Annotated in this window: 224 protein-coding genes, 1 tRNA gene, 1 other RNA gene and 5 pseudogenes (2 of these 231 running past the window's edge); 107 read left to right on the top strand and 124 right to left on the bottom strand. The window is 67.5% G+C overall.

Going from position 1 to position 223,358, the window contains the following annotated elements; genetic code table 11:
- Positions 1-206: the end of an FAD-binding oxidoreductase gene (locus tag G6N58_RS18230; RefSeq protein WP_163908238.1), read on the top strand. Its footprint begins 1,228 nt before the window's first position; 206 of the gene's 1,434 nt are visible here — the last part of the coding sequence; the start codon falls outside the window, past its left edge; its stop codon occupies positions 204-206.
- Here the strand turns inward: G6N58_RS18230 and G6N58_RS18235 are convergent.
- Both G6N58_RS18235 and G6N58_RS18240 read right to left on the bottom strand, forming a co-directional pair.
- The gene (locus tag G6N58_RS18235) at positions 203-607 is read right to left on the bottom strand and encodes a DoxX family protein (protein ID WP_115277774.1); all 405 of its coding nucleotides are present in this window, start codon (positions 605-607) and stop codon (positions 203-205) included. The two genes, G6N58_RS18230 and G6N58_RS18235, sit on opposite strands and share 4 nt — an antisense overlap.
- Before the next feature lie 3 nt (positions 608-610).
- The gene (locus G6N58_RS18240; RefSeq protein ID WP_115277773.1) at positions 611-1,126 is read right to left on the bottom strand and encodes a VOC family protein; all 516 of its coding nucleotides are present in this window, start codon (positions 1,124-1,126) and stop codon (positions 611-613) included.
- A gap of 86 nt (positions 1,127-1,212) precedes the next feature.
- On the opposite strand from G6N58_RS18240, the gene G6N58_RS18245 reads away from it, so the two are divergent.
- Together G6N58_RS18245 and G6N58_RS18250 are read left to right on the top strand one after the other, a co-directional pair.
- Positions 1,213-1,701 carry a MarR family winged helix-turn-helix transcriptional regulator gene (locus G6N58_RS18245; RefSeq protein ID WP_197746434.1) on the top strand — a complete coding sequence of 163 codons (489 nt, stop codon included), beginning with the start codon at positions 1,213-1,215 and terminating at the stop codon, positions 1,699-1,701.
- A 123-nt stretch (positions 1,702-1,824) separates the two neighbouring features.
- Entirely contained in the window at positions 1,825-2,157 is a 333-nt protein-coding gene (locus G6N58_RS18250) for a heme-binding protein (protein ID WP_232067919.1), read from the top strand.
- A gap of 3 nt (positions 2,158-2,160) precedes the next feature.
- On the opposite strand, the gene G6N58_RS18255 is transcribed toward G6N58_RS18250, so the two are convergent.
- Positions 2,161-2,523 (bottom strand): hypothetical protein, encoded by a 363-nt coding sequence (locus G6N58_RS18255; RefSeq protein ID WP_115277772.1) that lies wholly within the window; start codon positions 2,521-2,523, stop codon positions 2,161-2,163.
- Positions 2,513-2,896 (bottom strand): TetR/AcrR family transcriptional regulator, encoded by a 384-nt coding sequence (locus tag G6N58_RS18260; RefSeq protein WP_115277771.1) that lies wholly within the window; start codon positions 2,894-2,896, stop codon positions 2,513-2,515. Before G6N58_RS18260 ends, G6N58_RS18255 begins: the two co-directional genes overlap by 11 nt.
- Before the next feature lie 100 nt (positions 2,897-2,996).
- On the opposite strand from G6N58_RS18260, the gene G6N58_RS18265 reads away from it, so the two are divergent.
- Positions 2,997-3,398 carry an ester cyclase gene (locus tag G6N58_RS18265; RefSeq protein WP_163908240.1) on the top strand — a complete coding sequence of 134 codons (402 nt, stop codon included), beginning with the start codon at positions 2,997-2,999 and terminating at the stop codon, positions 3,396-3,398.
- Here the strand turns inward: G6N58_RS18265 and G6N58_RS18270 are convergent, their stop codons facing one another.
- From G6N58_RS18270 to G6N58_RS18280, 3 genes are read right to left on the bottom strand one after another with little or no spacing between them, the layout of a single operon-like run.
- A complete protein-coding gene (locus G6N58_RS18270; RefSeq protein ID WP_115277769.1) occupies positions 3,399-4,403 on the bottom strand; it encodes an SMI1/KNR4 family protein in 1,005 nt (334 codons plus the stop codon).
- A 25-nt stretch (positions 4,404-4,428) separates the two neighbouring features.
- Positions 4,429-5,175, bottom strand: coding sequence for a 3-oxoacyl-ACP reductase family protein (locus tag G6N58_RS18275; RefSeq protein ID WP_115277768.1), 747 nt, complete (start codon positions 5,173-5,175; stop codon positions 4,429-4,431).
- A 31-nt stretch (positions 5,176-5,206) separates the two neighbouring features.
- The gene (locus tag G6N58_RS18280; RefSeq protein ID WP_115277767.1) at positions 5,207-5,953 is read right to left on the bottom strand and encodes an SDR family oxidoreductase; all 747 of its coding nucleotides are present in this window, start codon (positions 5,951-5,953) and stop codon (positions 5,207-5,209) included.
- Positions 5,954-6,141: 188 nt separating this feature from the next.
- Between G6N58_RS18280 and G6N58_RS18285 the strand changes: the two genes are divergently transcribed.
- The gene (locus G6N58_RS18285) at positions 6,142-6,702 is read left to right on the top strand and encodes a TetR/AcrR family transcriptional regulator (protein ID WP_232067920.1); all 561 of its coding nucleotides are present in this window, start codon (positions 6,142-6,144) and stop codon (positions 6,700-6,702) included.
- Between the two features lie 3 nt (positions 6,703-6,705).
- On the opposite strand, the gene G6N58_RS18290 is transcribed toward G6N58_RS18285, so the two are convergent.
- Both G6N58_RS18290 and G6N58_RS18295 read right to left on the bottom strand, forming a co-directional pair.
- Positions 6,706-7,536: an NAD(P)H-binding protein gene (locus G6N58_RS18290; RefSeq protein WP_115277766.1), complete on the bottom strand. Its 831-nt coding sequence runs from the start codon at positions 7,534-7,536 to the stop codon at positions 6,706-6,708.
- Complete coding sequence (locus G6N58_RS18295) at positions 7,533-7,988, bottom strand: nuclear transport factor 2 family protein (protein ID WP_115277765.1); 456 nt, start codon at positions 7,986-7,988, stop codon at positions 7,533-7,535. The genes G6N58_RS18290 and G6N58_RS18295 overlap by 4 nt, the downstream gene beginning before the upstream one ends.
- Positions 7,989-8,101: 113 nt before the next feature.
- On the opposite strand from G6N58_RS18295, the gene G6N58_RS18300 reads away from it, so the two are divergent.
- The gene (locus G6N58_RS18300; RefSeq protein ID WP_232067921.1) at positions 8,102-8,701 is read left to right on the top strand and encodes a TetR/AcrR family transcriptional regulator; all 600 of its coding nucleotides are present in this window, start codon (positions 8,102-8,104) and stop codon (positions 8,699-8,701) included.
- Positions 8,702-8,726: 25 nt separating this feature from the next.
- On the opposite strand, the gene G6N58_RS18305 is transcribed toward G6N58_RS18300, so the two are convergent.
- From G6N58_RS18305 to G6N58_RS18315, 3 genes are all read right to left on the bottom strand, one after another.
- The gene (locus G6N58_RS18305; RefSeq protein WP_115277763.1) at positions 8,727-10,157 is read right to left on the bottom strand and encodes a CotH kinase family protein; all 1,431 of its coding nucleotides are present in this window, start codon (positions 10,155-10,157) and stop codon (positions 8,727-8,729) included.
- On the bottom strand, positions 10,157-10,834 hold the full coding sequence (locus G6N58_RS18310) for a DUF4956 domain-containing protein (protein ID WP_115277762.1): 678 nt from the start codon (positions 10,832-10,834) through the stop codon (positions 10,157-10,159). Before G6N58_RS18310 ends, G6N58_RS18305 begins: the two co-directional genes overlap by 1 nt.
- A 61-nt stretch (positions 10,835-10,895) precedes the next feature.
- The gene (locus tag G6N58_RS18315) at positions 10,896-11,795 is read right to left on the bottom strand and encodes a polyphosphate polymerase domain-containing protein (protein WP_115277761.1); all 900 of its coding nucleotides are present in this window, start codon (positions 11,793-11,795) and stop codon (positions 10,896-10,898) included.
- Between the two features lie 638 nt (positions 11,796-12,433).
- On the opposite strand from G6N58_RS18315, the gene G6N58_RS18320 reads away from it, so the two are divergent.
- Positions 12,434-13,039 carry an MspA family porin gene (locus tag G6N58_RS18320; protein ID WP_163908242.1) on the top strand — a complete coding sequence of 202 codons (606 nt, stop codon included), beginning with the start codon at positions 12,434-12,436 and terminating at the stop codon, positions 13,037-13,039.
- A 400-nt stretch (positions 13,040-13,439) separates the two neighbouring features.
- Positions 13,440-14,474 (top strand): extracellular catalytic domain type 1 short-chain-length polyhydroxyalkanoate depolymerase, encoded by a 1,035-nt coding sequence (locus tag G6N58_RS18325; protein WP_115277757.1) that lies wholly within the window; start codon positions 13,440-13,442, stop codon positions 14,472-14,474.
- Here G6N58_RS18325 and G6N58_RS18330 read toward each other — a convergent pair whose 3' ends face one another.
- Genes G6N58_RS18330 through G6N58_RS18345 form a run of 4 tightly spaced genes read right to left on the bottom strand, consistent with a single transcriptional unit; the run spans position 14,475 to position 18,627 of the window.
- A complete protein-coding gene (locus G6N58_RS18330; RefSeq protein WP_163908245.1) occupies positions 14,475-14,960 on the bottom strand; it encodes a MarR family winged helix-turn-helix transcriptional regulator in 486 nt (161 codons plus the stop codon).
- A 43-nt stretch (positions 14,961-15,003) separates the two neighbouring features.
- Positions 15,004-16,023: an ABC transporter ATP-binding protein gene (locus G6N58_RS18335; protein WP_115277755.1), complete on the bottom strand. Its 1,020-nt coding sequence runs from the start codon at positions 16,021-16,023 to the stop codon at positions 15,004-15,006.
- A complete protein-coding gene (locus G6N58_RS18340; protein WP_232068112.1) occupies positions 16,016-17,566 on the bottom strand; it encodes an ABC transporter permease in 1,551 nt (516 codons plus the stop codon). Before G6N58_RS18340 ends, G6N58_RS18335 begins: the two co-directional genes overlap by 8 nt.
- Complete coding sequence (locus tag G6N58_RS18345) at positions 17,566-18,627, bottom strand: iron ABC transporter substrate-binding protein (protein ID WP_068919687.1); 1,062 nt, start codon at positions 18,625-18,627, stop codon at positions 17,566-17,568. Before G6N58_RS18345 ends, G6N58_RS18340 begins: the two co-directional genes overlap by 1 nt.
- 192 nt (positions 18,628-18,819) lie before the next feature.
- On the opposite strand from G6N58_RS18345, the gene G6N58_RS18350 reads away from it, so the two are divergent.
- From G6N58_RS18350 to G6N58_RS18360, 3 genes are all read left to right on the top strand, one after another.
- Positions 18,820-19,713, top strand: a complete 894-nt coding sequence (locus G6N58_RS18350; RefSeq protein WP_115277754.1) for a mycobacterial-type methylenetetrahydrofolate reductase — start codon at positions 18,820-18,822, stop codon at positions 19,711-19,713.
- The gene (locus G6N58_RS18355; protein ID WP_115277753.1) at positions 19,710-20,717 is read left to right on the top strand and encodes a hypothetical protein; all 1,008 of its coding nucleotides are present in this window, start codon (positions 19,710-19,712) and stop codon (positions 20,715-20,717) included. Before G6N58_RS18350 ends, G6N58_RS18355 begins: the two co-directional genes overlap by 4 nt.
- 90 nt (positions 20,718-20,807) lie before the next feature.
- Complete coding sequence (locus tag G6N58_RS18360; protein WP_115277752.1) at positions 20,808-21,389, top strand: Rv1733c family protein; 582 nt, start codon at positions 20,808-20,810, stop codon at positions 21,387-21,389.
- Here G6N58_RS18360 and G6N58_RS31065 read toward each other — a convergent pair whose 3' ends face one another.
- Together G6N58_RS31065 and G6N58_RS18370 are read right to left on the bottom strand one after the other, a co-directional pair.
- Complete coding sequence (locus G6N58_RS31065) at positions 21,390-23,252, bottom strand: alkaline phosphatase family protein (RefSeq protein ID WP_115277751.1); 1,863 nt, start codon at positions 23,250-23,252, stop codon at positions 21,390-21,392. It abuts the gene before it with no gap.
- A gap of 61 nt (positions 23,253-23,313) precedes the next feature.
- A complete protein-coding gene (locus tag G6N58_RS18370) occupies positions 23,314-24,027 on the bottom strand; it encodes a VldE C-terminal domain-containing protein (protein ID WP_232067922.1) in 714 nt (237 codons plus the stop codon).
- On the opposite strand from G6N58_RS18370, the gene G6N58_RS18375 reads away from it, so the two are divergent.
- From G6N58_RS18375 to G6N58_RS18385, 3 genes are all read left to right on the top strand, one after another.
- The gene (locus tag G6N58_RS18375) at positions 24,026-24,862 is read left to right on the top strand and encodes an LLM class F420-dependent oxidoreductase (RefSeq protein ID WP_068915999.1); all 837 of its coding nucleotides are present in this window, start codon (positions 24,026-24,028) and stop codon (positions 24,860-24,862) included. The two genes, G6N58_RS18370 and G6N58_RS18375, sit on opposite strands and share 2 nt — an antisense overlap.
- Positions 24,859-25,593 (top strand): SDR family oxidoreductase, encoded by a 735-nt coding sequence (locus G6N58_RS18380; RefSeq protein ID WP_115277750.1) that lies wholly within the window; start codon positions 24,859-24,861, stop codon positions 25,591-25,593. Before G6N58_RS18375 ends, G6N58_RS18380 begins: the two co-directional genes overlap by 4 nt.
- 78 nt (positions 25,594-25,671) lie before the next feature.
- Complete coding sequence (locus tag G6N58_RS18385) at positions 25,672-26,331, top strand: DsbA family protein (protein ID WP_115277749.1); 660 nt, start codon at positions 25,672-25,674, stop codon at positions 26,329-26,331.
- Here the strand turns inward: G6N58_RS18385 and G6N58_RS18390 are convergent.
- The 6 genes from G6N58_RS18390 to G6N58_RS18415 form a co-directional block, all read right to left on the bottom strand.
- Complete coding sequence (locus tag G6N58_RS18390; protein WP_232067923.1) at positions 26,280-26,672, bottom strand: hypothetical protein; 393 nt, start codon at positions 26,670-26,672, stop codon at positions 26,280-26,282. The genes G6N58_RS18385 and G6N58_RS18390 overlap by 52 nt on opposite strands.
- Before the next feature lie 17 nt (positions 26,673-26,689).
- On the bottom strand, positions 26,690-27,463 hold the full coding sequence (locus tag G6N58_RS18395) for a TMEM165/GDT1 family protein (protein WP_115277747.1): 774 nt from the start codon (positions 27,461-27,463) through the stop codon (positions 26,690-26,692).
- Between the two features lie 302 nt (positions 27,464-27,765).
- Positions 27,766-28,842 (bottom strand): sulfate/molybdate ABC transporter ATP-binding protein, encoded by a 1,077-nt coding sequence (locus G6N58_RS18400; RefSeq protein WP_115277746.1) that lies wholly within the window; start codon positions 28,840-28,842, stop codon positions 27,766-27,768.
- Positions 28,839-29,615 carry an ABC transporter permease gene (locus tag G6N58_RS18405; protein WP_232067924.1) on the bottom strand — a complete coding sequence of 259 codons (777 nt, stop codon included), beginning with the start codon at positions 29,613-29,615 and terminating at the stop codon, positions 28,839-28,841. Before G6N58_RS18405 ends, G6N58_RS18400 begins: the two co-directional genes overlap by 4 nt.
- A 17-nt stretch (positions 29,616-29,632) precedes the next feature.
- Positions 29,633-30,415 (bottom strand): molybdate ABC transporter substrate-binding protein, encoded by a 783-nt coding sequence (modA, locus tag G6N58_RS18410; RefSeq protein ID WP_115277744.1) that lies wholly within the window; start codon positions 30,413-30,415, stop codon positions 29,633-29,635.
- Positions 30,412-30,816: a TOBE domain-containing protein gene (locus tag G6N58_RS18415; RefSeq protein WP_068916007.1), complete on the bottom strand. Its 405-nt coding sequence runs from the start codon at positions 30,814-30,816 to the stop codon at positions 30,412-30,414. The genes modA and G6N58_RS18415 overlap by 4 nt, the downstream gene beginning before the upstream one ends.
- A 118-nt stretch (positions 30,817-30,934) precedes the next feature.
- Between G6N58_RS18415 and G6N58_RS18420 the strand changes: the two genes are divergently transcribed.
- The 3 genes from G6N58_RS18420 to G6N58_RS18430 are packed head-to-tail and all read left to right on the top strand — an operon-like array spanning position 30,935 to position 32,964.
- The gene (locus G6N58_RS18420; RefSeq protein ID WP_115277743.1) at positions 30,935-31,546 is read left to right on the top strand and encodes a TetR/AcrR family transcriptional regulator; all 612 of its coding nucleotides are present in this window, start codon (positions 30,935-30,937) and stop codon (positions 31,544-31,546) included.
- Positions 31,543-32,313 carry an SDR family NAD(P)-dependent oxidoreductase gene (locus G6N58_RS18425; RefSeq protein ID WP_115277742.1) on the top strand — a complete coding sequence of 257 codons (771 nt, stop codon included), beginning with the start codon at positions 31,543-31,545 and terminating at the stop codon, positions 32,311-32,313. The genes G6N58_RS18420 and G6N58_RS18425 overlap by 4 nt, the downstream gene beginning before the upstream one ends.
- 60 nt (positions 32,314-32,373) lie before the next feature.
- Positions 32,374-32,964 carry an acyl-CoA thioesterase gene (locus G6N58_RS18430; RefSeq protein ID WP_115277741.1) on the top strand — a complete coding sequence of 197 codons (591 nt, stop codon included), beginning with the start codon at positions 32,374-32,376 and terminating at the stop codon, positions 32,962-32,964.
- 18 nt (positions 32,965-32,982) lie between these two features.
- Here the strand turns inward: G6N58_RS18430 and G6N58_RS18435 are convergent, their stop codons facing one another.
- Positions 32,983-33,672: a TetR/AcrR family transcriptional regulator gene (locus G6N58_RS18435; protein ID WP_115277740.1), complete on the bottom strand. Its 690-nt coding sequence runs from the start codon at positions 33,670-33,672 to the stop codon at positions 32,983-32,985.
- A gap of 106 nt (positions 33,673-33,778) precedes the next feature.
- On the opposite strand from G6N58_RS18435, the gene G6N58_RS18440 reads away from it, so the two are divergent.
- The 5 genes from G6N58_RS18440 to G6N58_RS18460 are packed head-to-tail and all read left to right on the top strand — an operon-like array spanning position 33,779 to position 40,482.
- A complete protein-coding gene (locus G6N58_RS18440) occupies positions 33,779-34,921 on the top strand; it encodes a VOC family protein (protein ID WP_115277739.1) in 1,143 nt (380 codons plus the stop codon).
- On the top strand, positions 34,918-35,856 hold the full coding sequence (locus G6N58_RS18445) for a fumarylacetoacetate hydrolase family protein (protein ID WP_115277738.1): 939 nt from the start codon (positions 34,918-34,920) through the stop codon (positions 35,854-35,856). The genes G6N58_RS18440 and G6N58_RS18445 overlap by 4 nt, the downstream gene beginning before the upstream one ends.
- Entirely contained in the window at positions 35,853-37,739 is a 1,887-nt protein-coding gene (locus tag G6N58_RS18450; RefSeq protein WP_115277737.1) for an acyl-CoA synthetase, read from the top strand. Before G6N58_RS18445 ends, G6N58_RS18450 begins: the two co-directional genes overlap by 4 nt.
- A complete protein-coding gene (gene mhpA / locus G6N58_RS18455) occupies positions 37,736-39,310 on the top strand; it encodes a bifunctional 3-(3-hydroxy-phenyl)propionate/3-hydroxycinnamic acid hydroxylase MhpA (protein WP_115277736.1) in 1,575 nt (524 codons plus the stop codon). Before G6N58_RS18450 ends, mhpA begins: the two co-directional genes overlap by 4 nt.
- A complete protein-coding gene (locus G6N58_RS18460; RefSeq protein WP_232067925.1) occupies positions 39,307-40,482 on the top strand; it encodes a cytochrome P450 in 1,176 nt (391 codons plus the stop codon). Before mhpA ends, G6N58_RS18460 begins: the two co-directional genes overlap by 4 nt.
- Before the next feature lie 54 nt (positions 40,483-40,536).
- On the opposite strand, the gene G6N58_RS18465 is transcribed toward G6N58_RS18460, so the two are convergent.
- From G6N58_RS18465 to G6N58_RS18500, 8 genes are read right to left on the bottom strand one after another with little or no spacing between them, the layout of a single operon-like run.
- The gene (locus tag G6N58_RS18465) at positions 40,537-41,355 is read right to left on the bottom strand and encodes a BtpA/SgcQ family protein (RefSeq protein ID WP_083230629.1); all 819 of its coding nucleotides are present in this window, start codon (positions 41,353-41,355) and stop codon (positions 40,537-40,539) included.
- A 48-nt stretch (positions 41,356-41,403) separates the two neighbouring features.
- On the bottom strand, positions 41,404-42,174 hold the full coding sequence (locus G6N58_RS18470) for an SDR family NAD(P)-dependent oxidoreductase (protein WP_115277735.1): 771 nt from the start codon (positions 42,172-42,174) through the stop codon (positions 41,404-41,406).
- Positions 42,175-42,201: 27 nt separating this feature from the next.
- Complete coding sequence (locus tag G6N58_RS18475) at positions 42,202-43,230, bottom strand: ABC transporter ATP-binding protein (protein ID WP_115277734.1); 1,029 nt, start codon at positions 43,228-43,230, stop codon at positions 42,202-42,204.
- 24 nt (positions 43,231-43,254) lie between these two features.
- Positions 43,255-44,070 carry a carbohydrate ABC transporter permease gene (locus G6N58_RS18480; RefSeq protein WP_115277733.1) on the bottom strand — a complete coding sequence of 272 codons (816 nt, stop codon included), beginning with the start codon at positions 44,068-44,070 and terminating at the stop codon, positions 43,255-43,257.
- Complete coding sequence (locus tag G6N58_RS18485; RefSeq protein ID WP_115281425.1) at positions 44,067-44,918, bottom strand: carbohydrate ABC transporter permease; 852 nt, start codon at positions 44,916-44,918, stop codon at positions 44,067-44,069. Before G6N58_RS18485 ends, G6N58_RS18480 begins: the two co-directional genes overlap by 4 nt.
- 54 nt (positions 44,919-44,972) lie before the next feature.
- Complete coding sequence (locus G6N58_RS18490; protein WP_115277732.1) at positions 44,973-46,289, bottom strand: ABC transporter substrate-binding protein; 1,317 nt, start codon at positions 46,287-46,289, stop codon at positions 44,973-44,975.
- 26 nt (positions 46,290-46,315) lie between these two features.
- A complete protein-coding gene (locus G6N58_RS18495; RefSeq protein WP_115277731.1) occupies positions 46,316-47,797 on the bottom strand; it encodes an FGGY-family carbohydrate kinase in 1,482 nt (493 codons plus the stop codon).
- Entirely contained in the window at positions 47,794-48,567 is a 774-nt protein-coding gene (locus tag G6N58_RS18500) for a DeoR/GlpR family DNA-binding transcription regulator (protein WP_115281424.1), read from the bottom strand. The genes G6N58_RS18495 and G6N58_RS18500 overlap by 4 nt, the downstream gene beginning before the upstream one ends.
- A 333-nt stretch (positions 48,568-48,900) precedes the next feature.
- Between G6N58_RS18500 and G6N58_RS18505 the strand changes: the two genes are divergently transcribed.
- Entirely contained in the window at positions 48,901-50,220 is a 1,320-nt protein-coding gene (locus G6N58_RS18505) for a S1C family serine protease (RefSeq protein WP_115277730.1), read from the top strand.
- A gap of 12 nt (positions 50,221-50,232) precedes the next feature.
- Here G6N58_RS18505 and G6N58_RS18510 read toward each other — a convergent pair whose 3' ends face one another.
- Positions 50,233-50,697, bottom strand: coding sequence for an SRPBCC family protein (locus tag G6N58_RS18510; RefSeq protein ID WP_232067926.1), 465 nt, complete (start codon positions 50,695-50,697; stop codon positions 50,233-50,235).
- Between the two features lie 100 nt (positions 50,698-50,797).
- Here G6N58_RS18510 and G6N58_RS18515 point away from each other — a divergent pair, with 100 nt between their 5' ends.
- Positions 50,798-51,736 (top strand): alpha/beta fold hydrolase, encoded by a 939-nt coding sequence (locus G6N58_RS18515; RefSeq protein ID WP_115277728.1) that lies wholly within the window; start codon positions 50,798-50,800, stop codon positions 51,734-51,736.
- A 13-nt stretch (positions 51,737-51,749) separates the two neighbouring features.
- On the opposite strand, the gene G6N58_RS18520 is transcribed toward G6N58_RS18515, so the two are convergent.
- Complete coding sequence (locus G6N58_RS18520) at positions 51,750-53,096, bottom strand: flavin monoamine oxidase family protein (RefSeq protein ID WP_232068113.1); 1,347 nt, start codon at positions 53,094-53,096, stop codon at positions 51,750-51,752.
- Between the two features lie 22 nt (positions 53,097-53,118).
- Here G6N58_RS18520 and G6N58_RS18525 point away from each other — a divergent pair, with 22 nt between their 5' ends.
- Positions 53,119-54,093: a TIGR03617 family F420-dependent LLM class oxidoreductase gene (locus G6N58_RS18525; protein ID WP_115277726.1), complete on the top strand. Its 975-nt coding sequence runs from the start codon at positions 53,119-53,121 to the stop codon at positions 54,091-54,093.
- A gap of 6 nt (positions 54,094-54,099) precedes the next feature.
- Here the strand turns inward: G6N58_RS18525 and G6N58_RS18530 are convergent, their stop codons facing one another.
- Both G6N58_RS18530 and G6N58_RS18535 read right to left on the bottom strand, forming a co-directional pair.
- Positions 54,100-55,212, bottom strand: coding sequence for an Rv3169 family protein (locus G6N58_RS18530; RefSeq protein ID WP_115277725.1), 1,113 nt, complete (start codon positions 55,210-55,212; stop codon positions 54,100-54,102).
- A complete protein-coding gene (locus G6N58_RS18535) occupies positions 55,212-56,351 on the bottom strand; it encodes a phosphotransferase family protein (protein ID WP_115277724.1) in 1,140 nt (379 codons plus the stop codon). Before G6N58_RS18535 ends, G6N58_RS18530 begins: the two co-directional genes overlap by 1 nt.
- Positions 56,352-56,391: 40 nt before the next feature.
- On the opposite strand from G6N58_RS18535, the gene G6N58_RS18540 reads away from it, so the two are divergent.
- On the top strand, positions 56,392-56,997 hold the full coding sequence (locus G6N58_RS18540; RefSeq protein ID WP_068916027.1) for a TetR/AcrR family transcriptional regulator: 606 nt from the start codon (positions 56,392-56,394) through the stop codon (positions 56,995-56,997).
- A gap of 9 nt (positions 56,998-57,006) precedes the next feature.
- Complete coding sequence (locus G6N58_RS18545) at positions 57,007-57,858, top strand: SDR family NAD(P)-dependent oxidoreductase (RefSeq protein ID WP_115281423.1); 852 nt, start codon at positions 57,007-57,009, stop codon at positions 57,856-57,858.
- Here the strand turns inward: G6N58_RS18545 and G6N58_RS18550 are convergent.
- Positions 57,837-58,850, bottom strand: a complete 1,014-nt coding sequence (locus tag G6N58_RS18550) for an SDR family NAD(P)-dependent oxidoreductase (protein WP_172544962.1) — start codon at positions 58,848-58,850, stop codon at positions 57,837-57,839. The two genes, G6N58_RS18545 and G6N58_RS18550, sit on opposite strands and share 22 nt — an antisense overlap.
- A 259-nt stretch (positions 58,851-59,109) precedes the next feature.
- On the opposite strand from G6N58_RS18550, the gene G6N58_RS18555 reads away from it, so the two are divergent.
- Complete coding sequence (locus tag G6N58_RS18555; protein ID WP_115281422.1) at positions 59,110-60,813, top strand: amidase; 1,704 nt, start codon at positions 59,110-59,112, stop codon at positions 60,811-60,813.
- Here G6N58_RS18555 and nuoN read toward each other — a convergent pair.
- The 24 genes from nuoN to G6N58_RS18675 all read right to left on the bottom strand — a co-directional run bounded on the left by nuoN (position 60,796) and on the right by G6N58_RS18675 (position 84,744).
- Positions 60,796-62,364 carry an NADH-quinone oxidoreductase subunit NuoN gene (nuoN, locus tag G6N58_RS18560; RefSeq protein WP_163908247.1) on the bottom strand — a complete coding sequence of 523 codons (1,569 nt, stop codon included), beginning with the start codon at positions 62,362-62,364 and terminating at the stop codon, positions 60,796-60,798. The genes G6N58_RS18555 and nuoN overlap by 18 nt on opposite strands.
- Positions 62,361-63,917, bottom strand: coding sequence for an NADH-quinone oxidoreductase subunit M (locus tag G6N58_RS18565; RefSeq protein WP_276016333.1), 1,557 nt, complete (start codon positions 63,915-63,917; stop codon positions 62,361-62,363). The genes nuoN and G6N58_RS18565 overlap by 4 nt, the downstream gene beginning before the upstream one ends.
- Positions 63,917-65,794, bottom strand: coding sequence for an NADH-quinone oxidoreductase subunit L (gene nuoL / locus G6N58_RS18570; RefSeq protein ID WP_115277721.1), 1,878 nt, complete (start codon positions 65,792-65,794; stop codon positions 63,917-63,919). The genes G6N58_RS18565 and nuoL overlap by 1 nt, the downstream gene beginning before the upstream one ends.
- Before the next feature lie 7 nt (positions 65,795-65,801).
- A complete protein-coding gene (nuoK, locus tag G6N58_RS18575) occupies positions 65,802-66,101 on the bottom strand; it encodes an NADH-quinone oxidoreductase subunit NuoK (protein ID WP_068916031.1) in 300 nt (99 codons plus the stop codon).
- Complete coding sequence (locus tag G6N58_RS18580; protein WP_115277720.1) at positions 66,098-66,826, bottom strand: NADH-quinone oxidoreductase subunit J; 729 nt, start codon at positions 66,824-66,826, stop codon at positions 66,098-66,100. Before G6N58_RS18580 ends, nuoK begins: the two co-directional genes overlap by 4 nt.
- Positions 66,823-67,326 carry an NADH-quinone oxidoreductase subunit NuoI gene (gene nuoI / locus G6N58_RS18585; protein ID WP_115277719.1) on the bottom strand — a complete coding sequence of 168 codons (504 nt, stop codon included), beginning with the start codon at positions 67,324-67,326 and terminating at the stop codon, positions 66,823-66,825. The genes G6N58_RS18580 and nuoI overlap by 4 nt, the downstream gene beginning before the upstream one ends.
- A complete protein-coding gene (nuoH, locus tag G6N58_RS18590) occupies positions 67,319-68,545 on the bottom strand; it encodes an NADH-quinone oxidoreductase subunit NuoH (protein ID WP_115277718.1) in 1,227 nt (408 codons plus the stop codon). The genes nuoI and nuoH overlap by 8 nt, the downstream gene beginning before the upstream one ends.
- The gene (locus G6N58_RS18595) at positions 68,542-70,917 is read right to left on the bottom strand and encodes an NADH-quinone oxidoreductase subunit G (RefSeq protein ID WP_115277717.1); all 2,376 of its coding nucleotides are present in this window, start codon (positions 70,915-70,917) and stop codon (positions 68,542-68,544) included. The genes nuoH and G6N58_RS18595 overlap by 4 nt, the downstream gene beginning before the upstream one ends.
- Positions 70,914-72,233 (bottom strand): NADH-quinone oxidoreductase subunit NuoF, encoded by a 1,320-nt coding sequence (nuoF, locus tag G6N58_RS18600; protein ID WP_115277716.1) that lies wholly within the window; start codon positions 72,231-72,233, stop codon positions 70,914-70,916. The genes G6N58_RS18595 and nuoF overlap by 4 nt, the downstream gene beginning before the upstream one ends.
- Positions 72,234-73,100: an NADH-quinone oxidoreductase subunit NuoE gene (nuoE, locus tag G6N58_RS18605; protein WP_115277715.1), complete on the bottom strand. Its 867-nt coding sequence runs from the start codon at positions 73,098-73,100 to the stop codon at positions 72,234-72,236. It lies immediately after the preceding gene.
- On the bottom strand, positions 73,097-74,410 hold the full coding sequence (nuoD, locus tag G6N58_RS18610) for an NADH dehydrogenase (quinone) subunit D (protein ID WP_115277714.1): 1,314 nt from the start codon (positions 74,408-74,410) through the stop codon (positions 73,097-73,099). Before nuoD ends, nuoE begins: the two co-directional genes overlap by 4 nt.
- Positions 74,407-75,084 (bottom strand): NADH-quinone oxidoreductase subunit C, encoded by a 678-nt coding sequence (locus G6N58_RS18615; protein ID WP_115277713.1) that lies wholly within the window; start codon positions 75,082-75,084, stop codon positions 74,407-74,409. The genes nuoD and G6N58_RS18615 overlap by 4 nt, the downstream gene beginning before the upstream one ends.
- Positions 75,081-75,635 (bottom strand): NuoB/complex I 20 kDa subunit family protein, encoded by a 555-nt coding sequence (locus tag G6N58_RS18620; protein WP_068916040.1) that lies wholly within the window; start codon positions 75,633-75,635, stop codon positions 75,081-75,083. The genes G6N58_RS18615 and G6N58_RS18620 overlap by 4 nt, the downstream gene beginning before the upstream one ends.
- Positions 75,626-75,985 (bottom strand): NADH-quinone oxidoreductase subunit A, encoded by a 360-nt coding sequence (locus G6N58_RS18625; RefSeq protein ID WP_115277712.1) that lies wholly within the window; start codon positions 75,983-75,985, stop codon positions 75,626-75,628. Before G6N58_RS18625 ends, G6N58_RS18620 begins: the two co-directional genes overlap by 10 nt.
- A gap of 214 nt (positions 75,986-76,199) precedes the next feature.
- Entirely contained in the window at positions 76,200-76,601 is a 402-nt protein-coding gene (locus G6N58_RS18630) for an Rv3143 family two-component system response regulator (protein WP_115277711.1), read from the bottom strand.
- A gap of 29 nt (positions 76,602-76,630) precedes the next feature.
- Positions 76,631-77,158 (bottom strand): YceI family protein, encoded by a 528-nt coding sequence (locus G6N58_RS18635; protein WP_115277710.1) that lies wholly within the window; start codon positions 77,156-77,158, stop codon positions 76,631-76,633.
- A gap of 16 nt (positions 77,159-77,174) precedes the next feature.
- On the bottom strand, positions 77,175-77,510 hold the full coding sequence (locus G6N58_RS18640; protein WP_115277709.1) for a DUF6285 domain-containing protein: 336 nt from the start codon (positions 77,508-77,510) through the stop codon (positions 77,175-77,177).
- On the bottom strand, positions 77,507-78,478 hold the full coding sequence (locus G6N58_RS18645; RefSeq protein ID WP_115277708.1) for a phosphotransferase family protein: 972 nt from the start codon (positions 78,476-78,478) through the stop codon (positions 77,507-77,509). The genes G6N58_RS18640 and G6N58_RS18645 overlap by 4 nt, the downstream gene beginning before the upstream one ends.
- Positions 78,475-79,728, bottom strand: coding sequence for an acyl-CoA dehydrogenase family protein (locus G6N58_RS18650; protein ID WP_115277707.1), 1,254 nt, complete (start codon positions 79,726-79,728; stop codon positions 78,475-78,477). The genes G6N58_RS18645 and G6N58_RS18650 overlap by 4 nt, the downstream gene beginning before the upstream one ends.
- Before the next feature lie 20 nt (positions 79,729-79,748).
- On the bottom strand, positions 79,749-80,357 hold the full coding sequence (locus G6N58_RS18655; protein WP_115277706.1) for a TetR/AcrR family transcriptional regulator: 609 nt from the start codon (positions 80,355-80,357) through the stop codon (positions 79,749-79,751).
- Positions 80,342-81,262 carry a hydroxymethylglutaryl-CoA lyase gene (locus G6N58_RS18660; RefSeq protein ID WP_115277705.1) on the bottom strand — a complete coding sequence of 307 codons (921 nt, stop codon included), beginning with the start codon at positions 81,260-81,262 and terminating at the stop codon, positions 80,342-80,344. Before G6N58_RS18660 ends, G6N58_RS18655 begins: the two co-directional genes overlap by 16 nt.
- A complete protein-coding gene (locus G6N58_RS18665) occupies positions 81,259-82,467 on the bottom strand; it encodes a CaiB/BaiF CoA transferase family protein (RefSeq protein ID WP_115277704.1) in 1,209 nt (402 codons plus the stop codon). Before G6N58_RS18665 ends, G6N58_RS18660 begins: the two co-directional genes overlap by 4 nt.
- On the bottom strand, positions 82,467-83,639 hold the full coding sequence (locus tag G6N58_RS18670; protein ID WP_068916049.1) for an alpha/beta hydrolase: 1,173 nt from the start codon (positions 83,637-83,639) through the stop codon (positions 82,467-82,469). Before G6N58_RS18670 ends, G6N58_RS18665 begins: the two co-directional genes overlap by 1 nt.
- Position 83,640: 1 nt before the next feature.
- Positions 83,641-84,744 (bottom strand): homogentisate 1,2-dioxygenase, encoded by a 1,104-nt coding sequence (locus G6N58_RS18675; RefSeq protein WP_115277703.1) that lies wholly within the window; start codon positions 84,742-84,744, stop codon positions 83,641-83,643.
- 92 nt (positions 84,745-84,836) lie between these two features.
- Here G6N58_RS18675 and G6N58_RS18680 point away from each other — a divergent pair, with 92 nt between their 5' ends.
- Complete coding sequence (locus G6N58_RS18680; RefSeq protein WP_115281421.1) at positions 84,837-85,844, top strand: MDR family oxidoreductase; 1,008 nt, start codon at positions 84,837-84,839, stop codon at positions 85,842-85,844.
- A 21-nt stretch (positions 85,845-85,865) separates the two neighbouring features.
- Here the strand turns inward: G6N58_RS18680 and G6N58_RS18685 are convergent, their stop codons facing one another.
- The 3 genes from G6N58_RS18685 to G6N58_RS18695 all read right to left on the bottom strand — a co-directional run bounded on the left by G6N58_RS18685 (position 85,866) and on the right by G6N58_RS18695 (position 89,324).
- Complete coding sequence (locus G6N58_RS18685) at positions 85,866-87,077, bottom strand: acyl-CoA dehydrogenase family protein (protein ID WP_115277702.1); 1,212 nt, start codon at positions 87,075-87,077, stop codon at positions 85,866-85,868.
- A 15-nt stretch (positions 87,078-87,092) separates the two neighbouring features.
- Positions 87,093-88,469, bottom strand: a complete 1,377-nt coding sequence (locus G6N58_RS18690) for an acyl-CoA dehydrogenase family protein (protein WP_115277701.1) — start codon at positions 88,467-88,469, stop codon at positions 87,093-87,095.
- A 78-nt stretch (positions 88,470-88,547) separates the two neighbouring features.
- A complete protein-coding gene (locus G6N58_RS18695; RefSeq protein ID WP_115277700.1) occupies positions 88,548-89,324 on the bottom strand; it encodes an inositol monophosphatase family protein in 777 nt (258 codons plus the stop codon).
- Positions 89,325-89,347: 23 nt separating this feature from the next.
- Here G6N58_RS18695 and G6N58_RS18700 point away from each other — a divergent pair, with 23 nt between their 5' ends.
- The gene (locus G6N58_RS18700; protein ID WP_068916054.1) at positions 89,348-89,725 is read left to right on the top strand and encodes a hypothetical protein; all 378 of its coding nucleotides are present in this window, start codon (positions 89,348-89,350) and stop codon (positions 89,723-89,725) included.
- On the opposite strand, the gene G6N58_RS18705 is transcribed toward G6N58_RS18700, so the two are convergent.
- Positions 89,722-90,984: an HNH endonuclease gene (locus G6N58_RS18705; RefSeq protein ID WP_115277699.1), complete on the bottom strand. Its 1,263-nt coding sequence runs from the start codon at positions 90,982-90,984 to the stop codon at positions 89,722-89,724. The genes G6N58_RS18700 and G6N58_RS18705 overlap by 4 nt on opposite strands.
- A gap of 112 nt (positions 90,985-91,096) precedes the next feature.
- Between G6N58_RS18705 and G6N58_RS18710 the strand changes: the two genes are divergently transcribed.
- Entirely contained in the window at positions 91,097-91,687 is a 591-nt protein-coding gene (locus G6N58_RS18710) for a helix-turn-helix domain-containing protein (RefSeq protein WP_163908249.1), read from the top strand.
- Positions 91,688-91,725: 38 nt separating this feature from the next.
- Positions 91,726-92,133: a PPOX class F420-dependent oxidoreductase gene (locus G6N58_RS18715; protein ID WP_232067927.1), complete on the top strand. Its 408-nt coding sequence runs from the start codon at positions 91,726-91,728 to the stop codon at positions 92,131-92,133.
- A 6-nt stretch (positions 92,134-92,139) separates the two neighbouring features.
- Here the strand turns inward: G6N58_RS18715 and G6N58_RS18720 are convergent, their stop codons facing one another.
- Positions 92,140-93,519 (bottom strand): FAD-dependent oxidoreductase, encoded by a 1,380-nt coding sequence (locus G6N58_RS18720; protein ID WP_115277698.1) that lies wholly within the window; start codon positions 93,517-93,519, stop codon positions 92,140-92,142.
- A 218-nt stretch (positions 93,520-93,737) separates the two neighbouring features.
- On the opposite strand from G6N58_RS18720, the gene prfB reads away from it, so the two are divergent.
- From prfB to G6N58_RS18770, 10 genes are read left to right on the top strand one after another with little or no spacing between them, the layout of a single operon-like run.
- On the top strand, positions 93,738-94,847 hold the full coding sequence (gene prfB / locus G6N58_RS18725) for a peptide chain release factor 2 (protein ID WP_068916058.1): 1,110 nt from the start codon (positions 93,738-93,740) through the stop codon (positions 94,845-94,847).
- Complete coding sequence (locus tag G6N58_RS18730) at positions 94,834-95,793, top strand: mechanosensitive ion channel family protein (RefSeq protein WP_115277697.1); 960 nt, start codon at positions 94,834-94,836, stop codon at positions 95,791-95,793. Before prfB ends, G6N58_RS18730 begins: the two co-directional genes overlap by 14 nt.
- Positions 95,790-96,290, top strand: coding sequence for an Rv3103c family proline-rich protein (locus tag G6N58_RS31390; RefSeq protein ID WP_170314352.1), 501 nt, complete (start codon positions 95,790-95,792; stop codon positions 96,288-96,290). Before G6N58_RS18730 ends, G6N58_RS31390 begins: the two co-directional genes overlap by 4 nt.
- Positions 96,291-96,337: 47 nt before the next feature.
- Positions 96,338-97,027: a cell division ATP-binding protein FtsE gene (ftsE, locus tag G6N58_RS18740; RefSeq protein ID WP_083735567.1), complete on the top strand. Its 690-nt coding sequence runs from the start codon at positions 96,338-96,340 to the stop codon at positions 97,025-97,027.
- The gene (gene ftsX, locus G6N58_RS18745; protein ID WP_068916061.1) at positions 97,028-97,921 is read left to right on the top strand and encodes a permease-like cell division protein FtsX; all 894 of its coding nucleotides are present in this window, start codon (positions 97,028-97,030) and stop codon (positions 97,919-97,921) included.
- A gap of 3 nt (positions 97,922-97,924) precedes the next feature.
- Positions 97,925-98,428: an SsrA-binding protein SmpB gene (gene smpB / locus G6N58_RS18750; RefSeq protein ID WP_068916062.1), complete on the top strand. Its 504-nt coding sequence runs from the start codon at positions 97,925-97,927 to the stop codon at positions 98,426-98,428.
- Positions 98,425-99,267 (top strand): DMT family transporter, encoded by an 843-nt coding sequence (locus tag G6N58_RS18755; RefSeq protein WP_172545055.1) that lies wholly within the window; start codon positions 98,425-98,427, stop codon positions 99,265-99,267. The genes smpB and G6N58_RS18755 overlap by 4 nt, the downstream gene beginning before the upstream one ends.
- Before the next feature lie 10 nt (positions 99,268-99,277).
- Positions 99,278-100,483 carry an AAA family ATPase gene (locus G6N58_RS18760; RefSeq protein ID WP_115277694.1) on the top strand — a complete coding sequence of 402 codons (1,206 nt, stop codon included), beginning with the start codon at positions 99,278-99,280 and terminating at the stop codon, positions 100,481-100,483.
- Positions 100,480-101,487 (top strand): tetratricopeptide repeat protein, encoded by a 1,008-nt coding sequence (locus tag G6N58_RS18765; RefSeq protein WP_163908252.1) that lies wholly within the window; start codon positions 100,480-100,482, stop codon positions 101,485-101,487. Before G6N58_RS18760 ends, G6N58_RS18765 begins: the two co-directional genes overlap by 4 nt.
- Positions 101,488-101,533: 46 nt before the next feature.
- Positions 101,534-102,373, top strand: coding sequence for a maleylpyruvate isomerase family mycothiol-dependent enzyme (locus G6N58_RS18770; RefSeq protein WP_115277692.1), 840 nt, complete (start codon positions 101,534-101,536; stop codon positions 102,371-102,373).
- Here G6N58_RS18770 and G6N58_RS18775 read toward each other — a convergent pair.
- Complete coding sequence (locus G6N58_RS18775) at positions 102,370-103,044, bottom strand: DUF2848 domain-containing protein (protein WP_115277691.1); 675 nt, start codon at positions 103,042-103,044, stop codon at positions 102,370-102,372. The two genes, G6N58_RS18770 and G6N58_RS18775, sit on opposite strands and share 4 nt — an antisense overlap.
- A 131-nt stretch (positions 103,045-103,175) precedes the next feature.
- On the opposite strand from G6N58_RS18775, the gene G6N58_RS18780 reads away from it, so the two are divergent.
- Positions 103,176-104,513 carry an MFS transporter gene (locus G6N58_RS18780; RefSeq protein ID WP_115277690.1) on the top strand — a complete coding sequence of 446 codons (1,338 nt, stop codon included), beginning with the start codon at positions 103,176-103,178 and terminating at the stop codon, positions 104,511-104,513.
- Here the strand turns inward: G6N58_RS18780 and G6N58_RS18785 are convergent.
- Complete coding sequence (locus G6N58_RS18785) at positions 104,485-105,126, bottom strand: GntR family transcriptional regulator (RefSeq protein WP_115277689.1); 642 nt, start codon at positions 105,124-105,126, stop codon at positions 104,485-104,487. The two genes, G6N58_RS18780 and G6N58_RS18785, sit on opposite strands and share 29 nt — an antisense overlap.
- Before the next feature lie 118 nt (positions 105,127-105,244).
- On the opposite strand from G6N58_RS18785, the gene ssrA reads away from it, so the two are divergent.
- Both ssrA and G6N58_RS18795 read left to right on the top strand, forming a co-directional pair.
- Positions 105,245-105,612, top strand: a transfer-messenger RNA (tmRNA) gene (gene ssrA / locus G6N58_RS18790).
- A gap of 78 nt (positions 105,613-105,690) precedes the next feature.
- On the top strand, positions 105,691-106,287 hold the full coding sequence (locus G6N58_RS18795; protein WP_115277688.1) for a hypothetical protein: 597 nt from the start codon (positions 105,691-105,693) through the stop codon (positions 106,285-106,287).
- Positions 106,288-106,530: 243 nt separating this feature from the next.
- Here G6N58_RS18795 and G6N58_RS18800 read toward each other — a convergent pair whose 3' ends face one another.
- On the bottom strand, positions 106,531-107,574 hold the full coding sequence (locus G6N58_RS18800; protein ID WP_115277687.1) for a zinc-dependent alcohol dehydrogenase family protein: 1,044 nt from the start codon (positions 107,572-107,574) through the stop codon (positions 106,531-106,533).
- A 21-nt stretch (positions 107,575-107,595) separates the two neighbouring features.
- Positions 107,596-108,186 carry a TetR/AcrR family transcriptional regulator gene (locus G6N58_RS18805; protein ID WP_115277686.1) on the bottom strand — a complete coding sequence of 197 codons (591 nt, stop codon included), beginning with the start codon at positions 108,184-108,186 and terminating at the stop codon, positions 107,596-107,598.
- Between the two features lie 56 nt (positions 108,187-108,242).
- Between G6N58_RS18805 and G6N58_RS18810 the strand changes: the two genes are divergently transcribed.
- Together G6N58_RS18810 and G6N58_RS18815 are read left to right on the top strand one after the other, a co-directional pair.
- On the top strand, positions 108,243-108,632 hold the full coding sequence (locus G6N58_RS18810; RefSeq protein WP_115277685.1) for a hypothetical protein: 390 nt from the start codon (positions 108,243-108,245) through the stop codon (positions 108,630-108,632).
- Positions 108,633-108,647: 15 nt separating this feature from the next.
- Positions 108,648-110,981, top strand: coding sequence for an arylsulfatase (locus tag G6N58_RS18815; RefSeq protein ID WP_115277684.1), 2,334 nt, complete (start codon positions 108,648-108,650; stop codon positions 110,979-110,981).
- 4 nt (positions 110,982-110,985) lie between these two features.
- On the opposite strand, the gene G6N58_RS18820 is transcribed toward G6N58_RS18815, so the two are convergent.
- A complete protein-coding gene (locus G6N58_RS18820; RefSeq protein ID WP_068916139.1) occupies positions 110,986-111,630 on the bottom strand; it encodes an SGNH/GDSL hydrolase family protein in 645 nt (214 codons plus the stop codon).
- A 144-nt stretch (positions 111,631-111,774) separates the two neighbouring features.
- Between G6N58_RS18820 and ggt the strand changes: the two genes are divergently transcribed.
- The gene (gene ggt, locus G6N58_RS18825; protein ID WP_115281419.1) at positions 111,775-113,691 is read left to right on the top strand and encodes a gamma-glutamyltransferase; all 1,917 of its coding nucleotides are present in this window, start codon (positions 111,775-111,777) and stop codon (positions 113,689-113,691) included.
- A complete protein-coding gene (locus G6N58_RS18830) occupies positions 113,688-114,119 on the top strand; it encodes a VOC family protein (protein ID WP_115277683.1) in 432 nt (143 codons plus the stop codon). Before ggt ends, G6N58_RS18830 begins: the two co-directional genes overlap by 4 nt.
- A gap of 6 nt (positions 114,120-114,125) precedes the next feature.
- Here the strand turns inward: G6N58_RS18830 and G6N58_RS18835 are convergent, their stop codons facing one another.
- Positions 114,126-114,920 carry an SDR family NAD(P)-dependent oxidoreductase gene (locus G6N58_RS18835; RefSeq protein ID WP_115277682.1) on the bottom strand — a complete coding sequence of 265 codons (795 nt, stop codon included), beginning with the start codon at positions 114,918-114,920 and terminating at the stop codon, positions 114,126-114,128.
- Positions 114,921-115,009: 89 nt separating this feature from the next.
- On the opposite strand from G6N58_RS18835, the gene G6N58_RS18840 reads away from it, so the two are divergent.
- Complete coding sequence (locus tag G6N58_RS18840; RefSeq protein WP_115277681.1) at positions 115,010-116,191, top strand: acyl-CoA dehydrogenase family protein; 1,182 nt, start codon at positions 115,010-115,012, stop codon at positions 116,189-116,191.
- Here the strand turns inward: G6N58_RS18840 and G6N58_RS18845 are convergent.
- Positions 116,183-116,725 carry a TetR/AcrR family transcriptional regulator gene (locus tag G6N58_RS18845; RefSeq protein ID WP_068919711.1) on the bottom strand — a complete coding sequence of 181 codons (543 nt, stop codon included), beginning with the start codon at positions 116,723-116,725 and terminating at the stop codon, positions 116,183-116,185. The two genes, G6N58_RS18840 and G6N58_RS18845, sit on opposite strands and share 9 nt — an antisense overlap.
- A gap of 177 nt (positions 116,726-116,902) precedes the next feature.
- Here G6N58_RS18845 and G6N58_RS18850 point away from each other — a divergent pair, with 177 nt between their 5' ends.
- On the top strand, positions 116,903-118,114 hold the full coding sequence (locus G6N58_RS18850; RefSeq protein WP_232068116.1) for a cytochrome P450: 1,212 nt from the start codon (positions 116,903-116,905) through the stop codon (positions 118,112-118,114).
- On the opposite strand, the gene G6N58_RS18855 is transcribed toward G6N58_RS18850, so the two are convergent.
- Both G6N58_RS18855 and G6N58_RS18860 read right to left on the bottom strand, forming a co-directional pair.
- Positions 118,101-118,631, bottom strand: coding sequence for an LOG family protein (locus G6N58_RS18855; RefSeq protein ID WP_115277679.1), 531 nt, complete (start codon positions 118,629-118,631; stop codon positions 118,101-118,103). The two genes, G6N58_RS18850 and G6N58_RS18855, sit on opposite strands and share 14 nt — an antisense overlap.
- Positions 118,628-119,587 (bottom strand): DNA polymerase domain-containing protein, encoded by a 960-nt coding sequence (locus G6N58_RS18860; RefSeq protein WP_068916145.1) that lies wholly within the window; start codon positions 119,585-119,587, stop codon positions 118,628-118,630. Before G6N58_RS18860 ends, G6N58_RS18855 begins: the two co-directional genes overlap by 4 nt.
- Before the next feature lie 22 nt (positions 119,588-119,609).
- Between G6N58_RS18860 and G6N58_RS18865 the strand changes: the two genes are divergently transcribed.
- Positions 119,610-120,305 (top strand): Ntn hydrolase family protein, encoded by a 696-nt coding sequence (locus tag G6N58_RS18865; protein ID WP_115281418.1) that lies wholly within the window; start codon positions 119,610-119,612, stop codon positions 120,303-120,305.
- Positions 120,306-120,320: 15 nt separating this feature from the next.
- Here G6N58_RS18865 and G6N58_RS18870 read toward each other — a convergent pair whose 3' ends face one another.
- The 3 genes and pseudogenes from G6N58_RS18870 to G6N58_RS18880 form a co-directional block, all read right to left on the bottom strand.
- On the bottom strand, positions 120,321-121,316 hold the full coding sequence (locus G6N58_RS18870) for a DUF5914 domain-containing protein (RefSeq protein WP_068916146.1): 996 nt from the start codon (positions 121,314-121,316) through the stop codon (positions 120,321-120,323).
- Positions 121,317-122,261, bottom strand: a complete 945-nt coding sequence (locus tag G6N58_RS18875; protein ID WP_115277678.1) for a phytoene/squalene synthase family protein — start codon at positions 122,259-122,261, stop codon at positions 121,317-121,319.
- Positions 122,261-122,701 (bottom strand): annotated as a pseudogene (locus tag G6N58_RS18880) (FAD-dependent oxidoreductase); the annotation flags it as partial. The gene G6N58_RS18875 and the pseudogene G6N58_RS18880, both read right to left, overlap by 1 nt.
- A gap of 151 nt (positions 122,702-122,852) precedes the next feature.
- Between G6N58_RS18880 and G6N58_RS18885 the strand changes: the two are divergent.
- The 5 genes from G6N58_RS18885 to G6N58_RS18905 all read left to right on the top strand — a co-directional run bounded on the left by G6N58_RS18885 (position 122,853) and on the right by G6N58_RS18905 (position 125,907).
- Complete coding sequence (locus G6N58_RS18885; protein WP_163908254.1) at positions 122,853-123,413, top strand: DUF998 domain-containing protein; 561 nt, start codon at positions 122,853-122,855, stop codon at positions 123,411-123,413.
- Between the two features lie 231 nt (positions 123,414-123,644).
- Positions 123,645-124,265 carry a superoxide dismutase gene (locus tag G6N58_RS18890; RefSeq protein WP_115277677.1) on the top strand — a complete coding sequence of 207 codons (621 nt, stop codon included), beginning with the start codon at positions 123,645-123,647 and terminating at the stop codon, positions 124,263-124,265.
- Between the two features lie 203 nt (positions 124,266-124,468).
- Positions 124,469-124,891 carry a hypothetical protein gene (locus G6N58_RS18895; RefSeq protein ID WP_115277676.1) on the top strand — a complete coding sequence of 141 codons (423 nt, stop codon included), beginning with the start codon at positions 124,469-124,471 and terminating at the stop codon, positions 124,889-124,891.
- Positions 124,892-124,905: 14 nt separating this feature from the next.
- Complete coding sequence (locus G6N58_RS18900) at positions 124,906-125,265, top strand: cupin domain-containing protein (RefSeq protein ID WP_068916151.1); 360 nt, start codon at positions 124,906-124,908, stop codon at positions 125,263-125,265.
- Between the two features lie 42 nt (positions 125,266-125,307).
- On the top strand, positions 125,308-125,907 hold the full coding sequence (locus G6N58_RS18905; RefSeq protein WP_115277675.1) for a GNAT family N-acetyltransferase: 600 nt from the start codon (positions 125,308-125,310) through the stop codon (positions 125,905-125,907).
- Here G6N58_RS18905 and mbtM read toward each other — a convergent pair whose 3' ends face one another.
- The 5 genes from mbtM to crcB (G6N58_RS18930) all read right to left on the bottom strand — a co-directional run bounded on the left by mbtM (position 125,908) and on the right by crcB (G6N58_RS18930) (position 129,507).
- Positions 125,908-127,476 carry a long-chain-fatty acid--ACP ligase MbtM gene (mbtM, locus tag G6N58_RS18910; RefSeq protein ID WP_115277674.1) on the bottom strand — a complete coding sequence of 523 codons (1,569 nt, stop codon included), beginning with the start codon at positions 127,474-127,476 and terminating at the stop codon, positions 125,908-125,910.
- Positions 127,473-127,733 carry an acyl carrier protein gene (locus tag G6N58_RS18915; RefSeq protein ID WP_068916154.1) on the bottom strand — a complete coding sequence of 87 codons (261 nt, stop codon included), beginning with the start codon at positions 127,731-127,733 and terminating at the stop codon, positions 127,473-127,475. Before G6N58_RS18915 ends, mbtM begins: the two co-directional genes overlap by 4 nt.
- 63 nt (positions 127,734-127,796) lie before the next feature.
- The gene (locus G6N58_RS18920; protein WP_232067929.1) at positions 127,797-128,762 is read right to left on the bottom strand and encodes a putative PII-like signaling protein; all 966 of its coding nucleotides are present in this window, start codon (positions 128,760-128,762) and stop codon (positions 127,797-127,799) included.
- Positions 128,759-129,097 (bottom strand): fluoride efflux transporter CrcB, encoded by a 339-nt coding sequence (gene crcB, locus G6N58_RS18925; protein ID WP_068919714.1) that lies wholly within the window; start codon positions 129,095-129,097, stop codon positions 128,759-128,761. Before crcB (G6N58_RS18925) ends, G6N58_RS18920 begins: the two co-directional genes overlap by 4 nt.
- 23 nt (positions 129,098-129,120) lie before the next feature.
- On the bottom strand, positions 129,121-129,507 hold the full coding sequence (gene crcB / locus G6N58_RS18930; RefSeq protein ID WP_115277673.1) for a fluoride efflux transporter CrcB: 387 nt from the start codon (positions 129,505-129,507) through the stop codon (positions 129,121-129,123).
- Between the two features lie 169 nt (positions 129,508-129,676).
- Here crcB (G6N58_RS18930) and pgm point away from each other — a divergent pair, with 169 nt between their 5' ends.
- From pgm to G6N58_RS18945, 3 genes are all read left to right on the top strand, one after another.
- On the top strand, positions 129,677-131,311 hold the full coding sequence (gene pgm, locus G6N58_RS18935; RefSeq protein WP_115277672.1) for a phosphoglucomutase (alpha-D-glucose-1,6-bisphosphate-dependent): 1,635 nt from the start codon (positions 129,677-129,679) through the stop codon (positions 131,309-131,311).
- Positions 131,308-132,567, top strand: a complete 1,260-nt coding sequence (locus G6N58_RS18940) for an MFS transporter (RefSeq protein ID WP_115277671.1) — start codon at positions 131,308-131,310, stop codon at positions 132,565-132,567. Before pgm ends, G6N58_RS18940 begins: the two co-directional genes overlap by 4 nt.
- Before the next feature lie 56 nt (positions 132,568-132,623).
- Positions 132,624-132,696: transfer RNA gene (locus G6N58_RS18945), tRNA-Ala, on the top strand.
- Between the two features lie 298 nt (positions 132,697-132,994).
- On the opposite strand, the gene G6N58_RS18950 is transcribed toward G6N58_RS18945, so the two are convergent.
- From G6N58_RS18950 to G6N58_RS18960, 4 genes and pseudogenes are all read right to left on the bottom strand, one after another.
- Complete coding sequence (locus G6N58_RS18950) at positions 132,995-133,717, bottom strand: hypothetical protein (RefSeq protein WP_232067930.1); 723 nt, start codon at positions 133,715-133,717, stop codon at positions 132,995-132,997.
- A 48-nt stretch (positions 133,718-133,765) separates the two neighbouring features.
- A pseudogene (locus G6N58_RS31240) lies at positions 133,766-133,867 on the bottom strand (DUF2510 domain-containing protein); the annotation flags it as partial.
- Positions 133,868-133,895: 28 nt separating this feature from the next.
- A pseudogene (locus G6N58_RS31245) lies at positions 133,896-133,955 on the bottom strand (hypothetical protein); the annotation flags it as partial.
- Positions 133,956-133,964: 9 nt separating this feature from the next.
- Entirely contained in the window at positions 133,965-134,126 is a 162-nt protein-coding gene (locus tag G6N58_RS18960; protein WP_163908258.1) for a hypothetical protein, read from the bottom strand.
- Positions 134,127-134,240: 114 nt separating this feature from the next.
- Here G6N58_RS18960 and G6N58_RS18965 point away from each other — a divergent pair, with 114 nt between their 5' ends.
- A complete protein-coding gene (locus tag G6N58_RS18965) occupies positions 134,241-134,510 on the top strand; it encodes a DUF3297 family protein (protein WP_068916164.1) in 270 nt (89 codons plus the stop codon).
- A 6-nt stretch (positions 134,511-134,516) separates the two neighbouring features.
- On the opposite strand, the gene G6N58_RS18970 is transcribed toward G6N58_RS18965, so the two are convergent.
- Together G6N58_RS18970 and G6N58_RS18975 are read right to left on the bottom strand one after the other, a co-directional pair.
- Positions 134,517-135,563 carry a type III polyketide synthase gene (locus G6N58_RS18970; protein WP_115277669.1) on the bottom strand — a complete coding sequence of 349 codons (1,047 nt, stop codon included), beginning with the start codon at positions 135,561-135,563 and terminating at the stop codon, positions 134,517-134,519.
- A complete protein-coding gene (locus tag G6N58_RS18975; protein WP_232067931.1) occupies positions 135,556-136,452 on the bottom strand; it encodes a UbiA family prenyltransferase in 897 nt (298 codons plus the stop codon). The genes G6N58_RS18970 and G6N58_RS18975 overlap by 8 nt, the downstream gene beginning before the upstream one ends.
- 34 nt (positions 136,453-136,486) lie before the next feature.
- Between G6N58_RS18975 and G6N58_RS18980 the strand changes: the two genes are divergently transcribed.
- The gene (locus G6N58_RS18980; protein ID WP_115277667.1) at positions 136,487-137,533 is read left to right on the top strand and encodes a class I SAM-dependent methyltransferase; all 1,047 of its coding nucleotides are present in this window, start codon (positions 136,487-136,489) and stop codon (positions 137,531-137,533) included.
- 3 nt (positions 137,534-137,536) lie between these two features.
- Here the strand turns inward: G6N58_RS18980 and G6N58_RS18985 are convergent, their stop codons facing one another.
- From G6N58_RS18985 to G6N58_RS18995, 3 genes are read right to left on the bottom strand one after another with little or no spacing between them, the layout of a single operon-like run.
- Positions 137,537-137,758: a hypothetical protein gene (locus G6N58_RS18985; protein WP_115277666.1), complete on the bottom strand. Its 222-nt coding sequence runs from the start codon at positions 137,756-137,758 to the stop codon at positions 137,537-137,539.
- 43 nt (positions 137,759-137,801) lie between these two features.
- The gene (locus G6N58_RS18990) at positions 137,802-138,905 is read right to left on the bottom strand and encodes an NAD(P)-dependent alcohol dehydrogenase (RefSeq protein WP_172544961.1); all 1,104 of its coding nucleotides are present in this window, start codon (positions 138,903-138,905) and stop codon (positions 137,802-137,804) included.
- Between the two features lie 11 nt (positions 138,906-138,916).
- A complete protein-coding gene (locus G6N58_RS18995; protein ID WP_115277664.1) occupies positions 138,917-139,435 on the bottom strand; it encodes a nitroreductase family deazaflavin-dependent oxidoreductase in 519 nt (172 codons plus the stop codon).
- Between the two features lie 114 nt (positions 139,436-139,549).
- Between G6N58_RS18995 and G6N58_RS19000 the strand changes: the two genes are divergently transcribed.
- Positions 139,550-140,809, top strand: coding sequence for an alpha-hydroxy acid oxidase (locus G6N58_RS19000; RefSeq protein WP_068916170.1), 1,260 nt, complete (start codon positions 139,550-139,552; stop codon positions 140,807-140,809).
- Positions 140,810-140,887: 78 nt separating this feature from the next.
- Complete coding sequence (locus G6N58_RS19005) at positions 140,888-141,550, top strand: hemerythrin domain-containing protein (protein WP_115277663.1); 663 nt, start codon at positions 140,888-140,890, stop codon at positions 141,548-141,550.
- Here G6N58_RS19005 and G6N58_RS19010 read toward each other — a convergent pair.
- Both G6N58_RS19010 and G6N58_RS19015 read right to left on the bottom strand, forming a co-directional pair.
- Entirely contained in the window at positions 141,492-144,758 is a 3,267-nt protein-coding gene (locus G6N58_RS19010) for an ATP-binding protein (protein ID WP_115277662.1), read from the bottom strand. The two genes, G6N58_RS19005 and G6N58_RS19010, sit on opposite strands and share 59 nt — an antisense overlap.
- Before the next feature lie 16 nt (positions 144,759-144,774).
- Positions 144,775-145,140, bottom strand: a complete 366-nt coding sequence (locus tag G6N58_RS19015; RefSeq protein WP_115277661.1) for a nuclear transport factor 2 family protein — start codon at positions 145,138-145,140, stop codon at positions 144,775-144,777.
- 55 nt (positions 145,141-145,195) lie between these two features.
- Here G6N58_RS19015 and G6N58_RS19020 point away from each other — a divergent pair, with 55 nt between their 5' ends.
- Genes G6N58_RS19020 through purU form a run of 3 tightly spaced genes read left to right on the top strand, consistent with a single transcriptional unit; the run spans position 145,196 to position 147,640 of the window.
- Positions 145,196-145,957 (top strand): hypothetical protein, encoded by a 762-nt coding sequence (locus G6N58_RS19020; protein WP_068916174.1) that lies wholly within the window; start codon positions 145,196-145,198, stop codon positions 145,955-145,957.
- A gap of 31 nt (positions 145,958-145,988) precedes the next feature.
- Complete coding sequence (locus G6N58_RS19025) at positions 145,989-146,705, top strand: DUF899 domain-containing protein (protein WP_115277660.1); 717 nt, start codon at positions 145,989-145,991, stop codon at positions 146,703-146,705.
- On the top strand, positions 146,702-147,640 hold the full coding sequence (gene purU / locus G6N58_RS19030; protein ID WP_232067932.1) for a formyltetrahydrofolate deformylase: 939 nt from the start codon (positions 146,702-146,704) through the stop codon (positions 147,638-147,640). Before G6N58_RS19025 ends, purU begins: the two co-directional genes overlap by 4 nt.
- On the opposite strand, the gene G6N58_RS19035 is transcribed toward purU, so the two are convergent.
- Positions 147,637-148,200: a TetR/AcrR family transcriptional regulator gene (locus G6N58_RS19035; RefSeq protein WP_083230652.1), complete on the bottom strand. Its 564-nt coding sequence runs from the start codon at positions 148,198-148,200 to the stop codon at positions 147,637-147,639. The genes purU and G6N58_RS19035 overlap by 4 nt on opposite strands.
- Positions 148,201-148,274: 74 nt before the next feature.
- On the opposite strand from G6N58_RS19035, the gene G6N58_RS19040 reads away from it, so the two are divergent.
- From G6N58_RS19040 to G6N58_RS19050, 3 genes are all read left to right on the top strand, one after another.
- Positions 148,275-149,516: a cytochrome P450 gene (locus G6N58_RS19040; RefSeq protein ID WP_115277659.1), complete on the top strand. Its 1,242-nt coding sequence runs from the start codon at positions 148,275-148,277 to the stop codon at positions 149,514-149,516.
- A 135-nt stretch (positions 149,517-149,651) separates the two neighbouring features.
- The gene (locus tag G6N58_RS19045; protein ID WP_147289295.1) at positions 149,652-149,909 is read left to right on the top strand and encodes a hypothetical protein; all 258 of its coding nucleotides are present in this window, start codon (positions 149,652-149,654) and stop codon (positions 149,907-149,909) included.
- 75 nt (positions 149,910-149,984) lie between these two features.
- The gene (locus G6N58_RS19050; RefSeq protein WP_115277657.1) at positions 149,985-151,364 is read left to right on the top strand and encodes an HNH endonuclease signature motif containing protein; all 1,380 of its coding nucleotides are present in this window, start codon (positions 149,985-149,987) and stop codon (positions 151,362-151,364) included.
- Between the two features lie 5 nt (positions 151,365-151,369).
- Here the strand turns inward: G6N58_RS19050 and mgtE are convergent, their stop codons facing one another.
- Complete coding sequence (gene mgtE / locus G6N58_RS19055; protein WP_435406133.1) at positions 151,370-152,752, bottom strand: magnesium transporter; 1,383 nt, start codon at positions 152,750-152,752, stop codon at positions 151,370-151,372.
- 195 nt (positions 152,753-152,947) lie between these two features.
- On the opposite strand from mgtE, the gene G6N58_RS19060 reads away from it, so the two are divergent.
- Positions 152,948-153,412, top strand: a complete 465-nt coding sequence (locus tag G6N58_RS19060; RefSeq protein ID WP_172544960.1) for a YbaK/EbsC family protein — start codon at positions 152,948-152,950, stop codon at positions 153,410-153,412.
- Between the two features lies 1 nt (position 153,413).
- Here the strand turns inward: G6N58_RS19060 and G6N58_RS19065 are convergent, their stop codons facing one another.
- Together G6N58_RS19065 and G6N58_RS19070 are read right to left on the bottom strand one after the other, a co-directional pair.
- Positions 153,414-154,535 (bottom strand): acyl-CoA dehydrogenase family protein, encoded by a 1,122-nt coding sequence (locus G6N58_RS19065; RefSeq protein WP_115277655.1) that lies wholly within the window; start codon positions 154,533-154,535, stop codon positions 153,414-153,416.
- Complete coding sequence (locus G6N58_RS19070; protein WP_115277654.1) at positions 154,536-155,768, bottom strand: acyl-CoA dehydrogenase family protein; 1,233 nt, start codon at positions 155,766-155,768, stop codon at positions 154,536-154,538. It lies immediately after the preceding gene.
- A gap of 214 nt (positions 155,769-155,982) precedes the next feature.
- On the opposite strand from G6N58_RS19070, the gene G6N58_RS19075 reads away from it, so the two are divergent.
- The 4 genes from G6N58_RS19075 to G6N58_RS19090 all read left to right on the top strand — a co-directional run bounded on the left by G6N58_RS19075 (position 155,983) and on the right by G6N58_RS19090 (position 160,754).
- A complete protein-coding gene (locus G6N58_RS19075) occupies positions 155,983-157,539 on the top strand; it encodes an aldehyde dehydrogenase (NADP(+)) (protein WP_115281414.1) in 1,557 nt (518 codons plus the stop codon).
- 30 nt (positions 157,540-157,569) lie between these two features.
- A complete protein-coding gene (locus G6N58_RS19080) occupies positions 157,570-158,499 on the top strand; it encodes a 5-dehydro-4-deoxyglucarate dehydratase (protein ID WP_115277653.1) in 930 nt (309 codons plus the stop codon).
- Positions 158,496-159,761, top strand: a complete 1,266-nt coding sequence (locus G6N58_RS19085; protein WP_172545054.1) for a glucarate dehydratase family protein — start codon at positions 158,496-158,498, stop codon at positions 159,759-159,761. Before G6N58_RS19080 ends, G6N58_RS19085 begins: the two co-directional genes overlap by 4 nt.
- Before the next feature lie 66 nt (positions 159,762-159,827).
- Positions 159,828-160,754, top strand: a complete 927-nt coding sequence (locus G6N58_RS19090; RefSeq protein ID WP_115277651.1) for a LysR family transcriptional regulator — start codon at positions 159,828-159,830, stop codon at positions 160,752-160,754.
- Between the two features lie 7 nt (positions 160,755-160,761).
- Here G6N58_RS19090 and G6N58_RS19095 read toward each other — a convergent pair whose 3' ends face one another.
- Complete coding sequence (locus G6N58_RS19095; protein ID WP_115277650.1) at positions 160,762-161,736, bottom strand: 2-hydroxyacid dehydrogenase; 975 nt, start codon at positions 161,734-161,736, stop codon at positions 160,762-160,764.
- A gap of 374 nt (positions 161,737-162,110) precedes the next feature.
- On the opposite strand from G6N58_RS19095, the gene G6N58_RS19100 reads away from it, so the two are divergent.
- From G6N58_RS19100 to G6N58_RS19140, 9 genes are read left to right on the top strand one after another with little or no spacing between them, the layout of a single operon-like run.
- Positions 162,111-163,676: an ABC transporter substrate-binding protein gene (locus G6N58_RS19100; protein ID WP_115277649.1), complete on the top strand. Its 1,566-nt coding sequence runs from the start codon at positions 162,111-162,113 to the stop codon at positions 163,674-163,676.
- A 27-nt stretch (positions 163,677-163,703) separates the two neighbouring features.
- Positions 163,704-164,633: an ABC transporter permease gene (locus tag G6N58_RS19105; protein ID WP_068916192.1), complete on the top strand. Its 930-nt coding sequence runs from the start codon at positions 163,704-163,706 to the stop codon at positions 164,631-164,633.
- A 30-nt stretch (positions 164,634-164,663) separates the two neighbouring features.
- Complete coding sequence (locus tag G6N58_RS19110; RefSeq protein WP_068919721.1) at positions 164,664-165,626, top strand: ABC transporter permease; 963 nt, start codon at positions 164,664-164,666, stop codon at positions 165,624-165,626.
- A 20-nt stretch (positions 165,627-165,646) separates the two neighbouring features.
- A complete protein-coding gene (locus G6N58_RS19115; protein ID WP_237023273.1) occupies positions 165,647-166,669 on the top strand; it encodes an ABC transporter ATP-binding protein in 1,023 nt (340 codons plus the stop codon).
- Positions 166,662-167,675, top strand: a complete 1,014-nt coding sequence (locus G6N58_RS19120; RefSeq protein ID WP_068916194.1) for an ABC transporter ATP-binding protein — start codon at positions 166,662-166,664, stop codon at positions 167,673-167,675. Before G6N58_RS19115 ends, G6N58_RS19120 begins: the two co-directional genes overlap by 8 nt.
- Before the next feature lie 3 nt (positions 167,676-167,678).
- Positions 167,679-168,395, top strand: a complete 717-nt coding sequence (locus tag G6N58_RS19125) for a sulfite exporter TauE/SafE family protein (RefSeq protein ID WP_115277648.1) — start codon at positions 167,679-167,681, stop codon at positions 168,393-168,395.
- Positions 168,396-168,405: 10 nt separating this feature from the next.
- On the top strand, positions 168,406-169,212 hold the full coding sequence (locus tag G6N58_RS19130; protein WP_068916196.1) for an IclR family transcriptional regulator: 807 nt from the start codon (positions 168,406-168,408) through the stop codon (positions 169,210-169,212).
- Between the two features lie 17 nt (positions 169,213-169,229).
- A complete protein-coding gene (locus G6N58_RS19135; protein ID WP_115281412.1) occupies positions 169,230-170,564 on the top strand; it encodes an enolase C-terminal domain-like protein in 1,335 nt (444 codons plus the stop codon).
- A complete protein-coding gene (locus G6N58_RS19140; protein ID WP_115277647.1) occupies positions 170,561-171,541 on the top strand; it encodes a 2-hydroxyacid dehydrogenase in 981 nt (326 codons plus the stop codon). The genes G6N58_RS19135 and G6N58_RS19140 overlap by 4 nt, the downstream gene beginning before the upstream one ends.
- Here the strand turns inward: G6N58_RS19140 and G6N58_RS19145 are convergent.
- Positions 171,538-173,262: a DUF222 domain-containing protein gene (locus G6N58_RS19145; RefSeq protein WP_115277646.1), complete on the bottom strand. Its 1,725-nt coding sequence runs from the start codon at positions 173,260-173,262 to the stop codon at positions 171,538-171,540. The two genes, G6N58_RS19140 and G6N58_RS19145, sit on opposite strands and share 4 nt — an antisense overlap.
- 57 nt (positions 173,263-173,319) lie before the next feature.
- A pseudogene (locus tag G6N58_RS19150) lies at positions 173,320-174,703 on the bottom strand (IS256 family transposase).
- Positions 174,704-175,156: 453 nt separating this feature from the next.
- Between G6N58_RS19150 and G6N58_RS19155 the strand changes: the two are divergent.
- Positions 175,157-175,703, top strand: a pseudogene (locus G6N58_RS19155) (maleylpyruvate isomerase family mycothiol-dependent enzyme).
- Positions 175,704-175,728: 25 nt separating this feature from the next.
- Here the strand turns inward: G6N58_RS19155 and G6N58_RS19160 are convergent.
- A complete protein-coding gene (locus G6N58_RS19160) occupies positions 175,729-176,928 on the bottom strand; it encodes an ROK family transcriptional regulator (protein ID WP_407664197.1) in 1,200 nt (399 codons plus the stop codon).
- Between the two features lie 243 nt (positions 176,929-177,171).
- Between G6N58_RS19160 and G6N58_RS19165 the strand changes: the two genes are divergently transcribed.
- Together G6N58_RS19165 and G6N58_RS19170 are read left to right on the top strand one after the other, a co-directional pair.
- Positions 177,172-178,392 (top strand): MFS transporter, encoded by a 1,221-nt coding sequence (locus tag G6N58_RS19165; RefSeq protein ID WP_172544959.1) that lies wholly within the window; start codon positions 177,172-177,174, stop codon positions 178,390-178,392.
- A gap of 126 nt (positions 178,393-178,518) precedes the next feature.
- The gene (locus tag G6N58_RS19170) at positions 178,519-179,127 is read left to right on the top strand and encodes a hypothetical protein (RefSeq protein ID WP_115277642.1); all 609 of its coding nucleotides are present in this window, start codon (positions 178,519-178,521) and stop codon (positions 179,125-179,127) included.
- Here G6N58_RS19170 and G6N58_RS19175 read toward each other — a convergent pair.
- The 6 genes from G6N58_RS19175 to G6N58_RS19200 all read right to left on the bottom strand — a co-directional run bounded on the left by G6N58_RS19175 (position 179,124) and on the right by G6N58_RS19200 (position 187,230).
- Positions 179,124-180,488 carry a DEAD/DEAH box helicase gene (locus G6N58_RS19175; RefSeq protein ID WP_232068117.1) on the bottom strand — a complete coding sequence of 455 codons (1,365 nt, stop codon included), beginning with the start codon at positions 180,486-180,488 and terminating at the stop codon, positions 179,124-179,126. The genes G6N58_RS19170 and G6N58_RS19175 overlap by 4 nt on opposite strands.
- A 191-nt stretch (positions 180,489-180,679) precedes the next feature.
- A complete protein-coding gene (locus G6N58_RS19180; protein WP_147289294.1) occupies positions 180,680-181,630 on the bottom strand; it encodes a diphosphate--fructose-6-phosphate 1-phosphotransferase in 951 nt (316 codons plus the stop codon).
- On the bottom strand, positions 181,614-181,751 hold the full coding sequence (locus tag G6N58_RS31350) for a YbdD/YjiX family protein (RefSeq protein WP_407664143.1): 138 nt from the start codon (positions 181,749-181,751) through the stop codon (positions 181,614-181,616). The genes G6N58_RS19180 and G6N58_RS31350 overlap by 17 nt, the downstream gene beginning before the upstream one ends.
- A gap of 20 nt (positions 181,752-181,771) precedes the next feature.
- Positions 181,772-184,072, bottom strand: coding sequence for a carbon starvation CstA family protein (locus G6N58_RS19190; protein ID WP_163908262.1), 2,301 nt, complete (start codon positions 184,070-184,072; stop codon positions 181,772-181,774).
- Between the two features lie 55 nt (positions 184,073-184,127).
- Positions 184,128-185,645 (bottom strand): ATP-dependent DNA ligase, encoded by a 1,518-nt coding sequence (locus tag G6N58_RS19195; RefSeq protein ID WP_115281411.1) that lies wholly within the window; start codon positions 185,643-185,645, stop codon positions 184,128-184,130.
- Positions 185,646-185,679: 34 nt separating this feature from the next.
- Complete coding sequence (locus G6N58_RS19200) at positions 185,680-187,230, bottom strand: molybdopterin-dependent oxidoreductase (protein ID WP_115281410.1); 1,551 nt, start codon at positions 187,228-187,230, stop codon at positions 185,680-185,682.
- A 147-nt stretch (positions 187,231-187,377) separates the two neighbouring features.
- On the opposite strand from G6N58_RS19200, the gene G6N58_RS19205 reads away from it, so the two are divergent.
- The 5 genes from G6N58_RS19205 to G6N58_RS19225 all read left to right on the top strand — a co-directional run bounded on the left by G6N58_RS19205 (position 187,378) and on the right by G6N58_RS19225 (position 192,522).
- Positions 187,378-188,136, top strand: coding sequence for an SDR family NAD(P)-dependent oxidoreductase (locus G6N58_RS19205; RefSeq protein WP_115281409.1), 759 nt, complete (start codon positions 187,378-187,380; stop codon positions 188,134-188,136).
- Between the two features lie 61 nt (positions 188,137-188,197).
- Positions 188,198-189,931, top strand: coding sequence for a ubiquinone-dependent pyruvate dehydrogenase (poxB, locus tag G6N58_RS19210; RefSeq protein ID WP_115277639.1), 1,734 nt, complete (start codon positions 188,198-188,200; stop codon positions 189,929-189,931).
- Positions 189,928-190,788, top strand: a complete 861-nt coding sequence (locus G6N58_RS19215) for an SDR family NAD(P)-dependent oxidoreductase (RefSeq protein ID WP_115277638.1) — start codon at positions 189,928-189,930, stop codon at positions 190,786-190,788. The genes poxB and G6N58_RS19215 overlap by 4 nt, the downstream gene beginning before the upstream one ends.
- Before the next feature lie 50 nt (positions 190,789-190,838).
- The gene (locus tag G6N58_RS19220; protein ID WP_115277637.1) at positions 190,839-191,900 is read left to right on the top strand and encodes a phosphotransferase family protein; all 1,062 of its coding nucleotides are present in this window, start codon (positions 190,839-190,841) and stop codon (positions 191,898-191,900) included.
- A gap of 163 nt (positions 191,901-192,063) precedes the next feature.
- Complete coding sequence (locus G6N58_RS19225) at positions 192,064-192,522, top strand: homocitrate synthase (protein ID WP_115277636.1); 459 nt, start codon at positions 192,064-192,066, stop codon at positions 192,520-192,522.
- On the opposite strand, the gene G6N58_RS19230 is transcribed toward G6N58_RS19225, so the two are convergent.
- Positions 192,516-194,000 (bottom strand): cytochrome P450, encoded by a 1,485-nt coding sequence (locus G6N58_RS19230; protein WP_068916211.1) that lies wholly within the window; start codon positions 193,998-194,000, stop codon positions 192,516-192,518. The genes G6N58_RS19225 and G6N58_RS19230 overlap by 7 nt on opposite strands.
- A gap of 117 nt (positions 194,001-194,117) precedes the next feature.
- Here G6N58_RS19230 and G6N58_RS19235 point away from each other — a divergent pair, with 117 nt between their 5' ends.
- On the top strand, positions 194,118-194,762 hold the full coding sequence (locus G6N58_RS19235; protein WP_179968222.1) for a TetR/AcrR family transcriptional regulator: 645 nt from the start codon (positions 194,118-194,120) through the stop codon (positions 194,760-194,762).
- A 10-nt stretch (positions 194,763-194,772) separates the two neighbouring features.
- Entirely contained in the window at positions 194,773-195,669 is an 897-nt protein-coding gene (locus tag G6N58_RS19240) for an SDR family oxidoreductase (protein WP_115277635.1), read from the top strand.
- Here G6N58_RS19240 and G6N58_RS19245 read toward each other — a convergent pair.
- Genes G6N58_RS19245 through G6N58_RS19255 form a run of 3 tightly spaced genes read right to left on the bottom strand, consistent with a single transcriptional unit; the run spans position 195,635 to position 198,469 of the window.
- The gene (locus G6N58_RS19245) at positions 195,635-196,786 is read right to left on the bottom strand and encodes an AAA family ATPase (RefSeq protein ID WP_115277634.1); all 1,152 of its coding nucleotides are present in this window, start codon (positions 196,784-196,786) and stop codon (positions 195,635-195,637) included. The two genes, G6N58_RS19240 and G6N58_RS19245, sit on opposite strands and share 35 nt — an antisense overlap.
- Positions 196,787-196,824: 38 nt before the next feature.
- Positions 196,825-197,859, bottom strand: a complete 1,035-nt coding sequence (locus G6N58_RS19250; protein ID WP_115277633.1) for a DNA polymerase IV — start codon at positions 197,857-197,859, stop codon at positions 196,825-196,827.
- A gap of 4 nt (positions 197,860-197,863) precedes the next feature.
- On the bottom strand, positions 197,864-198,469 hold the full coding sequence (locus tag G6N58_RS19255; RefSeq protein WP_068916216.1) for a TetR/AcrR family transcriptional regulator: 606 nt from the start codon (positions 198,467-198,469) through the stop codon (positions 197,864-197,866).
- An 86-nt stretch (positions 198,470-198,555) separates the two neighbouring features.
- Between G6N58_RS19255 and G6N58_RS19260 the strand changes: the two genes are divergently transcribed.
- The 5 genes from G6N58_RS19260 to G6N58_RS30490 all read left to right on the top strand — a co-directional run bounded on the left by G6N58_RS19260 (position 198,556) and on the right by G6N58_RS30490 (position 202,650).
- Positions 198,556-199,113, top strand: coding sequence for an NAD(P)H-dependent oxidoreductase (locus G6N58_RS19260; RefSeq protein ID WP_115277632.1), 558 nt, complete (start codon positions 198,556-198,558; stop codon positions 199,111-199,113).
- 449 nt (positions 199,114-199,562) lie between these two features.
- Positions 199,563-199,805: a glutaredoxin-like protein NrdH gene (nrdH, locus tag G6N58_RS19265; RefSeq protein WP_068916218.1), complete on the top strand. Its 243-nt coding sequence runs from the start codon at positions 199,563-199,565 to the stop codon at positions 199,803-199,805.
- 35 nt (positions 199,806-199,840) lie between these two features.
- A complete protein-coding gene (gene nrdI / locus G6N58_RS19270; protein WP_068916219.1) occupies positions 199,841-200,287 on the top strand; it encodes a class Ib ribonucleoside-diphosphate reductase assembly flavoprotein NrdI in 447 nt (148 codons plus the stop codon).
- 32 nt (positions 200,288-200,319) lie between these two features.
- Complete coding sequence (nrdE, locus tag G6N58_RS19275; protein ID WP_172545053.1) at positions 200,320-202,437, top strand: class 1b ribonucleoside-diphosphate reductase subunit alpha; 2,118 nt, start codon at positions 200,320-200,322, stop codon at positions 202,435-202,437.
- 48 nt (positions 202,438-202,485) lie between these two features.
- Positions 202,486-202,650 (top strand): hypothetical protein, encoded by a 165-nt coding sequence (locus tag G6N58_RS30490; protein WP_170314353.1) that lies wholly within the window; start codon positions 202,486-202,488, stop codon positions 202,648-202,650.
- A 391-nt stretch (positions 202,651-203,041) separates the two neighbouring features.
- Here G6N58_RS30490 and G6N58_RS19280 read toward each other — a convergent pair whose 3' ends face one another.
- From G6N58_RS19280 to G6N58_RS19295, 4 genes are all read right to left on the bottom strand, one after another.
- A complete protein-coding gene (locus G6N58_RS19280; RefSeq protein ID WP_115277629.1) occupies positions 203,042-203,368 on the bottom strand; it encodes a contact-dependent growth inhibition system immunity protein in 327 nt (108 codons plus the stop codon).
- Positions 203,365-205,194 (bottom strand): RNase A-like domain-containing protein, encoded by a 1,830-nt coding sequence (locus tag G6N58_RS30565; RefSeq protein WP_494337753.1) that lies wholly within the window; start codon positions 205,192-205,194, stop codon positions 203,365-203,367. Before G6N58_RS30565 ends, G6N58_RS19280 begins: the two co-directional genes overlap by 4 nt.
- A 23-nt stretch (positions 205,195-205,217) precedes the next feature.
- Positions 205,218-205,541: a WXG100 family type VII secretion target gene (locus G6N58_RS19290; RefSeq protein ID WP_115277628.1), complete on the bottom strand. Its 324-nt coding sequence runs from the start codon at positions 205,539-205,541 to the stop codon at positions 205,218-205,220.
- 63 nt (positions 205,542-205,604) lie between these two features.
- Positions 205,605-205,997 (bottom strand): DUF5997 family protein, encoded by a 393-nt coding sequence (locus G6N58_RS19295; protein ID WP_115277627.1) that lies wholly within the window; start codon positions 205,995-205,997, stop codon positions 205,605-205,607.
- Positions 205,998-206,025: 28 nt separating this feature from the next.
- Between G6N58_RS19295 and G6N58_RS19300 the strand changes: the two genes are divergently transcribed.
- Positions 206,026-206,739, top strand: coding sequence for a LysR family substrate-binding domain-containing protein (locus G6N58_RS19300; protein WP_115277626.1), 714 nt, complete (start codon positions 206,026-206,028; stop codon positions 206,737-206,739).
- On the opposite strand, the gene G6N58_RS19305 is transcribed toward G6N58_RS19300, so the two are convergent.
- The 3 genes from G6N58_RS19305 to G6N58_RS19315 form a co-directional block, all read right to left on the bottom strand.
- The gene (locus G6N58_RS19305) at positions 206,720-207,208 is read right to left on the bottom strand and encodes an SMI1/KNR4 family protein (protein ID WP_115277625.1); all 489 of its coding nucleotides are present in this window, start codon (positions 207,206-207,208) and stop codon (positions 206,720-206,722) included. The two genes, G6N58_RS19300 and G6N58_RS19305, sit on opposite strands and share 20 nt — an antisense overlap.
- Positions 207,205-207,621, bottom strand: a complete 417-nt coding sequence (locus G6N58_RS19310) for a VOC family protein (RefSeq protein ID WP_115277624.1) — start codon at positions 207,619-207,621, stop codon at positions 207,205-207,207. The genes G6N58_RS19305 and G6N58_RS19310 overlap by 4 nt, the downstream gene beginning before the upstream one ends.
- Positions 207,622-207,787: 166 nt before the next feature.
- Entirely contained in the window at positions 207,788-208,972 is a 1,185-nt protein-coding gene (locus G6N58_RS19315; protein ID WP_068916226.1) for a geranylgeranyl reductase family protein, read from the bottom strand.
- Between the two features lie 188 nt (positions 208,973-209,160).
- On the opposite strand from G6N58_RS19315, the gene G6N58_RS19320 reads away from it, so the two are divergent.
- The 3 genes from G6N58_RS19320 (at position 209,161) to nrdF (ending at position 211,693) form a co-directional block, all read left to right on the top strand.
- A complete protein-coding gene (locus G6N58_RS19320) occupies positions 209,161-209,901 on the top strand; it encodes a TetR/AcrR family transcriptional regulator (protein WP_068919727.1) in 741 nt (246 codons plus the stop codon).
- Positions 209,902-209,944: 43 nt separating this feature from the next.
- A complete protein-coding gene (locus G6N58_RS19325; protein ID WP_232067934.1) occupies positions 209,945-210,586 on the top strand; it encodes a TetR/AcrR family transcriptional regulator in 642 nt (213 codons plus the stop codon).
- Positions 210,587-210,718: 132 nt separating this feature from the next.
- Positions 210,719-211,693 (top strand): class 1b ribonucleoside-diphosphate reductase subunit beta, encoded by a 975-nt coding sequence (nrdF, locus tag G6N58_RS19330; protein ID WP_115277623.1) that lies wholly within the window; start codon positions 210,719-210,721, stop codon positions 211,691-211,693.
- On the opposite strand, the gene G6N58_RS19335 is transcribed toward nrdF, so the two are convergent.
- Positions 211,690-213,270 (bottom strand): APC family permease, encoded by a 1,581-nt coding sequence (locus tag G6N58_RS19335; RefSeq protein ID WP_068916227.1) that lies wholly within the window; start codon positions 213,268-213,270, stop codon positions 211,690-211,692. The genes nrdF and G6N58_RS19335 overlap by 4 nt on opposite strands.
- Before the next feature lie 194 nt (positions 213,271-213,464).
- On the opposite strand from G6N58_RS19335, the gene G6N58_RS19340 reads away from it, so the two are divergent.
- A complete protein-coding gene (locus tag G6N58_RS19340; protein WP_115281406.1) occupies positions 213,465-215,234 on the top strand; it encodes a penicillin-binding transpeptidase domain-containing protein in 1,770 nt (589 codons plus the stop codon).
- On the opposite strand, the gene G6N58_RS19345 is transcribed toward G6N58_RS19340, so the two are convergent.
- On the bottom strand, positions 215,231-216,277 hold the full coding sequence (locus G6N58_RS19345) for an NAD(P)-dependent alcohol dehydrogenase (protein WP_115277622.1): 1,047 nt from the start codon (positions 216,275-216,277) through the stop codon (positions 215,231-215,233). The two genes, G6N58_RS19340 and G6N58_RS19345, sit on opposite strands and share 4 nt — an antisense overlap.
- Before the next feature lie 158 nt (positions 216,278-216,435).
- Positions 216,436-217,449, bottom strand: a complete 1,014-nt coding sequence (locus tag G6N58_RS19350; protein ID WP_435406132.1) for an ABC transporter substrate-binding protein — start codon at positions 217,447-217,449, stop codon at positions 216,436-216,438.
- 196 nt (positions 217,450-217,645) lie between these two features.
- Here G6N58_RS19350 and ctaD point away from each other — a divergent pair, with 196 nt between their 5' ends.
- From ctaD to G6N58_RS19365, 3 genes are all read left to right on the top strand, one after another.
- Entirely contained in the window at positions 217,646-219,391 is a 1,746-nt protein-coding gene (gene ctaD, locus G6N58_RS19355; protein WP_068916231.1) for an aa3-type cytochrome oxidase subunit I, read from the top strand.
- Positions 219,392-219,433: 42 nt separating this feature from the next.
- On the top strand, positions 219,434-220,657 hold the full coding sequence (gene serB, locus G6N58_RS19360; protein ID WP_068916232.1) for a phosphoserine phosphatase SerB: 1,224 nt from the start codon (positions 219,434-219,436) through the stop codon (positions 220,655-220,657).
- A 130-nt stretch (positions 220,658-220,787) separates the two neighbouring features.
- On the top strand, positions 220,788-222,866 hold the full coding sequence (locus G6N58_RS19365; RefSeq protein WP_308213277.1) for an EAL domain-containing protein: 2,079 nt from the start codon (positions 220,788-220,790) through the stop codon (positions 222,864-222,866).
- Between the two features lie 6 nt (positions 222,867-222,872).
- Here the strand turns inward: G6N58_RS19365 and yczR are convergent, their stop codons facing one another.
- Positions 222,873-223,358: the 3' end of a MocR-like transcription factor YczR gene (yczR, locus tag G6N58_RS19370; RefSeq protein WP_115277619.1), read on the bottom strand. It continues 960 nt past the right edge of the window; 486 of the gene's 1,446 nt are visible here — the last part of the coding sequence; its start codon lies beyond the right edge, outside the window; its stop codon occupies positions 222,873-222,875.

The following is a 223,358-nucleotide window of genomic DNA, read 5'->3' on the forward strand; positions in this document are numbered from 1 at the left end:
AGGTGGCGTTCGCCGAGATCATCGACGCGGCATTGGAATTGGGTGGCACCGTCACCGGTGAGCACGGCGTGGGATTGCTGAAGATGGACGGCCTGGTCAAGGAGCTGGATCCCGTGGTGCTCGACATGCATCGAGCCGTCAAGCACGCACTGGACCCACACGGAATCCTCAACCCCGGCAAGGTCTTCGGTTCAGCCGGACGCTAACGCCGCCGGTTGTCGAGTGCCAGGGCGCCCGCGCCGGCGAATGCCAGGAACAGGAACGCGAAGCAGTACAGCACCGCGGCTTCGCCCCCGTTGTTCATCGGGATGATGCCACCCGACGGTACGTGCTGCAGGAAGAAGGCGACGGCCATGGTGCCGGAGGCGATGAAAGCCGCGATCCGGGTGAACAACCCGATGGTGATGAGGAGGCCGGTGACCAGTTCGATCACGCCGGCGTAGAAGTACGGCCACTGACCGATGGCGGCGGCCTGGCCACCCGGCCAGCCGATCAGATGGGCGCCGGCGTGGCAGAGGAACAGTACGCCGAAGACGATGCGGAACACGCCCAGCGCGGTGGGGGTGTAGGTGCTCAGGCGGTTGTCGAGACTGGTGGAGGTCGCCATGGGTCAGTTCTCCTTGGGTGAGGGGGTGATGAGGTCGCCGGCGGTGCGGATGCCTGACCAGCGTGCGGATTCCGCTGCCAGGTCCAGCCTTTCGACCACCGAGGAACTCTCGTATTCTCCCCAGGCGTGTCGTGGCAGCATCCACATGATTTCGAACTGGTTGCCATCGGGATCGGCTCCGTAGACGCTCTTGGTGGCGCCGTGGCTCGATTCGCCGGTGTAGGCGCCGGAATCCCGAAGGATCCGGCGGATCTCGATCAACTCGTCGACGGTGTCGAGTTGCCAAGCCAGGTGGTACAGGCCGACCGACCCGCGGGGCGGGGTGGTCGCTCCCGGAATCTCGAACACTCCGAGGTCGTGATGGTTGCCCGACCGGGGTAGGCGCAGAAAGGCCGCGCCCATCTGCGTTTCCCGGCTGACGGTCTGCATGCCCAACACTTCCGTGTAGAACTCGACCGAGCGGTCGACGTCGGCGACGAACAGCACGGCATGGTTCAGGCGGACAGGTGAGACGGACATGACAGCTCCCGATATTGTTGTAGCTACAACAATCGGAAATCTAGCAGAATATTGTTGTAGCTACAACCTCATGCCACACTGGAGGCGTGAATGCAGGACTGACCCGGGACGAGCTGGCGGCATGGGTCCGGCTGGCGTCGGTCCTCGAATTGCTCCCCGGTGTGCTGGACTCCCAGCTGCGTTCCGATGCCGAGCTGCTGCACTTCGAGTACCAGGTGCTGTCGGTGTTGTCGGAGGCTCCCAAGCGCACCATGCGGATGAGTGCCCTGGCTGCCTACACCAACGCGACACCCCCGCGGTTGTCCCATGTGGTGACACGTCTGCAGGGCCGCGGCTTCATCGAGCGATTCGCCTGTACCGAGGATGCCCGGGCCACGAATGCACGGCTGACTGCCGCCGGTTGGCGCAAGGTGCGCGACGCCGCGCCGGGGCATTCGGCCCTCGTGCGTGAGCTGGTGATCGACGCGCTGACGCCGCAGCAGGTGACTCAGCTCGCCGCGATCGGCGAAGCGATCCTGGGCCGCCTCGATCCGGACGGGGCAAAAACAAGCACCTACCACCGTTACGACGGCTGACCTCACCGTTCTGGCAGGTGGCCCACAGCTGATCTCCAGGTGGCCGCCGGTGCAGAGTGTGTAACTTCAGCATCTCGCAGGTATCGACATGTGAGGGGGCCGATTGTGTTGCTCAGTACCCGTGTGGCCGTAGCGGGCGTGATCGCGGCGCCGCTGCTGCTGGCCGCACCCGCCCTGGCCGCACCGCCACAGAATTGCTCGACCGCCGATCTGGCGGGTGTGGCGTCGGGGGTGTCGGCGGCGACGTCGGCCTACCTGTTCACCCACCCGGCCGTCAACGACTTCTTCACCAGCCTGCAAGGTGAGGCGCCAGAGGCGATGCAGCCCAAGGTCGACGAGTACTTCGCCGCCAATCCCCAGGTGGGAGCTGAGCTCAAGAACATTCGTAAACCGTTGCAGGACATCCGTCTCCGATGTGGTGACACCGACGGCGACGGTGACGTCGATATCCTGTAGACGTCACTGTCCGTACGCGGAACCGTTGATGGTGCGCACCGTTTCGTGCGGATCGTCGACAGTGATCACCACGCGATCGAAGCGCTCCTCGGGTGAGAGGGTGATGACCACCGCGCGTTCGTAACCCGAGATGTTCCAGAACTGCTTGGTGCCGCCATGGTGAAAGGTCCCGGACAGCTTTCCGGGGAGGCCGAGTCCCGGCCCGCGCCAGCCCTTGGGCTCATCCCGCATTCCTGGATCGTGCGTCGCGCCCCGGACGGATTCGAGGGGAAAGCGCAGGCGGCGCGTGAAGGACCAGAACTTGTCCAGGCCCACCGGCTCGATCACCAGGTGGCGGTCGGTCACGGTGACACGATTATTGGTCATGGGTGGTCCTCTCACGTCGGAGTCCGCCGCGGGCCAGCAGGCGCAGGCCCAGCTGTCGTTCATCGATCCCGTTCCCCTCGAGGAGGGCCGAGATCCGTTGGCGGACATGGATATCGGAAGGGGCGAGCTCCAGCAGGGCCACCAGGATGAGGTCCAGGCGCCGCTCAGGGTCGGTCGCCGGTGCGGTGACGGTCTCGAGCACCCGCATGAACAGTCCGTGCTTGCTGCCGAACGTGCCATACAAGCTGCCACGATGGATTCCCGTCGCGCGCACCAGGTGATCGATGGAGGTCGCGGCGTAACCCTGTTGTCGGAACACCTCCGCCGCAGCGGCGAGGGCGCTGTCTTCGTCGAACTCTCTCGGTCGCCCCACGGTTTGAGAATAGTCGTTCAAGAACGATCGGTCAAAAAATTCGAGTCGGGTCGCGGCTGAGCCCGCGCGGCAGACTGCCGACCGGTGTTGAATGAATGCGATGACCGAACACGATGACTTCGAAGTCCTCTACACGCGTTATCTAGACGCCTGCAACGCTCATGACGTCGATGCCATGATGGAGTTTTATGCCCCCGGCATCACGGTCAATGACGTGGTGATGCCGCCCGAGGCGGTGGCCGAGCAGTTTCCGCCGCTGTTCACCGCGTTTCCCGACTGGCGTTGGGGCATCCGCCATGTGTGGACCGGAGCGGACACCATCGCCCTGCATTTCACAGTCACGGGTACCCATCGCGGAACCTTCCTCGGTGTTCCCGCCACCGGGCGCACAGTAAGCGCGGCCGAGTTCACCGTCTACCGGATCCACGACGGCGCCTTCACCGCAGTGTGGGATCTCATGGACACCGCCGCCCTGCTCGATCAGATCCGCGGCACGGCCTGACTACGGCGAGAGCAGGTCGTCCTCGGCGACGAACTTCGCGGAATCGGTGTCCAGCCAGCGCCGCCACGGGGTCCCGCCGGCATCGATCGCTTCCTCGATCGCGAAAACCACGGCCGGTGGCAACGGCGTCGGCGAAACCACCGGCAACATCAGGCTGACCAGCACGGCCTTGTCCCCGGCGAAGCGTTCGGCGCGGGTGTGCTGGGTGCTGCCATTGGTGTACACCCGCAGGGTCGCGTCACCGAGTCCGCCGCCGGAGAATTGGCGCACCGCACCGAAGTCGGGCTGGAACTCGGCGGCGAGACAGGGATCGGGCAGGCCCAGGTGGCCCTGGCCGTACTGCGGTTCCCAGCTACCGTCGATGGCCATCCGGGCCGGCGGCTGCGGTACCGCGGACAGCTGTGCGGTGAGTCGGTCGGCGAGATCGGCGACGGCGCTGCCGTCCACCGACCACACCCGCAGTGGGTGGGCGATCTCGCGCCGGCAGGCCGCCAGGAACGCCTGGAAGCTCTGCGCCACCACTCGGAATCCGTCGCCGGCGAACAGTGCGTCGTCATCGACGAGCATGACCGCGGGTTCGCTGCTGCTGCCACGATAGTCCAGCACCAGGTACTTGCTGCTGCCGTAACTCGCGACCACCCACAGCCGATCGGCGTCGGACCCCAGGGCGTGCCGGTAGCTCGCGGCGGCCTCGCCGAAGTCGATACCATCGGACACCTCGCCGAGCGTGGTGCCGGCCCCGACCAGCGGCGACCAGTGATTTCCGAAGTAGGCGTGCAGCGACACCGGTCCCCGCGGCTCGACCAGCGCGTTCAGCCAGTCGGAGACGCCGCCGTTGCGCTGCCGGTACAGCGCCGCCAACGGCTCGGGCAGGTGCACTCCGTGCTGAGCCTCCCACTGCGCGATGTCCGCAGCACCGACGGCCGACGTCACCCGGGTGCGCAGCTGGTAGAGGTCGTCGCGCCAGAACGCGTCAACCGATGGCAGCGGCAGCAGATACGGCATGCCGAGATTGTTGCACCGCCGTCACTCAGGCGTTGAACCCGCCGTCCACGGTCCAGGTGGCGCCGGTGACGTATCCCGTTTCCGGTAGCGCCAGATACGCGACGACGCTGGCAATTTCGTCGGGCTGCCCGTACCGCCCGAGGGCGGTGGCTGCCCGGTTGCCTTGGGCGAGCTCGCCCTCGTTGTCGGGGTTCATGTCGGTGTCGGTGGGTCCGACGGCGATGTTGTTGGCCGTGATGCCGCGCGGTCCGAGATCGCGAGCCATACCGCGGGTCAGGCCGGCCACCGCCGACTTGGTCATGGCGTAGACCGCCAGACCCGCCACCGGGATCCGGTCGCCGTTCACACTGCCGATGGTGATGATCCGGCCGTTGGTGGTGAAGTGGGGGACCGCGGCCTGGCTGGCCACGAACACCCCGCGCACATTGACCGCGACCAGCCGGTCGAACTCCTCGAGCGGGAAGGAGTCGACGGTTCCGAACGCGCCGACGCCGGCGTTGTTCACCAGGATGTCGAGTCCGCCCAGTGCAGTTGCGGCAGCCTCGACAGCGCCCCTGATTGCTTCGGGGTCAGCGCTGTCTGCCTGCAGCGCAACGACGGTCGGGCCGTGCTGGGACAGCTCGGCAGCCAGATCGTCTGCCCGCTGCGCCGAGGACTGGTAGGTGAATGCGACGTCGGCGCCGTCGGCGACCAGCCGCCGGACGATCGCGGCGCCGATACCGCGGGAACCGCCGGTGACGAGGGCGCGGCGGCCGGACAAGGGAAGGCTCATGGTGTGACTCCTGTCGTTGAAGAGGTGGCAGTCAGAACTGGAGTTCGCCGCCGTCGATGTAGAGGTTGGTGCCGTAGATGAAGCTGGCCTCATCGGAGGCCAGGAAAGCCACTGCGGATGCTACTTCCTCGGGCGTGCCGAGTCTGCCGATCGGAACCTGCTTGGCGGAATCGGTTTTGAAAGCAACCGCCGCTTCCGCGCCGATGATCCGCTCCAGCGCCGGGGTGTCGATGGCGCCCGGTGACACGGTGTTGACCCGGATGCCGCTGTCTTTGAGTTCGTTGGCCCAGGTCTGCGCCAGAGACCGGACCGCCGCCTTGGACGCCGAGTACAGCCCGAAGTTCTCCAGTCCGTCGGTGGCCCGCACCGAAGCGTTCACCACCACGGCTGCGCGAGTATTGAACAGCGGCAACGCTTTCTGGATGGTGAGCCATGTACCGCGGACGTTGACGTTGAGGTTTCTTTCGTAGTCGTCCTCGGTGGCCTGCGCCAAGGGGGCGAAGGTGGCGTTACCCGCGTTGGCGAACAGCACGTCGAGCCCGCGCCCACGCTCCCGGACTGCGGCGTACAGCCGATCCAGATCAGCAGACTCGGCGATGTCGCCCACGATCGGTGTGGCCGACGGGCCCAGTGCGGCCGCGGCGTTCTCCAACTCGGGCCGTCGCCGGCCAGTGATGAAGACGTGAGCACCTTCGTCGACGAATCGTCGTGCGGTGGCGAGCCCGATGCCGGTGCTGGCGCCGGTGACCACCGCGGTCTTGCCTTCGAATGCTCCCATTGAAGATCTCCACCCTTTGAGTATCGGTCGGTACAAAAAGGACCGTAACAGTTGTGAATCGATCGGTACAGAAACCCGGGGGTGGTTCACTCAGGGCGAATTCTGTACCGCGCGGTGCGCGAGAGTAGGATGACGTTCCCATGACTGTGCAGGACGGCGTGCCACGCGGGCGTCCCAGGAGCTTCGACATGAACGAAGCCTTGGAGCGCGCCATGGTGGTGTTCTGGGAACGTGGCTATGACGGGGCCACGCTCTGTGATCTCACTGACGCCATGGGCATCACCCGCACCAGCATGTATGCCGCTTTCGGGAACAAAGAGGAGCTCTTCCTCAAGGCGCTGCACCGCTATCTGGAGGGTCCGGCAGGATACTTCGCAGCTGCGCTGGAGCAGCCGACAGCGCGCGGGGTGGCGCAGGCCTTCCTCGCGGGTTCGGTGCAGACCACCACCCGCAGCAACACCCCGGCCGGATGCCTCACGGTGCAGGGGGCGCTGGCGGCGGGCGACGCGGGCGCGCACGCTCGTGACACCCTGACTGCGTGTCGCGAGCAGACCTGGGCGGCCCTGCGGAACCGCTTTCGGCGGGCCATCAGGGAAGGCGACCTGCCGCGGGATTCGGACCCGGGGCTGCTGGCGCGCTACCTGCTCACCGTGGGCAACGGCATCGCCGTCCAGGCCGCGGGTGGTGTCGGCCGCAAGGCCCTCCAGGCAGTGGCCGACGGTGCCCTGCGGCAGTGGCCGCCCTGCTGAAGCTCAGGCGGCCAACGCATCCCGGTGCTCGATGAGGAAGCGTCGCAGTGAGCGTGGCGACCTGCCGGTGATGTGGAGGACCGTGTCGGTGACGAAATTCTGTGCGCCGTTGCGTATCTGGTTGTCGAGCGCGGCCAGCGTCGTGGCCAGGTCCTGGGGATAACCCGCAGCGGTGAGGTGGCGCAGGTACTGCTCGGTACTGAGGTCGACGTGGTGCACCGCTGTGCCGCTGACGTCGGTGATGAGGTCCGCGGCCTGCGGGTACGACAGCGCCTCGGGCCCGGTGAGTATCAGTTCGGGAGCAATGGGTTCGCCCGCGAGGAGCGCCTGCACTGCCACGGCGGCAATGTCGTCGGCGTCGATGAAGCCCAACCGGCCCTCGCCGGTGGCAGTGATCAGTTCACGCCGGTGACGGATGCCCTGGGCCAGCGGATGCTCGCCCACGAAGTTCTGCATGAACCAGGACGGGCGCAGGATGGTGTGCTCGGGGAACGACGTGGCGATCTGATCGTGGATGGCGCCGAGGCCCGGATCGCCCCGCTGCACTGCCGATGAGCTGAGTTGGACCACGCGCCGAATCCGCTCGGTGGAGGCGACCTCCAGAAACGGGGTCACCAGTTCGAGCTCCACAGGAGCGACGAGATACACCGCGCGGACTCCGGACAGCACACGCGCGTGCGACGCGGTGTCCTGCCAGTCGAAAACCACCCGGTCCGGTGCCGGGGTCCTGCTGGCCGCCCGGACGGCAACCCCGGCTCGGCGCAGGCCGCTGACCACACGACTGCCGGTGGTGCCGGTGGCTCCGGTCACCAGGATCGGCCGATCGGTACTCATCTCGCCGGCCCGGCGAACTCGCTCATCAGGGATTCCACCCCGCCGATTGCGGTGGCTGCGGCCAGCGCATTCCAGTAGTCGGAGTAGCGGCGGATTCCGTCCGGTCCCACCTCGACCACGGAGATGTAGTTGACCACGTAGCTGTTGCCGGTGCGCAGCGCCTGCCCCCGCGCCGAGAACTCCACGATGGCGGTCATGGGATCCATGGTGTGGTGGCGACGGTGTTCGATGACCTCGTCGATGCGCAGGACGGAGCTGTAGTCCTTGACGTACTCCCATACGTCGTCACGGCTGTGCAGGGTCGGATATCCGGGTGGGGCGAAGGGGAAGTCCATGACGCAGTCGGATGCGAACAGGTCAGTGAAGCTGCGCATGTCGTTGTTGCGCATGCAGGCCAGCATCGAGTCCATCACCCGGTCGGTGTGCATGCGGATGTCGTGCTCAGTGGTCATGGTGATCTCCGTTGAATCAATCGCGATACGGAACGGTTCCGTATCGACTATAGTCGCGTTCATGGCACAGCGTCCAGGACCGGTCCGAGGTGGCCGTATGCTTGCCGATGCCCATGCCTGAGATGAATGTGTCGCGCCGCTCGCCTGGCGGCGTCCTGGACGCCGAGGTCACCGCAGCCATCTTGGACGCGGCACTGGCCGAGCTGGCCGACCTCGGTTACGGCAGACTGTCGATGGATGGCGTGGCCCGACGGGCGAAGGCCGGCAAAGCCGCTCTGTACCGGCGGTGGCCCGCCAAGCAGGACATGGTGCTGGCCGCGGTCACGCGTGTCAGCCTGCCGGTGGCGCTGTCGTCGAGTACGGGGGATATCCGCACCGACGTCGTGAATCTCGTTAGTGGCGTTGATGCCTGGATCAGTGACCCCCTGATGTCGCGGGTTCTTCCCGACCTGCTCGCCGAGGCGCGACGCAACCCGGAGCTGGCCCAGGCGCTCACCTCGGCACTGGGCGCGCCCAGGCGCAACTACGGTCGCACGATCATCGAGGCCGCCATCGAACGGGGTGAGGTGCAGCCCGACGTGGACATCGAGTATGTCCTCGATCTGGTTGCGGCGCCTGTCTTCTGGCGGGTCTGCGGCCTGCGTCAGGAGACGACGCCGGGCTTCCTGGACCGCGTGGTCGGTACTGCTCTGCACGCTCTCGGGTTGCCATGACCTGAGCACACGGATCAGGCGCGTATCACTCGTTGCGAAGGGCGTCCAACGCCGTTGTGCGTTCGTCCAGCCACTCCCTCATGGATTCTGTTGCCGCAACCAGATCATCCTGGCTCAGCCCATCGGTCACAGGAACGGATGTGGCGATCTCATCGAGCAGTTCGTGGGCCCGCCCGTCGCCGTACATCTGGTCGTACAGATTCCAGTACGTCGCAAGATACACGTCGCTGAATGCAGCAGATTCGAGAAACCGTGTCTCTAGTGGATTTCCGAACATGCGTCCGCCGCCCTCGCCGCCCGGTGGGGGGCGGTTCGCCGCCGTGGCGCCGCCCTGCCCTGGGGGAGGCCCCATCTGCACCTCGTCGTCGGGCCCCACGGTGGCGTCGCTCTGCATGGCGAGGTTCAGGTCCCACGACACCACCGTGATCTTCTCGGTATCCAGGTCGTACCAGAGGTAGTAGTTCTGGCCGGGGCCGCCCATGTCGTCGGCGTTGGCCAGGAGATTCTGGGTGGCCAGGTACCGTGCCAGCGAATCGACCTCCACCCACTCGCCGAGGTGCTTGTCGAACTCGGTCTCATCAGCTCCATCCAGCCATCGCAGGAAGTTGATGATCGGGGCGAGGTTGCCGTTGTCCACGGAGTTGATCGCCTTGAATTGGTCGGCGTACTCCGACTGGTCGCTACCGCGGTATTCCAACCGGGAGTTGGCATCTGCCTTGTAGAGGTAGCCATCGGAGTCGAACAACGTGTTGGCGTAGGTGTCATCGGGGTGTTCCAGAAGCAGTCGCGTGGTGGTCTCGCCGTTGACGGTGTACGCGGCGTAGGTGTACCGCTGCGTGGGCTGTCCCGTCTTCGCCGTCAACGACAATGCGAGCGCTTCATTGAGCACCGGAGTCCCCGGCCGGAGCGAGAGCTCAGTCATGCCTTGGTATCCGCGCCCGTCGGCATTCCTGTTGAACTTGATCAGCAGCGGTAGTGATGTGGGGTCATCAGCAGAAGCCAGGGCCTGGGAAGCCATCTCGCCGTCGGGCGGCCCGCCGCCCGGGCGTGCATCATCCGGCCGCAACCCCATCAGGGTGGAGTTGCCTTTCAGCCGCACTGCCACGTCGCTGATCGGAGTGTCGTCGATTGTGATATCAGCGGTGACCCACTTCTTGGCACCGTCCTTCTCGTAAGCGGTGATCATGTCGTTGTACTCGGCAGGGGTGAGTTCGATGGTCAACGAGTGGGTGACGCTCGTGTCGAACAGGTCGACAGTGCCTGTGATGTTGTCGGTGATCTCCGCGGCCATGATGGTGGCATCGCCAGTGATGTACGGATGGACCCGGCCGGGCCCGAACAGGACCACCATGACGACCATCGCAGTGATGAACAGTGCCAGCAGTTTCCAGTACTGCCGCACATGCACGGGAATCCGATGAGCGAACCGGCGACGTGGGCTGTGCTGGTCCCGCATCAGATGTCGGTCTGGTCGTACCCGGTCAGTACCGTGACGCGCTGGCCGGTGTTGACCTCTGCCAGAGCGGCGATGAGGTCTGCGGACTTGCGGCCCTTCTTCAACTGGGCCGTGTAGTACAGCTCGTTGAGGGCACCGGCGCGGGCCGACTCAGTGGACACCAATTCGAACTCCGAGCAGTAGTCGATCAGGACGTCCTCGACGCGCTTGGTGTATTCGGGCTCGGGCGGAACCTGGACCTTGACGACCTGCCGTTGGACGTCGAGCTTGAACCAGTTGAAGCGGTACATGATGAGCAGGACCAGGCAGATCACCACGGTGGCGGCAATGGCCAAGGTGTAGAAGCGGGTTCCGGTGGTCATTCCGACTGCCATGGCCAGGAAGATGAATCCGACGTCGCGAGTCTCCTTGATGGCGTTGCGGAATCGGATCACCGACAACGCACCCACGAGGGCGAAGGCCCGCGCGATGTTCGAGCCGACCACCAGCATGATCACCGAGATCACCATGCAGACCATGACCAACGTCTGCACATAGGATTGGCTGTAGGAGACGTTCTTGTGGGTGTAGCGGTAGACCCAACCGATGAGCGACGCCAGCACGAACGACAGTGCCAGCGACACGCAGACATCGAACACGGTGAAGGTGCCGCTCAGGTCCTGGAAATCTATTGTCACGGTGTTCCTTTGTCTTGTGAACCGATGAGAATGTCCTGTGAACCGATGAAAACTACTGCAATCAGGCGCTTTTGATGCTGCGTTCATCGACGGGCAATGAATCGCCAGCCCGGAATCCGTTGATTTCCTGGGCTCCCACGGTGGAGCGCGGCGCCAGCTCGAACGCCTGTACCGACTGGCAGTACTTGGAGACGCGCACCACCGACATCTCGCTGCGGGCCGCGAGGTCGGTGACCCAGTACGGCACGCGCTCGTTGGCCTTGATCTCCACGATGGCAAGCTTCGGCGGGATGATGAAGCGGTTCTCCGCGCCCGAGGCGAAGTGGAAATCGCGGTCACGGCCGTGCACCTTGTGATCGATGGTCACCCGCAGACCCAGGTCTGCGTCGCGGCCGACGAACGCTTCGCGCAGGTATCCGGTGGTGACGATCGGTCGCAGATCGAGGTTGCCGATCAGGGCCGTCACCTCGTGGACGAAGGCGCGCTGGTGGGGCTCGTAGGAGATCTCCTCGCGGGCATCAAGCCACCGCCTGGCGGTGCCGTACGGCAGGGGGACACGTCGCTTCTGTGTCACCCTGTTGACGCGCTGCTTGATCTCGACCTGAACCGGTGTCTCGTCAATACACTCGGCGGGATTGCCGTACAGCCGCATTCGCAGTTTGCGCCGGAAGCGCAGGCCTTCGATCTTCTCCCAGTAGAACCGAAGATCCGCGGTGTCGTAGTACAGCGAGGTCACCGGGTAACCGCCGTGCGGTGAGAACGGGTCGGTGCCCATTCGCGCCGAGAGTGCCTCGCGCAAGGCTGGGATCTTCAGCTCGTCGAGCAGGTACTTGATCTCGTAGCGATTGAACGCGTGCAGCCGGCTCGCGGTCTGCTGGTAACCCGTTGGGCGGGTAGGTACGTCCTCGTGCAGGTCTTTTGGCCCCGGAGCCGCTTTGGCCAGCCGCGTGAACAAACCCATCAAACTCGCTGTTCCTTTCCCTTCGGTTCACTTCCCGTTCATGATGCAAACAGGCGGGACTATGGAACCGCTGTGTCTGCGGTATCAGCGTGATATCGACCCGACAAAACGGCGCCCTGTGCATGGAAACCGTGCACAGGGCGCCTCGAGAGATTGACTCAGCGCGGCGGAAGGCCCGCGAGTCCCACAGGCCCTGCGCCGGGGCCGCCGGGCCCCATCCCCGGCCCTACGGGACCGCGAGCGGGCGGCGGACCGGGACACGGAAGGAGCGGCAGGCAGAGGCCAGGACCGCCGGGCCCCGGAGGGGGTGGTTGTGCAGCCGCGGTACCGGCACCCAGTCCGACGGCCACGGCGCCGCAGACAGCTGCCGAACCGATCAGGGTTCCTGCTCTCAGCATTGCTGATTTCATTGCTTCTCCTTCGGGCGCTTCCACCTCTGACGTTTGCGAACCTAGGGCCGCTCCATGAGCGTCCGATGTCACGACCATGGGAGCGACATGTGTACGCGGGCACACGGTGAGCAAAACTTCTTCACAGTGTCCACCAAGGTGTGACGACGAGCATGAATGATCCTGTGCCGCAACGAGGACCCGGGTGGGTCAGGGAGAAGAACCATCATCAGCTCATACGTGCGGACCGTGTTCGCCGCCACCATGACTGCCGTTCTCATGGCCACTGCCGGCACCGGAGTCGCACAGGCCGAACGTGTCCTGTTGCCGGATGTCGCGCAGTTCAGCGACACTGTCGACGGCTGGCGGTTCACGCTGACCATGACCGAGTTACGCGTAGACGCCGTGCCCAACCTCGCGACCTCTCAATTCACCCGGGAGGGGTTCGTCACGGCAAAGGCCACCGCCACCATCGAAGGCGAGGGTGACCTGTCGGTGAACTCCGGCTACCTGGTGTTGGGTGTGCAGTTGGGCTGCCAGACGGATGTGAGCGAAGGTCTGGAGCTCGGCTTCGACCCTGATCTCGACACATTCGACTTGAACGAGAACGACATCGTCGACTTCAACATTTTTCCCGAGGTCGGCACCAAGCTGAAAGCGGGCACCATCACGGTGGTCGGGCTCGGCGCAAAGTCGATGAAGTCGAAGACTGCCACCATCGCCGTTCGTGATGCTCATGTGGAAGTCTCCGAATGTGCCGGCCCAGTGACGATCAGGATGTTCGCTTCCGCCCGGATCAGTACGGACTCATCCGATGACAGCCTGAATGCCTACGGAGCGGCGTCAGCGCTGTGAGCAATGACGGTTCGTTCATCGGCGCGGGGTATCTGCGTGGCCTGCTCCCAGTGCTCGGTGCCGTCATCTTGACGGCGTTGTTTGCCTGCGGCACAGCCCATGCCGCCGACGATGATGATGACGATGACGACGGTTGGGCCGAGAGTTCGACCTCGACGTCAGGCAGTGATGTCGAGATGTGGCCGCCGACGTCGATCGGATGGCCGCCACTGGTGCCAGACGGTCGACCCGCAACCAGACCGATCGCCCCGGGGGGCCCTGCTCCCGGTGAGCTGCCTGCTCCGGCGTCCGGTGGGAGCCTGACACCACTTCCGATCGTCCCCGCGGGAAATTGACTCTGCGCCAGGGGTGAGCTCACCCGTTTTATACCGATCGGTGCAGAAGGGTACGATCGGTCCACATGGATGCGCGAGGCGAAGGCGATGCCGGGCAGAAGAAGCGTCGCTGGCCATGGATCCTCTCGGGTATCACGGCGGTGCTCGTCATCGTCCTCGGGTTACTCCTCACCGTCGCGCAGTACGGACTACCGTGGTGGGCCGGCGACCGCGATCACAATCACACCCTCGACGGCCAGCGCTACCAGGTGCACCTGCCGCCGCAGTATGACGGCCGGGCCGAACTACCGGTGATCATGGCCCTCCACGGCTGCGGTATGACCGGATTCGGTTGGAACAGCATGAAATCCACCACGCAGTTCAATGCCCTGGCCGACCGTGAGGGATTCATCGTGGTGTACCCGACCCAACGGATGTGGCGGGACACGCTGAACTGCTGGCGCTCTGCGGACCGTCGCGACCAGCAGCGTGGTTCCGGCGAACCGGCGCTGTTGGCCGGCGTGGCACGACGGGTGGTCGCCGACTACCGCGGTGATCCCGACCGCGTGCATGTGGTGGGCGCGTCCTCGGGAGCGGGCACGGCGGTGATCCTGGCGGCCACCTATCCCGATGTGTTCGCCACGGCGACGTCGGTGGCCGGCGGTGAATATGGCCTCGATCAGGTGGACCCGGCGCACCCGGACGCCGTGAGTCCGTCGGACACGGCCCGGCAGGCGCGGGCGCAGATGGGTGAGCACGCCCGGCAGGTACCCCTGCTGGTGTTCCAGGGCACCCAGGACACTGTGGTGCCGCCGGTGGTCGCCACCCGGCTGGTCGAGCAGTGGTCGGCAGTGGGTGATCTGGTGGATGACGGCGCACTCAACGGAAGTCGGGCCCTGGTGCGCCGGGACACCGCGGTACCGGCCGCCGACGGGCGGTATCCGTACACCCACAGCGTGTTCCGCGACCCCGCGGGCGCGGTTGCGATCGAGATGTATCTGGTCGACGGCCTGGGGCATGCCTACTCGGGGCCCGCCTCCGACGGCCTGTTCACCGACCGGGCCGGCCCGGACATCAGCGCTGCGGTGTGGGGTTTCGCCAGTGAGCGCCGGTTGCCCTAGCTATCCGGGTTCGGTGAGCGCCCGCCGGGCCAGCTTCTCCAGGAGCACCAGCGCGGCCTGCAACGCGGCGACGTCGTCGGCCGTCAGCTCCGTCGCGGCCAGCGACGTCTGCGCGACGGCGCGCTGGCTGCGCACCCCCTCAGCGGTGATCTGCACCCACATCTTGCGACGGTCCGATAGATCGCGGATCCGTTGCACCAGGCCCAGCTCCGCCAGTGCGCGGATGTGGCCGGCAAAACTCTTCTGGGACAGGCCCTCGTGGGCGGCCAGTTCGGTGACCGGAATCCGTACCCCGTCGCGGAGGACGTAGAGCAGGGAGCGCTGAGCAGGGGTCAGAACATGGCCACCGATCGGCTGAAGGTCCCGTTTGCGCAGCCCCGCGAGGATGCCGAAGAGGCGCGAGTGCAGGTTCTCGGCCAGGTCGCCGACATCGATGCTCGGGTCCTCCGAAGGCCGGGTTTCCGCGGGCTGGTGCGGGACCGTCATGCAGGCACTGTGCCAGACCACCGCTGAAGACACACCGAGAACGTCATCCGAAGACCAGCGCACCACCGTCGACCCGTATGCCGACAAGGCCGCCGTCGGGGGGCGCATCAGTGTTCCCGGGCTGCCGGATGTCGAGCACGGTCCCGTCCGGGAGCTGCACCCGCACCGCCAGCTCCGGGCCGTAGAAGCGCCGCCCGGACACCGTGGCCGTGCTGCCGTCGGCGATGCTCACCTGTTCTGGCCGCAGCACCACGGTGACGGCGCCCCGGCCGTCGCCGCCGGCCACCGGATGGGTGCCGAGTGCGGTGGTAACGGTGTCCCCGTGCCGCTGCCCATCGAGTTCTATTGTGCTGCCGACAAATCGGGACACCGCCAGCGAGCGTGGGTGCCAGTACAGGGTGTGCGGGTCACCGTGTTGAGCGATGGACCCGTCCAGCAGCACCGCCACCTGATCTGCCAGCGACAGCGCCTCGGACTGGTCGTGAGTGACCAGCACGGCCGTTGTTGCGGTGTCGCGCAGGATCGCGGTGATGTCTTCGCGCACCTGGACCCGCAGGCCGGCATCCAGAGCGGCGAACGGTTCGTCGAGGAGGAGGACCCGGGGTTGGGCCGCCAGCGCCCGGGCGAGTGCCACCCGCTGTTGCTGGCCACCCGAGAGCTGATGCGGCAGGCGGTCGCCCATCCCGTCGAGGCCGACGACCCCGAGCCAGCGCGTCACCGCGGCCGCCCGCTCGCCGCGCGGCATCCGACCCACGCCGAAGGCGGCGTTGTCGGCCACCGTCAGATGCGGGAACAGGGCGCCCTCCTGCGGCATCAAGCCGATCCTCCGACGGTGCGCCGGGACCCAGGTGGAGCCGTCGACCAGGGTCTGTCCACCGACAGCAACGACTCCCGCGGTGGGACTCTCGAAACCCGCGAGGATCCGCAACAGTGTCGACTTGCCGCACCCCGACGGTCCGAGTACCGCGGTGACCGTCCCGGTGGGGACATGGAGATCGACGCCGCGCAGGACCTGGCGGGACCCGAAAGCCATGGTGACCCCGGTGATCTCGACGTCAGACATCCACGTTCCTGGTGGCTGCACCGAGCATCGCCGTCGGCACCGTCGCGAATGCCAGCAGCGCCGCGGCGTAGGGGGCCGCGGCGGCGTAGTCGCTGACGGAGCTGTACCCCCACAGCCGGGTGGCCAGGGTGTCCACCCCGGTGGGCCGCAACAACAGGGTCACCGGGAGTTCCTTCATACATGTCAGCAGGACAAGTGCTGCCGCGGAGGCAATTCCGGGCGCGGCCGCACGGGCGGTGACGGTGAGGAACACCCGCGCGGGGGAGCGTCCCAGAGACTGGGCCACTTCGTCCAGACGCGGCGGAGAGGCCTCGATGGCCGCACGGACCGACCCCACTGCCAGCGGGACGAACAGCACCACGTATCCCAGGATCAGCAGCGGCTCCCGCTGGTAGAAGGGCAACAACAGCAGAACCCCCACCGACACCATCGCGATGGCGACCACGATGGACGGCAGTCCGTGGGCCACGTAACCGGCGCTCTCGAGTACCCGCGACGATCGTGACGGGTAGCGAGCGGAGAGCAATCCCAGTGGCAGGGCGGCCACCGTGCAGACCACAGCGGCCACCACTGCCAGCCAGATCGTGGCGCTCAGCGCGCTGAACCATCGGTCCGCATCCCACCGGAAACCCCCGGCGACGAGCCACTGCGTCAACGCATACGACGGGATCAGCACCGCCAGGACCAGTACCGCCGCCCCGGGCAGGGTGGCCGCGAACCGCCACCGGCCCAACGCGGCGCGGTGCCGCGGCCGGGGTGCACCCGGGCCCAGCCGGGAGGCGGCCAACCCGCGGGCGCGGCGTTCGGCGACCACCAACCCGACGGCGAACACCAGCAGGATCAAGGACAGGACGGCGGCGCGAGACGGATTGAACCCGCTTCGGTACGCGCCGTAGATGACCCAGGTGAACACTTCGTAGCGCATGGCGGCCACCGCCCCGAAATCACTGAGCACATACAGTGCCACCAGCAGGGCGCCCGCCGCGACGGCCGCACGTACCTGCCGCAGGGTGACCCGGAACAGCACCGCCACACTGCCCAACCCCAGGGAGCGGGCCACCTCTTCGTGCGCCGGGTCCACCCGCGCCAGGGCTGCGGTGGTGGTCAGGAACACGAACGGGTAGCTCACCAGCGTGAGAACCAGTGCGGCGCCCCAGAACCCGTGCAACGCGGGCAGCAGCGACACCCACAGGAAGGCCAGCAGATAACTCGGCATCGCCAGCGGCAGCGTCAGCGCCACGGCCCACCAGTGGCGTCCGGGCACATCGGTGCGGGCCAGCAGCACCGCGAACCCCACCCCGAGCACCACACACGCCGCCGTCACCACCACGACCAGCAGCAGTGAGCGGCCCACCAGGTGCGCGGTCGACGGCCGGAGCAACTCTTCGGCCACAAAGCCGATGCCCCGCTCGACAGCCCGTTGGAACAGGTAGATCAGCGGAAGCAGGGTGCTCGCCGCCACCACCGCTGCCGCCAGCAGGAGAAGCGCAGCAGGACGGCCGGGCCGGCGCCGCACGCCGGCCCGCACCGTCTCGAGCGCGATCAATTGGTGAGTAGCCCGGTGTCCACCAGCATCTGCTGCGTGGCCTCGATGTCGTCGAGCTGCGACAGGTCGACCGCGGGTGGGTCGAGGTCGGTCAGGGCGGGCACATCGCCCACCACGGCCACTCCGTCGAGCAGCGGGAACTCCGCGGTCTCCGAAGCGAAGTACTGCTGCGCTGACTCGCCCACCAGATAGGCCGCAAATGCCTGGGCCGCATCGGGATCCGGTGCGGTGGCGAGCACACCCACACCCGCGACGTTCACCAGGCCGCCCGGGTCGCCGGGAGCCATGAACTGCAGGCGGGCCGCGACGTTCTCAGCGCCCTTGGAGTTGATCAGCTCGTACATGTAGTAGTGGTTGATCAGTCCCATGCCGATCTCCCCGGCGTCGACCGCATCGCGGATCTGGCCGTTGCTCTCATAGGGCTGTGGGTCCTGAGCCTTGAAGGCCTGCAGCCACTCCTGGGCTCCCTCGTCGCCCCGCAGCACGCGCAGCCCGGTCACGAACGACTGCCAGGACGCGTTGCTGGGTGCGTAGGCGATCTGGCCACGCCACTGTGGGTCCAGCAGCCCGTCGACGGTGTCCGGCGGGGTGGGCACCAGCTCGGGGTTGTAGACGATGGTGCGGGCCCGTCCCGAGACGCCCACCCAGGTGCCATCGGCGGCCGAGTACTCGGCGGGCACGGCGGCGAGCGTCTCGGCGTCGATGGGTGCGAACAGCCCCGCCTGGGACACCGCGCCCAGTGCTCCGGCGTCCTGAGAGAGGAACACGTCGGCGGGGGAGTTCTGACCTTCGGTGATCAGCTGCGCGGCCAGCTCGCCGGAACCTGCGTAGCGGACCTCGACGTCGATGCCGGTGTCGGTGGTGAACTGCTCGAGCAGGGGAGCGATGAGCTCCTCGTTGCGGCCGGAATAGACCACGACCTTCTGTTCACCCTCCGCCGCGGCCGAGGGTGAAGACGTCTGTTCGGCGGGTTCGGAGCTGGAACTGCAGGATGAGAGTGCGAACATCGCCGCACAGGCGCTCAGTGCAGCGCTGAATCTGAGTGTCGACCTGGGCATCATTTTCCTCGATTGCATAGATCCTGGGAACTTACTGTGCGCTTACCGTATATCGGCTGTAGTGCAGCCTTGCCAACTCTGGAGAACAACCAGCCCGCATGGCCGACGTCACCGTGGTCACGGCGTCCTGGGTACCGTGTTGGCTTCGGGATCGCCAGCACTGGGGATCGCCAGGACTGGGAGAGAAACATCGTGCCGCTGCACACCATCGCGCTGGAATTGGTGCCGCCGAACACCGACCGCGGCGCCCAGTACGCCCGCGACGAGGCGCAGAAGGTGCTGCGCCTGGCCGGGGAGTCCGGCATCGACGGCCGGATCGGGCACGTGATGATCCCCGGGATGATCGAGGAGGACGACGGCCGGCCCATCGAGATGAAGCCCAAGCTCGACGTCCTGGACTACTGGTCCATCATCCGTCCGGAGCTGCCCGGCATGCGGGGGCTGTGCACCCAGGTCACCGCGTTCATGGATCAGGACAGCCTGCGTGAGCGGCTCACCACGCTGGGTGCTGCCGGCTTCGAGGGCATGATCTTCGTGGGCGTGCCCCGGACCCTCAAGGACGGCGAAGGCGGCGGTGTGGCACCGGCCGACGCGTTGTCGATGTACGACGACATCGTGAGCAACCGCGGCGCGATCCTGATTCCGACCCGCGAAGGTGAGCAGGGCCGGTTCTCCTTCAAGTGCGACAAGGGTGCCAACTTCGGGATGACCCAGCTGCTGTACTCCGACGCCATCGTGGGCTTCCTGCGCGACCACGCGGCGTCGACCGATCTGCGCCCCGAGATCCTGTTGTCTTTCGGCTTCGTCCCCAAGGTCGAGGCCTCTGTGGGGCTGATCAACTGGCTGATCCAGGACCCCGGTAACGCGGCCGTCGCCCGCGAACAGGAATTCGTCGCGACGCTGGCGGCCTCGGATCAGGACACCCGCCGCGGACTGCTGCTGGATCTCTACAAGCGGGTGATCGACGGCGTGGTCGACTTGGGCTACCCGCTGAGCCTGCACTTCGAGGCCACCTACGGGGTGTCGCGGGCGGCGTTCGACACGCTGGCCGAGATGCTGGACTACTGGTCACCGGTTCGCCCGTGACCCACCCGCAACCGCCGGAGCCCGACGGCGAGGTGCACCTGATCGACGAGGTGCGCGCCGCCCTGGACAGCGGTGAGCCTCTCGAACTCCTCGGTCTGGTGTCCTTGATGATCCTGGCCACCGGGACCGGCGGCGGAGCGCCGTCGAGCGATCTCAACGAGCTCGTCGAGGCATTCATGGGCACTCCGATTCCCGAGACCACCGCCCTGCTGACTGCACTCGGTCAGCTGTGCGAGGACGACGCGCTCGCGGCGCGCTGTCGCAGTGCCGCCGCCGCTCGCTCCGACGCGCTGCCTCGTTGGTTGACGCAGCTGGCGCAGGCCGGCGTGTCGCGGACCGTGCTCATGACACATGTTCTCGGTGATGCCGACGAGCTGGTCATCGGTGTCCGGTTCGCCGACGGCAGTCAGATGAGCGGTGCGGTGAACATCGACCATCTGCGGTTCTCGACGATCAAGGACGCCTTCTTCGTACCTGAAACGATCGACACCGTCCTGGCGGTGGCGCGGGCGGGCAATGACGACCCCGACACGAGCTTCGCCGACATTGCCCTGGGAGACGCCGCAACACGATTGCGTGCCGCGCTGGAGCGTCCGCTGGGACCCGAGGTCTCAGACACCTGGCCGAGCAGTCGCGCACTGCTGCGCTGGGTCGTGCGGCTGCTCCCGCCAAGCGCGGAAAGTAGTGTGCCGCAGCGTGATCACACCGATATCCTGGATCGGTTCTTCGCCTCCCCGGCGGGAGTTGTGTTCGACCGTCCCGGCCACCGGGCAATGCTGGAGACGAGCCTCGTTGCCGGCACGGGCGACCCGCTGAGGTGGAGTGCGGCGCGCGTGGCGCAACTGCTGTCCGAGCCGGCCGAACGCTTCCCGGTCGACGCCCGCGCGGAGCTACCCCAGGTGCTGGGGGCCTACATCCGGTTCGCGCACGCCGAGAGCGGAATTCGTGACGATCTCACCGCTGAGGCGCTGGCCGTCTTCGACGAGGTGACCGGGACAGCCTGACTCGGCCACAATGGCGGGTCTGTTGTGATATCGGTCGCCCGTACGCCAATTCAATTGGCGATCTAAGCATCGCGCTGTCAGCATCGAATCATGGTCAAGCAGTGTCGGTGGTATCTGCGTGCGCTGGGGCGTAGTCCGCTGGTACGCGGGACAGACCGGACCGAGGCGCTCAGCGTACTGGCCGTGCTGATCTTGGCGGTGATCGCCATCCCGATGGCCACGGTGCTCTACGACCAGACCTACACCGACCGGATGCACACCGTCGCCGAGCAGGCGCAGACGCGGCATTCCGTGCAGGCCACCGTGATCCACGGCAGCACTGGACTCCCCACGGACTTCGACACTCCCGCCTATGTCACGGCGCAGTGGAAAGAGGGCACCCGGGTCCGCTCGGAACAGATCGTCAGCCCCGCCACCGTCGCGACCGGTGAGCCGCTGACCGTGTGGCTCGACGAGGACGGTGCAGTGACCGGTGCGCCGCTGCAACCCGTCGACGCCGAGCTCAGTGCACTCGGCATCTCCGGTGTCGCCTGGGGCCTGGGTGTGCTGTTCCTGGTCTTCGGCGCGGCGGCGATGCGCAAGATCCTCGACCGGTTGCGTGACCGCGCCTGGGAACGCGAATTGCGGTTGTTGACCTACAACGACGACGGCTGGGCCAACCGCCACCCCTGACTAGACGACCAGCCACGGGTAGGGCTGACCGTCGCGCGGTGCGCTCGACGGCAGCAGCAGGCCCCCGTTGATCCCGGTGAGCCGCGCGACCACCTGGGCGATCGCGTTGGTCACCGCGTAGAGCGCATCACCGATCAGGTTCACCGGGAACACCGCGATGGCGGCGATGTCACTGACCAGGAAGATGCCCTGTCCTGCGATGGCCTGCAGCTGTGCGGTGATGTCGGTGGTGAAGGTGTCGATGTAGTAGGGGATGGTGGCGAAGATGGTGCGCAGGCTCAGGGCCACGTTGGTCTGGATGTCCGGCCACCCGTACATGTCGATGGCGTCCTGGACGGCCTGTCGCAAGTCCACCGGGTCGACCTGGCTGCCTTCCAGGTCGGTCAGTGCAACGCCGTCGGCGTCGGCGCGCGGGCCGAGCCCGAACAAGCTGACCACCGTGGGGGTGACGTCGACGATCGAGTACTTCAGGTTCATCGTGGCGTCGGCGAAGTCGGGGCCGTCGACGATGACGAAGGTGGATGTCTCGTCCGGTGATTGGAAGCCGTGGCCGAAGCCCTGCTGTGGCTGATGACCATGGTCGGTGACCATGATGATGGTCCAGTCTTCACACGTGCTGGGTCCGGCGGCACAGGTGGCGGCCTCGCGTGCGGCGACGGCATCGAGGATCAGCCCGACATTGACGTTTGCCCGCTCGATGGCCTCGGCGTACTGCGGTGAGGCACCCCCGTACAGGTGCCCGGCCTCGTCCACGCCGGTCATGTAGGTGAACATGAAATTCGGGACGTCCTGGTAGCCGAGTTCGGTGCCGAGGATCGACTTGACCGTCTCGGCGGTGACGGCGGCGTCGGCCTCGGCGTACACCGGGTCGTCGGCACCCTGGGGGATGTAGATCACCACATCGGCTGGGGTGGAACCCCCATTGGCGATGTCGGCGATCACCTTCCAGTCCGCGATGGCCTTGGTCCGGATGTCCGGGTTGTACTCCTCGAGCTGGTTGAACACCGTGGGCCAGCGGTAGTAGGTCGACGGGGTGAACACGTTGTTGATCACGCCGCTCTTGTTGTCCCAGACACCGGTCAGGATGGCCGTCCACGACGGGTTCGAGATCGTGGTGTGCCCGACGATGGTGGACGGGCCGGTGGTGCCGGTCTGCATCAGTTCCCAGAAGTTGGTGTTGGCCGGATTGTCGAGGACCCGGCTCAGATTCGTGCCGTCGACCCCGATCACCAGCACCCGCTGTGTGGTGGGATCCACCGCGGCGGCGGTGACGTCCGCGGTGGTGGCGGCGCGGTTGCGCTCGGCGGCGGTGGTGGTGACGGCGGCGGTGGTGGGCGTGGTGGGTAGCAGCGGCAACGGCAGGTCGTTTTTCTTGCGCACCGGTGCATCCGAGGCCTTGATCTCTTCGCGGGTGGCCACCAGGGTCTGGACCGGCGCTGCCTCGTCCTCGCCGGAGGCGGACGCATCGGAGTCCTCGTCGTCGGTGGCGGGAGCGGCGGCGCTGTCGGCGTCGTCCTCGTCTGTCGCTCGGTCGTCTGTCGCTCGGTCGTCTGTCGCGGTGTCGGTGTCGGCGACCTCGGCGTCGGTGTCGGCGGCATCATCCGAATCGTCTTCGGCCTCAGCACTCGAGGATTCCGCCCTGCTGTCGCGGGCCGTCGCTTCCTTGTCCGCACGCTTCTTCTCGGTGCGGTCGGGGGCGGAGGTGTCACTGCTCTCCGATGAATCCGCACTCGACGAAGCGGACGATCCGCTGTCGGTCGTGGTCTCGGCGTACGCGACTCCGGTTGCCAGCACCGTGCCCGCCCCTGCGATCACACCGGCAGCGGCAACACCGAGACAGACCTGCTTGACCGTCGACACCATGAGCTCCCATCGCCGCGGGCTTGTATTGACGCAGACGTTACAAGCCGCCGGCCCGGGGCACTCAGGTTTTGCTCATGGAACCGATGTAGTACGTCTCCCGGCCGGTGGGGTAGCCCCCGCCGGTGGTCGCGATGTGTACATGATCAAAGTGGTTGGCGGTCTCGTTGCCGTAGTCCGCTGTCCAGCTCGGCGCGCCCACACCGGGGTAGTAGCCCTGCCTCCAGATGACGTGCAGGACACCCCACCGCTCTGCGTTGGCCAGCGCGAGGCCGGCGATCTGGTTGCCGAGTTCGATGCCGGCGTCGGAATTGTGGTCCGGGATCATCACGTCGATGGCCAGCCCGTCGGGATGCCATCGCAGCGGATCTTGACGGTAGCCGCCGATGGTGGTGACCTCGGGAAAGAGCACACTGATGGCGCGGGCCACCCAGATCGTCCTGACCTGGAGCCCACCCTCGGGCGTCACCCCCTCGGGCAGCGCGAACGGGATGTCGGCGGCACCGGCGGGAACGCTTGCCAGCAGCGGAGCTGCCTCGGCGGGTACAGCGGCTGCGGGCACGTCGGCGAGGACGTGGTCGTGTCCGGCCGGGCTGACAGCGGGCGTCACCGGCTGCCGGTCACCGGTCTGGGCGTAGAACATGCCGGCTGACACGACCACCGACGCGGCGACGGCCACCCAGCGACCCCGGGCGCCGGACAACACCCGTTTGCTCACGCAGAGCAGACTAGCGCCGCAGGGATACGGCGGAGCCCGATCGGAGGAGAATGAGGCCATGAAATTCGGTATCTCGACGTTTGTCACGGACGACGGAATCGATCCGGTGTCCTTGGGCCGCGCCATCGAGGAGCGGGGTTTTCACTCGCTGATGGTGGCGGAGCACTCGAACATCCCCGCCAGTCGTGAATCCGCGTACCCGGGTGGCGGCGACCTGCCTTCGGTGTACTACAAGACCCTCGACCCGTTCGTCACCCTGGCGGCCGCCGCGGCCGTCACCGAGACCATCGAACTGATCACCGGTGTCGCGTTGCTGATCCAGCGTGACCCCATCCACACCGCCAAGGAAGCCGCGAGCGTGGACCTGATCTCCGGCGGCCGTTTTGTCTTCGGGGTCGGTGCGGGCTGGAACCTCGAAGAGATGCGCGCCCACGGGACCGACCCGAAAACCCGCGGCGCTCTGCTCGACGAGCGCATCGAGGCCATCACGGCGTTGTGGACCCAGGAACGCGCCGAATACCACGGCAGGCTGGTCGATTTCGAGCCGACATTCTGCCGCCCCAAGCCGGTCCAGAAGCCGCACCCGCCGATTTTCATCGGAGGTAACTCCGACGCCACCGTCAGACGGGCCCTGCGCCATGGCGCGGGCTGGATCTCGAATCCGCTGCCGCTCGACGACCTGGCGCGACGCACCGGCCAACTGCGTGACGGTGCGGGCCGTGATGTGCCGCTGGCGATGTTCGGTACCCCGGTGGACCAGGATTACTGGCACGCTGTGGATCAGTTGGGTTTTGGGCAGGTGGGTCTGCTGCTGCCGTCGGTGCCCAGGGACAAGGCGCTGGGTCTGCTCGACGACTACGCCGCAGCGGTGCAGCAGTACGGGGACCGACCGTGAGCAAGGTCGTGGTGGTCACCGGTGCGGGCAGCGGGCTGGGCCGCGCCACCGCCAGGGTGTTGTTGGCGGCGGGGCACCGCGTGGTGCTGGCCGGCCGACGGCCGGTGGCGTTGGCCGAAACGGCTGCGGGACATCCGAACTCGAGGATCTGCGGCACCGATGTCACGGATTCCGCGTCGGTGGACGCGCTGTTTGCCGATGCGGTGTCGGCCTTCGGCCGGGTCGATGTGTTGTTCAACAACGCCGGGGTGTTCGGTCCGGCGGCATCGGTCAGCGAGATCGACGACGCCTCCTGGGAGCAGGCCTGGCGCACCAACGTCGACGGGTCGGTGTTCTGTGCCCGTGCCGCGGCCCGGGTGATGACGGCGCAAGTGCCCCGCGGGGGGCGCATCATCAACAACGGCTCGCTGGCGGCGCACCGGCCACGCCCCCGCACGCTCGCCTACGCGGTGACCAAGCACGCCATCACCGGCCTGACCGCATCGATGCTGCTGGACCTACGGGATCTGGACATCTGCGTCACCCAGATCGACATCGGCAACGCCGCGACCGTGATGACCGCGGGATTCTCCGAGGCCGTGCAGGCCAACGGGTCTGTGCTGGCCGAACCCACGATCGATGCCGAACACGTGGCGCGGTCGATCGCGCACGTGATCGACCTGCCGCTCGAGGTGGCCATTCCATCGGTGACGGTGATGGCGCGGGCCATGCCCTACTTCGGGCGCGGCTGAGGGGTCGCGCCTACTCGGCACCGTGGCAGGCTGATGAGGCATCTACGATCGTGCCCAGTAGATGGGGAAGGTGGCGCCATGACACACAGGACACGAATCGCGCTCACCGCGGCGGCGGTGGTCGCGGTGGTGGTGGCGACGCTGGCCGTGCTGTTCCTGCGCGACGACAGTGCGCCGCAGCAGCTTGCGGGCCCGGAGTCGGAGTTGGTGGTCCGCGACAACAGCCACCGGCTGTCGTCGGTCCCGGACAGTCCCGTCCACTTCGTCGAGTTCCTCGACTTCGAATGCGAGGGCTGCAAGGCGATGTACCCGGTGGTCGAACAACTGCGCTCCGAGTACGGCGACCGGGTGAACTTCGTCATCCGCTACTTCCCGCTCAGCGGCCACGTCAACTCCGAGCGCGCCGCCCGTGCAGCCGAGGCCGCAGCCCAGCAGGGCCAACTCGAACCGATGTACAAGAAGCTCTTCGACACCCAGGATCAGTGGGGCCACCGCGACACGCCCTCAGATGCCGAGTTGCGGGCACTGGCGCAGGAGGTCGGACTGGACATGGCGGCGTTCGACGCTGCGTACAACGATCCGGCCACCGCGGAGCGCGTCGCGCAGGACAAGGCCGACGGGCAGGCGCTCGGCGTCGAGGGCACCCCGACGTTTTTCGTCGACGGCTCCCGGCTGCAACCGCGCAGCTACGAGGACCTGACCGGCGCGCTGGATGACGCGCTGGCTGCCGATCGTTGACGGGTGAATAGCCAGAACACCAGCCACACCGAGGCGCCGGCGACCAGCAGGGCGCCGGGCACGTGGATCGCGAGGGTGGCGCCTTCGCCCAGGTAGGCCTGCAGGAACGAATAGGCGAACAGCGCCGAGGCCACTGCGGCGGCACCCCAGCCGTGGCCGCGCTGCCTGGCCAACGCCGCCAGCGTCAGCGTCAGCAGGCCGGTGGTGACGTGCAACGCGATGGCGGCACCACCGTGAACCTCCAGGAGATTGCCCGCCTGCACCAGTTCCCCGGCGGTGACGAACAGTACGGCCACGACGGCCAGCGTGAGCGCGGCAAGGCAGCGTGCGGCGAGCAGCACGGGAGGTCCTCCCTGGATCAGCGTTCGGTCTGGGGCGGCTCCGGTGCCGTGGTGCTGTGCACCTCGACGCCGGATTCCTGCTCAGTGTCCTCGGTGGTGGGGGAGTTGGTCGGCGTTTTGAGCACGGCGGGGCGCAGCCGCTGGGGCAGCGCGGCCAGACCGGCGGCGCACAGGGCGACCACGGCGGCGGTGGCCAGCGCGACCACCCAGACCGGGGCGGTGGAGAAGATGTTCTCGAAGAGCATGTAGAACCCGAACAGCAGGAACAACGCCGCTGCGCCGATCTGGATCAATCGCTCGGGAAGGTGCTTGCCGGCGACGGCGCCCACCACGATGGCCAGACCGTCGGCCACCACCATCCCGAGGGTGGACCCGATCCACACGCCCAGCCAGTCGTTGTCCGCGGCCAAGGTGATGGTGGCCAGCATCGTCTTGTCGCCCAGCTCGGCGAGGAAGAAGGCAGAGGTCACCACGAAGAATGCCGCCCCGGTGGCCCGTTGCGCGCGGCTCTTCTCCTCGTCGCTGAGGGAATCACCGCGCAGGGTCCACAGGCCGAAGAAGATGAACATGGCGCCGGCGAGTATGCCCAGCAGATGCGTCGGCAGCGCGGCACCGAGGTAGTGCCCGATGGCCACCGACAGTACGTGCACGAGTGTGGTCGCAGCGGTGATGGCGCCCAGCACCACATACCACTTGTAGCGCAGCGCGAAAGTCATCGCGACCAGCTGGGTCTTGTCGCCGAGTTCGGCCACGAAGATCACGGCGAAACTCAGCAGCAGAGCGGAGAGCACGGGAGTTCTCTTTCGGTCGGTGGCCGCGGGCCCGGGCGTCGAGACGCCTCCGGCCCACAACCGCAACGGTCTGTGCGCCGAAGGTCTCGTCCACCGGCTCTCACCGGCTCGGGCACCGGGCCGTGCGGCGTGCGCTGCTCGGCCAGTATGTCGATGCCCGAATTGGAGGACTACTCCCCTTCGCTGCGACCAGGTTTGCACAAAGCGTCGGGCATTGCAAATCCTTGCAGGGGTGAGAACGCTCTCACCAGTGGTTTTGGGCGGTCTTTTGTATTATTTCGGGTGCCCTCACAAATTGATTCCTATTTGCTGATGGGCAGCAGCTGCACTTCGTGGGCCTTCACGGCGAAGTACACCTGGCGGCCGGGCGCCAGATCCAGATCGGTGGCCGCGGCGACGGTGACATCGGCAGCCAGGCCCGTGCCGCCGTCGGGCTGATCCGCGCCGCGGACCCGGACGCTGCCGCCGATCAGGTCCAGTTCCGTGATGGTCACCGGCACGACATTGCGCGGGCTGCCGTGGGGATGGTCCGGATGCACCGACACCGCACTGGGGTGGAACAGCGCGACGGCTGCGCTGCCGGGTTCGACCTCGCCGACACCGACCACCTCGGCGCCCCACGCCGTCGTGAGGGTGCCCGGCGTGCGTACCACTCCGGAGATCAGGTTGACCCCGGCGATCCGGGCGGCGAACTCGCTGCGCGGTGTGGTCAGCACGTCGCGCACCGAACCGCGTTCGACGATGCGGCCACCATCGATGACGATCACCTTGTTGGCCACGCCGAGAGCATCGAGCAGATCGTGGGTGACCATCACCGCGGTCCGGCCACCGTCGCGCAGGACCGACCGCAGGACGCGGCGCACCGCCGGTGCGGCGGTCACGTCCAGGGCGGCCATCGGCTCGTCGAGCAACAGCACCTGTGGCTCGGCGGCGAGCGCGCGGGCGATTGCGACCCGTTGGGCCTGGCCCCCCGACAGCTGAGCCGGACGCCGGTCCGCCAGATCCGCGGCGTCGACGGTCTGCAGCCACTGGTGCGCCACCGAGCGCGCGTGCGCCCGGCCCAGGCCACGACAGCGCGGACCGTAGGCCACATTGGCGGCCACGCTCATGTGCGGGAACAGCAGAGCCTGTTGCGCCAGCATGGCCACCCCCCTGGCGTGCGGGCGCACGAACACGCCGGCCTCGGTGTCTGTGACCACGTCTTCACCCAGCGTGATGCGCCCGGAATCGGGCCGCAGCAGTCCGGCGATCAGGGACAGCACCGTGGATTTGCCCGCCCCGTTCGCGCCCAGGACGGCCAGCACGTCGCCGTCGTCCAGCGACAGCTCGACGTCGACGGCGCGGCTGTCCAACCGCGCCCGCATGTCCAGGCCGCTCATAGTGGACCTGCCAGTCGCCGGGAGGCGGAGGCCACCACGATCACCCCGGCCACCACGATCAGCAGCAGCGACAGTGCCAGCGCCGCATCGGGATCGGATTCGCGCTGCAGGTAGATCTCCAGCGGCAGCGTGCGCGTCACTCCCTGTAGCGAGCCCGCGAAGGTCAAGGTGGCACCGAACTCGCCGAGCGAGCGCGCGAACGCGAGCACCGCACCCGAGATCAGCCCGGGCAGCACCAGCGGCAGGGTCACCGTGCGCAAGACGGTGGTCGGCCGCGCACCCAGCATGGCGGCGATGTCCTCGTATCGACTACCGGCCGACCGCAGAGCACCTTCCAGGCTGACCACCAGGAACGGCAGTGACACGAAGGACTGGGCCAGCACCACCGCGGTGGTGGAGAACGCAATCCGCAGCCCGAAGACCTCCAGGTACTGGCCCAGCAGGCCCTGGCGGCCGAAGGTGTACAGCAGGGCAATGCCCCCGACCACCGGGGGTAGTACCAGGGGCAGGAGGACCAGTGCGCGCAGCACCGACTGCCCGGGAAAGCCGGTGCGCGCCAGCACCACCGCCATCGGAACGCCGATCACCACGCACACCACGGTGCTGGCCGACGCCGTCTGCAGACTCAACACCAGTGCGGCGCGCGAGGACTCGGATGTGATCAGCGGAATGAACTGGGGCCAGTCGATGGTGACCAGGATGGAGATCAGGGGGACGACGACGAACAGTGCACCCAGCGCTGCCGGGGCGTAGATCCACCTCGGTAACCCCACCTGTACGGGTCCGCTTCTCACGGCGCGGCAAAACCTGCCCCGGTGAGGACCGCCCGTCCCACCGGACCGGTCACCAGCGCGACGAACTGCTGTGCTGTGGCGGCATCGGCGGACTCCTCGAGAACGGCGATGGGGTAGGTGTTCACCGCGCCCCCGGATTCGGGGAACGGCACCTCCGTCACCGCGTCGCCGGCGCCCCTGGCATCGGTGACGTAGACGAGGCCCGCGTCCGCCTGACCCGAGGTGATCTTGCCGAGGACGTCAGTGACCGCCGACTCTTCGCTCACCGGGGCGAGGGTCACCCCGGTCTCCTGCTCCACCGTCTCGGTGGCCGATCCGCACGGCACCTGGGGTGCGCACACCACCACCGAGGTGCCGTCGGCGGCCAGGTCGGCGAACGACGTTATGCCCTTGGGGTTTCCGGGCGCAGTGACAATGGTCAGGGTGTTGGTGGCGAAGTTCACCGGGGCGCCGGCGATGATGCCGGCGTCCACGGCCTTGGTCATGTTGGTGGCGTCGGCGGAGGCGAACACGTCCGCGGGTGCGCCCTGCGTCAGCTGCGTCGCCAGATCGGAGGAACCGGCGAAGTTGAAGTTGACCTCGGTGCCGGGGTTGGCTTCGGTGAACTTCTCGCCCAGCTCGGTGAAGGTCTTTTTCAGCGACGCGGCGGCGAACACCGTGATGGTTCCGGAGTTCTCGGATGTCTGCGGCCTGGCCGCGGGATCCGAAGAGCCGGAACAGCCGGCCACCAGTGCGGTGGTGCCCACCACTGCGACGACGAGACGGAGGCGCTGCTTCATGACTGCCCTCCTGGGGTTTCGACCACCACGGTGGTGGCTTTCACGACGGCGACCGCGAGCTTGCCCGGGGCCAGGCCCAGACTTTCGGCCGATTCCCGGCTCATCAGCGAGACGACGGTGAAGGGTCCGCACTGCATCTGGACCTCGGCCATCACCCCGTCGGCGTTGACGCGGGTGACCAGTCCGACGAACCGGTTGCGGGCCGAACTGGCGATGCCCAGCGGGTCGGGCGGTGGCGCGGCGTGCTCGCGGGCGAACGCGGCCAGGTCTTCACCCGCGATGACCTTGCGGCCGGACTCGTCCTTGCCGGCGGCCAGGGCCCCGCTGTCGATCCAGCGACGGACGGTGTCATCGCTGACACCCAGCAGCGCGGCGGCGTCTTTGACGCGAATGGCCGTCACGGTAAACAGCCGCAGATACGGAAAATAGAGTGCATTAAGTCAGCATATGCGGAAGTTGTGTTGTCGTAGTCGCCGGCCCACTCTTGACGGCAGCCGACGCAAGGGACATATTGCAGATATGTCCCACCTGCGCGTACCGGCGGCGGAGCGGCGGGTCTCCCGCGGCGATGCCTTCGAGACCGCGCTGCAGTGGTTCCTCGACGGCAGGCGTCTCGACATGCGTGCGCTGGCAGGCCATCTCGATGTCGCGCGATCGACCCTGTATCGGTGGTTCATCAGTCGCGAAGCCCTGCTCGGTGATATCGCCTGGCGCATCATGGGCGATACCATCGCCAGGATCGAGGCATCCGAGCCGGCCGGTGCTGACCCCCGTACCCACTTCCTGCGCGTGTACGGACGCCTCACCGAGACCGTGCGGGATTACCCGCCGCTGGTGACTTTCGTGGCCGACGATCCCGACTACGCGCTTCGGGTCCTCACCTCCGGTTACGGCACCGTGCAGGGGCACCTGATCGAGTGGGTGGGCGGACAGGTGGACGCCATGCCGGGGATCCGGTCCGACGTCGCCACCGATGACCTGGCGTATGCGATCGTCCGACTGGGGGAGTCGTTCATCTGGAGCGACATGATCACCGGCAGCGCACCGCGCGCCGATGTCGCCGTCGCCATGATCGGACTGCTGCTGGCGGGCGCCAGCGAAAAAGTCACCACAACCGAGGAGAAATCATGAACAGCAATCCTTTTGACCTGCAAGGCCACGTGTCGGTGGTGACCGGGGGTGGATCCGGCATCGGTCTGGGCATGGCGGGTGGTCTGGCGGCCGCCGGCGCCTCCGTGGCCATCATCGGTCGCTCCGCCGATCGGCTGGCGCGGGCCCGGAAAGCTCTGGAGCAACATGGATCCCGCATTCTGGCGATCTCTGCGGACGTGGCCGACGAGGACGCCATGGTCGCGGCGATGCAACAGGTCAACGACGAACTGGGGGCTCTCGACTCCTGTTTCGCCAACGCCGGGGTGGGCGGCAGCATCGCCCCGCTGGTGGACACCTCGCTGGCGGATTTCCGGTCGGTCACCGCGGTGAACCTCGACGGGGTGTTCGTGACCTTGCGTGAGGCGGCCCGGCACATGATCGATCGTGGCCGCGGTGGCTCCCTGGTGGGCATCTCCAGCATGGGCGCCCGCCAGGGCATGCCGCGCCAGCCCGGGTATGCCGCCTCCAAGGCCGGCATCACCGCGATCGTCAACAGCGCTGCAGTGGAACTGGCGCGGTACGGGATTCGGGCCAACACCGTCGAACCGGGCTGGGTGTCCACCGACATGGCCGACCTGGCGCTGCAGTCGCCCGGGTTCCAGAACCGGGTGCTGCCGCGGGTTCCGTTGCGCCGGTGGGGAACCGGAGACGATTTCGCCGGTCTCGCGGTGTACCTGGCCGGACCTGCCAGTGCCTATCAGACCGGCGACGTGATCTCCATCGACGGCGGTTACGCGAGGTTCTGAGAACGCGACGAGTGGGATGATTCGGATCACTTCGGCAGTCGGGCCGGCGACAACGTCGAGGTGGTGTCGGGTGTCAGCCGGATCGGGCGTTCCTCGTTCACCTACCTGCACGAAGCCCGGGAGCCAGGCCAGGTGGTGGGCAAGGGACAGGCGACGATTGTGCTCGGAACCTCGAGCGGCCCCATGGTTCTTCCTGACCAATTGATCGACGACCTGCAGGACCTGGCGATTCCCGGTGGTGAAGGTGGTTCGGGCAGAGCGTCCGATGCACAGCGACATCGCGACCACTACCCGTGGTGGACAACCGTCCGAACACGTGTGGCGGACTTGGACTCGAATCGCCACGTCAACTTCCAGGTGCTTCTGACGTGGTACGAAGAGGCCGTGGCCGGGGTGGTGTGGGCCGCCGGAGGTGCACAGGGATCAACGCCTTCACCGGAACTGTCGACCCGTCGTCTGGGCATCGAATACGCCGGTGAGGTGACGTTTCCCGGCGACTACCAGATCGGGGTCAGAGTCAGTGCTGTACTCGACGACGCAATACAGTACGAGCTGGCCATCTTTGGCGATGATCGGTGCCTCGGAACGGCGCAGGCAGAAACCCCCCGCGGGAGCTTGAACCCAGCAGCTCTACCGGGCATCGACGTCTGAGAAGCGCTCCTTCACCGGCTACTCGGCCGGCCATGCAGTGGAGGTGTCCCGTAGTTCCGAGATGTCGGGAAGCGGCCTGCGGCAAATACTTCGGGCTTGCTGTGCACTCATCCCGAGGGTCCGCAGGACTCGCTCCGTCACCTCATCGACGGTGGCGTCCGTGTCGCGGTCCGGGCGCTCCCGAAGCAGCGTGGCCAGGCCGACGAACATCCCGCCGGCAATGGCCAGGCCGAGTTCCGGGTCGGTGATGGAGAAGCGGCCACCGTCGATCGCTGCGGTGATGTCGCGCAATGCTCTGGGCGACAGTCCGCGGTCGGACAGGATGAGTGAACCGCCATTGGCCAGCAGCAGGGCTGCTTCCCGTGGGCGGTATCGAAAGAGGCGACCACTGAGGCGGTAGTTGGCGGCGAACGCCTCGGCGGGATCGGTGATGGACCCGGTGACACCGTCCAGGACGGCGCCCATGTCGTCCAGCGCGTCGGCGACCGCAGCCGCGAACAACTCCTCCTTGGTGGAGAAGTGGTTGTAGAAGGAGCCCATGCCGACATCCGCGGCCTGGGTGATGTCCAGGATCGGGACGTTCAACTTGCCCTCGGCGATGAAGCGCTGAGCAGAGCGGATCAGCGCGTTACGCGTGCGCATCTTGCGCCGCTGCAGGCGATTGGCCGGGGCGTCGGCCGCTCCAGGGTCGCGCTCGGGCACGTCCATGCGTGCACCATACCAGCCGGCTCAGGATTGAGTTTTTCGTCAGAAAGGTTGACTGAGGATATACGCGTATGTGACGATTTCCTCACTTTAGCCCGGAAGGAGGGACATGGCCGAGAGTGGGACGCCTGTTTCCGACGGACACAAAAATCTGCACAGTGAACGCGGGGCGCTGCACGGTGAGCATCCCGGCCGCGCACGGAACCCGACGATCCGAGTGGCGGACATCGCGTGGCTGGAATTCGACAAACCCGATCTGATGCGGGCGGAGGCGTTCGCCCGCGCCTTCGGCTTCGGGGTCGCGCTGCGGGATCCGCACCAGCTCCATCTCCGCGGCACACGAGCGGGTTCGCCGTGTGTGATCCTGCGGCGCGGCCCGCACACCCGTTTCGCGGGACTCGCGCTGAGAGCCACCGACGAGATCGACGTGCTGCGCTTGGCCGACGAGACCGGGGCTCCGTTGCAGCGCCTTCCCGAAGCACTCGGAGGTGTGGGGGTGCACTTGGTCGATCCCAGCGGCACACCGGTCCGGGTGGTCGCCGGGCTGCACGAACTACCCGCTCAACTTGAGCAGCCGCCCCAGGTGCGCAACGCCGGGGCTGCTCCCGACCGGGTCAACACCACGGTCCGCCCGCCGCGGGTCCCCGCCCGCGTTCAGCGCCTGGGTCACGTCGTGCTGCAGTCCACCACCTACCTGCAGACGCTGAACTGGTACCTGGACACCTTCGGGATGATCGTCAGCGACTTCCTGTTCTTTCCCGGGCAGCGTGATCGCGGGCCCGCGATGAGCTTCATCCGCTGCGATCGCGGCACCGCCCCTGCCGACCACCACACCCTCGCGCTGGCGCTCGGGCCGGCCAATCGCTACGTCCATTCGGCGTATGAGGTCAGTGACCTCGACGCGCTGGCCGCCGGCGGCGAATTCCTGGAAGAGCGCGGCTATTTCCGGTCCTGGGGGATCGGTCGTCACATCCAGGGTAGCCAGGTGTTCGACTACTGGCGGGACCCGGACGGCTTCCTGGTGGAACACTTCGCTGACGGTGACGTGTTCGACAACACCCTCGAACCCGGCTGGGCCCCGTTCACCGCATCGGGCCTCGCGCAGTGGGGCCCCCCGGTCACCAAGGATTTCCTCGATGCCAGTCCACGTGCAGCCCGGCACCAGGCGGCGTGCATGCTCGCCGCCTTGCGGGGCGACAACGAATTCGATCTCCATCGCCTCATCGGCCTGATGAAAGTAGCCACCACATGAGCATTTCCGTTCTACGTACAACCGAGGGCTGGTGGGTGCAGACCCCGACCGGCGCCGCACAGATCACGACATCCGCCGCCAGCACCGCGGAGCTGCTGGCCGACCGGGCAGCCATCGACGCCGCCGCGGCCGGCGGCGGCACCGTGCCCGTCGCCGAGTTGAGCCTGCTGTCACCGGTCACGGCACCGTGCCGGGTGATCGCGCAGATGACCAACTTCGAATCGCACGTCAGGGATTCCGGAATGGATCCGAAGACGGTGCCGCTGACCTTCTTCCGGAAGTCCTCAGCCTCGATCAGCGGCCCCGGTGACGACATCGTGCGTCCAGCCCATGTGACACTGCTGGACTACGAAATCGAGATCGGGCTCGTCATCGGACGAGATGCCCCGGCGGGCAGCACGTTCACCGACACCAACCTTGCTGACTACATCGCCGGCTTGACCGTCACCAACGACATCTCCGCGCGCGACATCCAACTGCCGCAAACGCAGTTCTACGAGGCCAAGTCGTATCCGACGTTCACTCCGGTGGGGCCGGCACTGGTGCTCCTCGACGCCGCCGAACTGGCCCGCTTCGGCGACCTGCGTCTGCGCCTGGACGTCAACGGCGAGCAGCGCCAGAACGCGATGGTCGACGGCGACATGCTCTACCGCCCCTTGCAGGCGCTGCAGTCTCTGACGCGATTCCAGGATCTGGCGGCAGGTGACCTCATCCTCACCGGGACCCCCGCGGGTACCGCACTGACCGCGCCGGCCAAGCCCATCGAGATGATCGGCAATCTGCTGCCGCCGGCGGTCAAGTGGAAGGCCTTCTTCGGCCGGCAGGCCAAGAACCCGAAGTATTTGCAGCACGGCGACATCATCGAGGCCTCCATCGCCACCGATGACGGGAAAGTCGACCTGGGCACCCAACGACTGGCGGTGCGTCACACATGACTCCCGACCTGCTCTGGCCCACTTCCCGGTCGCCGCGGGACCTGACCACCATCGAGCAGATCCCGCTGGAACAGCGAGGCCTGCCGGCGTGTACCTATGATGTCGTGCTGCGGGCCGGACGGTTGTGGCCGGACCGCACTGCAATCACCGTCCTGGCCGACGGCACCGACTTCGAGCGATCTGCCCGCCGCACGTTCGCCGAACTCGCCGCCGACGTGACCCGGGCGGCACGAGTACTGCGGCATTTCGGCATCGGCCGACACGACGGGGTGCTGTTGATCAGCCCCAACTGCGACGAACTGATCACAGCCACGCTCGCGGCGCAGGCCGCCGGCATTGCCGTACCGATCAACGGATCGTTGTCCGGCGAGCACGTGGCCGAGTTGGCGCGGCTCTCGGGCGCCCGGGTCCTGATCACCGCGGCCCCCGAACTGGACCCAGCCGGTGTCAGACGCGCCGCGGAACTGGCCACAGCGGGTCTGATCGACACCGTGCTGCTGGTGCGCCCCACGCTGGCAGCGGGCACACCGGGGCCACTGCCAGAGCTGCCCGGCGTCACGGTGGCCTACCTGTCCGCACTGGCCGCTGAGCAGCGCACCGATCCACTCGAGGAGGGACCGGCCGAGACGGCGGACCTGGCCGCGCTCTTTCACACCGGCGGTACCACCGGCACGCCGAAGCTGGCCGCCCACACCCACGGCAACGAAGTGACCGATGCCTGGATGGTCGCCATCAGCGCTGACCTTGCCGACGACGCCGTGATCTTCGCCGCCCTACCGCTTTTCCACGTCAACGCGCTCATCGTGACCCTGCTGGCGCCACTGCTGCGCGGGCGCCCGGTGGTGTGGGCCGGCCCCCTCGGGTACCGGGACGTGGGTCTCTATAAGAACTTCTGGCGCATCGTCGAGTTCTACCGGCTGGCGGCGATGAGCGCAGTGCCCACGGTGTACGCGGTGCTCGCCCAGATCCCCGTCGATGCCGACATCTCCACAATGACCTCGGCCGTGTCGGGCGCCTCCGCGCTGCCGGACACCGTGCGACAGGATTTTCTGAAGGCCACGGGCGTGAGCCTGGTCGAGGGGTACGGACTCACCGAAGCCACCTGCGCGAGCGCCCGCAGCTTCGCTGCCGACCCCCGGCCCGGTTCGGTCGGACAACGGATGCCCTATCAACGGTTCAGGGTGGTCCAGCCGGCCGCCGACGGCACCTGGCAGGATGTCCCGGGCGGTCAGGTCGGCACGCTTCTCATCAGTGGACCGACGGTGTTCCCTGGATATGTCACCAACCGCACCGAGGCCGGCTACGTGCTCGACGGGCGCGGCGCGTTGCATGACGGTTGGCTCGACACCGGCGATCTGGCCGGCGTCGACGACGACGGGTTTGTCTACCTGGCAGGTCGGGCGAAGGACCTCATCATCCGAGGTGGCCACAACATCGACCCCGCAGTGATCGAGGAGGCGCTGCTTGCTCATCCGGATGTCACCGCAGCCGCGGCAGTGGCGCGACCCGACGTCCACTCCGGCGAGGTACCCGTCGGATTCGTGACCGTGCGACCCGGTGCCGCCGTCACCGGTCAGGATGTCACCGCTTTCGTCGGCGCGCGGATCAGCGAACGCGCTGCGGTCCCCAAGACGGTCACCATCATCGATGCGATACCCGTGACCGACGTGGGCAAGCCCTACAAGGTACCGCTGCGCGCCGCGGCCGCCGAGGAGGCGCTGACCGAGGCCCTTGCTGAGCAGCCCGGGGTGCTCACCATCCGTGGCCAGGTCGAGGCCGGCGCTCCCACCGTTGTCTTGACCCTCGACGAGGCGGCCGATCGCCAGGCCGTGGAGCGCGTGGTGAAGTCGTTCGCGGTGAACTACCAGATTCTCCAGCAATGAGCCTCACGAAAAATCACCAGCCTGAGCATGTCTCGGTTGCCATCGTCGGTGGCGGGCCCACCGGCATCACCGCTGCGACACTGCTGGCGCAGTACGGGGTCGACAGCTTGGTGCTGGACCGATGGCCGCAGGTGTACCCGCAGCCGCGGGCGGTGCACCTCGACGACGAGGTGTACCGGATTCTGGACCGCCTCGGAGTCGCACAGGGGTTTGCCGCCATCTCCCGTCCGGCGCGCGGATTGCGGCTCATCGACCGCAACATGGCGGTACTGGCCCAGTTCGATCGTGACACGGCACTGACTCGCAACGGCTTTCCGGCTGCCAGCATGTTCGACCAACCGGAACTCGAAGAGCTGCTGCGTGCCAACCTGACACGCTTTCCCCGCGCCCGCCTCCGCGGCGACACCGAGGTGCTCGATCTCGTCCTGCCGTCGGGTGCCGGGCCGTTGCGCCTGACGGTCCGTGACCGTTCGAGTGGCCGGCAGAACCAGATCACTGCAGACTTCGTACTCGGGTGCGACGGTGCCAACAGCATGGTCCGCTCAGCCATCGGTGTGACGATGCGCAGCCTGAAATTCGATCAGCGCTGGTTGGTGATCGACATTGCCACCGACGCCGATCTGGAGCAGTGGGAGGGTGTGCACCAGCTCTGCGATGGCCACCGCGCCGGCACGTACATGCGGATCGGTCCTACTCGATACCGTTGGGAATTCCGGCTTCTCGATCACGAATCGGTGGCCGACTTTGCCACCCTGGCCGACCTGCGGCCGCTGATCGCGCCATGGACACGAGATGTCGCCGACGCTGAGCTCACGGTGGTCAGGGTGACGGAATACACCTTCCGCGCCCAACTGGCCGACCGCTGGAATCGCGGCAACGTGTTTCTGCTCGGCGACGCGGCGCACCTGACCCCGCCGTTCATCGGGCAAGGGATGGGCGCCGGGCTCCGTGACGCCATGAATCTGGCCTGGAAGATCGCCGGTGTCCAGTACGGAGATCTGCCTCGCGGTGCACTCCAGAGCTACCAACGCGAACGGCGGCCGCACGCACGGCAGATGATCTCACTGGCACTCAACGTCGGTCGCGCCATGACCTCGGGCGGCCGGCTCGGTGCTGCCGCCCGCGCCCGTGTGTTGCCGCACCTGCATGCGGTGCCGGGACTGCGGGCCAAGGTCACCGACTCAGAAACTCCGCCGCTTCGATCCTCGGCCCTGCTCCGTCGCCGCCCCCACACCCGGGGCATCGTCGGCCACCTGTGTCCGAACCCGCGACTCGACGCCGGCTGTCGTCTCGACAACGTGCTCGGCGTCGGCTTCGGCGTGATCGCCACACAGGCGCTGACGCACGCGCAACAGCAGTTGGTCAGCGCGCGCGGCGCCCGCACCATCTACGCTGCCGCCGGCTCTGAGTTGGCCCGCTGGCTGGACGGCCACCACGTGCGGGCGGTGGTGGTGCGACCGGACCGCGCCGTACTGGCGGCAGGACGCGACGTCACAGCGGTGTGCCGAAACCTGCCCACGTTCCTGCCCCCCGACTCACAGAGGATCGATTCGTGTTGCGTGCGCCCGTGAATGTCCCCGTGTACCACCCCGACATCTACCGCCGTTCAGCGCTTCTCGATCCCTACCCGCACTACCGTGCATTGCGCGAGCTGGGTCCGGTGGTGTGGCTTCCTCGCCAACGCCTCTACGCCCTGCCCCGTTACGCCGACTGCAAAGCCGCCTTGCGCGATGACGGTCGGTACCTGTCCGGTCATGGGGTTGCGGCCAATCCGGTGATCAACCGGCTGTCACAGGGCACCACCCTCAGCAGTGACGGTGCTGACCACGAGCGGCGTCGTAAGCTCGTCGCGCACCGCCTGATGCCGCGCGCCCTTCGTGTTCTGAGCGACGAGGTGGACGCCCAGGCCCGGACCATCGTCGACGACGCGGTGCGCCGGGGCTCGGTCGATGGAGTGGCTGACCTGGCCACCGCGTTGGCGCTGGCGGTGGTGCCTGATCTGGTGGGGTGGCCGACGGATCAGCGCGAGCACTTGCTCGACTGGGCCGCAGCCACTTTCGACGTTCTCGGGCCGGCCAACTGGCAGGCGGTCAAGGCGGTACCGCGAAGCCTGCAGATGCTGCGCTTCGCCCGGACTGTCCTGCGTGACCGCAACGTGCTGCCCGGCAGCATGGCAGCCGAACTGCTCACCGCCGTCGATGACGGCAGCGTGGCCGCCACTGAGGTTGCGCCGTTGCTCATCGATTACATCGCCCCGTCGCTGGACACCACGATCAGCGCCATCTCCAGCGCCATCTACCTTTTTGCCACCCATCCTGACCAATGGCAGCTTCTGAAAGCGCAGCCGGAGCTTGTACCCAATGCGATCAACGAGGTGGTGCGCTTCGAGTCGCCTCTGCGTGCCTTCACCCGAAAAGCCCTGCAGGAACACACGATCAACGGGCAGGCCATCCCGGCGGGTGCTCGTGTGCTGGTGCTGTACGCCTCGGCGAACCGCGACGAGCGCGAATGGAGCCACCCCGACATCTTCGACATCCGCAACGACGCCGGACGTCACGTCGGATTCGGCAACGGCGCCCACGCCTGCGCCGGCCAGGGGTTGGCACGGCTGGAAGCCGGCGCCATGCTCACGGCCCTGCTCCACCGTGTGGAGCGGATCGAGATCACGGCCGAGCCGACCTGGGTCGTGAACAACATCATCCACCGCCACGAACGTCTTCCCGTTCGGCTCGTTGCGGCGTGACAGCCCGGGTGGGGCGCCCCGAACCCCACCCGGCTGACCCGCACCTGTACGGGTCTACAACCCTGCGCGGAATGCCTTGGCAGCGCTCATCAGTTCTTCGACCCGCGACTTCTCGGCCGGGTTCTCGAACACCCCACCCTCCTTGAAGTAGGTGCCCACCACTGCGCCGTCGGCGATACCGAGCTGCAGGGCCACATTCTCCGCCCGCACACCGGTGTTCACGAACACCGGCACCGCGCCCGCTGCGTCCTTGACCACCTGCAATGCCTCCAGATCGGTGGGGGATCCGGCCGTGGCACCCGAGACGCAGATCGCGTCGGGCAAGGTGGCGAACACCGTGGTCCTGGTGATGGATGCGAGGTCGCGTTCGGCCAGGTACTTCGCCGACTCCGGCACGATGTTGAACAGCAGCTTGACGTCACTTCCCCCGACGCGGGTGCGGTGGCGGGCCACCTCTCCGACGTTCGTGTTCCACAGGCCGAAATCGCTGGCGTAGACGCCGGTGAAGATCTCCCGCACGAACCGGGCCCCGGTGGCCACTGCCAGGTCGATCGAGGCGCGCCCGTCCCACAACACGTTGACGCCGTAGGGTACCGAGATCTCCGGCAGTAGTTCACCGATGATGCGGGCCATGGTGATCGCGGTGATCGGCTCGGTCTTGGTCAGGTACGGCAGGCTGAACTCGTTGCTGACCATGATGCCGTCGACGCCGCCGCTCTGCAGTGCGTCCAGTTCGGTGCGGGCGCGGTCGACGACGGCCGCGATGCCGCGTGTGCTGTCGTAGCCGGGGTCTCCCGGCAAGGCGCTCAGGTGGAGCATGGCGATGACGGGTTTCTTGACTCCGAACACCTCGTCGAGCCAGGTGGTGGTCACAGGGTGCCTTTCTCTAACTGTTGAACTGCAAATGAGGTCGGGTTGCGATCAGTCCATGTAAGCGCCGCCGTTGACGGCCAGGGCTTCTCCGGTGATGAAACGGGCGTCCTCGGACAGCAGGAATGCCACCGCGCGGGCCACGTCCTCGGGTTGTTCGAGCCGGCCCAGCGGGGTGTCGTCGAGCATCATGGTGCGCACGCCATCGGTGGTGGTCCCGCGCAGCTTCGCTTCCCACTCCAGTTCCCTTGACTGCATCGGGGTTTCGACGTATCCGGGGCACACGCAGTTGACGGTGATGCGGTGCTCGCCGAGCTCGTAGGCCATCGCCTGGGTGAGGCCGACAACGCCGAACTTGGAGGCGACGTAATCGGAGAGGAACGGCACCCGGCCCTGCTTGCCGGCCATGGACGCGGTGTTGACGATCGCGCCGGCAACTCGGTTGCGCACCATTTCCCGGGCGGCAGCCTGCCCGCAGACGAAAACACCCTTGAGGTTGACGTCCATGGTCTGCTGGTACCGCTCGATGGGGGCGTCGAGGAACCGGTGCATGAACGAGATGCCGGCATTGCTCACCCAGGCGTCGAGGCCCAAGCGGCCGGCAACGTCGGCGGCCACGGCGGCGGCGCCCTCGGGTGAGGTGACATCGAGCTGTGCGGACTCGTGACCGGCGTCGGAGTTGGCCAGCGACGCCGCGACCTCGCGGGCCGCGTCACCGTCGAGGTCGGTGACGACAACGCGCCAATTCCGTTGTGCCAGTGTGACTGCAATGGCACGGCCGATACCCGAGCCTGCGCCGGTGACTACAACTGTGGGGGTCATCAGATGCTGGATTCCTATCTTGTGGTGTCAGCCAGCGAGCCGCTGGCCGGAGTGGGCGTCGAAGAGGTGGGCGGCGCCGGGGCGGGCCGCCAGGTCAACCGGGCTGCCCTCGGAGATGCCCGACAGCCGGGACGCCTCCACGACGCTGGTCACGGTGGTGCCGGCACCGTCGATGGTGACGATGGCGCGGGGTCCGAGGTCCTCGATCAACGTCACCCGGGCGGCGGCGCCGTCATTGCTGGTCGGGATCAGGTCGTCGGGCCGGATGCCGAGGGTGACCGCACCGGACTGCTCAGGCAGCAGACCCAACCGGTGTGCGACGTCCCCGTCGATCAGGTTCATCTTGGGGCTGCCGACGAAGGCGGCGACGAAGGTGTCGGCCGGGCGGGCATACACCTCCTGCGGAGTTCCTTGCTGGGCGATTCGGCCGTCGCGCATCACGACCATGCGGTCCGAGAGCGTCATCGCCTCCTCCTGATCGTGGGTGACGTACACGGAGGTGATGCCCAGCCGCCGCTGGATCTGCAACAGCTCGGTTCTGGTCTCCACCCGCAGCTTGGCATCCAGGTTCGACAACGGTTCGTCGAACAGGAACACCGAGGGCTCGCGGATGATGGCCCGGCCGATCGCAACCCGCTGCTGCTGACCACCGCTGAGGTCTTTGGGCTTGCGGGCCATCAGTTTGCCCAGGCCGAGCGACTCGCCGATCTCGGTGGCGCGGGACAACGCCTGGGCGCGTGGGGTCTTGGTGGCCCGCAGCGGAAAGGCGATGTTCTCCTGCACGCTCAGGTGTGGATACAACGCGTAGTTCTGGAACACCATGGCAATGTCGCGGTCCCGGGGTTGCAGATGCGTGACATCGCGCTCGCCGATGCTGATGGTGCCGGAGGTGACGGACTCCAGTCCCGCCAGCATCCGCAAGGACGTGGATTTGCCGCAGCCGGACGGGCCGACCAGCACGGTGAACGACCCGTCGGGCAGCTCCAGGTCGAGATCACTGACCACAGAGGTGGTTCCGTACGACTTGCTGACGCCGGAGAAACGAACGGTAGCCATTGAACCTGAAAGTCCTATCTGAGCCTAGAATTTCACCGCGCCGCCGCTGATGCCCTGCACCAGCTTGCGTTGGATGAAGAAGCTCGCGATGACGACGGGAACCACCGCGATGAGGATCGCCGCGCTCATCGAGCCGATCTGCACCCCGCGGAATGTGTTGAACCCGGCAATGGCCACCGGCAGGATGGCCGACTGGCCGGGAGCCAGGATGAGTCCGTAGAACAGGTCGTTCCAGGACAGGGTGAAGCCGAAGATCGCCGAGGCGCCTATCCCGGGTAGCACCTGCGGCAGGACCACCAGCCGGAACGCGGCGAATCGCGTGAAGCCGTCGACCTGTGCCTGTTCCTCCAGAGACCGGGGGACCGCCTCGAAGAAACCGATGAGGAACCAGGTGACCACGGGCAGAACAAAACTCAGGTGCGCAAAGATGACCGGCACCAACGTGTCGGTCAGTCGCAACGCGTAGGCCATGGTGAGGAACGGGAACACCAGGACCGCGGGTGGGAGTACCTGGGCGGCCAGCATGCCGAACCGGGTCAAGGTGCCGCCTGCGCGGTACCGGGCGATGGCGTAGGCACCCATGCTGCCGACCACCACGCTGATCCCGACGGTCACCAGCGCCACCACGGCGCTGCGACCGGCGGCGCCCAGAATGCCCGAGGCCAGGACGTTCTGCCAGCTGGCGAAGTCCGGGCTGAAGGCGAACAGGAAAGGGTCGTTGAGCTGCTGCGGTGTTTTCAGGCTGGCCAGCGCGATCCACACGATGGGGAACAGCACCGAGATGCCGGCGGCCCACAGCAGTGTCACCCGCAGTACGGTGAATACGGTCGAGCGGGTCATCGTGTTTTGGCCCTTTCCATCCGGCGGAACGCGACCACGATGACCGCCAGCACCACGATCAGCACGACAAAGGCCATCGACGATGCGGATCCGAGTCGGAAGAACTGGATGCCGGTCTGGTAGATGAAGTACTGCAGGGTCTCGGTCTCGGTTCCGGGACCGCCGCGGGTGGTGGCGAAGACGTACTCGAACGTCTTCATCGCGTCCAGGCTGCGCAGCAGGATCGCCACCACGAGCACCGGGGCCAGCAGCGGCAGGGTCACCCGCCGCAACACATAGAAGCCGCCTGCACCGTCCACCCGGGCAGCGTCGAGCGGTTCTTTGGGAATCGACTCCAGGCCGGCGAGCAGCAGCAGCACCATGAAAGGCGTCCACTGCCACACGTCGATGAGGGCCAGGGTGAACAGCGCCCGGTCGGGACCGAAGAAGTCGTAATCCACTCCGATGGCCTGCAACATCGTCGGGATGGCGCCGAGCTGATCGTTGAGCAGGAACCGGAAGGTCAGCCCCACCGCAATCGGGGTGATGAACATGGGCGCCAGCAGCATGGAACGGGTGAGATCCCTGGCCCACTTCTGCTTCTGGAGTGACAACGCCAGCGCCAGACCGATGACGAGTTCGAGGCCGACGGCCACCACCACGTAGAGCGCGGTGGTGCCGAAGGCATTCCAGAATCCGCTGTCGCCGAAGGTCGCCACGAAGTTGTCGGCGCCGACGATGGCCGGGGCACCCCGGTCGGTGAGCTTGTAGTCGGTGACGCTGAGGTAGGCGGCGTAACCGAGGGGGAAACCGACCACCCCGACGAAAAGGGCAATGAGGGGTGCGACCATGCCGTGCTGGAACTTCAGAGGGGTTGTCACGGTAGGCCTTGCTCCTTTCGCGGGGTGGTCGGCTTCATGTGGTTAGCCTTGAATCCTCTCGGCCTCGGCCTGTGCGGCGGCGAGAGCGTCATCGACACTCTTGGTGCCCGCGACGGCCTCGTTCAGTTCGGTGCCGACGGCCTGGATCATCTCCTCGCCACTGGGACCCTGGCTCAGTGGCGCCGAATTGGCCAGCAGCTGTTCCACGGTCCGGTAGTACTCGGCGCCGAACTTGCCTTCCAACACGGCCGGATCCTGCAGCGTGCTCTGCCGGATGGCCGCGCCGCCCTTCTCGACCCGCGCCACGTCGTGGGGCTTGCTGGTGATCCACGAGGTGAACGCCCACGCGGCATCCGATGCTGCGGAGTTGGTGGGGATGGCCCAGCTCCACGAGCCCAGTACCTGCTTGCCGCCGGGGATGGTGGCGAGCTTGATCTTGCCCGCGGCGGGGCCTGATCCCGGTTCGTTGAGCGCGGGCAGCTGCCAGTTGTAGTTGATCATCGACGCCGACTGGTTGGCCGAGACCGAGCGCTGGGCTTCGTCCATGCTCCAGTTCAGGCTGTTGGCCGGGGCGGCGGTGTTGTAGGTGTCGATGTAGGCCTGCAGGGCACGTTTGGCCTCAGGGGTGTTCAGCGTGACCTTGCCGTCGGCGTCATAGATCGACCCGCCGGCCGCAAACAGCCAGTTGCCCCACTCCTCGAAGATCTTGTACCCGCGTTGGGGCTGCATGGCGATGCCGGCACGGTCGGCGGTCTTGAGGGCCTTGCTGGTGGCGACGAGCTCGTCGAGGTTGGTCGGCACCTGCTGGTTGGCCGCTGCGAGATCGTCGGTGTTGTAGAGGTATCCGAGCGCGTAGTTGTAGAACGGGACGGCATACCGGGTCCCGTCGACTTCGGTGATGTCGGTCAGCGGCGTGAAGAAGTCGGCGGCATCGTAATCCGGGGTGCTGTCGATGCGGGCGTCCAGCGGCTGCAGGAAGTTCGCTTGTGCGAAGTCGACCATCCACGGGTTGTCCACCACGATCAGGTCGTAGGTGGGGGAGGAGGATTGGAACGACGAGACCAGCTTGTCGCGCATCTGGTCGTAGGTGAGGGTTTCGATGTTGATCTCGACATCGGGGTAGTCGGCGTTGAAGTCGGCCACCATCGATTGCACGATGTCGGTGTCCGGCACGTTCTCCATCAGGATGCGGACGGTTCCCGAGACGTCCGCCGACACCTCACCGGTGCCGGTGGCCTCGGCTTGTTCGGGTCCGCCGGAACCGGCGCAGGCACTCAGGGTCAGGGCGGCGACGGCTCCCAGCGCCAGGAGCGCGGAGCGGGCGCGCCGCCCACGAGTGGGATTTTGAGCGAATCTCATGTGATTACAGTCCCTTTCGGTTCATCTCAACGGGTGGTGCGGGCGATTGCGTGTGATATCGGGGTCATGGCGGCGCTGAGTTCCTGCCAGGTTGCGTACGCGGCATCGTAGGCGTCGCGCCGGGCGGGATCCGGGACGAAGGGCTTCTCCAAGGCGATGAACCGGTCCGCATCGGACCAGTCGTCGAGTTCGCCGACGCCGATGGCGGCGATCACCGCCGCGCCCAACGACGCACCGGGGTGTCCCCACACCGGCAGCATCTCGTGACCGAGCACATCGGCGTGGATCTGCTTCCACAGCGTGGATTTCGAGCCCCCGTTGGTGATCATCACCCGGGTGAACGGAATGCCGATGTCGCCGAACACATCGACGTGGTGCCGGAACCCGAAGGCGATGGCCTCCAGTACCGAGCGGTACAGGTCGGCCCGGGTGTGCCCCAGGTGCATCCCGGCGAACACACCGCGCAGGTCGGGATCGTGGATGGGGCTCTTCTCCCCGAGAAAATAGGGCAGGCAGAGGATCTCGGCGGGGGCGCGGTCAGCCGCCTCGTCATCGAGGTCGGTCAATGCAGTCCCGCCGATCAGGCTCTGGAACCACCGGATCAGACTGCCACTGGTCGCCATGCATCCGTTGGGCAGCCAGCGGCCCGGCACCGGATGTGCGTCGAGGTAGAGCCGCCGGTCCACCACCTTGGTGTCGCTGGCCACCAGGATGTCGCCTGCACCACCGAGTTTGACCAGTGCATCGCCTGGCTTGTTCACTCCGGCCGCGTAGGCGGACAGTACGTGATCGGCACCGCCGACCACGAGTGCGGTGCCCGGTCGCAGGCCCGTCTCTTCGGCGGCATCGGGGCTGAGTGCGCCGACTCGTGCGCCGGGCCGGTGCACCGGCGCCATGGTGGCGGGGTCCAGGGAGGCGGCCCGGAACACCGCGTCCGCGATATCCCCGTCGACGGTGAACAAGCCGGATTCCAGCGCCCAGTTCTGCTCGACATGCGCGGGAGCGCCGAGGGCGGACAGCGCCCAGTCGTAGGAACCGACCCAGTGCGCCGCGGCCGCGAACACGTCGGGCTCGTGCTCCCGTAGCCAGACCAGCGTCGGCGCCACCGACTGCTGCGTCAGCGCCGACCCGGTCAAGGTCACCAGGTCGACACCGGACAGAGCGTCGGCCAGGGCGGCGACCTCAGCGTGGGCGCGGGCATCGTTCTGGAGAATGGCGTGACGCAACGGCTTTCCCGCACCGTCCACTGGGATCACGGCGGGCACCATGCCGGAGGTGGCCACCGCGGCCACCGCGTCGGGCGAGACCCCGGCGGTGCTCATCACTTCTCTGATGGACTCGATCGTGTTGCGGTACCACTGGGCGGTGTCGGCCTCGGCGAAGCCCGGTGCCGGTGAGTGCAACGCGGTCTCGCGCGTGGCCGTGGCGACGATGCCCGCAGTGGTGTCCAGCAGCACGGTCTTGGTGCCGGTGGTGCCGATGTCGACACCGATCGTGTAGCGCGTCACCGCACCTCTCCCTCTACGCAGATGACGTCCACACCGGCGGCGCGCGCGGCCACCAAGGTGGGATGGTCGGGGGCGCCGTCGGTGACGATGGCCTGCACCTGGGACAACCCGGCGATGCTCACGAAGGTCACGCGACCGAGCTTGCTGCGGTCGGCGGCCACGATCACGCGGTCGGCGCGGCTACTGGCGGCCCGCTTCACCTGGCTCTCGGCCTGGTGATAGTCGGAGATTCCGCGATCGCCGTCGATGCCCGCGACGCCCATGACGTAGGTGTCGCAGTTGTAGTTCGCCAGCGTCTGCTCGGTGCTGGGTCCGATCAGGCTCAGCTCCCCGGTACGCAGCTGACCACCGGTGAGAACCACCGTGGTCTCCGGCTCATCGACCAGTGCCAGCGCCACCAGCACACTCGGGGTGACGACGGTCAGTCCGAGGCCGCGGCCCCGCAGTGAGTGGGCGACTGCCAGTGCGGTGCTCCCGGAGTCGAGGATCACCGTCTCCTTGGGGCTGATCAGGTCGGCGACCACCTCGGCGATGTGGTTTTTCTCTTGCGCGGCATCCGCCATCCGGGTGGCAAAGGACGGTTCGGTGTCTTTACCTTGCATGGCGATTGCGCCACCGACCACCCGCCGCACGACGCCGAGGGACTCGAGCGCCTCGACGTCGCGTCGAATTGTCATCTCGGAGACGTCGAAGGCAAGCGCCAGCTCGGCGTATCCGACCTCGCGGTGCTCACGGACGCGTTGTTCGATCTCGTCCCGACGACGCTTCAGGTCCACCGGCACACCTGCGACTGCTGTGGAAAATTCACAAGCTCTTCTCCAGTCAGTCGGCTTTTAGACCCCGTTTTGAGGTGGTCGTGTGAATATATGACAGACCGTGTGCACTGTCCACACATAGCGAAGTTTTCCGCGAGGAGCGGTGGGGCGGCGACGTCGCGGTGGCGAGCTGCCGGGTCCAGGCTGAGCCGCTGCGAGCAAAGTTTTCACCGTGGGCAGAAAAGTCTCGGGCTTCCCAGAGCCCACTCTCAGTGACGTCTCAGCGACACCAGGCACCTTGTGCTTAACGAGCTGTGCCCTAGGGCGTTTGAGAAAGAGAACAACACGATGAGCAACCCGTCGCAGTATCCCGCGAACCGGCCTGACCCGCGCCAGGATCCGAGTCATTCTGCGGCGCAGTATTATCCGCAGCCGGGCTACGACTGGCGTTACGCGCAGCAGCCGACCGGACCCTACCCCGGTCCCGGCCAGGGCTCGTATCACGCTGGGCATCAACCTGTTTCGTCGGCCGGAAACCGGCGCTCGCGCCGTGCGAAGAAGGGTCGCGGAGCACTGGTGGTGGGTGCGGTGGCCGTCGCCGTGGTGAGCGCAGGCATCGGTGCGGCTGCCGCCGTCACCACCGAGGCGGACCATTCGGCCGCCATGCAGGCCACCATCGCCTCGGCGCCCAGCCAGCCGGTGGCCGCGGACCTGCCGGCCGGCTCTGTCGAGCAGGTTGCGGCGAAGGTCATGCCCAGCGTCGTCAAGATCGAGATGCGCATGGGCCGCGAGGGTGGGGAAGGGTCGGGCATCGTGCTCTCGCAGGACGGCCTGATCCTGACCAACAATCACGTGGTGGCCGGGCTGCCCGCCGAGGCCGGCGCACAGCTGGCCTCCAGCGGCGAGGTGCAGAAGACGGTGACGTTCTCGGACGGTCGCACCGCCCCGTTCACCGTGGTGGGCACGGATCCCGCCGGGGATCTGGCAGTCATTCGGGCGCAAGGGGTCTCGGGTCTGACCCCCATCACCATCGGATCGTCGTCCGACGTCAAGGTGGGGCAGAACGTGGTGGCCATCGGGTCACCCCTGGGCTTGCAGGGCACCGTCACCACCGGCATCGTCAGCGCACTGGACCGGCCGGTGGCCGCCGGCGGCGGAGCCGATCAGCAACTCTCGGTGCTCGACGCCATCCAGACCGACGCCGCCATCAACCCCGGCAACTCCGGAGGTGCGCTGGTCGACATGAACGGTCGGCTGATCGGGGTCAACTCCGCGATCGCCACCATGGGCGGTGGCCAGGGATCTCCGGACGCGCAGAGCGGTTCCATCGGCCTGGGCTTTGCCATCCCCGTCGATCAGGCCAAGCGCATCGCCGATGAGCTGATCTCGACCGGCAAGGCCACGCACGGTTCACTCGGTGTGCAGTTGGGCAACAGCGCCAGCGACAACGGCGCCGCGGTGGCCCAGGTCGAGGCGGGCAGCCCGGCTGCCGCCGCGGGCCTGCCCAGCGGCGCGGTGATCACCAAGCTGGACAATCGGGTGATCGACGGCCCAGAGGCGCTGATCGCGGCGGTGCGGTCCAAGGCACCCGGCGACCAGGTCTCACTGACCTACCTGGACGACTCGGGCAACCCGCAGACCGCGGAGGTCACCCTGGGCCAGGCCTGAGTCCGATCGAGCTCACCGCTGCTCAGCGGTGAGCTTGATCGCGGCCAGCGTCTCGGGGATGCCGCGGTGGGCGGCCTCGGTGCGCACGGCGATCTGGGCGTCGGCCTGATCGCCGTAGCGCTCGGCGAACCCCGCCCGGCCCTTGGGGAGAAACGTCCACTGCTCGGTCAGGCGGGTTCCACCGTCGATGGGCGTCAGGACGAATCCCCAGCGCACCCAACCCTCGTTGACCTCCCAGGCGAATTCCCGCCCGCTGTCGGCCACCACCACCTGGCTACGCGTCTCCCAGGTGCGATCGGGGGTTTCGTTGCGGCCGGTGAACCATGCGCCGACCTGGGGGCCTGCGCCCTCGTCCCACCAGCACGCACGACAGATGGGGCTCCACTGGCCCATCCGGGTGACGTCGGAGACCAGCGCGTAGAGCGCCTCGGGGTCGGAGTCGATGTCGATGGAGGCGGAGTACTCGAATTCGGACACGGCTCCGAGTATTGCAGCGCCGATAGTTGACAGCTGTCGAGTAAACTCGTCACACGGTCGGGGCAAGGGTGCCCGCGGCCACGGCGCGGGAGGTCGATCCATGGCAGTGCACCCGGTACGGCACGTCCCTTTGCCACCTGGTCGGCCCGCGATCGTTCGCGGGGCCGACGGGACCCGGCTCCACACCGAGGTCTTCGGGCCGCCGGACGGATACCCGATCGTCCTGGCGCACGGCATCACCTGCGCCATCAGTGTCTGGCACGAGCAGATCAACGACCTGGCCCGCGACCATCGGGTCATCGCATTCGACCACCGGGGCCATGGCCGCAGTGGGGTGCCGCCGCGCGGGCACTACAGCCTCAATCATTTGGCCTCCGACCTGGATTCGGTCCTCGAGGCCACGCTCGCCCCGGGCGAGCGTGCAGTGATCGCGGGGCATTCGATGGGCGGTGTCGCCATCACGTCGTGGGCCGAGCGCTACCCCCACAAGGTCGCCCAGCGTGCCGACGCGGTGGCGCTCATCAACACCACCACCGGCGAGATCGTCCGTCAGGTCCGGTTCCTGTCCGTGGCACCACGGCTGGCGGGCGGGCGGGTGGCCGTCGGCTCCCGCATCATCCGCACCTTCGGCGGTGTCCCGGCGCTGCGCGCGGCCGCGCGGCCCAGCCGTCGCTTCGTCGCCGCACTGGCGGTCGGGCGTGATGCGGCCCCAGACGTCGCTGATCTGGTGTACGACCTGTACGCCGCCACCCCGCCGGCGGGCCGCGCCGGGTGTGCCCGCGCGTTGGTCGATTCCATCGAGAAGCGGCACATCAGGCTGCACGGCCTCACTGTGCCGACGCTGGTGATCGGCAGTGAACACGACCGGCTGCTGCCGATTGATTCCTCCCGCCGGATCGCCCGGGACCTGCCCAACCTGGCCGGCCTGGTGGAACTGCCCGGTGGCCACTGCGCCATCCTGGAACGCCCGGCCGAGGTCAACGAACAGCTGCGCCGGCTGGTTCAGTCGGCCACGCAGGACACCTCGTCGACCGGATAGCCGCCCGGCGGTGTCACCCCAGGGCCGTGGCCACCTCCCGGGCCGCCCGCAGGCCCGAGCGGACCGCGCCGTCGAGGAAGCCGGTCCAGACGTCGGCAGTCTCGGTGCCGGCCCAGAAGACGGGCCCGACAGGCTCGCGCAGCCAGCGCCCCACCGTCGTCCATGATCCGGGCGGCACCGCTGCGGTGGGGCCGCCCGGCGAGAACGCCTCACTGCCCCAACAGAAATCGACGTAATCCACCGGGTGCCGGGCCGCGTCGCCGAACAGCTCGGCGAAACAGTCCAATGCCTGGGCGCGGCGCCGGGCCGGATCCCACCCGTCGAACTGCCGGGAATCGACGAAGCCGAGCAGGATCCCCGGGCCGTCGGCCGGGCTGACGTCGAAGGTGATGAACACCGGCCCGCCGTCGGACAGGGCCTGGCCGGACTTGCCGTCGGCCCGCCAGAACGGGCTCTCGTAGGCGGCAAAGGCCTTGCTCAACGCGCCCTGTGGCCATACCCGGGCCAATTGGGCGCTGCCGTCGGGAAGTGCGGGGGAGAAGGTGATGTGACCGCGGTGCTGTGGGGGGACGGCGACGACCAGCGCCCGCGCGGTCACGGTGCCGGCCGTCGACACGACGCTGACTCCGGCGTCCCCGTGCTCCACCGCCTCCACGGCGGCGCTCAGCTGCACCCGGTCACCCAGCTGGGCAGCCATCCGCACCGCGATCTGGTGGGTTCCCGTCGCGAAGTGATCCTGCTGTGCGCCGTCGCGCACGTCCAGCATCCGGTCCAGACCGCCGGCTGCCTTGACGTAGCGCAGTGCGTGCAGCAGCGACACGTCCGCCGGCTCACAACCCCAGGTCACCCTCGACATGATCGCCAGCAGATCCCTGGTCCCCGCGGTGGCCCGCACCGCGTGCAACCAGTCCGCCAGCGACTGGTCGTCGAGTGCCCGCGCCCGCGGCGCCGCCCACGGTCGAGCCACCGGCACCGAGCGCGCCAGTCGGCCGAACTGCCACTGGATCCGGGCGATGTCGGCCAGACTGACCGGCGAGAGCGACGGAATGGTGCCGGAATACGTCCGCACCCGGCCCCGCCACCGGATCAGGTTGGCTCCGCTGTTGTGGGTTGGTGTTGTCGGACAATCCAGTTCGGCGGCCAGGGCCAGTACGGCGTCCTGGGTGGGGCCGACGAACGCCGCCCCCAGGTCCACCGGCACCCCGGCCACCGATCCGGGCGCGGTTCGGCCTCCCACCCGGTCGCGGCCCTCCAGCACCAGCACCTGGAGCCCGGCCCGGACCAGCTCCCGGGCGGCGGTCAAGCCCGCGAACCCGGCACCCACCACCACGACGTCGACACGATCACGCACGGATACCAGTGAAGCAGCATAAGCTGCTGACGTGAAGATCCAGACGGCATTGTTCGGACCCACGAATGCCATCGCCCGCGCCCACGAACTCAAAGATGCCGGAGCCACCGGCGTTTTCACATTTGAAGGACCCAACGACGTCTTCGCCCCACTGACCCTGGCGTCGACCGTGGACGGGCTGGATCTGATGACCAATGTGGCGATTGCATTTCCGCGCAATCCGATTCACCTGGCCCATCAGGCCAATGACCACCAGCTGATGAGCCAGGGCCGCTTCACCCTCGGGCTGGGTACCCAGATCCGCACGCAGATCGAGAAGCGCTTCGGCGCTGACTTCGACCGGCCGGTGGCCAGGATGGTCGAGCTGATCGCTGCGCTGCGGGCCATCTTCGAGGCCTGGAACACCGGCGAACGGTTGCGGTTCGAGGGCGACTTCTATCGCCACACGCTGATGACGCCGAACTTCAGCCCCGGCCCCAATCCGTTTGGGCCGCCGCCGATCTACGTCGGCGCGCTGGGTCCGCGGCTGACCCGGGCCACCGCCGAGCATGCCGACGGCCTGCTGGTGATGCCGTTCGGGTCGGCGAAGTTCCTGCACGAGTCCACCATGCCCGCGGTGCGCGACGGCCTGGCCGCGGCCGGGCGCAGCGGGGCCGACTTCGCCGTGGTGCCCGAGATCATCGTCTCCGCCGGCGAGGACCACACTGCGACCCGACGGCTGCTGGCGTTCTACGGGTCCACCCCGGCTTACAAGCCGGTGCTCGACATCCACGGCTGGGGAGATCTGCAGCCGCAACTGCACGCATTGTCCAAGCAGGGCCGCTGGCAGGATATGGGCGCGCTGATCGATGACGAGGTGCTGCACACCATCGCCGCCTGCGGCACGCCGGCCGAGATCGCCGAGCACATCCGCAAACGTGTTGCCGGCGTGGCGGATACGGTGTGCCTGTATCAGCCGGGCCCGATCCCCGTAGAGGCCCTGGCCGCCATCGTCGACCACCTGTGATGTGCTCTAGGGGGCGACGGTCAGCCAATCGCTGAAGCCGGAGGGGTCGTGGCGGCCCAGCGCGCCGTGCTCGAACAGGCCCCAGCCTTCGCGCTGGGAACCACCGTCGTGACAGACCGCGCGGCCCACATGGTCGATGACGCCGAACCCGGCGCGGCCGACGATGGCGGGATCGGTCATGTCGTAGGTCAGGCGCTCGGTGAAGTCCGCGCCCTTCCACACTCCGTGGATCCAGTCGGAGTCGCCGCCGTAGCCGCCCCCGACGTGAATCGGCACGGCCAGCTTGGATTCCACCTCGAAGCGCACTGCCGAACCGTCGCCGGCGGTGGCATCGATGGTGGCGCCGGTGGGAATGCGGGTGCCCGAGCGGTAGTGGATCTTCACCCGCGGCCAGCCCAGTTGCTCCACCCGGCCGTCCTTCCAGATGCGGGTGCAGTCGTTGAGGGAGCGGAAGCCGCTGGGCTCCTCCTGGATGATGAGCACGATGGCGAAGTCGTCGAACGCCATGGGCACGTAGAGCCACCACATGCCCTCGAACGGCGGGTCCGCGGGCCGGCCGGCCGGTTCCGGTTCGCCGATGGGGCGGATGCCCCAGGAGCGGTCCCTGGTGCCGATCCAGCGGGCCGGGTCGACGGCGATGTCCGCACCGTCGACGGTGATGGTGCCGCTCCAGGCGCCCACCTGGGCGAACCGCTGGGCGTCCAGCGTCACGCGGGAGCCCGCCCGCAGGATGTGGCGTTGTTCCTGCACCGCGTCGAACAGGCCGTCCCAGGTGAGATCTGCGGCCACGCCCTCGGTGTCATCGAGGATGATGCGCAGCTTGTGCAGCGGCTCGTCGACCTCCACCCGGTAGTTGCCGACGTGCTGGTGGAGCCGGTCGGCGTCGATGGCATCTGAGAGGTGCACGGCGGTCTGGGTGTCACCGCGCCGCACCAGGAAGAACGCGTCCTTCACACCGAGGTTGGGGTAGTAGCCGATGCCGGTGATGACGAAGATGTCACCGCTGCGGTCGTGGGCGTTGAAATACGAGCGGTCATAGAAGTTGCGGTCGCTGGACCCCGGCCAGGCAATCGGCTGGGGCAGTTGGTGAACCGGGAACTCATCCATCGGGCCGAGCATCAGTTGTCTTCTCCGATCAGCCGTTTCAGCAACGATGCGTGGTAGAACAGCGATTCCACGTCGTCGGGTTTCTCGATCTCGCCGAATCGCACCCGGCGCGCCCCCGTGCGCATGAACACACAGGCCCATACCACCGCGGAGTAGGTGTAGAACCACTGCAGGTCACCCAGCTCGATGCCGGTGAGGTTGCGGTAGGTGCTGCGCACGTCGTCCTCGCGCATCACCTCCGGCAGCCCCGGCAGGCCTGCCAATCCGCACAGCTCCTGGAAGACCATGTGCGCGAAGATCATCCAAGCGGCGTCGAGCTCGCGGGGCCCGATGCAGGCCATCTCCCAGTCCAGCACCGCCACCGGTGCGAAGTCGCGGTAGAGCACGTTGCCGATGCGGGAATCACCCCAGACCAGCACGGGCTCGGCGGCCGCCACCTCGTCGGGGAAGTTGTGATCGAGCCAGGCCAGTGCGCGCTCGACCAATGGGGAGTTGCCGATGTCCGGTACCGCGAAGTCGTACCATTCCTTGAGCCAGCCGAAATGGCGGCGCAGCGCGGTGTCACCCGGTGGGTCGGCCTGTGCGAGGAAGTCGAATGTGTTGCTGGCGTCAGGAATTGAATGCAACTGGGCGATGACTGCGACCGTGGCGTCCTGGAGCGCTCGCTGTTGTTCGGGCGCGGCGTCGAAGAACCAGTTGCCGCCGAAGGTGTAGGGCATCACGTCGGGTGGCACGATGCCGTCCACGTGATCCATCAGGAAAAACGGGGTGCCCAGCACCGACCCGGTGTCTTCGAGCCACCGCACGGTGGGCACCGGGACGTCGGTCAGTTCGCCGGCCAGCCGCATCACCTCGAACTGGTGATCCAGCCGGTAGGAGGAGAACACCGGGACGTCGGCCTGCGTGGGCGCCACCCGGGCCACCCACTTCTGTTCCACGTCGGCGCCGTCGTGGTGCCAGCGGCCGGTGAGCACGATGGTCTCGGAGGACATTCCGTTGGAGTCGATCCCACTCTCGACGGTGACGTCCGGGGTGACGGCGCCGGGCAGCACCGTGGAGAGCCACTGCGCGAGCACCGTGGGCAAGGTGGTGACGTCCCGGCTGGAACGCTGCAGACGGCCGACATCTTCGACGGCCGGTTCTGTGGCCATGGATCCTCCGCGTTGGTAATACGATACGGTGGGTAGCGTTATGAAAGCAGACCCGTACCCCGAAGACAAGCCTCCGGGTGCCGGACGTCCCCGCGACCCTCGCATTGACGCTGCCATACTCGCGGCCGCGGCGGACCTGCTTGTCGAAATCGGTTATGCCAACATCACGATGGCCGCCATCGCGGAGCGGGCCGGCACCACCAAGACGGCGCTCTACCGCCGCTGGTCCAGCAAGGCCGAGATCGTGCACGAGGCAGCCTTTCCCGCTGCTCCCACCGCGCTGCGCATGCCGGCGGGCGACATCGCCGCCGACATCCACGCCATGATCGGTGCCACCCGCGATGTCTTCGTCTCACCGGTGGTGCGCGCGGCGTTACCCGGGCTGATCGCCGACATGGCCACCGACGCCGAACTGAGCGCACGGGTGATGGCCCGCTTCGGTGATGTCTTCGGCGTCATCCGCCGGCGCCTGTCGGACGCCGTGGAACGCGGCGAGGTCCACCCGGATATCGATCCCGACCGACTGGTCGAGGTGATCGGCGGCAGCACCTTGATCCGCCTGCTGCTCAACCCGGCCGGCGACCTCGATGACACCTGGGTGGCGCAGACCGCGGCCATCGTGGTGCACGGTGTGAAGAAGGAGTGACGGGTGGACATGGGCAGACTCGACGGTGAGGTCGCCATCGTGACGGGCGCCAGTCGTGGACTGGGCCGGGCCACGGCGCTGGCGCTGGCCGCCGAGGGGGCGGCGGTGGCCGTCGTGGCGCGCACCGAGCAGGTGTGGGACGACCGACTGCCCGGAACCATCGGCGAGACGGTGCACCAGATCGAGGCGGCGGGCGGTCGCGCGGTCGCCATCCGAGCCGACCTGCTGGACCGTGACGACATTCCCCGGTTGGTCGAGCACGCCCGCTCGGCGTTGGGGCCCATCACGGTGCTGGTGAACAACGCCGCCTTCACCGCGCCCGGGCGCCCCGGCGGCGCGCCAAGACGAACCGCTGTCAGAGCGGCTGCACCGCGACCGGATTGGCCCCCGTTTGTGGGAACACCGCTGCCGGCCTTTCGCCGGCACTTCGAGATCGCGGTGTTCGCCCCCTATGAACTGATGCAACTGACGGCCCCCGGCATGATCGAGGCGGGTCACGGCGCGATCATCAACATCAGCTCGGTGGCATCGCGCATCCCCGGCTCCGGTCCCTACAACGACGTCTCCGGTGGGATCCTGCCCGGCTACGGCGGCTCCAAGGCGGCGCTGGAACACCTGACCTCCTCGGCGGCCTACGAACTGGCCCGTCACAACATCTCGGTCAATGCCCTGTCGCCGTCACTGCCGATGATGACGCCCGGATTGTCCTATTACCGCACCGATTTCGACGAGACCGGCTCCGAGGACGAATTCGCCGAAGCGGTGGTGCGGCTGGCGCTGGTGGAGCCTGCCCAGGTGACCGGCCGCACCATCGGGCACCGAGAGGTGCTCGACGGGAGCTATCTGCCGTTCCGGTCGTGATGTGTAGGGGACACCAACTCCTCGCTGAGTTGCCACAGCCGCCGTGCGGACTCCGGATCAATGGCGTGCGGCGCGACCTCGGCGGGAATCGCCTGGTCCGGGCTGAAGGTCATCGGCACATCGCCGGCCACCACAGGTGAGATGTCGTTGTCCATCAGGTACACGCCGCCGATTCCGGCCAGCAGCGGACTGGTGGCGGCGAACACGATGGTGGCTGCCCCCTGTGCCGCGGTCTTGCGCCCGGTCTCGGGCCGGATGATGGCGTGGCCGGCCGCGTCGATGAGGCCCATCGTGCGCAACTGCTCGGGTCCGCCGGCGGCGTTCAAGGCGGTGCCCACCACCACGCCTGGATGCACGGCATAGCCGCGGATGCCGTCGGTGCGATAACGACGATCGAGCTCGACGGTGAACAACACGTTGGCGACCTTCGACTGCGCATAAGCAACGTCCGGGTTGTAACCGTTCTCGAAATGCAGGTCTTCCCAACGAATGTGACCGAAACGCTGGGCCCCGGAAGACACGGTGACCACCCGCGCACCTCGTGCGGCACGCAGCACGGGGAGCAGGCCGAGTGTCAACTGGAAGTGGCCGAGGTGATTGGTGGCGAATTGCGCCTCGAAGCCGCGTGCGTCTCGCTGCACTGCGGCGGGGGCCGGCAACCCGGCATTGTTGATCAGGATGTGTAACGGGCGGCCGGTTTCCCGCCAGCCGGCGGTGAACCGGTCAATGGACAGTGGATCCATCAAGTCCAGTCGGCGAATGTCGACGTTGAGCCCGGAAAGCGCCTGCGCGGCCCGATCGGGGTTGCGAGCCGCGACCGTCACCGCGGCACCGGCTCCGGCGAGCGCACGGGTGGTCTCGGCACCCAGTCCCGAATGGCCGCCTGTGACAACGGCATTGACGCCGGTGAGCTCGACTCCGGCCAGGATGTCTGCGGTGGTGGACGCGGCTGTGAAGCCTGAGCCCAGCGGATGTTGGTGGTGGGAGGTCATAGACGGCAATCTGGGAGAAGCGGAACAGTGCTCCGTCTCACTATATGGAGCGACGCTCCGTTTGGTCAAGGGCTCGGTATCTGTTGCTTGTTCCTGGCGGCCACCTCGTCCTTGCGTCCGGCCAACCCGCTGATGTCGGGGCGGGCGGTTGAGTGTCAGGACTCGTACCGCACCGTCACCGGCCGTCAACACCAGGGTCATGACTGGGCACTCTGGCCACTGCGCCCGCCGCCAATCTCCGGTCACTAATCTCATGGCCATGGTGAGTTTTTCCGTGGTCGAGGCCGGCATCGCCGACCTGCGCGCAGCGCTGCAGGAGGGTGAGGTCACCAGTGTGGCGCTGGTCGAGGCCTACCTGGCCCGCATCGACGCCTACGACCGCAACGGCCCGCTGTTGAACGCCATCGTGGAGCTGAACTCCGCGGCCCTCGACGAGGCCGCGGGAGCGGACCGGCGCCGGGCCCGCGGGGAGAGCCTGGGCCCGCTGGACGGCATCCCGTACACCGCCAAGGACAGTTACCTGGTGCGGGGGATGACCGCGGCTGCGGGTTCACACGCTTTCGCGACCCTGATCGCCCAGCGTGATGCGTTCGCCGTGGAGCGCTTGCGCGCCGGCGGCGCCATCCTGTTGGGGCTGACCAACATGCCGCCGATGGCCAACGGCGGTATGCAGCGCGGGCTCTACGGCCGCGCGGAAAGTCCTTACAACGCCGACTACCTCACCGCGGCGTTCGGCTCCGGGTCGTCCAACGGTTCGGGCACCGCCACCGCCGCCAGCTTCGCAGCGTTCGGCCTCGGCGAAGAGACCTGGTCCAGTGGTCGGGCTCCGGCGACCAACAACGCACTGTGCGCGTATACGCCGTCTCGCGGTGTCATCTCGGTGCGCGGGAACTGGCCGCTGGTGCCGACCATGGACGTGGTGGTACCGCACACCAGAACGATGGCCGACATGTTCGAGGTCCTCGACGTCATCGTCGCCGACGACAGCGACCCCCGCGGCGATCTGTGGCGCGCGCAGCCCTGGGTGAGCATTCCGCGGGCCTCACAGGTGCGCCCCGAGTCCTACGTCGCTCTGCGCCATCGTGCTTCACTGTCCGGCAAGCGGTTCGGCGTTCCGCGCATGTACGTCAACGCCGACCCCGACGCCGGCGGCGCGGGGATCGGCGGTGCCACCGGCCAGCCGATCCACACCCGGGAGTCGGTGATGGCGCTCTACCGCGCCGCCGAAGCCGACCTGCGCGCCGCCGGAGCCGAAGTGGTGCTGGTCGACTTTCCTGTGGTGACGAATTACGAAGGCGACCGGCCCGGGGCGCCGACCATCCGGACCAGGGGACTGGTCAGTGCCGAGTTCCTGGACCAGGAGATCCGCGAGCTTTCGGCATGGTTCTGGGACGACTTCCTGCGCGCCAACAACGATCCCGCACTCAACCGGCTCGCGGATGTCGACGGCAGCCGGATCTGGGTGCACCCGGAAGGCGCACTGCCGGACCGGGTGGACGGGTTCGACGACGACATCAACGACTATCCCGCCGTCGTGGCTGCCCACCACGTCGAGACCTTCCTGGACATCCCGCACCTGGAGAGCGGTCTGCGCGGTCTGGAACAGACGCGGATGACCGATCTCGAACAGTGGATGGACGAGCTCGGGCTCGACGCGGTGGTGTTCCCTGCCGTCGCGGATGTCGGCCCGGCGGACATGGACGTCAACCCCGCCTCGGCCGATCTCGGCTGGCGCAACGGGGTGTGGGTGGCCAACGGCAACCTGGTGCCGCGTCATCTCGGCATCCCCACCGTCACGGTGCCGATGGGGACGATGGCCGACATCGGCATGCCCGTCGGATTGACCTTCGCCGGACGCGCGTATGACGACACCGCATTGCTGCGTTTCGCGGCGGCGTTCGAAGCCACCGGCGCGCGGCGCACCGTCCCTCCGCGTACCCCGGAGCTAGACGAACAGGGCTGAGCCGGTGGCGAAGTCCAGCAACGGTTGGGGCAGCGCACCGAGGGCGAAGGTGACGGCGGCGGCCACGGTCACGGTGGCGACAGTGAGCGAGCTGGGGTTCACCACCTCCGGAGCGTCGGAGGGTGGATCGGTGAAGAACATCAGCACGATCACGCGCACGTAGAAGTAGGCCGCGATGGCGCTGGCGATCACACCGACGATCACCAGTGGAATGGCCCCGCCCTCACCGGCGGCCTTGAAGACCGCGAACTTGCTGACGAAACCACTGGTCAGCGGTATGCCGGCGAACGCCAGCAGGAACAGTGAGAACACTACGCCCACCAGTGGATAACGGCGACCCAACCCGGCCCACTGCGCCAGGCCGGTGGCCTCCTCCCCGTCCGGGGACCGCACCAGGCTCACCACCGCGAACGCGCCCAGCGTCGAGAACCCGTACGCGAACAGGTAGAACAGCGTGCCGGACAGGCCGTTGTCGTTGAGTGCGATGACGCCGGTGAGGATGAACCCGGCGTGGGCCACGGCCGAATACGCGAGCATACGTTTGACATCGGTCTGGGTGACGGCGGTGATGGTGCCCACCACCATGGTCAGGATGGCGATGGCCCACATCATGGGCCGCCAGTCGTCGCGCAGTTCGGGCAGCGCGACGTAGAAGATCCGCAGCATCGCGCCGAACGCCGCCACCTTGGTGGCCGCCGCCATGAATGCGGTGACGGAGGTGGGTGCTCCCTGGTAGACGTCGGGGATCCACGAATGGAACGGCACGGCACCCACTTTGAACAACACCCCGACAGCAAGCAGCCCGATGCCGATCAGCACGATGGCGGGCCCGCCGGTTCCGGTGTCGGTGGCGACTGCGTCGGCGATGCCCGACAGCGAGAACGTGCCACTGTAGCCGTACATGAGCGCGACGCCGTAGAGGAAGAACGCCGACGAGAACGCGCCCAGCAGAAAGTATTTCAGCGCGGCTTCCTGGGAGAGCAGGCGCTGCCGGCGAGCCAGCCCGCACAGCAGGTACAGCGGCAGGGACAGCACCTCGAGGGCGATGAACATGGTCAGCAGGTCCTCGGCGGCGGGGAACAGCAGCATGCCGCCGATGGCGAACATCGTCAGCGGGAAGACCTCGGTCTGCACCACCCCCGCCTTGACTGCCACCTTCTCCGCCACACTGCCTGCGATGGCCGATGCCTGAGGGGTGAACCCATCCAAACCCGTTGTCTCGCCGCCACTGCCGGTCACGATGCGGCGCTCGGCCATCAGCAGCACGCCGAGGATGGCGATCAGCAGCACGGTGCCCTGCAGGAACAGCGTCACCGGGTCGACGGCCACTGCGCCCATGACGGCCAGTTGACCCGGCGTGCCGTGCAGGTCACGCGCCAGCACCACCACGGCGACGAAGGCTGCGGCCAGCGCGCCCAGGGACAGCACCACCTGGCTGCGGTACCGCGCACCGCGGGGCAGGAACGCCTCCACCAGCACGCCGGCCACGGCGGCGCCGAAGACGATCAGCATGGGCAGGATCAACGAGTATTCGACGCTGGGTGCGTTCACGGCACCGTCCCTTCCGCGATCGCGGGATCCTGTTGATCGATGGTGGTCAACGTGTGTTCCACCGCGGGGTTGATGATGTCCAGCGCCGGTTTGGGATACACGCCCAGCACCAGCAGCAGGGCGATCAGCGGTGCGACCACGGCGATCTCGCGTGGCACCAGATCACGCACCCCCTTGCTGTCCACCGTGACGGGTCCGGTCATCATGCGCTGATACAGCCACAGGATGTAGACCGCGGAGAGCACCAGGGCCGCCGAGGCGAGCACCGCGAACACCGGGTAGCGGGTGAACGTGCCGATGAGGACCAGGAACTCGCTGATGAACGGTGCCAGACCAGGCAGGGAGAGGGTGGCCAGACCGGCGACCAGGAAGGTGCCCGCCAGCACCGGCGCCACCTTCTGTACGCCCCCGTAGGAGGCGATGAGCCTGCTACCGCGGCGCGAGACCAGGAACCCGGCGATCAGGAACAGTGCGGCGGTGGAGATGCCGTGATTGACCATGTAGAGCGTCGACCCGGACTGACCCTGACTGGTCATCACGAAGATGCCGAGGATGATGAAGCCGAAATGACTGATCGAGGTGTAGGCGATGAGCCGCATGACGTCGGTCTGCCCGATGGCGACAATGGCGCCGTAGACGATGCCGATGACTGCCAGCGTGATGACAAACGGACGGAACAGCGTCGACGGCTCCGGGAAGAGCTGCAGGCAGTAGCGCAGCATGCCGAAGGTGCCCACTTTGTCGACGATGGCCATCATCAGCACGGCGGTGGCCGGGGTGGATTCCACCGCTGCGTCGGGCAGCCATCGGTGGAACGGCCACAGCGGCGCCTTGATCGCGAACGCGAACATGAACCCGAGGAAGAGTGCGTTGAGGATGGCCGGGTCCACCGCCAACTCACCCGAGGACACCGCGGCGACGATGGCGCGGAAGTCGAAGGTGCCGCCGTCGAAGGCAGTGCTGTTGGCGGTCACCACATACAGCCCCACCACGGCGGCCAGCATCACCAGGCCACCGAAGAGGTTGTACAGCAGGAACTTCACCGCCGCCTTGCCGCGGCCCGCGCCCCCGAAACCGCCGATGAGGAAGTACATCGGAATGAGCATGGCCTCGAAGAAGACGTAGAACAGCAGCACGTCCAGCGCCACCAGGGAGATGAGCACCATGCCTTCGACGGCCAGGGTCAGGGCCACGTAGCTGTGCGCCGATCGCCCCGACAGTGCCGTCTGGTCCTGGGTGTCGTTCCACCCGGCCAGCAACAGCAGCGGTACCAGCACCGCCGTCAGCACCACCAACGCCAACGCAATCCCGTCGACACCCAGGATGTACCCGGTGCCGAACGACGGGATCCACGGGTGGTCCTCGACGAACTGGTACTGCGCGCCGGCCGGGTCGAACCCGACTGCCAGCACCAGCGCCACGGCGAGCACCGCCAGCGCCACCGCCACACCCAGGTACTTGGCCAGCTGCCGGGCCGCGGCAGGCAGCAGGATGATCAGCACGGCCCCCACCATGGGGACGGCCCACAGCACGGTCAACCAGGGGATGTTCATCACCACACCCTCACCACCAGCACGGCGCCCACCACCAGGGCGGCGCCCGCGAGCATGGACAGCGCATAGGACCGGGCAAAACCGGTCTGGACGGTGCGCATCCGCCGCGACGCCGCCCCGATCAGCGCGGCCAGTCCGTCGGCCGCCCCGTCGACCCCCTTGTCGTCCACGGACACCAGATCGTGGGTGAGGCGTTGGCCGGGTCGCATGAACGCCGCCTCGTTGAACGCGTCGCCGTAGAGGTCCCGGCGGGCGGCGACCGTCAGCGCCGACACGTCCTGCGGCGCGGTCTCCGGCACCGGACGCGTGGCGTAGCTGCGGTAGGCCACTCCGATGCCGGCGGCGACGACAGCCAAGGTGATGGTGGTCATGGCCCAGACGGGGATGACGTGGTGGGTTTCGTGGGTGCCGACGACCGGTTCGAGGAAGGTTGACAGGGTGCCGCCGATGGCCAGTGCGGCGCCGGCTCCGACGGATCCCAGGGCGAGGATGATCATGGGTGCGGTCATCAGGGCGGGGGATTCATGCGGGTGGGTGTCGGGATTCCAGCGTTTCTCGCCGAAGAATGTCAGGAGCATGACCCGGGTCATGTAGAAGGCGGTGATGCCGGCGCCCAGCAGGGTCGCCCCGCCCAACAGTGCGCCTGTGAGTCCGCCTGCGGCGAAGGCGATCTCGATGATGGCGTCCTTGGAGAAGAAGCCGGCCAGTGGCGGCACACCGATGATGGCCAGGTACCCCAGGCCGAAGGTCGCGAAGGTGACCGGCAGGTACCGGCGCAACCCGCCGTAGCGGCGCATGTCGGTCTCGTCGCCCATGGCGTGCATCACCGAGCCGGCGCCCAGGAACAACCCGGCTTTGAAGAACCCGTGGGTGAGCAGGTGCATGATCGCGATGGCATAGCCGGCCGGGCCCAGACCCGCGGCCAGCACCATGTACCCGATCTGCGACATCGTCGATGCCGCCAGCGCCTTCTTGATGTCGTCTTTGGCGCAGCCGATGATCGCGCCGAACACCAGGGTGATCGCGCCGATGGTCACCACCGCGCCCTGGGCGATCGGGGCGGCGTCGTAGATCGGGCCGCAGCGCACGATCAGGTAGACCCCGGCGGTCACCATGGTGGCGGCGTGGATGAGCGCCGAGACCGGGGTGGGGCCCTCCATCGCGTCACCGAGCCACGACTGCAACGGGAACTGGGCCGACTTCCCGCAGGCCGCCAACAGCAGCAGCAGCCCGATGGCGGTGACCGTGCCGCCCGAGAGGGCCGGTACCGCGTCGAAGACTCCGGCGTAGGACAGGGTGCCGGCATCGGCCCACATCACCATCAGCGCCACCGCCAGGCCGATGTCGCCGACGCGGTTGACCACGAAGGCCTTCTTGGCTGCGGTCGCTGCCGACGGTTTGTGCGACCAGAACCCGATCAGCAGATACGAGGCCAGGCCCACCCCTTCCCAGCCCATGTACAGGCCCAGGAAGTTGTCGGCGAGCACCAGCAGCAGCATGGCGGCGACGAACAGGTTGAGGTAGGCGAAAAATCGCCGGCGGTCGGGGTCGTCGGCCATGTAGCCGACGGAGTAGATGTGGATGAGCAGGCCGACCCCGGTGATCAGCAGCACGAAACACACACTGAGCGCGTCGAGTTGCAGGCCGAAGTCCAGCTGCAGCTGGGCCACCGGCACCCAGGAGAACAGCACCTGGTGGATCACCCGGTCCTGCGGCGCCCGGCCCAGCAGCGTGACGAACTGCGCCACCGCCGTGCCGAACGCGGCGGCCATGGTGGCACATCCCAGCAGGTGCCCCCACGCGTCGGTGGCGCGCCCGCCGAGCAGCAGCACCGCAGCGCCGGCCAGCGGCGCCACGATCAACCACAGCAGGTCCATCGGTGCCTCAGCCCCTCAAGAGGTTCGCGTCGTCGACATTGGCGGACTGGCGGGTGCGGTAGATGGTCATGATGATGGCCAGCCCGACCACCACCTCACAGGCCGCGACCACCATGGTGAAGAAGGCGACCACCTGGCCGTCGAGTTGCCCGTGCATCCGGGAGAAGGTGACAAACGCCAGATTGCACGCATTGAGCATCAGCTCCACACACATGAACATGACGATGGCATTGCGCCGCAACAACACCCCCGCCGCACCGATCGTGAACAGCAGTGCGGACAGGTAGAGGTAGTTCTCGGGGTTCACCGCAGGTCATCCTCGTCGAGCGAACGAGGGTTCAGGATGGCGCTGACCGACAGCATCGCGCTGGAGCCGTCGGGTAGCCGCGCCGGCATGTCGACCGCGTTGTGCCGGGCATACACCCCCGAACTCGGCAGCGTGGTCGGGTGCCCGCCGGGCCGGAACCGCTCGATCGCCAACTCGCGCTGGGTTTTCCGTCTCTCGAACCGCTCACGGTGCGCCAGCACCATTGCTCCCAGCGCCGCGGTGATCAGCAGGGCGCTGGTGATCTCGAACGCCCACAGATACTTGGTGAAGATCAGGGCCGCCAGGCCCTCGACGTTGCCGCCGGCGTTGGCCTGCGCCAAGCCGGCGAAGCCGCCGTCGGCGGCCAGCGTGGTCGACACCGAGCCGATACCGGCGATCAACAGGATGCCGAAGCCGACACCGGCCACCAGTGCGGCGATGCGTTGTCCGCGCAGAGTTTCCACCAGTGACTCCGACGAGTCCACGCCGATCAGCATGAGGACGAACAGGAACAGCATCATCACCGCGCCGGTGTACACCACCACCTGCACCACCCCCAGGAACAACGCATCCTGGGCCACGTACAGCATCGCCAGCGCGATCATGGTGGACGCCAGGAAGATCGCGGAGTACACCGCCTTCGGAGCGGCCACCACACCCACAGCTCCGGCCACCGCGATGGCGCCCAGGATCCAGAAGGCAACGGCTTCGGCTGTGGATGTCATTTCACATGACCCAGGTAGTAGTCGTCGTCAGTCGTGCCCTCGGCCATCGCGTGCGGCGGTGGCTGCATGCCCTCCTGCAGCGGGGCGAGCAGCTTGTCCTTGCCATAGATGAGGTCGGCGCGGTTGTCGTCGGCCATCTCGTAGTCGTTGGTCATGGTCAGAGCCCTGGTGGGGCAGGCTTCGATGCACAGCCCGCAGCCGATGCAGCGCAGGTAGTTGATCTGGTACACCCGCCCGTAGCGTTCGCCGGGGGAGAAGCGCTCCTGCTCGGTGTTGTCGGCGCCTTCGACGTAGATGGCGTCCGCCGGGCAGGCCCACGCACACAGTTCGCAGCCGATGCACTTCTCCAGACCGTCGGCGTACCGGTTGAGTTGGTGGCGGCCGTGGTAGCGGGGCTCGGTGGCCTTGTCGGTGTCCGGGTACTGCTGGGTCATCGGCTTGGTGAACATCGAGGAGAACGTCACCCCGAAACCCGATACACCGTCGAGGAACTTAGGCATGGGTGGTCTCCTTGCGGGGTATCGGCGGCACCGGGAAGGGGCTGTCGTCGGTGGGCGTGGGTGGGAGGGCTGCTCGGATCCGGCGGCGCCGCCGGGAATTCCAGAGCACCAGGACGGACAGGGCCGCCACCAGGAAGCCGAGGTAGACCACGGCGGTCACCCAGGGCGGCGCTCCGTCGTTGCGGACCTGGTGGGTGACGGCGACGGTGGCGATCCAGGCCAGGGAGACCGGGATCAGCAGTTTCCATCCCAGCGCCATGAACTGGTCGTAGCGCAGCCGCGGCAGGGTGGCCCGCAACCACATGTACAGGAACAGGAAGCCCCACACCTTGGCCACGAACCACAGCACCGGCCACCACCCGGAGTTGGCTCCGTCGATCATGCTGACCGGCCACGGGGCCTGCCACCCGCCCAGGAACATCGTGGTCGCCAGCGCCGAGACCGTCGTCATGTTCACGTACTCGGCCAGCATGAACATCGCGAACTTCAGCGACGAGTACTCGGTGTGGAATCCGCCCACCAGTTCGCCCTCGGCTTCGGGCAAGTCGAACGGGGCGCGGTTGGTCTCACCGACCATCGCTGTCACATAGACCAGGAACGAGGGCAGCAGCAGGACCACAAACCACGTCTGGGCCTGGGCGGCGACAATGCCCGAGGTGGACATGGTGCCGGCGTAGAGGAACACCGCCACAAACGACAACGCCATGGCGATCTCGTAGGACACCACCTGCGCCGAGGACCGCAACCCGCCCAGCAGCGGATAGGTGGACCCGGATGCCCAGCCGGCCAACACGATTCCGTACACCCCCACCGACGTCACCGCCAGCACGTAGAGCACGGCCACCGGGAGGTCGGTCAGCTGCAGGGGCGTGGCGTGACCGAACACCGACACCATCGGGCCCAGCGGGATCACCGCGAACGCCATGATGGCGGGGATGACGGCGATCACCGGCGCCATCAGGTAGATCGGCTTGTCCACACCCGCCGGCACCAAACCCTCCTTGAGGGCGAGTTTCACCCCGTCGGCCAGGCTCTGCAGCAGACCGAACGGACCCACCCGGTTGGGCCCGAACCGCATCTGCATACGGCCCAGGATCTTGCGTTCCACCAGGATCGCCACCAGCACGGTCAGCAGCAGGAACACAAAAATCGCCAATGCCTTGCCCAGCATCAACCACCACGGATCCTGACCGAACACACTCAGATCGGGATGACTCATGAGATGTCTCCTCGCGCGATGCTCACCACGGCACCGGCGCCGGCACCCAAGAGCTGGTGCACCGGGCTTCCGGGTGCGTTCAGCGGAACCCACACCACCCGGTCGGGCATCTGCGTCACCTCCAGCGGCAGAGTGAGTGATCCGCGGGCGGTCCCCACCCGCACGAGATCCCCGCCGGCTGCGCCGATCTCGGCGGCGGTGGCCGCCGACAGGCGTGCCGCCGGCGGCCGGGCGGTACCCGCCAGATGCGGTTCGCCGTCCTGTAAGCGGCCGGCGTCCAACAGCATCCGCCAGGTGGCCAGCACCGCCTCGCCGGGCTGCGGGGTGGGCGCTACCGCGGACGGGACGTCGGGGGATGCCGGCACCCGGCCGCCCCACACTCCGAGCCGCGCCAGGTCGTCGCGGGCCTCGGCAGCGGAGCGGAAGCCGAGATCAACACCGAGCTCATCGGCCAAGGTCTGCAACACCCGCAAATCGGAGGCGGCGTTGGTGGACAGGGCCGGACCGAACGAACGGACCCGGCCCTCCCAGGTGGCGAAGGAACCGGACTTCTCGGTGGTGGGGGCCACCGGGAACACCACGTCGGCCAGTGCGGTGACGGCACTCTCACGCAACTCGAGGCTCACCACGAACGGGGCGTTCTCCAGGGCCATGCGGGCGGCGTCAGGATCGGGCAGGTCGGCCAGTTCGACGCCGCCGACCACCAACGCGGCCAGCTCGCCGGCCTGCGCGGCGGCCACGATGGCGGCGGTGTCGCGGCCGGCGACGGTGGGCAGTCGGTCGATGTTCCACGCCCGCTCCAGCCATCCGCGCGCGTCGTCATCGGACACCGACCGGCCGCCGGGCAACAGGTTCGGTAGGCAGCCCGCCTCCACGGCGCCGCGTTCTCCGGCGCGCCGCGGGATCCACGCCAGCCGGGCGCCGCAGCGGGCAGCCAGCCGGCCCGCTGCGGAGAATCCGCCTGGCACGTTGGCCAGACGCTCGCCGACCACCACGATGGTTCCCGCAGGCGCCTCGAGGGTCGACAGCGCTTCGGCCTCACCGCCGGGTGCGGTCATCACCAGCTCGGCGCCCAGTTTGTCCAGGCCCCGGCTCAGGAACGGCGCCAACGCCACCACCCGCAGGCCCTTCTTGCGGACAGCTTTGCGCAGCCGCAGGAAGACGATCGGTGATTCCTCCTCCGGGTCGAAGCCGGCCAGCACCACCGCCGGCGCGGTCTCGAGGTCGGCGTAGGTGACGCCCATCGCGTGCCCGGCCACGTGCGCCGCGAGGAACTGCGCCTCCTCGTCGGAGTGCGCCCGCGCCCGCATGTCGATGTCGTTGGTGCCCAACACCATCCGCGCGAACTTCGCGTAGGCGTAGGCGTCCTCGACGGTCACCCGGCCGCCCACCAGCACCCCGGTCTGTCCGGCGGAGGAGGCCAGGCCGAAGGCCGCCGTGGTGATGGCCTCCGACCACGAAGCCGGCCGCAGCGCACCGTTCTCCCGGATCAGGGGCGTCAGGATGCGATCACCCACCCGGGGATAGGTGAAGGCCCAGCGGCCCTTGTCGCAGTTCCATTCTTCGTTGACCTCCGGATCGTCGCCGGCGAGGCGGCGCAGCACGGTGCCGCGGCGGTGGTCGGTGCGCTGTGCGCAGCCGGAAGCGCAGTGTTCGCAGACGCTGGGGGTGGACACCAGGTCGAAGGGCCGGGCCCGGAAGCGGTAGGCGGTGCCGGTCAGTGCGCCCACGGGGCAGATCTGAACGGTGTTGCCGGAGAAGTACGAATCGAACGCCTCACCGGTGGCGATGCCGACCTGCTGGAGGGCGCCGCGTTCGAGCAGGTCGATGAACGGGTCGCCGGCGATCTGGGTGGAGAAGCGGGTGCAGCGGGCGCACAGCACGCAGCGTTCGCGGTCCAGGAGTACCTGGCTCGACAGGTTGATCGGCTTGGGGAAGGTGCGCTTGACGTCGGTGAAGCGGGTTTCTTCCCGGCCGTTGGACATCGCCTGGTTCTGCAGCGGGCATTCGCCGCCCTTGTCGCAGACCGGACAGTCCAGGGGGTGGTTGATCAGCAGCAGTTCCATCACACCGCGTTGCGCCTTGTCGGCGGCGGTGCTGGTGAGCTGGGTGCGCACCACCATGTCGGGGGACACCGTGGTGGTGCACGACGCCATGGGCTTGCGTTGGCCTTCGACCTCCACCAGGCACTGCCGGCAGGCACCCACCGGGTCCAGCAGCGGGTGGTCGCAGAACCGGGGGATCTGCACCCCGAGGAGTTCGGCGGCGCGAATCACCAAGGTGCCCTTGGGAACCGAGATGGCTGTGTCGTCGATGGTCAACGACACCATCTCCACGGCGGGGGTCTGGCGTTCGGGCTCGGTGACGGTCACGCGGGCACCTCCTCGGCGGCGAACAGGGTGGACGCAGCGGGGTCGAAGGGGCACCCGCCGCCCACATGGGCCTCGTACTCGTCGCGGAAGTACTTGACCGACGAGATGATCGGTGAGGCGGCGCCGTCACCGAGTGCACAGAACGACTTGCCGAGGATGGTGTCGGCGATGTCGAGCAGCTTGTCGATGTCCTCTGCTGTGCCGCGCCCGGTCTCCAGCCGTTCGTAGACCTGCGCCAGCCAGTAGGTGCCCTCGCGGCAGGGGGTGCACTTACCGCACGATTCGTGGGCGTAGAACTGGATCCAGCGGCGCACGGCGCGCACGACGCAGGTGGTCTCGTCGAAGATCTGCAGGGCTTTGGTGCCCAGCATCGACCCCGCTTTGGCCACCCCCTCGTAATCGAGTGGGACGTCCAGGTGTTCGGCGGTGAGCAACGGTGTCGACGACCCGCCGGGGGTCCAGAATTTCAGCTCGTGCCCGGCGCGCACCCCGCCCGCGTACTCGAGCAGCTCACGCAGGGTGATACCCAGCGGTGCCTCGTACTGCCCTGGGGTGGTGACATGCCCCGACAGTGAGTACAAGGTGAAACCCGGGGATTTCTCCGAGCCCATGGACTTGAACCAGTCCACACCGTGCAACAGGATCGGCGGCACCGAGGAGATGGACTCGACGTTGTTGACCACGGTGGGGCAGGCGTACAGACCGGCGACGGCGGGAAACGGTGGGCGCAAACGGGGTTGGCCGCGGCGGCCTTCCAGCGAATCCAGCAGCGCGGTCTCCTCACCGCAGATGTAGGCCCCGGCCCCGGCATGCACGATCAGGTCCAGGTCGAACCCGGAACCGAGGATGTCGGTGCCCAGGTATCCGGCTGAGTACGCCTCGGCCACCGCCTGCTGCAGCCTGCGCAGCACCGGCACCACCTCACCGCGGACGTAGATGAAGGCATGCCGGGCACGAATGGCGTACGCGGCGATGATGGCGCCCTCCACCAGGAAGTGCGGCGTGGTCATCATCAGCGGAATGTCCTTGCACGTACCGGGTTCCGACTCGTCGGCGTTGATCACCAGGTAGTGCGGTTTGGCGCCCGCCGCGCCGTCCTGGGGGATGAAAGACCATTTGGTGCCCGTCGGGAAGCCGGCACCGCCGCGCCCCCGCAGCCCGGCGTCCTTGACCAGCGCGATGACGTCGTCGGGCGCCATGCCCAGCGCAGAGCGCAGGGCGCGATATCCGTCGTGGTCGTGATAGGTGTCCAGGGTCCAGGGTTGCGCGGCGTTCCAGAACCGGCTCAGCACCGGCGTCAACGGCGTTGCAGTCATTCAGTCTCCCGTGGTGGACGGGTCGGTTTCCGCGGTGCCCGGCTCGGCTGGCACCGTCGCCGATGGTGCGGGGGCCGGTTCGTCGCGCACAGAGTCGACGGCTTCCGGCTCGGGGGCGTCGGCGCTCGACGACGGCGCTGCGGCGGGGCCGGTGTCCGCCGGGGCCTGCATGTCGTGTTCGGCAGCGATGCGCAGACCGGCCAGCGTGGCCGCGCCGGGCCCAGTGCCCTCACCGAGGTCCGTCGGCAGCCCGGCCAGCACGCGGCAGGTGGTGGTGAAGGTGGGTAGTGGTGTGCCGCGGGTGGGGTGTTGGGGGGTGGGAGTGCGTAGTGTGTCGGTGAGTGTGGTTGCTGTGGTGGGGGTTTGGTTGTCGTAGAACTGCCAGTTGACCATGATGACGGGGGCGTAGTCGCAGGCGGCGTTGCACTCGAGGTGCTCGAGGGTGAGCGCACCGTCTGCGGTGGTCTGTCCGGCTGTGATGCCCAGGTGGTGTTCGAGGGTGGCCAGGATGGTGTCGCCGCCCATGACGGCGCACAGGGTGTTGGTGCACACCCCGACCAGGTAGGTCCCGGTGGGGGTGCGTCGGTACATCGAGTAGAACGTGGCGACTGCGGAGACTTCGGCGTCGGTGAGATCGAGTTGGGCGGCGCAGAAGCGGATGCCTGCGGTGCTGACGTAGCCGTCCTCGGCTTGGACCAGGTGCAACAACGGCAGCAGCGCGGAGCGGGGCTGCGGATACTTACCCACGATGGTGGCGGCGTCGGCGGCCAGGCGGGACTGCACGTCGGCCGGGTAGGCGGCGGGACCGTTGATCGGGGGTCCGGGTTCGTCGGGGCGTGGACCCAGCGCGAGGTCGACCAGGGTCATCTGTCGACGCCTCCCATGACGGGATCGATGGAGGCCACCGCGGAGATGACGTCGGCGACCATGCCGCCTTCACACATGGCGGCCACGGCTTGCAGGTTGGTGAACGACGGGTCGCGGTAGTGCACGCGGTAGGGCCGGGTGCCGCCGTCGGAGACCATGTGCACGCCCAGCTCCCCGCGCGGTGATTCGACGGCGGTGTAGCACTGCCCGGGTGGGACGCGGAACCCTTCGGTGACGATCTTGAAGTGGTGGATCAGGCCCTCCATGGAGCGGCCCATGATCTTGGCGATGTGGGCTTCGCTGTTGCCCAGTCCGTCGGGGCCCAGCTTCAGGTCGGCGGGCCAGGCGAGCTTTTTGTCGGAGATCATCACCGGGGCACCGGCCAGTCCTTGAAGCCGCGCCACACACTGGGACACGATGCGCAGCGATTCGGCCATTTCGTCGACCCGGATCACGTAGCGGCCGTAGCAGTCGGAGGCGTCGTCGGTGATGACGTCGAAGTCGTAGTCCTGGTAGCCGCAGTAGGGCGCTGTCTTGCGCAGATCGTGGGGTAGGCCGGTGGAGCGCAGCACCGGGCCGGTGATGCCCAGGGCCATGCACCCGGTCAGGTCGAGGTAGCCGATGTCGACGGTGCGGGCCTTCCAGATCGGGTTGTCCCGCAGCAGGGCCGACAGCTGCGCCAACCGCCCGGGCAGGATGTCGAGCAGGTGTTGGACCCGGTCCAGGCCGTCGTCGGGGAGATCGGCGGCCACGCCGCCGGGGCGGATGTAGGCGTGGTTCATCCGCAGGCCGGTGATGGCCTCGAAGACGGTGAGGATCTCCTCACGCTCGCGGAAGCCGTAGAACATCGCGCTCATGGCGCCGAGTTCCATGCCGCCGGTGGCCAGGGCCACCAGATGCGAGGAGATGCGGTTGAGTTCCATCAGCATCACCCGGATCACCGAGGCGCGTTCGGGGATGTCGTCGGTGATCCCGAGCAGCTGCTCGACGCCCAGGCAGTAGGCGGTCTCGTTGAAGAACGGCGACAGGTAGTCCATGCGGGTGACGAAGGTGACGCCCTGGGTCCAGGTGCGGTACTCCAGGTTCTTCTCGATCCCGGTGTGCAGGTAGCCGATGCCGCAGCGCGCTTGGGTGACGGTTTCGCCCTCGATCTCCAGGATCAGGCGCAGCACACCGTGGGTGGACGGGTGCTGGGGACCCATGTTGACCACGATTCGTTCCCCGGCGTCGCCGCCGGCGCGGGCGGCGGTGACGATCTCATCCCAGTCCTGCCCGCCCAGGGTGATGACGCGTTCAGCCGTGTCGGTCATGTGTAGGACCTCCGCTGATCCGGTGGTGCGATGGTGGCGCCGTGGTACTGCACCGGCACCCCACCAAGGGGGTAGTCCTTGCGCTGCGGATGCCCGATCCAGTCATCAGGCATCTCGATGCGGGTCAACGCCGGATGGCCGTCGAAGATGATGCCGAAGAAGTCGTAGGTCTCACGTTCATGCCAATCCACCGTGGGATACACCGAAAACAGCGACGGCACATGCGGATCAGCATCCGGACACGCGACCTCCACCTGCAGCCGCCGATTGTGGGTGATCGACATCAACGGATAGAACGCCCGCAACTCCCGCCCACAATCCTGCGGGTAATGCACCCCCGACACCCCGGCACACAACTCAAACCGCAGTTGCGGGTCGTCGCGCAACGTCTGTGCGACGACCGGCAGACGGGTGCGGTCGACGTCGAGGGTGAGCTGGTCGCGGTAGACCACCACCCGGTTGATCGCCGCGGCAAAAACATTGGCGCCCAGTGCTTCTGCGAGTCGGTCCACCGCTTCGTCGAACCAGCCGCCGTAGGGGCGTGGTGAGCCGCCCGGCAGGGCGACCTCGCGGATCAGCCGGCCGTAGCCGGAGGTGTCACCGGTGCCGGAGCCGCCGAACATACCGCGGCGCACGCCGATCACCTCCCTGTTCGTCACCTCCTCGTCCGTCATCGCAGCAACCCCGTCAGTTCGATGGTGGGCCTGGCGTTCAGGGCCGCTTTCTCCGCCGCCGCCACCACCTCGTCGCGGTGCACCCCCAACGGCATCTCGGCGATCTTGGCGTGCAGCGTGAGAATCGCGTGCAACAGCATCTCCGGCCGCGGCGGGCACCCGGGGAGGTAGATGTCGACCGGTACCACGTGGTCGACGCCCTGCACAATCGCGTAATTGTTGAACATCCCACCCGAGGACGCGCAAACACCCATCGCCAGAACCCATTTGGGCTCGGCCATCTGGTCATACACCTGCCGCAGCACCGGAGCCATCTTCTGCGACACCCGCCCCGCCACGATCATCAGATCCGCCTGCCGCGGCGTCGCCGAGAACCGCTCCATCCCAAAACGCGCGATGTCGAAACGCGGACCCGCCGTCGCCATCATCTCGATGGCACAGCACGCCAACCCGAACGTCGCCGGCCACAGCGACCCCTTACGCACAAACCCGGCCACCTTCTCGACCGTCGAGAGCAGGATCCCGCCGGGCAACTGTTCTTCTAATCCCATTCCAGACCACCTCGCCGCCATACGTAGGCATAGGCCACGAACACCGTGGCCATGAAGAGCAGCATCTCCACCAACGCGAACATCCCCAGCTGACCAAAGGACACCGCCCACGGATACAAGAAGACGATCTCGATGTCGAAGACAATGAAGAGCATCGCCGTCAGGTAGAACTTCACCGGGAACCGCGCCGCGCCCATGGGCTGGCGAGCCGGTTCGATCCCGCACTCATAGGCCTCCAACTTGGCCCGGTTGAACCGCCGCGGGCCGATCACCAGCGCAATCCCCACCGACACCACGGCGAACCCAGCGGCAATGGCACCGAGAACCAGGATGGGCGTGTAGACGTTCATTGCGTCAGCTCCCGTCACTGTGGTCTGTGTCTCGTTCATGCATCCATGTGAGCTGGGACACAGCCTACCGATCTTGACCGGCACCATGCCACATTTCGCTAGGATCGATCCGAGGGCCATCGGCCGGATTCAGCGTGCCGAACCGGCATGGGGCACAAGGCAATTGCTGCTGCCCTGTGAGGCTGTCCGTAATCGGCCGGTTATCGGCCCGTCATCAGCGCGAGATGCCGCGCAGCAGACCCGCGACCGCTTCACCCAGTCGGATGGGATCGATGGGGTGCGACACCGCGGCCTCCGCGCGTGACCACGTGGCCAGCCAGGCGTCGTCGGCCCGCCCGGTGAGCACCAGAATCGGTGGACAGACGTCGAGTTCGTCCTTGAGCTGCTTGGCCAGCCCCATGCCTCCGGTAGGCGCGGCTTCACCGTCCAGGATTGCCAGATCCACCTCTCCGGCGTCCATGTGCTGGATGACGACCGGGGCGGTGGCCACCTCGAGGTAACTCAACGGCGGCAGTCCCGGGTGAATCCGGGTTCCCAACGCCTGCATCACCTGCTCGCGGGTGCGGGCATTGTCGCTGTAGACCAGGACACGAACCGGAGCCTGGGTGTCGGGCACGGTCCCAGGCTAGGTCACTTCTGTTCCGGCTACCCGGATTTCACGAAGACGGCCGTGGCGGCCAGGGTGGTGTCGGTCTTGACCATGCCCAGAAGGTTGCCGTCGACCTCCCACTCGGTGCGGTCGACGAGTCCGGTGGCCGCGATCTGCACCGCTCCGTCGCTGAGTCGGGTGACCTCCGCCGGGAGCTCGAGTGGGCGCGAGACACCGCGCACGGTGAGGGTGCTGCGCAGTTGGGCCCGGGCGCCGGCCTGCTGCAGGGCGGTCACCACGACGCTGAGGGTGGGGAAGCGCTCGGCGTCGAAAAAATCCTCTGAACGCAGGTGTTCATCACGTTTCCGGTTGCCGGTGTCCAGCGAGGCTGCGGTGATGTCGAGGCGGCCGAAGGCGGTTCCGTCACCGAGCTGACCATCACCGCTTACCTCGGTGAACCGGCCCTTGACCGGCAGCAACCCCCAGAGTGAACGGCAGCGGAACGTCACCGCGGATCGGTCCGGCGTCAGTGTCCACACCCCGGTGTTGGCGGGGTCGGACAGCAGCGCTTCGAGAGCGGTCATGATCTCCAGGATGCCACTACCGGTAGCCGGGGTGCGCGGCGTCCAGCCGGTGGGCCACCAGTGTGCGCAGCACCGCGGTCACCTCCCGGGGGCGGTCGTCGAGGTCGCCCCGGCGGATCGCCGCGGCCAATTCGGCTTCGTCGGCATACCCCAGGCCCTGCACGGCGGCGAGCACCGGCGCCGCTGCGTCCGCGGACAGGAGTTCACGGTGCACCATGCGCAGCGCGTTGGCCGCCACCCGGGCATGAAAATTGACCGACCCGGTGGTGGCGTCGCGGACCTCGCCCTCGAGGAAGTCGGCCACCGCGGCCACCAGCTCGGCTGCATCCGGGCGCCCGTGCAGGCCGGTCATCCGCCCACCGCGCCGTCCAGCAGATCCAGCAGATCCCATTCGTTCTCACAGACCCGCCGGCCGATGGTGGCCAGTTCCACCGACGGGTGCTGCCCGGACAGATGCCGGTGCGCCTGGTACCGGCAGATGATGCCCCACTGCAGAGTGGCCTGTACCAGCCACCATCTGAAGGTCTCCCGGTCCAGCGCCGTGCCGGCCTCCCGCTCGTAGGCGCGAAGCAGGTCCTCGACGGAACCCAGCCCGCCGGCGGCCAGCTCCGGTGGCGCCCCGAACCGCCAGGCCCGGACGCAGAACCAGGCCAGGTCCTCGTAGCGCTCACCGCAGCCCACCAGCTCCCAGTCCAGGACGGCGGCCAGGCCGGTGCCGTGCTCGACGTCGACGATGAGGTTGCCCATCCGGAAATCACCGTGCACCAGGGTGGGATCTGTCGCCGGAGGCCTGTTGCGCTCCAACCAGCGCAGGGCCCACTCGAATGTGGCTGTGCTGTCGCCGATCTCGTCGAGCTGGTGGCGCCACTGCGTGAGCGGGTCCCGGGGGGAGAGCCCCGCGTCGGCGGGGTCCACCCGGTGGATCGCGGCCAGCGCCACAGCACACTGGGTCAGCAGCTGGGCCCGCCCGGCGTCGTCGAGGCCCCGCAGGATGCGTCGCACGATGGTCTCCCCGGCAACAGCCGCGCAGATCAGATACGGGCTGCCCAGAGCGGCGGCGGAATCGTCGGCGGCCAGAATCTGCGGCACCGGCGCCCCGGCCGCCGCGGCCAGCGACTGCACGCGGGCTTCGAGCTCCATGCCGGCGTGCACGTCGTCCGGTGGCCCACACCGCAGGATCAGCGGGGTGCTGCCGGCACCGCTGACGGCGGTGAACGACCACGTGGTGCGGCTGGCGCCGCCGGTGAGGGTGCGCAGATCCGCCACCGTGACCGTACCCAGTACGGGGCGCAGCACCTCGGCCACGGCCAGTGGGTTCACCGGCGGGACCCGAACTTCAGCATCCGCTGGGCCACCCGGCGGATCTGAATCTCCTCAGCTCCCTCGGTGATTCGATACCGGCGATGGTGGCGGTAGATGTGTTCGAACGGTTCGTGCCTGCTGTAGCCGATGCCGCCATGGATCTGCATCGCGCGGTCGGCGGCTTCACACACCAGTCGGTTGGCCCGGTAGTTCGCCATCGAGACCTTGTCCGAGACCTCCATGTGGTGGTCGCGATCGAGATGCCAGGCGGCGTAATAGACGAGCAGCCGGACCATCTGGGCCTCGGTCTGCAGTTCGGCCAGCGGCCACTGCACCGCCTGATTGATCGACAGCGGTTTGCCGAACACCACGCGCTCGCCGGCGTACGCCGCGGCCCGGTCAATGCAGTACTGCGCCGCGCCCAGGCTGCTCGCAGCCTGACGGATCCTGTTCTCGTGCAGGAAGGTCTGGCCGACCTCCAGCCCGTGGTCCATCTCGCCCAGCACGGCGTCGGCGGAGACCCGGACATCCGTGAGGGTGACCTCGCCGTGGTCGCTGGGCATGTTGAACGTCCACCAGTAGAAGGGCACCTCGAAACCCGGGGTGTCCGTGGGGACCAGGAAAGCGGTGATGCCGGTGGCCGATCCGGCGTCGCCGGACGTGCGTGCGAAGACCAGATCGTGGGTGGCCCGGTGCACGCCGGTGTTCCACCGTTTGGTCCCGTTGATCACCCACCCTGCGTCTGCCCCTGAGCCGTCTGGCTCAGCGGTGGTCTCCAGCCAGGTGGCGTCGGAGCCGTGGTTGGGTTCGGTGAGCCCGAAAGCCATGGACCGGGTGCCGGTGAGCATGGCCTCGATCCATTCGGCCTTCTGCTCCTCGGTGCCGAACCGGTCCATCATGATCACCTGCGGGAAGTTGCCCACGATGGAGGACTCGTCCTGCAGATCGTTGTGCAACCCCAGGCCCTTGTGCGCCAGATGCTCCCGGATCACCGCCATGTCGAGGTTGCTGCCGCCACGGCCGCCGAACCGGGTGGGTAGGCCGTAGCGCAGCCATCCGGCCTTGTCGGCGCGGCGGCGCATCTCGTCGAGCAGGTCCTCCCACTCCCGCCTCGGCACGCCACCGTTGTCGAGGTCGGTCCTGGCGAACTCGCGACGCCGGTCGAAGTACTGCATGTTCTCGCGTTCCAGCGGCCGGATCTCGGCGTCGATGAACGCGTCCATCTCGGCGAGAACCCCCGGAAGGTGTTCTGGCAGGGTGAAATCCACGGTGATCCCTCTCTCGGCCGTCAGTGGCCGTACACGGTCTTGCGCCAGACGGTCGCCAATGTGCGTACGGCGTCCCGGTCATCGGTGCTCACGCCCAGTGCGGCGGCGTCCGCGCGCAGGTACACGGTGGTGAACTGCTCGAACAGCAGGGCGATGGCCAAGGCGATGTGATCGGGGTCGAGATCGCGGCTGTAGCCCTGCTGCTGGGCGTGTGTCACGGTGGCGCGGACGATGTCCATGCCGAACCGGCGGAACTCGTTCTGGACCTCGGCGAAGCGGGCCTGTCCCGCGCTCAGCTGGTCCACCGCCACCATGATGCCGATGTTCTGTTTGAACATGTTCCAGTAGCCGGTGACGGCAGCGGTGAAGAAAGCATGGTCGTCGGGAGACTCGGGTAGACCGACCGGCGAGGGCTGCACGACGTCCTGCAGAAAGGACTCTGCGAGTACGGCCAGCAGGTCTTCCTTGTCGTCGTAGTAGCGGTAGAACGCCGCGGCGGACTTGCCTGCGGCCGCGGTGATGTCAGCCAGCGTGGTCTGATGAAAACCGCGTTCGGCGAACAGCTTTCGAGCAGCCTGGGCCAGCGCTGCTCTGGTCTGAAGGCCCTTCGGGGTCAGCTCGGACGGCATGGCGGACCCAGGATCCGGTCACCGGCGCGCAACAGGGCACTGGGCAGTTCGTGACCCACCAGCCGCTGTGCCACGGCGGCGGCGTCGATGGTGGCAGACAGGTCGACGTCGGTGCGGATTCCGCTGTCGCGCAGCAGGTACACCAGCTCCTCGGTGGCGATGTTGCCGCTGGCGCCGGGGGCGAACGGACAACCACCCAGTCCGCCCACCGACGCGTCGAGGCGGGTGACCCCGGCGCCGATGGCGGCGTAGGCGCAGGCCAGACCCGCGCCGCGGGTGTTGTGGAAATGGGCGCCCAGTGGCAATGATCCGACTGCCGCCCGCACCCGGTCGATCAGGCTCACGACGCGGCCAGGGGTGGCGGTGCCGATGGTGTCGGCGATGGCGAGGCGGTCTGCGCCCGCGGCTGTCGCCGCTGAGATCACCTCCAGGACCCGCTCGGGTGGGGTCGGTCCGTCGAACGGGCAGTCCCACGCGGTCGCGATGATCACCTCGACGCGGGCACCGGCGTCATGGGCGATGCTCGCGATCTCAGCGATCTGGCCACTGGCCTCGGTGCTGCTGCGCCCCACGTTGGCGCGGCTGTGCCCGTCGGCCGCCGAGACCACGTACTCGATGCTGCGCAGCCCTGCGGCGATGGCGCGTCTGGCGCCGTTGGGGCTGGCCACCAGCGCCGAGAACTCCACACCCTGATCGAAATCCGCCAGGGCGGCAGCCAGTTCGGCGGCATCGGCCAGCGCCGGTACCTTGCTGGGTGAGACGAACGCGGTGGCTTCGACCTCACGCACACCGGTGGCGACGATGGCCTCGAGCAGTTCGATCTTGGCGCTCAAGGAGATCGGCGTCTCGATCTGCAGGCCGTCGCGCAGGGCCACCTCGCGAATGGTGACGTCGGGGGCGCTCACAGCACACCGTCGGCTTTCAGCTGGGCCAGCTCGTCGCCGGTGCGGCCCAAGAGCTCGCCGTAGATCTCCTGATTGTGCTGGCCGGGATGCGCCGAGCCGGAAAAGCGCACGGAGCCCGGTGATTCGGAGAGCGCCGGCACCACACCGGGGCCCAGCACGGTGCGCTGCACCCGGTCGTCCCAGTGCTCCACCAGCATGCCCCGGGCTCGCAGTTGTGGATCCTGCACCACCTCGGCGACGGTGTTGATGGGGCCGGCGATGACACCGGCGGCCGACAGCGTGGTGATGATGTCGTCGGGCTGCCGCTGGGCCGCCCAGTCGCCGATGATCGCGTCCAGCTCGTCCTGGTTGCGGCCGCGGGCTGCGTGGTCGGCGAAGCGTTCGTCTCCTGCGAGCTCGGGTTGGCCCATCGCGGCGCACAATCGGCGGAACACTGTGTCCTGGTTGGCGGCGATCACCACCCAGCTCCCGTCAGCGCTGCGGTAGATGTTCGACGGGGCGATGCCTTCCAGGCGGGTGCCCGACGGTCCGCGGACCACCCCTCCGACGTCGTAATCGGGAATGGTCGATTCCTGCACGGCCAGGCAGGATTCGGTCAGGGCGGTGTCGACCACCTGGCCTTCGCCGGTGACGGTGCGCCGGTACAGCGCCGCCAGCGCGCCCTGGGCGGCGAACATGCCGGCCAGGCTGTCGCCCAGGGACAGGGCCAGCCGGGGTGGGGGACCGCCGGGGAATCCGTTCAGGTGGCGCAGCCCGCTGGACGCCTCGGCGACCGAGGCGTAGCCCGCCCGGTGGGCGTCGGGACCGGTCTGCCCGTACCCGGAGACCCGCACCAGGATGATGCCGCGGTTGCGCGCGTGGAGCACGTCGTAGCCGAGGTCCCACCGCTCCAGGGTGCCGGGGCGGAAGTTCTCGACGATGACGTCGCTGCAGTCCACGAGTTCCAAGAACAACTCGCGGCCTGCCGGGGTGCGCAGGTCCAGGGTGACGGCCTTCTTGTTGCGGGCGTGCACCGTCCAGAAGAACCGGTGTCCGTCCAACTCAGCCTGACCCCAGGTGCGCAACGGATCGGGGGCACCGGGTGGTTCGATCTTGATGACCTCGGCGCCCATGTCACCGAGGAGTCGGCCGGCGAACGGACCCGAGATCAGGGTGCCGACCTCCAGCACCCGGATTCCAGCCAGTGCCCCTGCAGCCGCTGTCATCAGACCTCCTGGGAGAAACCGTGTCGGTGCAACCAGTCGGTGCACAGACCGACCGCCTCCCGTAGCGTCTCACGTTGCGCGGGACCGGCGTAGTAGTGGTTGGCACCGGAGATCTCGTACATCTCCTTGTCCGGGTGCCCGATGGCCTCGAAGAGTCGGCGGGTGTGGCTGGGAGTGCACGCATCGTCGGCGAGATTGCCGATCACCAGTGCGGGCACGTCGATGTCGGGCCCGGCCTTCACCCCATCGCCGTTGGCGTCGTCATAACTCCATTGCGACAGCCAGCTGCGGAGGGTACAGAACCGCGCCAGGCCCACCGGGCTCATGTTCACCACGCGGGGGTCACCCAGATAGCACGTGCCGGGAGCGCGCTCATTGGGGTCGACAGTCGGATCCAGCCACCGGGGGTCGGCCATGGTGCCGTGGACCACGAAGGCGAATTCGTCCTCGGCGCGTCCGGCCGCGCGCAGGGCAGCCAACTTGTCCTTCACCCAGGCGGTGATGCGACGGTTGCGGGCGACCTGCGCGGCGCGGTAGCGGTCCAGGAACTCCGGGGTGTACGGCGGTTTATTCGGGTTGTCGGGGTGGTAGAGGTCCAGCTCCGGGTCGCGCCGGTCCGGGTCGGATTCGTCGAGGATCGACGCATCCAGCCATTCGGTGAGTGTGCCGTGTCTGCTGATGTGCGCGGCGAGCAGCATGATGGCGTCGGCGGGGATGAGGCCGAGCCGGGTCAGATCCGGGCCGTCGCCCGATGGGCTCGCAGTCACCGTCGGCGTGCGGGCCTGTTGCTGGTAGAACACCGACAGTGAGCCGCCGCCGCTCCAGCCGGCCAGTACCACCTTCGAATAGCCCAGCCGGTTCTTGGCGTCCTTGATGCACTCACCGAGGTCTTCGACCACCTTCTCCATCAGCAGCGCGGAGTCGGTGCCCCGAAAGCGGCTGTTGCAGTAGATGACGTGGTGTCCGGCGCGGGCCAGGGCGTTGATCATCGGCAGATAGGCGCCGCCGCCGATGGGGTGCATGAACACCAGCACGGTGTCGGACGGCTTCTGGGGCCGCAGCAGGTAACTCTCCAGGACCACCAACTCGGCGACGCCGCCGTAGACGTCGCGCACTGCCGAAGTGTTCTGGAAGGCAATCAGATACGGGACGCGGTCGTAGCTGTGTGACACCTCAGTGTTGCCCCAGGTCGTGGCTCAGCACCTCGGCCGAGGGCACCAGGCGGCGCCGGGTGTCGATGGCGATCACCTTCCAGTCCACCTTCGTGAAGTCGTCGAACTTGCGGCGCGCACGTTCGCGGGCCTTCTCGGGCGCACCGTGGTGCACACCCTGCGGGGCGTGGCTGAGCAGCCCGGGGGGCATCTCGATTCCGTACAGCGAGCCGCCGTGGAAGAAGGCGATTTCATCGAAGTCGACGTTGCGGTGGTACCACGGGGTGCGTTCGGTACCCGGTACGCCTTCGGCCGGTTTGGGCAGGAAGTTCATCACGTAGACGCCGGTGGCCTGCATGAACAGGTGGACCGTCGGTGGCAGGTGCACGCTGTCGGAGGTGATGACGTTGTAGTCGTCGATGTTGAAGGTGAAGGCGAAGTTGTCGCCGCGCCAGCCTTCCACATCCAGCGGATGGTGTTGGTAGAACAGCGTTGTGGGGCCGCCGTCGTGAACCAGGCGCACCGCGTACTCTCCGTCTTTCTGCGGGCCGTCGCCCGTTTCGAACGCCTTCGGCTCGGGAATGACGGCCTGGGCGGGGTCGAACGGGAAGTGCCGGCCCAGCTGGCCGGGCGGGGGAACCCGGAACTCGTCGGTGGCTTCGATCATCAGCAAGGTCGTCTCGGAGTCCGGAACCTGCCGCCAGGTGCACGCTTTCGGGATGTACACCCAGTCGCCTTCGCGGTAGCGCAGCGGCCCGAACTCCGTCTCCAGTGACCCTGCTCCCCGGTGGACGAAGCACAACAGGTCGCCGTCGATGTGCCGGGCAAAATACGGCATCTGCTCGGTGCGCCGCGAGAGGTGGATGCGGCAATCGGCGTTGGAGAACAAAAACATCGGGCCACCGGTGGCGTCGGTGGCGTCGCTGGGCTTCAGCTCACCGGCCAGCACGTCGATGGGCCGCAGCGGGCCCTCTGAGCGGAACGCGGTGGGATCGTGGCGGCGGTAGATGTTGGCGGTGCGGCCGGTGAACCCGCCGCGGCCCAGCTCGTCGTCCTTGAGGCCGTCGAGGTCGGCGTGCAGACGCCTCGGGGTGACACCTCGGCGGAGGTGGGTGAACGACTCCATGAAAAGTGACGCTAGCTTCACTTCTGCGCACAAGTCAACAGGTGTCAACCCGCGGTTTCCGTCGCCTCTGGTCGAGGAGCATGATCGAAGGCATGACCCAGTCGAACGAGTTCAACGCGTTGGTCGCCCACGAGGACGCCGACGGAGACATCACGCTCCGGCCGGAGACACTGCCGACCACGGCGCTGCCCGAGGGTGAGGTCCTGATCGAGGTCGAGTATTCCGGCGTGAACTACAAAGATGCGCTGGCGGTGACCCCGAAAGCCGGTGTGGCACGGTCATATCCGCTGATCCCCGGCATCGATGTCGCGGGCCGGGTGGCCGCCAGCAGCTCACCGGATTTCGCCGTGGGTGACGCGGTGGTGGCCCACGGCTACGACATCGGCACCGGCCGCCACGGCGGGTACTCCGCCCTGGCCCGCTATCCGGCCGACTACGTGGTGAAGCTGCACAGCCTGACCCCCGCGCAGGCGGCCGCCATCGGCACGGCCGGCTTCACTGCCGCGATGAGCGTCAACGCCGTCCGCGCGCACTGGGTTGCCCCGGGTGACGGCCCCGTCCTGGTCACCGGAGCCACCGGGGGAGTGGGCAGCGTGAGCGTGGACCTGCTGGCGGGGCTGGGCTACGAGGTGGTGGCCTCCACCGGCAAAGCGGACGCCCATGATCTGTTGCGCGACCTGGGCGCCGCCGAGGTGATCGATCGGGTTCCGGCGCCCGACGAGAAACTTCGCCCACTGGGCAAGACGCACTGGGCCGCGGTGGTGGACTGTGTAGGCGGGCGAACCCTGGCTTATGCGCTCAGCACCCTGAAGTACGGTGGCATCGCGGCGATCTCGGGTCTGGCGGGGTCAGCCGAGCTGCCGGCCACTGTGCACCCGTTCATCCTGCGGGGCGTGACTCTCTCCGGCATCGACTCGGTGCAACTGGACATCGCAGCCCGCCGCGCCATCTGGCAGCAGCTCGAGACCGAACTGTTCCCCCTGCACCTGGACCGGGTCACCCGCGACGTCGCGGTCCTCGACGTGCCCGACGTGCTGGGCACCATCGTCGGAGGGGGCGTCACCGGGCGCACCCGTGTTGTCGTGAAGGACGGATTCTGACGCACCCGGGTGCACCCGCGGCTACTTGAGTTCGGCTGACGTCATACCGAGCAGCCGGCGGGCCACCACCAGTTGCTGGATCTGCTGGGTGCCTTCGAAGATGTCCAGGATCTTCGAGTCGCGCGCCCACTTCTCCAGCAATGCCTCCTCGGAATAGCCCACCGTGCCGGCCAATTCGACGGCCTTGAGGGTGATGTCACTGGCGACGCGTGCGGCCTTCGCCTTGCCCATCGAGGCTTCCTTGGAGTTCGGGATCTTGTTGTCGGCCTGCCACGCCGAGCGCACGGTCAACAGGTAGGCGGCTTCCCAATCTGCTTCCATCCGCAGGAATTCCGCAGCGGGTGCGCTCTGCGCATGTGCCGGTTTGTCGTAGGAGATCTCGATGCCGGCCTCGGTCAGGATGGTGCGCAGATCCTCCAGCGCAGCCCGAGCCACCCCGACGGCCATGGCCGCCACGATGGGACGGGTGTTGTCGAAGGTCTCCATGACCCCGGCAAAGCCCTTCTCCACCTCGATGTCCGGGCTGCCCAGCAGGTTGTCCTTCGGAATGCGCACGTTGTCGAAACGGATGGCCGCGGTGTCGGAGGCCTTGATGCCCAGCTTGTTCTCGAGCCGCTCGACGGTGACCCCGGGATACTCCCGGGGAACGATGAAGGACTTGATGGCCGCCCGGCCCTTGGTCTTGTCCATCGTTGCCCAGACCACGATGTGGCTGGCGCGGGACCCGGCCGTGACGTAGATCTTCTCCCCGTTGATGACGTACTCGTCGCCGTCCAGCTTGGCGGTGGTGGACACCGCGGCCGAGTCGGACCCGAAACCGGGCTCGGTGATGGCCATGGCCGCCCAGACATCCTTGCCGAGCCGCTCGAGTTGTTCCGGCGTGGCCACCGATGAGATGGCGGCATTGCCCAGGCCCTGACGCGGCACCGAGAGCAGCAGTGCCACATCGCCCCAGGAGATCTCCAGAGCGTTCAACAGCGCGGACATGTTGGCGCCGTTGACGTTCTCCTTCGGACCATCCGAACCGCGGAACGCGTCGGTGCCGGCGAACGAGATGGTCTTGGCTTCCGAGATTCCCTCGAAAAGGTCTGCGAGCGTGTCCAGTTCGACCGGGTACGCGTGTTCTTTCAGGTCGTACTTACGCGAGATCGGCCGCAGCATCTCGGCCGCACCCTGGTGGCCCTTCTCGATGACCGCCTGCAGCTTCTTCGGCATTTCCAGATTGATCGCCATGTCTGATGTGCCTTCCTAGAGGACCACAACACCCTCGGCCACGCCGATGGCCCGCAGATCGCGGTACCAGCGCTCGACCGGGTGTTCCTTGGTGTAGCCGTGACCGCCGAGCAACTGCACCCCGTCGAGGCCGATCTGCATGCCCTTGTCGGTGCCCAACTTCTTGGCCAGCGCGGCCTCGCGAGCGAACGGCAGGCCCTGCTCGGCGCGAGATGCGCCGCGCCACATGATCAGTCGCAGCCCGTCGAGTTCGATGGCGATGTTGGCGCACATGAAGGCCACTGATTGACGACGGGCGATCGGCTCGCCGAACGCCTCACGTTCCTTGACGTAGGGCACCACGTAGTCCAGGACGGCATGGGAGGTGCCGGTTGCCAGCGCCGCCCAGCCGAGCCGAGACAACGCAATGGCATCGGAGTAGTCCTGATCTGTGGCGCCGTCTTCGCCGAGTCGCGCGCTCAGCGGCACGCTCACCTTGCTGAACTCGACCTTGCCGAGCGCTGCGGCGCGGATGCCCATGCTCGGATCCGGGGTGACGGTGACGCCCGCGCTGGCGGCTTCCACGATGAACATGGCCGGCTTGCCGTTCAATTGTGCTGCCACGATGAACAATTCGGCATCCATGGCGGCGGGGACCAACGACTTGACACCGTCGATGCGATAGCCGCTGGGCGTGCGCACCGCGGTGGTCTTCAATGCCGTGGGGTCGAACAGTGGGCGCGGCTCGGCGATGGCCAAACATGCCTGGGGGACGTTCTCGCCGGCGAATTCCTTGAGGTACGTGGCCTGTTGGTCCGCGCTGCCCCAATGGGTCAGAGCCGCAGCCACCCCGCCGGGCGCGAGGATGGGAAGTGCCAGGCCCATGTCGCCGTAGGCAAGGGCTTCTGCCACCAACGCATTGGTGACGGTGGCCCGGTGGGCCGCGATGCCGTCGAAGTCCTCGGGAATGTTGATGGCGGTGACGCCCAGTTCGGTCGCCTGAGCCACCAGGTCTTTCGGATAGGCAGTGGCCGCATCGGCATCGTGGGCGGCCGGGCGCAGGATCTCCTCGGCGAACTCCCGCACCGTCTCGACGATCATCTTCTGCTCGTCGTCGGGGGTCAGGTCGAAATATCCCTTGCCCTGCGTGGACGCGCCGGCCTCCAGGCGGGTGGGGGGTTTGCCAAGGCCCTGGATGCGATTGAACTGCCTGGTGGAGGCGCCCACCGCCGAGAACGCGGTCTTGACGCCGAGGCGAAGGCCCCGGTTCAGCGGGTCCCGGAGGTGGTAGCGATCCAGGAATTCCTGGCCCACCAGGGGAGTGATCAGTGCCAAACCGATGTCGGTGGCCGTGCGCTTGTGTTTGTGCAGCCCTACCGCAGAAACAGATCGGGCCGGAAGTGTGTTGGTCATATCAACAGCCTCAATTGGTTGGGGACCGATGAACCGTATCTTACTCCAGAGTAAGGTACGGTGACCCTGTTAGCTATTTCACATCTTGAGCCGCGACAGCACAGCGTCGTGCAGCAGGCCGTTGGTGGCCACCGCGCTGCCGCCGTGCGGCCCGGGTTCGCCCTCGAGGTTGGTGAACGTCCCGCCGGCCTCCCGGATCAGGATGTCCAACGGCGCGAGGTCCCAGAGCTTCACCTCGGGTTCGGCGGTGGCGTCCACGGCACCCTCGGCGACAAGGCAGTACGACCAGAAATCGCCGTAGGCACGTACGCGCCACACATCGTCGAGCAACCCCAGGAATCGGTCGCGCCGGTCATCCCAGCCCACCAGGTCGGAATAACTGAGGCTCGCCGAGCCCAGGTCGGCGACGCCGGACACCGAGATCTGCTGGGTGCCGCCGCCGAAGGACGTGAAGGCGCCCTGCCCGGCGGCGGCCCACCAGCGCCGCCCCAGCGCCGGTGCGCTGACCACGCCGACAGTCGGAACTCCGTTGTCGAGGAGTGCAATCAGCGTGCACCACACCGGAACTCGACGGACGAAGTTCTTGGTGCCGTCGATCGGGTCCAGCACCCACTGCCGTCCGGTGAGTGTGGGAGAGCCGCCGAATTCCTCGCCGAAAACCAGGTCGTCGGGCCGGGTTTCGGCCAGCCGTTCCCGCAGCATGGTCTCGGCCGACCGGTCGGCGTCGGTGACCGGCGTCAGATCCGGCTTGGTGTCGATGTGCAGATCCAGCGCGCCGTAGCGATCCATCGTCACCACGTCGGCGCGGTCGGCGAGTTCGAGGGCCAGGTCCAGGTCGTTTGTCAAGGCGTCCACGGCAGCAGTCCTACCATGGCGGTGTGTGGGAATTCGCGATGATACTGCTGCTCCTGGGAGCCCTGGCCCTGTTGATCGTGCCCCGGATGCGGGGTCGGGGGCCTCGACCTGGGCAGCCGCTCGCGGAGGGCACCCTGTTGGTGACGGGGGTGAGCCCCCGCCCGGACGGTGTCGACGGCGAACAGTTCGTCACCATCACCGGCGTCATCAACGGCCCGACGGTCAACGAGCACGTGGTGTACCAACGCATGGCGGTGGACGTGAACCGCTGGCCGACCATGGGCCAGCTCATGCCGGTGATCTACTCCCCGAAGAACCCCGACAACTGGAACTTCGCGCCGCCGCAGGCCCCGCCTCCTGGCCCGCCGCAGGAGCCGCCGCCGTACGCGCCGCCACGCTAGGCGGCGTGCAGGTCGTAGAGCAGCACCCGGGCGTGGTGTTCGACGGGGGTGTGGTCGCGGGTGCGTCGCCCCGGCAGGATTGGCGGAGCCTGGCTGTGGTGGCAGGTGCCGGTGGGCGTTTCGATGATGGTCTGGTGGCGCCCGGATTCGTGTGCCTGGACGCGGACTGTCCATGTGGCAAGTTCTTTGAGGTAGTTGCAGTGTTCGCAGAGCCCTTGGCCGTTGTCGGCAGAGGTGGTGCCCTTCTTCGACCACGGGGTGATGTGGTCGCTGTGGCGCACCGGGGCGTCGCAATAGGGGGTGCGGCAGCGCTGGTCGCGGAGTTTGATGAACGCGGCCAGGGCCTTGGGAAACGCTCGGGCCTGTGATTGCAGGGCGATCAGGGCGCCGGTGCTGGGGCGGGCGTACAGCTTGCGCAGGGTGGCCTTCGCCTGCGGGTGGGTGACGGCCTTCTCGACGAGGCGGCAGGCGATCTCGGCGGGGATGGGTCCGTAATCACTGAGGGTGGCGGGGTCGTCGCCGCCCATCAGCGTCTCGTCGGAGAGTACGAGATTGACCGCGACGGACACCGCGTCGGCATCCGCCAGGCCGGTGACGCGTTCGACCAGGGTGTCGGCCATGACCTGGCCGCGGCCGCGGCCGTCGCAGGTGGTGTCGGCGCTGCGTTTCAGTGCCGCGTAGACGCTGACCCCCTGGGCGACGGGCAGTGTCGCCGTCACATACGTCATGCAGTCGGGGGCGGGCCGGATGGTCACGGTGCGGTCGTGTTCGGCGCGGGCGGCGCGCTCGACGATGGCGCGGGGGTCGAGACGGTAGGCGATGGCTTTGGCCTCGGCTTCGATGCGGGCGTTGCCGCAGCCGTCGAGGCGGGTGGGGTCGCCGCACAGCTCTTCGTCGAGTTGACGGCGGTGTTCGACGCTGAGGCAGGCGGATTCGCGCACGATGAGGGTGGCCCGCCATTCCGACAGTGCTCCGGTGGCCAAGGCGGCCAGTGTATGAGGCATCTCGTGGACCAGGGCGCGGGCGAAGCCGAGGTGGCGGCCCCCGGTGTTGGGAGATTCGCGCCGGGCCAGGGCGATCTCGGCGCCCACCCCGCGCCCACGTTGTGTGGCCGGCACCCCGCGGGCGGCCTCGTCACTGCGGCGTTGTGCGTCGAACTCAGCAGCCAGGACAGCTTGTTCGGCGGCGTGTGCTGATTTCAGGCGTTCAAGCTCCGCGATGCGGGCCAACCGGCCCTCCTGCGTCATTATCTCGAACATGTGTTCGAGTGTACTCCTCTGCACCGACTCGAAAGGTCAACATCGTGGCGCTGAGAGGAACCCGCAGATGCCCATGCACAATGTCGATCAGCAGTCGAGAGGCAGGGGGGCCATGGCTGAACCACAGTCGGTGTCGGTTCACGCGATCGCGTCGCTGGGGGCGAGGATCCGTCGGGCCCGTTTGGACAGCGGTCTCACCCTGGTGGACGTCTCTGCGGCCACCGGACTGAGCGTGTCCATGCTCTCGATGCTGGAACGCGGCAAGAGTGGGGTGTCGATCGGTTCCCTGGTGGCGGTGGCATCGGCACTCGGAGTGGCCGTCGGGGATCTGTTCGGTCCGGCATCCGGATCCGATTCCTCGCTCAACCGACTCGGTGATCAGCAGCAGCTGACGCTCGCCTCCGGGGTCACCCGGCGAATCGTGCACCGCAGCCGCGAGCACGGCCTCGAGGTGGTCGCCTTGACCCTCGAGCCAGGGGCCCGCACCGGCGACGAACTGGTTCGTCACCAAGGATATGAAGTCGTCGTGGTCCAGGAGGGCGCCCTGACCGTCCAGATCGACGACGCCGTGTTCGAGCTGGCGGCCGGCGATTCCATCAGTCTCGACGCCGACCATCCGCACCGGTTCGCCAACAACGGTTCCGAGCGTTCTCACAGCACGCTGGTGGTGCGACTGCCCGTGCTCGGGGAATACGGGCACTGACGGGTGCATCGCATGATGAACCGGGGAAAGGACATTCTGTGGCTGTGCATTTGCCCCAAGGACTGCTCGACCTGCTGAACAAGCCCAGCCCCTGCTTCGTCGCCACGCTGATGCCGGATGGATCGCCACAGCTGACCGAGACCTGGGTGACCACCGACGGCGACAACGTGGTGATCAACATCGTCGAGGGCATGCAGAAGGCGCGCAACATCGCCCGCGACCCGCGTGTCGCGGTCAACGTCGTCGACCCGCAGGACATGCGGCGGTTCTACGCCGTGCGCGGCCGGGTGATCGCCACGACGACCGAGGGTGGCCGCGAGAGCATCGACGAGATCTCCCGGAAGTACACGGGGGAGCCGTATGCCTACTACAGCGGCAACCCCGACGAGACCCGGATCATCGTGACCATCCAAGCTGACAGAGTGTTGCCGCCGGCGGGGGAATGACGCCGCTCAGGCGTGCCCGATCTTCAGGAGCTCTGCCACACTCGTCAGCTTCACTCGGGGCCGGCCGTGCGGCTCACCGGTCGTACGTTCGTGGGCGTCGATCAGCCGCCAGTGGTCGTCGGTCACGAGTTTCGGTTGGCGCGACAACAGCCACTCCACCAGCTCGTCGCTGTGATCGGCCGACCGTGCGGGTGTTTCCCGAGCGGCGAGGTCGGCCAGCAGCGTGTCCACCGTGTCCTGGGAGTCCTTTTTGTTGCTGCCGATCACGCCGGACGGGCCGCGCTTGATCCAGCCGACGACGTACTCGTTCTCCCGGCCCGACACCCGGCCCTGCTCATGGGGAATGGTGGCAGTCGCGTCGTCGAACGGCAGGCCGGGCGTCGCCACCCCGCGGTAACCGACGGCCCGCACCACCAACTGCGCGGGGAGCTCCTCGCGGTCCCCGGTGTCCTTGGCGACCACCCGATCACCGTCGGCCACCAATTCATTGCGGCCCAGCACCACCGATTCCACCCGGTCGGTTCCTCGGATCTCGATGGGAGAGGTACGAAATCGGAACACGATGCGCCGGTGACCCGGGGTGGTGGGCCGGTCGAGCAATCCAAGCAGCACCTTGATGTTCTGCCGCACGGTTTTCCCGGCGGTTTCCAGATCGGCGTCGGTGATGCCGGCGAAGTCCTCCGGGTCCAGGATCACGTCGACATCGGCGAGCCCTTCCAGGTCGCTGAGCTCACGTAGCTCCACGGCGGTGAAGGTGGCCTGCAGGGGGCCGCGGCGGCCCACCACCACGACCTCCTCCACCCCGCGGCCGTGCAGCGATTCGAGGGCATGATCGGCGATGTCGGTGACCGCCAGGGCGGACGGATCGGTGACCAGCACGCGGGCCACGTCCAGCGCGACATTGCCGTTGCCCACCACCACCGCACGTCCACCGGACAGATCCGGGGTCATGGTCTCGAAATGCGGATGCGCGTTGTACCAACCCACAAAATCGACGGCCGCGACGCTGCCTGGCAGATCCTCACCCGGAATGCCCAGGGGCCGATCGGCCTGGGCGCCCACCGCGTAGACCACCGCGTCGTAGCGCTCGGCGAGCTCGGCAGGCTGTACCTGGTCGCCGACGGTGACATTGCCGAAGAAGCGGAACCGGTCGTCGGCGGCGACCTTGTCGAACTGCGCGCTGATCGACTTGATCTTGGGATGATCCGGAGCCACTCCGGAACGCACCAGACCCCACGGCGTGGGCAGCATCTCGAGCATGTCGACACGCACATCCACGTCCTGCGCCTTCAGCAGGGCGGCGGCGGCGAAGAAGCCGGAGGGGCCTGAACCGACGATCGCCACGTGATGGGAGGGAGCCGTCGGCTGTTCTGCGGTGTCAGACAAGATGCGACACTTTCTGTCCGTTTCCGGGGTCGCGTGGTGGGGCTGTCACGCATCCGCGGGGCCTGCCACGCACACCGACGGGAACCGGTCACGGGGCTGGACCGGGGGGCTGTGTCGGTCGCGCGGTACTGACATTGGGTACGAAGGCGATCGTAATCGTCACAGCCGAAAGCCGCCGGTAGTCACGGCGAACGCGCGCGCCGGTAATCTGGACAGTCGTGGACGTCGACCGGCAAGACCAAATCACTGCACTGGATACCACCTTGACCACGGTGGAGCGCGTGCTCGATGTCGAGGCGCTGCGCGGCCGGATCGAGAAACTCGAGCACGAGGCGTCCGATCCGAACCTGTGGGACGACCAGTCCCGCGCGCAGAAGGTGACCAGCGAGCTGTCCCATGCCCAGTCCGAACTGCGCCGGGTCGAGGAACTGCGCCAGCGCGTCGACGACCTCCCGGTGCTCTATGAACTCGCAGCCGAAGAGGGCGGCGCCGACGAGGTTGCCGAGGCTGACGCCGAACTGGCCAAGCTGCGCGAAGACATCGACGCGATGGAAGTGCGCACCCTGCTGTCCGGGGAGTACGACGAGCGCGAGGCCGTGGTCACCATCCGGTCCGGGGCCGGTGGCGTGGACGCCGCCGACTGGGCCGAGATGCTGATGCGGATGTACATCCGCTGGGCCGAGAAACACAACTACGGCGTCGAGGTGTTCGACACCTCCTACGCCGAAGAGGCGGGCATCAAGAGCGCCACGTTCGCCGTGCACGCTCCCTACGCTTACGGCACCTTGTCGGTGGAGCAGGGCACCCACCGCCTGGTGCGGATCAGCCCCTTCGACAACCAGAGCCGGCGGCAGACCTCCTTCGCCGACGTCGAGGTGCTTCCGGTGGTGGAGACCACCGACCACATCGACATCCCGGAAGGTGACCTGCGCGTCGACGTCTACCGCTCCAGCGGACCGGGCGGGCAGTCGGTGAACACCACCGACTCCGCGGTGCGCCTGACGCACATCCCCACCGGCATCGTCGTCACCTGCCAGAACGAGAAGTCACAGCTGCAGAACAAGGTCTCGGCGATGCGCGTGCTCCAGGCCAAGCTGCTGGAACGCAAGCGGCTGGAGGAGCGCGCCGAGATGGATGCGCTCAAGGGTGACGGCGGCAGCTCGTGGGGCAATCAGATGCGTTCCTACGTCCTGCACCCGTACCAGATGGTCAAGGATCTGCGGAACGAGTACGAAGTGGGCAACCCCTCCGCCGTGCTCGACGGTGACATCGACGGCTTCCTCGAGGCGGGGATCCGCTGGCGTAACCGAAAAGATGACGACCAGTAGCGCCGTGCTGGCCATCGGCTGGTCGCAGGGATGGCACAGTTTCTGGACCGACGAGATCGGGCTGTGGATCCGCGGATCTGGGTTGCGTATCGCACTGCTGATCGTCGCAGCGTTGCTGGCCGCGCGGTTCATCAGCTGGATTGCCCGTCGAGTGACCCGGCGCATCGATGCCGAATATCTGGAAAGTGACCAACTGGTCCGGACAGAAACGGCCAAGCACCGTCAGGCCGTCGCATCGGTCATCTCGTGGGTGTCGATCGCGCTGGTGATGGTGGTTGTGTTCGTCGAGATCACCGACATCCTGGACATCCCGCTCGGGTCGCTCGTGGCGCCGGCCGCGGTGCTGGGTGCGGCGCTCGGTTTCGGCGCACAGAAGCTGGTTCAGGATCTGTTGAGCGGCTTCTTCATCATCACCGAGCGGCAGTACGGATTCGGTGACCTGGTCGAGCTGAGCAGTGGTGCGGCGCAGGATTCGATGGGAACCGTCGAGGAGGTGACGTTGCGGGTGACCAAGCTGCGTACCTCCGAGGGGGAGGTGTTCACCGTTCCCAACGGCAACATCGTGCGCTCGCTCAACCTCTCCAAAGACTGGGCGCGCGCGGTGGTCGACATTCCGGTACCGACCTCGGCAGATCTGAACCACGTCAACGATGTCCTGCACGACGTGGGCGAAGGTGCCTGGCAAGACGAGGAACTGCGGGCGCTGCTCTTGGACAAACCGCAGCTCATGGGGGTCGAGAGCATCGAGGTCGACACCGTGAATCTGCGGATGGTGGCCCGCACACTGCCGGGTAAGCAGTTTGAGGTGGGTCGGCGGCTGCGTATCAGAGTGGTCGCCGCGTTGTCCAGGGCCGGCATCGCCACCGCGAAAGACCAAGTCCCCGCGGTGGTCAGCACCATGGCACCCACCTCGGACGCCAACCCGACTCGGACCGAGAAGCCATGACGAACATCCGGCGACGCGCGCTCGACGCGATCAAAGGATGGCCTCGTGCCGACCGCGGCTGGCCTCGTTACCTTCCTGGCGGCCGTATTCGCACGTCGACTGCGGGTTTGGTAGCCGCGTTCGTAGCGCTGTCATGGCTGTTGCAGACCTACGAGCCGCCACCACCGGCGCCGGCGCCGGCACAACAGATGGTGCCGCCGGGATTCGTTCCCGACCCGGAGTACACCTGGGTGCCCCGGACTTCGGTGCGGGAGTACCCGACGACGACGGTGCCTCGTACCACCACACCAACGACGACAACGACGACGACGACGACAACTCCCACGACGACGGAGCCGCCCACCACGACGTCGGAGCCCACCACCACGACTCCGACGACGACGGACGCCCCACCAGGACTGTTCAACCCCTTCAATCCGTTCCAGCCGTCGCCCACACCGGAGCCGCCACCGTCGCCACCGGGTTTCGAGCCCACGGTGCCGCCGGTGAACCCCTGAGGCGTCCCAGGTTTGCTGAGGCTTCACCGCTACACTGGCGTGCCGTGATGATCACCCTCGACAACGTGACGAAGCAGTACAAGCAGTCGGCGCGGCCGGCGTTGGACAACGTCAGCGTCAAGATCGACAAGGGTGAATTCGTCTTCCTGATCGGTCCGTCCGGTTCAGGCAAGTCCACCTTCATGCGGCTGCTGCTGGCTGAGGAGCACCCCAGTTCGGGCGACATCCGGGTGTCGAAGTTTCACGTCAACAAGCTGGCGGGCCGGCATGTGCCGAGCCTGCGGCAGGTGCTGGGCTGCGTGTTCCAGGACTTCCGGTTGCTGCAGCAGAAGACGGTGTTCGAGAACGTCGCCTTCGCGCTGGAGGTCATCGGCAAGAAGCCCGACACCATCAACCGCGTGGTTCCCGACGTGCTGGAGATGGTGGGGTTGTCCGGCAAGGCCAATCGGCTGCCGGCCGAGTTGTCCGGCGGTGAGCAGCAGCGCGTCGCCATCGCCCGCGCCTTCGTCAACCGGCCGCTGGTGCTGCTGGCCGACGAGCCCACCGGCAACCTGGACCCCGACACCAGCAAAGACATCATGGATCTGCTCGAGCGGATCAACCGCACCGGAACCACGGTGCTGATGGCCACCCATGACCACCACATCGTCGACTCGATGCGCCAGCGTGTTGTCGAGTTGTCGCTGGGCCGCCTGGTCCGCGACGAACAGCGCGGCGTTTACGGAATGGATCGATAAGTGCGTTTTGGCTTCCTGATCAACGAGGTCGTCACCGGGCTTCGTCGCAACGTCACCATGACGATCGCGATGATCCTCACCACGGCCATCTCGATCGGCCTGGTCGGCGGTGGGCTGCTGGTACTGCGGTTGGCCGACCAGTCCCGCGACATCTACCTCGACCGCGTCGAGACGCAGGTGTTCCTCACCGATGACATCTCGGCCAACGACCTGACGTGTGACTCACCGCAGTGCCAGGCCCTGCGTCAGGCCATCGAATCTCGCGACGACGTGAGCTCGGTGCGCTTCCTCAACCGCGACGACGCCTACGAGGATGCGGTGCGCCGCGTTCCGCAGTACCGCGACGTCGCCAGCAAGGACGCTTTCCCGGCCTCGTTCATCGTCAAGCTCGACAATCCCGAGCAGCACGCCGACTTCGACGCGGCGATGGTGGGACAGCCGGGAGTGCGCAGCGTGCTGAACCAGAAGGAGCTGATCGACCGGCTGTTCGCCGTACTCGACGGGCTCTCCAGTGCGGCGTTCGCGGTGGCTCTGGTGCAGGCCGTGGGCGCGGTGTTGCTGATCGCCAACATGGTCCAGGTCGCCGCCTACACCCGGAGGACCGAGATCGGCATCATGCGACTGGTGGGCGCCAGCCGCTGGTATACCCAGCTGCCGTTCCTCCTGGAGGCGGTGATCGCCGCGACCATCGGTGTGATCATCGCCGTGCTGGGATTGATCGCGGTGCGGGCGTGGTTCCTGGAGAATGCGCTGGACCAGTTCTATCAAGCCAATCTCATCGCGCGCATCGACTACGCCGACATCCTGTACATCTCGCCGATACTCTTCGGGCTGGGTGTGCTGATGTCCGGCGCGACGGCATACGCCACGCTGCGCCTCTACGTACGCAGGTAATCCATGGCAAAAACGGGCGCGGCGAAGAAGATCGTCGACAAACGCAACAACCAGGTCGTTGCGACCAACCGCAAGGCCCGGCACAACTACACGATCCTCGACACCTTCGAGTGCGGGGTGGTGCTGCAGGGCACCGAGGTGAAGAGTCTTCGGGAGGGCCAGGCGTCCCTGGCCGACGCGTTCGCCACCGTGGACGACGGGGAGGTGTGGCTGCGCAACCTCCACATCCCGGAATATCACCTGGGCACCTGGACCAACCACGCCACCCGGCGCAATCGCAAACTGCTGATGCACCGCAGCGAGATCGACAACCTGACGGGCAAGATCCGCGACGGCAACCTCACCCTGGTACCGCTGTCGATCTACTTCCTCGACGGCAAGGTCAAGGTGGAGCTGGCGCTGGCCCGCGGTAAGCAGGCGCACGACAAACGTCAGGACATGGCCAAGCGGGACGCCGACCGGGAGATCACCCGCGAGCTCGGACGCCGGGCCAAGGGCATGCGCTGACCGGAATCCTGGCCGCGCTGGTCTCGGCGTTCGCCTACGGCATCAGCGATTTCGTCGGGGGAGTGGCCGCGCGGCGGGTGGCTGCCCTGCGGATCATCCTGGTGTCGTATCCGGTGGCCATGGTGCTGCTGGCTGTCGCTGCCACGGTGGTCGGTGGCCAGGTGAGCCCTCCTGCGGTGTTCTGGGGCGCGGTGTGCGGCATCAGCCAGGCGCTGGGGGTGTGGTGGTTCTATGCCGCCCTGGGCGCCGGCCCGATCTCGGTGGTGTCGCCGCTGACCGCCATCCTGGTCGCCGGCGTGCCCGTCACCGTGGGGTTGGCGCTGGGGGAGCGGCCCGCTGCGCTGGCCGGAGTGGGCATCGTGGTGGCGCTGCTGGCGGTGTTCCTGGTCAGCCGTGACGCCTCGGACCCCGGGTCGGCGCGCCCGTTCACCAAGAAGGTCGCGTGGTTGACCGTTGGATCCGGGCTGGCCTTCGGGCTGAACTTCGTGCTGATCGATCAGGCCCCGGTGGAGGCCGGCCTGTGGCCGCTGGTGTTCGGCCGGATCTCGGCGACCGTTCTGGTGGTGGTGTTCGCGATCCTCACCCGGAACCTGATGCCGCCCCAGGGCGCGCCGTTGAAACTGGCACTGCTGGCGGCAGTGCTGGACACGGTGGCCAACGTCGCGATGTTGCTGGCGCTGCACTCTTCGCTGCTGTCGCTGGCGGGGGTGCTCATCTCGCTGTACCCCGCCGCCACGGTGCTGTTGGCCATCGTGGTGCTGCGGGAGCGGGTGACCTGGCGGCAGGTGGCCGGCATGGTGCTGGCGCTGGCCGCGGTGGCCATGATCGCTGCCGGGTAGGGTCTGACGGGTGGCGCAGGATGCGTTGATCCAAGAACTGTCCGCGGCGGTGGAACGCAGCCCAGAGGTTCTCTCGCTGCGACTGCACCTGGCCGAACTGATGTTGCAGGACGGCCGTGCGGCCGAGGCGCTGGGACACTGCAGCACTGCACTGACGCAGAGCCCGGGCAACACCGAGGCGCTGGCCCTGCTGCAGCGCTGCAGCGCCGCGCTCAGTGGGCAGCCGGCGCACAAGAGCTTCGACTGGTCGGCCGCCGAAGAGGAAGTGGCCGACATCATCGGGCCTGCCTTCGTGGAGGCGCAGGAGTCGCCCTCCATCCTGGACGACGACGATCACGACGCCATCCAGCGCACCGACGTCCGACTCGTCGACGTCGCAGGAATGCCCGAGGTCAAGAAGCAGCTCGAGCTGTCCCTGCTGGGCCCGTTGCGCAATCCCGAGTTGATGAAGGCCTACGGTGTCTCCACCCGCGGCGGCCTGCTCCTGTACGGCCCGCCCGGCTGCGGCAAGACTTTTGTCGCCAAGGCGGTGTCGGGGGAGTTGGGCGCCAACTTCCTGCCGGTCGGCATCACCGACGTCATGCACCATTTCTTCGGCGACAGCGAACGTGCACTGCACGAGATCTTCGAGACCGCCCGTCGCAATGCGCCCTGCGTGCTGTTCTTCGACGAGGTGGATGCCCTCGGTGGACGGCGGTCGGCCACCGGATACAACTCCGCGTTGCGGATGGTGGTCAACACCCTTCTCTCCGAGATGGATTCGGCCACCTCCTCCAACGACGGGCTCTACATCCTGGGTGCCACCAACATGCCCTGGGACGTGGATCCGGCGCTGCGGCGACCCGGCCGGTTCGACCGGATGATCTTCGTGGGACTGCCCGACGCCGAGGCGCGCGCCGCGATTGTGCGCAGTCACCTGCGCGACCGGCCGGTCGCCGGGATCGATCTGGGCAAGATCGCCGGCCGCACCGAGGGGCTTTCCGGGGCTGACCTGGCGCACCTGTGCGAGGCGGCCACTCAACTGGCCATGGCAGATTCACTGCGGAGCGGGCAGGTCCGCCCGGTCGCCATGGCCGACGTGGACGCCGCACTTGCCCACATCAAACCCAGCACCGGCCCGTGGTTCGAGGCGGCGCGCAACGTCATCGAGTTCGGCAACCGCGACGGCAGCTACGACGATCTGGCGAAGTTCATGCGCAACAAGAAGTTTCGTTGACCGCTGTCGAGGAGGTGCTGGGCCGGGCCCGGCTCTACTCGGCCGCTCGCCAGTTCGACAAGGCCGCAGAGGTGTTGGGCTCAGCGCTGCAGTCCCATCCCGACGAGCCGACTCTGCTGGTGGCCATGAGCCGGGTGCGGTTGCACCTGGACGATCCCGTCGCCGCGGCGTCCAGCGCGCACAACGCGCTGACCCTCGCCCCGGAGCGCACCGACGCCATGCGGGTGTACGCCGCCGCGCTCGAGCGCCTGGGCCGCCGTGACGACGCCATGTCCGTCGCCTACCGCGCCGTGTGCACCGATCCGCAGAACCACCTGACCCACTTCACCTACGCCTCCGTGCTGCTGAACGCCGGGTACGCCCCGCAGGCGCTGACCGCGGCAGCCGAGGCGGTCCGGCTGCAGCCGGGGGACGCCGAGAACCATTTCCTGGCGGGCCGGATCCTGGCCAAGCTCAACCGTCTTCACGAATCGAGCGCCGCCTACGAGGAGACGCTGCGGCTGGACCCGCAGCACGCCGACGCCGCGCACAACATCGCGGTGAACCGGCTCAACCGCGGCCACTGGAGCCGGGCGCTGCAGGGACTGCTGGGTGCCGCGCGGATGGATCCCGCCCTCGGCGACCACGTGCGCCGCAACATCGGTGTGGCGCTCATCCGGCCGCTGCGCTGGACCACACCGGCCGCGGTGGTCCTGTGCCTTGCCGCGGTGGTCTGCACCGCCCGTCCCGAGGACGTGGTGCCGCGCGTCGTGGCTGCGGTGGGCGCGATCCTGGTGTCGGCCCTGCTGGTGTGGATCACCCGGCTGGTACCGGCCAGTGCGCGCCGATCGGTGGTGCGCACCCGTCCGATGCTCGCCGCCCGGGCCGGGCACGGCGTGGGCGCGGTGCTCATCGGGGCGGTGGCCGTCACCGGGTTGGTACCGGCATTCGTGCTGTCAGCGTCGATGCTGCTGGTGCTGGCCGGGGTGGTACTGAACGTCATCGGCTGGTTGACCGGAAGCTGACCGATACTGCCGGGATCGCGCTTGTGTTGCGGCTAGCATCGTCGAGATGACCAGCCCCTCGCGTCCCGTCACCGTCCTCGACAGAACCGCAGTCCTGGCAGGGCTTTTCGCGTCGTGGGAGGCCATCGAGCGTCACCTCGCCGGTCAGGGGGCGCAGGCGTGGCAGGCCGGCACCGCGTTGCCGGGCTGGCGGGTACATGACGTGGTGAGCCACGTGATCGGCACCGAGTCTCTGCTGCAGGGCATCCCCACGCCGGAGGCCGACTGTGATGTCTCCGCACTCGACCACGTGCACAACGACATCGGGGTGCTCAACGAGTGCTGGGTACGGTTCCTGGCCGGCGAGTCGCCGGCGGACATGCTGGCCCGTTTCGGCGACATCACCGCGCAGCGAACCGCGATGCTGACGGCCATGACCGACGACGACTGGGACGCCGCGACACTGACTCCTGCCGGTCCGGACAGTTACGGCCGGTTCATGCGGATTCGTACCTTTGACTGCTGGATGCACGCCCAGGACATCCGGGAGGCGCTGAACCGCCCGGTCACCGACGCCGACCTGACCGGTCCGGACGCCCATCAGGCTCTCGATGAGATGTCCACGAGCATGGGCTTTGTGGTGGGCAAACGCGGTCAGGCGCCCCCGGGATCCCGGGTGGAACTGCAGCTCACCGGTGGGCTGTCCCGCACCATCCGGGTGGCCGTCGACGGCCGCGCCGCGGTGGTGGACGACTTCGGTGATGCCGAGCCCACCACGGTGATCCGGGTCGACGGGCTGCATTTCACCCGGCTGTGTGGGGGCCGGATCAAGCCCGGCGACGTCGACATCCAGGGTGACTACGCCACGGGCCGGCGGATCGTAGAGAACCTGAACTACGTGATCTAGCCGATGGGTTCGGGCATCGGCTTGGTGCGGTACTGGCATGTGGACTTCAAACCTGTTGCTGGATCCGATAATTCGACCTTCCACGCGTCGGCGAACTGATCCACGTCGGGCAGCATGGTGATGGTGCCCGACAGCAGCACGGTGCCCGGTCGGAACAGTCCGCGCTTCCGCAGCACGCCCAGCCAGTAGTCCGGTCCCAGCAGATCGGCCAGCGAGCCGGACTGGATCAGGGTCTCGTCGCTGCCGACCCAGGCGTTGAGGGTGATCTCGTCGACGCGATCGACGATGTCGGTGAGCCGCCAGGCCTTGGTACCCAGCACGTCGGGGGCGGCGTTCTTGCTCCACGCCACGCTGTGGGTCTCCAGGGTGCGGTCAGTGTGGTCGCAGGCCACCGTGAGCAGCACGTCTTCGTCGTCGGTGATCACCAGCGCCCATTCGGCCTCACCCGAGGTGCGGCCGTGCTGGGTGTGCACGACCTCGGTCTGCTGTGCCAGGTAGGGGGAGACCGGGTACAGCGCAGGTATGACAGATGGGGCGGGCACACCGAGCTCGGCCAATTCGGCGATGTGGGCGGCCACTTCGTCCTGGTTGCGACCTGCGTATCCGGCGTTGAGAACCGTGGTGGGCTCCACCGTCACCGTGGATCCGTCGGGCAGTTCGAACGTGAGCATCAGGCTGGCTCCTTCTCGTAAATTCTGCGTTTCCGGCTTGACCGCTTCGTGGCATACATGTTGTATACGAGAAGTATGGTACGTCACACGGTCGCCCGATGCGCGGCCCGCACACGAAGAGGATTGGTTCGATGACGGCCCACGTAACCGATAAAAAGAGCCTGACCAAGGCTTTCGCCGCCAGCCTCACCGGCACCGCGCTCGAGTGGTACGACTTCGCCGTCTACTCTGCCGCCGCGGCACTGGTGTTCCCGGTGGTGTTCTTCCCCGACAGCGACCCGCTGACCGGCACACTGCTGGCGTTCTCCACCTACGCCGTCGGCTACGTCGCCCGGCCCATCGGCGGATTCGTCTTCGGCCGCCTGGGCGACATCATCGGCCGCAAACAGCTGCTGGTGATCACGCTGCTGCTGATCGGCGTCACGACCTTTCTCATCGGGCTGATCCCCAGCTACGCCTCGATCGGTGTGGCCGCGCCCATCCTGCTGGTCGCCATGCGCTTCGCCCAGGGGGTGGCCGTGGGCGGCGAGTGGGGTGGTGCGGTGCTGCTGTCCAGCGAGTACGGCGACCCGAAACGACGAGGCTTCTGGGCCTCGGCGGCTCAGGTGGGGCCGCCCGCGGGCAACCTGCTGGCCAACGGCGCCCTGGCCGTCCTGACCTTGGCCTTCTCCGATGAGCAGTTCGAGGCCTGGGGCTGGCGCCTGGCGTTCCTGCTCTCGGCGGTGCTGATCGGCTTCGGCCTGTGGATCCGCCTCAAGCTGGAGGACACCCCGGTGTTCAAGGCGCTGCAGGAGAGCGGCGACCGTCCCGAGGCTCCCATCAAGGACGTCTTCACCACGCAGACCCGGCCCCTGATCGCCGCCATCCTGTCGCGGATCGCACCCGACGTGATGTACGCGTTGTTCACCGTCTTCTCGATCACCTACGGCACCCTGCAACTCGGCATGGACCGCAGTGAGGTGCTGATCGCCATCCTGATCGGCTCGGCCTTCCAGCTGGGTCTGATCCCATTGGCCGGTGCGGTGTCCGACCGGTTCAACCGCCGCCTGGTCTACGGTGTGGCCGCGGTGGGCGGCGTGATCTGGACGCTGATCTTCTTCCTGTTGATCGACACCGGGTCGTTCCCGCTGCTGGTGCTGGGCGTGGTGATCGGCCTGGCGTTCCACTCGTTCATGTACGGCCCGCAGGCCGCCTTCGTCACCGAGCAGTTCACCGTGCCGCTGCGCTCCACCGGGTCATCGCTGGCGTACACCATCGCCGGTGTCTTCGGCGGTGCCATCGCCCCGCTGCTGTTCACCTATCTGCTGGACGCCACCGGCGGCTGGCCCGCGATCCTCGGCTACATCGCCGTGGTGGGTGTGCTGACCGTGATCGGTCTGCTGTTGGGGCGCAATCCCGACAGCGCCGAGGAGGAGCACTACCGGGAGATGGCCGAATCCGCTACGCCTGCAACAGGATCTGCAACGTGATCTTCAGGTGCTCGTCGATGGTGCGGTGAGCCAGGTGTTCGTCGCCGCCGGCCAGCGCGTCGACGATGCGCTGATGTTCGGAGCAGACATCCCGGCGGCGCTGGTGCCCGTGCAGCAGCGCGGTCAGTCCGACGCGCAGCTGGCGGGCACGCAGCCCGGCGTAGGTGCGTGAGAGCAGGTCGCTGCCGGCGGCGTCGATGAGGATCTGATGAAACCGGGTGTCGAGTTCGATGAACTTCTGCGCCGCCCCGTCGTGGTCGGAGTCGCTGAGGTGATCCTGGTCGGCCAACGTCGACTGCATCTGCGCCACCGGCGAGCTGCCGGCCCGCAGGCAGGTCGACGCGGCGTGGCGTTCCAGCGCTCCGCGCAGGTCCATCAATTCGGTGATCTGCCGACCGGACATCGCGGGCACGAACACCCCGCGCTTGGGCACCATCTCGACCAGACCTTCGGCCTGCAACGTCAGCAGGGCCTCGCGCACCGGGGTGCGCGACACCCCGATCTGGGTGGCCAACTGCTGCTCGTTGAGGAACGTCCCAGTCGCGGCGGGTGAGCTGAGCACCTGGTCACGCAAGTAGGCATACGCCCGGTCGCGGCCCGAAAGGGATTGCATACCGAATGTATACCTCACGGTGCCGCTTGATCGGCCTAGCGCGGAACATTAATTCGCCGGCCGTCGTTGACCTGACCGGTATAGTTGATCTTCCTGCTGAGAGTCAGCGGGGGTGCGAGGGGCTGAACGGTTTCGACTTCGCGCATCGAATCAAGGGAAGCGTGCCGGTGCAGACAACTGACCACCGTAAGCGTCGTTGTAACCAATTAAGCGCCGATTCCAATCAGCGCGATTACGCTCTCGCTGCCTAAGCGAAGCTAATCCGTCAGACCGGGAGAGCCCTCGGCCCGGACCCTGGCGTCATCTAGAGGGACCCACCCACGGGTTCGGTCGCGGGACCCGTGGGGACATCAAACAGCGACTGGGATCGTCATCTCGGCTTGTTCACGTGACCGGGAGATCTGAGTAGAGACACAGTGAACTGCGCACGGAGAAGTCTTGAGGGAATGCCGTAGGACCCGGGTTCGATTCCCGGCAGCTCCACCAGAGAAAGCCGCAGGTCAGACGACCTGCGGCTTTTCTGTTGCGCGGTGGGCTGGCACCCAATCTGTCACGCTGTGCGGCGTGGATCTGATGTGGAGTGTCGTGGCGGTCACCGTCGCGACGTTCACCGTGCTGCTGGCGGTGCGTCGCGCGGTGATGGCGGTCAGCGCGCTGGTGTTCTCCCGCTATGTCGCTGTCGGCGGGCTGGTGGCCCTGCGCACGCAATGCACCGAGGGCGGCGACACCCGCATCCGGTTCGAGGTCGGCGGCCCCGGCGTCTTCCACAACGTCACGATGCAGTTGCTCGGAGCACCACCGAGCGATCCGCCGACGGTACGGCACACCATGGCCGCCGGTGATGCGGCGATCGAATGGACCTTCCCGACACCCGAGGAAGCGGACGCCCGGGTGCTGGTGACCTGGGTGCGGCCGTATCTGCAGGGCGTCGAGTCTGAGGCGCTGGCTGCGGTGCTGCACACCGGCCGGCTCTACGAATGGCGGTGGTACTCCGAGACCAACCGCTACCTGCGCACCATCACTCGGTTCTGTGCCCGGCGGGGCTGGCTGCCGGGCGTTGCGCTGCGCGAGGTGCCGCTATACGGCAGGTGGCGCCGTACCTCATCGAACAGCAGTGCCGATTTCCTGGGCCCGGCGGCCACCAGCCCGCCGATGCGCTGAGCCCGGGCCATCAGCGACACTGCCAGCGTCCCGCACAGGAAGCCGATCAGAAAGATCCCGCGTACTCCGCGCTTGCGTCGCCGTGACAGCGCCGAACCGGCGTACCCGCACACCGAGGCGGTCGCTGCAACGCCCAGCAGGAGCAGCGCGAGTTCCATGACTCCCACCCGGCGATCCCATCACCTTCGCCGGGACGCGCGGAAGGGCCGTGACCGAACCGAGCGGCAACCGTGACAGCCGCGTTCACGGCCGGCGGGGGTCGATCAGGGTGACGCCCACCGGCGCGGCCTGGCCGACCGTCGGCAGCAGGGCTGCGCCCTCGGCCAATCCCACCTCCCGCTCCACCAGCGCCTGCGGACGCAGACGGCCGGCGCTCACGAGTTCGAGCATGGGCGGATAGTCCCGCGCGGACATCCCGTGGCTGCCCAGTAGATCCAGCTCCCAGGCGATCACCCGGTCCATCGGAACGCCAGGGTGCCCATCGACATTGGGCAGCAGGCCGAGCTGGACGTGGCGGCCCTGCCTGCGCAGGCTCAGGATGGAGTCCGCGCATGTGCTGGCCGAACCCACGGCATCCAACGCGACGTGGCTGCCGCCGCCGGTCAGTTCATGGATCTGCGCGGGCACGTCCCGACCGTCGGCCAACACCGTGTGCTCGGCGCCGAGGGTGCGGGCCAGCTCCAGCGCCGCGGCGGTGCGGTCCACGGCGATCACCCGCGCGCCGGCTGCGACGGCGATCAGCACCGCGCTCAAGCCGATTCCGCCGACGCCGATCACGGCCACCCACTGTTCGGGCGCGACCCGGGCGCGGGCGGTCAGTGCCCGGTAGGCGGTGGCGAACCGGCATCCGAGACCGGCGGCTGCGGCGTCGCTGATTCCGTCGGGCACGGCGACCAGGTTCACGTCGGCGGCGTGCACGGCCACCAGTTCGGCAAACGAGCCCCAGTGGGTGAAGCCGGGCTGCGTCTGCGCCGGACACACCTGCGCCTGGCCGGCGACGCACCATGGGCAGATCCCGCATCCGCAGACGAAGGGTGTCGTCACGCGCTGGCCGACCGTCCAGTGCCGCACCTGCGCTCCGACCGCGGCGACCACACCCACCAGCTCGTGTCCGGGAACGTGCGGCAGGGCCACGCCGTCGTCGTGGCCGGCCCAGGCGTGCCAGTCGCTGCGGCACAGGCCGGTGTTGTGTACCTCGATGACCACCCCGCCCGCCGAGGGCGCCGGGTCTGCCACCGTCTGAACCTGGACGGGTCCACCGAATTCCTCGAACAGCACTGCGCGCATGAGCGACAAAGGTACTGGCGCTCAGCCTCGGCGCAGGATGTCGAAGGCTTCGGTGATCAGATCTGCGCGCGTGACCTGGGTGTCCTCGCCGAGGTACCAGCGCCGGATTCCCGCGCTGCGCAGCGCGCCGACGGCGCAACGGGCCAGCACCTCGCTGCGGAACCGGGGATCGGGGGTGGCGGGCAGCCGGTCGGCGATGGCGTCGGCGATGTGCTGTTCGAACCGCAGCAGCAACCCGGGGGTGGATTTCTCCAGCTTCGGGCCCGGCGGCCCGTCCTGGAACAGCCAGGACAGCGAATTGGCCTCTGGGAGTTGCTCTCCGAGCTCGAGTATGGCGTTGCGGACCGCATCCAGCGGTGACTCTGCGGCCGGGCGGCGACGGATGGTGTCGGCCAGCACCGGCAGCCGCGCTTCGATGTCCTCGATCAGCAGCGCTTCTTTGCCGGCGAAGTAGCGGAAGAAGGTCCGCTCGGTCACCCCCGCGGCGTCGGCGATGTCGCGCACCGTGGTCGCGGCGTAGCCATCGCGTGCGAACAGTGTGTCGGCGGCGTCCTGAATGGCGCGGCGGGTGGCGATCTTGTGTGCCTCGCGCCTGCCGATGTCGTCGCTCATGCGGCAACTATAGAAAAATCTTGTCAGGACTGACAGTTTGTCTTAAAGTGTCAGTCATGACAGATTCACGGCGACTGCGGATCGGATATCTCGCGGCGGGTGCAGTGTTCGGGGCGCTGTGGATCTCCCGCAGCGGCGACCCGCTCTGGGAGACGGTGCTGCGTCTCCTGGTGATCATGGGTGTGGCGATGGCGCTGTCAGCAGTACTGCGGCGCTGGGCAGCGCGGCGGGGCCGGACCGTGCCGGAGCACTCGATCGGCAGGTTCCTGATCGCCAAGCTGGGACTATTGCTGTTGGCGGTGGTGGCAGGGTTGATGTTGCAACCATGGGTGTCCGGCGCCGATCTCTGGATCGGGGTGGGAATGTGCGCGCTGGTGGCGGTCGCGGGGCCGATGCTGCACCCATGGCTGGCCGGAAGTGGGCCCCGCACGCCGGTTACCGTCTGAGAAGCCGTGACGCTCATGGACTTTCAGGGAACCATCCACACCGACATCCGAGACTCCACCCCCGACTGGACGCCCTACCGGGCGCCGTCGGCACCGACCGGTGCGCCCAACGTGCTCTACCTGCTTTTTGACGACGTCGGCATCGCGACGTGGGACTCATTCGGTGGACTGGTCGACATGCCCAACCTGCGCCGCCTGGTCGAGCGCGGCACCCGGCTGAGCCAGTTCCACACCACGGCGCTGTGTTCGCCGACCCGCGCAGCCCTGCTGACCGGGCGCAACCCCACCTCCGTCTCGGTGGCGTCCGTGGTGAACATGGCACAGGGGTTCCCGGGCCACAGCGGGCGCATCCCGGCCGAGACGGCGCTGATACCCGAGGTTCTCAGCCAGCGTGGCTGGTCCACCTACGCGGTGGGCAAGTGGCACCTGGCGCCGCCGGAAGACTGTCACCCTGCTGGGTCGCGCCGGTACTGGCCGCTGAGCCGCGGATTCGACCGCTTCTACGGATTCCTCGACGGCATGACCGACCAGTGGTACCCGAGCCTGGTCAGCGACAGTGCCCACATCGATCCGCCGGCCACTCCGGAGCAGGGCTACCATCTGTCGAAAGACCTGGCCGACAATGCCATTCGCTTCCTGCGTGATCATCGCGCCGCCGCGCCCGACAAGCCGTGGTTCCTGTATCTGTGCCCCGGCGCCGGGCACTCCCCGCACCAGGCTCCCGCCGAGTGGGCCGATCGGTACCGGGGTCGATTCGACATGGGTTACGAGCGCTACCGCGAGATCGTACTGGCCAATCAGAAAGAGCTGGGTCTGATTCCGGCCGACACCGAGCTGTCGCCGCGCAACCCCTATGCCGATCGCACCGCCGTCGACGGCACCCCTTGGCCGGCAGGTGACACCGTGGTGCCGTGGGATCAGCTGAGCGCCGACGAGCAGAGGATCTCCACCCGCATGGCCGAGGTGTTCGCCGGATTCCTCAGCTACACCGACGCGCAGATCGGCCGGGTCCTCGACTTCCTGGACAGCAGCGGGCAGACGGACAACACCATCGTGGTCGTCATGTCCGACAACGGCGCCAGCGGGGAAGGCGGACCGCTGGGGGCGCTGCGGGACTGGATGCCACGGGCCCGCAGTGCCGAGGCCACCGAGAGCGCGCTGGCTGCACTGGCTGAGTTCGGCGGCCCTGGAACACAACTGAACTACTCGACCGGGTGGGCCATGGCGTTCAACACCCCCTACAAGATGTTCAAGCGTTACGCCTCGCACGAAGGCGGGATTGCCGATCCCTGCATCGTCTCCTGGCCGGCCGGGTTGCCCGGCCGCGGCGACGTCCTGGACGCCTATGTCCACGTCAGCGACGTCACGCCGACGATCTATCACCTGCTCGGCCTGCCGGCGCCGGACACCGTGCGGGGGATCCCGCAGAAACCGCTGGAGGGCACCAGCTTTGCCGACTGCCTGCGCGGAGGGGAACCGTCGGCCAAATCGACGCAGTTCTACTCCATGGCGGGCACCCGCGGCATCTGGCACGACGGGTGGTTCGCCAATACGGTGCACCCGCCGACATCGTTCGCGCCCCGCGGCTGGTCACACTTCGACGACGACCGGTGGGAGCTCTACCACATCGCCGGCGATCGCAGCCAGATCAGGGACCTGGCCGGCACTCATCCGGCCAAGCTGGCCGAGCTGATCGCACTCTGGCACGAGAAAGCCGTTGATTTCCAAGCATTTCCACTCAACGACCGCGGCGCCGGCGAGTTGGTCGCCCTCGCCTCGGGCAGCGACACCAGTGCAGTGACCTGTTACCCCGACACCCCGGCCTGGCACACCCCCATGGGTGGGCTGATCCGGGGCCGGTCCTTCACGATGCGGGCCCGGGTGCGGGTCGAGGCGCCGGACGCGCACGGGGTGCTCTACAGCCAGGGCGACCGTGCGGGTGGCCAGGTGTTGTTCCTGCACGGTGCCCGGGTGCACTGGGCCTGCGTGGTGGACGGGCACGAGCAGGTGCTGATCGCCGCGTCGGCATGCGCCCCGGGCGCCGATCACGACATCACTCTGCGGTTCACCCGGACCGGGGCCGTGAACGGCACCCTGACCGTGGTCGGCGACGCCGAGCTGCGGATCGACGGGCAGCCGGCCGGATCGCGTGGGGCAGTGCAGATGACCGGTCTGGACATGTTGCAACCGGTATCGGCCGGTCGCAGCGTGGCCCACCCGGTGTCCCGGAGTTACGCCTCGCCCTTCGCTCTACGGGATGCCGTGCTCGACGTCGTGACCCTCGATATCCACGGCTCAGCAGAGCCGCACACTGCGCATGCCGTGGACGTCGGCTTCGCTCGCGACTGACCCGTCACACCGGGTGCATGTCAGCCAGCACCCGCGACGCGATGGCCGCGTGACCGGCGTCGCCGACGTGCACCCGGTCGGGTTCCAGCATTGCCGGGTCGATGACCGGGGTGGGGCGGATCAAAGAGATGAATTCGCCGCCCACCGAACGCACGGCCTCCCGCACCACCTGATCGAAGTTGTAGCGCTCGGGTGTCAGCGCGTCCGGGAAGGACGGGCCCAGGCCGATGATGCGCGCCCGCGGCACCCGTGAACGCAGCTGCACGAAGAAGTTGCTGACCCCGGCGAACAGCTCGCTGCGATTTCGATCCAGTATCGGCTGGTCGTTCTGTCCGCCGGCCACCACCACGATGTCCGGGCGTAGCGCGGTGACCTCGTCGAGCTGGCCGAAGTAGTTGGGCCGGTTCTCGAAGGTGGTGAGGTAGCCGGTTCCGCCCTCGCCGACATTGAACTCCAACCAGCCCATCTTGTTGGCCACCAGCGAGGTCCAGCGCTTGTCCTTGGCGGAGGCGCCGGATCCCCAGGTGTAGGAGTCACCGATGAACGCCACCACCGGAAACGACCCGGGCGCGGCGGTTGCGTGGCCGCCGACAGAGCCGCCCACCACGGCCAGCACCACCAACGCGCCCAGCACTTTCCGGAGTTTCATCGGGCGCCATTCTGGCAGATCGGCCCCCTTCGTGCGGGCGGGCGTGGCAGCGTCGAACCGGAGTCACAGCGGTTGCCCAGTGTGTCCTGGGCTGCCACTGTGAAGTCAGCAGACACGCAGAGCTCGGCCCTGGGGGAGGACGTCATGTCGGTTCGCACGGTGAGAGCGTCGCTCGCGCTGCTGGTTCTGTTACTCCCCGCATGTGGCGGGCAGGACGCCGCCGCGCCCGCACCGTCGGGACCCTGTGACGCGGGCGCCGCCGTCGGCACCGAGGCCACCGGAGACACCGAGGACAGCGACCCCGCTGCGCCCGAGGTGGCCACCGGATACCGCTCGGACATGACGGCCGTCCGTACCGCCACCTACGCGGTGGCGACGGCCAACCCGCTGTCCACCCGGGCGGCTTGCGAAGTGCTGCGCGACGGGGGCACTGCGGCGGATGCGCTGGTCGCGGCGCAGGCGGTACTCGGACTGGTGGAACCGCAGTCTTCCGGGATCGGCGGTGGCGGCTTCCTGTTGTATTTCGACGCCGCGTCCGGGCAGGTGCAGGCGTACGACGGGCGGGAGACGGCGCCGGCGGCCGCGGGGGAGAACTACCTGCGCTGGGTCGACGATGTCGACCGCACCGAGCCGAAACCGGATGCGCGGGCCTCAGGCCGTTCCATCGGGGTCCCGGGCGTGGTGCGCATGCTGCAGGACGTCCACGATGCGCACGGTACGACGCCGTGGCCCGATCTGTTCGACCCCGCGGTGGCCCTGGCCGACGACGGCTTCGACATCAGCCCGCGGTTGGCCGCCGCCATCGACAGCGCTGCCGAACAGCTGAGCCTGGACCCGGCCGCGGCGGCCTACTTCCTCGATGAGCAGGGCAACCCGAAGACCGAAGGCACCCGCCTGACCAACCCGGCCTACGCCAAGACGCTCGGCGTCCTGGCCACCGACGGGGCCGACGGCTTCTACACCGGTCCGCCGGCCGAGAGCATCGTCGCGGCCGCCGCGGACACCTCCGGCGACCGGACCCCGAGCCTGATGACCACCGAAGATCTGGCCGCGTACACCGCGACCGCGCGGGAACCGCTGTGTACCCCGTACCGCGGCAAGGAGATCTGCGGCATGCCCCCGCCGTCGTCCGGAGGCATCGCCGTGGCCGCCACCCTCGGCAGCCTCGAGCGGTTCCCGATGAACGAGCACGGACCGGAGAACCTCGACCTGAACGGGGGCCGACCGTCGGTCATGGGTGTGCATCTGATCGCCGAAGCCGAGCGGCTGGCGTATGCCGACCGGGACAAGTACGTGGCCGACACCGATTTTGTGCCGCTGCCCGGTGGTACCCCCGAAACACTGCTCAACAGCGAGTATCTGGCGGGCCGGGCAGCGCTGATCTCGCCCGACCGCAGCATGGGCACCGCGCAGCCGGGACAGTTCGGGCCGCCCACCACACCGATGCCGCCCACTCCCGAGCACGGCACCAGCCACCTCAGCGTCGTCGACTCCCAGGGCAACGCCGCGTCGTTCACCACCACTGTCGAGTCGGCGTTCGGGTCCTTCCACATGGTCGACGGGTTTCTGCTGAACAACCAGCTCACCGACTTCTCGGCCGAACCTGCCGGCCCGGACGGGGTTCCGGTGGCAAACCGGGTGGAACCCGGTAAACGACCGCGCAGCTCGATGGCGCCCACCCTGGTGTTCGAACCGACCGGATCCGGACGCCGACTGTACGCAGTGGTGGGCTCGCCCGGCGGCTCGGTGATCATCCAGTTCGTCGTCAAAACCCTGGTGGGGATGCTGGATTGGGGCATGGACCCGCAGCAGGCGGTCTCGATGGTGGACTTCGGCGCCGCCAACGATCCGGAGACCAACGTGGGCGGGGAGCATCCCGCCATCAACACCGCCGACGACGGCGCCGACGACCCGTTGGTGCAGGGTCTGCGCGAGCTCGGCCACCAGGTGGACCTCGCCGACCAGTCCAGCGGACTCTCGGCCATCGTCCGCAGCGATCCGGGGTGGATCGGCGGCGCCGACCCGCGCCGCGAAGGCATCGTCCTGGGAGACACCCGATGAGCGACACCGCCGGCCCCGCCGTCAGGGGGATCCATCACATCTCGATCACCGTCACCGACATCGAAGCCAGCATGGCCTGGTATCAGAGGCTTCTCGGTGCCCAGCGGGTGCCGGTGAAGTTCCCGCACCTCGACTGCGAGGACACCGGTTACGGCGAACTCCTGATCGACCCACGGTCCGGAGTGGCGATCGGGCTGCACACCAACACCGGCAACGACGGACGGTCGTTCGACGAGGCCCGCACCGGCCTGGACCACATCGCCCTGGCTGTGGGAAGCCGCGCCGACCTCGAGGCCTGGACCCAGTGGCTCGACCGACTCGGGATCGAGCACTCCGGGATCAGGACCGGGCAGGATCCGGTCCCGTATGCCTCCCTGGTGTTCCGCGACCCCGACAACATCCAGCTCGAGTTGTTCGTCACCGCTTGACGGCCATCACTGAGGACCGAGGCCCATCAACTCGGTCACGTGGTGGTCGCGGCCGGCCAGGTAACCACCGTCGACGGCCAGGGCCTGCCCGCTGACAAAGCTGGCGTCGGCGGACAACAGGAAGGTGGCCACGGCGGCCACCTCGTCGGCGCGGCCGAACCGGCGCAGCTTGTGTTCGTGCCGCAGACCATCCTTCACCTGTTCCATGCCGGGGATGTCGATCACCGACTCGAACAGTGGCGTCTCGATGAACCCGGGACAGACGGCATTGGCGCGAATCCCGCTGGGGCCGTAGTCGATGGCGGCGTTCTTCGTCAGCAGCACCACGCCACCCTTGGCCGCGTTGTAGGCGCTGCCGCCCGCAGTGCCTTCCAGGCCCTCGATGCTGGACAGCGTGACGATGGCGCCCCGTTCGCCGCCCACGCGGTCCTGCTGTATCATCTGCGCCAGTGCTGCGCGCAGCACCACGAACGTGCCCTTGAGGTTGATGTCCACGACCCGGTCCCATTCCTCGTCGGTGACGAGGTGCGCGGGCCCGCCGCCGGCCACCCCCGCCGCGTGCACCACGCCGTCCAGCCGCCCCGTCTGCTCGACCACCGCGGCCACCGCGGCCTCCACGGCGGAGCCGTCGCGGATGTCACCGCGGTGGTGGTGGAAGCGGGGATCGCCGGCCGGGGGCTGCTCGGACAGGTCGAGTCCCACCACCGTCGCACCCTCGTCGAGCAGCCGGCGCACGGTCGCCGCGCCGATACCCGATGCAGCGCCGGTGACCAGAACGCCCATGTTGTCGAACCTCGCCATCGTTCACCCTTTCCGAGACGTCGTCTCGAAATGTCATACACCCGCCACCGCCGCTGGCGTAGGGTCGGCCGCGGAACGGAGGAACGTCGATGACCGCTGCGCCGCCACGCCCCGCCCTGGCCGAGACCGCCCGGACCCTGCGAGATCTGGTCCGGGCCGAAGCCGCCGAGAGTGAACGGCTGCGCACCCTGTCGCCCCCGCTGGTCGACGCCATGTGGAGCAGTGGGCTGATGACCGCGCTGAATCCGGTGCAGGCGGGCGGTCTGGAACCGACGCTGCCGGAGATGATCGAGACCTGGATCGAGATGGCCTGGCAGGACGGCTCTTTCGGCTGGACCGGAATCGCGAACCTGCCGTCGTCGTTCGCCGCGGCCACCTATCTGCCGGATCAGGGTTTCGCCGAGGTGTTCACCGCCAACGGCAATCAGGTCACCATGGGCGGCCAGTTCGCTCCCAACGGGCAGGGTGCGGTCACCGAGGGCGGGTACCGGCTCTCCGGCGCGTGGAACTTCGGATCCGGCACCGGCCACTCCCAATACGTGGCCGCGGGCTTCCTGCCGATGGACGGCGGCGAGATGCGCTGGATTGCCGACGGTGTGCCCGAGTTGATGGTGGCGCTGCTGCCGCGGCACGAGGTGACCTTCACCGATGGCTGGTTCGTGCAAGGGCTCAAGGGCACGGGTTCGTTCGACTACACCGTGGCCGACGTCTTCGTGCCCGAGCACCGCACCTTCCGGCTGTTCAGCCGGGAACCCCTGCGCGGCACCAGCCCCGCCGGCCGGATGGGCATGATGGCGGTCACCGCCGCAGGCCACGCAGCCTGGGCGCTCGGCGTCGCCAAGAGCATGCTCGACGATGTCCAGGAGCTCGCCGCCACCAAGTTTCGGATGTCCGACATGGCGGCGCTGGCCGGCCGGCCCACGTTCCAGAAGGGCCTGGCCCATCACGTGGCGGCCTGGCGCGCGGCGCGGCTGTTGGTGCTCGATGCGTTCGGATCCGCCGAGGACGCGGTGGCGCGGGGCGACGACCTGACCCCGACCATGCGTGCCGACATGCGGGTGGCCGCGGTCTACGCCACCGACGTGGCCCGCGACAGTGCCCAGTGGGCGCACCTGGCCGCAGGGACCAGCTCGATCCGGGAGGGCAGCCGGCTGGAGCGGGCGTTCCGCGACCTGTACACCGGCACCCAGCACGCATTCATCAGCGAGAAGGTGGCCATCGACTCAGCGCAGGTGTGGTTGGGCGTGATGGACGATCACTTCTCACTCTGACACCGCGAACGCGGGTGCGACGAACCGGGCGAGCAGGGTGTGTTCGGAGTCCGGGTCCGGCCAGAACAGCAGGGAAAGAACAACTCTCGCGATCCACCGCGCGCACTGTTTGTCGTCCGATGCGACGCCGGCCAGCTCGGTGGCGAAGGCGGTGACCGCCGCCGACTCGGTGATCCAGGTCGAACTCTGCTGCGCCGACTCCAGAAACAGCCGTCCGGCCGGGTCATCGCGGATCTGTGCGACGGCGACCTCGATGGCCGTGATCACCCGCCGGTCGCCGGACATGCCGCGCACGGCGTGGCGGACGTTGTCCACGATGCGGGTGGCCGACCGGACGAGCACCGCTTCCCGGATCTGTTGTGTGCCGCCCACGTATCGGTACACGGTGGCGCGGGAGCAGTGCGTCTCGGCAGCCAGCTTGTCCACCGACAACGCGTCGCCACCGTCGCGGGCGATCAGTTCGGCGGCGGCGTCGTAGAGGTGTTCGGCGGCCGCTGCCCTGCGGCCCTCGCGGAACAGCCAGTCCTCCGGCATGGTCACCTCCTGAGATGGATCCCCGAAGTATCTCACCGCTGAGACAGATCGATCATGTCATCTCCGTGTTCATGCAGTTCAGGGTGGCGCACTGAGACCAGGGCGGCGCGTGCCGGCGGCGCGAGGTCTCGACCTGTCCCGGCATCGTTGACCGGGGCGATCCTGGCTGGTCACGATGTGTTGGTGCTCGACGACCCCGCGTGCTTCTTCACTGACCACGCGATCCAGGACCCCTACCCCCTGTACCGCCGACTGCGGGAAGCCGGCCCGGTGCACCGTATCGGTGATGCAGGTTTTCATCTGGTCTGCAGCTGGGCGGCCGTCGACGAGGCGATCAAGAGACCTCAGGTCTTCTCCTCGAACCTCACGGCCACCATGACCTACCGCGACGGCCAGGTGGTGCCGTTCGAGTTGGACGGCCTCGGCGGGCCGAGCCACGCGCTGGCGACTGCAGACGATCCCGCCCATGCGCTGCACCGCAGGCTGCTGGTGCCGCACCTGGCCGCCAGACGACTACCGGCACTGGAGCGCCTGATCACCGATACCTTCGACCGCCTGTGGGAGCAAGGCTGCACCGACGGCCACATCGAGTGGATGGGCGCGCTGGCCAACCGGCTGCCGATGATCGTGGTCGCGAGGCTGATCGGCGTTCCCGAGGACGACGTGGACGCGTTGATCCGCTGGGCCGGGGCCAGTACCCACATGCTCGACGGGCTCATCGACGACGACGGTCTGGCCGCATCGGGGGCCGCGGCCATGCAACTCGGCGGCTACATCGCCGAGCACTTCACCACGGCACTTGCAGAACCCCGCGACAACCTGCTCGGTGCACTGGCAACCGCCTGCGCCGCAGGCGAAGTGGACCCGCAAACGGCTCAGCTGATGATGATCATCCTCTTCAGCGCCGGCGGTGAGTCCACCGGATCGCTGCTGGGAAACGCGCTGTGGACCATGGCCACCCGGCCCGATGTCTGGCAGGCCCTGCGCGACAACCCCGCCCTCATCCCGGATTTCATCGAGGAGGTGCTGCGGTTCGAACCACCGTTTCGCGGACATTACCGCCACGTCCTCGCCGACACAGAGCTGGGCGGCGTCGACCTGGCCGCCGGCTCCCGGCTGCTCCTGCTGTGGGGTGCCGCCAACCGCGATCCGGCGCAGTTCGCGCGCCCTGACGAGTTCCGGCTGCAGCGCCCAGGTGGCAAGAGCCACCTGGCTTTCGGCAGGGGCGCGCACTTCTGCATCGGCGCTGCACTGGCGCGATTGGAAGCCCGCATGGTGTTGCGCCGGGTGCTGGACCGGGTCCGCACCCTGGAGGCGACTGAGGTGGGGCCGTGGCTGCCCAGCATCCTGATCCGGCGGCGGGAGTACCTCCACCTCACCGTCGGCTGATCAGTCCCAGCGCTTCAGTTCCGGTATCGGCGAAGGTCACCAGCTGGGCGAGCGGCAGGGGCAGGAAACCTTCGGCCTCCATCCGGCGCAGCTGGATGATCAGCCCGTCGTAGAAGCCCGCGGTGTTCAGCAACACGACGGGCAGCGTATGCAGGCCGTGCTTCTTCTGCTCCAGGACCTCGGTGGCCTCGTCCAGGGTGCCCAACCCGCCGGCCAGGATGACGATGGCATCGGATCGGCTCAGCATCAACGCTTTTCGTGCCGCAAGGTCCGTGGTCACCACCATCTCGTGGGCGCCTGGCCGGGCCAGGTGGGCCAGGAATTCCACCGAGATCCCCAGCAGCCCGCCGCCGGAGTCCGTCACGCTGTCGGCGAGCACCCGCATCAGCCCGGTGTCGGACCCACCCCACACCAGGGTGTGCCCGCCGGCGCCGATCGCGGCACCGAGCTCGCGCGCGGCGTCGGTGTAGCGTTCGTCGAGGTCGGCGGCCGAGAGGAACACGCAGATGTTGGTCACGACTGCCCGCTCTCGCGCCTGGCCTTCGCCCGCCGTTTGCCCTCGTGCATGGCCGCCACCCGCGCCACCGGGATGGTGCGGCCGTGCGCAATCAGGTCGGCCGGAAGCTGTTGTGCGGCAGGCATGTACTCCATCCACGGATCGCGGCTGCCGAGCGCGTCGATCGCGGTCCGCACGGTGAACTCACCCGGGCTCACCCGGTCCAGGTCGGACCAGGACAGCGGGAAGGACACCGGTGTACCGGGCCGCAGGCGCGGACTGTAGGCCGCCGCCACCGTGGCCCCGCCGGCGCGGGTGGCGTCGACGAAGACCTTGCCACCCCGGTCTTCGACGATGAACGCCGTGGTGGCCAGGTCGGGGTCCAGCGCCGCGGCGCGGGCCGCCAGCGCCCGGGTGGCGGCGGCGACGTCGTCGGCCGGCGTCTGCGTGATCGGTACAAATATGTGCACGCCGCGTGAGCCGCTGGTCTTGACCGCACCGTCGAGGCCGCTGTCGCGCAGCGCTCCGCGCACCAGGTGCGCGACCGCCACCACCGCCGAAAACGGGGCGCCGTCGGGTGGATCCAGGTCCAGCACCAGGTGGGTGGGCCGGTAGATGTCATCGACCAGCCCGAGGGTCGGGTGGTACTCGACCGCGCGCTGGTTGCCCAGCCACAACAGTGTGCGCCGGTCGTCGCACACCGCGTAGTGGATGTCGCGCCTGGATGTTTCCGCCCACATCGACACCGTGCGTACCCAGTCGGGGGTGTACTTGGGAACGTTCTTCTGCATGAAGGGCGACCGGCCGCGCAGCACCCGCAGCACGGTCAGGGGGCGATCGGCCAGCACCGGCAGCAGACGATCGGCCACTGCGTCGAGGTAATCGATCAGGTCTCGCTTGGTGGCACCGGAGTCCGGCCCCAACGGCTGATCGAGGTTCGACAGCTCCACGCCGGCCCGCGCCTCGTGCGTGCTCATGGCTTCACCCTACGGTGGAGGCATGACTGTGGTTCTCGCCATCAAGTGCGCCAACGGCATCGTGTTGGCATCCGACTCCCAGATCACCGATCCCGGCCGGGGGTTGAGTTATCCCGCTCAGAAGCTGCACCCTCTCGGCAGCCATGCCGCGTGGGGCGGCAGCGGCTCGCGCGCGGTGCTCTACGACATCGAGCAGATCCTGCGCGACGAGGGTGACGCCATCATGGAGGCCCGCAACATCGGTCACGCTCTGCAGGCCAAGGCCCTTCCGGTGTTCCGGCACCACTACGCCGAGTTCATCGAACAGGTACCAGGCGAGGAGAAGGCCGGCACTCCCGCCACCTATCTGCTGGCCGCGGGATACGTCGGCGAGACCCCGTTCATCATCGATGTAGACCCCAACGGCCTGCTGGGCCACCACGAGGAGACCGGCTTTCAGGCCATCGGCAGTGGGGCGCCGATGGCGCAGCAGGCGCACGCACTGCTGTCCCACATCCGCATGACCGAACGCGATCTCGACCACGGTGTGGTGGCCGCGCTGCGGGTGCTCGACGCGCTGGACGCATCCTCGCCGAGCGTCGGTGGGCCGATGGACATCTGCCGCCTGACCCCCGACGGCGCCGACCATCTGAGCCCCGACGAGGTGAACGCCGTGCGCGCCGACGTCAGCCGGTGGGTGCAGCTCGAGCAGGACGCACTCGACCGGCTGTTCGACTGACCGTGCGGCCCCTGATCACCGAGAGCGCAACGCGTAAATTCGCTCGGCGTACACCAGATCGTCACGCCACAACCGGTTGGCGGCCAAGCGCATGAACGGCGCTGCGACCGCCGTGGCCCGCGGCGCATAGGAGAACCGGGGCCGGTCCGAGTGGGCGATGACCGCTTCGATCACCGCGGTGCGCGGCCGGCCATCAGGGCCGGGGCCCAGCGGCGTGGCATGGGTTTCCACCACACTGCCCGCGCCCTCGCCCTCCACGATGTGCATCACGATGGTGCGCGGCTCGGGGCAGGTGAATTCGGCGATCACAGGTATTCCGACCCTGCCGATGTGGAAGGTGACCGCGACGACGAAGCGGTCGAGGTGCTCGGGCAGGTCGCGCTCGGCCGGCGGATGGTCGAGAACCTCGAGGCGGGCGAAGGAGTACGGGTGGAACCACGCGCCGTGCCAGGGGTCCAGCCTGTTGGAGATGATGTCACGCGGTTCGCACACCCCGGTCAGTGTGGTGACCGCCGAGAGGCGCGGCGCGGGCGGGCGCACCGGCAGAATCGGTGTGTCCGTCGGTGTTTCACCTCCCACGCGGTCGAGGCGCACCCACGCCAGCACACCGTCGTCGTGCGCGGGGAACGGGGACCAGTTCTCCCGCGCGTGGCCGGTGAGCCGCAGACCGTGCCAGGGGCACACCAACGCCCCGCGGTCGACGGTGGCAGTACACAGGTCCGCGCCCAGGTGAGGGCAGGCCGCAGGCGCGACGTGCAGCGTCCGGTCAGTGCCCCGCCAGGCCACCAGTTCAGTCCCCGCGATGGTGACACCGAAGGGTGACGTTCCGATGTCGTCGGAGGCGCCGATGACAAACCAGTTGCCGCTGGGCCGCTCCAGTGCGCGCGACAGCGCGGTGTCGATGATTGCGGGGTCGGCATCTCGCCAGGTGGCGCGTTGCTGCGTCCACGGCGTCTTCGGCAGCAACTGGAACGGGATGGCTTTTGCTGCGCGCTGCAGGAAACCGGCCATTCACGCCGCCCTGGTGTGCCGGCTTCGCCAGGCATCGATCAGGCCGACCGCCGCCACCTGCAGGCGGCGGCGGTTGCCGACGGTGGCCCGCTGACCGAACACGAGAAAGCCCATGTCCTCCACTCGGTCCAGGATCTCCGAATACAACGTCAGCGCCGCACTGACACAGGGTCGAGAACGGGCATCCAGCAACGGAATTCCACGTTCGGCGACGGCATAGACGTCGCGGGTGATGGCCACCTGTTCGATGAGCGCTCGGCGCACCCGTGGATCGGTGACGCGGTTGTTGTGACACCACTGCAGCAGCTCGCGGTCGACACCGTGGGCGGCCAGTTCGTCGGCGGGCAGGTAGACGCGGCCACGCTCGAGATCCTCATCGACGTCGCGGATGAAGTTGGTGAGCTGGAAAGCGGTGCCCAGCGCCGACGCATACGGCGCGGCTTCCTCGCGGGGGCCCACGGTGCCCAGCACGGGCAGCATCTGCAGACCGATCACCTCGGCCGAGCCGTACATGTAGCGCTGCAGAGCCGGCCGGTCGGGGTAGTCGGTGATCGTCAGGTCCATGCGCATGGAGTTCAGGAAATCGTCGAACAGGTCCCAGCCGATGTCGTAGGTGCGGGCGCAGTGTGCCACCGCCGACAAGGCCGGATCATCGCCGTCGACGTCGTTGTTGACCAGGCGGTTGAACAGCTGCTTGCGCAGCCGCTCCAGGTGCTCCTGACGTTCGTCGTGGGTGGCGGTGGATTCGAGGTCGTCGAGGATGTCGTCGGCGCGGCGCGCGAAGCCGTACAGCGCGTGCACGGCAGGTCGCTGATCCGGTGCCAGGAGCCGGGTTGCCAGGAAGAACGTGCGCCCGTGTTCGGCGTTCAACCCCCGGCAGACGCGGTAGGCCTCCCGCAGTTCGGGGTCGTGGATGCCCGCGGCATCGAGTTCTGAGCTGAGCATCAGCGCGCCACCACCGTGTGTCGTTGCCGAGAAGGGGATTCGGTGAGCCGATCGGCAGCCAACCGACCGGAGACGGACGTCATCAACACCACCGCGTCGGCCGCGAACCGTGCACCGGCATCGGTGCCCACTGCTGTGACCACACCACCATTGTGTACCAGTTCGGTGACCGTCGTGTCGTAACGGAAATCGACACCGGCCGCGGCCGCTGTGGCGTCGGGCACCGCGCGCATACCGCCCTCAGGGAAAGACACCCCGGCGGACAGTGCCTGGAAGGTGAACACCCGAGGCAAGCGTGTGAACGTGCGCACCACCGCGTCCCAGCGGCGGAATCCCCCGAGGGACAGGAGCGCCAATGAATTCGAATTCACAAGGGACAGCGGCAATTCGACGTTGAAGCAGATGAAGCCATCGAACTCCCCCCGGTACAGGCGGGTCACCCGGACACCACGCCCGGTCCCGATCACCACGACGTGAGCAGGCCGGCGGACACGCAGGATCACATGGGTCCCTTCGAAGGCACAGGCGCTGCGTGGGCTGTTCCCGTTTTCGCGGGAGGTAAACCTGCGCAACCTGGGTATGGGGGAGCGAATGAGGGTGGCGCGCGCGGCGGCAGTTGTCTGGGGCATCGGTGCTGCCGCTTATCTGGTCTCCGAGGCGGTTGCCGCCGGTACGGTTCCGGTGTACAGCTACATCAACGACTACATCAGCGACCTGGGTGTCACCTGGGTGATGAACACCGGTTTCGTCGTGCATGGGCTGCTGTTCCTGCTGGGCGCGCTCCTGGCCACCCGCTCGGTCGCCTCCGGGGGACGGCTTTTTGTCCTTGCAGCGGCAGTCAACGCGGTGGGCAACGTCGTCATCGCGATTTTTCCGAGTCACGCCCCCGACGCGGCGCCTTGGCACGTCGCCGGGGCGGCGATGGCAATCCTCGGCGGCAACATCGCGGTGATCCTCGGTGGGCAGCTCAGTCCGGTGCCTGCCTTCCGTCGCATCAGCATCGGGCTCGGCGTTGCCGGCATCCTCTGCCTGATGGCCGTGGCGGCAGGCGCCCGGCCCGCGGGCTTGATCGAGCGCGGGTCGGTGTACTCCATCGTGCTGTGGGAGCTACTCGCCGCCGCGGTGCTGTTCCGCGGGCGGCCACTGCGTTGACACTGCGACCACCGTGAGTCGCCCTCGCACTTTCTCGCGCTCACCGCAGCGTCAACGCTTCCAGGGTTGGCGCGGTCGGCCGCGCCGTCGCGCCTCGCCACGAGGCGACTGTCGATTGCTGCACCGATGACGGGCGGCCGGACCGCAACGTCAAGCTATCACAACATCTGAACATCCAGACAGGTATTCTCGGGGGCCCGAACCGGGAGCACCGACAATGAGAGGACGCGCATGGCCGACTACACCCTGCCCGATCTGGATTGGGACTACAGCGCGCTGGAGCCGCACATCTCCGGGGAGATCAACGAACTCCACCACAGCAAGCACCACGCCACCTACGTCAAGGGCGTCAACGACGCGGTGGCCAAGCTGGAGGAGGCCCGTGCCGGGGACGACCATGCCGCGATCTTCCTGCACGAAAAGAATCTCGCCTTCCATCTCGGCGGCCACGTGAACCACAGCATCTGGTGGAAGAACTTGTCGCCCAACGGAGGTGACAAGCCGGAAGGAGAACTCGCCGCCGCCATCGACGACCAGTTCGGGTCGTTCGACAAGTTCCGTGCGCAGTTCACCGCCGCAGCCAACGGGCTGCAGGGCTCCGGCTGGGCGGTGCTCGGTTACGACAGCCTGGGCGATCGGCTGCTGACCTTCCAGTTGTACGACCAGCAGGCCAATGTCCCGCTGGGCATCATCCCGCTGTTGCAGGTCGACATGTGGGAGCACGCCTTCTATCTGCAGTACAAGAACGTCAAAGCCGATTACGTGAAGGCTTTCTGGAACGTCGTCAACTGGGCCGATGTGCAGAGCCGCTACGCCGCGGCCGTCGGCAAGACCGACGGCCTCATCTTCTAGCTCCCCGTGCCGGCATCGCTGACCGCGCGATGCCGGCACTGGTTGCGTGAGGCCAACAACAGTTCCGTTCCAACGTTTGCTGAACTACCTATGCCCGGACCACGATTGCTCCTACCGGCATAGCTGGTGTGTCATGACTCACGCTACGGAAGAGGACCGAGGTCCCTTGTGTCGTCGGCGCGGCCGGTGCTGGACTGGTCACCATGGGTATCGGCTGGTCGGTGGCCGTCGCGACGGTGTTCGTCTGGCTCGGCATGGTGCTGGCGATTTCATTCCTGGAAGCCCCGCTGAAATTCCGCGCCCCCGGTGTCACGCCTGCGCTGGGACTGGGCATCGGCCGGCTGGTGTTCCGGGCGCTGAACGTGTGCGAGGCGGCGTTGGCCCTGGCGGCCCTGGTGGGGGTGTGGTGGGGCGCGCAACCGGATGCGACGGCGGCAGTGATGGTGGCGGCTGTGAGCCTTGCGGTGCAGATCGCAGTGGTGCGACCGGTGCTGACCAGGCGGTCGAACGAGGTGCTGGCCGGTCGTGATGCTCCCCGGTCCCGGGCCCATCTGGGCTACGTCGTTTTGGAAGTGGTCAAAGTGATTGCCCTGCTGTCAGCGGGAACCCTGCTGTTGGTCCACTGAGTGAGGAGATGTCAATGGAATCGACGTCACTGCCCGCGGTCGCCGACGAACTGCTGAGCGCCGCGAGCAGCTCCGACGCCGGCCGTGCCGGACGCACCCTGCACGGCGGGCACGACCACTTTCTCCGACAGACGGTCATCGCGTTGATCGCGGGTCGCGAGCTCGGCGAACACCAGAGCCCCGGCGAGGCGACGCTTCAGGTACTGCGTGGCCGGGTGCAGTTGGTGGTCGGGGAGGACACCGCTGACGCCGCTGCCGGCGATCACGTGGTGATTCCCCCAGCACGGCACAGTCTGGCAGCCCTCGAGGACGCCGTGGTGCTGTTGACCGTGCTCGCGGATCGCGACAAGGCCGTGGACGCTCGAGTTAGGTGACCCTATCTCCGGGCCGGTGCTCCGGTAGGCTCTCCGCTCACCATGACTGACGCGCCGCCCATCCTGCCTCGCGAGCTCACCGACATCAGCGATGAGGTCAAGGTCGTGCCGTCGCCGCCCATCCCGGAGCTGCCGGAGCCCTACGCCATCCGGGTGGCCGAACCCGACCGCGACGCAGCGATGATCTCGGAGTGGATGAACCGTCCGCATCTGGCGCAGGCGTGGGAGTACGACCGTCCGGAATCCTGGTGGCACCGTTACCTGAGCGCGCAACTCACCGGGACCTACTCGCGCCCGCTGATCGGAAGCCTCAAGGGAGAAGACCACGGTTACGTCGAGGTGTACCGGGCGGCCAAGGACTCGATCGCCCCCCGTTACGACGCCGACCCGTGGGACCTGGGTCTGCACGCGGCCATCGCAGACGTCAACCTCGTCAACCGCGGGTTCGGCCCACTGCTCTTACCGCGTCTGGTGGCGAGCCTGTTCACGATGGAACCGCAGTGCCGCCGCATCATGTTCGACCCCGACCACCGCAACACCGCTGCGCGCCGACTGTGCGAGTTCGCCAAGTGCGACTTCCTCGGTGAGCACCAGATGGCGAACAGGCGGATGGCGCTCTACGCGTTGAATCGGCCCGGGTAGTCACCGGCTCGTCAGGGACGCGGTGACCTCGAGCCGCTTGAGCTTGCCCGACGACGTGCGGGGCAGCGAGCCGGGCGCCATGAATACCACGTCGGCCGGCACGACCCCGCACTGCGAGGCCACCCGCTGCACGAGATCGCTTCGGGCGCCTGCTTCGTCGGGACCGCGGAACTCGGCGGCGATGACGAGTCGTGGTCGCGCGGAGTCGTTACCGGCGGCCACTGCCACCACCGCACCCTCACGTACACCGCGCACCTGGGCTGCCACCTGTTCGATCTCGGTGGGGAATATGTTGCGCCCGGCAACGGTGATGAGTTCCTTGATGCGGCCGCAGACCACCAGGCCGTCGCCGGTGACATAGCCGAGATCGCCGGTGGCGAACCACTCGTCAGGTGCGATGGGCCGCTGGCCAAGGTAGCCGGACATCATCGAGGTGCCGCGGATGTGGATCTCGCCGATGTCGCGGCCGGCGACCGCCGCGGTGTCGGCGGGGGCGATGCGCACCTGCATGCCGGGGATGGGCTGACCCAGGACGGCATGCCTGCGCGCAGATCGCGTTGTCGGATCGGTGAACTCGTCAACGAGCAGCCCGCTGCCCGGTGATGGTGAGGTGACCGCGCACGTCGCCTCGGCCAGACCATAGGAGGGCGCTGCTGCTCCTGGGTCGAGGCCGAAGCGGCTCAACTCCGTCAGGAACAGCTCGAAGCCGGCACAGTCGACGGGTTCACCGCCGTTGAGGGCAAACCGGATTCGGCTCAGATCCACATCGGAGATGCGTCGCGCGTATTTGCCCAGGACCGAGTACGCGAAGTTCGGGGCGGCGGTCATGGTGGCGCGGCTGTCCGAGAGCCAGGACAGCCAGCGGAAGGGCGAGGCGGAGAACGCCGCGGTGGGGGCCAGCCACATCTCGCCGCCGGACAGCAGGCCGGTGAGCAGGAAGGCCAATCCCATGTCGTGATAGAGCGGCAGCCACGTGCAGCCCACGTCGTCAGTGGGATCCACCCGCAGGTGTGCCAGTAGCCCGGTTGCGTTGCCCAGTACCGCCTCCGGTGACAGCACGGCCGTGCGCGGTGTCCCGGTGGACCCGGCGGTGCCCTGCAGCACCGCGGGGTTGCCGTCCGCGGGGTGGGCGCTCAGAGTGGTTGACCGGTGCGCGTGGGCCACCACCGCCACGTCGTGCACGGCGAGTTCGGAGCTGTTGCCGCGCAACAACTCCAGCTGCTCACCGTGGCCGAATACCTGGGACACCCCGATGTCGGTGAAGCGCTGCGCGGTGGCGTGCGCCCACTGGTGTTCGTCGGCGCCGCGGACCGGGCCGGGCAGGATGGACAGCGACCGACCGGCCAGCCAGGTGCCCTGGATCGCGGCGACCAGTTCGACGGTCGGTTCACCGACGAGTCCGACCGCGCCGTCGGGCGCGTCGAGCAGACGTTCGGCGACGTTCTCAGCCCGGGCGTGTACCTCGTCCCAGGGGTGGCGGCTCCAGGTCCCGCTGCTGCGATCAAGCACGACGAGATCGCGCGGCGAGGTGGTCATGGCCTGCGACAGGGCAGTCGCGAGCGGGCTCACCGGGCGGCCGGAACCTTCGCCATGATCGCGTCTTCCAGGTCGCCCACCGTGTTGCAGGTGAGCAGGTCCTCCTCGGAGAGCGTCACCCCGATCCGGTCCTGGATTGCCACCATGCCGACGGCAAAAGCGACGGAATCCAGGCCCACGTCGTCGATCAGCCGGGAGTCGCGCGTCACGCGGCTGATGTCGATGGTGAGGTCGTCGCGCAGGATCTCCGAGAGGGCCGCGCTGACAGCCTCGGGGGTTGGCGTCTCCATGGCGGGGGACGTTACACCGCCAGCTAAAGTGAGGCTACGCTTACCTTGGCGCCGGGTGTGATGTCAGCCGGTGGTCAGGTCACCCCGGCTGTGCCCGTGATGGCGCGCCAGCACCGCCGCCACCGGCTCGTAGGTCACCAGGCCCGCCTCGGTGGTCAGCGCATCGACGAGGGTGAACGCCTCGGCGATCCGGGGCGGCGTGTCGATGATGACGGTGCGGACCGGCACGTGACGCGCCAGTTGGAGAAACCGGTCCCCGTGCGGGCGGCCGCCGTCGTGGAAACCCCAGACGCCGCGCAACACGGTCGCCCCACTGCCGCCGGCCGCCTTCAGCTCACGGATGAGCGCGCGGTGGATCGCCTGTCCGTCGTGGCGGTCGTCCTCGGCGGTGCGCAGCACCAGCTTTGCGAACGCCGCTCCGGCTGGCGGCACGGTGATGGCGCGGCCGTGCTGTTTGCAGATGACGACGGCCTGCACTGTCGCCGGCACATCGGGATACCGCGCGAGTGCCGCCCGGGCTGCCTCGGCGGTGCCGACGCCGGAGACCATCGACGGCACGGCGCTGTTGTGGCTGAAAAATCTCGCCCGCGCCCGCTGTCCGGCGGCCGTGCCATCCACTCCCAGAAGTACTTCCGCACTGTGGAAGCCGAGACCGAAAAGATCGTCACACACGGCCCGGTGGCGCTGTCGAGGCACGAAAAACGTCAGCCGTACGTCGCCGTCCGCGGGTGGGGAGGTGGCGAGCTCCCGGGTCAGCAGACCCAGACCCGTCATGGCAGCGACCTCCTCGGCCACCGCGCCGATGCGCTCGGCGGTATCGACGGCGGTGATGGCAACCGGCGGATCCTCGGACAATGTCAGCGTGCGGTCAGTGCGGATGATGTTCGTCGACCCGAAGGACGCGATGCCCCGCAGCATCACACTGGTCTGCACTCCGCGTTCGGCGAGATGATCCAGCATCGCCTCGGCCAGGAAGCGGCCGCCGGACCGTTCCCGTTCGGCAAAGTAGGCGGTCAAAATCTCGGTCACAGAAGCCCCGCCAACCACTGTCCGCAGAACGCCGCCCCCATACCGAGCGCGACGCTCACCACGATGTTCGCCGCCGCCGGCCACAGCTGCCGTTCCTCGGCCAGCCGGTGGGTTTCCAGCATCCACGTCGAAAAGGTGGTGTAGGCCCCGACGAAGGCGGTGCCCATCAACAGCGCCTGCTCGTGACTCAGCGCCAACCCGCCGAGGAACCCGAGCAGCAGCGCCCCGCTGAGATTCACCGCCAGCGTGCCGAACGGAAACGGGCGGCCCACCCGGCGCGACACCGCCCGGTCCACCAGGAACCGGGTCACGGCTCCGACCCCGCCGATGACCATGACCGCCAACCAGATCGCCGGGTTCACAGCCGTCGCACCCAAGCTGTGGCCACCCACACCGCGGCGAACCCGGCCGCCAGGCTGGCCGCGGTGTAGCCGGCCGCCAACACGAATTCGTGATGCTCCAGCATCCGCAATGTCTCCACCTGCATGGTGGAGAACGTCGTCAACCCACCGCACAGCCCGGTCCCCAGCAGCGGACGACGGTAGCTCGACAGCGGCAGCCGTTCCAGCAGGCGGGTGGTGAAGTAGCCCAGCAGGAACGCCCCGACGATGTTGACCACAAACGTCGCCCACGGCCACTCGTCGGGGCGGGGGGCCAGCTCGGTGGACAGCACTGCCCGGGCCAGGGTGCCCACCGCGCCGCCGACGAACACGGCCACCAGCTCGCGGTTGTCGTGTCCGAACACGGTGCAAGTGTGTCAGGTCCCCTTCACATTGAGGATCTGACGCAGCTGATGTTCGATCTCCAACCCAGCCACGCGGCCAGTGTGCCTGGACCGGTTCTCCAGTGTCGCGAGCCTGTCCAGCGCTTCACCCGTTGCGCGGCCCCTGGACGAGGTGGGCAGAATTAGGAGCGTGGCAGCCAACCCCCGCGCCGGTCAGCCGGCGCAACCAGAAGACCTGATCGACCTCCCGCACCTGGTCACTGCGTACTACACGGTCCAGCCCGACCCCGAGGACATCGCCCAGCAGGTGGTGTTCGGCACCTCGGGTCACCGCGGCTCGGCGCTCGACGGCGCCTTCAACGAGGCGCACATCCTGGCCACCACTCAGGCGATCGTCGAGTATCGCGCCGGCCAGGGCACCACCGGCCCGCTGTTCATCGGCCGCGACACCCATGGTCTGTCCGAGCCGGCGTGGGTGTCAGCGCTGGAGGTGCTGGCGGCCAACGACGTGGTGGCGATGATCGACAGCGCCGACCGCTACACGCCCACTCCCGCCGTCTCGCACGCGATCCTGGCCTACAACCGCGGCCGGACCTCGGATCTGTCCGACGGGATCGTGGTGACCCCGTCGCACAACCCGCCCCGCGACGGCGGCTTCAAATACAACCCGCCCAACGGCGGGCCGGCCGATACCGATGCCACCGGCTGGATTGCCAAGCGCGCCAACGAGATCCTGCGTGGCGGGCTGGCCGACGTCAAGCGGGTGCCGCTGGCCCGGGCGCTGCAGAGCCATCAGCGGCACGACTACCTCGATGCCTACGTCTCCGATCTGCCAAACGTGGTCGACATCCATGCCATCCGCGCCGAGGGTATCCGCATCGGCGCTGATCCCTTGGGCGGTGCGTCGGTCGACTACTGGGCGGCCATCGCCGAACGCCACAACCTGGAGCTGACCGTGGTGAACCCGTTGGTGGACGCCACGTGGCGGTTCATGACGCTGGACACCGACGGCAAGATCCGGATGGACTGCAGCTCGCCGAACGCCATGGCGAGTCTGATCGGCAAGATCGGTGACTACCAGATCGCCACCGGCAACGACGCCGACTCCGACCGCCACGGCATCGTCACCCCCGACGGCGGCTTGATGAATCCCAACCACTATCTGGCCGTCGCGATCGACTACCTCTACACCCACCGGCCCAACTGGCCCGGAGAGGTGGCCGTCGGCAAGACCGCGGTCAGCTCGTCGATCATCGACCGCGTGGTCGCCGGGATCGGCCGCCAGCTGGTCGAGGTGCCGGTGGGCTTCAAGTGGTTCGTCGACGGACTCATCGGCGGGACAATCGGTTTCGGTGGTGAAGAATCCGCCGGGGCGTCGTTCCTGCGCACCGACGGCACCGTGTGGACCACCGACAAGGACGGCATCATCCTGGCCCTGCTGGCCTCGGAGATCCTGGCCGTCACCGGTAAAACGCCGTCACAGCGCTACGCCGAGTTGGCGCAGCAGTACGGCGCGCCCACCTACGCCCGCATCGACGCCCCGGCCAACCGCGAGCAGAAGGCCAAGCTGGGCAAGCTCGCGCCCGAGCAGGTGACGGCCACCGAGCTGGCTGGGGAGGCCATCACCGCCAAGCTGACGTCCGCGCCCGGCAACGGCGCGGCCATCGGCGGGTTGAAGGTCACTACCGAGAACGCCTGGTTCGCGGCGCGGCCGTCGGGCACCGAGGACGTCTACAAGATCTACGCGGAGTCGTTCCAGGGACCCGCGCACCTGGCCCAGGTGCAGGAGGCCGCCCGCGAGGTCGTCAACGCCGTCATCTCGTGAGTGCTGTCTCGGAGGGTGACTGTTCGGTATCCACCAAGCCCAAGCTGCCCGGTGAAGTCTGGGTCCTGATCTTCTCCAATTTCGTCATCGCGCTCGGTTATGGCGTGGTGGCGCCGGTGCTGCCGGACTACGCCCGGCACTTCGGGGTCAGCATCAGTGCTGCCACGTTTGTCATCACGGCGTTCGCGTTGATGCGTCTGGCGTTCGCGCCGGCCGCGGGCACGCTGATCCAGCGGTTGGGGGAGCGGCGCATCTACGTCGGCGGACTGCTGATCGTCGCGCTGTCCACCGGGGCGTGCGCGTTCGCCCAAACCTATTGGCAGCTGCTGTTGTTCCGTTCCCTCGGCGGCATCGGCTCCACCATGTTCTTCATCTCCGCGCTGGGGTTGATGATCCGGATCAGTCCAGACGACGCCCGCGGCCGGGTGGCCGGCATGTTCTCCTCGGCCTTCCTGGTGGGCTCGGTGGGTGGGCCGGTGCTGGGCAGTGTGACCGCCGGGCTGGGGCTCTCGGCGCCGTTTCTGATCTACGGCGCGGCGCTGCTGGTGGCCGCCGTGGTGGTGTTCGTCAGCCTGCGCAACTCCTCGCTGGCCGCCCCCGAAGCCGAGGTCACCGAAACGGTGTCGGTACGCCACGTGCTGCGCAACGGGGCCTACCGGGCGGCGCTGCTGTCGAACTTCGCGACCGGCTGGACAGCGTGGGGGCTGCGGGTGGCGCTGGTCCCGCTGTTCGTCACCGAGGTGCTGGACCGCGGCGCCGGGTTCGCCGGGCTGGCGCTGGCCACCTTCGCCATCGGCAACGTGTGTGCGGTGGTGCCCAGCGGCCGGATCTCCGACGCCGTGGGCCGCCGCTGGCTGCTGATCGTCGGTCTCACGGTGTCCGGGGTGGCGACGGCCGTGGTGGGGCTCAGCCACAACGTGGTGCTGTTCGTGGGCTCGGCCTTCGTGGCCGGCTTCGCCACCGGCATCTTCAGCTCCCCGCAGCAGGCCGCCGTGGCCGACATCATCGGGAGCAAGGCCCGCGGCGGCACCGCGGTCGCCACGTTCCAGATGATGGCCGACGTCGGTTCCATCGGCGGTTCCCTGCTGGTGGGCCTGATCGCGCAGTACCTGTCGTTCGGGTGGGCGTTCCTGATCAGCGGGGTCATCCTGCTGCTGGCGGCGGTGGGCTGGCTGTTCGCCCCCGAGACCCGGCCGGAGCCGGCGCACACCCCGCCCCGGGCGCTCGGTCCAGAGGGCGGTGGCGAGATACCCTGACCAGGCATTTTGGTTGGCGTTCATGCGGTGGTGTAGTTTCGTACCGCACGACGCAAGGGGCTATGGCGCAGTTGGTAGCGCACCACACTGGCAGTGTGGGGGTCAGGGGTTCGAATCCCCTTAGCTCCACCCAAAACCGGGCGGAAACGCCTGATAGATCGCTCAGGCACAATCTGTGCATGCCGCGACAGCACATCGCGGACAGCACGCAATCGGCGCCAGTCTGGCTCAAGCACACCAAGCCGTCCCACGGACCACTCCAGCGGCCAAGACAACGCCGCCGTCATCGGCGCGCTACTCCCGGCCCTTCGCCTGGCGGACCACCGCCTGACGTCGGTGACGAGCTCGACGACGGAGCCCATTGAGCTTGAAGGCCGCCCGTGGGATCCTGCTATCCGGCTGATTCAGGACCTGCTAACTGTCCGATTCAGCTGAAGTAGACGACCAGGACCGCGCCGTGAGCGTTCTCGCCTGCGCACCGCACCGCATCCGGCCAAGCGTCGGTCACGGCGGGTCCGCATTGCATCACGTACCGCTGGTCAGTCACTGGGCTGTACGCGATGATCGTGGAGCCCGAGCTGCCGTACCAGGATGATCGGACGCTATCTGCGAACGCGCAGCTTGTGTCAGCAGAGACGACGCCGCTTATGCCCGATGGGCAGACTCTGATGGTCTCGACAGTACCGGGAGTTGCTACTGGGGGAGGGGGCGGCGGTGGCGGCGGGGCCACCGGGGCCGGGGTTTCGTCAACGGCGAAAATGAATGCCCCCGGGGGTGCGTCCCAGAGAACGTTGTCGCCGTCGGCGGTGATGTCAATCGGGACGTCACGCTCAACGCCGTTGCCCGCATGCACCGTCGCGATGCCCTTGAACTCGTTGTCGGATTTATGGACCGCAACAACGTCGACAACCCTGAGTCCGAGTTCTCTCAGGTCTTCGTCTTCGTCGAACGTCTCCTGCATCGAGGTCTTGACCGATGCTGCGACCAGTTCCGTCGGAGGCTTGGTCGGGATAGGTGAGGGCGGGGACGCGACCACGCTCGGAACCACTGCCGGCGCACTGTTCTGGGCAGTCTCGGTGGGCCTGGTTACCGCGAAAATTGTTGCTGCGATGGCAATTACCGCGAAGCCGCCCGCTGCACCCAGCCACACTGGCCGTAATGTTCGCGCCTTCTGTGGCGCTGGCTCGGGGAATTCCTCGGGCTCCGGCGATATGGCGCCGTCCCATTTGAAGCCGTCCCAGTAGCGGGCTCCTGGGCCGCCTAAAGGGTCGGGATACCAGCCTGGTTGTTGTGCATTCACACGTTCCCCCCGTGGCGATGCGTCGCAATCTATTGACGATGAGTGGATCGTATGCCAGGGCTGCGTCCTGGGTGATTAGATCGTTCAACCGCTGGTGCTAGGGGCGTTTTGTCATCTCGTTCAGCACTGAATTTTTGTCGAACAGGCTGAGGATGCGGTCGAGGTGCACGACGTGAGCAGTGTCCGGCGCGTCGGCGATCAGTTGGGTGATCTTGCGGCGCTGCCGGGCGACGTTCATCCCGGGCTGCACGTGGCTCACGCCGGCGATGATGTCACTGCACCGGTATCTGGCACGAGCGCTTTTCCGGTGCCGGGCCGGGGTCGCGTAAGTTCTCTGGAGATCAACTCCACCTTGCAGTCGACGAAAGCCATCATGTCCGAAGAGCAGAGCACCGACGTTCCTCCGAAGCACCTGTCCATCGATCCGCGCAGCGACTTCTACAACGAAGAGGCGCTCTTGCGCGATGTGGGCATCCGCTTCAACGGTGTCGAGACCACCCACGTGCACGAGTACGACGTTGACGAGGGCTGGGTGCGGGTGGAAATTCCCACCGCCAAGGACCGCCGCGGCAACCCGATGGTCATCAAGCGCAGCGGCACCGTCGAACCGTACTTCCGCTCCGCAGAACCCGCCGCGGAATAGGTCGCCTCACCACCGCAGCAGCACCAGTTCGACGCTGACGCCCGGCCCCAGCCCCACCATCAGACCGACTGAATCCGGCGGCGGGGGAGTTGCCAACGTCGACTCGAGGATGTGCAGCACCGACGCCGACGACAGGTTGCCCACCTGGGCCAGCGAACGGCGGCTGGACTCCACGGCACTGTCGGGCAACTTGAGGCTGTTCTGCACGGCGTCAATGACTTTGGGGCCGCCCGGGTGGCAGATCCAGGTGGTGATGTCGTCCACCGTCAGGCCGTGTCTGGTCAGAAAGGCCGTGACGGTGCCGGCCAGGTGGTGCTGCACGGTGTCGGCCAGATCGGCCTGCAACACGATGCGGAACCCGTCGGCGCCCAGCCGCCACCCCAGGGAATCGATGCTGTCGGGGTACACCTCGCTGTGGGTGGCGACCACCCGCACGCCGCTGTCCCCACCCGTGGCCACCACCGCGGCGGCGCCGTCGCCGAACAGACCGCTGCTCACCAGATCTGCTGTCGTGACATCGGACATCGGCCAGCTCAACGAACAGAGTTCGACGGCCAGTACAGCTGCGTGATGATCGGGCCACGCCAGCAGGTAGTCGTGCATCCGGGACAGCGCGGCAGCTCCCGCGACGCAACCCAAACCGAAGACGGGTAGCCGCTTGATGTCCCGCCGCAGCCCCACGCGCTCGATCAACCGGGCATCCAGCGACGGCACGGTCACACCCGTCACCGAGGTGACGATCAACAGGTCCAGGTCAGCGGCCGTCACACCTGCCGCCTCGAGTGCGCCTCGCAGCGCCTGCTCACCCAGCTCGGCGGCCTTGTCGAGGTAACACGCACCGGTGGCGTCGATGCCGCGGAGCCGGTCGTAATCGGCGATCGGCATCACGATGTGGCGGAACTGCACCCCGGCATGACGGTGCAGGCTCTCCAACAGCCCGCGCTGGTCGGCGCCCACCCCGCTGAGCTCGGCCACCTGAGCGGTCAGCTCCGCCTGCGGATACCGATGCGGCGGAAAAGCCGTTCGCACGCCGAGGATTCGGCTCTCACGCATAGCCGACCACCACCAGCAACACCACGTCGACAGCGGCGATGCCGAACGCCGCGGCGAACGGAACCCGGCCTTTCCCCACGGCGCCGGCCACAGCCAGCAGCAGCGCCACGCCCAACCCGGCGACGGCCACCCAGTGAAAGCCAGACGCTGCCACCAGAAGCACGGATGCCGAGAGCAGCAGCACCAACGCCACGATGCGGACCGCCCGGGCACCCCAGCGGGCGCCGACCAGCTGTGGCAATCCGCGCACCCCGGTCGCCCGGTCGGCGGCCAGATCGGGCAGGACGTTCGCGAAGTGTCCGCCCAGGCCCACCAGTGCGGCGGCCGCCGTGGCGTACCAGGCGGGCATCGGCTGGTCGGGCAGGGTGCTGGCCGCATAGGCGGGAATGGGGCCGAAGCCGAGAATGAACATCAGCGCGGAGGCCGGCGTCGACTTCAGTCCCAGATTGTAGGCCCAGCCCGCGCCGATAATAAGGGCCAGCAGGGCCGCGGTCACCGCGCTGACCGCCAGCGCCGCCACGGCGGCAACCACCAACCCGACGACGGCCGCCAACCAGACCGCGCGCACGCTGACGACGCCGGCGGCGACCGGCTTGTCCGTGCGCCCCGCGGCCGCGTCCCGCCCGGCGTCCATGGCGTCGTTCGACCAGCCGATGGACAGCTGCCCGGCCAGCATGGCCACGGCGGCGAGTGCGAGGTCGGCACTGAACGGGGCCAACAGCGTGGCCAGAATGGAGATGGCCAGCGACGGCCCCGGGTGGCCGGCGTTGACCAGGGCCCGGACCCGGGTGAGAGCATGGGCCGATGGGTGCGTGTGAACAGTGATGGTCGGCCTCCCGTCACGGCTGCGCAGAGCAGCAGAACAGCACATCGGGGTGGACGTTGACATGGTAGTCACATTCGATGGCATCAGGTTCTGAACGGTGAGGCTCGCTCTGCGCGGGGCCAATCCCGCCGAATGGCTGGCTCTGCGGGCCGGCATCGTTCCGACGGCCGCGGCCGAGGCCTGGGGCGGCATGGCGCTGTCCGCCGTGGTCATCACCGCGGTCCAGACCGGTATCGCCGCCCGGCTGGCGCAACAGCCGGCGACGGCCGCTGAGCTGGCCGCGGACCTCGAGCTCGACCCGGTGCCCACCCGGTTGCTGCTGGACTGTCTGCGTTCCGGCGGGCATGTCAGGGTGCGCCGCGGCCGCTACCGATTGACGCGCTCGGCACGACGGTGGCTGGGCCCGGAATCCCCGTTGTCCGTGGCCCGGTATGTCGCCGGATCTGCCGACTACTGGTCGTGGTGGGCGCAGCTGGATGAGGTCACGCGCACCGGCCGCCCCACCGGGCACCACGCTGTGGAGCCCGACGACCCGTACTGGCACCGCTACATCCGCGGCCAAGCCGACCTCGCCCGTCTGAGCGCGGGCGAGGTGGCCAAAAAGCTTCGGCTGCCGGAAAACTCGCGAACACTGTTGGACCTCGGCGGAGGCCACGGTTGGTATTCCGCGCAGCTGTGCCGTCGCCACCCGTCCCTGCACGCCACGGTGCTGGACCTGCCCGGCAGCGCGGCGGTCGGCCGGGAAGTCATAGCCGAGGCCGGTCTGTCGCACCTGGTGGCCCACCGTGAGGGCGACGTCACCACCGCCGACCTGGGCCAGGGGTTCGACGCCGTACTGTGCTTCAACCTGCTGCACCACCTGAGCTCCGAACAGATCGTGGATCTGTTCCGGCGGGTCCATCAGGCCTTGGCCCCCGGTGGGGTGTTCGCCGTCATGGATGCTTTCGCCGAACCGGGTCGACGCGCGTCGGCGCAGGCGAACGTGCTCAGCTTGTTCGTTTACCTCAGCTCGGGAGCGCAGATACATCCGCCGCAGCAGCTGCATGACTGGTTGAGCGCTGCCGGATTCGGGGCACCGCGACGCATTCAGATCCTGCGCATTCCTGGCCAGGCGCTCTACGTGGTCAGCAAGAGCGGCGGCTGACACTCACGCCACCGCAGGCGGGGTGCCCCAGACCTCGACGATCTCGCCGGTGCGCCGCAGTAGGACATAGCGGTAGTCGCCTTCGGTGGCCTTGGCCGACCATTCCTCGAACGCCTCCCTGGCCCCGTCTTCGTCGCCGTCGTAGACGCGGGTGGGCACCGGCGGTACACCCGTGTTGCCCGGGTTGTCGACTTCGCCGATCTGCACGCTCCACATCTCTGCCATGCGTGCTCGGGTACCCGGACATCGGCGGGTGGAACATCGGCGGTCAATCGAAGATGATGACCGGTTTCAGCACCGTGCCCGCCGCGATGTCGGCCAGCGCGTCGTTGATGGCCTCGAATGGGTAGGTGGCAACCAGGCGCTCGAAGGGGAACATGCCGTCCCCCCACAGCGTCACCAACTCCGGGATGAAGGTCTGTGGATCGGCGTCGCCTTCGATCACCCCGGTCAGGGAACGCCCCATCAACAGGTGACCCTGGTTGATCGTGGTGTCGTTGAACGGCCCCTGCAATCCCAGGGTGGCGCAGGTTCCCGGTGAGCGCAGCACTGAGACCGCCTGCTGCACAACGGAACTGAGACCCACAGCGTCGACGCTGTGGTCGACGCCCCGCGGGCTGGCCGACAACACGGCCACCACCACGTCGCTGACCTCGGCGGGGTTGATCACGTGGGTGGCGCCCAACTCGGCGGCGACGGACAGGCGCTCGGCGTTGGTGTCGATGCCGATGATGCTGGTGCACCCGGCGACTTTGGCGGCCATCACGGCGCTGAGCCCCACCGCGCCCAGGCCGAAGACGGCGATGCTGTCACCGGGATGCGGTCGCAGCACATTCAGCACGGCGCCCGCGCCGGTCTGCAGGCTGCAGGCCAGCGGGCCGAGCATCGTCAGAGGCAGCGATCGATCGACCTTGACGGCGTTGCGGGCGCTCGCCACAGCGTGCGTGCCGAAGGAAGACTGCCCGAACCAGTTGCCATGCACGGGTGCACCGGCCCGGGTCATGGTGGTGCTCCCGTCGCGGCGCACCCCTCGGTAGTTCAGCGCCGCGAAGCGCGCGCAGTAGGCGGGGTGACCCGAACGGCACTGTCGGCAGTCACGGCAGGACTCGAAGCTCACCACCACGTGGTCGCCGGGCGACAGCGCGCTCGGCTCGGGCCCGGTCTCGACCACCACGCCGGACGCCTCGTGCCCCAGCACCGCGGGCAGCGGGAGCGGGAGGGCGCCGTGCAGCGCGGTCAGGTCGGTGTGGCAGATGCCGACGCCGGCGATCTTGACGAGGATCTCGTCGGCGACCAGCGGCCCGAATTCGACCTCGGCCATCGTCAAGGGGGCTCCGACGGATTCCAGGAGAGCTACACGACCGGATGTCACGGGCAGCCACCCTACCGGTTGGTTGGGTCGCCCGTCTCCTCGGTGAAGGCCAGCACCGGAATGCGGCGGTTCCCGGCGCGCTGCTCGTAGTCGGCGTACGACGGGATGAACCCGACCGCCAGGTCCCAGAGCCGGTCGCGCTCTGTGCCGGTGACCTCGATGCCTGTGAACGGTGCCGTGTACCCGCCTGCGCTGATGGTCACGTGCGGGTTGGCCAGCACGTTGTAGTACCAGGCGGGGTGGCGGGAGCCGCCGTAGTTGGACGCGATGACGATGACGCGGCCGTGGTCGGTGAAGTAGGTCAACGGGGTGGTGCGCGTTCGGCCCGTCTTCGAACCCCGGTGTTGCAACAGCAGTTCGGGCGTGACCAGGGCGGAGGAGACGCGGCCCCGGGAGATGCGCAGCAGGGTCGGGTCGATGCGCGGGGCCACGCGGCGGGCCAGCCAGCGACCCGGTGTGGTGCCGGTGACCCGGGCGCCGACTCTCAGCAGTGGCGAGCCGGCCGTCGGATCCACGTGAGGAATGCCCATGGTCGCGACTATAGGAACGCCGGACCTCTTGAGTGTGGTCGGGCCACACGATAGTGTGGTCGGACCACATGCGAATCGGGTGATTTCCGGCCCGGCCCCAGCGAGGATGAAGTGATGATCAAGCGTCAGCTCCCCAAGGCTCACGACCTGGCCCCCCTGCTGCAGTTCAAAAAGCCCAGCCTGGACTTCAAGCAGAACCGGCTAAACAAGGCGCAGACCGTCTACGACCTGCGGGCGATCGCGAAGCGCCGCACGCCGCGCGCGGCCTTCGACTACACCGAGGGCGCCGCCGAGGCCGAGATCTCACTGGCCCGGGCCCGGCAGGCCTTCGAGGACATCGAGTTCACGCCGTCCATCCTGCGCAACGTCGCCGAGGTCTGCACCGGATGGGACGTGCTCGGTGCGCCGGTGTCGCAGCCGTTCGGCATCGCACCCACCGGCTTCACCCGGATGATGCACACCGAAGGCGAGATCGCCGGTGCCCATGCTGCCGGCCGGGCCGGCATCCCGTTTTCGCTGTCCACCATGGGAACCACCGCCATCGAGGACGTCCAGGCTGCGAACCCCCACGGCCGCAACTGGTTTCAGCTGTACATGTGGAAGGACCGCGACCGGTCCATGGCGTTGGTGGAGCGCGCGGCGAAATCCGGCTTCGACACCCTGTTGGTGACCGTCGACGTGCCGGTGGCCGGGGCGCGGCTGCGCGACAAGCGCAACGGCTTCTCGCTGCCGCCCCAGCTGACCATGAGCACCGTGGTCAACGCGATCCCGCGGCCGTGGTGGTGGTTCGACTTCCTGACCACCGAGCCGTTGTCGTTCGCGTCGCTGGACCGTTGGTCGGGCACGGTGGGAGAGCTGCTGGACTCGATGTTCGACCCCACCGTGGACTTCAACGACCTGCGGTGGATCCGCGACCAGTGGCCGGGCAAGGTGGTGGTCAAGGGCATTCAGAGCCTCGACGACGCGAAGAAGGTCGCCGAGGTGGGCGTCGACGGCATCGTGTTGTCCAATCACGGTGGGCGCCAGCTCGATCGCGCGCCCATCCCGTTCCACCTGCTGCCCGAGGTGGCCAGGGAGGTGGGTTCGGAGTACGACATCCTGGTCGACACCGGCATCATGTCGGGCGCCGACGTGGTGGCCGCGGTGGCGCTGGGCGCCCGCTTCACGCTGCTGGGCCGCGCATACCTGTACGGCCTGATGGCCGGCGGCGAGGCTGGTGTGGACAAGATGATCGAGATCGTCAGCGGCCAGATCGCCCGCACCATGCGCCTGCTCGGCGTGTGCTCGCTGGAGGAACTGGGCCCCGAGCACGTGACCCAGCTGGTGCGGTTGGTGCCGCGTTCGCAGGCCGCGGCGGTCCTGACAAGCCGCTGACCAAGCCGGCGACAAGTCCACGACAAGCGGGCCCGGCGACAGTGGGGCATCGAAACCCCACTGTCGTCAGGAGACCGCATGACCGCCGATGCCACCACCACGCCGTCCCAGCCCGATGTGCTCGGCATGCAGATCGCCCACCGGGTGATGCTGCGCGACCTGGACCGCACCACCGGTGTCGCGATGGCGATGGCCGACGGTGGTGTGCCGATCACCGCCCGGCGCGTGCGGGCGGTGGTCCGGTATCTGCGGCTGATGGGCGAATCCATCCACCATCACCACCACGCCGAGGACGACATCCTCTGGCCCGTCATCGAATCGCGGGCCGGCTCGCACGTCGACCTGGCTCCGTTGACCGAGGATCACGAGGCGCTGGGCCCCAAGCTGGAGGGCCTGCGCGTCGCCGTCGACGTCTTCGGTACCGATCCCACCCAGCGCACCGCTGCGGTGGTCGCGGCCCGGCTGGTGGAGATGCGCACCATGCTCACCGAACACATCGCCGAGGAGGAGCGCGACACCTTCCCGGTGATCCGTCGCTATCTGTCGGCCGCCGACTGGCGTGATGTGGAGGCGCGGATCCGCCGGCGGGCGCGCATGTCTTTCGAGTTGCCACGCATCGCGGCTGCGGTGACGCCGGACGAGATGGCCGCCCTCAAGAAAGACGCCGGACCGATGATCGACGTCATGCTTGCCCTGGTGCGTCCCCGCTACCGCCGGATGGAGCGGGCCATCTGGAGCTGAGCGACGCGGCGGTGGCCGCCCGCACCGCGTCGGCGCCGGCGCGGTGCCGGGCAGCGTCGGCTGGCCGACCCAGTGCGTCGGCCAGCACCGCCAGCGCCTCGTCCACGGTGCCGAAAGCCACCGACCCGGAGTCGATTCCGGCGATCCGGCCCGCCCACGGGACCAGTTCGTCGTACGCCGCGGCGCACGCGTCCACGTCGCCCATCCGGGCCGCCGCCCGGGCCAACAGTGCCATCCGCGCCAGCCAGTAGTAGTTGCGGCGCACGGGAGCTCGCTTGGCCCACCAGGTTTCGGCTTCGTCGCCGCGCCCGGCGTCCAGCAGGCAGAGCACCAGCGCTTCGACCATCGCATCCGGGTACACCCCGTGCACCCCGAGCATGACGTCGGCCAGTGCGGACAGATCGTCCCGGGCAAACGCCAGCACCAGTTCGAACACGATTGCGGCCTCGGCGGCGTTGGACATCCCGGTCTCGATCATCTGCGCAGCCACCCGGCGGTACTCCTGCTCGGCCTCGTCGAGCCGGCCCGCCAGTACGCAGAGCACCGCGTGGTAGACAGCCACCACCTGCACCAGCGCCGCGAGTTGCCCGCTGGTGGACCGTTCCACCGCCAGATCGGCCTGCCGGATGGCCTCGGACAGGTCGGTGCGCGCCGAGGCGCACAGGAACAGAAACCAGTGTGCCAGCGCCTCGTAGCCGAGCAAGCTGTGCTGCTGTGCCACCGAGAGCAGTTCGGCGACAAGCGGTTCCCGCTCTGCGGCCAGGTCGGGGCCGAGCGCCAGGTAGGCCCGCGCGTTGAGTGCCGCACACAGCGCCACCGGGGCGCCGCAGTCGCGGGCCAGGGTGAGGGCCCGCTCCGACCATTCGAGCACCTCGGCCATGCCGTAGGCGGCAGCGTCATTTTCCTTCTCGAAGATCAACGCGACATACAGCCAGACCCGCATCGCCGGGTCGGCGTCCGGGAAATCCACCAGCGCCTGCCGCAGCGCAGGCTCGATGGCAGTGTCGTCGTTGTCGAATCCGTTGACCGTCCACGAGATCGGGGCGCGGTAGGACGTCAGCGCGGCCAGGAGCAGCTCGGGGTCCCCGGCCGCCAGGGCCACGGCGCGAGCCCGGGCCGGACGCGCGCGAGTGGCTGCACCACCCTGTGCGGCGGCCGCCGTCAGCAGGATCAGCATGCGGATCTGCTCCGTGGTCGGCACGGCGTCGCCGGACAGGTCTGTCATGCGCAGCGCCGCCTCGGCCAGTGTCATGGCCTCCGCGGGGGAGTTCAGCGCCATTGCCTGCTGTGCTGCGGCGTGGGCCAACCCGGCGGCGTCGGCAGCGGTGGCCGGAGTGGCGGCGGCCAGCCCGTGATAGGCCAGGGCCGCGATGTCGGGTGCGGGTGCGCGACGCAGTTCGGCCAATGCCGCGGCGTGCCACCGGGCGCGGCGCAGCGCCGGAGTGTCCTCGTAGAGAGTGTCGCGCACGAGGGCGTGGGTGAAGCGCACCCGTCCCACCGACGGCTCGTCGAGCAACCCGGCCAGTACGGCCGCCTCGAGACCGTCGAGCACCTCGTCCTCGTCGCGGCGGGTGACGGTCAACAGCAGGTCAACGTCGGTCTCGCGGCCCAGCACCGCGGCCTGCTGTAGCACCGTTCTGGCCGCACCCGGAAGTCGGGACAGCCTGCGCCGCAGTACGTCTCGTACACCCGCCGGCACCACGGTCGCGGTGCCCCCAGCGCCCTCGGCTGCCAGCAGCCGCGCGAATTCGGTGACGAACAGCGGATTGCCGCCGGTGCGTTCGATCAGCCGGTCGATCACACCGGGGTCGCGGTCGAATCCGGGGGCGTGGTCGCGTACCAACGTGGTGATGCCGTCGCGGCTCAATCCGCCGAGTTCGAGCCGCTCGACGGTGACCGCCGCCAGTGCCGCCCAGGTGGCGGCCAGATCGGGTCCCGCTTCCGAGGGGCGGTAGGCAGCCAGCACCAGCACCGGGCGCTGCGCCAGATCGTGGGCCAGGCTGCGCAACAACTGCAGGGTGGCGCCGTCGGCGCGGTGCAGATCGTCGAGAATCACCAGCAGCGGCACCGATACGGTCCGTACCGCAGCCGCTACGTCCGCGGCGAGCGCGAACGCCGATCCCACCGCCGGAGCCGGATCACCCAGCGCCTGCGCCACTTCGGCCCACGCCCACGCCGGGGGAGCGCCGTCGACTTCCGGGCAGCGTCCTCGCGCCACCGCCCACCCCCGTGTCGACAGCCGGTCGGCCACGACGTCGGCCAGCGTGGTCTTTCCCGCCCCCGATTCGGCGCCGACCCACACCACCCGCAGGCCGTGTCGGGTCACCGCCTCGGCAGCGGCGTCGAGGCGGCCCAGTTCGCCGGCGCGACCGACCAGGGTCGCGTGGTGGCGCGGTGCGGCCACCGGCGGCTGCGCCACCGCGAGCGCAGGTCGCGGCACGGCGCCCAGCAGGTCGTCCGAATGGTCGAGGATCTTGGCCTCCAAGGTCCGCAACGCGGGCCCCGGGTCGACACCGAGCTGATCGGCCAACCGCTCACGGGCCGCGCGCAGGTGCGCCAGCGCGGCGCTCTGCCGGCCCGCCCGGTAGAGCGCGAGGGCCAGCAGGCGCACTGCCTCCTCCCGGAGCGGATCCTCGGCGAGATGGCGTTCCAACTCGGGGATGACGGCTGTTTCGCGGCCGAGTTCGAGGCTCACCGCGGCATGCTGCTCAACGGCGCCGGCCCGCAGGCCGGCCAACCGGGTGGCCTCGGTCGCGGCCCAGTCGGTGTCGGCGAACTCGGGCAGCACGGCGCCAGTGCAGCAGTCCAGGGCCGCGCGCAGCAGGCGGGCCCGCTCGGCGGGCTCGCTCACCGCGTCGGCGGCCCGCAGCAGCGCCTCGAACTCCCAGGCGTCGACGGCGTCGGGCGGCAGCCGCAGTGCGTACCCCGGCGGCGAGCTCACCAGCACCCGGGCCGGCGCGCGGCGCTCGCGGGAGGGCTCCAGGACCCGGCGCAGGTTGGAGATGTGGACCTGCAACGCGCCCAGGGCTTTCGGCGGCGGTTCGGCCGTCCAGATGTCGTCGATGATGCGGTCGGTGGACACCACCGCACCGGCCGCCACCGCGAGCCGGGCCAGCACAGCCCGCGGCTGCGGGCCCCTGAGTTCGACGACCGCACCAGCCACCCGGACGGTCAACGGGCCGAACAGGGTGATCCGGATGTCGCTCATCGCCGATGAGAATAAGTCAGTGTGGGATTTGAGTCTGCTGGTACAGCGCCAGCTTCCACTGCCCGTCGCGGTGGTGGTAGACGCTCGACATGGCTCCGGTGAACGCCGGTGACTCACCCTCGCGATACCCGACGCCGACGTAGGTCAGGACGGCGGCCTCACCGAGGTCGATCAGCCGGGGTTCGCGGATCTCGTAGGTGCGCCACGGTGGCGACTGGGCCAGCGCGTCCACCACGGTGGCGCGGTCCATCACCATGCCGTTGGCCAGGACCATCACCCCGTCGGGCAGCATCAGCTCGCCGTAGAACCGGGAGCCGGATCCGTCACACAGGGAGTCCCAGCCGGCGCGCTCGAGGGCCAGCAATGAATCGAAGACACTCATCTACCGCGAGTACCCATCCGGTTTACCGAATTCGCAGACGGGTCATCATGGCGGGGTGAACCTCCTGCCGAGCACCCCGATCGACGACGCCGACATCGCCGGCACCCTGCATCGCGCGGTGCGGATCATCGGGCCGATCCTCGACGTGCTGTGGGACAGCGACCCGGCGAGCCTGAAACGCCGCCAACCCCGTGACGGTGAGGAGGCCGGGCCGCTTGATCGGGTCGCCGACGGCATCGGCTGGGTGCTCAATGCCGCCGACGTCCCCGGCACGCTGGCGTGGGACGACATGGACCTCGATGCCCGCATCAACTGGTGGGTCAGGCGGGTCGGTGCGGTCAACAACGTCGCGGTGGCCTTTCCCGGGTTCCTCGGCGTGCTGGCGAGGCAGTTGCCGGTGCAGGACCTGCTCGGCTTCGTCAACCAGGCCGTGGTGTTGTGTGCCGTGGCCAGGGAGATGGGGGTGACCGATCGAGATATCCAGGTCCGGATGCTGGCCCAGGTGCTGTGCAACCGGACACTGGTCTCCGCGGAACCACCCGCAGACGAGCCGCCGGCAGAACCGGTCCAGCGGTCGGCTGCGGGGGTGGCCAAGGCGTTGTGGAAGCTGGCCGGGTTACTGAACTCGATCGGCGACGAGGTGGCCAGGCGCCCGCACCCGCGTGCGCCGTTCCGGTGGTTGGGGATGCTGCCCGCCGTCGGCGCCGTCGCGAGTTACTTCGGGGAGCTCGGCGCACTGTCGCGGGCCGCGAAGGCGGGGCGCCGTTGGCTCTCCGACCACGCGGTGGAGACCTCCGCGTCGTCCCGCAGGCGATGAGTTTCCGCTATGGGAGCGGTCGGTACGGGGTATGACCGCAGAATCTGAAACAGACAAAGTGACCGCCCTGCCGCCTGTCGTGGATGTGGACACCTGGCGCAGTGCGCTGGCTGACCTGCGTCGCCGCGAAAAGGCGGCCACCCGCGAACTCGACGCCATCGCCGCCCAGCGGCGGCGGCTGCCGATGGTCGAGATGCCGGAGTACACACTGCAGGGGGCGCAGGGACCGGTGAGCTTGGCCGACATCTTCGAGGGGCGCCACCAGCTGATCGTCTACAACCACATGTGGACCGACGGCGCGCAGTGGCAGTGCGGTGGCTGCACCGGTTTCACCTCGCAGTTCACCCGCCTGGAGTTCCTGGACAACTACGACGCCCGGTTCGTCATCGTGACCAACGGGCCCATCGACGAGGCCCTGGCCTACCGGGAGAAGGTGGGCAACCGGATGGACTGGTACTCGTCGGCGCAGAGCTCTTTCGGCGCCGACGTCGACGCCGGCCCGGGCGAGGGCTTCGGGGTGAACGTCTTTCTGCGCGACGGCGATACCGTCTACCGCACCTGGCACACCAACGGCCGGGGCACCGAACAGTTGAGCCACGCCTTCGCCCTCATCGACGTGTTGCCCTGGGGGCGACAGGAGGAGTGGCTGGATTCCCCCGACGGGTGGCCCAGCCGCCCCACCTACTCAGGCTGGCTGGACAGCCCCGAGATCGCCGCGGCGTACGGAGCTGACGCGCCTGGACGGTGACGGCATGGCAGGCTCTGCTGATGGCCGTCGACGACACCGACCTCCGACAGCAGTTCCCACCCACCGAGGGGGCCTACGCGAACAAAGACATCGGCCGCCTGCTGCTGCGCTGCGCCGACCGCTCCGGGTTGGTGGCTGCGGTGAGTTCGTTCCTTGCCGGGGTCGGTGCCAACATCATCTCGCTGGACCAGCACGCGACCGAGCAGTCGGGTGGAATTTTCATGCAGCGCACCATCTTCCATCTGTCCGGTCTGACCGCTGCGCGCGACGAACTGCGGGAGAACTTCGCCCGCGAGGTGGCCGGGCCGTTCCAGATCGACTTCACCCTCACCGACGCCTCGCGCCCGAAGCGGGTCGCGATCCTGGCGTCGCGTGAGGACCACTGTCTGCTGGATCTGCTGTGGCGCAACCGCCGCGGGGAGCTGGACATGTCGGTGGCCTTCGTCATCGCCAACCACGCCGACCTCGCCGATCAGGTACGGCCGTTCGGCGTCCCGTTCATCCATGTACCGGCGCACAAGGACATTCGCACCGAAGCCGAGACGAGCATGCTCGGCCTGCTGCAGGGCAATGTCGACCTGGTGGTGCTGGCCCGGTACATGCAGATCCTCACCCCGGAGTTCCTCGCTGCGGTCGGCTGCCCGGTGATCAACATCCACCACTCGTTCCTGCCTGCGTTCATCGGCGCGGCGCCGTACCGGCGGGCCAGGGAGCGCGGGGTGAAACTGGTGGGCGCCACCGCGCACTACGTCACCGAGGATCTCGACGAGGGCCCGATCATCGAGCAGGACGTGGTTCGGGTCGACCACCGGCACGGCGTCTCCGATCTGGTGCGCCTGGGCGCTGACGTGGAGCGGGCGGTGTTGTCCAGAGCCGTGTTGTGGCACTGCGAGGACCGGATCATCCGGTACGGCAACCAGACAGTCGTCTTCTAGGACTCTCCCAGCACCAGGCCGACCGCGGAGTCTAGTTGGTCGGCGATCTGGTCGAAGGACAAGAACCGTGCGGTCATCAGGGCTCCGGCGAACGTCATCAGCAGGGTGGTGACCACCTCGGGGGGCCAGCCGGGACCCAGGGAGGCCTGGATGCGGGCGATCACCTCCGCGCCGATCTGTTCTCTGATGGGCGTCACAGCGGGGTCATCGGCCATCAGCGCCGCACTACAGGCGTTGGTCAGTTCGGGTTCGTCGGCGACGACGAGCGCCATCTCACGCAGTGTCGTGCTGACCCGCTGCCGGGTGCTCTGGTTGACGTCCGTGTGCACCCCGGTGCCGCGGAGCAGGCGCAGGTAGATCTCGGCAACCAGCGCGCTCTTGGAGGGGAAGTAGGTGTAGGCGCTGGCCGGTGAGACGCCGGCCCTGGCGGCCACCATGCGCATCGTGAGCGCATTGAACGAGGTCTGATGCAGTTCTTCGAGTCCGGCGTCGAGCACCTTGCGGATGGTCTGCTCGGGGCGGCGGTCGCGTTTCCGCGTTGCGATGGCGTCGCTGGACACGTTGACAGACTAGCTGCTAGAAAGATTTCATACACCTGTCCAGAAAATCCGGGCGGTCCTACGGAGGGAACGCGATGACGGTCACCGACGACTCCTCGCGCTTCGGCGAGAACTTCGACTTCACGTCCCCGGCAGTGTTGGAGAACGGCGTCCCGGTCGAGCAATTCGCCGAGCTGCGCCGTACCTCACCGGTGTGGTGGAACCATCAGCCCCCGGGGTCGTCGATCTTCGGTGACGACGGGTATTGGGTCATCACCAAACATGCTGACATCAAACAGATTTCGCGCGACGGTGAGGTGTGGTCCACCAACGCCAAAGGCGCGGTGATGCGGCTACCGGACAGTGTGACCGCCGACCAGCTGGACCTCACCAAGGCGCTGCTGGTCAATCACGACCCCCCGTCGCACACCCGGCTGCGCAAGCTGGTGTCGCGGCTGTTCACTCCGCGTGCCGTTGCCGCGCTGGAGCAGGGGCTGGAACGCACCGCCCGAGAGATCGTGGCCACCGCCGCAGCCAAGAAGCGGGGCAATTTTGTCGACGACATCGCTGTGGGGTTGCCCCTGGCGGCGATCGCCGACCTCATCGGGGTGCCGGACGCCGACCGGCGCCAGCTGTTCAGTTGGACCAATTCGATCATGAACACCGACGATCCTGAGTTCAACGACGTGGATCCGGCCGCGGCCAACGCGGAGTTGATGGGGTACGCGTATGCCATGGCCGAGGAACGCCGACGTAATCCCGCCGATGACATCGTGACCCGGCTCATCGAGGCCGACGTCGACGGTGACTCTCTCGATGAGGTGGAGTTCGCCTTCTTCGTCATCCTGCTGGCGGTAGCCGGCAACGAAACCACGCGCAATGCCATGACGCACGGCATGCTCGCGTTTGCCCAGCACCCGGAGCAATGGGAGCTCTTCAAGCGTGAGCGACCGGTCACCGCGGTCGACGAGATCGTCCGGTGGGCGACGCCGGTGCACTGCTTCCAGCGCACCGCCCTGGCCGACACCGAGGTCGGCGGGGTCACCGTGCGCGCCGGGCAACGAGTCGGATTGTTCTACAGCTCAGCCAATTTCGACGAGGACGTCTTCGGCCGTCCATTCGAGTTCGACATCACGCGCAGCCCCAATCCGCATCTGGGGTTCGGCGGCAACGGAGTCCACTACTGCATCGGAGCCAACCTGGCGCGCACCGAGATCAGGCTCATCTTCGAGGCCATCGCTGACCTGGTGCCCGACATCACCGTGCTGGGTGAGCCGACGCGGTTGCGCTCGGGCTGGATCAACGGGATCAAGGAGCTGCAGGTCGCCTACCGGTGATGGCTGTGGATGACGGAACACGGCGATCTCACGAGTCGGCGCAGACCCCCGCCATGGGAAACCGGGCAAATTTTGTGGCGATCGAAAACGGCCAGTGGAGACTGCACTATGACCACTGGGCAGGGTGTCGGATGCTTGACGCGGCCCGACCTCGACGTGGGCAAAGGCATCACCGCAGCGCGGGACTGGCCGCAGGGACGCATCTTTCAGAGCTTCGAAGAGAGCCCGTTGGGCCAGATGGACAAGCTCATCGGCCTGCTGTCCGATGTCGCCCCAGGTCTTGCGGTCGGTCCTGACGCGGTTGCCGACAGGCCAGGGCGGCCGACCAGTGCGGAGTGGGCAGCTTTTGAACGGGCATGCGCTGACGTGGTGGCGGGTGCGGCGGCGCACTGAAAACCCCTGTGTCACTTGCGTATCTGGTGTCACATCACGCTGATTCTTGTCGGTAGTCGCACGTATGTTCGATGTATGGGAACGTCAGCTGTCGCCGATCGCGAGGCGATGCTGGCTGCCCTGACCCAGATGGAAGAGCTGACCGCCCGGATGAATCGGCTGTCGATCGACGCGTTCTCCGATGTCGAGTTGTTGGCGCTGCAGCAGCGTCGTGAAGCTGTCGCTCGTGCGCAGCCGGTGCTCGATCATCGGGTGTATCAGCGGATCACGTCTCAGAGTTCACCGGTCTCGTTGGGTGCCAAGAGTTACGCCGCGGTGTTGTCGCAGCGGTTGCGGATTTCCAGCTCTGAGGCGCGCCGCCGGTTGGATGAGGCGGCGTCGTTGGGGCCGCGGACCTCGCTGACCGGTGAACCGATGGCACCCTCCATGCCCACCTTCGCGCGCGGTCAGGCCCTGGGGTTGATCGGCGCCGAGCACATCAAGCATGTGCGGTGGTTTTTCCGTGAGCTGCCCGGGTTCGTGGATTTTCAGACCCGGGAGAATGTCGAAGAACAACTGGCCCAGCATGCCTGTGAGCTGGGGCCTGAGGCGTTCCGCAAGGCCGCAGCGCACATGCTGTACCTGTTGAACCAGGACGGGGAGCTCTCCGATGAGGACCGCCAGGCCCTGGCTTATATCCGGGTGGGTAAGCAGCGCCCGGACGGGATGCGCCCGTTCGAAGGGTTGTTGACGCCGGAGGCGTGGGCCACCCTGGAGCCGTTGCTGGAGCGCAACGCCGCCCCGGGGATGTGCAACCCGGCTGATGAGAATCCCTGCCTCGAGGGTGAACCGTCGGAGGAGCAGAAGCGGAATGACACCCGCACCACGGGCAAGCGGTATCACGATGCGCTGCTGGCTCTGTGCAAGCGGATGCTCACCACGCAGCCGACGGGGACCATCAACGGATTACCGGCGAACGTGGTGATCACCGTGAGTCTCACCGATCTGGAGAAGGGCACCGGGCACGGGTTGACCGCCGGCGGCACGCTGCTGCCCATCGCCGATGTCCTGAAGTTCGCCGCCCACTCGAGGCCCTGGCTGGCCCTATTCGACGGCAAAGGCCTGCCCCTGCACCTGGGCCGCGCCAAGAGGACCGCCACCCTGGCCCAGCGACTGATGCTGCTCGCGAAGCACCGGGGCTGCACCATGCCCGGCTGCACCGCCAGCGCCTACCGCTGCCAGGTGCATCACGCCAACCAGGACTGGAAAGACGGCGGCCGCACCGACATCGACGACCTGACGTTGGCCTGCGGTCCGAACAACCGCATGGTCGAGACCACCGGCTGGACCACAAGAAATCGCCCCGAGGATGGTGTCACCGAATGGATCCCGCCGCCACACCTCGACTGCGGCCAGTCCCGCACCAACAACATCCACCACCCGGAACGGATCATCGACCCCGGCGATGACCCGTGATCCGCCTACAGTCCCGCCAGCTGGGACAGCGTCATCTTCGCAATCGTGAAGTAGATCAGCAGGCCGGTGCCGTCGACGATGGTTGCGATCATCGGTGCGGACACCACCGCAGGGTCGACCCGGCACTTCTTGAGCAGCGGCGGCAGGATCGATGCTACGAAGGAGGCCCACAACACGATGGCGGCCACCGACAGTGTCACGGTCAGGGTGACTTCCGCCCCCACGCCCAGCGTCCACGCACGGATCACCGCCGCGGCCGCCATGGCCAGCGCGATCATCACGCCGGTCGACATCTCCTTGGCCAGGATCGCCGGAACGTTGTGAAAGCGCACCTGGCCGGTGGCCATGGCGCGCACCAGAGTTGTGGTGATCTGGGTGCCGGTGTTGCCGCCGGTGCCGATCAGCAACGGGATGAAGAAGGCCAGGGCCACCACTGCGTCCAGTTCTTCCTCGAACGCCCGCAGTACGGTGCCGGTGTAGGCCTCGGCAGCGAACAGCACCAGGAGCCAGACGATCCGTTTGCGCCATAGCAGCCACGGCGAAGCACGCAGGTACGGCACCTCCAATGGGGCTGAGCCGCCCTGCCTTTCGGCGTCCTCCGTGGCTTCTTCCTCCGCGATGTCGGCCGCATCGTCGGCGGTGAGCAGACCGAGGAGTCGGCGATCGGCGTCGACGACGGGCAGCGCGACCAACCGGTGATCGATGAGCAGTTTCGCCGCCTCCTCCTCGTCGGTCAGCGGCGAGAGCGCAAGGACGTCGGTCTCCATCAGGTTCTCGACGGTACTGTCGGCGCCGGCCAGCACCAGATTGCGGAACGGCACCACACCCACCAGCCGGTTGTCGTCATCGGTGACAAAGATGTAGGCGCCCGTGCGCGAATCGCTGCGTACCCGCGCGGCATGTCCGCGGATTTCGTCGACCGCAGTGGCGGCTGTCATCGCCGGTCCCACTGTCAAGGTCTCCGGCACCATGTGCGCGGCGACGCTGTGCTTGGGCCAGGCGAGTAGGTCGCGGAGAACCCTTGCGCGCGGCAGCGGCAGCGCGGAGAGCCAGGCCTCGCGGGTGCGGTCATCTACCTCACGCATCACGTTGCCCGCATGGTCGGAATCCAGGAGGTCCAGAAACGCTGCCACCCGCGCGGCGGGCAGCTGGCGTAGCACGTCAGCGGCCAGCTGGTCATCGACACTTTTGTAGAGTTCGATGCCGCTCTCAGAGTCCAGGAGTCCGCCGAGCCTGCGCATCTGCGACCGGGACAACCCAGCCACCTGGTACGCACGCTCGCTGTGATCGTCCACCGCCTGTAGCCAGTCGGCCACGGCCACCGTGTCCTCGGAGGCGAGCGCGTCGTTCAGACGGAGCCTGCTCGTGTTCTCGGCCGCCATCAACATCCCCTTTCCTCGACACTTGGTGCACTCAGCGGATGCGCCAGGAAATCTAGGGGATCAAATCTCGGTGACCAAACGGCAGACGGCGCCGTTCATCCAGCGTTAATCGCTGTGGCCTACAGCGTGATGGCAGGATCCCGGAGGGCTTGGTGCACGGCCTGGTGAGACTGCACCGGTCATGGTGATATCTCTGAGTCCGTGAACGAACGAAACGCCCGGGTCGCGGCTGCACTGGCGGCCGCGGGCATCCCGTCGAACATCGTCATCCTGGACGCCGACGCCAAGACGGCGGCGGCGGCCGCGGCACAGCTGGGCTGTGAGGTCGGCGCCATCGCCAACAGCCTGGTGTTCGACTGCGACGGTGAACCGCTGCTGGTGATGGCCAGTGGCGCCGCGCGGGTGAACACCGAGGTACTGGCTGCGGCACTCGGCACCACCTCGATCCGCAAAGCGGACGCGGCGCTGGTACGTCAGGCCACCGGACAGGTGATCGGCGGCGTTGCGCCCGCGGGCCATCCCCACCCGCTACGCACCATCGTGGACAGCACCCTGGCGCAATATCCGGTGGTGTGGACAGCTGCCGGGACCGCTGACTCGGTGATGCCCCTGACCTACCCCCAGCTACTGGCGCTGACCGCGGGACGGGAAGCTCAGGTCCGCTGACTCACGGCGCGGCGAGCTGGGCGTAGCGGCTCAGGTGTGCTGCGGTGGTGCCGAATTCGTACTGCATCGCGGTGAGCCGCTTGAAGTAATGGCCGATGGCCAGCTCCTCGGTCATGCCCATTCCGCCGTGCAACTGCACGGCGTTCTGCCCGATGAACCTGGCCGCGCGGCCGGCGGTCGCCTTGGCGGCGGACACGGCTCGGGCACGCTGTTCCGGTTCGGCGTCCAGGTTGAGCACTGCGAGATACGCAGCGGCCACGGCCTGCTCGAGTTCCATGTACATGTCCACCATGCGGTGCTGCAGCACTTGGAAACTGCCGATCGGCTGACCGAATTGCTGGCGCTGCTTGCAGTATTCAACCGTGTCGTCGAGCACCTTGCGCATGCCGCCGACGGCTTCGGACACCACCGCCGCCGCACCCTCGTCGCGGGCCCGCAGTAGCGATGCCTCCGCCTCGCCCAGCAGCGCGTCACCGGGCAGACGCAGACCGGCGAACTCGAGATCGGCGCCGCGGCGGTCATCGATGGTGCGGTAAGGATGGACCGTCACACCGGCTGGGGGAGCGGCCGCGTCGAACTCGGTGAGCAACAACGACACCCCGTCGGGTGCACGCGCCGCGATCAGCAGGTGGGTGGCAAGGGGGGCGCTGAGCACGACGACCTTGGAGCCAGTGACCACCCAGTCGTCACCATCGCGCTCGGCGGTGGTGGACAGTGCCGCAAGGTCGTCACCGGCGTCGGGTTCGGTCAGCGCCAGGGCAACCACCGCGGTGCCATCGGCAATCGCTTCCAGGACAGCCCGCGCGCGGGCGCCGCCCGCACGCTGCAGGAGCCCGCCGGCCACCACCACGGTGTCGATGTACGGTTCGATCACCAATGCGTAGCCGAGCGCCTCAGTGATCACCATGGCCTCCACGGGCCCGCCGCCCAGGCCGCCGGCGTCCTCCGGCAGGGTCGCGGCCAGGATGCCCAGCTCTCGCGCGAACCCGCGCCAGATCTCCGGTTGCCAACCGGGCCCGGATTTGGCTGCGGCCCGGCTCTTTTCGAGGTCATAGCGGGTGGCCAGGAATTTGGTCAGCCCGCTGCGCAGAAGTTCTTGTTCGTCGCTGAGCGTGAAGTTCATCTACAGCCCCAATGCCGCTTTTGCCAGGATGTTGCGCTGAATCTCGTTGCTGCCGGCGTAGATCGATCCCGCGCGGTCGTTGAAGTACTTCAGCGGAGCGACCGCCTGCCAGGCCTCACCGCTGGTGTAGCCGTCATCAGGTGGGTCGTACTCGGTCACCGGGCCGCCGGGGGCGGTGGCGTGCGGCTGATAGACGCGCCCGCGGGGGCCCGCCGCTTCCAGAGCGAGCTCGGTGAGCGTCTGGCTCAGTTCGGTGGAGAGCACCTTCAGCATGGACGACGCCGGACCCGGGTTCTTGCCCTCGGCCACGGTGGCCAGGGTGCGGAACTCCAGGATTTCGAGGACCTCTGTACGGATGCGGGCGTCGGCCAATTTCAACGCGAACGACGGATCATCGATCAGCCGTCCCCCAGTCGGCCCGGGCTGGCCCGCGGCAGCGGTCGCGATCTCCTCGCCCATCACCTGTAACCACGGCGCGGTAGCGCCGCCTCCGCGTTCGAACTCCAGCAGATACTTGGCGACGGTCCACCCGTCGTCGATGCGGCCCAGCACATTGGCTTTCGGCACCCGCACCGCGTCGAAGAACACCTGGTTCTGCACTTCTTCGCCCGAGGTCATCACCAGCGGGTGGATCTCGACACCGGGGGAGTCCAGGTCGATCAGCACGAACGTGATGCCCTGCTGTTTGCGTTCCAGCCGCGAGGTGCGCACCAGCGCGAACATCCAGTTGGCTTCGCGGGCATGGGTGGTCCAGATCTTGGATCCGGTGCAGACCAGATCATCACCGTCGGAGACGGCGGCCATCTGCAGTGACGCCAGATCCGACCCGGATTCGGGTTCGGAGTAACCCTGGCAGAAGAAGACCTCGCCGGTGAGGATGCGGGGCAGGAAGAAGTCCTTCTGTTCGGGGGTTCCGAAGCGGATGATTGCGTGCGCGACCATCTTGATGCCCATCGGCGACAGCGTGGGCGCCCCGGCCAGCGTGGATTCCCGGCTGAAGATGTAGTGCTGGTTCAGCGTCCAGTCACACCCGCCGTGCTCGACCGGCCAGGCCGGCGCGGCCCAGCCGCGTTCATGCAAGACCGCCTGCCACGCCATGCTGGCCTCGTGATCGGCGTAGACGCTGGTCATGAGGCGCCCGGCCCGGCGGAGGTCCGGGGTCAACTTCGCATCGAGGAACGCGCGCACCTCGTCGCGAAAGGCGAGATCGGAGTCTGACCACTCCAGGTCCATGGATGTCCTTTGACAGGGTTTGGTGGCGCACCGGTCAACTGCTTGGTGGGTCGAATATACGGCGGCGTCCCAGATTTGATCAAATCCTCTATTGATGCAATTTCGGCATTTTTGGTGGCAAAAAGAGTCTTGGACAGGAATTGGTGCCCCGCCTACCGTGGTCGACGTGACTACCTTTGCCTCCGAGACGGACACCCAGACCCTGACCGGCCAGATGATCGTCGCAGGAACGATGGTCACGGGAGCGGGAACAGAGGTGCGCGGCTTCGACCCCGCAGCCGGAACGGCGCTGGAGCCCGCCTACCGGCACGGCGACCTCGCTGTGGTGGAGGCGGCGTGCGCGGCTGCAGCCGAGGCCTTCGGGCCGTACCGGGCCACCACCTCGGCGCAGCGCGCGAAGTTCCTGGAGGCCATCGCCGCCAATATCGAGGCCGCCGCCGAGGTGCTGATTCCCCGCGCCGTCGCCGAAACCGGTCTGCCGCATGCCCGCATCACCGGCGAGGTCGGCCGCACGTGCGGTCAGCTCCGCCTGTTCGCCGCCGTGCTGCGCGAGGGCAGCTGGAACGGCGCCCGCATCGACTCGGCGCTGCCCGAGCGCACCCCCGCCCCGCGCGCCGACATCCGGCAGCGCACGGTGCCGCTGGGCCCGGTCGCAGTGTTCGGCGCCAGTAACTTCCCGCTGGCCTTCTCCGTGGCCGGCGGCGACACTGCGTCCGCGCTGGCCGCCGGATGCCCGGTGGTGGTCAAGGGACACGACGCCCACCCCGGCACCTCAGAATTGGTCGGACGCGCCGTGGCCAAGGCGGTCGCCGATGCCGGTCTGCCTGCCGGAACCTTCTCCCTTCTGTTCGGCTCGGGACGCAAGCTCGGCACCGCGCTGGTGACGGACGCCCGGATCAAGGCCGTCGGATTCACCGGATCCCGGTCCGGTGGAACAGCTCTGGTGGCTGCCGCCGCCGCCCGCCCCGAACCGATCCCGGTCTACGCCGAAATGAGCTCCATCAACCCGGTGTTCCTGCTGCCCGGCGCGCTGAGCACACGCGGCGCCGAACTGGGTGCGGCCTTCGTCGGCTCGCTCACCATGGGATCCGGACAGTTCTGCACCAACCCCGGCCTGGTGATCGCGGTCGATGGGCCGGACCTCGACACCTTCGTCGCCGCGGCTACCGAGGCCCTGGCGCAGGCGGCGCCCACCCCGATGCTCACGCCGAACATCGCCAAGAGCTATGCCGACGGGGTCCGTGACCTCGAGGGCGCTGCCGACGTCCTGGCCCGGGGCCAGGCCGCGGACAGTTCGACCGCCTGCCAGGCCGCGCTGTTCTCCACCGACGCAGCCGGTTTCCTGGCGTCAGATGTGCTGCAGGCCGAGGTGTTCGGCGCCTCCAGCCTGGTGATCCGCTGCGCCGACGCCGACGAAGTGGCCTCGGTGGCAAGCAAACTGGAAGGCCAGCTCACCGCCACCGTGCACGCCGACGATTCCGACACCGCAGAAGCGGCCCGGTTGCTCCCGGTGCTGGAGCTCAAGGCCGGACGAATCCTGTTCAACGGCTGGCCCACCGGCGTCGAGGTCGGCTACGCGATGGTGCACGGCGGACCCTTCCCGGCCACCTCTGATTCGCGCACCACGTCGGTGGGCGCCAAGGCAATCGAGCGCTTCCTACGGCCGGTGTCCTACCAGGACGTCCCGAAGTCATTGCTGCCCAGCGCTATTGCCGACGGCAACCCTGATCACCTCTGGCGGCTCATCGACGGCCGCTTCACCCAAGACTGACACACCCACCATCCTCTAGGAGACTCCACCATGCTGGACGGCGTTCTGTTCTTTCCTGTCACCCCCTTCACCGCGGCCGGCGACGTCGACCTCGACAAGCTCGCGGCGCACGTCGCCAAGGGTGTCGACGCCGGCCCGGGTGGTGTCTTCATCGCCTGTGGCACCGGTGAATTCCACGCCCTCGAGTCCGGGGAGTTCGCCGCCGTGGTCCGCACCGCTGTCGAGGCGGTGGCGGGCCGGGTTCCGGTGTACGCCGGCGCCGGCGGCTCGGTGGCCCAGGCCAAGGTGTTCGCCAAGGCAGCGGAGTCCGCGGGTGCTGACGGAATCCTGCTGCTGCCGCCGTATCTGGTGTCCATGCCGCAGGCCGGGCTGGTGGCCTACACCAAGGAGGTGGCCGCTGCCACCACGCTGCCGGTGATCGTCTACAACCGCGCCAACGCCCGTTACACCGAAGCCTCGGCGGTCGAGGTGGCGCAGATCGCCAACGTCGTCGGCTTCAAGGACGGCACCGGCGACATCGACATGGTGGGCCGCATCGTGCGTGCGGTCACCGACGCGCTGGCCGAGTCCGGCAAACCGTTCCAGTTCTTCAACGGGTTGCCCACCGCCGAGGTGTCGCAGCAGGCCTACCGCGCCATCGGCGTCACCCTGTATTCGTCGGCCACCTTCGCCTTCGCTCCTGAGCTGGCGCTCGCCTTCTACGAGGCCCTGGAAAGCGGCAACGACACCGTGGCCGCCGCGCTGCTGCGTGAGTTCTTCCATCCCCTGGTGCGCCTGCGGGATACAGTCCCGGGCTACGCCGTCTCCCTGATCAAGGCCGGCGTGACCATGGAGGGCATCAACGCCGGGCCGGTACGGGCTCCCTTGGTGGATGCGGCGCCCGAGGACGTCGCTGCGTTGGCCGCGTTGCTCAAGTCCGGCCGGGCGGTGCTCGCCGACCACCTCGCCGCGGTGCGCTGATGTCGGGTCCGATCCGGATCACCGGCGCGCGCATCACCCCGGTCGCATTCGTCGACCCGCCTCTGCTCAACACCGTCGGTGTGCACCAGCCTTACGCACTGCGGGCCATCATCCAGCTCGACACCGACGCCGGTCTGGTCGGGCTGGGGGAGACCTATGCCGACACCCGGCACCTGGCCCGGTTGCACGCGGCCGCCGAAGCCATCACAGGATCGGATGTCTTTGCGCTCAACACGATCCGCGCGGCCATTGCCGAGCGGTTGCGTGGGGACGACGCCGCGGTCGGCACCGCGGGGATGATCACCTCCGCCAGTGCGGTGGATCAGGTACTGTCGCCGTTCGAGGTGGCGTGTCTGGACGTGCAGGGGCGCGCGACCGGCAGGCCGGTGTCCGACCTGCTCGGCGGCGCGGTACGTGACGCCGTACCGTTCAGTGCCTACCTGTTCTACAAGTGGGCCGCCCATCCCGGCGGTGAACCGGATTCCTGGGGTGAGGCACTGGATCCCGCGGGTATCGTCGCGCAGGCCCGGCGCATGATCGGCGAGTACGGCTTCAGCGCGATCAAGCTCAAGGGCGGGGTGTTTGCGCCCGAAGAAGAAATGGCGGCCATCGAGGCGCTGCACCGGGCGTTTCCGGATCACCCTCTGCGACTGGACCCCAACGCCGCGTGGACACCGCAGACCTCGGTCAAGGTGGCCACCGGCCTGGCCGGCATCCTCGAGTACCTGGAAGACCCGACCCCTGGGATCAACGGGATGGCCGATGTGGCCCAGCAGGCGCCCATGCCGTTGGCCACCAACATGTGTGTGGTGGCGTTTGATCAGCTGGCGCCGGCTGTGGCTGCCGGTGCGGTGAAAGTTGTTCTCTCCGATCACCATTACTGGGGCGGGTTGCAGCGCTCACGCCTGCTGGCCGGCATCTGCGACACCTTCGGGCTGGGCCTGTCCATGCATTCCAACTCCCACCTCGGCATCTCCCTGGCCGCCATGGTGCATCTGGCGGCCGCCACACCCAACCTGACCTACGCCTGCGATACGCACTGGCCGTGGAAGACCGAAGATGTGGTCAAGCCGGGTGTGCTCACGATCCGCGACGGGGCGGTGGCGCTGCCCACCACACCGGGGCTGGGTGTCGAGATCGACGAGGACGCCCTGGCGGCACTGCACGAGCAGTACCTGCGATGCGGTATCCGCGACCGGGACGATACCGGGTACATGCGCAGCATCGACCCGGCATTCGAGGCAATCAGCCCGCGCTGGTAGCACTGCTCCGTACACTGATTCGCCAACCGGTCTGTGCGGCCGGTCGGTGATACAAGGAGTGCATCGGTGTTTTCGCTGGCGAGACTGTCGTGTTTCATCGCGGTCGCCGAAGAGCTGCACTTCGGCCGCGCGGCTGAGCGTCTACATATGACGCAGCCCCCGCTGTCTCGGCAGATCCAGCAACTGGAGACCGAACTCGGGGTGCAGCTGATCGACCGGACCACCCGCTCGGTGACGCTGACGCCCGCGGGCGTGGCCTTTCTGCCTGACGCGCGGCGCATCGTCCAGCTGGCCGAAGGGGCGGCGCTGACCGTCAAACGGGTGCCCGCAGGCGACCTCGGGACTGTCGTCATCGGGTTCACCGCAGCCTCCGCGCACGCCGTGTTGCCACGACTGCTCGACAGCGCCCGCGCCCACCTGCCCGACGTCACCCTGGAACTCCGGGAGATGGTCACCTCTGCGCAGATCGAGGGCCTGATGACCGGCGAATTGGATCTGGGCATGGCGAGGCCACCACTCAAGCGTCCCGGGCTGGTGTCTCGCCCCCTGCTGCACGAGCGACTGCTGGCTGCGCTCCCTGTCGGCCATCCGCTGGCCGACCTCCCGCGTCAACTCACGCTGACCGACCTGGACGGCCAGGACGTCATCATGTACTCGCCGGTGCAGGCGCGGTACTTCAACGAGCTCTTGATCAGCACGTTCACGATTGCGGGGGCGACCCCGAACTACGTCCAGTACGTGACCCAGGTGCACACCATGCTGGTGCTGGTCCGCTCCGGGATCGGAATCGCGCTGGTCCCCGCCTCGGCCGCGACGCTGCATCCCGACGGCGTGGCTTTCCGGTCCATCGGTGCGTTCCGTGAGCGTCCCGTCGAACTGGACGCCGTGTGGCGCAGCGACAGCACGAATCCCGCGCTTCTGCGCCTGCTGCGCGATGTGCTGCCGCCGCGAGAGTGGACCACCGACGATCTGGTGGAGGACACCTTCTCCTGAGCGGGCCTCAGACCCCCGACGGGACCGGGACGGGGGTCACCAGTTCGCCGGAGGTCAGGAAGCTGTCCAGATTGCGCAGCGTCAGATCCTCCATAGCGGCCCGGGTCTGCACCGTGGCGCTGCCCACGTGTGGCAGCAGCACCACGTTGTCCAGGCCGAGCAGCGCCTCGGGGACCTCGGGCTCGTGGGCGAAGACGTCCAGTCCCGCGCCGGCGAGCCGTCCGTCGACCAGGGCAGCCACCAGGGCGTCCTCGTCGATGACGCTGCCGCGCGCGACGTTGATCAGATAGCCGTGCGGCCCCAGTGCGGCCAGCGTTGCGGCGTCGACGAGGTGGCGGGTCTGCGAGCCGCCGGCGGCCGCGACCACCAGGACGTCGACCCCCGCGGCGAGTTCCTGCGGCGAGCCCACGTACGTGAACGGCGAATCAGGGACCTGCCTGCGATTGTGGTAGGAGATCGCGCAACCGAACGCTGTCAGCCGGTGCGCGATGGCGCTACCGATCCGACCCAGCCCGATGATGCCCACTCTGGTGTCGCTGGCCTGCCGGGTCAATGGGTAATTGCCCGCCGGCCAGCGCCCGGCCCGGACGAAGCGGTCGGAAGCCGAGAATCCGCGCAGGGTGTCGATCATCAGCCCCACGGCAGTATCGGCCACGCAGTCGGTCAGCACATCCGGGGTGTTGCTCACCGCGATGCCGCGGGCGCCGGCGGCGTGGACGTCGGTGGTGTCATACCCGACGCCGAAGTTCACGATGGCCGCCAACCGGGGCAGTGCGTCGATCAGCGCGGCGTCCACGCCGGTGCGTCCGGAGGTGACGGCCACCGTGACATCCTCGGCGTGCGCGGCCAGGAACGCTGCCCGCTCGGCGGGGTCGGTAGGGAGCACTGACGCGCCGTAGGACGTGTGCAGGGTGTCCTGCAGCGAGGGCTTGAGCGGGCCGACCTGCAGGACGGCGGCAGGGGTCTGGCCAGGGCTGGTCACGGCAGTTCTCCTCCAAGTGTCACTAGCGACGTTAAGTGTGCCCGCGGATACCTGTCCAACACGGAAATAGCATCAATTGTTGCTGAAGGTGAATAACTGGCCGCGCGGGCCGCGGTTCGGCGCATGGATCACCGTCGGGCGTCGGCAAAACTGCTGTTCAAGCCTGCTTGTGGGGCCGGCGCGGTGGACCCGATCGATGCCCGGAGGCCAAAAACGGCCCGTTTCAGCCCGTGTTGCCGGGGTTGACGTGGTGAATGGCGCGTTCATACCGTGTGTCTGCGATCACAAACGGCATCTACATACGTGGACGTCACCAGCGCATCAGCCCCGCGCCTACTCTGCCCGCTCCATCTCGCGACAACTGGAGGACCCCGATGAGCCACGCAGGCCCGATTTCCCGCCGCGTGCTGGCCGTGACCCTGGCCGGGGTGTGTGTGACCGGCACCGGCTGCTCGGTCGCCAATTCCGGACACGGCGGCTACGACCCGAACACCCTGCGGGTGGTGCTCTCGCAGGAGCCGCCCACCCTGGAACCCTGCGAGAGCTCCCTGACATCCACCGGCATCGTGGTGCGCTCGAACATCACCGAGCCGCTGGTTGAGCGTGACCCCGACACCGGCGATCTGCTGCCGCTGCTGGCCACCGAATGGGAACAGACTGCCCCGACGCAGTGGACCTTCCGGACCCGCGAGGGCGTCACCTTCTCCGACGGCGCTCCCTTCACCGCCGAGGACGCCGCCTTCTCCATCGACCGGGCCGTCAACTCCGATCTGCAGTGCAACGTCGACGGCTATGTCTTCGGCGACGAGGAACTCGGACTCGAGGTCCGCGACGACACGACGCTGACGGTCACCACCGCCACCCCGGATCCCATTCTGCCGCTGCGCCTTTCCTTCGTCGAGATCGTCCCGCGGACCACCAGCACCGCGGAGAAGGTGCGCGAACCCATCGGCACCGGTCCCTACGCCATCGACAACTGGGAATACGGCCAGAAGCTCACGCTGACTCGCAACGAGTCCTACTGGGGCGCGGCCCCGGCCTTCGCCCGCGCCGAGTACCAGTGGCGCAGCGAGGGCAGCGTGCGGGCGGCGATGATCACCAACGACGAGGCCGACATCGCCACCGGTCTGGGCCCGGAGGACGGCGCCGGCGATCTCGGCGTTCCGTTCCAGAACAACGAGACCACCGCGCTGCGCATGCAGGCCACCGAGGCGCCGCTGAACGACATTCGGGTGCGCCAGGCCATCAACTACGCCGTCAACCGTCCCGGCATCGTCAAGGCATTGTTCCGCAGCCTCGGCGATCCGGCCGCGCAGCTGATTCCCTCGGGCGTGGTGGGCTACAACCCCGACCTGGCGCTGTGGCCGTACGACCCGGACAAGGGCCGACAACTCGTCGACGAGGCGCGCGCCGACGGAGTGCCGGTGGACAACGAGATCCGGCTGATCGCACGCACCGCGCAGTTCCCTAAGATCGCCGAGACCGTCGAGGTACTGCAGAGCGAATTCAGCGACATCGGTCTGAACGTCAAGATCGAGATGATGGACACCGCAGCGCAACTCGAGTATCAGCTGCGCCCTTTTCCGGCCGACACGGGCCCGTACCTGTTGATGATCATGCACGGCAACCAGGCCGGTGACGCCGCGTTCACGCTGGACCAGTACATGCTCTCCGACGGTCCCCAAGCGGCCTACGGCACAACGGAATTCGATGCGGAGATCCGCGCCGCCGAGGCACTCACGGGGCAGGAGAGGCAGAACGCCTTCGCCACCCTGTTCGCCGAAGAACCCCAGGAGATCATGCAGATGGCCTACCTGGCGCACATGAAAGGCATCCTCGGCAAGTCCGCGCGGGTGGCCTACACCCCGAACTCCGCCACGGGTGACGAGATGCGACTGGCCGAGATGACCTTCGCGCCCACCGAGCCCGACAACACCTGACCCTGATCACCCAGGAGGCCTTCGCCCATGTTCTCGTTCGTCCGGCGCCGGATGTACACCAGCCTGTTACCCCTGGTGGTCGTGCTGCTGGGAGTGTTCCTCCTGGCTCGCCTCACCGGTGACCCCACCAGCCTCTACCTTCCCGAGTCGGCCACCGAAGCCCAGCGCGCCGAGTTCGCCGAGGCCAATGGTCTGAATCAGCCGGTGTGGAACCAACTGGTGGACTACTTCTCCGGTGTCCTGCACCTGGACTTCGGCACATCCCTGCGCACCGGGGAATCCGCCTCCGAGATGGCCCTGCGGGCCTTCCCGGCCACGCTCCAATTGGCCATCACCACCATGCTTCTGGCCATCGTGGCGGCCGTCGTGATCGGCTGTTGGGCGGCGTATCGGCCCAATTCACTGGCCGACCGGTTCTCCTCGCTGCTGTCGATGACAGCCGCGTCGATCCCCGACTTCTGGTTCGCCATCACCGGTGTCTGGTTGTTCGCGGTGCTGATGGGCTGGCTGCCCACCTCCGGCACCGACGCCGGCCTGCTGTCCTGGGTCCTGCCCATCGCCACCCTGATGATCCGTCCGCTCGGCGTCCTCACCCAGGTGGTCCGCGGTGCCATGGTGTCCGCGTTGTCGGCGCCGTATGTCCGCCTGGCCCGCAGCAAGGGCGCCGGGGACTTCCGCGTGGTCACCCACCACGCCCTGCGCAACGCCGCGGCGCCCGCGCTGACCGTCGCCGGTGACCTGGCCGTCGGACTGATCAACGGAGCCGTGGTGGTCGAGGCCATCTTCGGCTGGCCCGGTATCGGCAAGCTGATGATCGACGCCATCCTGCAACGCGATTTCGCCGTGCTGCAGGCCGCCGTGCTGCTCACCGCGGTGTCGATCTTCCTGCTCAACATCCTCATCGACGCCTGCTACGCCCTGCTCGATGCCCGCGTCCGCGAACCGGCGAAAGTCTAAGGAAGCCAGCCCATGAGCACACAAATCGAGATGGTCCCGGTCAAACCGACCACCGCGATCGTCGGCGAACCCGACACCACCAAGAGGCGTTCGGGCGCCACCTGGTACCGGCTGCTGGTCAACGACCGGGTGGCGGCGGCCGCCGCGGTGGTGCTGGGCCTGGTGTTCCTGACCGCGCTGGTGGGCCCCACCTTGATGGGCGACCTGGCCACCCGCATCGACCTGGACAACTCCAACCAGGCGCCGTTCACCCTCAGCCACGGCTGGGCCAACATACTGGGCACCGACCCGCTGGGCCGCAGCATGCTCGCCCGCCTGATCGTGGCCAGTCAGACCACGCTGTCGGTGGCCATCCCTGCGGTGGTGATCAGCGCGGTCGTCGGCTCCCTGATCGGCATGTGGGCCGGCTTCTACCGCGGTTGGCGCGAGACCCTGGCCATGCGTGTCGCCGATGTCATCATGAGCTTTCCGTCCCTGCTGCTGGCCGTCGTGGTGCTCTACGTGTTCTCCCCGAGTGCTGCCAACATCGTTGCGGTCCTGGCCATCACCCGCATCCCGGTGTACCTGCGCACCGCCCGGGCCGAATCGGCCGAACTGTCCACCCGGGTGTTCGTCGACGCGGCGCGTACCTTCGGGGCCAGCGGCACCGCCATCATCACCCGCCACGTTCTGCCGGTGGTGCTGCCCACTCTGCTGACCGTGGCGACGCTGGACTTCTGCTACGTCATGCTGGCCGAGAGCTCACTGAGCTTCCTGGGTATCGGCATCCAGCCGCCCGACGTCAGTTGGGGCCTGATGGTCGCCCAGGGCCGCACCTATCTGCACTCGGCGTGGTGGCTGTCGTTCTTCCCCGGCCTGGCCATCGTCATCACCACCGTCTCGGCCACCATCCTGGCCGCCTGGGCGCGGATCGCCACCGATCCCGGGCAACGGTGGCGCCTCACCGTTCCGCAGAAGCGGCTGTCCCGCTTCACTCGGCCGACCAACCGCTAGTCAAGGAAAGGCCCAATCAGATGACCGTGATGGAAGATCACACCACCAACGCACCGACGGTGGAATCGGACCCGGCACTCAAGGTCGACGACCTGTGTGTCGACATCCGCACCATCACCGGCACCGTGCGCGCCGTCAACGGGGTGACGTTCGAGGCCTACCGCGGCGAAACCCTGGCGCTGCTGGGCGAATCCGGCTGCGGCAAGTCGATGACCGCCACCGCCCTGGTGGGTCTGCTCGAACCGGTCGCCGAGGTCACCCAGGGCACTGCGGTGCTGGGCCGCCAGGACCTGTTCTCCGCCGACCGCAAGACGCGGCGCAAGCTGGCCGGCACCGAACTGGCCATCGTGTTCCAGGATGCGCTCACCGCCCTCAACCCGCTGTACCCGGTGGGGGCGCAACTGGCCGAGCCGTTCCAGATCCACCAGCGGATGAAAGCCAAAGAGGCCCGCGCCAAGGCCATCGAACTGATGGCCCGGGTGGGCATTCCGCAACCGGAGACCAGGGTGAACTCCTACCCCCACCAGTTCTCCGGCGGCATGCGTCAGCGCCTGCTGATCGCCATGGCCGTGGCGCTGAACCCCAGCGTGCTCATCGCCGACGAACCCACCACCGCACTCGACGTCACGGTGCAGGCGCAGATCATGGCGCTGCTGCGCGATCTGCGCAGCGAGTACGACATGGCCGTGGTACTCATCACCCACGACCTGGCGCTGGTGGCCGAGGAAGCCGACCGGGTGGCCATCATGTACGCCGGCAACGTCGTCGAAACCGGCCCGGTGGCCGAGGTTTTCGCCGATCCCCGCCACCCCTACACCAAGGGCCTGCTGAATTCGGTGCCCGTGGACGCGGTGCGCGGCGAGGAGCTCAAGTCCATCGGCGGCGCCCCGCCCGACCTGCACTCGATCCCCAAGGGCTGCGTCTACCAGGCGCGCTGCCCACTGGCCGCCGAGGTGTGCACCACCACCAGGCCCACCCTGAGCGCCACCGGCGTCGGTCGCGCGGCGGCCTGCCACTTCCCCGAGGAGGTCACCAATGTCTGATCAACTACGGAAGTCTGAGTCTGTGTTGCAGGTCAAGGATCTCACCAAGACCTTCAAGGTCCCCGGTGCCAAGAACGCGCTGACCGCACTCGACGGCATCAACCTCGACCTCGCCCGTGGCGAGACCCTGGGTCTGGTGGGGGAGTCCGGCTGCGGCAAGTCGACCCTGGCGCGCACGCTGATGATGCTGGAGCGCCCTGATGCCGGCTCGGTGACCTTCGACGGCATCGATCCGTTCACGCTCAAAGGCAAAGAGCTGCTGTCGTTTCGGCGGCGGGTGCAGATGGTGTTCCAGGACCCGTACGCATCGCTGAACTCCCGCATGACCGCCGGGGAGATCATTGCCGAACCATGGCGCACCCACAAGGCGCTCTACCCGGGCCGCAAGGACCGTGAGCTGCGCGTGCGCGGACTGCTCGACATGGTGGGCCTGGGCGCCAAGGCCGTGGACAAGTACCCGCAGGAGTTCTCCGGCGGCCAGCGTCAGCGCATCGGTATCGCGCGGGCGCTGGCTCTGCGTCCCGACGTCATCATCTGTGACGAGCCGGTGTCGGCGCTGGACCTGTCCGTGCAGGCCCAGGTGTTGAACCTGCTCAACGATCTGCAGCAGGAGCTGCAGATCTCCTACATCTTCATCAGCCACGACCTGTCGGTGGTGCGCCATGTCGCCGACCGGGTGGCTGTGATGTACCTGGGCCGCATCGTCGAATCCGGCATCACCGACTCGGTTTTCGACCGTGCCAACCATCCGTACACGGCCGCTCTGATGTCGGCGGCACCCAAGCTCAACGCCGAGCACCGCACCGAGAAGATCCTGCTCAAGGGCGAGATCCCGTCCCCGTTGAACCCGCCGTCGGGCTGCCGGTTCCGCACCCGCTGCTGGAAGGCAACCGATGAATGTGCCACCGCCCGACCGCCGTTGGTGCTCGACACGGCAGGCAAGGGACACCGGGCGGAGTGCTTCCATCCGCTGCAGCAGGAGCAGAGCGCGGCGATTCCGGCGTGAGCGATGACGTGGGCAGGCTTCGCGGTGGTGGCGTTGGCGGTGCTGCTGGCGTCGTGCCTACAGGCCTCGATCGGCTTCGGGATGGGGATGTTGGCGGCCCCCGTCGTCGCCATCGTGGATCCGTCACTGATTCCGGGCACCTTGATCATGCTGGCGACGCTGGTCACCCTGCTGGTGTCGCTGCGCGAACGCGAGGCCATCGACCTCAGCGGTGCGAAATGGGCTCTGGTGGGCCGGGTTCCCGGCACCATCGCCGGGGCGCTGCTGCTGGCGGCGCTTCCGGAGCGGGGGCTCGCCGTGATGCTGGCAGCGGTGGTGCTGCTGGGTGTGGTGCTCACCAGTGCCGGTTGGGTGCCGGCCGCGCGGCCGCGCAACGTTGTGCTGGCCGGCGCCACGTCGGGGTTGCTGGGCACCGCGACGTCGATCGGTGGACCGCCGATGGCCCTGGTGTGGCAACGCAACAGCGGAGCCCGGCTGCGTGGCACCATGAGCAGCTTCTTCCTGGTGGGTTCGCTGATGTCGTTGGCAGCGTTGTGGTTCACCGGGGCGGTGACCGGACACACGCTGACAACGTTCGCCGTGTTCATTCCGGCGGCGGCGCTCGGCTACGTGCTGTCGCGGTACGTCAACCGGCTGCTGGATCCGGTGCGGTTGCGGCGGCTGGCCATCGGGGTGTCCGCACTGGGTGCCGTTGTCTTGATCACCCAGCAGTTGATATGAGGGGAGGGCGATGAGCACCGACGCAGGTGATGTCACTGTGCGCAAGGTCAAATCCGCGGTACGTACCGTCGAACTGCTGGAGTATCTGGCGGGTCGGCAGGACCGGCCGGCCCGGATCCGGGAGATCTGCACCGCACTCGACATGCCCCGCAGCAGCGCACACGCCCTGCTGCGTACGTTGATGGCGCAGGGCTGGGTGCGCTGCGACGATTCCGGAACGCAGTACGGGATCGGCGTGCGCGCTCTGTTGGTGGGTACCAGTTACCTCGACAGCGACCCGTACCTGCCACTGATCACCCCGTTCCTCGATGAGCTGCGGGCCGACCTGGACGAGACCTTCCACCTCGGTCGCTTGGACGGCACCGACGTGGTGTACCTGGCCACCCGGGAGTCCAAGCAATACCAGCGCAGTGCCAGCCGGGTGGGTCGCCGGTTGCCCGCCTATGCCACCGCGCTCGGCAAGGCCCTGTTGGCTGACCGCACCGGCTTCGGGCGAGACGCCCACGTGCCCCGGGCGCTGGAGGCGCTGACGCCGCACACCATCACCGACCAGACCGTGCTGCACGAGGCACTCGAGGAGATCAGGGTGCGCGGGCATGCGGTCGACAACGAGGAGAACACTCCAGGGGTGCGGTGTTTCGCGGTGACGCTGCGCTACTGCCAGCCTTCCCAGGACGCGATCAGCGCGTCCGTGCCAGTCGCACGCCTCACCCCCGAGCGGGAAGCGGAGATCGTGCAGGCCCTGCACACCGTGTGCGACAAAGTTTCCCGCGTGGTGCGCCCGGTGGCCAATGGTGACAAGTGGTTCGCGTCATGACACAGCAAGGAGCCGAGATGACATCCCCGCAACGTACCCCCGTGGTCACCGAGATGGCCGTCGTCCCAATCGCCGGGCACGACAGCATGCTGCTCAACCTCAGCGGCGCCCATGCGCCCTTTTTCACCCGCAATCTGGTGCTCCTCACCGATTCCGATGGTCGCACCGGCGTCGGTGAGGTTCCCGGCGGTGAGCCGATCCGACGCACCCTCGAGGACGCCCGCGCACTGGTGATCGGTCGCGGCATCGGGGACTACCACGCGGTCCTGGCCGCCGTCGGGGCGGCATTCTCGTCGCGGGACGCCGGCGGCCGCGGTGCGCAGACCTTCGATCTGCGGGTGACGGTGCACGCGGTGACCGCAGTCGAGTCGGCGATGCTGGATCTGCTCGGTCAGTATCTGGAGGTCCCGGTCGCGGCGCTGTTGGGGGACGGTGTGCAGCGCACCAAGGTGCAGGCGCTCGGATACCTGTTCTTCATCGGCGACCGCACCAAGACCGACCTGGCCTACCTGTCCGACGAGACTGCCACCGACCCGTGGCTGCGGGTCCGGCACGAGGAGGCACTGACTCCCGAGTCCGTCGTCCGGCTCGCCGAAGCCGCCTGGCAGCGTTACGGTTTCGCGGACTTCAAACTCAAGGGTGGTGTGCTCCCCGCTGCAGAGGAAGCGGCCGCCGTGACCGCGCTGGCCGAGCGATTCCCCGATGCGCGCATCACGCTGGATCCCAACGGAGGCTGGCTGCTCGACGACGCCATCCGCACGTGCCGCGGGCTGTGTGACGTGCTGGCCTACGCCGAGGACCCGGTGGGGCCGGAGGGCGAGTTCTCCGGACGTGAGGTGATGGCGGAGTTCAAGCGCGCCACCGGCTTGCCGACCGCCACCAACATGATCGCGACCGATTGGCGTGAGATGGGACATGCGATTCGTGCCGGCGCGGTGGACATCCCGTTGGCCGACCCGCATTTCTGGACCATGAACGGCTCGGTGCGGGTGGCGCAGCTCTGCGATGCCTGGGGTCTGAGATGGGGATCGCACTCCAACAACCACTTCGACGTGTCGCTCGCGATGTTCACCCATGTGGCGGCCGCAGCGCCGGGCGACATCACCGCCATCGACACCCACTGGATCTGGCAGGACGGTCAGCGGATCACCCAGGAGCCGTATTCGATCGTCGACGGGTACTTGACGGTTCCTGATCGCCCGGGCCTCGGTGTCGATCTGGATATGGAGGCCGTGGCGGCCGCTCACGAGCTCTACCAGAAGGAGGGCCTCGGCGGCCGCGACGATGCGATCGCCATGCAGTACCTGGTTCCGGGGTGGACGTTCGACAGCAAGCGGCCGGCGCTGGCATGAAGGTTCTGGTGAACGATGTCAATCTGGTGCCTCACCGGGAGCGCTTCGAGGCCGGACTTGCGCCGTCGGTCGAGGTGGTGTGGCGGCCCGGGGCCGGTGCCCGAGAGCTGGCCGACGACCTCCGGGACAGTGAGGTGTTCGTGGGCAGCCGGTTCGGCGCCGAACATGCCGCTGCTGCCGAGAAGCTCGCGCTGATACACGTCGCCGGTGCAGGCACCGACAAGATCGACTTCGCTTCCCTGGCGCCGGGTGTTCTGGTGGCCAACACTTTTCACCACGAGGCGTCAATTGCCGAGTACGTCGCGGCGATGGCGGTGCTGCTGCGCCGCGATTTCCTGACCCAGGATCGTGCGCTGCGGGACGGCCGGTGGGCCACATCGGTGTATGACCGTGAGATTCCGCAGTCGCCGACGGTGCGCGGTGCGCGGGTCGGGTTCGTCGGCTTCGGGCACATCGGCCAGCAGGCCTGGAAGCTGTTCCAGGCGTTCGGCTCGACCGGCGTGGCGGTGACGGGTTCCGGCCGGGTGGACGCGGGGGAGTACGGGCTGCAGTGGGCGGCAGACACCACGTCGCTCGATGTGCTGATGCGCGAGAGCGACATCGTGGTGGTGTCTGCGCCGCTGACCGAGGACACCACCGGCATGATCGGTGGTGCGCAGCTGCGTGCGCTCGGCCCTCGCGGTGTGCTGATCAACGTCGGGCGTGGGCCGTTGGTGGTGGAGCAGGACCTGTTCGAGGCCCTGCGTGATGGTGTGATCGCGGCGGCGGCCATTGACGTCTGGTACAGCTACCCGGGACTCGACGGCCGGGGCGCGCCGAGCACCGTGCCGTTCGCCGAGCTGCCCAACATTGTGATGACGCCCCATTCGTCCGGTGTCACCCGCGACACCTTCCAAGGCCGCGTCGACGACGTCGTCGCCAACATCGTGAGGCTGGACCGCGGCGAGCCGCTGCGAAATGTGGTGAACAGGCCTTAAAACGGTGGTGGTCTGTTCCATTCGGCGACGTGGGTGTCGTTGAGTTTGCGCTCGGACCGGATGCGGTAGGCGCGTTGTCGGGCGTGGTTGCGTTTTCGGTGTGTGGGGATGTGGTTGATTTTGCCGGGCGGGGTGGGTGTCGGCGGCGGGGTGGTGATCGGGGCTGAGGTGGTGTTGATGGTGGGGAAGTAGAGGCGGCTGGCGGGTTTGCTGGTGTAGGTCTGTCCGGTGGGGGTGGTGATGGTGATGGTGCCGTCGGGGGCTTGGCTGTCGGTCCAGCCGGTCCAGAAGGTTTTGCCGAAATGGTGCAGTTTGCAGTACATCTTGCCGCCGGAGGCGTGGGTTTTGCCGGCCGGCCAGGGGGTGGTGTGATCCCATTCGCAGAACTGGGCCGGGCGGTCGCAATTCGGGAACCGACACGTCAGATCGCGGGCGGTGGTCCACTCCTGCAGGGCTGTTGACGGGCGGTACCGCTGTTCGGGGTCCGTTCCCGGTGCGGTGAGGTGGCGGACTGGTGCGCCGCGGGCGATGAGCGCGGCGATCAGCGGCGCCGGCATCGCGCCGAAGCCCACCAGGATGCCCGGCGGCGGATTGGGTGCGCAGGGTGCTGGCACGGCATCGTCGGCCTCGACAGGTGCATCCTGTTCCGCGACGGGAGCGTCGTGTTCTGGTGTGGCCTTGCCGGCCTCCCCGTCCACCTCGGGCTCGGGCCCGGTCTCGGTGGGCGAAGCCTGGTCCACGCCGGGCGCTTCGTGTTCTTCTGCGCGCCGGCATTCGGCAGCCGGGCCGTCGTGGGAGGCCTGGTTCTCGCGGGCGGGTTCGGGTTCGCCGTCGAGGGGGACGCGGGTGCCGTCGGGGTAGACCAGGGTGATGTCAGTGTGCGGCTGCCGCGGGTCTGGCGGCAGCGGTGTGTCGCCGTCCATCAGTGGATCGGGCTGTGCGTCGAGGGTGGCCGCTTCGGTGTAGATGTGCACCACCACCTGCGAGGCCCGTCCATCATCGTCGGCGGCGGCGGGGCAGTCCGGGTTCCCGCACTGACACGCCAGGTGGAAGAACCCGGCTCCCAGCGCCCCGTGGGCATCAGCGCGGCGCTGATTCAGGGTGCGGGGGTCGTCTGTGCAGACCCCTTTGGCCATCGCGGTGATCCGCTGCCAATACAGAGCGGCATCGGCACCGGTGAGGCGCAGCAGGACCTCGGTGACCCCGTCTTTGGTTTCCAGGATCTCCACACCGCGGTCGCGGACCCGCACCCGGACCTGCCGCACCGCCGCCGGGTCGTACCGATTCACCCAGACGTCGATGGCGTTGTCGAGTTTCTTGACCGATAGGGCACCCCAGGTGGTGGCGGCCTCGGCGAGGTGGGTTTCGACGACGGCGAGTACGTCGGGGTCGATGATGTTGGTGGTGCGGTGCACGATGCGTCGGGCGATGTATTCCGAGATCTGCCCGCCCAACAACAACTCAGCGATCTTGGGCAACCGGGTGGCCAGCGCGAGGCCGATTTCCATGTCGTTGGAGGCGCGGCCGTGGCTGGTGTCGCTGGCCAACGAGATCTCCGCGGCGGCGGACTTCCAGGCGGCTTCGGTGTCCTCGACGGTGTCGTAGTCGTCGGTGTAGGTGCGGCTGGTCTTCTCCGCGATGAACAACAACCGGTGGGCGGCGACGGTGGCGGCCAGGGCGGTGTAGGTGGTGATCGCATCGTCGAGTTGCACGTCGGTCATCTGCGACCGGAGCTTGTCAAGACTTTTGTGTATGAGCCGCGTTGGTTAGTACGCTGGTTAGTAAATGTATGGCTCTAGTCGGTCTGGGTAGGCCAGGACCAGGGCGCCTAGTGCGTGCTTCCACCCAGTGACGATGGCGCCTTCGACGAGACGGTTACTTTGCTTGTACCGCTGGGGCGTCGTTCGGTCGCGGTGACGAACGCGTTCTCGGGAGCGTTTGTCTTCGATATCGCAGATCGCAAGCCACAAAGCTTCACTGCCGCTTGATCATTCGGGAAATGACCACGATTCTTGATGATTTTGCGGAGTTGATAGTTCAGCGACTCGATGGCGTTGGTGGTGTAGATAATTTTGCGGACGGCCGGCGGGAACGACAGAAACGGAATGAAGCGGTCCCAGGCTGCCTCCCAGGCTCGAACCGTAGTCGGGTACTTCTTCCCCCAAGCGGACGCGGCGAACTCGTGCAGAGCGATTTCCGCGGCATCGATGGTGGGTGCGGTGTAAATGAGGCGCAACGCAGAGGCCACCTGTTTGCGATCGCCGTAGGCAACAAAACGCATCGATGACCGAAGGAGATGCACCGTGCATGTTTGCACGATGGTCTGCGGCCACGTCGCGGCAATCGCGTCGCCGAAGCCGGTTAGCCCATCCACACAGGCGATGAGCACGTCCTTAACGCCACGATTGGCCAGCTCAGCGCACACTCCAGCCCAGAATTTCGCTCCTCGGTGGGCTGGACCCAAATCCCCAGCACGTGGCGGATCCCGTCCATATCGACTCCGACAGCGATGTGAGCGGACTTGTTTCGGACCTGATGACCGTCGCGGATCTTGATCACCAGAGCGTCCAGATAGACGATCGGATACATCGGATCCAGCGGCCTGCGCTGCCACTCCAGGACCTCTTCGAGCACCGCGTCGGTGATCTTGCTGATCGTCTCCCGCGAGATCTCGGTGCCGATCGTGGTGGCCAGGTGATGCTCGATGTCGCGGACGGTCATCCCGCCGGCATAGAGGCTGATGATCATCGAATCCAGTCCACCGATGCGCCGCGAGCCCTTCGGAACCAGCATCGGAATGAAGCTGCCGTCACGGTCACGTGGAATGGCCAGGGTGACGTCGCCGACCTCGCTAGAGACTGTCTTGGCGCTGAAACCGTTGCGGGCGTTGGGAAGTACCCGCCCAGCGGGATCGCCCTTGTCGTAGCCGAGATGGCCGGTCAGCTCCGTCTGCAGGCCGCGCTCCAGGACCGCCTTGACCATCTCCTGCAGAAAGCCACCTTCGCCAGTCAACTGCAGCTCACCCGCGTCGATCTTGGCCAGCACGTCGTCGAAACCGCCCGAGGCCTTCAACGCCTCGAACGCCTGCCGGCCTGACTCCAGCCGGTCTACTTCCTCGCCGTTATCGCCGTCACCGGCCTGACTGTCCTGCCGAACAACCATGGACATCATCGTGCTCCATCTGGCTCATGCAGCTCCTACACAAACCATCTGACACGCCCTGCGACCGCGCTGCGCAATCGGGCAACCCTGCGAACATGACCCCACGATATAGACCGGGTCCGACAAAACGTGCCCGCCGAAAACAGCAGTGACAGATGAGTTTTGCACGAACATCGAGTGTGGACTTGATCCCCGTCACGCCGCTGCAAACGGGTCTCAACTCCACACTCGAGCAACCGACACCCGCACCGCCCTGCAGAAGTGGCAGAGCGGAATTCACCCGTGCCGAGCGTGCGCACACTGCACACAAACCACGGCGCCCCCGTACAAACACGCACGCTCGGCGGTAGAGGTGGGGGGGTGAGTGCGGACTGGGTCCACGCCTGCGGTCGTTCTCACCGGGCCCGGGGTAGCTTCGGTGTCACTGATCGGGAGGGCGCCGTGGGAACCACAATGGAAATGGCGTGCGATGAGCGCCGGGAGTTCGCCGATTTTCTCGCGGGCCTCGCACCTGAGCAGTGGAACGTACGCAGCCTGTGCAGCCGGTGGCGTGTGCGCGACGTCGTCGCGCACACCATCGGCTACGACGAACTCAGCGCCGCCGATCTGGCTGCTCGCTTCGTACGCGGTAGGTTCCTCGTCAATCGAATCAATGCGATCAGGACAGGCGAGCTGGCTGCCCATCCGCCCGAAGAACTGGTCCAGATGGTCCGGGACCATATTCGTCCGCGCGGGTTGACGGCAGCATTCGGCGGCATGATCGCGCTGGTGGATGGCACGATCCATCAGCAGGACATTCGGCGGCCGTTGAACATGCCGCGCACCATTCCGGCATGCACGGGGAGTCAGGCTCGTTGCCACCGACTTCGAGTGGTCACATGGAAATGGGCCGGAAGTTCATGGGGCCGGAGAAGCGCTTCTGATGGCGATGGCCGGCCGCAGTGACGCACTCCGACAACTCGATGGATCCGGTAAAAGCCTTTTTGCGCAACACATCTGACGCACACAACCCCACGCTCGGTACCTCAGCGCCCCGACTGTAGCGCGGCATCGATGGCGTCTGCGTCCAGGATGGTGTCGAGGATGAGTGCCGCGCTCCCGATCACCGACGATCGCTCACCGTGGGTGGCGGGAACCACCTGCAACGTGCGGGTGGCCAGCGCGGTGGCGTTGCCGTAGAGCGCCTCGCGCAGACCGGCCACCAACAGGTCGTAGGCGCCCATCATGTCGCCGCCGATCACCAGGACGGCAGGGTTGAGCACGTTGACCAACGGTGAAACCGCTTCGCCCACAAGGCGTCCGCTTTCTCTGATCAATCGCCGGGCTTCGGAGTCACCGCGATTGGCCAGGTCGATGACGTCGCGTAGATGCCCGACGTCGTGTCCCTGGTCGCGCAGCGCGCGCACCAACGCCCACCCGCTGGCCACGGTCTCCAAGCAGCCGGTGTCTCCGCATCGGCACGAGAGATTGTGCGCAGCAGGAACTTTGTTGTGCCCGTATTCCCCTGCGGCGCCCACTGCGCCGCGCTGCAGCATGCCGCCGGAGATGATGCCGGCGCCCAGGCCGGTGGAGAGCTTGAGCAACACCAGGTCGTCCACGCCGCGGTACTCACCGTGACGTTCGGCCAGCGCCATCACGTTGGCGTCGTTGTCCACCAGGACCGGCGCGGCGGTGAGGTCGCGGAAGTAAGGCCCCAGCGGAACTCCGTCCCACCCGTTCATCACCGGTGAGTCCAGGCTGCAGCCGCGTTCCTGGTCGACGGTGCCGGGCAGGCTGACCCCGACGCCGAGTACCGCGGACGGCAGCAGGCCGGCTTCGGTCACCAGTGCCTCGAGACGCTTGACCAACTGCGGCATCAACTGTTCGGGACCCACGCCCACGTGCTCGTCGATGTCGGTGACAGCCAGCATCCGGCCGGCGAGGTTGCACACGGCCAGATGGGTGCGGCTGCGGCCGATGGCGGCGGCCAGCACCGCGCCGGCGTCGGAGTTGAAGGCCAGCAGCGTCGGTGGCCGCCCACCGGTGGACAGGCCCTCCTGCCTTTCCACCACCAGTCCGCGGTCGGTGAGGTCGGCAACCCGGGCAGCCACCGCAGTGCGCGACAGGCCGGTGATCCGGCGGATGTCGGAACGGGTGGTGGCCACCGCGTCGCGGATCAGCGCGAAGATCTCGCCGGCGCTGGCCGGCGTCCCTGAGGACCCTGAAGCGGTGCGCGGCCGACGGATGATGCGCCTCCTACGAGGAATAAGTGCGTGAAAACTGGGTTGCAACCATCTAAACAAGCTGAACAAATGATCAGCAAGAGCTGTAATCATCCTCACTTTGTCCTTAAAAAGGCTAAAGTCGGTTGGGCTGATGCTAAAAGTCCCGATAGAGTCGGGACGTCCGGGCGCTCCGCAACGCGGCGAGTGCCAGCCGAGACCCCCCGGGGGTCTCTTGTCCAGAGTCGCCGCACCCGAAAGTTGACCGTGACCCTCACTGCTTCCCGCCCGTCGGTCTCTGCCGCCGTCGTCGCGCCGCCGCCACCTGTGCTCCGGCTCGCGGTCTTCGCGCTGGCCCTCGGCGGTTTCGGTATCGGAACCACCGAGTTCGTCGCCATGGGACTGCTGCCCGACATCGCGACCGGCATGAACATCTCCGAACCCGTCGCCGGCCACGTCATCTCCGCCTACGCGCTCGGCGTGGTGATCGGTGCTCCGGTGATCGCCGCGCTGACCACCCACCTGTCGCGTCGCGTGCTGCTGCTGAGCCTCATGGCGGTCTTCACGCTGGGCAACCTGGCCACCGTGCTCGCGCCCGACTACTACACGCTGATCGCGGCCCGGTTCGTCGCCGGCGTTCCCCACGGCGCCTACTTCGGAGTGGCGGCACTGGTCGCGGCCCGCATGATGGGACCGACCCGACGCGCCAAGGCCGTCGCGCAGGTGATGACCGGACTCACCATCGCCACCGTCGTCGGTGTGCCCATCGCGTCCTGGCTGGGCCAGGGCCTCGGCTGGCGCAGTGCCTTCGCGCTCGTGGTCGTGATCGGCATGCTCACCCTGGCCGCCATCTGGGCCTGGCTGCCGGAGCTCGGCAACAGCCACATCAGCAGCCCGCTGACCGAACTGAGTGCGCTCAAGCGGCCCCAGGTGCTGCTGGCGCTGGCCATCGGGATGGTCGGCTTCGGAGGCATGTTCGCCGTCTACACCTACGTGGCCACCACGATGACCGATGTCGCCGGTATGTCACGCGGCCTGGTGCCGCTGGCGCTCATGGTGTTCGGCGCGGGCATGGTGGTCGGCAACATCGTCGGCGGCCGCCTGGCCGATGCCTCGGTGATCCGCAGCCTCTATCTGACCATCACGTCGCTGGGGGTGATGCTGGCCCTCTTCGTGCTGGCCGCCCACAACCCGTGGACCGCGCTGCTGCTGCTGTTCGGTATCGCGGCCAGCGGATCGGCCATGGCACCGGCTCTGCAGACCCGGTTGATGGATGTCGCCGCCGACGCCCAGACGCTCGCCGCCGCGCTCAACCACTCCGCCCTCAACGTCGCCAACGCTGCCGGGGCCTGGATCGGCGGCCTGGTGATCGCGGCGGGCTTCGGATACACCGCACCTGCCGCGGCCGGGGCCGTGCTGGCCGCCGGTGCCCTGGTGGTGCTCACCGCTGCGGTGCTGTTGCAACGCAAGAAGGGGGGTGCGGCGTGAACCAGCACGGCACGCACATCGAACGTACCCGGGTGGAACTGTTCCTGCCCGGCGGCAGAAAATTCACCCTGACCCTGCGGGGGAAGGGATTCCAACTCCTGAAGGTCGCCCCCGCGAGGTAAACCCATGTCTGTCACCGAGAACGTCGTCTATCGGACGCTGCCCGACGCCGGGTCCATCACCTACCGGTCGATACCGGGTGGATGTAGTGGAGTCGCGGACTCCCTGGCGCAGGCCCGGGTGCGCTACCGCGGCGAGCTGACCGCACTGCTCGACGTCGACCGGCACGAGTTGCCTCCGGTGGTCGAGCATGTCGAAGCCAAGGTGGCCGGCATGTGGGTGCGCAGCAGAGTCGGTGCGGTGCACCGCGACCGGCTCACCGACCGGATGTTCCTACAGCGACTCCTGGGCCCCGGAGAGCTCCAGGACCAGATCCGCACGTATGTCACCGACGTCGACGCGGTGGTGGTGCTGGCCGAACCCGAGGACCCGGTGGCCACCGTGCTCGATCAGATGGACCGCGATGACGCGGTGGTGGTCACCTTCCCCGACGACCGGGCCGGCCTGAGCTGGACGGCCATTCATGGTCCGAGCGCCAGTGGTGCCGAGGAACTTCCGGTCGCGCGCGTCGCCCCGGGTCTACGGGACTGCCCCATCGAAGCTTTTGTGCACACCTGCGCCGGTGGTACCCAGGCGGTACGCCTGGGCCCATGGGACCTGGCCCGCGCCTCCTAGCGGGTGCGTGCCGCGTTGCTGCGGCCACCGTGCTGGCTGCGTCCGCCGCCGGACTGACCGCGACCGCTGCGCGCACCGGGCTGGCCGCTGCGTGCATTGGACTGGCCATTGCGGTTTCGGCCACCCTGCCCACCACGACGAGATCCGCCGGCGCGGTTGTGCGCCTGAGGCTGCGGCTGCTCGACCCTGGGAGTCGGGGCCTGGTAGGGGGCCACTTCACCGACGAGAGCCTGCACCGACGCCGAGTCCGGCGCCACGTCTTCGGGTTTGACGGTGATACCGGCCTTGCGCAGCAGGGCCTGGGTGTCGCGGCGCTGCTCGGGCAGCACCAGCGTGACGACATCACCGGCGCTGCCGGCCCGTGCCGTGCGGCCCGAGCGGTGCAGGTATGCCTTGTGTTCCATCGGCGGGTCGACGTGCACCACCAGCTCCACGTCGTCGACGTGCACACCGCGGGCGGCGATGTCGGTGGCCACCAACACCCGGGCCGCGCCCGAGCTGAATGCGGCGAGGTTGCGGTCGCGGGCCGGCTGAGAAAGGTTGCCGTGCAGGTCAACCGAGGGCACACCGGCGTCGGTGAGCTGCTTGGCCAGCTTGCGGGCCTGATGCTTGGTGCGCATGAACAGGATTCGGCGGCCGGTGCCCGACGCCAGCTGGTGCACCAGACGTTTCTTGGCGTCCACCCCGGCCACGTGGAAGACGTGGTGGGTCATGGCGGCCACCGGCGAGTTGGCCTCGTCGATGGAGTGCATCACCGGCTGATCGAGGAAACGGTTGACGAGCTTGTCGACACCGTTGTCGAGGGTCGCCGAGAACAGCAGCCGCTGCCCGCCGGACGGGGTGGCGGCCAGGATGCGGGTGACGCCGGGCAGGAAGCCGAGATCAGCCATGTGGTCGGCCTCGTCGATCACCGTGACCTCGACCGCATCCAAGCTGATTTCACGCTGGCGCATCAGGTCTTCCAGGCGGCCGGGGCAGGCCACCACGATGTCCACACCGCCGCGCAGGGCGCTGACCTGACGGCTCTGCGACACCCCGCCGAAGATGGTGGTGACGGTCAGTCCGTTGGCCTTGGCCAGCGGCTCGAGGGCCGCGGTGATCTGGGTGGCCAGCTCGCGGGTGGGCGCCAACACCAGGCCGGACGGGCGGGCCGCCCGGGTGCGGGTGTCGGCGAGGCGGCTGACCAGCGGCAGCGAGAACGCCAAAGTCTTTCCGCTGCCGGTCTTTCCGCGCCCGAGCACGTCGCGCCCGGCGAGCGTGTCCGGCAGCGTCTTGGACTGGATCGGGAAGGGCTGGGCGATTCCGCGGTCAGCGAGAACGCGGACCAGCGCCGGGGACACACCGAGGTCGGCGAAGGTCATGGAGGAGTGCACAGGGGAAGTCAAAGTATGCCTTTCGGGGCATCGGTGGCGACAATGCCGGTGGGCAAGGTCGTTCGCCGCGAAAGGAGCCGGTTCAATTGCGCGAATCCACCTCAGGCGGTGGCGAGAAGGTCTCGGCGCGCTCGTTCAGCGACGTACTGGTGTGCGCGTGAGCGCTGCCAGCGTTGAGCTCAGCCTACCGCACCAGGCGGTGGCAGCTGGAATCCCGACGAGCCGGTGTGACCAATCCGGCAGTATTTGTCCTCGTTGTCCCACAGATCGACGGTCTGGACACACCAGAACGCGGCAAATCCCGTCACCAGGATGGCCTCGACGATCAACACCACCCCACCGGGCTGCAGCAGCGCCGCGGCCACCAGGGCGATCGTCATGACCCCGACGATCACGACATAGGCCTGGGTGATCTTCCGCGGTCCAGCACCCGGGCGCTTCGGCCGGCGCGCGGAGTACCACGCGTAGTGCGCCACCACGGCGATGATCGCGGCGAACATCGCGATGGCAGCCACGTCATGGGCCCACTCGACGAACACCCCAGGCCACCGCCACAGCACCCCAAGACCGGCGAGCACCAGCACGGCCTGCACCGCGTGTGCCAGCCACACCCAGCCCTGCGCGGGGTGCGGGGCCGGCCACCGTGGTTGCGGGGCGGGATCGATGGCCCGCACGGCGGCGTAGAACGCGATACCCACTGCGGTGGCGGCCGCCAAGGCGGTGAGATTGTTCGGGACGGCTGCGGTCGCGTTCCCCAGTTCGGGCAGCCACAGCCCGCACGACGCAGGCGTTCCGGCGCACGGCGGGCGGGCGGTCGGCACCAGCGCGACGATGAATGCCAGAAAGCCCGCCGAGTTCGACAGGACATCTTCGGTGGCTGTGCTGCCCTTGTAGGCGATCAGGCCGAGGCCCACCGCGCAGAGCGCACCGGTGAGCGCCGCGTGCGAGGTGGTGTAGAAGTAGGCGCTGATCGACGGCTGCCACCGGCCGGTGGTCGCGGTGGTGATGGCCACCGAGACGGCCAGAAACACCACCGCGCCGACCAATCCGATCCGCAGGTATCGGTAAGTCCACACTTCGTCGCCGGGACCCCGGCGCCACGGCGTCATCGCGTCAGCAGCAGCGCGCACCGGGATGTGCGTCGGCGGCGGCGTGGCGCACCCGCCAGTACTCCCGTTCGTCGATCACCGGCTCGCCTGGATGTGCGCGGGCGCGGTGTGCCACATAGCGGTGATAGTGGTTGTCGCCCATCAGCGATGAGCAGAACCACCTCACCGTGGCGCAGAACCGACCGAGCTCGCTTGCGAATCGACGTGTGCGTCCCATTGTTTCTGCACCTCCTTCTCGGCGTGCGTCGCGATCATGCCGGACGGCGCAAAGATCCGGGACGGCACCGGATCGTCCTCGCTCAGTGGTAGCCCCCGGCCCCTGATGGCCTGCAGCGCGGCCACCACTCCCGCGACGAACACGATGACAACCAGGACCGCGAAGATGATCGACAAGCTGCCCTGGATGAAGGTGTTGCGGATGACGGCATCCAGCTGCCCCGCGTCCTTGGCCGCCCCGAAGGCGGTCTCGCCGGCGTCGCGTGCGTTGCGGTACTGGAAATGTTGGGTCCAGTAGCCGACTTTCGGGTCACCCGAGAAGATCTTCTGCCACGACGCGGTGAGCGTCACCACCAGATCCCACAACAGCGGAACCCCCGGGATCCAGGCCCACTTCAGCAAGCCTTTCTTGATCACCACCACGGTCACCAGCGTCAACGCAATCGCGGCGAGCAGCTGATTGGCGATACCGAACAGCGGAAAGAGGGTGTTGATACCGCCCAGCGGGTCGGTGACCCCCATCAACAGGATCGATCCCCACGCGGCGACCACGACGACGCTGCAGATCCAGGCACCGACCCGCCAGCTGGGGTTGCGCAGCTTCTTCATCGGGCCACCGAGATTGCCCAGACCGTCGGACAGCATGAAGCGGGCAACGCGGGTGCCGGCGTCGACGGTGGTCAGGATGAAGAGCGCCTCGAACATGATCGCGAAGTGGTACCAGAACGCCTTGAGTGCGGTGCCGCCGAAGACCTGATGCAGCACCTCCGACATGCCGAATGCCAGAGTTGGTGCGCCGCCGGTACGCGAGATGATCGAGCTCTCACCAACACTCGCTGCAGCCTCGTCGATCTCCCCGGGTGTGATCGGTGCACCGGACAAGCCGAGACCGTTGACATACTCGGCGGCGGTCTCCGCGGTGGTGCCGGTGGCCGCGGACGGTGCGTTCATCACGAAGTACAGATGCTGGTTCAGGATGCAGGCGGTGATCAACGCCATGATCGCCACGAACGATTCGGTGAGCATGCCCCCGTAACCGATCAGCCGCATCTGGCTTTCCTTCTCCAGCAGCTTCGGTGTGGTGCCTGAGGAGATCAGCGAATGAAAGCCTGACAGCGCTCCGCACGCAATGGTGATGAACAAGAACGGAAACAGTGATCCGGCAAAGACCGGACCGGTCCCGCTGGCTGCGAAGCTCGAGATGGCGGGCGCCTCCATCACGGGCCTGGCCAGCACGATCCCGATGGCCAGCAAGATGATGGTGCCGACCTTCATGAACGTCGAGAGGTAGTCGCGGGGTGCCAGCAGCAGCCAGACCGGCAGCACCGAAGCTGCCAACCCGTAGATGATGATGCACCACGACAGGGCCACCTTGGAGAGCGTGAACCATTCGTTGCCCCAATCGGTTTCGGCGACCCAGCCGCCGGACGCCACGGCCAGCAGCAGCAGGACCACGCCGATCAGGGACACCTCCGACACCCGCCCGGGCCGGAGGAACCGGAGGTAGAGCCCCATGAAGATGGCGATCGGGATGGTCATCGCGATCGAGAAGACGCCCCAGGGGCTCTCGCTGAGGGCGTTGACCACCACCAGCGCCAGCACCGCCAGCAGGATCACCATGATGACCAGCACACCGACGATTGCCGCGACGCCACCGACCACACCGAGTTCGTCGCGGGCCATCTGGCCCAGGGACCGGCCCCGGCGGCGCGTCGAGATGGCGAGCACCAGGTAGTCCTGGACGCAGCCGGCCACCAGCGCACCGATGATGATCCAGATGGTGCCTGGGAGATAACCCATTTGGGTGGCGAGCACGGGGCCCACCAGCGGGCCGGCGCCGGCGATCGCCGCGAAATGATGACCGAACAGCACGCGGCGATCGGTAGGCATGTAGTCGGTGCCGTTTTCGAACACCTCGGCCGGGGTGGCCTGCTCGTCGCGGGGCCGCACGATCTTCATCTCGATAAGCCGTGCGTAGAAACGGAATCCGATGACGTAGGTGCAGATCGCGGCGATCACGAACCAGACGGCGTTGACGGTCTCACCGCGGAAGAACGCAATGACCGCCCACGCCACCGCACCCACCACGGCAACGATCGCAAAGATCGCCCTGTGTTTGCCAGTGATCGGGGACCGGTCGATGATCGCGACCGGTGGTGCATTCTTGTCGGTGCGTAGGTAGGTGATGTTCCCGTCGTGCTGCTCTTCGGTGATGACGCCCTGCGACGGCGCAGAAGATGAAGCCATGAGGGGAGTCTTGCACCGGCGCCACGGGTATTGGGCGAAACGGGCGGGTTGATATTCACTCGTTGCGGAGGTACAGCGCACGCACGGTGTCGAGGGTGTCGGCCTCCGCGGGAGACTTGTCGTCTCGGTAGCGGACAACACGCGCGAAGCGCAGCGCCATGCCGCCGGGGTAGCGGGTCGAGGTCTGCACGCCGTCGAGCGCGATCTCCACCACCTGCTCGGGGCGCACCGTCACCACGTAGCCGTCGGTGGGCCCCACCGCCAACTCCAGGAAACGTGTGGTCTGCCAGTCCAACATGGCGTCGGTCATTCCCTTGAAGGTCTTGCCGAGCATGACGAACCCGCCGTCGGGGTCGCGGGCGCCCAGGTGGATGTTGCTGAGCTTGCCGGTGCGCCGACCCGAACCCCACTCGACAGCCAGCACCACCAGATCCAGTGTGTGCACCGGCTTGACCTTCAGCCACCCGGCGCCACGCCGGCCCGCCTCATACGAGGCGGTGGGGGACTTGGCCATCACCCCTTCGTGGCCGGCGGCCAGTGTGAGCTCAAGGAACTCTTGGGCTGCGTGCGCATCGGAGGTTTGGAGCCGGTCCACCCGGTGTTGCGCCGGAACCAGGGCGGTCAGCGCCTCGGCTCGTGCGGCGGCGGGCTGATCCAGCAGGTCCTGTCCGTCGAGGTGCAGCAGGTCGAAGAAGAACACCGACAGTGGTTGATCGGCCCGCTCGGCCCGACCGAATCTCGATGCGGTGACCTGGAATCGGTGCGGCCGGCCGTCCGGGCGTAGGGCGATGGCCTCACCATCGGCGATCAGCGACTCGGCGGGTAACGCCAACGTGGCCTCGACCACCTCCGGCAGGCGCGCGGTGACATCGTCCAGACTGCGGGTGTAGACCGTGACATCGGAGCCGTTGCGATGGATCTGTACCCGGGCACCGTCCAGCTTGGCCTCGAAAACGGCTGTGCCGCCCAGCTTGTCGAGCGCCTCGGAGACGCCGGTGGCGGTCTGGGCGAGCATGGGGCCCACCGGCCGCCCCACCTGGAGGGTGAACCCGGCCAGTGCGTCGGGACCACCGGACAGCGCCGCCGCCGCGACGGCGGGCAGGGCGCCGCCCAGCATCGCGGCCCGACGCACCACCGCGGTGGGCAGATCGGCGGCCTTGGCCACGGCGTCGGCCATGACACCCACCAGTGCACCCTGGCGCAGCTCGCCACCGAGAAGGCGGCGCAGGAACGTCTGCTCGACGTCCGTCGCCTGGCCGAACAACTGCCCCAGCGCGGCAGAGCGCCGCGCCGCCGAACCCTTGCCCGACATCGCGCCGATGTCGGTGAACACCGCGTCCACCTCGGACACCGTGAGAGTGGCGAGCTGGGCCGGTGGTGGCAGCGCGCGCAGGGCCGCCCAGCCCACACCGATTTGGCGCTGGGGGAGTTCGCCGGACAACCACGACACCACCACAGCCACCTCGCCCGGGGAACACCGGCGCAGCACCTCGGCGATGCGACTGGTTTTGGCCAGCCGGGCCGACAGAGCACCCACCTCGGCGGAGGCGGCGGCGACATCGGCGATCAGCATGCTGTCCACCCTGGCATGTGGGTCCGACAGGTCGTCACCGCACCGAGAACGACACCTCGTGCCAACCCGTCGCGCCGTCGGGGATCACCCCGGCCTGCTCCTCGGTCTGGGTCTCCCCGGTGTTGTCGGTCGCCCGGACGGTGATGGTGTACTGCCCAACAGCGCCGGCCTGCCACGGAAAGCTCCACAGCCGCCAGGTGTCGCCGGAGTAGCTGGCGCCCAACTCCGCGGGCTGCCAGATACCGGGGCCGGCCGGTCCGTCGATGCGTACCTCCACAGCGCGCACCCCCCGGTTCTGCGCCCACGCCACCCCGCCGAACGTGACCGGCCCGGGTGGCACCTCCTGGCCGCTGCGCGGGACGTCGATGCGGGATTCGGTCTTGATCGGCCCGCGCGGGGCCCAGCCCAACCGGGTCCAGTAGGCCTCGGCCTTGTCGAACCGGGTCAGTTCCAGGTCCACCACCCATTTGGTGGCCGAGACGTACCCGTAGAGGCCCGGCACCACCAGCCGGGCCGGGTAGCCGTGCCGCGCCGGCAGCGGCTCGCCGTTCATGGTGATGGCCAGCAGGGCGTCGCGGGTGTCGGTCAGCGCCTCCACCGGTGTCCCCGCCGTGAACCCGTCCGACGACGTGGACAGCACCATGTCGGCGTCCGGGTCGATCCCGGCCTCGGCGAGCAGATCGCGCACCCGGTACCCGGTCCAAACCGCGTTGGAGATCAGGTCACCGCCAACGGGATTGGACACGCACGCCAGTGTGACGGCCTTCTCCACCACGTCGAACCGGGACAGGTCGTCGAAGGTGAAGGTGACCTCCCGGTCCACCATGCCGTGGATGCGCAGCGTCCACTCCTCGCGCGCCAGTTGCGGCACGCTCAGCGCGGTGTCGATGCGGTAGAAGTCGTCGTTGGCCGTGACGAAGCTGGGCAGTTCGACGCCGGCGGGCTGTACCTCCGGCGGGATCGGCGGCGCCGGCGTGCGGGGTTGCGGCGCCGCGAACGTCGCCCGGTCCTGGTCCACCGAATGGACACGGCGGGTCAACACGGCGCCCAGCACCCCGGACAGCACCCCGGCGCCCAGGAAACCGATGGTGGCCAGGGACAACCGCCGCCCCGGGTCGACGGTGGGCGCATCGCCGGGCCTGCGTTCACCGTTGGTGATCCGGCCGGAGGTGAGCAGGCGCAGCACGGCGATGCCGCACACGGTCCCGAGCACGGTGGGCAGAATGTCGAACGGACCCGCATCGGGGCGGGAGAACACCGCGACGCAGCCCGCCAGTCCCGCCAGCCCGATGGCGATGCTGCCGACCGGGCGTCTGGGTGTCTCGAACACCGCGGTGATAGCCGCGATGATGGCGATGACGGCCAGCACCGCGGCGGACAGGAACAGCTTGTCCGAGGTGCCGAAGGTCTGGATCGCCCATTCCTTGACCGGGCCGGGAGTCAGGTCGATGACCGCGGAGCCGACGGCGTTGCGGGCGTCGGCAGACGATCCCAAGGGGATCGCGGCCAGTGCAGCGACGCCGAGTGCCACGGCAGCCGCCGCGATTCCACCCAGCATCCGCGATCCGGGCGCGGGAGCAGCCATGGCAGCCAAGTTACCCGCGGCCATGGCGGGCGGGCGGTAGGCCGCGGTGAAGAATCGGTGACGGTGCCCGCGGCGACCTGGCAGGCCTTTCCCAACGTGACACCAGCGGCTAGTTTCGTAACTCAGGCAGTCGTGGGAAGGATGGTCATGGAGATCGGTGGCAAGAAGGCGATCGTCGTCGGGGGAGCGTCGGGCATGGGCCGGGCATCGGCGGAGCTGCTCGCGGCCCGAGGGGCTTCCGTCGCGATCCTGGACCGGGAGGGCTCCGAGGGCAAAGACGTCGCCGAAGCCTTCGGTGGCACGTTCCACCCCGTCGACGTCACCGATTTCGATAGCACCGAGGCGACGCTGGCCGCCGCCGTCGAGCAACTAGGCGGGTTGCACGTCATCGTCACCACCGCCGGCGGCGGCATCGCCGAGCGCACCGTGGGCAAGAACGGGGTGCACAGCCTCGCCTCGTTCCGCAGCATCATCGACCTGAACCTCGTCGCCACGTTCAACATCAGCCGGTTGGCAGCTGCCCACATGGCCGACAACGAACCCGAGGACGAGGAGCGGGGCGTCATCATCAACACCGCCTCGATCGCCGCCTTCGAAGGTCAGATCGGGCAGGTGGCCTACACCGCGGCCAAAGCCGGCATCGCCGGGATGTGTCTGACGATGGCGCGCGATCTGGGCTCGATCGGCGTTCGGGTGCTGGCGATCGCGCCCAGCCTGTTCGCCACCGGTCTCACCAAGGGCATCCCCGATGAGTTCGCCGCCGCTCTGACCAAGGATGCGGCGTTCCCCAAACGGTTGGGCCGGCCGCAGGAGTACGCCAAGCTGGTCGCCGCCATCGTCGACAACCCGATGCTCAACGGACAGTGCCTGCGGCTGGACGCCGGGCAGCGCTTCGCACCCAGGTAGGAAGTCAACGGGGCCGATACGCTGGCGTCCGGGGTAGGGGACACCAGTGAGGAGTTTTGCGATGACGACGGTTGCCGATCATGTCATCTCCGTGTTGCAGCGCAGCGGGGTGCAACGGGTCTACGGCCTGCCCGGCGACAGTCTCAACGGTCTGACCGACGCGATCCGCCGCGCACCCGACTTCACCTGGGAACACGTTCGCCACGAAGAGGCCGCCGCCTTCGCCGCCGCGGCCGACGCTGCGTTGAGCGGGCAGCTGGCCGTGTGTGCGGGCAGTTGCGGCCCGGGAAACCTCCACCTGATCAACGGGCTGTACGACGCGCAGCGCAGCCGGGTCCCGGTACTGGCCCTGGCCGCCCACATTCCGCGCACCGAGATCGGCTCGGAGTACTTCCAGGAGACGCACCCGCAGGAACTGTTCAAAGACTGCAGCGTGTACTGCGAACTGGTGAGCACGCCGGAGATGCTGCCGCGCATCCTGGCCATGGCGATGCGCGCTGCCGTGGAGGAGAACGGCGTGGCGGTGGTGGTGGTGCCGGGTGAGGTGTTCACCGCCAAAGCCGAGGAATCGCCGTGGAGCACCGCGATTCTTCCCACCCAGTCGGTGGTGCGCCCGGACGACACCGCCCTCACCCAGGCCGCGGCCGTTCTCGACGCCGCCACCAACGTCACCATCTTGGCCGGGGCCGGAGTGGCGGGTTCGCACGCCGCGCTGATCCAGCTGGCCGAGACGCTGCAGGCGCCGATCGTTCATGCACTGCGCGGCAAGGAGTTCGTGGAGTACGACAACCCCTATGACGTCGGCATGACGGGGCTGCTGGGCTTCGCTTCGGGGTACAAGGCCATCAAGGAGGCCGATGTCCTGCTGATGCTGGGGACGGACTTCCCGTACCCCCAGTTCTACCCCGAGGGCGCCACCGTGATCCAGGTGGACATCCGGGGCCGCCACATCGGGCGCCGCACGCCGGTGGACGTCGCCCTGGTCGGTGATGTCGGCGACACCCTCGCCGCCCTGCAACCAATGGTGACGCGCAAGTCCGACGGCGCACACCTGCAACGGTGCCTGCACCACTACACCAAGACCCGCAAGTCCCTGGACGCCCTGGCGGTCAACGACCGCGACAAGGCCCCGATCAGGCCGGAATACCTTGCCGCACTTGCCAGCCGGATGGCGACCGAGGACGCGGTGTTCACCGTGGACGTGGGTTCGCCGGTGGTGTGGGCGGCCCGCTACCTGCAGATGAACGGCCGCAGGCGCCTGCTGGGCTCGTTCAATCACGGCACCATGGCCTGCGCCCTGCCACTGGCCATCGGCGCCCAGACCCCCGACCGCGGCCGGCAGGTGGTGGCGTTCGCCGGCGACGGCGGCCTGACCATGCTGTTCGGTGAACTGATCACGCTGATGCAGAACAAGTTGCCGGTCAAGGTGGTGGTGTTCAACAACTCGTCGCTGAACTTCGTCGAACTCGAGATGAAGGCCGCCGGGATCGTGAATTTCGGGACCGAGCTGGAGAATCCGAACTTCGCCGCCGTGGCGCAGGCGATGGGGATGTTCGGCAGGCGGGTGGAACAGCCCGGGGATCTCGAAGCCGCGCTGCGGGACGCCTTCGCCCATCCCGGGCCTGCCGTCATCGATGTGGTGACCGCCCGTCAGGAATTGTCGATCCCGCCCGCGATCACCGTGGAGCAGGCAAAGGGCTTCTCCCTGTATGCCATTCGGACCATCCTGGCCGGGCGCGCCGACGAGCTGCTGGACCTGGTGAGCACCAACGTGGCGCGCCGGCTGCTGGACTGACGGTGTCCACGCCGAGGAAGACGGCGATCGTCACCGGGGCCAGCCGCGGCGCCGGGCGCGGCATCGCCGCAGCGCTGGGGGCCGCCGGCTGGCAGGTCTACGTCACCGGTCGCAGCGACGCCGGTTCCGGGCGGCGCACCACCATCGAGGCTGCCGCGCAAGAGGTTTCGGACGCCGGCGGTCTCGGGGTGCCGGTGCGGGTGGATCATGGCGACGACGCCGCGGTGGCTGCGTTGTTCGGGCAGGTGGCTGCCGAGGCGGGGCGGTTGGACCTGCTGGTGAACAACGCCGCCGCACTGCATCCCCGGCTCACCGATCCGGAGCCCTTCTGGGAGAAGCCGATCGACGTGGCCGACGTTCTAAATGTGGGTCTGCGGTCGGCCTATGTCGCGTCCTGGCACGCGGCGCCGATGATGGTGGCGCAGGGCAGCGGGCTGATCGTGTTCACCTCGTCGCCGGGTTCGGTGTGCTACATGCACGGCCCCGCCTACGGCGCGCAGAAGGCGGGAGTGGACAAACTGGCGGCGGACATGGCCGTGGACTTCCGCGGCACCGGCGTCGCGGTGCTCTCCATCTGGATGGGCATCCTGCTGACCGAGAAGATGCGCCGGGCCTTCGACGGAAACCCGGACGGCCTCACCGAATTCGCCCAGCACGCCGAGACGCCGGAATTCACCGGGCGCCTGATCGACGCCCTGCACCGTGATCCCGAACTCGCCGAGTTGAGCGGACAGACCGTCATCGGAGCAGAGCTGGCACAGCGATACGGCATCACCGACGAAGGCGGTCGCCGCCCGCGCTCCCACCGCGACATGCTGGGCTCACCGCGGGTGCCGCACCCCGCTGTAATGCGCTGACTTTTGTGCTTTCGGTGACTCTGGCGTGTGGTCTCACGTAAGAAAGAGACGTGACCCAGACGTCGAGTGACACTCTGACCGACCGCGAGGTCGACGCCCTGGACAACTGGGTCCGGGCGCAGTGCATCGGTTCCGGGGTCACCGGCGTCGAACCACTGACCGGCGGCACCCAGAACATCGTGGTGCGGTTGACAATCGATGACCGGAGCCTGGTGCTGCGCCGCCCGCCCCTGCACCCGCGCCCCAACAGCAACCGCACCATGCAACGCGAGATCGCCGTGCTGAGCACGTTGGCAGGCAGCGACGTACCGCACCCCAGGCTCATCCGCAGCTGCGAAGATCTCGACGTCCTCGGCGTGGTGTTCTACCTGATGGAAGATGTCGACGGGTTCAACCCCGGCGCCGAGGTGGCGCCCGCCTACAGCCGCGACGCCGGGATGCGCCACCGGGTGGGCCTGAACTACGCCGGTGCGCTGGCCCGGCTGGGCCGGGCCCGCTGGCGTGACCTGCCGCTGCAGGCACTGAAACGACCCGGTTCCTTTCTGAGCCGGCAGGTCCCCGGCTTCCTGAAGCTGCTGGACGGCTACCGCGCGCTCGGCGGCTACTCACCCGAATCACTGCCCGCGGTAGGCGAATTGGCGCAGTGGCTGACCGACCACCGACCCCCCGACGGCGAGCCGGGCATCATGCACGGCGACGCCCACCTCAACAACGTCCTGCTGCGACGGGAGGTTCCCGAGGTGGCGGCGTTCGTGGACTGGGAGATGTGCACCATCGGCGACCCGCTGCTCGACCTCGGGTGGGTCCTGGTCTGTTGGCCGCACGATCCCGATCCCATCAATGCCGGCTCGGAACTGGCAGCACTGGGGGGACTGCCCGATCGCGCCGAGCTCGTCGAGGCCTACCGCGGGGCGGGCGGCCGGGAACCGGCCCACCTGCACTGGTACATCGCGATGGCGTGTTTCAAACTCGCGATCGTCATCGAGGGCACCTATGCGCGCTACCTGGCCGGGATGGCGCACCGCGAAGCCGGGGAACGTTTGCACGACAACGCCGCCAACCTGATCCGGCTCGGCGGTCAGGTGGCCACCGGCGATCACCCGTTCCGCTGACCGCCGAAAATGGTTGCGCGCGCCCGCCGCGGGCCGCTACTGTCGCTGACGTGCGCGTGATTCTCGTAGTAGCTCCCCGCAGCGGGGTCTGATCCAGACCGACCCCCCGCTGTGGGTCGGACGCTACCGTCGGTCGCCTCCCTCGAGTCGAGAAGACCGGTTCATGAGCACTCCCACACTGACAAGCATCGCCACCACCCTCACGCCGCTGCCGCGCGGTCTACGGGAGCGCGCCCAGGACATGTCCTGGCCCGACTTCCTGGCTGCCTACGGGCCCACCTCAGGGCCACTGGAGCTGATCGGCTGGCAGGGCGCCCATCCCTTGCGGCGCTCCGGGCCGCAGGTGCGCCGGTTCTGCGCCACCGTCCGCTACGGCGACACCATGGGACTGTGGTCGGCGACGGCCGCCGCGCCGATCGCGGCCCTCACCGACATGCTCTACCAGCACCAGCTGGGGATGGAGATGCTGAACTTCCACCAGGTGCAGATGGGGCGGGACACCGTTACCTTCATCCGCGGCACCGACGGCACTGCGGACGCGTGGGCGATGGCGTGGGCCGAGGACGGCACCCAGTCGGCGTTGCGGGCCGTGATCGCCTGCGCCAACCGGCTGGCTCAGTAGAGCGGCCGCAAGGTGATCGGCATGCCGTCCATGGGCACCGGCATGCCGCCGTAGTCCAGCCGGGACCGGTAACCCGGGCGCGGCGGCTCCAGGCGGTAGCGCCGCAGCAGGCGGTGCATCACGGTCTTGATCTCGAGCTGGCCGAACACCATGCCGATGCACTTGTGGGCTCCGCCGCCGAACGGGGCGAACGCGTAGCGGTGCTGCTTGTGCTCGTTGCGCGGTTCAGCGAAGCGGTCCGGGTCGAACTTCTCCGGGTCCGTCCACAGCTCGGGCAGGTGGTGATTGACCGACGGCCAGGTGACGATGTTGGTGTTGGCCGGGATGAAATGGCCCAGCAGTTCGGTGTCGCGCACCGTCGAACGCACGTTGAATGGCAGCGGGGTCACCAGGCGCAACGACTCGTTGATGACCAGATCCAGGGTCTCGAGCTTGTCCAGAGCCTCGATGTCCAGCGGTCCGTCGCCGAGGCGGTCGCATTCATCGCGGCACCGGTCCTGCCAGTCCTGGTTGGCGGCCAGGTGGTAGGCCATGGTGGTCAGCGTCGACGTCGATGTGTCGTGCGCGGCCATCATCAGGAAGATCATGTGGTTCACGATGTCCTGATCGCTGAAGCTGTTGCCGTCTTCGTCCTCGGTGTGGCACAACACCGTGAGCATGTCGGTGCCCTCGGACCGGCGCCGTTCTTTGACCCGCTCCTCGAAGTAGGTGTCGAGCACCTTGCGTGCCTGCAGCCCGCGCCACCACTTGAACGGCGGCAGCGGAGTGCGGATGATGGCGCCGCCGGCGCGGGTGGTCATGGTGAAGGCGTCGTTGACCTTGGTCACCAGTTCTTTGTCGCTGCCCGGTTCGTGGCCCATGAACACCACCGACGCGATGTCGAGCGTCAGTTCCTTGACCGCCGGGTAGAACAGGAAGCGCGGATCGTTCTCCACCCAGTCGTTGGCGATGACGTGCGAGGCCACCTTGTCGATGTGCTCGACGTACCCGGACAGCCGGGAGCGGGTGAACGCCTCTTGCATGATCCGGCGGTGGAACATGTGCTCTTCGAAATCGAGCATCATCAGGCCGCGGTTGAAGAACGGGCCGATGACCGGATCCCAGCCCTTCTGCGAGAAGTCCTTGTTGCGGTTGGAGAACACCGCCTGGGTGGCGTCGGGTCCGAGTGCCACGACGGCGGGCAGAGCCGGGGAGTAGGCGTAGTGCAGGGGGCCGAACTTCTTGTACACCTGCAGCAGGTACTCCGGGCCGCCGCGGAACGTCTCGATCATGTGCCCCAGGATCGGCACGCCCGAGTCGCCCATCACCGGCTTGAGGTCGCTGCCCGCCGGCGGCTCGGCGAGAACGAACTGCTTGAAGTCGTGATCGCGCAGCCGCTTCTCCACCGTGCCCAGTCCGGGCATGTTGTTCAGCGTGGGCGTCAAGCGGCGCTTGGCCTGGTCGATCAGGTAGTCGGAAGTGTTGATGGTGGCTGGCATGAGCACTCCTCGAGAAGCGTCGATCCGATGTGGCGTGAGCCACTCATCACATCTTCAACGCCAATCTTGACGCCTGTCAAGTTTCGCAAGTGCGCGCGTGTGGTGCATGGTTAGACGGTGAGTGTTCCTCAGCAGTCCGATCAGGGCGAATCGGTACCACGCAGGCGCGGCGATCGGCAGCGCCAGGCCATCGTCAACGCCGTGCGGGAGCTGCTCGAGGAGACCCAGTTCGCCGATCTGTCGGTGAGCACCATCAGCGACCGAGCCGGGGTGGCCCGGTCCGGCTTCTACTTCTACTTCGATACCAAGTACGCGGTGCTGGCCCAGATCCTCGCCGAGGCCACCCAGGAGCTGGAAGAGCTGACCCACTTCTTTGCTCCGCGGGGCGCAGCGGAGACGCCTGCGGCTTACGCCAAGCGGATGGTCGGCAGTGCCGTGGTGGTCTTCGCCCACAACGACCCGGTGATGGCGGCGTGCAACCTGGCCCGCAATGCCGATGCCGAGATCCGCAAGATCCTGGATGCGCAGATCGACACCATCATCAACCAGATCGTCGCCAACATCTCGGCCGAAGTCGCCGCCGGCACCGCCAATCCGATCAGCGACGACGTCCCGATGCTGGTGCGCACGCTGGGCGCGACCACGGCGTGGATGCTCTCGGGCGACTCGACGTTCCTCGGGCCCGACGGCGACCTGCAGCAGGGTGTGGCAGTGCTCGAGCAGCTGTGGCTGCACAGCTTCTGGAGCGGCGAGCCTCGGTAGGGTCGCCACCATGGCGAAATTCTCCGGCTTCTCTGGCAAGCGTTGTTTCCTGACCGGAGCGGCCAGTGGGATCGGCCGCGCCACCGCCCTGCGGCTGGCGGCTGAGGGCGCCGAACTGTACCTGACCGACCGCAATGCCGAAGGTCTGACCCAGACGGTGTCCGACGTCCGCGCGCTCGGCGGGCAGGTGCGGGCCCACCGGGCCCTCGACATCTCCGATTACGACGCGGTGGCTGCCTTTGCCGCCGAGATCCACGCCGCGCACCCGGCCATGGACGCGGTGTTCAACATCGCCGGCGTCTCGGCCTGGGGGACCGTCGACCGGCTCAGTCATCAGCAGTGGCGGTCGATGATCGACATCAACCTGATGGGCCCGGTGCACGTCATCGAGACCTTTGTGCCACCCATGGTGGCCGCCAAGCGCGGCGGGCACCTGGTGAACGTCTCCTCGGCGGCCGGGCTGGTGGCTTTGCCGTGGCACGCGGCCTACAGCGCCAGCAAGTACGGCCTGCGCGGGTTGTCCGAGGTGCTGCGGTTCGACCTGGCGAAGTACCGCATCGGGGTGTCGGTGGTGGTGCCGGGTGCGGTGCGCACCCCGCTGGTCGACACGGTGCAGATCGCCGGGGTGGACAAGGACCACCCGAAGGTGGCGCCCTGGGTGAACCGATTCTCCGGCCACGCGGTGTCCCCGGAGCACGTGGCCGAGCGAATCCTGGTGGGCGTCAGGAAGAATCGATTCCTGGTGTACACCTCACCCGATATCCGCGCGTTGTACATGTTCAAGCGGGTGGCCTGGTGGCCCTACAGTCTCGCAATGCGCCAGGTGAATTCGCTGTTCACCCGGGTGCTCAAACCGGCCACCGCCCCCGCGCTCAACGCTTACCCCAATCCCAGGCCGGAGCAGTGAGCTGCGTCTGACCGGTGATCAGGGTCTCGCCGACGTCTTTGACGAGTTCCACCGGGGTGCTGTCGAGATACTGCAGCAACGTCGTGGAGTGCGTGACCACCAGAACCTGGGTCTGACGGGCCGCCGCGTTGATCAGGTCGGCCAACGGACGCACGAGGTCGGGATGCAGGGACGTCTCCGGTTCATTGAGAACCATCAGCGACGGGGGTTGTGGGCTCAGCAGCGCCGCCGCCCACAACAGGAACCGCAGGGTGCCGTCGGAGAGTTCAGCGGCCCGCAGCGGCCGGAGCATTCCGGTCTGCTGCACCGCGAGGTCGAAGAGCCCGTCGGTGACGGTGACCGAGACCGTGGCGCCGTTGAACGCATCGGCCACGGCTGCGGCGAAGTCACCGAAGCCCGCTTCGATGATGGTCTGGACCGCCGCGGCCAGATCACCGCCGTCATCGGCGAGCACCGGTGTGCGGGTACCGATGTGTGCGCGGCGGGCGGGGGCAGCCGAGTCGACCCGGAAGCCGTCGTAGAAACGCCAGGACCGCAATCGATCTCGTACCGCCGCCACTTCGGGGAGCTCGCCGGGGTGCGTGAACTCCGACAGCACGCTGTGATAGGTGGGCAGGCTCTTGGTCAGCACATCGAACCCTCGTCCCGATGCGGCCCGGGTCTCGGCCAGCGGCCCGCCGCGGCGCACCAGTGTGCTGTTGGGGCGCGGAGCGGCCCCGACGAACACCGCCTCACGCTTGATCTCCGGATCGCGGGTGAACACCGACTTGATGCCGGCCATCTGGGGCAGGCCCAGGTCCACCAGATAGCCGAAGTCATCAGCGGCATAACCCATTTCGAGAGACACCGACCGGGTGCGGGTGGTGCCCTGCACCGTCCCGGTGCGACGGGCTGCTGCGGTGTTCTCCGGCCCGGCCCACAGCGCGGACTGCAACCCGCCCTCGCGTGCCAGCGACCCGACGACGTCGCCGCGACCGCAGTCGGCCAGCAGTTTCAGGGCGCGGTACAGCGACGACTTCCCGGTGCCGTTGGCGCCGGTGACGACGGTCAACTGACGCAGGGGAACCACGATGTCCCGCAGGGACCGATATCCGCGGATCGCCACGATCTGCAACATGGCGTCAACGTAGTCGGCGTCTCTGACAGTCCCGCACCCTACGGAGGCATCTGCAGTTCCAGGCGCACCCCGACCAGTCGGGTCGGCCGGTCCAGCGGGAACTGGGCCAGCAGTGTGCCGGCGGTCTGGCCGATCAGGTGTTTGTCCACGCTGGGCGCCGGCAGCGTGCGGATCTTGGTGCGGGTGTGGAAGGTGCTGGTGCGCACGGTGACGGCCACCCTGGTGACCACGCGACCCGCCGCGACCACCTCGTCAGTGGTGGCGTCCGCCAACTGTGCCACCGCCGCGGCGATGTCGTCGACGTCGGTCAGGTCGGCGGGGAAGGTCACCACATGACTGCGGGAGCGGGGGACCCACGGTTCGGCGCGAACGTCGTCGTCGCCTCCGCCTCTGGCCAGCAGCAGGATCCACAGTCCGGTGGTGGGGCCGAAGGTGTCGGTCAGCACAGCCGCGTCTGTGACCGCGAGCTGCGACACCGTGTTGATGCCAAGGCCGGCCAGTCTTTTCGTGGTCTTGGGACCCACACCCCAGAGGGCGTCGACGGGACGGTCACCCATCACCGGCATCCAGTTGGCGTCCGTCAGGGTGAAGATCCCGGCCGGCTTGGCGAAACCGGTGGCCACCTTCGCACGTTGCTTGTTGTCGCTGATGCCCACCGAACACGACAGCCCGGTCTCGGCGGCGATCACCGTGCGGATCTGCTCGGCCAGCGGCACGGGATCGTCGACGTCGGCGCCCAGGTAAGCCTCGTCCCACCCCCAGACCTCCACGGGGTGCCCGAGGTCGCGCAGCAGCGCCATCACCTGCTCGGACGCGGCGTCGTAGGCGTCAGGATCCGACGGCAGGAAAGTGGCGTCGGGGCAGCGCCGGGCTGCGGCGCGCAAGGGCATCCCCGCGTGCACGCCGAATTCGCGCGCCTCGTAGGAGGCGCAGGTGACGACCTTGCGCGGCTCCGCAGGATCGCCGTTGCCGCCCACGATCACCGGCAGGCCCGTCAGATCTGGACGCCGGCGCAGCTCCACCGAGGCCAGGAACTGGTCGAGGTCGACGTGCAGCACCCAACGCGGGGTCATGAGGTCAGTGTCCGCAGAGCTTGCGGGCCACGTCCTCCCAGGCGTCGCCGAGCATCTGGAGGGTCTTGGCGTGGTCGACCAGTTGGTGGTGGACGTAATCCGCGTCCATCAGCGCCAGCAATGCATCCGCCTGAGCGTCGAGGTCACCTGTGGTGCCCGCGGCGCCGAGCAGCATCCGGATGTGCGTGCGCTGCAGGGTGAACGGCGCGTTGAAGCGGGTCTGCGGATCGCGCGCGGCATCGGACAGCAGTCCGTGGTGGGTGTGGACGAACTCCAGGCGGGCGCGGCCGTAGGCCAGGAGGCGCTCCAGCGGCGCGGCGCCTGGACCCAGCGGCGGGGGGCCGAAGAGGAATGCCTCTTGAGCCGCCTTTTCGTCTTCGTCGAGCAGCACCATCATCAGTCCGGCCCGGCTGCCGAAGCGCCGGAACACCGTGCCCTTTCCGACCCCGGCCGCCGCGGCGATGTCGTCCATCGTGACGGCGTCGGCGCCCCGTTCGGCGATGAGTCGGCGAGCGGCATCGAGCAGTAGCAGGCGATTGCGAGCTGCGTCGCCGCGTTCCTGCGGGGTGTTCGTCACCGGCAGCGAGCCGGGGAACTCCACAGTGCTCATGTCTGAACTGTAGCCCAGAGGGAACAATTCGGACCGTGGTCCGGTTTAATGGAGAGAGTCATGCAACGAGACAGGAAGGACGGGTTATGGCTGAGACGGAGTCCACGACCGTGAATGTGCTGGTGCTGGTGGGAAGCCTGCGGGCGGAGTCGGTGAATCGTCAGTTGGCCGAGGTCGCCATCGCCAACGCGCCGGCCGGCGTGCAGTTGAACCTGTTCGACCGGCTGGGCGAGCTGCCCTTCTACAACGAGGACATCGACGTCGATCCGGTACCCGAGCCGGTACGGGCGTTCCGGGACGCGGCCGCGGCGGCCGACGCCACGCTGTTCATCACGCCCGAGTACAACGGCACCATCCCGGGTGTGCTCAAGAACGCCATCGACTGGGTGTCTCGGCCGTACGGCCAGGGCGCATTGAAGGACAAGCCGGCGGCGGTGATCGGCAGCGCGCTGGGTCAGTACGGCGGTGTGTGGGCACACGACGAGACCCGCAAGTCCATCGGGATTGCCGGGATGACGGTGGTGGAGTCGATCGCGCTCTCGATTCCCGCGACGAACCTCGACGGCAAACACCCTCAGGAGAGCGCCGACGTGGTGGCGCAACTGCGCGACGTCGTGGAGAAACTGGTCGCCGAGATCAGCTGACACTCCGAACGCGACACGAAGCCGCCGGCGGGTCTGAAAAGACCTGCCGGCGGCTTTGCTGTGGTATGTGTCGTCGTCCTGCTTGTCGGTGGTGGCTGCTACACATGGGGGCGACATACGGAGCGGACCCGGCGCGCGTGGCGCGACACGCCGTCGGAAACCCGCGTCCAGCAGTTACGACCAGGGAATTTCATGAATGTTGTTCAGAACATCTTGTATCTGTTCTCAATGTCGGCCACTAGGTGTAGTGTCTGACGAGCCGACAGGCCACAAGCTCCAGAGGTCCGCCGGAGGGCAACATCCACCCCGTCCCGTACGGAGTGCGCCCGCGGTAGGCGTCCGGAATTTCCGGGACCGGCGGTCTGCTGAACAGTAGTGAGCGCTGCCTGAACACATATCCGCACCAGCTTCGCTGGCTGTCAAGTACGAGATCGAGGGAGTCGACGAATATGAGCGTCACCGTGTACACCAAGCCGGCGTGTGTTCAGTGCAATGCCACCTACAAGGCGCTGGACAAGCAGGGCGTGGAATACACCATCGTCGACATCTCGGTGGACTCCGACGCGCGTGACTACGTGATGGCGCTGGGCTACCTGCAGGCTCCGGTAGTCGTCGCCGGAAACGAGCACTGGTCGGGCTTCCGGCCGGACCGCATCAAGGCGCTCACCGGAGCGACGGCCGCTACCGCCTGACAAAGTTCATCGGACACAGTAAAGAGGAGATCGAGATGGTCGACCACCACGTCGAGCCCCATCTCGTCTACTTCTCCAGCGTGTCGGAGAACACCCACCGTTTCGTCCAGAAGCTCGAACTGCCCGCCATCCGGATCCCACTGCGCGAGCGCATCCAGGTGGAGCATCCCTACGTGCTGGTGCTGCCCACCTACGGGGGCGGGCATGCCAACGGCCCCGATCCCGACGCCGGGGGATACGTCCCCAAGCAGGTGATCGCTTTCCTGAACAACGAGCACAACCGCGCGCTGATCCGGGGCGTCATCGCCGCGGGCAACACCAACTTCGGCGCCGAGTTCGGTTACGCGGGCACTGTGGTCTCGCGTAAGTGTTCCGTGCCGTACCTCTATCGCTTTGAACTCATGGGCACCACGGATGACGTTTTCGCCGTCCGGGATGGCCTGGAAAACTTCTGGAAGGAACAGACGTGTCTGCAGCCGTGACCACCGCCGAACCCGAAACCGCTGTGCACGCCCTGCCGGGTGAGACGGACTACCACGCGCTCAACGCGATGCTCAACCTGTACGACAAGAACGGCAAGATCCAGTTCGACAAGGATCGCGAAGCCGCCAACCAGTACTTCCTGCAGCACGTCAACCAGAACACGGTGTTCTTCCACAGCCAGGACGAGAAGCTCGACTACCTGGTGGAGAAGAACTACTACGAGCGCGAGGTTCTCGACCAGTACCCGCGCAACTTCGTCAAAGCCCTGCTGGACCGGGCCTACGCCAAGAAATTCCGGTTCCCCACCTTCCTGGGCGCCTTCAAGTACTACACCAGCTACACGCTGAAGACGTTTGACGGCAAGCGTTACCTCGAGCGCTTCGAGGACCGTGTGGTGATGGTGTCGCTGACGCTGGCCGCCGGTGACACGGTGCTGGCCGAGAAGCTCGTCGACGAGATCATCGACGGCCGGTTCCAGCCCGCCACCCCGACCTTCCTGAACTCGGGCAAAAAGCAGCGCGGCGAGCCCGTGTCCTGCTTCCTGCTGCGCATCGAGGACAACATGGAGTCCATCGGGCGCTCCATCAACTCGGCGCTGCAGCTGTCCAAGCGCGGCGGCGGAGTTGCGCTGCTGCTCACCAACATCCGGGAGCACGGCGCGCCGATCAAGAACATCGAGAACCAGAGCTCGGGCGTCATCCCGATCATGAAGCTGCTGGAAGACTCGTTCTCCTACGCCAACCAGCTCGGGGCCCGTCAGGGTGCGGGTGCGGTGTACCTGCACGCCCACCATCCCGACATCTACCGCTTCCTGGACACCAAGCGCGAGAACGCCGACGAGAAGATCCGCATCAAGACACTCTCGCTGGGCGTGGTGATCCCTGACATCACCTTCGAGCTGGCCAAGAAGAACGAGGACATGTACCTGTTCTCGCCGTATGACGTCGAGCGCGTGTACGGCGTGCCGTTCGCCGACATCTCGGTCACCGAGAAGTACTACGAGATGGTCGACGACAGCCGGATCCGCAAGACCAAGATCAAGGCGCGCGAGTTCTTCCAGACGCTGGCCGAGCTGCAGTTCGAGTCCGGCTACCCGTACATCATGTACGAGGACACGGTGAACCGGGCCAACCCCATCGCCGGCAAGATCACCCACAGCAACCTGTGCTCGGAGATCCTGCAGGTGTCCACCCCCTCGGAGTTCAACGACGATCTGTCGTATTCCAAGGTGGGCAAGGACATCTCGTGCAACCTGGGCTCGCTCAACATCGCCAAGGCCATGGACTCGCCGGATTTCGCGCAGACCATCGAGGTGTCCATCCGGGCGTTGACCGCTGTCAGCGACCAGACCTCGATCACGTCGGTGCCCTCGATCGAGCAGGGCAACAACGAATCCCACGCCATCGGTCTGGGGCAGATGAACCTGCACGGGTACCTGGCGCGCGAGCGGGTGATGTACGGCTCCGAGGAAGGTGTCGACTTCACCAACATGTACTTCTACACCGTGCTCTACCACGCGCTGCGGGCATCGAATCGTATTGCGATCGAGCGGGGCAAGGCTTTCGGCGGCTTCAAGGACTCCAAGTACGCCTCCGGGGAGTTCTTCGACAAGTACACCGACCAGGTGTGGGAGCCGGCCACCGCCCGGGTGCGGGAGATCTTCGCCGACGCCGGGATTCGCATCCCGACCCAGGAAGACTGGAAGCGGTTGAAGGAGTCGGTGCAGCAGCACGGCATCTACAACCAGAACCTGCAGGCGGTGCCGCCCACTGGGTCCATCTCTTACATCAACCACTCGACGTCCTCGATCCACCCGGTGGCGAGCAAGATCGAGATCCGCAAAGAGGGCAAGATCGGCCGTGTGTACTACCCGGCGCCGTACCTGACCAACGACAACCTGGAGTACTACCAGGATGCGTACGAGATCGGCTACGAGAAGATCATCGACACCTACGCCGCGGCGACTCAGCATGTGGATCAGGGCCTGTCGCTGACGCTGTTCTTCAAGGACACCGCCACCACGCGCGACGTGAACAAGGCGCAGATCTACGCCTGGCGCAAAGGCATCAAGACCCTGTACTACATCCGGCTGCGTCAGATGGCGCTGGAGGGCACTGAGGTGGAGGGTTGCGTCAGCTGTATGTTGTGACGGCGGCAATTCGCTGGCGCGGGCGTCATTGCGCGCGATGATGACCTCATGTCGAACTTCGTCGAGGCCAGCCTGGTCACCGCTCTGGTCTTCGGCATCGTTGCAGCGATCTTCGCCCTGATCTACGTGTGGGAGAAGTGGGGCAAGGGTTCGGAACTGGAGCGTCGCATCGACCGCTTCTTTGATCGCCTCAACAACATGTTCGACCGGTAGCCGCGATATTCACTGCCGTCAAGCTTCGAGACTGCTTGTCTACATTGATGTCCGCCACGCGGCCAGGTACGCCAGGACGTGAGACGCACCGAGCGCGAGTGCCAGGACCCCGACAACGATGAATGCCGTTCCGCGCCCCGGCGGCTGCGATGGTCGATCTGGGTCATCGTTGTTGCCCGGTTGCAGTAACCGCGCATCGTCGTGGCGACTCCAGCGATTGTGCGCGCGGCGGCGGCGAATGCCGACCGCCAGCAGGACTACGCCGATGAGTAGCAAAAGCGGCGCCGCGACGGCCGGTTCCAGCACAGGTTCCCCCCTGGTTCGACATGCTAGGAGTGCAGACGGTCAGCACGGCCCCGAGTTCTGCATTAGGTCGTCTCGATTGCAATTATCAGGCCTCGTTGCTGTGCTCAATCTCCGAAGCTCGGTCACGTAAGTGGGCGGCGATTTGATCCAGCCACTGCTTGAATGTGAGGGGGTCGGGCAAGTAGGAGACTCCGACGGTTTTGAGTAAAAACGTCCGAAGATCTTCCTCTGAACGGGCCGCCCGCAGATTGTCGATCTCGCTGGCCAATTCTCTCAAAGGCGCCGAAACGGGATCCGCGTCGACGTAATTATCGACAACTCCTTCCCAGTCTTCAGCCTCTAGATCCCAGTCCTGGTGAAAGTATGCAGCGAAGAAGGTGTACAGCTCAGGTGAGATTGATCCGTCGTTCATGGTTTCGGGTATCCCGTCAGCACGTACCAGCCTCCATTTCCGTCAACGCGCAAAACGACCCTAACAGCGCTGGCAGGCACCACCTCGTCACTCCCGCGTTGTAGAACTGCGCCTCCATTGAATGGCGCATCCAGTTCGAGCTCGCGCTTAGGTGCTGTAGAAAGCCAATCGCTGATTTTCTGTCGATTGGACTGCAGGGTGTCGCTTACTGCGGCCACCGCCTCTTCCTGTGTAAGGAATGACGATGCAGCCTCCATCCGCGGCCGTGAATCCAACCGGGCTGCGAGATCATCAAAGGTCTGCCCGACGTGCCTCTCCATGAGATGCCCGCCGGACGCCTCGCTGGCGGTGAGCAGCGCACTGGTGTCCTCGATACCGTACGAACCCACAGATCCGATGTCGTCGGCGGTGCCCGCCGAAATGTCCGGCGTATCGGGCACATTCGGCGTGTCCGGCGCATCCACATCCGGAATATCAGCACTGCTCGGCACATCATCAGCACTGACGTGAGGGGTAGGAACGTCGGTGGGGATGTCGTCGGCGTGACGGCCGACGGCTCCCAAGGCATCCAGGCCGTGCTCGAGTCCTTCGGTGACCAGCTTGCCGCCAGGGAGGGGGAGCGAGCCGGCAACGTCCAGGACCGCCTGGGTTTGTTCGGCCCCTGAATGCTCGCCCCAATTGGTGAGCACGTCAGCGGTTTTGACGTAGTCCGGGATGATGCCCAAGCTGCCCTCACTGAGTGCGCGGCTTGCCTCCGCCAGCTTCGATGGCTCGGGCGGGAGGGACTGGACGTTGGCGTTCTCGGGAAGCGCTGGGATCTTGACGCTTTGGCCACCGGATTCGGTCACGGCGATGTTCAGATCCTCGAGGATCTGCCGCTGGTCGGTGAGCTCGCGGCGCGCGTCGAAGAGCTTCTGCGTCAGCAAGTCCGTGGCGCCCCGGTTGGGGCCGCCGCCTGCGCCCGCCGTGTAGTTTTCGGCGGCAGCTTCGTCGAGCGCTGCCTGGGCGGCCTTCACGTTCTGTTCGGCGGCCTGCACTTTGGCGAGTTGCCTATTGAAGGCGGAGGGGTCGGCGGCTGCGATGGGTCCGGCCAGCGGCGACTGGGTGTAGGGAGTGTCGTCTGTGGGCTGACCGGTGAGCTCATCGAGTATGCGGTCCGCGGCACTGGGTGGTGTCGGTACCGGTTGTCCGGCGACATCGGTCAGTGCGTCGCCGAGGTTCTCCGGTTGTGCAGGATCGGTGGTAGCGCCTGCGAGGATCTCGCTGGGTGCGCCAGTCGGTTCGCGAGCTTCCGGCGGTACCAGCATGTCTTCCAGACCCCTGGGCGTGCCGGCTGGTGCCTGGGCCGGCGTCGCGCCGCTGGCCGTGTCGATGGCGTTCGCCAAGGCCATGTCAACCAGGTTGGCTTCGCCGATCAGCTTGTCAACCCGTGGTTGCAGCTGTTGCTGCTTGAGCATGAGCTCCATCGGGTCGCCAGTGAAGCCAGGGCCGGCAACCACGCGCCCGGACACCGGGTCGATCTCCATGCCAAGGGCGGCGGCATCGGCCTTGAGGGACGCGAGCCCGGTCTTGATGCGGTCGATCTCGTCGGCGGCCATACGGGCGGCGTTGGCCACCGCCAGGGCTTCCGCGCCGTGAGCCTGAAGGTCGGCGCGGGTCTTGGCGATCGCGGTCTTCGCAGCCTCCGCCGCCTCGCCGCCCCACGTGGTGAAGGCGGGTAGCTCGGCTATCCCGTCAGCGGCGTCCTGGACCGCCTGAGCGCGGCTGCTGGCGGCGTGGAAAACCTCCCGGACATCGCCCGCATCCCACCGTTCGATGTCGGCGATGGTGAGCGTGACGGCCGGGGCTGCTACATCTGCGTTGCGATGGAATCAGCCTGTCGCCCAGGCGCTTCGAGCGCCTCGGCGTGATTTTCCTCCATGGCGCAGAACTCCTGCGCGCAGGTGTGCAAGCCTTGGGCGTGGTTGCTGAGCTGGGTCAGCAGAGTGGTCGTGGCGGTGGACCATTCGGTCATTCGCAGGGTCAGCGAGGCCGCCGAGCGTCCCTGCCACCCGCCCTGCGCGGTCTCAATACGGGTGTCGGCAGTGCAGTGCTTCATGGCCACGTCCTCGCCGTGACCGGTGACTTTCACGCCGGACGCCACCAGGTCCTCGATGTTCACCTTCAGCGCCACAGTGCACCCCCATCCATGTTGCCGTCCGCTACATGCTTAGCAACGCCGGCGGTACTGCGCCAGTCACCTCTGGCGTTCGCGCGCCCGATCCGCGCGCAGCGACTTCAGTCGCTGCTCGTCACGCAGCACATTCTGGTAGCTCTCCCGCTCGGCGACCAGCCACTCCGGCTTCTCCTCCAGCAGCGCGTTGATCTGCTCGGTGGTCAGCGCGTCCACGACCCCGCCGCGGGCCAGGCCGGAGATCGAGACACCCAGTTTGGCTGCCACCAGGTTCTTCGGGTGCGGCCCGTTCTTGCGGAGGTCTTTGAGCCACTGCGGGGGATCGGCCTGCAGCGCGGCGAGTTCAGCGCGGGTGATGGCGTTGTCCTGGAATTCCGCGGGCGTCGCGGGCAGGTACACATCCAGCTTCTTGGCCGCGGTGGCGGGTTTCATGGACTGGGCGTCGGGCCTGCTCATGGGACAAGCGTATCGGTAGCCTGAAGCGGTGACACCGGCCTCGCTCACCCTCGGCTACGTTCCCGGCGGGACGCCTGCCAAGTGGGCCAGGATCTGGGCCGAGCGCCACCCCGGCGTCCCCCTGGACCTCCGAGCGCTGACGGCCGCAGAGGCTGCCAATGCAGTGCTCACCGGCACCGTCGACGTGGCGCTGCTACGGCCACCGGCCGACGCCACCGGGCTGGCCATCATCCCGCTGTACGAGGAGACGACGGTGGCGGTGGTGCCCACCGATCACGTCCTCACCGCCGTCGACGAGATCGCTGCCGCCGATCTGGACGGCGAGCCCAGACTCCTGCCGGATGACAATGTGGTCGACTGGCCGCAGGCGCCGGGAACGGTGGTCGAGCACCGGCCCGAAACCACCGGCGAGGCAATCGAACTCGTCGCCGCCGGCGTGGGTGTGCTCATCGTTCCCCAGTCCTTGGCGCGACTGCATCATCGCAAAGACCTGACCTACCGCCCGATCACCGATGCGCCCCCGTGCCCGGTCGCACTCGCCGTCCCCGCGGGCCCGCAACCGGAGCTCGTGGAGGAGTTCATCGGCATCGTGCGGGGCCGCAAGGCCGGCTCCTCGCGGGCGCAGACCGAGCTTGCCCCCAAACGCACCGCGCGGGAGAAGACGCTGGCCAAGCAGGCTGCCCGCGCTGCCGCGGGCAAGGTGGCCCGTAAGCCCGGTCCGGCTAAGCGCGGTCGCCGCTGATCAAGTCCGACCAGAAATCCACAAGGGCGGGCTCGCCGGCGCCTTCCTCACCGCTGAGGTAGTCGGCCAGCGTGACTCCGACGACGGTGACTTCGGTGCGGATCACCGACAGCACGGGCCGGCCGGTGCTGTCGCGTCCGGCCGGCAGGTAGTGATGGCCGCGGATCGGGATCAGTCGCGGAGCGCGGTCCAGATGGTAATTCGCGCTGCGCAGAGCATCTTTCGTGCGCGCGGGCCGCGATCCCCAGGTGTCGGGCCAGAAGTCGTTCCACTCCACGGCGTGCAGGATCCCCTCGACGGGCAGCTGCACCAGGGTGCGTAGGTTGCGGACGCCGGCACGCCAATTCGGCCATCCTGCGCCCATCGGCATCCCGGCGGCCAAGAAGGCCCGGTGATCGTCGGCGAACTCGAACCCCAACGCCGCCTCGATGCGCGAGAGTTCGTCGTCGGTCAGGCCTGGTTCGCTCACAAGGTGATGGTGCCGTCGTCGTTGATGGTCCACTGCGGGTTGTAGGCAATTTCCCACAGGTGGCCATCGAGGTCGGCGAAGTAGCCCGAATAACCGCCCCACTCAGTGTGTTCGGGAGGTTTGACGATGGTGGCCCCGGCCGCCTCGGCTTCGGCGAACACCCGGTCGACATCGGCGACGCCGCGTTGGTTCACGGCGATGGTGATCCCGCTGAAGGTGCCGTCGACGGGGTGGCGGGCGTCGGCGGCGAGATCGGAGCGCCCGAACAATCCGAGAGCGATCCCGGGCAGTTGGTAGAACGCGACCTCGTCGTGCACGGCGGTGGGTGTCCAGCCCAGGCCCTGCTCGAAGAACGCCCGGGAGTGCGCGAGATCGTCGACGCCAAGGGTGATGAGGCTGACGCGCTGGTCCATGACGCCCACCCTACGAGTGCCCGGCTGCGGACACATGTGTGCTTTACCGCGGTCGGGGCGGCGTGTCGTGCGCAACACCGCACAGATGTGGACCGGGAAGGGGCTTCGAAACAACAACAGCGCGGCCCCACCCGGTCGGATGAGGCCGCGCTGTCGTAAGCGGAGATCAGTGCGTGGTGTGCAGCGGGCCTTCGGCCTTCTTGTACAGCGCCTTGAGCATGCGGTCACGGAAAGCCGCATTGTCGATCAGCTTGATGCCGGCGTTCGCCAGCTTGGGCTGTCCGATCAGCTTGTGCATGTAGCGGCCCCGCTTGTACTCCCGGCCCCACGACGCCTCCATGCGCTGCGCGTAGTTGGTGAAGTCGTCGGGTCCGCCGTTCTGCAGAGCGGCAATCGCGCACTCGCCGGCGGCCAGGCCGGACTCCAGCGCCTTGGAGATGCCCGCGCCGGAAGCCGGCTTGCCGGCGCCCAGAGAGTCGCCGGTGAACAGCACACCCGGCCGGAACGGCGGCCACGCGGTGAAGCCCATCGGCAGGCGCCAGGCGCGCACACTCTTGTTCTTCTTGAGCTCCTCGATGGCGGGCAGATCCCAGTCCCGCGGCAAGGTGCGCAGGAATTCGCCGAGGAACTGGGTGGCGTTGATCGACTGCCAGTTCTTGTAGCTGTTGACGTACCCCAGGCCGATGTTGAAGATGCCATTGCCCATGGGGAACACCCAGCCGTAGCCGGGCAACTGGTCACCCTGGAACTGCAGCTTGAGGTAGATGTCCAAGCTGTCGGAGTCCACCCGGTTGGCCGGCATCTCCGAGCGGATGGCGATCGCCGAGTAGCCGTTGTACTGCGAGTCGATCTTCAACGCCCGCTTGATGGGCGAGTAGGCACCGTCGGCAGCGATCACGGCGTCGCCGTAGATCTTCTCGCCGCCCTTGAGGGTGACGCCGACGACGCGGCCGTTGGCGTTGAATTCGGGACCGGCGACCTCCGCGCCCTGACGCACCTCCGCGCCGGCGGACTCGGCGTGCTTGAGCAGCACGGTGTCCAGATGCTCGCGGCTGACGGTGTGGCCGTGGTCCGGCATGCCCGGGCGCTTGGGAAACGACAGTTCCCAGGCGCTGGGGCTGAACACCGTCACCCGGTTCACGCGGTGATAGGTGGCCACCTCGTCGGCGAGGCCCATCTTCTGCAGGTAGCTGACGGCACGTGCGGTGAGCCCGTCACCGCAGGGCTTGGCGCGAGGAAATTCCGCCTTGTCCACCACCAGCACCTTGGCGCCGGTCTGGGCGGCCGCCCAGGCTGCTGCTGATCCCGAGGGGCCCCCGCCCGCTATGACCAGGTCATATCGCTGCGTCACTAGTGCCTCTCATCTTCGATATGGTCTGCGCTGTCGCGTGGTGATGCTAGCTGACCGAGCTGTGTAGTGCGGAAATCGGCTTCGCTCGTGGTGACAGAAAGCGGTGTGAGTGTAATAACAGTGTGACCGACCTGCAGTCGGACGCCGGTATGCGCAGGTCAGCGTATTCCGAGCGGTACAGTGCAGTCGTGCGCAGATCGGCGAAGGTCCGACCGGACGGCGAATCCGCCGAGGTCAAGGTCGACGCGCGCAGCGAACGGTGGCGCGAACACCGCAAGAAGGTGCGCGCCGAGATCGTCGACGCGGCGTTCCGGGCCATCGACCGGCTGGGGCCTGCGGTCAGCTTGCGGGAGATCGCCGAGGAGGCCGGCACGGCCAAGCCCAAGATCTACCGGCATTTCGCCGACAAGTCCGACCTGTTCCAGGCGATCGGCGAGCGGATGCGCGACATGCTGTGGGCGGGGATCTTCCCGGTGATCAACCTGGCCACCGATCCGGCTCGCGAGGTCATCCGCCGCAGTGTCGAGCAGTACGTCTACCTGGTCGACGAGCATCCCAACGTGGTGCGCTTCCTGGTCCAGGGTTTCCCGGAGCAGTCGGAGTCGACCATGCGGGCGCTCAACGAGGGCCGCGAGATCACCCTGGCCATGGCGGAGATGTTCAACAACGAGCTGCGCGAGATGGAACTCGACCGCGAGGCCATCGAATTGGCCGCGTACACGACCTTCGGTTCGGCCACCGCGGCCACCGACTGGTGGCTGGGCCCCGACCCGTCCAGTCCGCGCCGGATGGACCGCGCGAAGTTCATCGAGTACCTCACGACGATCATGGTCGGCGCCATCAACGGCACGACCGCGCTGCTGGGTATCCGCATCGACCCCGATCTGCCGATCGGCAAAGCGGTTCCGCGGGCCAACATCGTCAGCTGACTATCCGGAGGGCGCACTTCACTTCGCAGCTACCCTGGAAGTCGTGACCCGGCGACTGCGTGCCGATGCCGCCCTCAACCGCGACCGCATCGTCGACGCCGCGGCAGAACTGTTCGCCGCGAAAGGCATCGCGGTACCGATGGACGACGTGGCCCGCCACGCCGGGGTGGGGGTGGCCACGTTGTACCGGCGTTTTCCGACCCGCGCGGACTTGGCGGCGGCGACCTTCGAACGCAATCTCAGCCGGTACACCGAGGCGGTCGATCGGGCGTTGGCCGAGCCCGATCCGTGGAGCGGCTTCCGGGCGCTGCTCTACGAGCTGTGCCAGCTGCAGGCCAGCGATGCCGGTCTGCGGGAACTGCTCACCATGTCGTTTCCGGCCAGCAGCATCATCGAGCAACGCTCCGGCGAGGCCCTGGTCAAGCTGCGCACCTTGATGGAGCGCGCCCAGCAGGCGGGTGATTTGCGACGCGACCTGGTTCCCGGTGACGTCGTGGTGATGCTGTTGGGCAATTCCGGGGTGGTCGCGGCGACCTGCGGAGCGGAAACGGCGCCGGGCACCGAGCCCTGGCGTCGATTCGCCGCGCTGATCATCAACGCGTTCGCAGTGAATCCGTGTGAACCACTGCCCGTCGCGACCCCGGAACCGCAGTTGCGCCGCTCCATCGCCATGCTCGCGCAGTAGGGCCGATGCGGGAGGTGAGAAAAAACTCCGCGACACAAGCTCTTGTGTTGCGGCGTGTTGTCGGACCCCAGTTGTAGTGTTGCCAGCACTAGTCCGACATCGCCGTGCCCGGCGTTGCAGAAGGGGTTTCCAGTGACTGATGGCATCAAGCTGATCGACCGAGTTTCGGCCATCAACTGGAACCGCCTGCACGACGAGAAGGATGGCGAGGTCTGGGACCGACTGACCGGCAACTTCTGGCTGCCGGAGAAGGTGCCGGTGTCCAACGACATCCCCTCGTGGGGCACGTTGAACGAGCACGAGAAGCAGCTCACCATGCGGGTGTTCACCGGTCTGACGCTGCTGGACACCATCCAGGGCACCGTCGGCGCGGTCAGCCTGATCCCCGATGCGCTCACCCCGCACGAGGAAGCGGTGTACACCAACATCGCGTTCATGGAATCGGTGCACGCCAAGAGCTACAGCAACATCTTCTCCACGCTGTGTTCCACCAGCGAGATCGACGAGGCGTTCCGCTGGTCGGAGGAGAACCCGAACCTGCAGCGCAAAGCCGAGATCGTCATGCAGTACTACAAGGGTGACGAGCCGCTCAAGCGCAAGGTCGCCTCGACGCTGCTGGAGAGCTTCCTGTTCTACTCGGGCTTCTATCTGCCGATGTACTGGAGCAGCCGCGCCAAGCTCACCAACACCGCCGACATGATCCGGCTGATCATTCGCGACGAGGCCGTGCACGGCTACTACATCGGCTACAAGTTTCAGCGCGGGCTGGCGCAGGCGAGTGAGGCCAAGCGCGCCGAGCTCAAGGACTACACCTACGAGCTGCTGTTCGAGCTCTACGACAACGAGGTCGAGTACACCCAGGACCTCTACGACGGCGTGGGCCTGACCGAGGACGTCAAGAAGTTCCTGCGCTACAACGCCAACAAGGCCCTGATGAATCTGGGTTACGAGGCGCTGTTCCCCAAGGACGAAACCGACGTCAACCCGGCCATCCTGTCGGCGCTGAGCCCCAACGCCGACGAGAACCACGACTTCTTCTCCGGTTCGGGCTCCAGCTACGTCATCGGCAAGGCCGTTGTCACCGAAGACGAGGACTGGGACTTCTAACTGCGCTCGTGCGCATCCTCCATCACGGTCCGGCCGATCGCGGCGTACACCTCGGGCCGTGAGTAACGCAGCCACAGCGCGTACACCAAGCCCAGGACGAACACGCCGGCGATGAAGTAGGGCGCGCTCTTGAACACCAGCGAGTTCGCCGCATATCCGGCTGCGAAGGCGCGGTTGTCCCACAGCAGCCACACCACGTAGAGCATGGCCACGCCGCCGATCAGCGGGCAGATCAGGGTGGTGATCGCGTTGCCGGAGTGCACTTTTCGGACCCAGAAGTACCAGATCACCGCAAACGAGCAGATGGCCTGCACCAACAGGATCGCAGCCGTGCCGATCAGGGCCAGCAGGCCGTAGATGTTGGTGTAGGGCACCAGGGCCGGGGTGTCGACGGGAACGCCGTCGGCGTCGGGCACCTGGACGGCGGTGAAGAAGGCGAACAGCAGCACCAGTACCAGCGTGATGACACCCTGCAGCGCGGAGGCGAGGTAGGGCGAGCCGTGCTTGGGGTGCGCGCTGCCGATGGTCTTCTGCACTGCGGCAGAGGGGATTTCGCGGCCGAGGGCGAACAGGTAGCGCGATGCGGCGTTGTGGAAGGCCAGCGCGCACGCGAAGGAGCCGATGACCAGCAGCGCCTTGTAGATGTCGAGCAGTACGGTGCCGAGGTTGGATTGCACCAGGCCGAAGAACAGGTCCAGCGGTGACGCGCTGATGGAGGCCTCGACGGAGGCCTTGGCGCCGTTGCCGGCCAACACCATTGCCGAGATGAAGGTGTAGAACAGCCCGAGGCCGATCACCGCGATCAGGGTGGCGCGGGGGATGATCTTCTTCGGGTTGCGCGATTCCTCGCCGTACACCGCGGTGGTCTCGAAGCCCACCCAGGACCAGAACGCGAAGAACAGGCCGATGGCCATCGACCCGGCGGCGGCGGCGGTGCCGAACGCCCCCTCGGGCAGGCTCTCGAAGGCGCGGTTCAGCAGTACCGTCTTGTCGAGCATGAACCCGTCGGGCCCGCCACCGGAGACGATCACCGACAATGCCAGGGCCACCAGGATCAGCACCTCCGACACCAGGGTGACGCCGAGGATGGCGGCGGTGAGACTGATGTGAAAGTGGCACAGCGCGGCGATGGCCACGGTGGCGCCGATGGCGAACACCAGCCATGGGATGTCCACGCCGACAATGGTATTGACGGCATCGTTGGCAAAATAGGCGCAGCCACCGATCAGTGAGCCCTCGAACACCACGTAGGCGAAGGTCGCCAGGAATCCGGCCGCCATGCCCCACACCTGGCCCAAACCGTGGGAGATGAAGCCGTAGAACGCACCGGTGGTGGTGATGTGCTTGGCCATCGCCACGTAGCCGAGCGCGAAGAGGGTCAAGATGATCGTGGCGAACAGGAATCCGGCCGGAGCGCCGAGCCCGTTGCCGAAACCCACTGCGATGGGCGTGTTCCCGGTCATCGCCGTGATCGGGGCGGCGTTGGCCACGGCCATGAAGATCACCGCCACCATGCCGATGGCGCCCTTCTTCAGACCCTGCGGGGCATCAGAGATGGCTGCGGAATCAGTACTCACCGCGGGGCTCCTGACGTGAAGACGGATGCTGAGGTCTCCGCGGCATTGCGAATCCGCAGCGAGCGTGACACCGGCCCAGACTGCTCACAACCGCGGCAAGGATATTGACAGGGGCTTGACAGCTTGAGCTCAGAACCCCGGCGCGGTTAACTGAGCTTCTTATGTGGCGACGCGGCGTGCAGACGGTGGCAGTGATGGTCTCGACGCTCGCCCTCATGGCGGGGACGGTCAGCTGCTCGATGGGCCCCGACCCCGGGGACCGCTTCACGTCCTTCGCCAATGCGCTGCAGCGCAAGGATGCCCGGGCCGCAGCTGCCGAGACCACCGATCCCGCCGCTGCCGAACCGGTCATCGAGGCGATGTTCGCGGGCATGGGACAGGCTGCTTCGGTGTCGGCCAGCCCGGTCCCGGTGGAGGGCACCGACACCGAGTTCACCGTGGACTACCGGTGGTCGTTCGGGCCGGACCGCGAATTCAGTTACGACACCGACGGCGAGGTGACCCAGGCCGATGGCGACTGGCGGATCACCTGGTCGCCGACACTGCTGCACCGGGACCTCGAGCCGGGACTGAGTTTTCAGTTCAGCCAGGACAGCGACCTGCAGACGCCCGTGCTGGACCGGGCGGGGGTGCCGCTGCTGACCTGGCAGACCGTCGGCGTGATCACCTTGGAACGCGCCCAACTGCCGACCGCGGCCGCCCTGGCGCCGGTGTTGGCGCCGTTCGAGCCGGGTGTGACCCCGGAGTCGATCACCGCGTTGTTCAACGGCAACACCGATGACCGGGTGACGGTGATGAAGCTGCGCGAACCGGACCTGGCCCAGGTGGCGCCGGTCCTGGCCACCATGCCCGGTGTGACCGTCACGCAGCAGGGTGAACTGCTCACCGCCGACCGGGCGCTGTCGTCGCCGGCGCTGGCCGGTCTCGACGAATACTGGCTCGATCGGGTGACGGCCGACTCAGGATGGTCGGTGTCGCTGGTCGACGCGGCGGGGGCCCCGGCGCAGCGGCTGCAGGCCACGCCGCCGAAGGCGACCGAACCCATCCGCACCACCCTGGACGTGCGGCTGCAACTGCTGGCGCAGCGGGCCGTGACGCTGGACCCGCGGCCGGCCATCGTGGTGGCGCTGTCGGCCGCCACGGGCGGCATTCTTGCCGCCGCCCAGAATCCAGCTGCCGACAGCCAAGGGCCGCTTGCCTTTTCCGGCCTCTACCCGCCCGGCTCGACGTTCAAGACCATCACCTCGGCGGCGGCGCTAAACGCCTCGCTGGTGACACCGGAGACCCCGGTGGCCTGCCCCGGCGTGCTCACCATCGACAACCGCACCATCCCCAACGACGACGACTTCGACCTCGGGACGGTGCCATTCGCCACCGCCTTCGCGCGATCCTGCAACACCACCATGGGGCAGCTGGCCGACGAACTGCCCGACGATGCCCTGACGACCATGGCCCGTAAGTTCGGGATCGGCGTGGACTATGTCATCCCCGGCCTGACCACCGTGACCGGGAAGGTACCCGTGGCCGAGACCCCGGCGCAGCGCGTCGAGAACGGAATCGGTCAGGGCACCGTCACCGTCAGCCCGTTCGGCCTCGCGGTCGCCGAGGCGAGTCTGGCCCGTGGTGAAACCGCGGTGCCCACCTTGATCGACGGTGAGACCACCGACGTGGACACCGCGTCGGTTCCCTTGCCGCCCACTGTGACCGGCGCGCTGCGGGCAATGATGCGCCAGACCGTCACCGAGGGCACCGCCACCGCCCTGCAGGACATCCCCGAACTGGGCGGCAAGACGGGCACCGCCGAGTTCGGGGACCCGGCCCAGTTCGGGGGAGTGTCCCCTGCACACGGTTGGTTCGCGGGCATCGCCGGTGACATCGCGTTCGCGACGTTGGTGGTGGACGCCGGTTCATCGGCGCCCGCGCTCACCGTCACCGGCGACTTCCTGCGCGGGGCAGCCGGCTAGATCGTCGAGGTGTCGATGACGAAGCGGTAGCGCACGTCGCTGGCCAGCACCCGCTCGTAGGCCTCGTTGATGTAGGACGCCTCGATGACCTCGATCTCGGGGGTCACATCGTGTTCGGCGCAGAAGTCCAGCATCTCCTGGGTCTCCGGGATGCCGCCGATCATCGACCCGGACAGGCTGCGCCGGCCACCGGCCAGCGGGAAGAACGGAACTTCCAGCGGCTGCTCGGGGGCGCCGAGTTCCACCAGGGTGCCGTCGATCTTGAGCAGGTTGATGTAGAGGCCCAGATCCAGGTTGGCCGACACCGTGTTCAGGATGACGTCGAACTTGCCGGCGAGCTTCTTGAAGGTGTCGCGATCGCTGGTGGCGTAGTACTCGCTGGCGCCGAGGCGCAGACCGTCTTCCATCTTCTTCAGCGACTGGCTCAGCACGGTCACCTCGGCGCCGAGGGCGGCGGCGAGCTTGACGCCCATGTGGCCGAGGCCGCCGAGGCCGATGATTGCGACCTTGCTGCCGGGTCCGACGTTCCAGTGCCGCAGCGGCGACCACAGGGTGACGCCGGCGCACAGCAGGGGAGCGGCCTTGTCCAGCGGCAGCGAGTCGGGGATGCGCAACACGAACTTCTCGTTGGTGACGATGGCCTGGCTGTAGCCACCCTGGGTGGGCGTGCCGTCCTTGTCGGTGGCGTTGTAGGTGCCGATCATGCCGCCGCCGGTGCAGTACTGCTCCTTGCCCGCAGCGCAGTTCTCACAGTTCTGGCACGAATTCACCATGCAGCCGACGCCCACGTGGTCGCCCACCTTGAACGCGGTGACCTCGGAGCCCACCTCGGTGACCACGCCGGCGATCTCGTGGCCGGGGACCACCGGGTAGTTGGGCTGGCCCCATTCGGCTTTCACGGTGTGGATGTCGCTGTGGCAGATGCCGGCGAACTTGATGTCGAACGCGACATCGTGCGGGCCGACATCGCGGCGCTCGATGGTGGTCTTGGTGAGCGGGTCGGTGGCCGAGGTGGCGGCGTACGCGGAAACAGTGGTGGTCATGGAATCAACCTCTTACCTCGAGTGCAGATGTGCGTATTCGGACATCAGTCGGCCAGCGGCGCTGCGGCCGTCCGATGGGTGGCAACGGGGACCGGTGGGGGAATAGTCCCGCTACGCGCCTTGTGTCAGTTTATTGCTCAAGGACGATCAACTGTCCCTCAGTTGATCGGAGCGTTCACCACACGCAGGTCGTCGACGATGCCCCGGGCGGCGATCAGACCGTCCCCGGCCTGCCAGATCTCGTTGTTCACGACGTAGACGCGGTGGTCACGGGCCGCGGACAGGGCGCGCCAGGAGTCGCCGGAGAAAAATCCGGCGGCGCGGTCCCGGGCGGCGGGAGAGGCGAACGACACAAAAATCAGGTCGGCATCGGCGGCCGCCAGATCGTCGTCGGAACCGAGCTCGATGTAAGGACTGTCGGTGAAACGCTGCGTGGCGGGCCGGTCCACCCCGACGGCGGCGAGCACACTGGCGGGGAAATTGGCCGCACCGAAGATCCGCACGCCGGTGTCGGTCAGCTGGACCACCGAGGCCTGGAAGTGCTGGGCGTCGTTGTCGCGGCCGGCCTGGGCAGCCTGGTCGGCAAATCGGCCGAGCAACTCGTCGGCGGCCTGCCTCCGGCCGGTGGCGGCGCCCACGGCGCGCACGGTGTCCTGCCAGCGGTCCGCGGAGTCCGCCATGAGCACCGTCGGCGCGATCGCGAAATAGTCGCCTGAGGGCTGCGGCGCCTGCCCGCCGAGGATCAGATCGGGCCCGGCGGCCGCGATCGCGGCCAGGTCCGGCGCGCTGCGGGTCCCCACGCCGGGCAGATCGTGGATCGCCGTGCCCAGGTAGGCCGGCTGCTGGTCGCTGCCGTCAGGCAGGGCCGCTGCCACCACCCGGGCCTGCAGACCGAGCGCGCACAGTGCGTCGAGTTGGGCGCCGGACAGGGCCACGATCCGCTGGGGATCGGCGGGGACCTCGATGTCGCCGCGTTCGGTACCGCTGTTGACCGTTCTGGTGGGTGGGCCGGGATCGACCGGAGCGGGTTCGCCGGGACAGGAGTCGTCGGGGCGCCGTAGGTTGCCCAGCACCCCGGCGTCGGCCACCTCGGTGGTGCTGGTGATCACGCTGCGGCTCGGTGGGACATCGGTCATGCCCTGGGGATCGGCGCATCCGGCGACGAGGGTCACCGCAAGAGCGGAAACTGCAGCTACGGCGCAGGGATATCGGCGGCTGAACTGCACGGCCCGATGCTAGCCGGACGGCTCCGGCGGAATCATCTACGACACATTGTCGGACCCGGGCCGACAGTCACAGGCAAGGGGGATAGGATTCTCCCCAAGATCGGCGGCCACCGCTCGGTGGCCTGGATTTCTGGAGGAGCTCTTGACTGCCGAAGCGCCCCCGCTTGGAGAACTCGAGGCCACGCGTCCATTCAAGGAGCGGATGGGCCCCAAGGGCAACCTGATCTACAAGCTCATCACCACCACCGATCACAAGCTGATCGGCATCATGTACTGCGTCGCGTGCTTCGCCTTCTTCCTCATGGGCGGACTGATGGCGCTGTTCATCCGCACCGAACTGGCCCTGCCCGGACTGCAGTTCCTGTCCAACGAGCAGTACAACCAGTTGTTCACCATGCACGGCACGGTGATGCTGCTGTTCTACGCGACGCCGATCGTGTTCGGTTTCGCCAACCTGGTGCTGCCGCTGCAGATCGGTGCGCCGGACGTGGCCTTCCCCCGGTTGAACGCCTTGTCGTTCTGGCTGTTCCTCTTCGGCGCGCTGATCGCGACGGCCGGCTTCATCACCCCCGGTGGTGCCGCCGACTTCGGCTGGACCGCGTACTCGCCGCTGACCGACGCCATCCACTCGCCGGGTGCCGGCGCCGACCTGTGGATCATGGGCCTGGCCGTCGGCGGTCTGGGCACCATCCTCGGTGGCGTCAACATGATCACCACCTGCGTCTGCATGCGGGCCCCCGGCATGACCATGTTCCGGATGCCGATCTTCACCTGGAACATCCTGGTGACCTCGATCCTGGTGCTGCTGGCCTTCCCGCTGCTGACCGCCGCGCTGTTCGGCCTGGCCGCCGACCGGCATCTCGGCGCACATGTGTACGACCCAGCCAACGGCGGTGTGCTGCTCTGGCAGCACCTGTTCTGGTTCTTCGGTCACCCCGAGGTGTACATCATCGCGCTGCCGTTCTTCGGCATCGTCAGCGAGATCTTCCCGGTGTTCAGCCGCAAGCCGATCTTCGGCTACACCACGCTGATCTACGCCACGCTGGCCATCGCGGCCCTGTCGGTGGCGGTGTGGGCGCACCACATGTACGCCACCGGCGCGGTGCTGCTTCCGTTCTTCTCGTTCATGACGTTCCTCATCGCGGTGCCCACCGGTATCAAGTTCTTCAACTGGATAGGAACGATGTGGAAGGGGCAGTTGACGTTCGAGACACCGATGCTGTTCTCGGTGGGCTTCATCGTGACGTTCCTGCTCGGTGGTCTGTCGGGTGTGCTGCTGGCCAGCCCGCCGCTGGACTTCCACGTCACCGACAGCTACTTCGTCATCGCGCACTTCCACTACGTGCTGTTCGGCACCATCGTGTTCGCCACCTACGCGGGCATCTACTTCTGGTTCCCGAAGATGACGGGCCGTCTGCTCGACGAGCGCCTGGGCAAGCTGCACTTCTGGCTGACCTTCATCGGGTTCCACACCACGTTCCTGGTGCAGCACTGGCTGGGTGACGAGGGCATGCCGCGCCGCTATGCGGACTACCTGCCGTCCGACGGCTTCACCACGCTGAACATCGTCTCCACCGTGGGTGCGTTCATCCTCGGCATCTCGACGCTGCCGTTCCTGTGGAACGTGTTCAAGAGCTGGCGGTACGGCGAGGTCGTCACGGTCGACGATCCCTGGGGCTACGGCAACTCCCTGGAGTGGGCCACCAGCTGCCCGCCGCCGCGGCACAACTTCACCGAGCTGCCCCGGATCCGTTCCGAGCGGCCCGCCTTCGAGCTGCACTACCCGCACATGATCGAACGGATGCGTGCCGAGGCCCATATCGGCCGATCGCACGGCCCGTCCGACGGGGACGTGACACGACTCGACGACGAGAACGTCCGTACCTGATACCAGCGCCTGATCCCATCAGGCATGTAACGGGGGTTTAGCGTGCCCAAGGCGTCGGTGTTGATCACCGTCACCGGCTCCGACCAACCGGGTGTCACCTCAGCGTTGTTCGAGGTGCTGTCGCGACACAAGGTGGAGCTGCTCAACGTCGAACAGGTGGTCATCCGGGGACGATTGACCCTGGGGGTTCTGGTCTCCGGTGAGCCGGCGGTGCTGCTCGGTGGCCACGACTTCCACAGCGAGGTCCGGGCCGCCATCCACGGGGTGGGGCTGGAGGTGTCGATCGAGCGCAGCGACAGCCTGCCGATCATCGCGCAGCCGTCCACGCACTCGATCGTGGTGCTGGGCCGTCCCATCACCGCGCAGGCGTTCGGGGTGTTGGCCCGCGAGGCGGCCAAGCTGGGCGTCAACATCGACTTCATCCGCGGTGTCTCCGATTACCCGGTGACCGGTCTGGAGCTGCGGGTCTCGGTGCCGCCCGGCGTCGGCAGTGAGCTGCAGGCTGCGCTGGCGGCCGTCGCCGTGGAACAGAGCGTCGACGTGGCCTTGGAGGACTCCAGCCTGAGCCGGCGGGCCAAGCGGCTCATCGTCTTCGACGTCGACTCGACGCTGATCCAGGGTGAGGTGATCGAGATGCTGGCCGCCCGCGCCGGCGCCGAGGCCAAGGTCGCCCAGATCACCGAGGCCGCGATGCGCGGCGAGCTGGATTTCGCGGAATCGCTGCGGGAGCGGGTGGCAACACTGGAGGGCCTGCCTGCCAGTGTGCTCGACGAAGTGGCCGACCAACTGGAGCTCACCGCCGGTGCTCGCACCACTCTGCGAACCCTGCGCCGGCTCGGGTTCTACTGCGGGGTGGTCTCCGGTGGCTTCCGTCAGGTCATCGATCCGCTGGCACATGAGTTGGAGTTGGATTACGTCGCGGCCAACGAGCTCGAGGTGGTCGACGGCGTGCTGACCGGCCGGGTGGTCGGCCAGATCGTGGACCGGGCCGGAAAAGCCAAGGCGTTGCGCGACTTCGCTCATCAGGTCAACGTTCCGATGGAGCAGACCGTGGCGGTGGGCGACGGCGCCAACGACATCGACATGCTCGCCGCCGCGGGTCTCGGTGTGGCGTTCAACGCCAAGCCTGCGCTGCGCGAAGTCGCCGACGCGTCCTTGAGCCACCCCTACCTGGACACCGTGCTGTTCATCCTCGGTGTCACCCGCGGGGAGATCGAAGCCGCCGACGCGGTGGACGGCCTGGGCCGCCGGGTGGACATCCCGTAACAGGTGATTGCTGGCGGGGTCGGGTGAGGTGCTCGGCCGGGCAGTACTGCGCTGTGGCGCTTATCTATTCATCTGCGTCTGCGCAGGTCTATAGTTGTTTGCCATGGGCATTGACGCGACCGTAAGCGAAGTGTCCGACAATCCCGACATCCCCGTGGATCTCGTACGAACATTGCTGGGAGTGTTGCGCGCCCGGCTCGGGCTCGATACGGCCTGGCTGGCCTCGTTCCGCGACGGTATGCAGGTCTTCGAAGTGATCGACGGTGACGCCGACGCGATCGGGTTGACGCCGGGCGCCCGTTCCTCGTTGGCCGGGTCCTATTGCGTCCGCGTGGTCGACGGCCGATTGCCGTCGGTCATTCCGGACACCGCAGCCAACAGGACCACATCAGCGCTGCCCGTCACCCAGGAGATGAGTCTGGGTGCATATGTGGGTGTCCCGGTCCTCGGTGCGGACGGGGTGGCGGTGGGTTCGCTGTGCGCGGCCACCACAACCGCCCGGCCCGAGCTGGCCGACGTCGACCTGCGGATCGTGACACATATCGCGGACTTGATCGGCGCGCTGATCGAATCGCCGGCGCGCGGATCGGACTCCTCGGCTCAGCAGCGCAGTGCGATACGCGCGGTGGTCACCGAGCGTGACTTCGACGTCGTATTCCAAACCGTTCACGACGTGGCCACCGGCAAGGTGATGGGTGTGGAGGCGTTGGCCAGATTCCCATGTGAGCCGTTCCGGCCGGACGCGTTCTTCGCGCAGGCCGCAACGATGGGGCTCGGCATCGAACTGGAGACCGCCATCGTCGCCCGGGTGCTGGGCCTGGTGCCGGAATTGCCCGACGACATCTTCGTCGCAGTGAACATCTCCCCGGCAGCGTTGTTGGCGGCGCCGTGGACGCAACTGCTGGGCAACGTCGATCCGTCCCGCATCGTCTTGGAAATCACCGAGCACGACGCGGTGCAGGACTACGGCGCCCTCGATGAGGTGCTGGATATCTGCCGGGCACAAGGCATGCGGGTGGCGGTGGACGACGTCGGTGCCGGCTTCTCGTCCTTCACCCACGTTCTGGAACTCGTCCCGGATTTCGTCAAGATCGACCATTCGATCACCCGCAATATCCACAGTGACGATGCGCGGCGTCGGCTCGCGCAGGCCATCGCCGAATTCGCCGGTCAGATCGGCGCGGTGGTGATTGCCGAAGGGGTGGAGACCCAGCCGGAGTTGGATGCCGTCGGTGCTGCGGGCATCGACCTGGCCCAGGGTTATCACCTGAGTCGGCCGCAGCCGTATCAGCACGGTTTCGCCGCCGCCGGTGCCACCGCGGCGATCACAGATGCCCTGCCCAGCACCGTCGATCTCCTGGGTGAGCGCAGGTTCGAGCTGGCCTTGGCCCATTCCCCCATCGGAATGGCAGTCGTGGGTCTGGACGGAACCTTCGTGCGTACCAACCGAGCGCTGCGGAACATGTTGGGGTATGGACGACGAGCTCTGGCCCAGTTGACCTTTCAGCAGATCACCCATCCCGATGACCTGGACTCCGATCTGATGCTGGTGGCGGATTGCCTTGCCGGGCGCCGGCGTTCCTACCGCATGGACAAGCGGTACATTGCCGCCGACGGGCGCACGGTGTGGTGCACCCTGACCGCCGTGTTGGTTCGGGGGCCGCACGACCGGCCGCACTGCTTCGTGTCTCAGATCGTCGACATCACCGCCGACCGGCTCCGCGAGGCGGACCTGGCCCGGCGCGCCTCCACAGACCCTTTGACCGAGATCGCCAACCGGACGGCAGCGTGGGGTCGGCTGGAAGAACTCGCCTCCGAGGGCAGCGGTTACGGGGTCTTGTTCGCCGATATCGAGGGGTTCAAGTCGGTGAACGACGCGCGCGGCCACCTTGCCGGTGATCAGCTGCTGATCGCCGTGGCCGAGCGCATCGCCGCGTCCATCGGCCCCGACGATCTGGTGGCGCGCTGGGGCGGCGACGAATTCGTGGTGATCACCCGTACTGTCGACACCGATGAGCTGAGCGAGCTGGCGCGCGGGATCGCCGAACGCACCGGTTCGACGCCGGTGGTCCTGGCGGACGGCAGTGCGGTGTCGGCGACACTCACAATCGGGATCACCGCGCACCGCCCCGGGGATCGTCGCACCATCGACGGTGTCATCGACCGGGCGGACCGCGACATGTACCGGCGACGTCGCTGGCGTGGCTGACCCCGGTCACACGACGACGGCCGCGCCCGCCTCGGCGACGCCGACGCCGGTTACCGAATGCCATGCGCGGACCAGCAATTCGACGGCGTCGGCCAGCTGATCCTCGGGCAGGGCGTACGGTACCCGGACGAATCTCTCGAGGGTGCCGTCCACCCCGAACCGCGGCCCGGCCGGCAGGTCGAGTCCGAGTCGGGACGCCGAGGCCGACAGTGCGGTGCTCATCGGCGCGGGCAGTCGCACCCACAGTGACATGCCGCCGACCCCGCGGCCGGGTTGCCAGTCGGGGAGTCGGCGGGAGAGCAGGTCGACCAGAAAGGCGCGCCGCTCCCGCAGGATCTCCCGTCGCTCGGCCAGCACATCGTCGAAATCGGTGAGAAGTGTTGCCGCCACCAGCTGTTCGAGCACGGCGGTGCCGAGGTCCAGCGACGGTCGCAGTGCCGCGAGGGTGGCGATGACGCCGGGTTCGGCGCGGATCCAGCCGATGCGCAGACC

This window comes from Mycolicibacterium tokaiense, from assembly GCF_010725885.1.
In the GTDB taxonomy this organism is placed as follows: domain Bacteria; phylum Actinomycetota; class Actinomycetes; order Mycobacteriales; family Mycobacteriaceae; genus Mycobacterium; species Mycobacterium tokaiense.

What these genes read in the sequence shown, in the direction of transcription:
- G6N58_RS18235 (WP_115277774.1), bottom strand. Translation starts at nt 607, where the DNA reads ATGGCGACCTCCACCAGTCTCGACAACCGCCTGAGCACCTACACCCCC.
- G6N58_RS18240 (WP_115277773.1), bottom strand. Translation starts at nt 1,126, where the DNA reads ATGTCCGTCTCACCTGTCCGCCTGAACCATGCCGTGCTGTTCGTCGCC.
- G6N58_RS18255 (WP_115277772.1), bottom strand. Translation starts at nt 2,523, where the DNA reads ATGACCAATAATCGTGTCACCGTGACCGACCGCCACCTGGTGATCGAG.
- G6N58_RS18265 (WP_163908240.1), top strand. Translation starts at nt 2,997, where the DNA reads ATGACCGAACACGATGACTTCGAAGTCCTCTACACGCGTTATCTAGAC.
- G6N58_RS18270 (WP_115277769.1), bottom strand. Translation starts at nt 4,403, where the DNA reads ATGCCGTATCTGCTGCCGCTGCCATCGGTTGACGCGTTCTGGCGCGAC.
- G6N58_RS18275 (WP_115277768.1), bottom strand. Translation starts at nt 5,175, where the DNA reads ATGAGCCTTCCCTTGTCCGGCCGCCGCGCCCTCGTCACCGGCGGTTCC.
- G6N58_RS18280 (WP_115277767.1), bottom strand. Translation starts at nt 5,953, where the DNA reads ATGGGAGCATTCGAAGGCAAGACCGCGGTGGTCACCGGCGCCAGCACC.
- G6N58_RS18285 (WP_232067920.1), top strand. Translation starts at nt 6,142, where the DNA reads ATGAACGAAGCCTTGGAGCGCGCCATGGTGGTGTTCTGGGAACGTGGC.
- G6N58_RS18290 (WP_115277766.1), bottom strand. Translation starts at nt 7,536, where the DNA reads ATGAGTACCGATCGGCCGATCCTGGTGACCGGAGCCACCGGCACCACC.
- G6N58_RS18295 (WP_115277765.1), bottom strand. Translation starts at nt 7,988, where the DNA reads ATGACCACTGAGCACGACATCCGCATGCACACCGACCGGGTGATGGAC.
- G6N58_RS18300 (WP_232067921.1), top strand. Translation starts at nt 8,102, where the DNA reads ATGCCTGAGATGAATGTGTCGCGCCGCTCGCCTGGCGGCGTCCTGGAC.
- G6N58_RS18305 (WP_115277763.1), bottom strand. Translation starts at nt 10,157, where the DNA reads ATGCGGGACCAGCACAGCCCACGTCGCCGGTTCGCTCATCGGATTCCC.
- G6N58_RS18315 (WP_115277761.1), bottom strand. Translation starts at nt 11,795, where the DNA reads ATGGGTTTGTTCACGCGGCTGGCCAAAGCGGCTCCGGGGCCAAAAGAC.
- G6N58_RS18325 (WP_115277757.1), top strand. Translation starts at nt 13,440, where the DNA reads ATGGATGCGCGAGGCGAAGGCGATGCCGGGCAGAAGAAGCGTCGCTGG.
- G6N58_RS18330 (WP_163908245.1), bottom strand. Translation starts at nt 14,960, where the DNA reads ATGACGGTCCCGCACCAGCCCGCGGAAACCCGGCCTTCGGAGGACCCG.
- G6N58_RS18335 (WP_115277755.1), bottom strand. Translation starts at nt 16,023, where the DNA reads ATGTCTGACGTCGAGATCACCGGGGTCACCATGGCTTTCGGGTCCCGC.
- G6N58_RS18345 (WP_068919687.1), bottom strand. Translation starts at nt 18,627, where the DNA reads ATGCCCAGGTCGACACTCAGATTCAGCGCTGCACTGAGCGCCTGTGCG.
- G6N58_RS18360 (WP_115277752.1), top strand. Translation starts at nt 20,808, where the DNA reads ATGGTCAAGCAGTGTCGGTGGTATCTGCGTGCGCTGGGGCGTAGTCCG.
- G6N58_RS31065 (WP_115277751.1), bottom strand. Translation starts at nt 23,252, where the DNA reads ATGGTGTCGACGGTCAAGCAGGTCTGTCTCGGTGTTGCCGCTGCCGGT.
- G6N58_RS18375 (WP_068915999.1), top strand. Translation starts at nt 24,026, where the DNA reads ATGAAATTCGGTATCTCGACGTTTGTCACGGACGACGGAATCGATCCG.
- G6N58_RS18370 (WP_232067922.1), bottom strand. Translation starts at nt 24,027, where the DNA reads ATGGCCTCATTCTCCTCCGATCGGGCTCCGCCGTATCCCTGCGGCGCT.
- G6N58_RS18385 (WP_115277749.1), top strand. Translation starts at nt 25,672, where the DNA reads ATGACACACAGGACACGAATCGCGCTCACCGCGGCGGCGGTGGTCGCG.
- G6N58_RS18400 (WP_115277746.1), bottom strand. Translation starts at nt 28,842, where the DNA reads ATGAGCGGCCTGGACATGCGGGCGCGGTTGGACAGCCGCGCCGTCGAC.
- modA (WP_115277744.1), bottom strand. Translation starts at nt 30,415, where the DNA reads ATGAAGCAGCGCCTCCGTCTCGTCGTCGCAGTGGTGGGCACCACCGCA.
- G6N58_RS18420 (WP_115277743.1), top strand. Translation starts at nt 30,935, where the DNA reads ATGTCCCACCTGCGCGTACCGGCGGCGGAGCGGCGGGTCTCCCGCGGC.
- G6N58_RS18425 (WP_115277742.1), top strand. Translation starts at nt 31,543, where the DNA reads ATGAACAGCAATCCTTTTGACCTGCAAGGCCACGTGTCGGTGGTGACC.
- G6N58_RS18435 (WP_115277740.1), bottom strand. Translation starts at nt 33,672, where the DNA reads ATGGACGTGCCCGAGCGCGACCCTGGAGCGGCCGACGCCCCGGCCAAT.
- G6N58_RS18440 (WP_115277739.1), top strand. Translation starts at nt 33,779, where the DNA reads ATGGCCGAGAGTGGGACGCCTGTTTCCGACGGACACAAAAATCTGCAC.
- G6N58_RS18445 (WP_115277738.1), top strand. Translation starts at nt 34,918, where the DNA reads ATGAGCATTTCCGTTCTACGTACAACCGAGGGCTGGTGGGTGCAGACC.
- G6N58_RS18450 (WP_115277737.1), top strand. Translation starts at nt 35,853, where the DNA reads ATGACTCCCGACCTGCTCTGGCCCACTTCCCGGTCGCCGCGGGACCTG.
- mhpA (WP_115277736.1), top strand. Translation starts at nt 37,736, where the DNA reads ATGAGCCTCACGAAAAATCACCAGCCTGAGCATGTCTCGGTTGCCATC.
- G6N58_RS18470 (WP_115277735.1), bottom strand. Translation starts at nt 42,174, where the DNA reads ATGACCCCCACAGTTGTAGTCACCGGCGCAGGCTCGGGTATCGGCCGT.
- G6N58_RS18475 (WP_115277734.1), bottom strand. Translation starts at nt 43,230, where the DNA reads ATGGCTACCGTTCGTTTCTCCGGCGTCAGCAAGTCGTACGGAACCACC.
- G6N58_RS18480 (WP_115277733.1), bottom strand. Translation starts at nt 44,070, where the DNA reads ATGACCCGCTCGACCGTATTCACCGTACTGCGGGTGACACTGCTGTGG.
- G6N58_RS18490 (WP_115277732.1), bottom strand. Translation starts at nt 46,289, where the DNA reads ATGAGATTCGCTCAAAATCCCACTCGTGGGCGGCGCGCCCGCTCCGCG.
- G6N58_RS18505 (WP_115277730.1), top strand. Translation starts at nt 48,901, where the DNA reads ATGAGCAACCCGTCGCAGTATCCCGCGAACCGGCCTGACCCGCGCCAG.
- G6N58_RS18515 (WP_115277728.1), top strand. Translation starts at nt 50,798, where the DNA reads ATGGCAGTGCACCCGGTACGGCACGTCCCTTTGCCACCTGGTCGGCCC.
- G6N58_RS18530 (WP_115277725.1), bottom strand. Translation starts at nt 55,212, where the DNA reads ATGCTCGGCCCGATGGATGAGTTCCCGGTTCACCAACTGCCCCAGCCG.
- G6N58_RS18535 (WP_115277724.1), bottom strand. Translation starts at nt 56,351, where the DNA reads ATGGCCACAGAACCGGCCGTCGAAGATGTCGGCCGTCTGCAGCGTTCC.
- G6N58_RS18540 (WP_068916027.1), top strand. Translation starts at nt 56,392, where the DNA reads ATGAAAGCAGACCCGTACCCCGAAGACAAGCCTCCGGGTGCCGGACGT.
- G6N58_RS18545 (WP_115281423.1), top strand. Translation starts at nt 57,007, where the DNA reads ATGGGCAGACTCGACGGTGAGGTCGCCATCGTGACGGGCGCCAGTCGT.
- G6N58_RS18550 (WP_172544962.1), bottom strand. Translation starts at nt 58,850, where the DNA reads ATGACCTCCCACCACCAACATCCGCTGGGCTCAGGCTTCACAGCCGCG.
- G6N58_RS18555 (WP_115281422.1), top strand. Translation starts at nt 59,110, where the DNA reads ATGGTGAGTTTTTCCGTGGTCGAGGCCGGCATCGCCGACCTGCGCGCA.
- G6N58_RS18565 (WP_276016333.1), bottom strand. Translation starts at nt 63,917, where the DNA reads ATGAACATCCCCTGGTTGACCGTGCTGTGGGCCGTCCCCATGGTGGGG.
- nuoL (WP_115277721.1), bottom strand. Translation starts at nt 65,794, where the DNA reads ATGGACCTGCTGTGGTTGATCGTGGCGCCGCTGGCCGGCGCTGCGGTG.
- G6N58_RS18580 (WP_115277720.1), bottom strand. Translation starts at nt 66,826, where the DNA reads ATGACATCCACAGCCGAAGCCGTTGCCTTCTGGATCCTGGGCGCCATC.
- nuoI (WP_115277719.1), bottom strand. Translation starts at nt 67,326, where the DNA reads ATGCCTAAGTTCCTCGACGGTGTATCGGGTTTCGGGGTGACGTTCTCC.
- nuoH (WP_115277718.1), bottom strand. Translation starts at nt 68,545, where the DNA reads ATGAGTCATCCCGATCTGAGTGTGTTCGGTCAGGATCCGTGGTGGTTG.
- nuoF (WP_115277716.1), bottom strand. Translation starts at nt 72,233, where the DNA reads ATGACTGCAACGCCGTTGACGCCGGTGCTGAGCCGGTTCTGGAACGCC.
- nuoE (WP_115277715.1), bottom strand. Translation starts at nt 73,100, where the DNA reads ATGACCCTGGTCGACCTCGCGCTGGGTCCACGCCCCGACGAACCCGGA.
- nuoD (WP_115277714.1), bottom strand. Translation starts at nt 74,410, where the DNA reads ATGACCGACACGGCTGAACGCGTCATCACCCTGGGCGGGCAGGACTGG.
- G6N58_RS18615 (WP_115277713.1), bottom strand. Translation starts at nt 75,084, where the DNA reads ATGACGGACGAGGAGGTGACGAACAGGGAGGTGATCGGCGTGCGCCGC.
- G6N58_RS18620 (WP_068916040.1), bottom strand. Translation starts at nt 75,635, where the DNA reads ATGGGATTAGAAGAACAGTTGCCCGGCGGGATCCTGCTCTCGACGGTC.
- G6N58_RS18625 (WP_115277712.1), bottom strand. Translation starts at nt 75,985, where the DNA reads ATGAACGTCTACACGCCCATCCTGGTTCTCGGTGCCATTGCCGCTGGG.
- G6N58_RS18635 (WP_115277710.1), bottom strand. Translation starts at nt 77,158, where the DNA reads ATGACCGCTCTCGAAGCGCTGCTGTCCGACCCCGCCAACACCGGGGTG.
- G6N58_RS18640 (WP_115277709.1), bottom strand. Translation starts at nt 77,510, where the DNA reads ATGACCGGCCTGCACGGGCGCCCGGATGCAGCCGAGCTGGTGGCCGCG.
- G6N58_RS18655 (WP_115277706.1), bottom strand. Translation starts at nt 80,357, where the DNA reads ATGCCGTCCGAGCTGACCCCGAAGGGCCTTCAGACCAGAGCAGCGCTG.
- G6N58_RS18665 (WP_115277704.1), bottom strand. Translation starts at nt 82,467, where the DNA reads ATGACAGCGGCTGCAGGGGCACTGGCTGGAATCCGGGTGCTGGAGGTC.
- G6N58_RS18675 (WP_115277703.1), bottom strand. Translation starts at nt 84,744, where the DNA reads ATGGAGTCGTTCACCCACCTCCGCCGAGGTGTCACCCCGAGGCGTCTG.
- G6N58_RS18680 (WP_115281421.1), top strand. Translation starts at nt 84,837, where the DNA reads ATGACCCAGTCGAACGAGTTCAACGCGTTGGTCGCCCACGAGGACGCC.
- G6N58_RS18685 (WP_115277702.1), bottom strand. Translation starts at nt 87,077, where the DNA reads ATGGCGATCAATCTGGAAATGCCGAAGAAGCTGCAGGCGGTCATCGAG.
- G6N58_RS18690 (WP_115277701.1), bottom strand. Translation starts at nt 88,469, where the DNA reads ATGACCAACACACTTCCGGCCCGATCTGTTTCTGCGGTAGGGCTGCAC.
- G6N58_RS18705 (WP_115277699.1), bottom strand. Translation starts at nt 90,984, where the DNA reads ATGTTCGAGATAATGACGCAGGAGGGCCGGTTGGCCCGCATCGCGGAG.
- G6N58_RS18710 (WP_163908249.1), top strand. Translation starts at nt 91,097, where the DNA reads ATGGCTGAACCACAGTCGGTGTCGGTTCACGCGATCGCGTCGCTGGGG.
- G6N58_RS18730 (WP_115277697.1), top strand. Translation starts at nt 94,834, where the DNA reads ATGACGACCAGTAGCGCCGTGCTGGCCATCGGCTGGTCGCAGGGATGG.
- G6N58_RS31390 (WP_170314352.1), top strand. Translation starts at nt 95,790, where the DNA reads ATGACGAACATCCGGCGACGCGCGCTCGACGCGATCAAAGGATGGCCT.
- ftsE (WP_083735567.1), top strand. Translation starts at nt 96,338, where the DNA reads ATGATCACCCTCGACAACGTGACGAAGCAGTACAAGCAGTCGGCGCGG.
- smpB (WP_068916062.1), top strand. Translation starts at nt 97,925, where the DNA reads ATGGCAAAAACGGGCGCGGCGAAGAAGATCGTCGACAAACGCAACAAC.
- G6N58_RS18770 (WP_115277692.1), top strand. Translation starts at nt 101,534, where the DNA reads ATGACCAGCCCCTCGCGTCCCGTCACCGTCCTCGACAGAACCGCAGTC.
- G6N58_RS18775 (WP_115277691.1), bottom strand. Translation starts at nt 103,044, where the DNA reads ATGCTCACGTTCGAACTGCCCGACGGATCCACGGTGACGGTGGAGCCC.
- G6N58_RS18780 (WP_115277690.1), top strand. Translation starts at nt 103,176, where the DNA reads ATGACGGCCCACGTAACCGATAAAAAGAGCCTGACCAAGGCTTTCGCC.
- G6N58_RS18785 (WP_115277689.1), bottom strand. Translation starts at nt 105,126, where the DNA reads ATGCAATCCCTTTCGGGCCGCGACCGGGCGTATGCCTACTTGCGTGAC.
- G6N58_RS18800 (WP_115277687.1), bottom strand. Translation starts at nt 107,574, where the DNA reads ATGCGCGCAGTGCTGTTCGAGGAATTCGGTGGACCCGTCCAGGTTCAG.
- G6N58_RS18805 (WP_115277686.1), bottom strand. Translation starts at nt 108,186, where the DNA reads ATGAGCGACGACATCGGCAGGCGCGAGGCACACAAGATCGCCACCCGC.
- G6N58_RS18810 (WP_115277685.1), top strand. Translation starts at nt 108,243, where the DNA reads ATGACAGATTCACGGCGACTGCGGATCGGATATCTCGCGGCGGGTGCA.
- G6N58_RS18815 (WP_115277684.1), top strand. Translation starts at nt 108,648, where the DNA reads ATGGACTTTCAGGGAACCATCCACACCGACATCCGAGACTCCACCCCC.
- G6N58_RS18820 (WP_068916139.1), bottom strand. Translation starts at nt 111,630, where the DNA reads ATGAAACTCCGGAAAGTGCTGGGCGCGTTGGTGGTGCTGGCCGTGGTG.
- ggt (WP_115281419.1), top strand. Translation starts at nt 111,775, where the DNA reads ATGTCGGTTCGCACGGTGAGAGCGTCGCTCGCGCTGCTGGTTCTGTTA.
- G6N58_RS18830 (WP_115277683.1), top strand. Translation starts at nt 113,688, where the DNA reads ATGAGCGACACCGCCGGCCCCGCCGTCAGGGGGATCCATCACATCTCG.
- G6N58_RS18835 (WP_115277682.1), bottom strand. Translation starts at nt 114,920, where the DNA reads ATGGCGAGGTTCGACAACATGGGCGTTCTGGTCACCGGCGCTGCATCG.
- G6N58_RS18840 (WP_115277681.1), top strand. Translation starts at nt 115,010, where the DNA reads ATGACCGCTGCGCCGCCACGCCCCGCCCTGGCCGAGACCGCCCGGACC.
- G6N58_RS18845 (WP_068919711.1), bottom strand. Translation starts at nt 116,725, where the DNA reads ATGCCGGAGGACTGGCTGTTCCGCGAGGGCCGCAGGGCAGCGGCCGCC.
- G6N58_RS18860 (WP_068916145.1), bottom strand. Translation starts at nt 119,587, where the DNA reads ATGAGCACGCACGAGGCGCGGGCCGGCGTGGAGCTGTCGAACCTCGAT.
- G6N58_RS18865 (WP_115281418.1), top strand. Translation starts at nt 119,610, where the DNA reads ATGACTGTGGTTCTCGCCATCAAGTGCGCCAACGGCATCGTGTTGGCA.
- G6N58_RS18870 (WP_068916146.1), bottom strand. Translation starts at nt 121,316, where the DNA reads ATGGCCGGTTTCCTGCAGCGCGCAGCAAAAGCCATCCCGTTCCAGTTG.
- G6N58_RS18875 (WP_115277678.1), bottom strand. Translation starts at nt 122,261, where the DNA reads ATGCTCAGCTCAGAACTCGATGCCGCGGGCATCCACGACCCCGAACTG.
- G6N58_RS18885 (WP_163908254.1), top strand. Translation starts at nt 122,853, where the DNA reads ATGAGGGTGGCGCGCGCGGCGGCAGTTGTCTGGGGCATCGGTGCTGCC.
- G6N58_RS18890 (WP_115277677.1), top strand. Translation starts at nt 123,645, where the DNA reads ATGGCCGACTACACCCTGCCCGATCTGGATTGGGACTACAGCGCGCTG.
- G6N58_RS18895 (WP_115277676.1), top strand. Translation starts at nt 124,469, where the DNA reads ATGGGTATCGGCTGGTCGGTGGCCGTCGCGACGGTGTTCGTCTGGCTC.
- G6N58_RS18900 (WP_068916151.1), top strand. Translation starts at nt 124,906, where the DNA reads ATGGAATCGACGTCACTGCCCGCGGTCGCCGACGAACTGCTGAGCGCC.
- G6N58_RS18905 (WP_115277675.1), top strand. Translation starts at nt 125,308, where the DNA reads ATGACTGACGCGCCGCCCATCCTGCCTCGCGAGCTCACCGACATCAGC.
- G6N58_RS18915 (WP_068916154.1), bottom strand. Translation starts at nt 127,733, where the DNA reads ATGGAGACGCCAACCCCCGAGGCTGTCAGCGCGGCCCTCTCGGAGATC.
- crcB (WP_068919714.1), bottom strand. Translation starts at nt 129,097, where the DNA reads ATGGTCATCGGCGGGGTCGGAGCCGTGACCCGGTTCCTGGTGGACCGG.
- G6N58_RS18965 (WP_068916164.1), top strand. Translation starts at nt 134,241, where the DNA reads ATGTCCGAAGAGCAGAGCACCGACGTTCCTCCGAAGCACCTGTCCATC.
- G6N58_RS18970 (WP_115277669.1), bottom strand. Translation starts at nt 135,563, where the DNA reads ATGCGTGAGAGCCGAATCCTCGGCGTGCGAACGGCTTTTCCGCCGCAT.
- G6N58_RS18975 (WP_232067931.1), bottom strand. Translation starts at nt 136,452, where the DNA reads ATGTCAACGTCCACCCCGATGTGCTGTTCTGCTGCTCTGCGCAGCCGT.
- G6N58_RS18985 (WP_115277666.1), bottom strand. Translation starts at nt 137,758, where the DNA reads ATGGCAGAGATGTGGAGCGTGCAGATCGGCGAAGTCGACAACCCGGGC.
- G6N58_RS18995 (WP_115277664.1), bottom strand. Translation starts at nt 139,435, where the DNA reads ATGGGCATTCCTCACGTGGATCCGACGGCCGGCTCGCCACTGCTGAGA.
- G6N58_RS19000 (WP_068916170.1), top strand. Translation starts at nt 139,550, where the DNA reads ATGATCAAGCGTCAGCTCCCCAAGGCTCACGACCTGGCCCCCCTGCTG.
- G6N58_RS19005 (WP_115277663.1), top strand. Translation starts at nt 140,888, where the DNA reads ATGACCGCCGATGCCACCACCACGCCGTCCCAGCCCGATGTGCTCGGC.
- G6N58_RS19010 (WP_115277662.1), bottom strand. Translation starts at nt 144,758, where the DNA reads ATGAGCGACATCCGGATCACCCTGTTCGGCCCGTTGACCGTCCGGGTG.
- G6N58_RS19015 (WP_115277661.1), bottom strand. Translation starts at nt 145,140, where the DNA reads ATGAGTGTCTTCGATTCATTGCTGGCCCTCGAGCGCGCCGGCTGGGAC.
- G6N58_RS19025 (WP_115277660.1), top strand. Translation starts at nt 145,989, where the DNA reads ATGACCGCAGAATCTGAAACAGACAAAGTGACCGCCCTGCCGCCTGTC.
- G6N58_RS19040 (WP_115277659.1), top strand. Translation starts at nt 148,275, where the DNA reads ATGACGGTCACCGACGACTCCTCGCGCTTCGGCGAGAACTTCGACTTC.
- G6N58_RS19050 (WP_115277657.1), top strand. Translation starts at nt 149,985, where the DNA reads ATGGGAACGTCAGCTGTCGCCGATCGCGAGGCGATGCTGGCTGCCCTG.
- mgtE (WP_435406133.1), bottom strand. Translation starts at nt 152,752, where the DNA reads ATGTTGATGGCGGCCGAGAACACGAGCAGGCTCCGTCTGAACGACGCG.
- G6N58_RS19065 (WP_115277655.1), bottom strand. Translation starts at nt 154,535, where the DNA reads ATGAACTTCACGCTCAGCGACGAACAAGAACTTCTGCGCAGCGGGCTG.
- G6N58_RS19070 (WP_115277654.1), bottom strand. Translation starts at nt 155,768, where the DNA reads ATGGACCTGGAGTGGTCAGACTCCGATCTCGCCTTTCGCGACGAGGTG.
- G6N58_RS19075 (WP_115281414.1), top strand. Translation starts at nt 155,983, where the DNA reads ATGATCGTCGCAGGAACGATGGTCACGGGAGCGGGAACAGAGGTGCGC.
- G6N58_RS19080 (WP_115277653.1), top strand. Translation starts at nt 157,570, where the DNA reads ATGCTGGACGGCGTTCTGTTCTTTCCTGTCACCCCCTTCACCGCGGCC.
- G6N58_RS19100 (WP_115277649.1), top strand. Translation starts at nt 162,111, where the DNA reads ATGAGCCACGCAGGCCCGATTTCCCGCCGCGTGCTGGCCGTGACCCTG.
- G6N58_RS19105 (WP_068916192.1), top strand. Translation starts at nt 163,704, where the DNA reads ATGTTCTCGTTCGTCCGGCGCCGGATGTACACCAGCCTGTTACCCCTG.
- G6N58_RS19110 (WP_068919721.1), top strand. Translation starts at nt 164,664, where the DNA reads ATGGTCCCGGTCAAACCGACCACCGCGATCGTCGGCGAACCCGACACC.
- G6N58_RS19115 (WP_237023273.1), top strand. Translation starts at nt 165,647, where the DNA reads ATGACCGTGATGGAAGATCACACCACCAACGCACCGACGGTGGAATCG.
- G6N58_RS19120 (WP_068916194.1), top strand. Translation starts at nt 166,662, where the DNA reads ATGTCTGATCAACTACGGAAGTCTGAGTCTGTGTTGCAGGTCAAGGAT.
- G6N58_RS19125 (WP_115277648.1), top strand. Translation starts at nt 167,679, where the DNA reads ATGACGTGGGCAGGCTTCGCGGTGGTGGCGTTGGCGGTGCTGCTGGCG.
- G6N58_RS19130 (WP_068916196.1), top strand. Translation starts at nt 168,406, where the DNA reads ATGAGCACCGACGCAGGTGATGTCACTGTGCGCAAGGTCAAATCCGCG.
- G6N58_RS19135 (WP_115281412.1), top strand. Translation starts at nt 169,230, where the DNA reads ATGACATCCCCGCAACGTACCCCCGTGGTCACCGAGATGGCCGTCGTC.
- G6N58_RS19140 (WP_115277647.1), top strand. Translation starts at nt 170,561, where the DNA reads ATGAAGGTTCTGGTGAACGATGTCAATCTGGTGCCTCACCGGGAGCGC.
- G6N58_RS19145 (WP_115277646.1), bottom strand. Translation starts at nt 173,262, where the DNA reads ATGACCGACGTGCAACTCGACGATGCGATCACCACCTACACCGCCCTG.
- G6N58_RS19170 (WP_115277642.1), top strand. Translation starts at nt 178,519, where the DNA reads ATGTCTGTCACCGAGAACGTCGTCTATCGGACGCTGCCCGACGCCGGG.
- G6N58_RS19175 (WP_232068117.1), bottom strand. Translation starts at nt 180,488, where the DNA reads ATGACCTTCGCCGACCTCGGTGTGTCCCCGGCGCTGGTCCGCGTTCTC.
- G6N58_RS31350 (WP_407664143.1), bottom strand. Translation starts at nt 181,751, where the DNA reads ATGGGCGACAACCACTATCACCGCTATGTGGCACACCGCGCCCGCGCA.
- G6N58_RS19190 (WP_163908262.1), bottom strand. Translation starts at nt 184,072, where the DNA reads ATGGCTTCATCTTCTGCGCCGTCGCAGGGCGTCATCACCGAAGAGCAG.
- G6N58_RS19195 (WP_115281411.1), bottom strand. Translation starts at nt 185,645, where the DNA reads ATGCTGATCGCCGATGTCGCCGCCGCCTCCGCCGAGGTGGGTGCTCTG.
- G6N58_RS19200 (WP_115281410.1), bottom strand. Translation starts at nt 187,230, where the DNA reads ATGGCTGCTCCCGCGCCCGGATCGCGGATGCTGGGTGGAATCGCGGCG.
- G6N58_RS19205 (WP_115281409.1), top strand. Translation starts at nt 187,378, where the DNA reads ATGGAGATCGGTGGCAAGAAGGCGATCGTCGTCGGGGGAGCGTCGGGC.
- poxB (WP_115277639.1), top strand. Translation starts at nt 188,198, where the DNA reads ATGACGACGGTTGCCGATCATGTCATCTCCGTGTTGCAGCGCAGCGGG.
- G6N58_RS19225 (WP_115277636.1), top strand. Translation starts at nt 192,064, where the DNA reads ATGAGCACTCCCACACTGACAAGCATCGCCACCACCCTCACGCCGCTG.
- G6N58_RS19230 (WP_068916211.1), bottom strand. Translation starts at nt 194,000, where the DNA reads ATGCCAGCCACCATCAACACTTCCGACTACCTGATCGACCAGGCCAAG.
- G6N58_RS19240 (WP_115277635.1), top strand. Translation starts at nt 194,773, where the DNA reads ATGGCGAAATTCTCCGGCTTCTCTGGCAAGCGTTGTTTCCTGACCGGA.
- G6N58_RS19245 (WP_115277634.1), bottom strand. Translation starts at nt 196,786, where the DNA reads ATGTTGCAGATCGTGGCGATCCGCGGATATCGGTCCCTGCGGGACATC.
- G6N58_RS19250 (WP_115277633.1), bottom strand. Translation starts at nt 197,859, where the DNA reads ATGACCCCGCGTTGGGTGCTGCACGTCGACCTCGACCAGTTCCTGGCC.
- G6N58_RS19255 (WP_068916216.1), bottom strand. Translation starts at nt 198,469, where the DNA reads ATGAGCACTGTGGAGTTCCCCGGCTCGCTGCCGGTGACGAACACCCCG.
- G6N58_RS19260 (WP_115277632.1), top strand. Translation starts at nt 198,556, where the DNA reads ATGGCTGAGACGGAGTCCACGACCGTGAATGTGCTGGTGCTGGTGGGA.
- nrdH (WP_068916218.1), top strand. Translation starts at nt 199,563, where the DNA reads ATGAGCGTCACCGTGTACACCAAGCCGGCGTGTGTTCAGTGCAATGCC.
- nrdI (WP_068916219.1), top strand. Translation starts at nt 199,841, where the DNA reads ATGGTCGACCACCACGTCGAGCCCCATCTCGTCTACTTCTCCAGCGTG.
- G6N58_RS30490 (WP_170314353.1), top strand. Translation starts at nt 202,486, where the DNA reads ATGTCGAACTTCGTCGAGGCCAGCCTGGTCACCGCTCTGGTCTTCGGC.
- G6N58_RS19280 (WP_115277629.1), bottom strand. Translation starts at nt 203,368, where the DNA reads ATGAACGACGGATCAATCTCACCTGAGCTGTACACCTTCTTCGCTGCA.
- G6N58_RS19295 (WP_115277627.1), bottom strand. Translation starts at nt 205,997, where the DNA reads ATGAGCAGGCCCGACGCCCAGTCCATGAAACCCGCCACCGCGGCCAAG.
- G6N58_RS19310 (WP_115277624.1), bottom strand. Translation starts at nt 207,621, where the DNA reads ATGGACCAGCGCGTCAGCCTCATCACCCTTGGCGTCGACGATCTCGCG.
- G6N58_RS19340 (WP_115281406.1), top strand. Translation starts at nt 213,465, where the DNA reads ATGGTCTCGACGCTCGCCCTCATGGCGGGGACGGTCAGCTGCTCGATG.
- G6N58_RS19345 (WP_115277622.1), bottom strand. Translation starts at nt 216,277, where the DNA reads ATGACCACCACTGTTTCCGCGTACGCCGCCACCTCGGCCACCGACCCG.